The organism is Isoptericola sp. NPDC019571, from assembly GCF_044389385.1.
GTDB lineage: Bacteria > Actinomycetota > Actinomycetes > Actinomycetales > Cellulomonadaceae > Isoptericola > Isoptericola nanjingensis.
On record NZ_JBIRXZ010000001.1, the window covers coordinates 21,292 to 206,010 of the forward strand.

Consider the following 184,719-nt stretch of genomic DNA (forward strand, 5'->3'; position numbering starts at 1 on the left):
CGGTGACCTCGGTGACCTCGGTGACCTCGGTGACCTCGGTGACCTCGGTGACCTCGGTGACCTCGGTGACCTCGGTGACCTCGGTGACCTCGGTGACCTCGGTGAGGTGTCCGGGCTGGACGGCGCGGTGGACGAGCTGACCGCTGCGGTGGCCGACACCGCGGGCGCGGTCGACGGCGTGCTGGGCACGCAGTCGCTGCTGCGGTCCACGGTGGACGGTCTGCTCGGGCCGGACGGCGTGGTGGACGACGTCGTCGGCCCGGACGAGGCGCAGGACGGCGTCACGGACGGTCTCGTGGAGGCTGTGCTGGACGACGTCGACTCGACGCTCGTCTCGGTGACGGCCGGCGACCTGCCGGGCGTCGTCGACGAGGTCGCTGCCGAGGACGGCGTGCTCGACGACGTGCTGGAGGACGGCGGCGTCGACACGGCCGCGGACGACCTGGTCGATCAGGTCTCGGACCTGGCGGGCACGGTCGACGACACCGTCGGGACCGGGTCGCTGGTGCAGGATGTCGTGGACGGCATCGCCGGTGACGACGGCGTCCTGGACGACGTCGTCGGTGCCGACGAGCCCGAGGGCGGCGTCACGGACGAGGCCGTGGAGCACGCGCTCGACGACCTGGAGCAGATCGTCGGCGACGTCACCGAGGGTGACCTCGGCGCCGTGACCGACGACCTCACGGCCGACGACGGCCTGGTGGACGACGTGCTCGAGGACCAGGGCCTGGACCCTGTGCTCGGGGACGTCGTCGACTCGACCGGCACGGTGGACGACCTGCTGGGCACCGGCTCGGTGGTGCAGGACACGGCCGACGGGCTGCTCGGCGAGGACGGCGTGGTCGACGACGTCGTCGGCGCCGACGAGCCGCAGGACGGCGTCACGGACGGCCTCGTGGAGGCCGTGGTCGACGACGTCGACTCGACGCTCGACTCGGTGACGGCCGGCGACCTGCCGGGCGTCGTGGACGACCTCACCGCCGACGACGGCCTGGTCGACGACGTGCTGGAGGACCAGGGTCTCGACCCGGTGCTGAACGACGTCGTCGACTCGACCGGCGCGGTGGACGACCTGCTCGGCACGGGTGACCTGGTCGAGGACACCGTCGACGGGATCGCCGGCGAGGACGGCACCGTGGACGACATCATCGGCGCCGACGAGCCGCAGGACGGCGTGACCGACGAGCTCGTCGAGCACGTCGTCGAGGACCTCAACGACACGGCGAACGACCTGCTCGAGGGCGACCTCGGGGCCGTGACGGACGACGTCCTCGCCGAGGACGGCCTGGTCGACGACGTCCTGGAGGACGGCACGACCGCCACTGATCCTGGTGACGGCACGGATCCTGGTGACGGCACGGATCCTGGTGACGGCACGGATCCTGGTGACGGCACGGATCCTGGTGACGGCACGGATCCTGGTGACGGCACGGACCCCGGTGACGGTGACAACGGTGGCGGTGGCAGCACCGACAACCCCGGTGACGGCACCGGCGACGGCGCGACCGGCCCCGCGGGCGGTCCGGTGGCCGAGGCGCCCGGCTCGGACGGTTCGGGACAGCTGAGCGGTACCGGGTCCGACGGCGCCACGGCGGCGTCCGGCGCTGCCGGTGCCGACGGGACCGACGCGATGCAGACCCTGCCGACGACGGGTGGGGACCTGCGGCTGCTGGGGCTGTCCCTGCTGCTGATGCTGACGGGCGGCGTGCTGCTGCTGCGTCGTCGGAGGGAGGCGCTCGCGGTCGCGACCCGCTGACCCCACCGGAGCCGGTACCGGCTCCGGACGGGGCGGCGCTGTCACGGGGGATCACTGGGGAGTGTCCCGTGGCAGCTCCGCCCCGGCTGGGGTCGGCGTGGGCGCAGCACGGCGCAGGGGGCCGGGCCGCGCCCACGACACCACCGGCACCACGGGGTGCGCGTGGCGGCCCCGGGCGGACGATCACCGGACCCTCGACGGAGGTGCCCGGGAGACCCGCCCGGGGCTGCCCGTGGACACGCCTACCCTGGGACACCGTGCCCCGACTGATCGCCGACCTCACGCCGCTGCGCGTCTCCCCGGCGTTCCGTCGCCTGTGGTGGGGCCTCGGCGTCTCCAACATCGGCACGCAGATCACCGTGGTCGCGGTGGGCCTGCAGGTGTACGCCCTGACCGGGTCCACGCTCGCGGTGGGCACGCTGGGCATCGCGGCGCTGGTGCCGCTGGTCGCGCTCGGCCTGTACGGCGGGGCGCTGGTGGACCACTACGACCGGCGCCGCGTCTCGCTGCTCGCGTCGTCGGTGCTCTGGCTCGTGACGGCGGCGATCGCGGCGCAGGCCTGGCTCGACGTCGGCTCGGTGAACCTGCTGTACGGGCTGGTGGCGCTGCAGTCGGCGGCGTTCGCGATCAACAACCCGGCGCGCACGTCGATCGTGCCGCGCCTGCTGGAGCCGCAGCTCATGCCGGCGGCCCTCGCCCTGCAGACGCTGGCGTTCAACGTGGCGCTCACGTGCGGCCCGCTCGTGGGCGCGCTCCTCGTGGCCCGGCTCGGGTACGCCTGGGCGTACACCCTCGACGCGCTGCTGTTCACGGCGGCGCTGTGGGCGGTGTGGCGGCTGCCCGCCGTCCCGCCCGAGCAGCCGCTGGACGACGGCGCGGACGCTGACGCGACGGGCGCCGCGCCCGCCCGGCGGCGCGTCGTCGGGCTGAGCTCCGTGCTCGACGGGCTGCGTTACATCGCGACGCGGCCGAACGTGCGCACGACGTTCGTCGTCGACCTGGCCGCGATGGTGCTCGCCTTCCCGCGCGTGCTGTGGCCCGCGGCGGGCGCCCTCTACCTGGGCGGCGGGGAGACGACGACGGGCGTGCTCGCCGCCGGGTTCGCCGTCGGCGGCATTCTCGCGAGCGTGTTCTCCGGCGCCCTCGTCCGCGTGCGGTGGCAGGGCCGGATCATCGTGTGGGCGATCACGGCGTGGGGGCTGAGCGTCACCGCCTTCGGCGCGGTGCTGGTCGCCGTCGGGCCGGGCGCGCCGGACGGCGTGCTGTGGGGCGCCGTGGTGCTCGCGGGCGTGGCGCTGCTGCTCGCGGGCGGTTCCGACGCGATCTCGTCCGTGTTCCGCCAGTCGATCCTGCAGACCGCGACGCCGGACCACATGCGCGGCCGCCTGCAGGGCGTGTTCATCGTGGTGGTCGCGGGCGGGCCGCGGCTCGGGGAGATGGTGCTCGGCTCCGAGGCCACGTGGTTCGGCGAGGGGTGGGCGGCCGTCGTCGGCGGGCTCGCGTGCGTCGCCGTGCTGTGGCTGGTCGTGCGGCTGCAGCCCCGGTTCTGGCGCTACGACGCGCGCCACCCGGAGCCCTGACCCCGCGGTTCGACTAGCCGGCGACGGCGGCGTACGGGCGCCGACGTCTCATCCCGGGCAGCGCGGCGAGCGCCAGCAGGGCGCACGCCCAGCCGCCCGACATCGTGACGAGGAACCCGGCGTGCGAGTCCGCGGCGTCCACGGCCACACCGGCCAGCCACGAGCCGATCGAGACGCCCACGCCCAGCGACGTGCCCACCCAGGTGAGGCCCTCGGTGAGCTGGTGCGGTACGACGAGCGCCTGCACCAGGGCGTTGCCGTTGATGAGCGTGGGCGCGATGGCGAAGCCGGCCACGAACATGACCACGCCCAGGACCACGAGGTTCTGGACGAAGAAGAACAGCGAGACGCCGACGGCGATCCCGCAGGCGGTGACCGTGAAGCGGACCGAGAGCGGGGACACCCAGTGCCGGGCCCCGTACGCCAGACCCGAGACCATCGAGCCCAGCGCGAAGCAGGCGAGCACCAGCCCGGCGAGGCCCTTGACCCCCTGCTCCTCCGCGAACGCCACGGTGGCGACGTCGCTCGACCCGAACATGACACCCATGCCGACGAAGACGACGGCGAGCACCGGCATCCCGGGCATGCGGATCGCGGAGCGGCGCTCCAGCCGGACGGCGTCGGGGTGCGCCACCGTGCCGACGCGCTCGCCGTCCGCGGGCACGGCGGCGCCGCGAGCGGGTGGTTCCGTGCGTCGCTGCGTGAGGAACCAGGCGGCGCCCGCACCGCCCACGACGGCCGCCACCAGCAGGCCGCCCGACGGGATCACCGTCGTCGCGAGCGTCGTGGCCAGCACCGGGCCCACGATGAACACCAGCTCGTCGAGGGCCGACTCCAGGGAGTAGGCGGTGTGCACGCGCTGCGCCTCGGGCAGCACGTGGGACCAGCGGGCCCGGGCGAGCGACCCGTACGAGCCCTGGCTCGCGCCGCCGACCGCGGCGCACACCCACAGCACCCACTCCGGGGCGCCCAGGGTCGCGGCCGCCACCAGCCCCAGCAGCCCCACCGTCGTCGCGACCAGCATCGGGGTCATCACGCGGGCCTGACCCGATCGGTCCACGCGGCGGGCGATCTGCGGCGCGACCAGCGCCTGCGCCACCACCAGCACCGCCGACACCCGGCCCGCCATCGCGTACGAGCCGTACAGGGCCTGGACCATGAGCACCGTGCCGATGCCGACCATCGACATCGGCAGCCGGGCGATCACGCCCGCGGCGGAGAACGGCAGGGCTCCCGGCACGCGGAGGACGTCGAGGTACGGGTTGCGCTTCCGGGCGGCCGACGCCGTGTCGGGGCCCTCGGGGACGGGCACGGTCACTGCCGGATTCTCCCACCCCGGCCACGGGGCGGCAGCGCCACCGCGCGCGCCCGCCGCACGACGCCTACCGTGACGACCCATGACCGCCAGGGGCCGCGTGCGCGCGGCGCAGCTCGTCCCGCGTGCGCTCTGGGCACTCGGCGGCGTCGCGGTGCTCGCCCTCGGGTCGGCCGTGCTGCTGTCCGCGCACGTCGGCGTCGACCCGTTCACGGCGGCGAACATCGGGGTCAGCGGGCACCTCGGCATGGGGCTCGGGGCGTACCAGCTCGCCGTGAACGTCGTCCTGCTCGTGCCCGTCGTGGTGTGGGCGCGCCGCTACGTCGGCCTGGGCACGGTCATCAACATGGTGATGACGGGGTTCTTCGTGCAGTGGTTCGGTGCGCTGCTGGACCCCCTGGTGCCCGACCCGCCCGGCCACCTGCTCCAGGCCGTGCTCTTCGGGGTGGGGATCGTGCTGTTCACGGCGGGCGCGTCGGCCTACATGACCGCGGGGATCGGGACGGCGCCGTACGACGCGATCGCGCCGATCGTCGTCGACCGCACCGGGTGGCGCTACCGGGCGGTCCGGGTGGTGCAGGACCTGGCGTTCGTGGGGCTGGCGGTCGTGTTCGGCGGCCCCGTGGGGGTGGGAACGGTCATGACGGCGTTCTTCGCAGGGCCGCTCATCGACTTCTTCACCGTGCGGGTCAACACGCCGCTGCTGCACCGCCTGCTGCCCCGCGACGAGAAGCCGGCCCGCCAGGCACCGTGAGGTCCGTCTCGCCCCGGCACGGGAGGCGACAGACGCCGGGGTCAGCGGCCAGGATGGGGGCCATGAACGCCACTCCCACCCCCGTGACGGTCGTCGACGACCGCGATCACCAGGTCTTCCTCGCCCGGCTCGACGACGGTCGCCGCGCCGGCGGCGCGTACTACGAGCGGAAGGACGACGGGGGGGCGGCGGTGGTCGTCTTCACGCACACGGAGGTGGACCCCGCCTTCGAGGGGCAGGGGATCGGGTCCCAGCTCGCCGCCGGCGCGCTCGACCAGGTGCGCGCCGCCGGGGAGAAGATCGTGCCGCTGTGCCCGTTCGTCAAGGCGTACGTGCAGCGGCACCCCGAGTACGCCGACCTGCTCGCCCACCCCGCCCGGTGAGGGCGGCGACCACCACCCGGCGCGTCGGCATCGCGGCGCTGGGTGCCTCCGTCGCGCTGCTCCTCGGGGCGTGCGCCGGAGGCCTCGATCCCGCGGCGTCCGGGATCGGCGGCGCGGACGTGGATCCGCCGGCGGCGACGGTGGCGCCCGCGCCGGACGTGCCTGGGGAGTCCGCGCCGGGGGAGTCCGCGCCCGCGGCGTCCGGCACGGCGCTCGCGGCGCTCTCGGGCCTGCCGGTGAAGGGCCGCGCGCCCCAGACGGGGTACTCCCGCGACCAGTTCGGGCCGGCGTGGGCCGACATCGACCACAACGGCTGCGACACGCGCAACGACGTCCTCGCGCGCGACCTGACGCGCACCGTCACGGACCCGGGCACGCACGACTGCATCGTGCTGAGCGGCGTGCTCGCCGACCCGTACACGGGCACGCGGATCGACTTCCTGCGCGGGCAGGCGACGTCCACCGCGGTGCAGATCGACCACGTGGTCGCGCTGTCCGACGCGTGGCAGAAGGGGGCCCAGCAGCTCGACGGCGTCGCGCGCCGGCAGCTCGCCAACGATCCGCTCAACCTGCTCGCCGTCGACGGGCCGACCAACTCGGGCAAGGGCGACGGCGACGCCGCGACCTGGCTGCCGCCGTCCAAGGCGTTCCGCTGCCAGTACGTGGCGCGGCAGGTCGCGGTGAAGCAGGCGTACGCCCTCTGGGTCACGCAGGCCGAGCACGACGCCATCGCGGGCATCCTGGCCCGGTGCCCCGACGAGCCGCTGCCCGCCGGCGGGCCCGCGCCCGACGTCGCGCCGGTCGACGATCAGGGGGACGATCCGGCGGACGACGACGCCGGCGCCGAGCCGCAGGAGCCGTTCGCGAACTGCGACGCGGCGCGGGCGGCCGGGGCGGCGCCGGTCCACCGCGGGGACCCCGGCTACTCCTCCCGGCTGGACGGCGACAACGACGGGACCGCCTGCGAGTAGCGCCACGACGTCGGGCGGGGCGTCGGGCGGGGCGTCACGCGGGCAGCGCGGCGCCCTGCGCGGCCTGGATCTCCAGCTCGACCTTGAGGGTGGTGCCGACGATGGCGACGCCGGCGGCGGCGACCTCGTTGTACCGGATGGCGAAGGCGTCGCGGCGCAGCTCGGTGGTGGCGCGGAACGCGGCGCGCACCACCCCCTGCGCGTCGGCGCCGGTGCCCAGGTAGGTCAGGTCGAGGTCGACGGGGTGCGCCAGCCCGTGCAGGGTGAGGTCGCCGTGCACGGTCCAGCGGCCGTCGGCGACCGGGGTCATCCCCGTGGAGCGGTACGTGATGTGCTCGTACCGCTCCACGTCGAGGAAGTCCGGGGAGCGCAGGTGGCCGTCCCGGTAGGCGTTGCCGGTGTCGATGGACGCCGCCGCGATCACCGCGGCCACGCCGGACCGGGAGACGTCGCCGGGCGCGACGTCGATCCGGCCGGCGAGCTCGGTGAACCGGCCCCGCACGCTGGAGATGCCCAGGTGCTGGGCCACCGCCGTCACCGACGAGTGCGCCGGGTCGATCGTCCACGGCCCCGGCGGCGGCAGCTCCGTGCCACCCTGCCGGGCCAGCGTCACCGTGCCGAGGGCGGCGCGGCCCGCCGCGGTGACGATCGCCGACGTCGCGGCGGGCGCGTAGCCCACCGCGGTGACGATGGCGACGTACCCGCCCGGGGCGAGCGCGGCCTCGTCGCGCACCGCACCGTCGTCGTCCGCGGCCACCCGCAGCACCTGCGCGCCGCCGGCGTCCGTCAGGGTGACGACGGCGTGCGGCACCGCCCACCCGTCGCGCGTCCGCACGCTCGCGGTCAGCATCCCGCTCACCTCCGCGCTCACTCGGCCGGGTGGGCGAGGACGATGTCGTGACCGTCGACGCCCGCGCCGGCGAGGCTCAGCGCCGTCGCGGCCGGCGGGTAGCCCGTCGCGATCACGGTGTACTCGCCACCGTCCAGGTCGGTGAACGCGTAGGCGCCGTCCGGGCCGGTCGTGGCCGTGCCCGCGACGTTGCCGGCCGCGTCGACGAGCGTCACGCGGGCGTCCGCGAGCGGGCCGTGCGGGGCGCGCACGACGCCGGTCACCCGGGCGCCCGCGGCGAGCTCGACCTCGACGCGCGTGACGCCGGCGCCGCCCACGTCGACGGGCAGCGCCCGCGGCCGGAACCCGGCGGCGTTGACCGCCACGGTGACCGGTCCGGGCACGAGCTCCTCGAGCGCGAACGTGCCGTCCTCCGCCGTGCCGGTGCTCGCCTGCAGGTCGCCGCGCACGTCCGTGACCAGCACCATCGCGCCCGCGACGGGCTGCAGGTCAGGGCCCCGGACGACGCCGCGCAGGCCGCTGGTGCCGCTGAGCAGCACGTCGTGGGCCAGCGGCGTCGCGCCGACGACGATCGTCGAGGCCTGCGGCTGGAACCCGTCGGCCGAGGCGATGAGCACGTACGTGCCGGCACCCGGCGCGTCGACCGCGTAGGCGCCGTCGGAGCGTGCGATCGCGAGGCCGAGCTGGCGCCCGCCGAGCGAGATGAGCGTGATCGCCGCCTGCGGCAGCGGGGCGCCCTCGGCGCCGCGGACCAGGCCGTGCACGGTGACACCGCCCGTCCCGCCGTCGCCGACGGGCGGGCCGCCCGCGGCCGGGACGGCACGCCGGGCCGTCGGCTCGGCGCCGACCGCGACGAGCTCCGGTGCGTAGGCCTCGGTGTCCTCGACGGCCTCCGTGGCCGCGGAGTCGGCCTCCTCGGCGGCGGACTGGTCCATCGCGCCCTTGGTCTGCAGCGGGACCTCCTTGATGAAGACCACGAGCAGGAAGGCGACGAGAGCGGCGCACGCGCCGATGAGGAAGACGTCGGCGATGCCGTGCCCGTACGCGCTCTCGAGGACTCCGCGCAGGGGCTCGGGCACCTGGTCCATGTCGGGGATCTCGCCCGAGCCGCCGGTCGCGCCCTGCGCGAGCTCGGCGCCCTTCGGGCCCAGGTTCCGCAGGCCGTCCGCGACGTAGTCGGGGATCCGGTGCGCCAGGACGGCGCCGAGCGCGGAGACGCCGATCGCGCCGCCGAGCGAGCGGAAGAACGTCACCAGGGAGCTGGCGGAGCCCAGGTCGGCGGGGGCCACCTGGTTCTGGGTGCAGAGCACGAGGTTCTGCATCATCATGCCGACGCCGACGCCCATCACGGCCATGAAGACGGCGACGTGCCAGTACTCGGTGTCGTACCGGATGGTGCCCAGCAGCCCGAGCCCGGCGGTGAGCAGCAGGGCGCCGGAGACCAGCCAGCCCTTCCAGCGACCGGTCCTGGTGATGATGAGGCCGGAGAGGGTCGACGAGACAAACAGGCCGCCGATCATCGGGATCGTCATGACGCCGGCCATCGTCGGCGACTTGTCGCGCGCCAGCTGGAAGTACTGGCTGAAGAAGATGGTCCCGGCGAACATCGCCACGCCCACGAAGAGCGATGCCACCGAGGACAGGGCCACCGTGCGGTTGCGGAACAGCCGCATGGGGATGATCGGCTGGGAGACCTTCGACTCGACCAGCACGAACAGCAGGACGAGGACGAGCGCGCCGCCCGTCATCGCGTAGGTCTGCCACGAGTTCCAGTCGTACTTGTCGCCCGCGAACGTGACCCACAGGAGCAGCAGGCAGACGGCGGCGGTGGAGAGGAACGCGCCGCCCCAGTCGATCTTCACGTTGTCGCGCTTCACGACGGGCAGGTGCAGCGTCTTCTGCAGCACGATCAGGGCGACGAGCGCGAACGGCACGCCCACGTAGAAGCACCAGCGCCAGCCGAGCCAGTCGGTGTCGGTGATGACGCCGCCCAGGAGCGGGCCGCCGACGGTGGCGACGGCGAACGTGGCGCCGAGGTAGCCGGAGTACCGGCCCCGCTCGCGCGGCGCGATCATCGTGGCCATGACGATCTGCGCCAGGGCCGACAGGCCGCCGGTGCCGATGCCCTGGAACACCCGGCAGACGATCAGCCACTCCGCGGACTGGGCGAGCCCCGCCGCCGCCGAGGCGAGCACGAAGATCACCAGCGCGACCTGCACCAGCACCTTCTTGCTGAACAGGTCGGCGAGCTTGCCCCACAGCGGGGTGGTGGCGGTCATCGACAGCAGCGAGGCCGTGACGACCCAGGTGTAGGCCGACTGGCCGCCGCCGAGTTCGGCGATGACCTCCGGCAGGGCGTTCGAGACGATCGTGGAGGACAGGATCGCGACGAACATGCCCAGCATGAGGCCCGACAGGGCCTCCAGGATCTGGCGGTGGGTCATCGAGACCCCGGCCTGGTGGTCGGTGCGCCCGCGCTTGGCGTGCGCGGGCGCCGCCGCTGTGGTCGATGCCATGAAGGTCCTTCCGAGGTGCTGCGGGGGGAGGTGCTGCGTGTGTGAGGGCGTCAGGCCCGGGCGGGGACGGCGGCGCGGGCCGACGTCGGGCACTCGGCGAAGCTGCCGTGCAGCCGGGCCATGAGCTCCGTCAGGCGGTCGATCTCGGCGTCGTCCCAGTCGCCCATCCGCTCGGCGAGCAGACCGGCGGTGGTCGCGGAGATCTGCTCGAGCTTGCGCTGCCCCTCCGAGGTCAGGCTGAGGATCCACGACCGTCGGTCGTCCGGGTCGGGCGTGCGCTCGACCCACCCCTGCTCGACGGCGTGGGACGCGTGCCGGCTGGTGACGGACGGGTCCAGCCACAGCAGGTCGGCCAGGCGGCTCAGCCGCATCGGCCCCTGTCGCCGCAGGGTCGACATGACGGCCGTCGGCCCGACGGCGCAGTCGTGCGGCAGGTTGCGCACGATGGTGCGCTTGACGACGCCGACAGCGCGCAGCTGGCGCTGGAGCTCTTCGTACCGCGCGTGCTCAGGCATGCTCGCCCACTCCCATGTTGGTTGCGGGGAGCAAACATAAAAAGGTTGCCTGCTGAAATCAAATGGATGTCAGGGAGTGGTCGTGCGGCGCCGCGCCTCGCGCGCCATCGTCGCCATCGCGCGGACCCCGTACCGGAGGTGCACCCGCTGGGGGCGGCCGCCGCGCGTCAGGGCGTCGGTGCCCCCGTCGCAGTAGACGACCTGGCCGGTCGTGAAGCGGTTCTCCCGCGAGACCAGGAACGCGAGCAGGTCGGCCACCGGGGCGACGGGTCCCGGCGCGCCGAGGGGTTGGGGGAGCGCCGTCTCCAGGAGGACCCGGTCGCGCTCCCAGGTGCGGGTCACGACGTCCGTGGCGACGATCCCCGGGGCCACGGCGTTGAGCACGATGCCGTCGCGGGTCCACTCCGGCGACACGGCGGTCGCCCGTGTCCACAGGTTGAGGGCCGCCTTGCTGGACCGGTAGAGCTGGCTCCCGCGACCGGTGCGGGTCAGCCGGCGCGCGACGGCGAGCGCGCGTCGCTCGTCGCCGCTGCGACAGGCGCGGACGAGCGCCCCGCTGCCGCGGTTCAGCGTCGACGACGACGAGACGACGACGGCGGCCGGGGCGTCCGAGGCCGCCAGGCAGTCGCGCAGGCCCTCCAGCACGCCGGTGGCGCCGAAGTAGTTCAGCGCCACCGTCTCGGGCCGGGGCGCGCCGGCGCCCGCCGCCGCGACGACGCCGTCGACCCGCCCGCCGCCGAGGGACCGCACCCGCTCGACCAGGTCCGCCCGGCCCTCGGTGGTCGTGAGGTCGGCGCGCACGTCCACGCCGTCCGCCAGCCCGCAGGTGATCACCCGCCCGCGCGCGGCGAGCAGGTCGGCGACCGCCCGGCCCAGGCCGGAGTCCGCGCCGGTGACGACGTACGTGCGCGGGTGCGGCACGGCGGTCGTCAGGCGTCGCCGAGCGCGCCGTCGACGAGCTCCTTGGCGGCGGCCTGCACCTCGGCGAGGTGGTCGGCCGACACGAACGACTCGGCGTAGATCTTGTACACGTCCTCCGTGCCCGACGGGCGGGCCGCGAACCACGCGTCCTCGGTGGTCACCTTGAGGCCGCCGATCTTCGCGCCGTTCCCCGGCGCCTCGGTGAGCGTCGCGGTGATGTCCTGCCCGGCGAGCGTCGTGGAGGCGACCTCGTCGGGGGACAGGGCGGCCAGGCGCGACTTCTGCGCGCGCGTGGCCGGCGCGTCCACGCGGGCGTACCAGGACTCGCCGTAGCGGTCGACGAGGTCGGCGTGGTGCTCCGACGGCGTGCGACCCGTCGTCGCGATGATCTCGGAGGCGAGCAGCGCGAGCAGCAGGCCGTCCTTGTCGGTGGACCAGACGCGGCCGTCGCGGCGCAGGAACGACGCTCCCGCCGACTCCTCGCCCCCGAACCCGACCTCGCCGTTCAGCAGGCCCGGTACGAACCACTTGAAGCCCACGGGCACCTCGACCAGCTGCCGGCCCAGGCCCGCCACGACGCGGTCGATCAGCGCCGACGACACGAGCGTCTTGCCGACCGCCGTGCCCTCCGGCCAGCCGGGACGCGCCCCGCCGTACAGGTACCCGATCGCGACGGCCAGGTAGTGGTTGGGGTTCATCAGCCCGGCGTCGGGGGTCACGATGCCGTGCCGGTCGGAGTCCGCGTCGTTGCCGGTCGCGACGTCGTACGGCGCGTCGCCGGCCATCTTCTCCACGAGCGACGCCATCGCGTACGGGGAGCTGCAGTCCATGCGGATCTTGCCGTCCCAGTCGAGCGTCATGAACGACCAGCGCGGGTCCACCTGCGGGTTCACCACGGTGAGGTCGAGGTCGTACCGCTCGCCGATCGCACCCCAGTACTCGACCGACGCGCCGCCCAGCGGGTCCGCGCCGATGCGCACGCCGGCCGTGCGGATCGCGTCGAGGTCGACGACGTTCGGTAGGTCGTCCACGTACGTGGTGAGGAAGTCGTGCTTGTGGGTGGTGTCGGCCCCGAGCGCGTCCTCGAGCGCGACCCGGCGCACGGACGCGAGCCCGCCGGTGCGGAGTATCTCGTTCGCGCGGTCCGCGATCCAACCCGTCGCCTCCGACCCGGCGGGGCCGCCGTGCGGCGGGTTGTACTTGAAACCGCCGTCGCGCGGCGGGTTGTGCGACGGCGTGACGACGATGCCGTCCGCGAGGCCCGGCCCCTGCGTGCGCACGCCGTCGCCCGTCGTCGCGCCGTTGTGGATGAGGATCGACTGCGACACGGCGGGCGTCGGCGTGAACGAGTCGCGGGCGTCGACCATCACCGTGACGCCCGCCGCGGCCAGCACCTCCAGCGCCGTCTGCCACGCCGGCAGGGACAGGGCGTGCGTGTCCCGGCCGATGAACAGCGGGCCGTCCGTGCCCTGCGACGCCCGGTACTCGACGATCGCCTGCGTGATCGCCGCGATGTGCGCCTCGTTGAACGCGGTGTCCAGGCTGGAGCCGCGGTGCCCGGACGTGCCGAACACCACCTGCTGCGCCGGGTCCGCGACGTCCGGCGCGAGGTCGTAGTACGCCCCCACCACCTGGTCGACGTCGATGAGGTCGATGTCCTGGGCCGGCTTCCCCGCGCGCTCGTGCATGGGGTCGATCTTGCCAGTCGTCGCCGCCGGGTGTCAGGGCTGTCCCGCCGCCGTCAGCCTCGGAAGTCCGCCTTGCGCACCAGCCCGTGCACGCCGACCGTGCGGTCGACGACCTGCGAGACGGCGAAGTCGGCCGCCGCGGACAGGTACGCGTACGCGATCGCGCGGTCCAGGCCCTGGTCGTGCTCGAGGAAGTCGAGGGCGTTGACGACGGCGCGCCGCATCGCGACGTCGAGGTCGGAGCCGTTGCCGCCCACCGCGCCGTCCGGGTCGGACAGGCCGATGGGGATCCAGGCGTCGGCGGTCTCGGCGAACGGGTACGAGTACGCGACGGAGGGCGCGTCGCCCGAGCCCGGCTTGCACACGGTGAGGCGGAACGTGCCCCGCAGCGAGCCCTCCATCGCGGTGAGCGCCACCTCGCCGTCGCCCATCGCCATGTGCGGGTCGCCGACGTAGAACAGGGCGCCCGGCGCGCGCACCGGGAGGTAGAACGTGGAGCCCGCGCCCAGCCGGCTGATGTCGATGTTGCCGCCGCCCAGCGTGGGCGGGATCGAGTTCGCCTCGGGGGCGGTGAGCCCCGTGTTCTCCGAGAACGCGACGCCCATCGTGCCGAAGAAGTACCGCAGCGGGAACGACACGCGCGAGCGTCCCTCGCCGATGACCGCCTTGCCGCCCCGGATCTGCGCGAGCACCGACACGTTGCCGTACTCGGTGGGGACGCCGGTGGCGCGGCCGTCCGTCGCGACCGGCGGCATGACCTCGTCGAGCGTGATGCCGGCGGGTGCGCCCGAGGAGGTGAGGGCCAACGCGCCCTTGCCGTGCCGGGACGAGATGACGCCGTACGGCACGCGCGGCACGACGTCGAGCGTCTCGATCTTCAGCACGTCGCCGGGCGCGGCGCCCTCGACGTGCACGGGGCCGGTGATGACGTGCGGTCCGTCGGTGTCGAAGTTCCGCGGGGTGCGGTCGTAGCCCCCGGCGATGGCGACGGCGTCGTCCAGCACCTCGCGGCGTCGGACGCCGCGCTCGCCGAACCACGCGACGGGGTCGCGGCCCTGGTCCTCGAGGATGCCCTCGTGCGACACCGAGTCGATGGTGATCGTGCGGCCCGACCGGACCCGCGTGACGGCGGTCGCGTGCACGGAGGGCACGTAGCCCCACAGGACGTCGTCGACGTCGGAGCGCAGGTAGTGCTCCCCGCGGATGCGGCCCTGGCCCGGCTGCAGGATGCCGCCGAAGCTGCCCGCGCCGCCCCGGCCCGCGGCGGTGGTGCCGCCCGAGGTGGCCGCGGCGGGGACCGCCGCGCCGACCGTCAGCGCGGCCCCGGCGCCCACGCCGGCCGCGGCCTGCAGGAACCGTCGGCGCCCGAGGCCGGCGGTGAGGGTCTCGGCAGCGTCTCGTCCGTCGTGCATGGTGCTCCTCCTGAGGTCGGCTGGGCCCGACGGTAGGGAGCCCGCATGACGCCCGTGTTCGGGACGGGTGTCCGCCGGGTAACGGGCGGGCCTCGTTCGCTGGGAGTTCGCCGTGCCCCGTCTGACGTTCGGCTGCCCGGCGTCTCGACGTCACCGGACGGTTGCCTCGGCCGCCTACCGTCGTCGCCATCGGCATGCCGGAGCGCCCTGACGAGGGCGTGTACTCGATCCGCTCTCTCACGACCCCGGAGGAAGTACATGAACCCCCGCAGCATCCGCCAGGCCTGTGCCGCGGCCGGCGCCGCCTCGCTCGTCGGGCTGGTCCTCGTGGCGCCCGGCGCCGCGGCCGCGCCGTCGCCCGACCCGGCCGAGGTGAAGGCGGCCGCGGCCGCCCAGCGCGCCCAGGTCGGCCTGTACACCGGTCACGTCGAGGTCGTCCGCGGCGACGCCGCCGACCCCGAGGTGCTCACCGGCACCGTGTTCCACGACAAGGACGAGGACTCCACCCAGGACAAGGGCGAGAAGGGCGTCGCCGGCGTCCAGGTGTCCAACGGGCGCGACGTCGTCACGACCGACGGCCAGGGGCGCTACCGCCTCCCGGCCTTCGACGACATGACCGTCTTCGTCACCCAGCCCGCGGGCTACCAGGTGCCGGTGGACGAGAACGCCATCGCCCAGTTCAGCTACAACCACCTGCCCGAGGGGTCGCCCGACCTGAGGTACGGCGGCCTCGAGCCCACCGGGCCGCTGCCGAAGGCCGTCAACTTCCCCCTCGGGAAGTCGAAGGCGACCGGCAGGGCGAAGCAGAGCTGCCCGATCGCGGCCGACAGCCAGACGTACGACCTCACCCAGGTCGGCTACGCGCGCGACGGCGCCGTCGCGGACCTCATGGCCCGCGACGACTACGCGAGCTGCGGCGTCCTGCTGCTCGGCGACAACGTGGGCGACGACCTGAGCCTGTACCCCGAGCTCAAGGACATCTACGCCGCCGCGAACGGCCCGGTCCGCATGGCGCCCGGCAACCACGACATGGACTACGACGCCGCCGACGACTCCCGGGCCCTGGACACGTTCCGCCAGGAGGTCGGCCCCGGCTACTTCTCCTACGACGTCGGGCAGGCGCACGTCGTCGTCCTCGACAGCATCGTCTACAAGGGCGCCAAGCCGGACGGCAAGAACGGCGGCTACTGGGAGCAGATCGACGACCAGCAGCTCGCCTGGCTCGAGGCGGACCTCGCCGAGGTGCCGAAGAACAAGCTCGTCGTGGTTGCGACGCACGCACCGATCGTCGACCACCGCCAGGTGATCGTGGACAACGCACCGGAGCTGTACGACGTGCTGCGCGGGCGCAACGCGGTGACCGTCGGCGGGCACACGCACATGCTGGAGAACCTGCTGCCGGGCGACACGCGCGCCGAGTGGCGGGCGGGAGGCGTCGAGGAGCTCGAGCACACCCAGCTCGTGGCCGGCGCCGTCTCGGGCGACTGGTACTCCGGCGGCCTCGACGAGCAGGGCCTGCCCTACGCGTACATGGCCGACGGCGCCCGGCCGGGCGTCCTCACCCTGGACCTCGACGGCAACGCGTTCGCCGAGCGGTACACGATCCGCGGGGAGCAGGACGACCTCCAGCTCGCCCTCGGCGTGAACACGCCGCACTGGCGCGACTGGGCCGGCGAGGCGCTCGCGTGGCGCGACGGCGGCAAGGAGGGCGACGCGCCCGCGCTCGGCGACGAGCGGCTGGTGAGCGCCGACGACCTCGCGGGCGACAGCTGGCTCACCGCCAACTTCTACGCCGGCTCGTCGGCCGCGAGCGTCGAGGTGTCGATCGACGGCGGTGCCGCGGTCGAGGCCGAGCACACCCAGCCGATGACGGGCGAGTCGCTGCGCACCGGCTGGGAGTACTCCGACCCGACGGCGGCCACGCGCAACCTGCTCACCAGCGGGAACGCGACGCGGTCGAACGCGCACCTGTGGCGGCTGCCCCTCCCCGAGGACCTGGGGGCGGGCACGCACGCCGCGACGGTGACGGCCGTCGACAACCACGGCCGGGAGTTCACCGACACCCTGCGGTTCACGGTGGCCGACGACCGGCCCGCCGCGACCGCGACGGTGCTGCGCGGCGACGTGCCGAGCGACGACGCGCCGGTGCAGCCGGCACCGCAGGGCCCCGCCGACCCGGCGGAGCTCACCGCTCGGTGACCGGTACCGCACGCTGACGGGCGTCGCCCCCCGACCCGCTCAGTCGAAGTAGGTCGGCACGTCCAGCGGGCCGCCGTGCGCGACGAACTCGTCGTGCACGGCGGTCCGCAGGGCGTCGTCCGTGAGGTACTCCAGGGCGGTGAGGGCCAGCCCGACGGCGCCGTCGACGGCGGCCGGGACGGCCGCCGCGCCGCCGGCGGCGTCGGCGAACTCGGCGGTGTGCAGGGCCACGTCGGGCGCCGACACCTGGATCAGCGGGTGCATGCCGGGCACGCGGAACGACACGTTGCCGAAGTCGGTGGACGCAGCGAGCGTCTCGGACACGACGCCGGGCGGCAGAGGGTCGCGCCCGCGCCGCCGCTGCGCCGCCACCCAGCGCTCGGTCAGCGCCGCGTTGGTGCGCACGGGCAGGCTCGGCAGGGCGCCGTCGTCCCACACGATCTCGACCTCGGTGCCGGTCATGAGCGCCGCGCCGCGGGCGACGTCGTCGAGCCGCGCCGACAGGTCGCGCAGGGTGTCCGGGTACTTCGACCGGGCGTAGAGCCGCATCACCGCGCGCTCGGTGATGATGCTGGGCCGGGTGCCGCCCTCGACGACGGTCGCGTGCACGCGGTCCACCGGTGGCAGCTGCTGCCGCAGCAGCCCGATGCCCTGGTAGGCGAGGTTCGCGGCGTCGAGCGCGTTGCGCCCCATGAACGGCTGGGCCGACGCGTGCGCCGGCCTGCCCGTGAACGTCCAGGTGAGCAGCCGCCGCCCCAGCCACACCTGCTCGGCGACGTCCTGCCCGTACGGGTGCACCATGATCGCCGCGTCCACGACGTCGAACGCCCCCGCACGGGCCAGCACCTCCTTGCCGGAGCTCCCCTCCTCGGCGGGGGTGCCGAGCAGGACGACGCGACCCGCGGGCGCGCCCGCCGAGGCCAGGACTCCGCGCAGCGCGAGGAACGCGCCCACCCCGGCGGCGGCGATGACGTTGTGCCCGCAGGCGTGCCCGATGACGGGCAGCGCGTCGTACTCCGCGCAGATCGCGATCGTCGGGCCGTCGCCGGCCCCCGCGAGCTCCGCGCGGAACGCCGTCGGGACGCCGTGCGCGCCGAGCTCGGCGTCGATCCCGTGCCGGGCCAGCACCTCGACCAGCAGGGCGGCGCTGCGGTGCTCCTCCCAGGCCGGCTCCGGGTCGGCGTGCAGGCGTTCGACGACCTCCCGCAGGTCGGGCTCCAGGGCCTCGGCCGCGCGCTCGACGGCGTCCGCGACGGCGGCGGGCAGCAGCGAGGGGGCGACGTCGGCCGGCGGGGCCGACCGCCGGCGCTCCTCGCTCTCGTGGAACAGGTGGTCGAGGTAGGCGGTGCTCGGGCGGGCGGGCTGCGTGGCGTTCGCGTCGGGCACGGTCATGTCAGGCATCGTAGGGAAACCGGCGCTGTGCCCGGGAGGAATCGCGCGAATCTCACGATGCGGACGAATCCGCCGATCTCTCGCCATGGGTGACCGGGGCCACTACGTTCGGGCGGACACGCCCGCGGCGGCGGGCCGACCCGGGGAGACCGCGTGACCAGCACCCTCGACACCCGATCCCGCACCGACCGGTTCCTGGCCGTGGTGGAACGGATCGGCAACAAGCTGCCCGAGCCGTTCACGCTGTTCCTCATCCTGTTCGGCGTCATCGCGCTGGCCTCCACGGGCATGGCGCTCGCGGGCGTCACCGTGCAGATGCCCGGCAGCGACGAGGTGGTCGAGGTCAAGGGCCTGTTCACCGCCGAGGGGATGACCTGGCTCACCGAGAACCTCGGGGAGAACTTCCTGGGCTTCCCGCCGCTGGTCACGGTGCTGCCGATCCTCATGGCGGTCGGCGTGGCGGAGAAGTCGGGCCTGCTCGGCGCCGCCGTGCGGTACGCGTTCGGCTCCGCGCCGCGGTGGGCGCTCGCGTACGCCGTCGGGTTCGTCGGCGTGATGGGCAGCATCATGTCCGACACCGCGTTCATCATCATCCCGCCGCTGGCGGCGATGGTGTTCCGCGCGGCCGGGCGGCACCCGGTCGCGGGCCTGCTCGGCGGGTTCGCCGCGGCCGGCGCGGGGTACTCCACGAACATCCTCGTCACCAGCCTCGACGCGCTCTTCGCGGGCATCACCAGCTCGGTCGCGCAGATCCTGCCGGACCCGGGCTCGCCCGTGAACCCGCTGTCGAACTGGTTCTTCAACGCCGTCTCGTCGATCGCGCTCGCCCTGCTCGCGGGCTTCCTCATCGACAGGGTGCTCGAGCCGCGGATCCGCCGCCAGCGCGTGCCGGTGGAGCAGGTGGCGGAGGACGGCGAGGACCCGCTCGCCTCGGCCTCCGCGGCCACGACGACGGACGAGCGCCGCGGGCTGCGGAACGCTCTGCTGGTGGCGCTCGGCGTCGCGGCGGTCATGGCGGCCGCGGTGCTCGTGCCCGCCTCGCCGTGGCGCAACGAGGACGGCGCGTTCCTGCCCGAGTCGCCGCTGCTCAGCTCGATCGTGTTCATCGTCTTCACGATGTTCCTGGTGCCGGCGATCGTCTACGGGCGCGCGGTCGGCACGGTCCGGCGCATCGAGGACGTGCCGATCATGTTCGGCCAGGCGCTGAAGGACATGATCGGGTTCGTCGTGCTGGCATTCGTGCTCGGCCAGTTCATCGCGCTGTTCAACTGGTCCGGCGTCGGGCAGTGGATCGCGGTGTCCGGGGCGTCGGCGCTCGAGTCGATCGGGCTCACCGGCTACGGCGCGATCCTCGGCTTCCTCGTCGTCGCGTCGCTGCTCAACCTGTTCATCATCTCGGGCTCGGCGCTGTGGACGCTCATGGCCGCCGTCTTCGTGCCGATGTTCGCCCTCATCGGGTACGAGCCCGCGTTCGTGCAGGCGGCGTTCCGCGTGGGCGACTCGGCGACGCAGATCATCACGCCGCTCAACCCGTACATGATCGTGCTGCTCGCCTACCTGCGGCGGTGGGAGCCGAGCGCCGGCCTCGGCACCGTGATGGCGCGGCTGCTGCCGTTCACGGTCTGCTTCTGGCTGGTGTGGGCCGCCATCCTCACGGTGTTCTTCGTCCTCGACCTGCCCGTGGGCCCGGGCAACGGGATCTTCCTCTCCTCCGCAGGCTGAGCCTGTCGAGACCCTTCGGCCGGGTCTCGACAGGCTCGACGGTCGTGGGGAGCGCTCAGCCGGCGGTGCGGCTCCGGCTCGGGGCGGACTCGTTCCACAGCCGGTCGAGGGCGGTGACGGCGTACGTGTACCGCTCGCCGCCCACGGCCGTCGCGTCCGTGAAGGACTGCAGCACGTGCCCGTCCGAGCGGACCGTGCCGAGCAGCTGCGTGGCGTCCTCGACGTCCACGGGGACGCGGTCCCCGGCGGCCCGGTAGACGGCGAACGACGTCGCGCGCCGCCGGTGCGGCGCCGCGTCCACCCAGCGCAGCCGGACGCCGTCGCGCTCGCGGCGCGCGTGCGTGAGCGTCGGCCGCTCGACGGCGGTGCCGGGCAGGTGCGGCATCGTCGGGACGAGCGCGGGGTGGCTGTAGTGGTCCGCGAAGACCCGCGACATGGAGCCCTGCGGGTCCTGCGGCACGTGCACGGCCGAGAAGTACACGTTGCCGTGCACGGGCGTGCCCTGCTCCGTGACCTCCGCGCAGAACGTGAGGTGGTTGCTGAGCTCCGCCGGGTCGGTGAACACGCCCGACGTCACCTTGTACAGCGCCTCGCCGATGTACAGGTGGGTGCCCGACGTCGCCGCGACGTCGGCCCACCACGGCACGAGCTTGGCGTAGTCCGCGACGGCGAGCCCGAACTGCCAGTAGATCTGCGGGTTGATGTAGTCGAGCCAGCCCTCGAGGACCCACTTGCGGGTGTCGGCGAACTGCAGGTCGTAGCTCTGCGAGCCGCCGGTCTCCGAGCCGCGCGGGTCGGTCGACGCGTTGCGCCAGATGCCGAACGGGCTGATGCCGAACTTGACCCAGGGCTTGAGCTCCTTGATGCGCTCCGAGATGGTCCGGACGAACTCGTCGACGTTGTGCCGCCGCCAGTCCTCGATCGTCGCGAAGCCGCCGCCGTGCTCGGCGTACGTGGCGGCGTCGGGCAGGGTCTGGCCCGCCACGGGGTACGGGTAGAAGTAGTCGTCGAAGTGCACGCCGTCGACGTCGTAGTGCTCGACGCTGTGCAGGATCGCGGCGTAGATGTGCTCGCGCGCCTCCGGCAGGCCCGGGTCGAAGTAGAGCTTGCCGCCGTACGGCCACACCCAGTCGGGGTGCTGCCGGGCCGGGTGCTCGGGCACCAGCTTCGTGGGGTCCGTCTGCATCGACACGCGGTACGGGTTGTACCAGGTGTGCAGCTCGAGGTTGCGGGCGTGCGTCTCCGCCACGACGAACGCGAGCGGGTCGAACCCGGGGTCGCCGCCCTGGGTGCCCGTGAGGTACTGCGACCAGGGCTCGTACGGGCTGGGCCAGAACGCGTCCGCCGTCGGCCGGACCTGCACGAAGACGGCGTTGAGGTGCATGCCGACGGCGACGTCGAGCCAGTGGAGGTACTCGGCCTTCAGCTCGTCCGTGCTCAGGCCGGTGCGCGACGGCCAGTCGATGTTGACGACCGACGAGATCCACATCGCGCGCAGCTCGCGCTTGCGTGCGGTGGTCCCGGCGGCGGCCTTCGGGGTGGCCTCCGAAGCTCTGGCGGGCGTCATCGAGCCGACGGTCACGGACAGCGCCGAGCCCGCCACCCCCGCCGTCGCGAGGGAGAGGAAGCCGCGCCGGTCGAGGGCGCGCTCGCTCGCGCCGTGGTCGGCTCGGCCGGTCGGATCGGGGTGCGTCATTGCAGACCTCCGGTGGTCAGGCGGGGGGTAAGGGAGTTTCACGCTCACGGGTACCTGTGAAGACGAGTGTCGCGGATGCGGTACCGCGCGCGCCACCCCCGCGCCTGTGCTTACCGTGCGTTCGGGCAACGACGCCCCGGACCTTCTGACGCGGAGAGGGCACCACCATGCGCACCGTGCGACGCATCATCACGACCGGAGTCACCCTGGGGATCGCCACGGCGGTGGCCTTCACGAGCGGGGTCGCGGGGGCGGGGGCCGCGGCGGCCGCCGTCCGGCCGCTCCCCGACAAGAGCTACGGGCTCTCCTCCTACTACGGGCCGAGGTGCATGCCCATCAGGGGAGCGTCCACCTCCCACCTCGGCCAGGACATGAGCGCGAAGAAGGGCACCCCGATCAAGTCCGTCGCCCCCGGTACCGTCGTCAAGGCCGGGTCGGCGCCCGGCTTCGGCCAGGTCGTGGTGGTGCGCTCCAACGCCGACGGCGGCAAGGTCTTCGCCGTCTACGGCCACGTCGTCGACGGCGACAAGTACGTGAAGGCCGGCAAGTACGTGAAGCGCGGCCAGCGCATCGCCGACGTCGGCAGCTCCGGCACGTCCACCGCGCCGCACCTGCACCTGGAGATCTGGAAGCGCGAGTACAAGGGCTCCGGCAGCACCACCGACCCGCTGCCGTGGATGAAGAACCACGGGGCGTCGCTCACCGCCGGCGCGGCGTGGGCGTACAAGCGGGTCGTGCCGAAGTCCTGCAACTACTACACGACCACCAAGGTCAACCTGCGCTCCGGCCCGGGCACCGGCTACCGCGTGCTCAAGACCGTCAAGGTCAACCGCTGGCTCACCGCCAAGCCCGGCGCCGGCTCGGGCGTGTGGCGCAAGGTGAGCTACGGCGGCACCACCGGCTGGATGCACGCGAACTACGTCTCCCCGGGGCTCACCTCGCTGGGGACGCGGTACGTGAAGGTCGACGGCCTGCGGCTGCGCTCGGGCCCAGGCACCGGCTACAAGGCCATCGACACGCTCAACAAGGGCAAGGCCGTCAAGAAGATCTGGGACTCCTCCGGCGGGTGGGTCAAGGTGTTCGTCAACGGCCACCAGGGCTACGTCGCGTCGAAGTACGTCGGGTCGACGAAGCCCTGAGCGCCGGGCGTCAGACGGCGTGCCGGTCCGTGGCGTTGAGCCGCGCGACCGTCGCGTCGTAAGCGCCCGACGTCTCGGCGAAGCGGAGGAACTTCACGCCCTCGACGAGGATCTCGTGGGCGTCGGGACGGGCCGCGAGGAGGTCGACCACCTCGTCGGCGAACGCGTCCAGCGGCATGGCGACCGGGTTGTCCTCCTGCCCCGGCATGAGGGCCGTGCGGACCGCGGGCGGCACGATCTCGATCACCTGCACGCCCGCCGGCTCGAGCTGCAGCCGGATGCCCTCGCTCAGCCGGTGGACCGCGGCCTTGGTCGCGTTGTACGTGGGCGTCACGGCGAGCGGCACGTGCGCCAGCCCCGAGGAGACCGTGACGAACGCGGCGCCCGAGCCCGCCGCGGCGCGGGCACGCAGGTGCGGCAGGAACGCGGCGGCCAGGCGGATCGGGCCGAGCAGGTTGGTGGTCACCGTGCGCTCGGCGGTGGCGAGGAAGTCGGACGAGGTCCAGTCCTCGGGCTGCATGATGCCCGCCATGGCGACGACGGCGTCCAGGCCGGGGTGGCGCTCCAGCACCACGTCGCGGGCCGCCTCGATGCTCGCGGCGTCGGCGGTGTCGACGCGGACGGCGTCGATCCCGGGGTGGGCGGCGACGATCTCGTCGAGCAGGGCGGTGCGGCGGCCGCCCACGATCACGGTGCTGCCGCGGGCCCGGAGCCGGAGGGCGAGCGCGAGGCCGATGCCGCTGGTCGCGCCGGGGACGAAGACGGTGCTGCGGGTGAGGTCCATGCCCCTCACCCTGCGCGGCCCGGCGCGCGGGCGGGAGAGGAGCGGTCGTCGGGGGACCGACGATCCCTGGCTGCGGCCTGGCCCGACCGGCGGCGGCGGCGGACGATGGGCGCATGGAGCGTGCCGCCGACCGTCGAGAGCTGGCCGAGTTCCTGCGCCGTCGCCGGGAGGCGGTGCAGCCCGCCGACGTCGGCCTGCCCACGGGCGCCCGACGTCGCACCGCGGGGCTGCGGCGGGAGGAGGTCGCGGCGCTCGCCGCCATGTCGGCCGACTACTACACGCGGCTGGAGCAGCAGCGCGGCCCGCAGCCCAGCGAGCAGATGCTCGCGTCGCTGGCGCGGGCGCTCCGGCTCACGGACGACGAGCGCGACTACCTGTTCCGCGTGGCCGGTCGGGGGGCGCCGGACCGGGTGACGATGTCGTCCCACGTGTCGCCCGCGCTGCTGCGCGTGCTCGACCGCCTGTCCGACACGCCCGCCCTCGTGCTGTCCGCGCTCGGCGAGACGCTCGTGGCCAACGATCTCGCCGTCGCGCTGCTGGGCGACCGGTCGGCGCTGACGGGGTGGGCGCGCAGCGACGTCTACCGCTGGTTCACCGACCCGTCCGAGCGGCTGCTGTACCCCGAGGACGACCGCGACCGGCAGGGGCGCTCGCTCGTGTCCACGCTGCGTGTGGCCCACGGGATGCTCGGCCCGCGCTCGCGCGCGGGCGAGCTGGTGCGTGAGCTGCGGGAGCGCAGCCCCGAGTTCGCCGAGCTGTGGGACCGGCACGAGGTGCACCAGCGGTTCGCCGACCACAAGACGCTCGTGCACCCGCAGGTCGGGCCGATCGAGCTGGACTGCCAGGTGCTGTTCACTGAGGACCAGACCCAGGCGCTGCTGGTGCTCACCGCGCCGCCGCGCTCCGAGGCGGAGGAGAAGCTCGCCCTGCTCGCCGTCCTGGGCCAGCAGGCCATGGCGCGCTGACCCCGGCGCACCGGGGTCAGGCGAGGTAGTCCTCGACCAGCCGGGCGGCGATGCCGGTGTACGACGCGGGCGTGAGGTCCGCGAGGCGCGCGGCGACGTCGTCGGGCAGGCCGAGGCCGGCGACGAACTCGCGCATCCGGGCGGCGTCGACGCGCTGCCCGCGCGTGAGCTCCTTGAGCCGCTCGTACGGGTTCTCCATGCCCTCGACGCCGGCGACGGACGCGGCGCGCATCGCAGACTGGACGGGCTCGCCGAGCACCTCCCAGTTGTGGTCGAGGTCGTCGGCCATGAGCGCGGCGTTGACGTTGAGCGCCTTGAGGCCGCGGCGGACGTTGTCGATCGCGAGCAGCGAGTGGCCGAACGCCGGGCCGATGTTGCGCTGCGTGGTGGAGTCGGTGAGGTCGCGCTGCAGGCGGGACGTCACGAGCGTGGCCGACAGGGTGTCGAGCAGCGAGCACGAGATCTCGAGGTTCGCCTCGGCGTTCTCGAACCGGATCGGGTTGACCTTGTGCGGCATGGTCGACGAGCCGGTGGCCCCCGCGACGGGGATCTGCGTGAAGAAGCCCAGCGAGATGTACGTCCACACGTCGGTCGCGAGGTTGTGGAGGATGCGGTTGAAGCGGGCGACGTCGGCGTAGACCTCGGCCTGCCAGTCGTGCGACTCGATCTGCGTGGTCAGCGGGTTCCAGACCAGGCCCAGGTGCTCGACGAACGCCTCCGACACGGCCGGCCAGTCGGCGCCCGGGACGGCGACGACGTGCGCGCCGTAGGTGCCGGTGGCCCCGTTGAGCTTGCCCAGGTACTCGGCGCCCTCGACCCGGCGCAGCTGACGGCGCAGGCGGTGCGCGAGGACGGCGAGCTCCTTGCCCATCGTCGTCGGCGTGGCCGGCTGACCGTGCGTGCGGCTGAGCATCGGGACCTCGGCGTGCTCGCGCGCCATCTCGGCGAGCTGGTCGGTCAGCGCGGTCGCGGCGGGCAGCCACACCTCGCGCACGCCGCCCTGCACCATGAGCGCGTACGACAGGTTGTTGATGTCCTCGGACGTGCACGCGAAGTGCACCAGCTCGCTCGCGGCGGGGAGGCCGGTCTCGCCGAGGACCTCGGGCGCGGCGGCGATGCGGCGCTTGATGAAGTACTCGACGGCCTTGACGTCGTGCACCGTCTCGCGCTCGATGGCGGCGAGCTCGGCGATCTCGTCCGCGCCGAACGTGGCGGGGATCCGGCGCAGGTAGGCGATCTCGGCGTCGGTCAGCGTGGGGGCGCCGGGGACGACGGCGCCGGGGGTCGCCGTCGTGCCGTTGCACAGCGTGACCAGCCACTCGACCTCGACGTGGATGCGCGCCCGGTTCAGCGCGGCCTCGCTGAGGTGGTCCACCAGCGGCGCGACGGCGCCGCGGTAGCGGCCGTCGAGCGGCCCCAGCGCGATCGGCGGGGTGACGTCCGCGAGAGTGACGCGGGTCGGGACGGCTGTGGACTCTGTCGGCGAGGTCTGCGGCGCGGGGGAGGTCACGGCCCACATTCTCCCACGGACCCAGACGGACGTGGTGAGCGCGATCTCGGGGACAGGCCGACCGCGAACTGTCCCCGAGATCGCGCTCACCACGATCGCCGGCGCCCGGTTCAGCCGAGGAGCGGGTAGCTCCCGCGGACCGTGCCTCGCGGGTCGCGGGCCCGCTTGAGGTCGCGCAGCCGGGCGAGGGCGGCGTCGTCGTACGCGGCCGCGGCGCTCTCGCCCGGGGCGAGGAACGTGGCGGGCTTGCGCAGCGTGGCGACCCTCGCGAGCTCGGCCGGCAGCGCCTCGAGGCGGTGGCCGACGGCGGCCGCGAGGCTCGGCTCGAACGCCAGACCGAACGCGTACAGCAGGTAGGGCTCGTCGATCGCGCCCAGCGCGCCCGCGCCGTCGCCCGGCGCGGCCAGGGCGCCGCCCAGGTGCCGCAGCTGGAGCACGAGCAGCGGCGCGACCGAGGTCGTGAACAGGCGCTCCACCGCCTCGTCGTCGATCCCCTGCAGCAGCTCGGCGCGGCCCTTCCCCGCGGAGGGGTCGGTCGGGTCGGCGGTGATGTCGCCGACGTCGACCGGCGCGACCGGGCCGATCGCCGCGTCGACGCCCTGCCCGAGGACGTCGGGGACGGCGGCGAACGGGGCGAGCAGCGTCCGGGCCTCGGCCGCGTCGCCCAGGTACGCGGCGTGCACGACGACGACGGCCGGGGCGCCGGGCGCCTCCACCCGCGACAGCCAGACGCTGAGCTCGGCCGGGGCCGTGGCGGTGACCTCGCGGAAGGCACCGAGGACCTCGGCGGCGCGCGCGGCCGGCCAGGCGACCTTGCCGCCCGCGAACGCGGGCAGCTCGACCAGGTCGATCTCCATCGCCGTCACGACGGCCAGGTCGCCGCCCCCGCCGCGCAGCCCCCAGAACAGCTCGGGGTCGGAGGCGGCGGTGACGGTGACCTTCTCGCCCGCGGGGGACACGACGTCGAACGACCGCACGTGGTCGGCCGCCAGGCCGTGGGCGCGGCTGAACCACCCCAGCCCGCCGCCGAGGGTGTAGCCGACGGCGCCGACGCCAGGGGCGCTGCCGAGCAGGGTCGTGAGGCCGTGCGGGGCCGCGGCGGACTGCACGGCTCCCCACGACGCCCCGGCGCCGACCCGGGCGGTGCGGCGCACCGGGTCCACCTCGACGGCGTCGAGCGCGCGGGTGCGCAGGAGGACGGTGCCCACCACGTCGCCCGACGCGCCGTGGCCCGTCGACTGGGCCGCGACCGTCAGCCCGGCGTCGCGCGCGTGCCGCACCGTGGCGGCGACGTCGTCGGCGTCAGCGGCCTCGACGACGGCCGCGACGGGCTGCCGGACGGCGAGGTTCCAGGGGGTCGCGGCGGCGTCGAACGCGTCGTCGCCGGGCAGGAGCACCCGCCCGCGCAGGTCGCGGGCGAGGGCCGGGGAGAAGGTGTCGGTCGAGGTCAGGGAGGTCATGCGGGCTCCTGGTCGAAGGGCCGGTGTCGCACCCTCGTGGTTCGGTGTCACCGGCAGCGTGCGCTGTCACCTCTCTGACACGGCCCGACGAAGGAGTGTGACCGGTGAGCACGGATCAGTTCGCGGCGGGCCGGCTCACGGCGGACCAGTTCGAGGCGTTCCGGCCGCACCTGCGTGCGGTCGCGTACCGGGTGCTGGGGTCGACGGCGGACGCGGAGGACGCCGTGCAGGACGCGTGGGTGCGCGCGCACGCCGCCGGCGCCGCAGGGGTGGAGAACCTCGGGGGCTGGCTCACGACGATCGTCGGACGGGTGGCGCTCAACCTGCTGCGCTCGCGCGGGACGCGCCGGGAGACGGCGTGGGACGGGCACCTGCCGGACCTGCTCGTGGCGCCGGCCGACGGGCCGGCCGACCCCGAGCGGCGGGCGGTCGAGCAGGACGACCTCGGCTCCGCGCTGATGGTCGTGCTGGACACCCTGGCTCCCGCCGAGCGCGTCGCGTTCGTGCTGCACGACCAGTTCGCGGTCCCCTTCGAGGAGATCGCGCCGCTCGTCGACCGGTCGCTCCCCGCCACGCGTCAGCTCGCCAGCCGCGCGCGCCGCAAGGTGCGCGACGCCATGCCCGTGCAGGACGACGTCGCGCGGCGTCGGGAGGTCGTCGCCGCCTACCTCTCCGCGTCGCAGGCGGGGGACTTCGACGGCCTCGTGGCGCTGCTCGACCCGGAGGTCGTGGTGCGCCTCGACTACGGGCCGGGGGAGCTGTCCCGCGTGCTGCGGGGCGCGCAGGCCGTCGCGGAGCAGGCGCGCCTGCACTTCGGCACGGCGCGCTTCTCGCGGCTCGCGCTCGTGGCCGGCTCGCCCGGCCTGGTCACCGTCCTCGAGGACGGGACGGTCTACTCGCTGCTCGCGTTCACGGTGCGGGACGGCCGGGTGGCCGGCATCGACATCCTGTCGGACGCCGCCCGGCTCGCGGGGGTGCCGGAGGCATAGCGGACGTCGGTCTCGGACGTCGGTATCCGACGTCGGCTTCGGACGCGGGGACGGCGCGGCGCGGTGGGGAGCCTGTCCCCAGGGCGGCGCCGTCCACAGGCCGAAGTCGCGCCCGGAGTCACGGTCGGGGCGCGGCCTAGCGTCGCGGGCATGACCTCACCGGCCCCACCCTTCTCGTCCCCGGCACCCGACCCGAGCGCCGCCCGTGCCGCCGTCCTCGTGGCGCGCCACGACGTCCTCGACGCCACTGCGGGCGCACGGCGCAGCCTGGCGGTGGCCTGGCAGTCGACGGCGGCCGACCGGTTCCGCGACGACGTCGGCGCCCTGCTCGCCGACCTCGACGCCGATCTGCGGCTCCTCGAGGGGGCGGCCGAGGTGCTGGCCCGGTGACGCGCGGGCTGCCGCCCGACGAGACCCTGGACGTCGTGGGCGGCCGGGCCCTCGCCCAGGTCGACGCCGAGGCAGTGCAGGGCGCGGCGGTGCTGCTCGACGGCGTGGCGGAGGGCCTGCGGCGGGCGTCCCACCGGTCGTTCGGCGCCGCAGGGACCCTGCGGGGTGCGGCGTGGGCCCCCGACCCGTGGCCGCGACCGGCCGTGCCGCTGCCCGGCGCCGCGGGGGACGACGCCGCGGCTGCCGCGTCCCGGGAGGCGGCTGCGGCTCGGCTGGACGAGGTGAGCGCCCGGCTGCGCGCCCGGGCCTCGACGGCGGAGGGCTGCTCGCGCCGGCTGCGGCTCGCGGCCGGCCTGTACCGGGAGGCGGAGAGCGTGGTGCAGCGCGTCGCCGACGGGGCCGTGACCCTGCTGGCGGGCGCGGCGGGAGCCTGGCTCGGGCTGGCGGCGACGCCGGTGCTGACCGTCACGTCCGTGGCGGACGGGCTGCGCGGTGTCCGGGCCCGCGGCGCCTCACCCGGCTCTGGCCCACCCGGCTCTGGACCGACCGGCGCGACCGTGGCGCCGCCGACTGCGTCCTCCCCGCCCGATCCGCCGACAGCGCCGGTGACGACGGGCCCAGACGGGAGGCTGGCGAGCGTGTGGCGGGTCGTCGCGCCGTTCTCCGACGAGGCGGTCGGGGGTTTCGCGGCGGGGTTCAGCGCCACCCGGCCGTTGACCTGGCAGGACCTGCGGCGCGGGATCGAGGAGGGCCCGGCGACCGCGCTGGACCCCGTCACGCGCGGCGCGGGCTCGCTGTCCGACGTCGTGGCCGCGCTGCTGCCCGACGCGGTGCCCCAGGTGGTGGCCCTGTCCGACGCGGACCTCGCCGGCCAACGGCCCGGGTGGGCGGACCGGCCGGCGGGCTCCGTCGCGGAGACGCTCGCGCGCACCGCGGACCTCTACCCCCAGGGCAGCGGAGTCGTCGACCGGCCCGCGGCCGGTGTGCCCGCCGGGACGCTCGCGGTGGAGGAGGTCGTGCACGGCGACGGCACGACGTCGTGGACCGTGCTGATCCCCGGGACCCAGGAGCTCCTGTCGTCCTCGAACCCGTTCGACGCCGCGACCGACCTCGGCCTCATGGCGCACGAGGCGGCGGACGTGTCCGTGGCCGTGGAGCAGGCCCTCGACGCGGCGGGCGCGTCCCCGGACGAGCCCGTGGTGCTCGTGGGCCACAGCCTCGGCGGGATCGCTGCGGCGGCGCTCGCGGCGTCGTCGGCGTTCCGCGCGAACCACCCCGTCGGCGGCGTGGTGACCGCGGGGGCGCCGACCGCGTCGTTCGCCCTCCCCGCGGGGGTGCCCGTGCTGCACGTGGAGAACGAGGAGAGCCTGGTCGAGAACGTGGACGGCAGGTCCCGCGAGGAGGGGCCGGCCACGGCGGACCGCGTCACGGTGGGGCGCCGGCTGCTGGACTCGACGGACCCGGCCGACGTCGCCGCTGCCGGGAGCATCTCGCTCGCCCATGCGATGCCCACGCACCTGCGCACGCTGGCGGCGGCGCGGCGGTCCGGGAACGTGCAGGTGGCGGGGGTGACGGCGCGGCTGGAGCGGCTGCTCGACGGCACCCGGGCGCGCACCCGGTTCTTCGCGGCGCGCCGGGTGGACCCGGCGCCGCCCCTGGTCATGGCGCCCGGGACGACGGCGCCCCCGCCGGGGAACCCGACGGGGGCGATGCTGCACTGAGCGTGTCGTGCGGCGGAGGCCGGTGCGTCAGCCCTTCTTCGGCGCGAACGCGCCGATGATCGCCTGCAGCACGGCGAGGATGAGGGCGATCCAGACGAACCACCAGAAGCCGCCACTGACGTCGACGCCCCAGTCCCCGAACCACCCCTGGTCGGTGATCCAGGTCGTGAGCCACAGCACACCGGCGTTGATGACCAGGTAGAAGAGGCCCAGCGTGAGGATGAGCAGCGGGATCGAGATGATGCTGACGATCGGCTTCACGAAGCTGCTGATGATGGTGAACACCAACGCGACACCGAGCACCGCCAGGATGTACTCGAGCACGTTGTCGCCGTCGTACGGGGGCAGGATCTCGAGGTTGGTGAAGATCAGGTCGCTCAGCCACAGCGCCACGGCCGTGACGAGGGTGCGGACGATGAAGTTCATGCGGCCATCGTGGCACGTCATGAGTGCGCGGGGCAGGCGCGACGCTCGATGCCGCGGGGCTCGGCGACCGGATCCCGGTGGCCGGATCCCGGCGACCGGCCCGCGCGCGTAGGCTCGCCGGGTGAGCGAGCCGTCCGTCCTCGTCCTGCACGACAACCCCGACTGGCTGCCGCCGTTCGAGCGGGCATTCGACCGCGCCGGCGTGCCCCTGGAACCGGTGCACCTGGGCGACGTCGCCCTGGACCTCGCCGCGCCGCCGCCCCTGGCCGTGCACTGGTCGCGGCTCAGCGCGTCCGCGCACACGCGCGGCGTCCCGCACGCACCGGAGGCCGCGCAGGCGGTGCTGTCCCGGGCCGAGGCGGCGGGCCGCCGGGTCGTCAACGGCACGCGCGCCGCGGCGCTCGAGGTGAGCAAGGTGCGGCAGTACGCCCTGCTGCGCGCCGCCGGGCTCGACGTGCCGCGCACGACCGCCGTCACGGACCGCGCGGCGCTGCGGGCGGCGGCCGCACGGTTCGGCGCCCCGTTCATCACCAAGCACAACCGCGGTGGCAAGGGGCTGGGGGTGCAGCGGTTCGACGACGTCGAGACGTTCGCCGCCGCCCTGGACGCGGGCCTGCTCGACGAGCCCGTCGACGGCGTGTGGCTGCTGCAGGAGCTGCTCGTCGCGCCCGAGCCGTTCGTGACCCGTGCGGAGTTCGTCGGCGGCCGGTTCCACTACGCGGTCCGCGTGGACACGTCCACCGGGTTCGAGCTGTGCCCGGCCGAGGCGTGCGCGCTGCCGGGGGCCGACGGCGTCGCCCCGCCGCCGCTGTTCGCCCTGCGGCCCGAGGTCACGGCCGAGCACCCGGTCGTCGTGCGGCTCGAGCGGCTGCTCGCCGAGCAGGGGATCGAGATCGCCGGGGTCGAGTTCTTCGAGACGGTCGACGGCCGCACCGTGCCGTACGACATCAACACGAACACCAACTACAGCCCGGACGTCGAGGAGTCCGTCGAGGTACCCGCCGCCGCCGCGATCGCCCGGTTCTTCGCCGGCCTGGTGCGGGAGCTCGCCGGGGGAGTGCCCGCCTCCGCGAGGTAGTACCCACCGTGCCGAGGTAGTACGAGCCCTCGCGAGGTAGTACGGACCGAGCCGAGGTAGTACGAGCCCTCGCGAGCTGGTACTGCCTCGCGGAGGGAGGGACGACCTCGCCCACCACCGCGCGGGTGGCATCCTTGATCGCTGTGACCACCCCCGCTGACTCGCCGGCCGTCCAGAACTCTGCCGTCCCCCTGCGCGCCGCCGTCGCCGCGCTGCCCGCGTACGTGCCGGGCGCGCGGCCCGTCGAGGGCGCGAAGCTGTGGAAGCTGTCGTCGAACGAGAACCCGTACCCGCCGCTGCCGTCCGTCCTCGAGGCCATCACGCGTGCGGCGGAGGAGACCAACCGCTACCCCGACATGTACGCGACGGAGCTCGTCGAGGCGCTCGCGGCGCACGTGGGCGTCCCGGCCGAGCAGGTCGTGGTGGGCAACGGCTCGGTGGCCGTGCTCGGGCACGTGCTGCAGGCCGTCGTCGAGCACGGCGACGAGGTCGTGTTCCCGTGGCGGTCGTTCGAGGCCTACCCGATCGTGGTCGCCGTCGCGGGCGGCGTCGCCGTCACGGTGCCGGTCGCCGCGGACGGCCGGCTCGACCTGTCCGCCATGGCCGCCGCCGTCACGCCCCGCACGCGCGTCGTCATGGTCTGCACGCCCAACAACCCCACCGGCCCCGTGGTGCACGCGGACGAGCTGGAGGAGTTCCTCGCCGCGGTTCCGCGCGACGTGCTGGTGATCGTCGACGAGGCGTACCTCGAGTTCGTGCGCGACCCGCAGGCGCCCGAGGGCGTCGATCTGCTGCGCCGGCACCCCCACGTCGTCCTGCTGCGCACGCTGTCGAAGGCGTACGGGCTGGCGGGCCTGCGCGTCGGGTACGCCGTCGCCGAGCCGCGCCTCGCCGCCGGCATCCGCGCGGTGTCGACGCCGTTCGGCGTGAACCACATCGCCCAGCGCGCGGCGCTGGCCTCGCTCGAGCCGGTCGCGCAGGACGAGCTGCGCCAGCGGGTCGACGCGCTGGTCGCCGAGCGCGATCGCGTCGTCGCCGCCCTGCGCGAGCAGGGCTGGAACCTGCCGGAGACGCACGCCAACTTCGTGTGGTTCCCCCTCGGCGAGGAGACCGTGGCGCGCGCCGCCGAGGCGACCGCCGCCGGCGTCCTCGTGCGCCCCTTCGCCGGCGACGGCCTGCGCGTCAGCATCGGCGAGGTCGAGGCGAACGACGCCTTCCTCGCCGTCGCCGCCACCTGGCGCCCCTGACCCTGCCCCGCCACCCGGGTGGGTGGCGGGGCAGGGTCAGGTCAGCGGGGGAGGTTCCGCAGGTTGGAGCGCGCCATGGACATGACCTCGCCCATGCCGCCGCCGAAGATCTGCTTCGTCATCGCGGTGGCGAACCCGCGGATCTGCCCCGACGTGATGGACGGCGGGATGGACAGCGCGTTCGGGTCGGTGACGACCTCGATGAGCGCCGGGCCCTTGCGGTCCAGCCCGTCCCGGAGGGCGCGGCGCAGGTCCTTCGGCCGCTCGACCCGGACCGACGGGATGCCGACGGCGAGGCCGATGTTCCGGTAGTCCACGGGCGGGGAGTCGGTGCCGTACGACGGCAGCCCCTCGACGAGCATCTCCAGCTTCACCATGCCGAGCGTCGCGTTGTTGAAGACGACGACCTTCACCGGCAGGTCGTAGGTGCGCACGGTGATGAGCTCGCCCAGCAGCATGGACAGGCCGCCGTCGCCGGCGAGCGCCACGACCTGCCGCCCGGGCTCCGCGAACGCGGCGCCGATGGCGTGCGGCAGGGCGTTCGCCATCGACCCGTGGATGAACGACCCGATGACGCGCCGCTTCCCGTTGGGCGTGAGGTAGCGGGCCGCCCACACGTTGTTCATGCCGGTGTCGACGGTGAACACGGCGTCGTCGGCCGCCGTCTCGTCGAGCTGCACGGCCGCGTACTCGGGGTGGATGGGCGTGTGCTTCTCCACGTTGCGGGTGTACGCACCCACGACCTTGGTCATGAGCCCGGCGTGCTTGTCGACCATCGTGCGCAGGAACTTGCGGTCCTTCTTGCGCTTGACCAGCGGGTTGAGCAGCTTCAGGGTCTCGCCGACGTCGCCGTGCACCGGCAGGTCGAGGCGGGTGCGGCGGCCCAGGTGGGAGGCGTCGACGTCGATCTGCGCGGTGCGGACGTCGGCGGGCAGGAACGAGTCGTACGGGAAGTCGGTGCCGACCATCACCAGCAGGTCCGCCGAGTGCATCGCCTCGTGGCAGGAGCCGTAGCCGAGCAGGCCGGACATGCCGACGTCGTGGGGGTTCTCGTACTGGATGATCTCCTTGCCGCGCAGCGAGTGCCCGACCGGCGCGGCGGCCAGGTCGGCGAGCTCGAGGACGACGTCGCGGGCGTCGCGCGCGCCGGCGCCGACGAACAGCGTGACCTTCTTGGCCTGGTTGATCGCGTCGGCGAGGGCCTCGACGTCGGCGGTGTTCGGCACGACGCGCGCCGGGCAGGCGCCGGGCACGAGGATCGGGGCGTCGTCGTCGGGCACGCGCTCGTCGGCGACGTCGCCCGGCAGGGTCAGCACCGCGACGCCCGGCGCGGCGAGCGCGTGCTGGATGGCCGACCGCGTGACGCGCGGCAGCTGGGCCGGGGACGAGATCAGCTCCGAGAACACGGACGCCTCGTTGAAGATGCGGTCCGGGTGGGTCTCCTGGAAGAACTGCGTGCCGATCTGCGCGCTGGGGATGTGCGACGCGATGGCGAGCACCGGCAGCCTGGAGCGGTTCGCGTCGTAGAGGCCGTTGATGAGGTGCAGGTTGCCCGGCCCGCACGACCCGGCGCAGACGGCGAGCTCGCCGGTCACCTCGGCGTCGGCGGCGGCCGCGAACGCCGCCGCCTCCTCGTGACGCACGTGCACCCAGTCGATGCCGTCGGTGCGGCGGACGGCATCGACGACGGGGTTCAGGGAGTCCCCGACGATCCCGTAGATGCGCTTCACGCCGGCGGCGACGAGCTGGTCGACGAGGTGTTCGGCGACGGTGCGGGCCATGACGAGACCTCCTGGTGACGGCGGCTGGTCCGTCTCGATCCTGCCTCCGGTGCCGTGTTTCCGCAGGACGTCGGGACGTGAGGTGGCGCACCCGCACGCTTTCCCCGACAGGGTTGACCTCAACCATGGTTCAGGTCACACCATCGAGGGATGACGACGACGAGCTCACCTCCGGCCCCGCCCGCCGCGACCCCGCGGGCCGTCCCGCGCCACGTCCGCGACCTGGTTGCCCGGGTCACGGGCGACGAGAAGCACGACCCGAGCGCGCACTCGACCCTCGACGTCGTGTGGACGCTGTACGACCAGGTGCTCCGCGTCGACGCGGCCCGCCCGGACGCCCCCGACCGCGACCGGTTCCTGCTCTCCAAGGGCCACGGCCCGGCCTCGACGTACGCCGTGCTGGCGGCGAAGGGCTTCTTCCCGGCGTCGTGGCTGGACGACGTCGGGTCGTTCGACTCGCCGCTGGGCCACCACCCCGACCGCACGCTGGTGCCGGGCATCGAGATCGGCAGCGGCTCGCTCGGGCACGGGCTGCCGCTCGCCGTCGGCCTCGCGCTCGGGCTGCGCGGCCGGTCGACCGCGCGCGTCGTCGTCCTCGTGGGCGACGCCGAGCTCGACGAGGGCAGCAACGCGGAGGCGATCCAGGTCGCCGGCCGGTACGGGCTCGGCAACCTCACCTGCGTCGTCGTCGACAACCACAGCGACAGCCTGGGCTGGCCCGGCGGCATCGCGCCCCGGTTCTCCCTCGAGGGCTGGACGGCCGCCGAGGTGCGCACCCACGACCAGCCCCGCCTGACCGCCGCGCTGCGGCACACCGAGCCCGACCGGCCCACGGTCGTGGTCGTCGACACCACCGGGAAGGACGCCGCATGACCACCCTCGCCCCTGCCCCGCAGGCGCTCGACCTGCGCACCCGCTTCTACGCCGAGCTCGACCCGCTGCTCGACGCGCACCCGGACGTCGACGTCGTCCTGGCCGTGATCGGCTCCGGCTACATGGGCCGCGCGATCGCGCGCCACCCCGGCCGCGTCATCGACGTCGGCATCCGCGAGCAGGCGCTCATCGGCGTGGCAGGCGGCCTGGCCCTGGCCGGGCGACGGCCGATCGTGCACACGTTCGCGTCGTTCCTCGTGGAGCGGCCCTACGAGCAGGTGAAGCTCGACCTCGGGCACCAGGACGTCGGCGCCGTGCTGGTCAGCGCCGGCGCCTCGTACGACGTGTCGGCCGGCGGCCGCACGCACCAGTCGCCCGCGGACGTCGCGCTGATCTCCGCGCTGCCGGGCTGGACGGTGCACGTGCCCGGCCACGCCGACGAGGTCGCCGAGCTGCTGCACCGCGAGGCCGCCGGCACGGGCCGCACGTACATCCGGCTCTCCGCGCAGCGGAACGCCCGGCCGGGGCCGGTGGACGGGCGGCTGCACCTGGTGCGCGACGGCGGGGAGACGCCGCCGTCGTCCGGCTCGGCGCCGCTGGTCGTCGCCGTCGGCCCGATGCTCGACACCGTGCTGGACGCCGTCGCCGACCTGCCCGTCCGTGTCGCGTGGACGGCCACGCCGCACCCGCTCGACGCCGACGGGCTCCGCGTGCTGGCCGGCCCGGCGCCGGTGCTCGCCGTCGTGGAGCCGTACCTGGAGGGCACGAGCGCCGCCGCCGTCGCGGCGGCGCTGGTCGACCGGCCCAGCCGTATGCTGCACGTCGGCGTGCCCGGCGAGTCGGAGCTGCGCAGGTACGGGACGCCGCGCGAGCACGCCGCCGCGCACGGCCTCGACGCGGCGGGTGTCCGACGGCGGGTGGCGGCGTTCCTCGTCTGACCGTCGGTCCGGGTGCCTACGCTGACGGGATGAGCAGCGACGTGAGGAACATCCGGACCGCCCTCGAGAGCATCCCCGAGCCGTGGCAGCCGCACCTGCTGGCGAGCGTCAACGACTACGCGGTGAAGGTGGTCAAGCTCGACGGGGAGTTCGTCTGGCACACGCACGACGACACCGACGAGCTGTTCCTCGTGCTCAGCGGGCAGCTCACGATCCAGCTCCGGGACCGTGACGTCGTCCTCGGGCCGCAGGACGTGTTCGTCGTGCCGCGCGGCGTCGAGCACTGCCCCCGGGCGGACGGCGAGGTGCACGCGCTGCTCGTCGAACCGACCGCCACGGTCAACACGGGGGACGCCGGCGGCGAGCGGACCGCGCCGCTGCGCGAGCTGGGCTGAGCTCCGTGTCCTCGTCTGCTCGCGCCGCGAGCGCGGCCTACGCGGCCCGGGCGCAGGAGTACACGGACCTGTTCGGCTCGATGGACGCGGTGCACGACGACGACCGGGCGCTCGTCGAGCGGTGGGCCGCCGGGCTGACCGGGCGCGTCGTCGACGCCGGGTGCGGGCCGGGGCACTGGACGGACTTCCTCGCCCGTCGCGGCCTGGACGCGGAGGGCGTCGACCTCGCGGAGCCGTTCCTCGAGCGTGCCCGGGCCGAGTACCCCGCCGTGCCGTTCCGCCGCGCCTCGCTCGCCGACCTCGGCGTGCCGGACGGCAGCCTCGGCGGCGTGCTGGCCTGGTACTCGCTCATCCACAGCCCGCCCGAGGCTGTGGACGGCACGGGGGTCGACGCCGTGCTGGCCGAGCTCGCCCGCGCCGTCGCGCCGGGCGGCGGGCTGCTCCTCGGGTTCTGCCGCGGCCCGCGCGTCGAGCCGTTCGACCACGCCGTGACGACCGCCTGGTTCTGGCCCGTCGACGAGCTGGCGGCACGGGTCGAGCGGGCGGGGTTCGACGTCGTGGAGACCGCCGAGCGCACGGACCCCGGCGTCCGCCCGCACGGCGCGATCAGCGCGCGGCGTCGGGCGGCGGGTCCAGCGTGACGGTGCCGCCCGCGAGCGGGTCGTCGGGCAGCGGCTCCACCAGTGTGGCGACCGGCCCCGCGGCGCCGCCGTACTCCACGGGCGGGCGGATCCGGCCGAGGTAGAGGTCCTGCACCTCGTCGATGCCCTGCGCCGGCGGGCGCAGCGCCTCGCGCAGGCTGCGCGACCGCACCACCCGTACGACCAGCGCGACGACCACCGCGCCCCAGAAGGCCCATGCCGGCACCGATGCCCACGGGCTTCCCGTCACCTGGAGCACGAGGCACAGGCCCAGCAGCACGATGGCCCCCAGCAGCAGCGCGAGCCAGCCTCGACGAGTCATCGGCGTCTCCTTCGACGTCCCGACCCTACCGACGGTTCACCGGCGGAGCAGGCTCTGGGCGTACTGATCGAGGACGGTCAGGACGCTCGGGTGCTCCCACACGCGGTTGCGGCGCAGCCCGGTCCGCTCGACCAGGACGCCGGCGTCGGCGAGCTGGGCGAGAGCGTTCTGCGCGGTCTGTCCCTTCATGCCCAGGTGGTCGGAGAGGAAGCGAGCGTTCACGACGGGGTGGGACACCAGATGCGGCACCACCCGCCATGCCACGGCCTGTCGCCGGAGCCCACGGAGGTGTTCGCGGGCGACGTCGACCTGCGCGGCGAGGTCGTCGACGAGCCGGGAGCCCGACGAGGCCGCGAAGCGGGCGGCGTCGGCGAAGCGCTCCACGATCGGTCGTGCGTCACCGTCGCGGTAGGCGGTCAGCGCCGCGAAGTACTGCTCGGTCTGCGTGAGCAGCCCCGCGGACACCGGTGCGGTCGTCGCGGTCAGGATCCCTTTCGCCCGCAGGACGGAATGCACCATGGCGCGGCCCGTGCGCCCGCTGCCGTCGACGAACGGGTGGACGGTCTCGAAGTGTGCGTGCGCCACGGCCGCCTGGAACAGGACGGGCAGGTCGTCGCGACGGAGGAAGGCGACCAGGTCCTCCATCGCGTCTGGGACGAGCGGCGCCTGGGGTGCGACGTGCGAAGCGCCCCGAGGACTGATCGCGCTGGTCCCGATCCACACGAGCTGGTCGCGCCAGCGCCCCGCGTGGTCCTCCCAGCCGCGCTGTCCCGACAGGAGCGCACGGTCCATCTCCAGGATCGCGTCGGTGTCGAGTCGGTCCGCCAGCGCGAGTGCCGCCTCCATGGCGCGGACGTTCGCGACGACGGTACGGGCGTTCGCCGAGGTCGACTGCTCGATCTCGGCGAGGGCCAGCTGTCGGGGCCCGACGGTGAGGTCTTCGATCTGGGACGAGGAGCGGACTCCGTGCGCAGGAGGATCGAGCTCATCGGGCCGAGCGTCGGGCTCGTCGTCCCGAGGACCTTGGCCGCGTACTCGTCGAAGCGGCTGAGGGCAGCGGTGGCCTCCTCGACGTTCGCGGACAGGTCCGCGGGGACGCTCCATACCCAGCCGCCGATCGCCGGCGGGACGGTCGAACGGTAGGGCCCGGACGCTGCAGCGCGCGCGGACCGGCTCGTCATCCCGTCGGAGTCGGCAACCCAGTACTCGTCGACGTACCCGAAGGCGGGGACCTTGACCATGAGGGTCATCTTCATCAAGGTTTCGGCGAAACCTTGACTAAGGCGCCCTCGCTAGTCCAGGTTGCGCAGCGCCGTCGGGATCGGTGTGTCCCCGGCGGAGAAGCGGACGAAGCGGCCGACGGTCGCGGGCTCGCGCAGCGCCGCGGCCACGACCTGCGCGACGTCGGCGCGCGGCACGCTGGTGTCCGTCCCGGCGGGGACGGCGCCGGTCTCGGGCAGGACGGCGATGCGCCCGGTGGGCGGCTCGTCCGTCAGCGTGCCGGGGCCGAGGATCGTCCAGTCCAGGTCGGTGGTGCGCAGGTGGTCGTCGGCGGCGAGCTTCGCGTCCGCGTAGGCGAAGAAGCCCGCGCTCTCGGGAACGCCGTGCTCGGGCGTCGAGCCCACCCACGACACCATGACGTACCGGCGCGCCCCGGCGCTCGCCGCGGCGTCCATGGAGCGGATCGCGGCGTCACGGTCGACGGCGTACGTGCGCTCCGGGTCGCCGCCGCCGGCCCCGGCGGACCAGACGACGGCGTCCGCGCCGGCCAGCGCGGCGGCGATCTCCTCGGTGCTCGCGTGCTCGACGTCCAGCAGCGCGGGCTCCGCACCGAGGTCGGCCACGCGGTCCACCTGCTCGGGCTTGCGCACCACCCCGACGACGTCGACCACCGGCCCCGTGCCGCCGTCGGCGAGCAGCGGGATGAGCTGGCGCGCGACCTTGCCGAGCGCGCCGACGACGACGACCTTCATGACGACCTCCGAGCGGGGCGAGGAACCGGACTCCCACCGTAAGCATCAGCGGGCGGGCCGCCACCGTGGGCCGGGCGCACCCGCGGTCAGCGGGCTCGCGCGACCCGGGCGGCCAACGCGGCGAAGACGAGCGCGAGCACGGCCTGCACGCCGACGGCCACGACGAACCCGCGCGGCAGGCCGGGGGCCGCGGAATCCCCGGCGCGCGCTGCGACGGCCTGGAACAGCCCGCCGAGCACCGCGACGCCGAGGCCGAGGCCGAGCTGCTGCAGCGTGGTGAACAGCCCGCCGGCGACGCCGGCCGCCCAGGTGGGCGTGCGCGACAGGACGGTGCGCAGCACCGGCCCGTACATGAGCGCCTGCGCGGCGCCGAGGGCCATGAGCAGCGGCTGCAGGGCCGCCGTCGTCCCGCCGTGCTCGCTGCCGACGACGAGGGCGAGCCCGCCCAGCACGGCGGCCTGCGCGACGGCGGACCCGGTCATCGTCCATCGCCCGGTGCGGCGCTCGATCGCGGGTGTGGCAAGGGCCGTCGCGACGAACGCGCCGCCGAAGCCGAGGAGCAGCACGACCGTGCCCCAGGCGTCGGCGCCCAACGCGCCCTGCGCGAGCGCCGAGAACTCGTACAGGAACGCCCCGTAGCCGGTGAAGAACAGCAGCGTCATGATCAGCCCGTCGCGCACGACACGGGTGCGCAGCACGCTGGGCGGCACGATCGGCAGCTCGCCGCGCCGCTCGGCCGCGCGCTGTGAGCGGGCGAACAGCGTGAGGACGACGCCCGAAGCGGCGAGCATCCCGAGCAGCGCGGGCGGCCAGCCGGCGGACGCGCCGAGCGTCAGCGGCACCACGAGCAGCAGCAGGCCGGCGGCCAGCAGGGCGGCGCCGCGCAGGTCGAGCGCGAGCGGCGCCGTCGAGCGTGACTCCGGGACGGTGCGCAGCGCGAGCAGGGCGGCCACGGCGATCGCGCCGGTGGCGGACTGCACGGCCCGCCAGCCCACGTGGTCGCCCGCGACGCCGGCCACCGCGCCCGCGAGCACCTGCCCGGCGATCGTCGCGACGCCGCTGACGGCGGTGAACAGGGTGACCCCGAGGGCCCGCAGGCGGTCGGGGGCGGTGGCCTGGATCGTGGACAGCACCTGCGGGGTGAACAGCCCCGCGGCGACGCCGAGCCCCGCGCGCAGCGCCACGAGCACGGGCAGGGTCGGGGCGGACGCCGCCAGGACGGACAGCGCGGCGAACGCCGCGAGGCCTGCGGCGAGCAGCCGACGTCGTCCGAAGCGGTCGCCGAGCCGCCCGGCCACGACGAGCGTCGCGGCGAACGTCGTCGTGTACGCGGACAGGACGAGCTGGCCGCCCGACACCGCGACGCCGAGGTCGGCCGTGATCGCCGGCGCGAGCAGGTTGACCGAGCCGAACGTCATGTTGACGGGCAGGTACGCGACGAGCAGGACGGCGAGCCCGAGGCCGGTGAGCGCCCGGTGCGACAGCGAAGCGGCGGGCGCCGTCGCGGCAGGCGCGGCCGCTCGGCCGGCGGGCGGGGTGGTGGTCGTGGTCATGACGACGACGGTGCGCCCGCGTCCATCCTGGTACCAGGAGCCTGTCGATCGTGGTACCACCACCACCTGGTTGCGCGCCCGGGCGAGGGTGACACTGGGGCGATGACGTCGACGACCCCCGACCGTGCCGCCCTCGGCGCCTTCTTGCGCGAGCGCCGCGGGCGCGTGACGCCCGGTGACGTCGGGCTGCCCGTCGGCGGGCGGCGACGCACGCCCGGCCTGCGCCGCGAGGAGGTGGCGCAGCTCGCCGGGGTGGGGGTCACCTGGTACACGTGGCTGGAGCAGGGGCGGGCGAGGAACGTCTCGGACCAGGTGCTCGACGCCGTCGCCCGGGTGCTGCGGCTCGACGCCGCCGAGCGCCGCCACCTCATGGTGCTCGCGGGCCGCGAGACCGCCGTCGCGCCCGGACCGCCGCCAGGTGTGCGGCCGGAGCAGCTCGCCGTGCTGGCCGGGCTGCTCCCGTACCCGGCGGCGGTGCAGACCGACGCCTACGACCTGCTCGCGGCCAACCGGGCGTACCGGTACCTGTTCGACGACCTCGACGCCCGCCCACCCGAGGACCGCAACTGCGCCTGGCTGATGTTCACCGAGCCGCGCTGGCGCGGGGCGCTCGGCGACGCCGAGGACGTCGTCCTGCACAACATCGCCGCTCGTCTGCGGGCCCGGGAGCCGGAGCACCGCGACGACCCCCGCTGGTCCGCGCTGCTGGCGCGGCTGCGGGCGTCGTCGGCGGACTTCGTGCGGCACTGGGAGTCGTACGACGTCGCCGGGGACGGCACCCAGCTGCGGCACTACCGCTCGGCCCGCGCGGGTCGCCTCGACGTGCACTTCCAGAGCCTGTGGCTGGACCGGGCCCGTGGCGACCGGATCATCGTCATGACGCCGGCCGACGACGCGACGGCGCAGCGGCTGGAGCGGCTGGACGCGCTGGTGGGGGCGGCGCCCGCCGTGACGTCGCGGGACGACGGGGCCGCCGGTCGCGGATTGGCCGTGTCGGTCACCGGCCCCGCAGGGGGATGATGGTCCCCGTGCGCACCATCCGACAGAGCCGCAAGCTCCGCGGCGTCCGCTACGACGTCCGCGGTCCCATCCTCGTCGAGGCCCAGCGCCTCGAGGCCGAGGGCCACCGCATCCTCAAGCTGAACATCGGCAACACGGCGCCGTTCGGCTTCGAGGCACCGGCCGCCATCCAGGCCGACGTCGTGCACCACCTGCCGGAGGCGCAGGGGTACAGCGACTCGCGCGGCATCTACGAGGCGCGCACCGCGGTGGCGCAGTACTACCAGTCGCGCGGGCTGCGCGACACGAGCGTGGACGACGTGTTCATCGGCAACGGTGTCTCGGAGCTCATCTCGATGGTGCTGCAGGCGTTCGTCGACGAGGGGAACGAGATCCTCGTCCCCGCGCCGGACTACCCGCTGTGGACGGGTGCCGTCACGCTGTGCGGGGGCACCGCCGTGCACTACCGGTGCGACGAGGAGAACGGCTGGATGCCGGACCTCGAGGACCTCGAGTCGAAGATCACCGAGAACACGCACGCCATGGTGATCATCAACCCGAACAACCCCACCGGCGCCGTGTACAGCAAGGAGATGGTGGAGGCGATGGTCGACATCGCCCGCCGCCACGACCTGGTCGTCCTCACCGACGAGATCTACGAGAAGATCCTGTTCGACGGCGCCACGCACCACCACGCCGCGGCCGCCGCGGGCGACGACGTGCTGTGCCTGACGTTCAGCGGACTGTCCAAGGCGTACCGCGTGTGCGGCTACCGGGCCGGGTGGGTCATGGTGTCGGGCCCGAAGGAGAACGCCACCGAGTTCCTCGAGGGCCTCACCCTGCTGGCGAACATGCGCATGTGCGCCAACGTGCCCGCGCAGCACGCCATCCAGACCGCCCTGGGCGGGTACCAGTCGATCGACGAGCTGATCGTGCCCGGCGGCCGGTTCTACGACCAGGCGATGCTGGCCGACAAGCTGCTCAACGAGATCCCCGGCGTCACCTCCGTGCGGCCGAAGGGCGCGCTGTACTGCTTCCCGCGCCTCGACCCGGAGATGTACCCGATCGAGGACGACGAGGCGTTCGTCATCGACCTGCTGCGGGCCAAGAAGATCCTCGTCACGCACGGCACGGGCTTCAACTGGTTCGAGCCCGACCACTTCCGCCTGGTGACGCTGCCCGACGAGGAGGTCCTCACCGAGGCCATCGGCCGCATCGGGGAGTTCCTGGCCACGCGCCGGCGGTAGCCCACCCCACCCGTTCTGCAACTAGTGGTTGCACATCCCTCGCCCGTGGGCTAGCGTGATGTGCAACCACTAGTTGCAGGAGGGGTCATGGGTTCGACGAGCGAGCTGGGAAGCATCGAGCGGGAGATCTACGTCGAGGCGGCGCCGGAGGTCGTCTTCGAGGTGGTGAGCAGCCCGGAGCACGTCCGGCAGTGGTGGCCCGACGACGCGGACTTCGACCCGGAGCCCGGCGCGGCGGGGTCGATCACGTTCGGCGAGGGCCCGGACCGGACGGTCGAGTCGTTCACGGTGGTCGAGTCGCTGCCGCCGCGGACGTTCTCGTTCCGCTGGACGCACCCGGCCCGGCAGGAGGCGACGGCGGGCAACTCGCTGCTCGTCACCTTCGAGCTCGTGCCGTCCGGCGACGGGACGCTGCTGCGCATGACCGAGACCGGCTTCCGTGAGCAGGGCTGGGAGGTCGCGGTCCTCGAGCAGCGCTACCGCGAGCACGTCGACGGCTGGGCCTACTACCTGCCGCGGCTGGTGGCCTACGCGGGGTCGCTGGAGGTCCGGCCATGACCGGGACGTCGTCGTCCGTGGACGACGGGCTCTGGTCCGCGATCGGCGACCCCACGCGACGCCGCATCCTCGACCTGCTGCTGGCCGACGGCGGCGGCACCGCGTCGTCGCTGAGCCGGCAGCTGCCGGTCACCCGGCAGGCCGTGGCCAAGCACCTCGACGTGCTCGACCGCGCCGGCCTCGTCCGGTCGACGACGGCGGGACGGGAGAAGCGGTGCGAGGTCGACGCCGCCCAGCTCGAGCGTGCCGCCGACCAGCTGGCCGCCGTCGGCCGCACCTGGGACCGGCGCCTGCAGCGCATCAAGGCGATCGCCGAGGCGATCGAGACCACGAGAAGGAGCTGATCACGATGGTGGACATCCTGCACAGGATCGCGACGACGACCGCGACGCCCCAGGCGATGTACGACGCCCTGACGACCGTGGACGGCCTCGCCGGCTGGTGGACCCAGGAGACGACGGGCGACGCCGGACTCGGCGGGAAGGTCGAGTTCCGTTTCCCCGAGGGCGGCTTCGTGATGGAGGTCGAGGAGCTGCGGCCGAGCGAGCGCGTCGTGTGGCGCGTCGTCGACGGCCCCGAGGAGTGGGTCGGCACGACCGTCGAGTGGGACCTGCGTCAGGACGGCGACTGGACCGTCCTGCTGTTCGCGCACCGCGGCTGGCGCGAGCCCGTGGAGTTCATGCACCACTGCAGCACCAAGTGGGCCACGTTCCTGCAGAGCCTCAAGGCCCTCGTCGAGGGCGCCGACGCCGCGCCGTCGCCCCGGGACGTGAAGATCGACAACTGGAACTGACGACGCTGCCCTACCTCGCCGTGAGTGCGACGGCGTGCGCGACGTGCTCGCGCGTGGCCGCGAACGCCGCCGCCATCTCCCGCGCCTGGCCGGGGTACTCCGCGTGCCCGGCGGAGTGCACCGCCAGCTCCAGCTCGGCCCCGGTGCCGGCGCGCTCGGCGGCGCGGACGCCGGAGGCGACGCCGAACTGGCCGGGCGGCGGCACGTGCGCGTCCCAGAGGGCGCACTCGACGCGGGTGGGCACCCGCAGGTACGTCGCCGCCACGGACGCGTCGGTGAGGGCGAGGACGGCGCGGGCCTCGGGGTGCGCGGCCACGTACGCGCGCTGCGCCTCGCCGCTGCCGGTGCACGGCACGGCGAGGCGCTCGTCGTACTGGCCGAAGCTCGGCACCTCCAGCGTGGCGCCCACGAACCGGTCGTCCCACGGCACGGCCAGCGCGCCCACCCCGCCGCCGAAGCTCGTGCCCACGTAGTACAGGGGCAGGTCGGCGGGCACGCCCGCGACCCCGGCGAGCACCTCCCGCAGCGCCGTGGCCGCGTGCCACAGGTCGACGGCGCAGCGCCCCAGCACGTACGTCTCCACGTCCTCGATGCCGGCGAGCACGTGCGCGGTGCTCACGTCCGGGGCGCCCACCCCGGCGTTGAGCGCGCCCAGGCCGCGCGCCACGGGGAAGATCACCGCCGCGTCGCGAGGCACCCGCTCGAACGACGGCGCCTCGCGGCCTCCGTACCCGTGCCCGTGCACGATGCCGACCCGGACGGGCGCGTCCACGGGCAGCGCCAGCCAGGCGCGCAGGCGCAGGCCACCGTCGGCGGTGAACGTCACGACCGACACCTCGTGGGCGCCCTGCCGGCCCACGGGCTCCGCCACGACGTCGGCCTGCACGTCGCGCGCGGCGTCGTGCCACGACCGCCACAGGTCGGCGAAACCGTCCGGCTCGGCGGCGGGCGGCACGGCCAGCAGGCCGTCGCGGTCGTAGCCGTACGTGCCGTCGATCGGGCTGTCGGGGAACCAGGCGTCGAAGGGGGCGGGCAGGGTCACGGGATCTCCAGGCTCTCGAGGTCCGGGCCGACCCGCGGCAGCCTGCGTGACAGACTGTGCCGCGGGTCGAAAGGGGAGCGGGTGCTCGTCGCAGAACGCAGGTCGCGGATCGTGGCCGAGGTGCGCCGCCGGGGCGCCGCGAGCGTCACCGAGCTGGCGCAGGAGCTGGGAGTCAGCGCGATGACGGTGCGCCGGGACATCGAGGCGCTCGCGGACGCGGGCGAGCTCGACCGGGTGCGCGGCGGCGCGACGACGCGCGGGGACGCCGGCGCGGTGCAGGAGCACGGGTTCGCGTCGCGGGTGCAGCAGCAGGTCGGGGCCAAGCGGGCCATCGCCCGCCGCGCCGCGCAGCTCGTGGAGCCCGGCATGGCCGTGGGGCTCTCGGGCGGCACGACGGCGTGGGTGCTCGCCCAGGAGCTGCGCGCCGTCCCCGACCTCACGGTGGTGACGAACTCGCTGCCGGTGGCGGAGGTGTTCCGCCGCCCCGACCGCGCCGACGAGCCGTACACGCAGTCCGTGGTGCTCACCGGCGGGGTCCGCACGCCGTCCGACGCGCTCGTGGGCCCGGTGGCGGTGCGCTCGCTGGAGCACCTGCACCTCGACGTCGCGTTCCTCGGCGTGCACGGCGTGGACCTGCACGCGGGCCTCACGACGCCCAACCTCCTCGAGGCGGAGACCGACCGCGCGCTGCTGGCCGCCGGCCAGGACGCCGTCGTGCTGGCCGACCACACCAAGTGGGGCGTCGTCGGGCTGACCACGATCGTCGACCTGCACGAGGTGGAGCACCTGGTCACGGACGACGGCTTGGACGACGACGCGCGCGAGCTGCTCGAGGCGCACGTCGGCGAGCTCTGGGTGGTGCCGGTCGACTGACCGCGCGGTCGCGGCGCCACCCGTCAGCGGGCGGTGCTCGCGCGCGGCACGACGCGCGCGTCCACGACCACGTGCTGCACCGGCAGGTTGCCGCCCGGCGGGGTGGCGATCTGCCGCTCCAGCTCGCTCAGCGCGCGCTCGACGAGGGCCTCCTTGTCCGGGGAGACCGACGTGAGCGACGGCGTCGTGAACTGCGCGCCCCGCACGTCGTCGATCCCCACGACCGCGACGTCCTGGGGGACGCGCCGCCCTGCCTCGTGCAGGGCGGGCAGCGCCCCGAACGCGACGGAGTCGTTGGAGCAGACGATGCCGTCGAGCTCGACGCCGCGGGCCAGCAGGTCGCGGACGGCGCGCCGCCCCTCGGCGGGTGTGAACGACTCGACCTGGGCCACCAGGTCGGGGTCGTCCGCGATGCCGAGCGCGGCCACGGCCTCGCGATAGCCGGCGTACCGGCGGTCGGCGGCGTCCGAGGGGCGCGCGTCCCGCGGCCCGACGAACGCGACCCGTCGGCACCCGACGGACGCCAGGTGCGCGGTGGCCGCGTACGACGCGGCCCGGTTGTCGATCGTCACGTGCGTGAACGGGCTGACGAGGATGTGCTCGCCGAGCAGCACCAGCGGCCCGGGGGAGGTGCGCCGCGTCAGGTCGGCCACGGACAGCGCGCGCGGGATGTGGATGAGGCCGTCGGTCGGGGGCAGCCCGATGCCGTTGGCGACGTCCACCTCGCGCTCGTGGTCGCCCGCGGTCTGCTGGATGAGGATCGACAGCCCGCGCTCGTCGGCGCGCCGCACCAGCAGCGCCGTGAGCTCGGCGAAGTACGGCTCCTCGAGGTCCGGCACGGCGAGCGCCACGATGCCGGTGCGCTCCTTCCTGTGCACGGCGGTCAGCGTAGCCCGGTCCGCCGTCCGGGACACCGTCGCGATCCCGCGCGCGGCGCGGGTGAGTCCTGCGTGCGGCACGCTCACTCCTGCACGCGCAGCGCGACCACGCGGGCCTGCGCCGAGCCGTTCGTGGCGCCGACGACGAGGCGCGCGGCAGCCAGGGGGCCGAGGTCGGCGGGCAGCGGGTGCGTGCGCAGGCGCCACCGGTTGTCGGTCTCGTCGGCGACGGTCACCCAGGCGTCGCCGGACTCGGGGGCGCCGGCCGGCAGCACCTCGACGCGGTAGTCCTTGACCAGGGTCGGCATGATCTCGTCGGGCGTGCGGTGGTGGTGCAGCGTGTTGAGCTCGACGTCGAGGTCGTCGTCGAAGACCAGGCGCACCTCGCGCCCGGTGACGGGCTCGTCCCAGTCGAGGCGCAGCCACTCGTCGCGGCCGGCGACCATCGGCGACGACGCCCACAGGTGCGGGCCGCCGTGGTTGCGGTGGTAGCCGCCCGTCGCGCGCTCGGGGGCCAGCGCTCGGGTGTCCGGGCCGGCGCGGAACACGACGGACCGCCCGCGCAGCGGCTTGGTGGGCCACTGCACCAGCAGCTCCTCCGAGCTGATCTGCACGTTCTGGTCGTCGTTGTCGACGCGGTGCACCAGCGTGAGGACGCCCGCCGGCAGCGGGGAGGTGAGGCGGACGGCCACGTCGGGGTTGGCGCGCAGCACGACGACGGCGTTCTGCGGGATGTCGGGGGCGAACGGCACGTGCGCGGTGACCCAGCGCTCGTCGCCGGCGGGCACGACGACGTCGGTCTTGGTCTCCAGGTGCGCGGGCACCACGTTCTGCGGCTTGCCGGTGGAGAACACCTCGACCGACAGGGTGGTGTCGCGGCGGGCGGAGACGAGCAGCTCGACCGTCTCGAGCCGCGGGTCCACGGGCAGCACGATGCCGAGGTCGACGTCGAGGTCGTAGACGTCGAAGCCGTCGGGACCGATGTCGCCCGGATCGAGGTCGGCCGGCTCCGCGACGGGCGCGGCGATCCGTGTCGTCGTGCTGGACGCGGTGACGCGGGCGCGGCGCGCGACGTCGTGCGGGTCGGCGTTCGCGATGCCGACGGCGGGCGCGTCCCAGCGCAGCAGCGTCTGGCGCAGCTCGTCGAGGTGGTCGGTGTAGATGCCGCGCGGGGTGGTGCCGTGCTCCACGCACAGCGCGGCCGCGGTGCCCGCGGCCTGGCCCATCGCGCCGCACGTCGCCATGACGCGCGCGGCACCGAACGCGATGTGCGTGGCCGAGACGTCGCGACCGGCGAACAGCATGTTCTCCACGTTCACCGAGTACAGCGAGCGGTAGGGGATCTCGAAGACGCCGTCGGAGAAGCGCTGCAGCGCGCCCGCGCCCTCCGCGTACATGCCCTGGGCCGGGTGGAGGTCGATGGACCAGCCGCCGAACGCGACGCCGTCGTCGAACACCGTCTGGTCGACGACGTCGCCCTGGTGCAGCGTGTAGTCGCCGATCAGGCGACGGTACTCGCGCTTGCCGGGCACGTTGCCGATCCACTCGAGCGTGAGGTTGTCGGCGTCGAACTTCCCGGAGTTCTTGATGTAGTCCCAGATGCCGAGGATGACGCCGCGCAGCTCGTCGCGGATGCGCTCGTTGTCGTCGACGATGTCGAGCTCGCCGCCCCACTCGATCCACCAGTAGTGCGCGCCCGAGTCGCCGCTGCGGATGACGCGGTTCATCGGGATCGGCGTGGTGGTGATGTCGATCGCGGTCTCCGGCGCGACGTACTTCACCGGGTGCCCGAGGTCCTTGGTGTAGAAGAGCAGCGTGGAGCCGAGGAACTCGCGCACCGGCTCCGGCGGCGCCCACTCCTCCCCGAACTCGGTCTGCGACTCCTTGCCGAGCCGGTAGCGCGCGCCGGCCAGGTGGCCGACCAGTCCGTCGCCCGTGCAGTCGAGGAACACCGGCGCGACGAACGTCGTGAGGATCTCCGAGCCCATCGTCCAGCCGGTGACGGACTCGATGCGGCGCGCGTCGTCGGGGCCGGTCGCGACGACCTCGCGCACGTCCGTGTTGAGGAACAGCCGGATGTTCTTCTCGCGGCGGACGGTGTCCAGCACGACGTCGTCCCAGTAGACCGGGTTGCCCTCGGGGTTGCGGTACTGGTTCTCCACGTACATCTCGCCGACGATCCCGGTCTCCCGGGCCCAGCGCTGGTTGCCGTGCGCGGTGGCGCCGCACACCCACACCCGCACCTCGGAGGAGGAGTTGCCGCCCAGCACGGGCCGGTTGTTCACCAGCACCACCTGGCGGCCCAGCCGCGCGGCGGCGACCGCCGCGCTGACGCCGGCGAGCCCTCCTCCGACGACGACGACGTCCGCCTCGACGGTCTGCGTGCGCATGATCTCTCAGTCCTCGATCCGGTGGTTGTGCTGGTCGAACGTGGTGGTTCTCGTGGTGCGGGCGGGTGTGCGGCGCCGGTCGCGGGCGTCAGCCGGCGGCCAGCACCTCGACCTCGTAGACGCGCGCGACGTCGGTCGCCGAGCTCGACGGGTCGGTGATCAGCAGGCGGACCTGGTCCGCCTGGGTGGTGGGCACGGGCAGGGTGACCGTGCCCGAGGTGTTGTTCGTGACCTGGCCGGCCGGCACCCAGCCGTCGGCGGTGTGCAGCTCGACCGCGAACGAGCGCAGGACGTCGGCCGTGCCGGTCGCCTTGCTGTAGCCGCTGCGGACGCGGACGGTGTCCACCGCCTGCGGGGTGCCCCAGTCGGCCGTGAGGACCGGCCGGGCGTCGTCGGCCGCGGAGATCCAGCGGCTCGCGTCGACGCACGACCCGTCGACCGCCAGCTCCCCGCCGGTGTCGGCGCGCAGCGTGGACGACACCGTGACGTCCGCGCCGCGGGCGACGTTCACGTCGGTGCTCTCGCCCCGGAGACCGGCCACCAGCTCGGCGGCCGTCGAGCCCTCGGGCGTGCCGCCCGTGCGGGGCACCGTCGCGTGGAAGAGCTGGCCGGCGCTCGGCACCGTCACGTACAGCTGGTCCGTCCCGCTGCCCGTGGTCACGGCGCTGAGCCGCTGGGCGCCGGTGCGTGCCTCGCCGACGGTGCTGAAGCGCCAGGTGTCCTCGCCGCGCACCTGGTCGGCGCGGACGACCGCGCTCTGCTGGCCCGTGACGCACGAGGTGGTCTCCACCACCGCGTACACGCGCGTGGTCGGGCCGGCCGACGTCGTCTCGATGGCCGCGGAGGTCTCCACGCCCGGGCCGAGGCCGCCGAGGTCCAGCACGGTCTCGCGCTGCCAGGCGGCGCCGTCCCACCGCGCGAACCGGACGTCGTAGCCGTCGAACGCGGTGACGCCCTCGGTCCGGAACCGGTAGGCGATCCCGTCGAGCGTGTCGCCGTGCACGGACAGCTTCGCCGTCTGCAGGGCGGGCCAGTACGAGCCGATGTCCTCGCCGTCGACGTACGGCTGGTACACGACCGCGCCCGGGGTGGTGGGCGTGACCGGCGTCTCCAGGGCGTTCCCGGCGACGTCGCGGAACGACCCGTCCGCCGGGTCGTACACGGCGTACGAGCCGAGGTGCCGCGACGGGTCGGCAGGCCACGGGCCCCACTCCCACAGCACGTGCACGCGTCCGTCCGTGCCCACCTCGAGGTCGTCCGGGTAGAACGAGTGGCCCTTCGCGTCCGCGACGACGGCGACCCGCGACCACGTGCCGGCGCCCGTGTCGAAGCGGTACAGGTTGCCCGTGCGGGCCTGGCGCTCGTCCGCGCCGGCGCGGGCCATGACGTACACGTCGCCGTCGGCGCCGCGGGCGGTCACCGGGTAGGTGACGGCCAGGTCCTGGTCGGGCATCTCGCCCGACACGTCCACGAGGCTGGTGACGTCGCCGGGCGTCGTCGTGCGGAAGTAGTTCCACTGCTCGTGGTGCATCGAGACGAAGGCGTGCACGTTCCCGTCGCCGTCCACGACGATCGACGGCTGGTTGTGGCCGTTGTCGTCGACGAACGTCGCGCACTCCCCGTCGGTCGCCCGCAGGCAGCCGTCCGTCCAGGCGCCGTCGGCGCCGCGCGCGGCCACGTGGACCTGGTGCGTCGCGGCCGTGGGCCCCGGCGCGTTGTACGCGACGTAGGTGGTGCCGTCGACGACGTCGATCGGCTTCCACCAGCCCGCCTGGTTGGACGAGTCGACGGTGAACGGCAGCTCCTCGACCTGCGGGGCGTGCTTCGCGTGCGCCGCAGGGGCCGAGGCCGTCGCGGGTAGGGCGGCGGCCCCGACCGCCGCGGCCGCCGCGAGGGCGGCCGCGGCGCCGGTCAGGGCGGTGCGCAGCGTCGGGGTGGGGCGTCGTCGCATGGTTCCTCCTCGAACCGTGGTCAGGACTCCGGGGGTGGGCACGGTCGGGTCAGCCGACCAGCTTCTGCGCGGCCTCGCCGGCCTTCTGCATGGCCGCCTTGGCGTCCGTCTTGCCGACCAGCACGGCCTGCACCTGCTCGGCGACGACCGTCTCGATCTGCGAGTACGCGGTGAACTTCCAGAACGGGTTGCTCGTCGACGTGGCGGTGATGCGGTCGTTGAACAGGGAACCGAACGTGTCGGCGGCGACGACGTCGGACTGCTGGGCCTCGGTCGTCACCGGCGGCAGGCCGCGCACCTCGTAGTCGGCCAGCACGGTGTCGAGGTCCGACGTCGCGAACTGGGCGAAGTCGGCGGCGGTCTCGGCGCCCTCGCCGTCGACGACGGCGATCGCGCCGCCCCAGACCAGCGCGCGCGGGGTCTCGCCGTCCTTGAGCACGGGGCGCGAGAGCGGCACGAGCTTGCTGCCGAGGTCCTTGTCGGGCGACTCCTCCTGCACGGCGTTGCGGCCCACGGGGGCGTCGTCGTAGATCGCCGCGCGGCCCTGCGCGAACAGGGAGCGGGCGTCGAAGCGGTCGACGTCGGCGGCGATGAGCTTCTGGTCGTACAGCGACTTGTACCAGGTCACGGCCTCGACGGACGCGTCGTCGCCGATGGTGACGGTGTCGCCGTCGACCAGCGGGCTGCCGAACGTCTCCATCCAGATGAGGATGTCCTTGAGCTGCGCGGCCTTGGTGGACGCGGCGTAGGGGATGAGCCCGCCGCCGAGGCCCTTGAGGTCCTTGAGCGCCTTCTCGAACGCGTCGACCGTCGTCGGGAACGCGTCGGGGTCGATGTCCGCCTTCTGCAGGATCTCGGAGTTCGCGACGAGCCCGATCGCGCCGATGGTCCACGGCAGGCCGTACTGCACGCCGTCGAACTGGGCGGCCGCCAGCGCCGCGTCGGTGTACCCGCGCCCCTCGGTCAGCGCCGACAGGTCCTGCAGCTTGCCCATCGCGGCGAGGGAGCCGAGCCACGCGACGTCCACGTGCGCCGCGCCGGTGAACTGGCCGCCCTTCACCTGCAGCGTGAGCTGGTTGATGTACTCGTTGTAGGGGAACGAGACGTCGTCCACCGTGACGCCGGCCTGGTCCTGGTAGGCCTTGACGATCGCCTCGAGGGCCGGGGCCGCGGCCTCCTCGGTGAACGACCACGACGAGAACGCGAAGTCCGTCTTCGTGCCGCCTGCCGCGGCGGCCGAGGCGGCGGCGCCCGTGGACGACGGCGCGGACGGCGCGCAGGCGGCGAGGGCGGCGGTGCCGGCGCCGATGCCGAGCAGCTGGAGCACGCGACGTCGCGACAGGGCGCTCTGGGGAAGGGTGAGAGACATGGGGATCCTCCGCATCGAGGGTCGTTCGGGGTGGGGAAGGGGTGGTGACGGGGGCGTCGCGGGCTCGGTCAGCCCTTGACGGCGCCGGCGGTGAGGCCGCCGACCAGGTACTTCTGCAGCGCGATGAAGGCGATCGCGACCGGGAGCGAGACGACGAGCGACGCCGCCATGAGCTCCGGCCACGCCGTCGAGGCCTCGCCGATGAACGTGTTGACCAGGCCGGGCGGCAGGGTCTGCTTCTCCGGTCCGGCGAGCGTGAGCGCGAAGACGAAGTCGTTCCAGCCGCGGACGAAGGCGAACAGCCCCGCGGCGATGAGGCCCGGCGCCGCCAGCGGCAGCACGATCGAGTGGATGATCCGCAGGCGGGACGCGCCGTCGACCCGCGCCGCCTCGATCAGCTCGTCCGGGATGGTGTCGAAGAAGCCCTTGAGCATCCACACGCACAGCGGCAGCGTGAACGTGGTGAAGCTCAGCACCAGCGCGGTGTAGGTGTTGAGCAGCCCGTACGCGCTGAACACGCTGTACAGCGTCACCAGAAGCAGGGCCTGCGGGAACATCTGTGACGCCAGCACCAGGTACATCAGCGAGCGGCGGCCGCGGTAGCGGAACTTGGAGAACGAGTACCCCATGTACGCCGAGACCAGCACCGACAGCACCGCGGTGATCACCGAGACGATGACGCTGTTGCGCAGGTATCCGAACAGCTGGTCGTTCGAGGCGAGCGCGGCGAACGCGTCCAGCGTGGGCGCCGACGGGAAGAACTTCGGCGGGTAGCTGAACACCTGGTCGCGCGGCGTGAGGGACGTGGCGAGCAGCCAGTACACCGGCAGCAGGCCGAAGCCGCCGCACACGACCACCGTGGCCCAGGCGGCGAACCGGACGCCGGGGCGCTCGGAGCGCAGGGCGCCGCGGCGGAGGCGCTGGGGCGGCCGGGGCGCGTCGTCGGCCGGGGACGACGCCGAGGGCGGGGTGGGCGCGGCGGGGAGCTGCGTCGTCGCGCTCATCGCTCCTCTCCCTTCTCCGAGAAGCGGACGTACACGACGACGAGCGCCATGAGCAGCACCATCCACAGCAGGCCGAGCGCGCCGGCCTTGCCGAGGTCGTAGCCCTGGAAGGCCGTCTCGTACACGGCGGTGGCGAACGTCTGGGTGGCGCCTGCGGGGCCGCCGCCGGTGAGGACGTAGATGATGTCGAAGTGCTGGAAGTTCCAGATGAACTCCAGCAGCAGCACCAGGCCCACGATGCCCTTGAGGTGGGGCAGCGTGATGGCGAAGAAGCGGCGGACCGTGCCCGCGCCGTCCATCTCGGCCGCCTCGTGCAGCTCGATCGGCACGGTCTGCAGGCCGGCCAGGAGCATGACCATCATCCAGGGGAACGACTGCCACGTCTTCGCCAGGATCACGGCGCCCATCGCGGTGCCCGGCTGCGCGAGCCAGGCCTGCGGGTCGTCGACGAGGCCGAGACCCTGGAGCAGTGCGTTCATCACGCCGTAGTTGGCGTTGAAGATCCACATCCACAGGAACGACACGACGACGCCGGGCACGAGCCAGGGGATGAGCATGAGGCCGCGAAGCACCTTGGCGCCGCGGATCCTCGTGTTCAGCGCCAGCGCGAGGGCGAAGCCGATCACGAACGGCAGGATCGTGGTGCCGAGCGTGAAGACGAGCGTCTGGCGCAGCAGGCGCAGGAAGTCGCCCTGCAGCACGTCCACGATGTTCTGCAGCCCGACGAACGTGCGTCCGGGCAGCACGAGGCTCTGCTCGAAGAACGCCGTGACCAGTGCCGCGACGAGCGGGTAGAGCACGACGCCGGCGAGCAGCGCGACGCCCGGCAGGAGCAGCAGGACGGCGAACTGTCCGTCGCTGAGCCGGCGTGGTGCCGTATGTGACTTTCTGTGTTCAAGAGTGTGAGTTTGTGAACTCGTCATGTCCACGTCCCTGTGGGTCAACCTCGGCAACGAGGGTGATGAGCTGGTGTCCGCGACACACTCTGGCCGATCTTGGCCGATCTGGTCAAACCCCTGCGGTCTCGGTGCGGTAACAACTTGTCGCGCCAGGAACATTTTCAAACACAACGTCACACGACAGTGAACATGCAAGAGGCCGCCGGGCCGACCTTCGTCGGACCCGCGGCCCCCGGGCGGGCGGATGCGGCCGTCAGGCGGTGAAGGGCAGCTGCTCGGGGCGCATCTCGTGCCGCAGTGGCTCGCCGACGACCCACCGTTCGACCTCGTCGGCGGCGGCGTGGCCCAGCCGCGCCTCCTCGGTGCCCAGCGACCCCGCGACGTGCGGCGTGAGGAAGACGTTGCCCAGGCCGAGCAGCGGGTGTCCCGCCGGCAGGGGCTCGGGGTCGGTGACGTCGAGCACGGCGAACAGGTCCTCGCGGTCGGCCAGCAGGCGCGCGAGCGCGTCGTGGTCCACCAGCCCGCCGCGCGCGGTGTTGATCAGCGTGGCCGACGGCGCGAGCAGGCCGAGCTCGGCGGCGCCGAGCATGCCGCGCGTGCCGTCGGTGAGCGGCGCGTGCACCGACACGACGTCGCTCGCGGCGAGCAGCTCGGGCAGGCCGACGAGCTCGACGCCCGCCCGGCGCGCGTCGTCGGTGTCGTAGTACGGGTCGTGCACCAGCACACGCACGTCCAGCGGGCGCAGGGCCTCGGCGGTGAGGCGCGCGATGAGCCCGAAACCGACCAGCCCGACCACGGCGCCGTCGAGGCCGCGGATGCCGTCGCGCCCCGGCATCGCGCGCTCCCGCGCGGCCGCCAGGCCCAGCCGCAGCGCGTTCTTCACGGCCAGGTGCACCATCGACACGGTGAAGTCCGCGACGGCGCGCGCGTTGGCGTGCGCCGCCGACGTGACGCGCACCCCGCGCGCCCACACCTCGGGGGTCACCAGGCCCCGCACCGAGCCGGCCGCGTGCGCCACGAGCTCCAGGCGCGGCAGGCGGTCGAGCGTCGCGGCGTCCAGCACCGGGGCGCCCCAGCCGGTGACGAGCACGCGCGCCGACGCGAGCGCCTCGTCGTCGGCGGCGCGGAGGTCGACGATCGGGCCGTGGGCGGCGAGCCGGTCGCGCACGGCGGCGGGCAGGACGGAGCCCGCCCACTCCTCGCCGACGGCGGTGAGGATCGTCGTGGGCGGGGCGGCAGGCGGCGTCGGCATGGTCTGACCTTAGCGGGGGAGTGCGGTCAGTCGACGGCCTCCACCCGCAGCACGAGCGACGTCTCGGGCGCCGACTCCGGCGTCTGGAGCCCGGCGACGGCGAGCGCACGGCCGGTCAGGACGGTGCCCTCCGGGCGCCTGAGCCACGGCGGGACCGACCAGCCGTCGTAGGCCTCGCCGCTCAGCGGCAGCGGGGTGACGCGGTAGCGGCGCGCGGGGTCCAGGCCGCGCAGGGTCAGGCGGCCGGGCGGCGCGGTGGCGGGTCGGGTCAGGGTCGCGACCTGGAACAGGGCGCGGGAGCGGTCGGTCGCGACGACGCCCCACACCTGCCGGCCGTCGTCCGCGGGGAGGTCCTGGCGCACCAGCGTGCCCGTGTGCAGCAGGCCGCGCTCCGCCTTGTACAGCTCGATCCAGCCGGCCAGGTGGGCGAGCTGCTCGGGCGTCGAGCGGGTGAGGTCCCACTCGATGCCGAAGTGGCCGAACAGGGCGGTCGCCGCGCGGAAGGCGAGGGAGTGCGCGCGGCGGGTCTGGTGGCTGACGTCCGCCGCGACGTGCGCGCCCAGGTACTCCAGCGGCAGCAGCTGCGCCGTCCACGGCTGCATCTGCTGGCGCTCCAGGGGGTCGGTCACGTCGGACACCCAGACGCGCTGGGTGTGCTCGGTGACGCCGAGGTCCACCCGGCCGCCGCCCGACGAGCACGACTCGATCTCCAGGCCCGGGTGCCGCCGCCGCAGCTCGGCCATGAGCGCGTAGGCGGCGAGCGTCTGGGCGTGCACGCCTGGCCGGAGCCCGGGTCGACGAGGTCGCGGTTGTGGTCCCACTTCACGTAGTCCACGCCGTGGGCGCCGATGATCGCGCTCATCCGCTCCAGCACGAAGGCGGCGGCGTCGGGGTTCGACAGGTCGAGCACGTGCTGGTGCCGCGACGGCACCGGCACCCGGCCGCCGGCGGTCAGCACCCAGTCGGGGTGGGCGCGCGCCAGGTCGGAGTCGAGGTTGACCATCTCGGGCTCGAACCACAGCCCGAACTGCATGCCGAGACCGTGCACGTGGTCCGCGATCGGGTCCAGGCCGTCGGGCCACACCTCCTCGTCGACGTACCAGTCGCCCAGGCCGCGGGTGTCGTCCCGGCGGCCGCGGAACCAGCCGTCGTCGAGCACGTACCGCTCGACGCCCAGCTCCGCCGCGGCGTCGGCCAGCGCGGTGAGCCTCGCGAGGTCGTGGTCGAAGTAGACCGCCTCCCACACGTTGAGGGTCACCGGGCGCGGGCTGCGCGGGTGCGCCGTGCGGCGGCGGAGCATCCGGTGCAGGCGCGCGGCCTGCGCGTCGAGGCCGTGGCCGTGCACGCCGTAGATCCACGGCGTCTCGTACTCCTCGCCCGCGCCGAGGGTCACCTCGCCGGCGAGCAGCAGCTCGCTGCCGCCCAGCACCTGGTCGCCCGTGGGCAGCCGCTCCGCCCAGTGCCGGTGGTTGCCCGACCAGCCCACGTGCAGGCCCCACACCTCTCCGTGGCCGAAGCCGAAGCCCGGGACGCCCGCGGTCAGCACGGTGGCGGCGTCGAAGCCCGTGCGGCCGCGGCGGCCCTCGCGCAGGTGCGTCCCCACCGTGAGGTCGTGCCGCTGCGGCACCCGCTCCTTGCCCCACCGGCCCGTGAGGTCGAGGACCTCCCGCGCCCGAGGCGGCACGGGCAGGACGACGGCGAGCTCGTGCAGCCGGTACAGGCGGCCGTCGTTGCGGAGGGCGGCTCGCGTCCGCAGCACGCCGTCGACGGTGAGCTCGACGTCGAGGACGAGCGTGAGCTCCACGACCGGGTCAGTCGCCTCGACGCGCAGCGCCCCGGCGCCGCCCTCGGTGAGGCCGGCGGCCAGGGTGCCGCCGCACAGCGTCGCCACGGTGGTCGTGAAGCGCGGCGACCAGGCGCCGCCGTCGCGCTCGCCCACGATGCCCGGGCGCCCGAGCCAGCCCGTGCGCGGCTCCGGCACGAGCGCGAGCCGGGTCGGCTCGTCGGGGCCGCTGCTCACGAGCGGGGCGGCCGCGGCCTCGACGACGGCGGCCGCATCGTCGGCGGTCAGCGGGCCGAGGTCGTCGCCCCAGTGCACGACGGCGGGCAGCTCGCCGCCGCGGGCGTCGACCAGCACACTGACGCCGTCCGCGCGCAGATGGACGAGGGTGTCGACGGCGGAGCCGTGGGCGGCGGTGTCGGCGGCGTCCGCGCGGCCGGTGGTGGCAGTCACGCCCTGAGCCTGCCATCCGCCGGCCACGAGATCGGTCATCCGGCACACGATCGGTCATCCATCGGACCGATCCCGTCGCGGATGACCGATCTCAGGCGGCCGGGCGGCGGCTCGTGCTCGTCAGCCCTCGGGGACGGTCGCGACGGCCTCGACCTCGACGAGCGCGCCGGGGCGGGCTGGCGCGACGGCGAGGACGGTGACGGCGGTGCGCGCGCGCCAGACGCGTCCGGAGGCGGCGTAGGCCTCGTTCGGGTCGACGGCGGGGTCGAGGTAGATCGTCAGCTTCGCGACGTGCTCCACGTCGGTGCCGGCCTCGGTCAGCACCGCGATCACGTTGCGCAGGGCAGCCTCGGTCTGCGGTCCCAGGCCGCCCTCGACGAGGGCGCCGTCGGGGCCGGTGCCGTTCTGCCCGCCCACGTAGAGCGTGCGGCCGGCGGGCAGGATCATCCCCCACGCGAACGCGGGGTTCTGGTGCAGCGAAGGCGGGTTGACCGGCGTCGGCGTCGACTGCGCGTTCATGGGCGGGTCCCTTCGTCGAGATGTGTCCTGAGCATCGCGCGCACCACCGACACGGCTCCGGTTGCGGTGCCGCCCAGCGGCGGAAGACTCCCCGCCATGGAGAACGTGGACTACGACCAGCTCGCCGACGACTACGGATGGTTGTTCGGCACGGCCGCGATCATCGTCTACCTGGCGGTGGCCGTCATCTTCCTGATCGCGTACATCCGGATCATCCAGAAGGCCGGCTACTCGGGCTGGTGGGTCCTGGTCGGGATCGTGCCGATCCTCAACGTGGTGATGTTCCTCGTGTTCGCCTTCTCGCGGTGGCCGGTGCTGCGCGAGCGGGACGCGCTGCGGGCGGGGCAGGGGTACCCGCGCTGACCTGCGCGGGCGCGGTCGACCGCCCGGCACGCTTGGAGGAATCCTCCAAAACGACCGGGGGGACATTGGCACCGCCGTCGGGGGGTCTGCCCCCTGGACGGCAACCTACGCTGGCGTAGGCTACGAAGGCGTAGGTTCCGGTGGCGCCGATCGGTGCGCCGGGACCTCCTCCGTGCCGGAGCAGCCCAGCCCCCGTTCAGGGGCCGTCAGCGAAGGAGACCGCGTGCCGCAGCACACCACCGGCGAGCCCGACAAGATGCCTGTCGACGTGCCCGCCGACGTCGCGCCTGCTGACGTCGACCCCCTGGTCCAGCTCGTCTCGCCCACCGGCGAGCGTGTCGTCGAACCCGACAACGCGACCTACCGCTCGCGTGTCGACCACCTCACCTCCGAGGACCTGCGCGCCCTGTACCGCGACATGGTGCTGACGCGACGGTTCGACGACGAGGCCACGGCCCTGCAGCGGCAGGGCGAGCTCGCGCTGTACGCGCAGGGCCGTGGCCAGGAGGCCGCCCAGGTCGGGTCGGCGTACGCCCTGTCGCCGCAGGACTACGTGTTCCCCTCCTACCGCGAGCACGGCGTGCTCCAGGCGCGCGGCGTCGACCCGGTCGACCGCCTCCGCCTGTACCGCGGCGAGGACCACGGCGGCTGGGACCCGAACGAGCACAACGTGCACCTGTACACGCTCGTCATCGGCTCCCACGTGCTGCACGCGACCGGTTACGCGATGGGCGTGCAGCGCGACGGCGCGGTCGGCACCGGCGACGCGGCGCGCGACGCCGCCGTCGTCACGTACTTCGGCGACGGCGCCACGAGCCAGGGCGACGTCAGCGAGGCGCTCGTCTTCGCGGCCGTGAACAACGCGCCCGTCGTGTTCTTCCTGCAGAACAACCAGTGGGCCATCTCGGAGCCGACGTCGCGCCAGTCGCGCGCCCCGCTCTACCAGCGCGGCGAGGGGTTCGGCATCCCCAGCGTGCGGGTGGACGGCAACGACGTCCTCGCCTGCTACGCCGTGACCGCGGAGGCGCTGGAGCGCGCCCGCTCCGGCGGCGGCCCCACCTTCGTCGAGGCGTACACGTACCGCATGGGCGCCCACACCACCTCCGACGACCCGAGCCGATACCGGGCCCGCGCCGAGGAGGACCACTGGGCCCGCCGCGACCCGATCGACCGCCTCGCCGCGCTCCTGCGCGCCGAGGGTGCATGGGACGACGGCTGGGCGGCCGGCATCGAGCGCGAGGCCGACGCCCTCGGTGAGCGGCTGCGCACCGAGGTGCGAGAGCTGGGCGCCCCGCCCGCGACGGCGATGTTCGAGCACGTGTACGCCACCGAGCACGCGCAGGTGCAGGCCGAGCGGGCGTGGTTCGAGCAGTACGAGAACGAGACGAACGAGACGACGGGGGCGGCCCGATGACCTCAGCAACCCCGCAGACCCTGACGTTCGCCCGGGCGATCACCGAGGGACTCCGCTCGGCGCTCGAGTCGGACGGCAAGGTGCTCGTCATGGGCGAGGACGTCGGCCGCAACGGCGGCGTCTTCCGTGTCACCGACGGGCTGCAGAAGGACTTCGGCGAGGACCGCGTGGTCGACACCCCGCTCGCGGAGTCCGGCATCGTCGGCACCGCGATCGGCATGGCGCTGCGCGGCTACCGGCCGGTGTGCGAGATCCAGTTCGACGGCTTCGTGTTCCCGGCCTACGACCAGATCACGACGCAGCTCGCGAAGATGCACTACCGCTCGCGCGGCCGCCTGCAGGTGCCCGTCGTCATCCGCATCCCCTACGGCGGCGGCATCGGCGCGGTGGAGCACCACTCGGAGAGCCCGGAGGCGCTGTTCGCGCACACGCCGGGCCTGCGCGTCGTCTCGCCGTCCACCCCGCAGGACGCGTACGACATGATCCGCGCCGCCGTGGCGTCGCCGGACCCGGTGCTGTTCTTCGAGCCGAAGGGCCGCTACTGGTCCAAGGGCGAGGTCACGACCAGCCCCTACCCGACGGTGGCCGCCGCCGGCGGCGCCGACGTGCTCAACCGGGCGCGCGTCGCCCGCCAGGGCACCGACGTCACACTCGTCGCCTACGGGCCGACGGTCGCGACGGCGCTCAAGGCGGCCGACACGCTGGCCGCCGAGGGCACCAGCGCCGAGGTGGTCGACCTGCGCGCCATCTCGCCGCTCGACGTGACCGCCGTCGCGGAGTCGGTGAAGCGGACCGGGCGCTGCGTCGTCGTGCACGAGGCGCCGACGTTCCTCGGCTCCGGCGCCGAGGTCGCGGCCCGCGTCAGCGAGGAGTGCTTCTACTCCCTCGAGGCCCCCGTCCTGCGGGTGGGCGGCTTCCACGCGCCGTACCCCGTCGCGAAGCTGGAGCACGAGTACCTGCCGAGCGTCGACCGCGTCGTGGACGCCGTCGACCGCGTGCTGGCCCACTGAGAGCGGACCTGAGGAGAACGATGACGACCCAGCGCTTCCCGCTGCCGGACGTGGGCGAGGGCCTCACCGAGGCCGAGATCGTCGAGTGGAAGGTCGCCGTCGGCGACACCGTCGCCGTCAACCAGGTGTTCGTGGAGATCGAGAGCGCCAAGTCGCTCGTCGAGCTGCCGTCGCCGTGGGCGGGCACCGTCACGGCGCTGCTCGCCGAGGAGGGCACGACCGTCGACGTCGGCACGGCGATCATCGAGATCACCACCGACGCCCCCGCCGGAGCGCCGTCGGGCGGGTCGTCGGACGCGCCTGCCGCGGCCGCCGAGGAGACGTCGGGCGAGGGCTCGGGCTCCGTGCTGGTCGGGTACGGCACCGGCGACGGCGCGGGCGGTGGCCGACGACGGCGGCGCGCTGCCGCCCCGGCCGCCGAGGTCGAGGCGAAGCGCCCGACGTCGATGTCCGGGACGTCGACCTCGGGCGCTCCCCTCGACGTCGACGCACCGGCCCCCGCCCCGGCCGCCCCAGCGATCGAGAAGCCGATGGCGAGCGTGCCGGCGGCGCCCGGCGCGCAGAGCACCCGCGTGCTCGCCAAGCCGCCGGTGCGCAAGCTGGCGAAGGACCTCGGCGTCGACCTCGCGTCGGTGCACCCCACGGGACCGGGCGGGATCGTCACGCGGGAGGACGTCGTCGCGCACCACGAGGGTGCCGCCCCGAAGTCCCTCGCCACCTACCCCGACGACGACAGGCCGTGGCTCGCCTCCGGCACGGTCAGCCAGGACGGCCGCCAGACGCGCGTGCCGGTGAAGTCGGTGCGCAAGCGCACGGCCGAGGCGATGGTGGCCAGCGCGTTCACGGCGCCGCACGTCACGGTCTTCCAGACGATCGACGTCACGAAGACGATGAAGCTCGTCGCGCGCCTGAAGGAGGACCGCGACTTCGCGGACGTGCGCGTCACGCCGCTGCTCGTCGCCGCCAAGGCGATGCTGCTGGCGGTCAACCGGCACCCGCAGATCAACGCGAGCTGGGACGAGGGCGCGCAGGAGATCGTCTACAAGCACTACGTGAACCTGGGGATCGCGGCGGCGACGCCGCGCGGCCTCGTCGTGCCGAACATCAAGGACGCGCACACCCTCGACCTGCTCGGCCTGGCGAAGGCGATCGCGACCCTCACGTCCACCGCGCGCGCGGGCCGCACGCAGCCCGCGGACATGGCGGACGGCTCGATCACCATCACCAACGTCGGCATCTTCGGCACCGACACGGGCACGCCGATCCTCAACCCTGGTGAGGCGGGCATCCTCGCGTTCGGCGCCATCCGCAAGCAGCCGTGGGTGCACAAGGGCAAGATCAAGGCGCGGTGGGTCACGCAGCTCGCGCTGTCCGTCGACCACCGCCTGGTCGACGGCGAGCTCGCCGCCCGCTACCTGGCCGACGTCGCGAAGGTGCTGGAGGACCCGGCGCGGGGGCTCGTCTGGGGCTGAGCACCGCAAGGTAGTACGCAGAATGCCGAGGTAGTACGGGAATCCGCGAGGTAGTACTACCTCGCGGATTCCCGTACTACCTCGCGCTCAGAGCGGCATGCCGACGTACTGCGTCTCCTGGTACTCGGCGATGCCCTCGAACCCGCCCTCGCGGCCGGTGCCGGACTGCTTCATCCCGCCGAACGGCGCGGCCGCGTTGGAGATGACGCCGGCGTTGAGGCCCAGCAGCCCGAACTCGAGGCGCTCGGCGAACGCGAGCCCGCGGCGCACGTCGGACGTGAACACGTACGACGCCAGCCCGTACTCGGTGGAGTTCGCGAGCTCCGCGGCCTCGTCCTCGGTGCGGAACGTCGCGACCGGGGCCACGGGGCCGAAGATCTCCTCCGTCATGCAGCGGGCGTCGGCGGGGACGTCGCGCAGCAGGGTGGGCTGGAAGAAGTGGCCCGGCCCGTCGACGCGGGAGCCGCCGACGACGACCTGCGCGCCGCGCGCGACGGCGTCGTCCACGAGGGCCGCGACCGAGTCCACGGCCTTGGCCTCGACGAGCGGGCCCAGCGTGGTGCCGTCGTCCAGGCCGTTCCCGACGACGACGGCGCGGAAGCGGTCGGCGAGCCGGGAGACGAACTCGTCGGCGACGGACTCGTGCACGTAGAACCGGTTGGCGGCGGTGCAGGCCTCGCCGCCGTTGCGCAGCTTGGCGGCCATCGCGCCGTCGACGGCGGCGTCCAGGTCGGCGTCCTCGAAGACGACGAGCGGGGCGTTGCCGCCCAGCTCCATCGACGTCCGCAGCACGGTGCCGGCGGCGGCGCGCAGCAGGTTCTGACCGACCGGCGTGGAGCCGGTGAACGACACCTTGCGCAGCCGCGGGTCCGCCATCAGCGGCTCGCTGACCGACGACGCGGACGCCGACGGCACCACGTTGAGCACGCCGTCCGGCAGACCGGCCTCGACCATGAGCTGCGCGAACAGCAGCGACGTCAGCGGCGTCAGGCGGGCCGGCTTGAGCACCATGGTGCAGCCGGCGGCGACGGCGGGTGCCACCTTGCGGGTGGCCATCGCGAGCGGGAAGTTCCAGGGCGTGATGAGCAGGCACGGGCCCACGGGGCGGCGCTGCACCAGCATCCGCAGCGTGTTCTCCGGGGTGTGCGCGTACCGGCTGTCGTCGTGCGTGGCCTGCTCGGCGAACCAGCGCAGGAACTCGCCGCCGTACGTCACCTCGCCGCGCGCCTCCGCGAGCGGCTTGCCCATCTCGAGCGTCATGAGCAGCGCCAGGTCCTCGCGGCGCTCCTGCACGAGGGCGAACCCGCGCCGCAGGATCTCGGCCCGCACGCGGGCGGGGGTCGCGCCCCACGAGGCCTGCGCGCCCGCGGCGGCGTCCAGGGCGGCGCGGGCGTCGTCGCTCGTCGCGGACGCGACGTGCGTCAGCGTCTCGCCCGTGGCCGGGTTCTCGACGGCGAACGACCCGCCGTCGGACGCGTCGCGCCACGCCCCGCCGATCAGGAGGCCGGTCGGGGCCTCCACGCTGGTCGAGCCGGCCGGGATCGTCGTCATCGGGCTGGTCGTCGTCATCGGGTTCCACCGTCCTTGGTGTGCGCGGTCGTGGTGCGGGAGGCGACGCGCGCGGCGAGCTGCTCGGAGCCGCGCGCGATCAGGGTGACGTCGGCGCCGACGACGACGTAGGCCGCCCCGGCGTCGAGGTAGCGGTCGGCCATGGCCGGGTCGAAGGCGTTGACGCCGACGGGCGTGCCCGCCACGCGGCACGCGGCGATCGCGCGGAGCACGGCGTCCACGACCTCGGGGTGGTCCTGCTGCCCGAGGTGGCCGAGCGACGCGGCGAGGTCCGCGGGGCCGATCAGGACGGCGCCGACGCCGTCCGTGCCGGCGATGGCCGCGGCGTCGTCGATCGCGGCGCGGGTCTCGAGCTGGACGACGAGCGTGATGCCGTCGTCCGCCCCGCCGAGGTAGCCGGGCACGCGGGCCCACCGCGACGAGCGGGCGAGCGCGCTGCCGACACCGCGCACCCCGGCCGGCGGGTACCGGACGGCGCGCACCGCGGCCTCCGCCTCGGCGGCGGAGTCGACCATGGGCACCAGGACGTTCGTGGCGCCGAGGTCGAGCACCCGCTTGAGGCCCACCGGGTCGCCGGACGGCACGCGCACGAGCGTCGCGACCGGGTACGCGGCGGTGGCCTGGAGCTGCGCGAGCACGGTCGTGAGGTCGTTCGGCCCGTGCTCGCCGTCGACCAGCACGACGTCCAGCCCGCTGCCGGCGAGGAGCTCCGCCGCCACGGGGCTGCCCATCGACGACCAGGCACCGACGAGGGGACGCCCCTCGTCCCCGGCCTCGGCGAGCATCGCGGCGAGCGAGCGGTCGGTGGTCAGACGAAGCGGCATGTCACGGCCCCCAGGGTTCCGTAGTCGGCGTGCACGGTGTCGCCGGGGTGCACCCACGTGGGGCGGGTGAACGACCCGGCCAGGACGGTCTCGCCGGCGGCGAGCGAGTCGCCGTGCGCCGCCAGCTTGTTCGCGAGCCAGGCGACGCCGGCGGCCGGGTGCCCCAGCACGCCCGCGGCGACGCCCGTCTCCTCGATGGTCTCGTTGCGGTACAGCAGGGCGGACACCCAGCGCAGGTCGACGTCGTCGACCCGCACGGGCCGCCCGCCCACCACCATGGCACCCATCGCGGCGTTGTCGCTGATGGTGTCGACGATGGTCCGGCCCGGCATCTCGACGCGGGCGTCGAGGATCTCCAGCGCGGGCACGACGCGGTCGGTGGCGCGCAGCACGTCGGTCACGGTGATCCCGGGGCCCTCGAGCGGCGACGCGAGCACGAACGCGAGCTCCACCTCGACGCGCACGTTCGAGTACCGGGCGTGCTCCACGACGCTGCCGGACTCCAGCACCATGTCGTCGAAGATGACGCCGTAGTCCGGCTCGGTGATGCCGGTCGCGGCCTGCATGGCCTTCGACGTCAGGCCGATCTTGTGCCCGACGACGCGGCGGCCGCGCGCCTCGCCGCGCTCGCGCCAGGTGCGCTGCACGGCGTACGCGTCGGCCACCGTCATGCCCTCGTGCCGCGCGGTGAGCAGCGGCACGGGGGTGCGGGTGCGGTCCGCCTCCGCGAGCTCGTCGGCGACGGCGACGACGGCGTCGTCGTCGAGGGTGCGCTCGCCGTCGCCCCCCGTCACAGCCCCCGTCACAGCGTGGCCCCCAGCTTGAAACCCTGCTCCGTGTCCCCCTTGCGGGTGTAGGAGAACCCGTCGGCGCCGACGGTCACCTCCATCTCGGAGTCGTCGGTGCGCGCGACGACGGGCTGCGGGGTGCCGTCGAGGTCCAGCACGAGGGACGCCTCGGTGTACCAGCTCGGCACGACGGGGTTGCCCCACCAGTCGCGGCGCTGGTTGTCGTGCACGTCCCACGTGACGACCGGGTTGTCCGGGTCGCCGGTGTAGTAGTCCTGCGTGTAGATCTCGACGCGGTGCCCGTCGGGGTCGCGCAGGTACAGGTAGAAGGCGTTCGAGACGCCGTGCCGGCCCGGGCCGCGCTCGATGGCGTCGGAGCGGCGCAGCGCCCCGAGCTTGTCGCAGATGGCGAGGATGTTGTGCTTCTCGTGCGTCGCGAACGCCACGTGGTGCATGCGCGGGCCGTCGCCGCCGGTCATGGCGGTGTCGTGCACGGTCGGCTTGCGGCGCATCCACGCGGCGTAGACGGTGCCCTCGTCGTCCTGGATGTCCTCGGTGACGCGGAAGCCCAGGTCCTGCATGAACTTCACGGCCCGCGGCACGTCCGGGGTCACCTGGTTGAAGTGGTCCAGACGCACGAGCTCGCCGGGGGTGTGCAGGTCGTAGCGCCACGACAGCCGCTCGACGTGCTCGGTCTGGAAGAAGAACTCGTACGGGAAGCCGAGCGGGTCGAGGACGCGCACCGACTCCCCGATGCCCTTCGTGAAGCCGCCCGGCTCGCGGCGCACCTCGCAGCCGAGCTCGGCGTAGAAGGCGACGGCCTTGTCGAGGTCCTCCGGCGTGCGCACGCGGTAGGAGAACGCGGCGACGGCGGCGACCTCGCCCTGGCGCAGCACCAGGTTGTGGTGGATGAACTCCTCGGTGGAGCGCAGGTAGATGCTCTGCTCGTCCTCCTCCGTGACGTACAGGCCCAGCACGTCGACGTAGAACTCGCGCGACGCGGCGAGGTCGGTGACGACGAGCTCCATGTACGCGCAGCGCAGGATGTCGGGCGCGGGGCTCGCCGGCGTCGGGGTCGGGTTGTCGCAGGTGATCGGCGCCTCCTGGCTCACGTAGAAGCCCGAGGAGGTGAGGGTGCGGTCGTTCAGGTGCGTCATGGCAGCGTCCTTGCTGGTCTCTCGCTGGTCGTCTCGGGCGGTCAGTGCTTGCCGAAGGTCGGGTTGTGGACCTTGCCGAGCGTGATGTGCACGGCCTGCTGGTCGGTGTAGAAGTCGATGGAGCGGTAGCCGCCCTCGTGGCCCAGGCCGGACGCCTTGACGCCGCCGAACGGGGTGCGCAGGTCGCGCACGTTGTTCGAGTTCAGCCAGACCATCCCGGCCTCGACGGCCTGGGAGAAGTTGTGGGCCCGCTTGAGGTCGTCGGTCCAGACGTAGGCGGCCAGGCCGTACTTCGTGTCGTTGGCCAGCTCGAGCGCCTCGGCGTCCGTGTCGAACGGCGTGATGGCGACGACCGGGCCGAAGATCTCCTCCTGGAAGATCCGGGCGTCGGGCTTCACGTCCGCGAAGACCGTGGGGGCCACGAAGTTGCCCGTCTCGAAGCCGTCTGGGCGGCCGCCGCCCGCGACGAGCCGGCCCTCGGTCTTGCCGAGCTCGACGTAGCTCATGACCTTGTCGAAGTGCTCCGGGTGCACGAGGGCGCCCACCTCGGTGTCCTTCTCGTGCGGGTACCCGACGCGCACGCGCTTCGCCTGGGCGGCGTACCGCTCGACGAACTCGTCGTAGACGGCGCGCTCCACGAGGATGCGCGAGCCGGCCGTGCAGCGCTCGCCGTTGAGGGAGAAGACGCCGAAGATCGTCGCGTCGATCGCAGCGTCGAGGTCGGCGTCGGCGAAGACGACGGCGGGGGACTTGCCGCCGAGCTCCATCGACAGGCCCTTGAGGTACGGGGCGGCGTTGCCGAAGATCAGCCGGCCCGTGCTGCTCTCGCCGGTGAAGGAGATGAGCGGCACGTCGGGGTGCTTGACCAGCGCGTCGCCGGCCTCCTCGCCCAGGCCGTTGACCAGGTTGAACACGCCCTGGGGCAGCCCGGCCTCCTCGAAGATCCCCGCCCACAGGGACGCCGACAGCGGCGTGAACTCCGCGGGCTTCAGCACCACGGTGTTGCCGGTGGCGAGCGCGGGCGCGAGCTTCCACGACTCGAGCATGAACGGCGTGTTCCACGGCGTGATGAGCCCGGCGACGCCGATCGGCTTGCGGTTGACGTAGTTGATCTGGCGGCCGGGCACCTTGTAGGTGTCGTCGGCCTGCGCCACGATCAGGTCCGCGAAGAAGCGGAAGTTCTCGGCGGCCCGTCGTGCCTGTCCGAGCGCCTGCGTGATCGGCAGGCCGGAGTCGAAGGACTCCAGCTCGGCGAGGCGGGCGTCGCGCGACTCCACGAGGTCGGCGATCCGGTGCAGCACCCGCGAGCGCTCCCGGGGGAGCATCTTCGGCCACGGGCCCTCGGTGAACGCGCGTCGGGCGGCGACGACGGCGGCGTCGACGTCGGCCTTCTTGCCCGCGGCGGCCTGGAGGTACGTCTCGTTCGAGACCGGGTCCAGGACGTCGAACGTGGCGCCGTCGAGGGAGTCGACGAAGCGGCCGTCGATGTAGTGCCGGATCGCGGTGGGCAGGTCTGCGGGACGGTGCGTCTGCTGCGTGGTCTGCTCGGTCATCACTTCTCCGAAGGGTCGTGCCGGTGGGACGCCTGGCGGGCGAGCACGGCGTCGAGGGTGTTGGTGCGGTGGTGGCGGGCGGCGAGCTCGACGTCGAGCGCGGTCGTGCGGCCCTCGCGGAGCCCGCCGATCAGGTCGAGGATCCCGTCGTGCTCGGCGACCGACTCGCGCGCGCGGCCGGGCACGAACGAGAACGACGAGTCGCGCAGCACGGTCATGCGCCGCCAGCCTCGGTGCACGAGGTCGAGGACGTGCGGGTTGGGGCAGGGCTCGAACAGCACCGCGTGGAACTCGAGGTTGAGCTCGGTGAACCGGTGCGGGTCGAAGTCGGCGAGGCAGCGGCGCATCCGCTCGTTGACCGCGCGCGCGGCGTCGAGCTGCGCGGCGGACAGGTGCGGCGCGGACAGCGCGGTGGCGAAGCCCTCGACCAGCGCGAGCGTCTCCATCGTGTGCTGGTACTCGGTCTCCTGGAGGAGGGCGACCTGCGCGCCGACGTTGCGCTCGAACGTCACCAGGCCCTCCGCCTCGAGGCGGCGGATCGCCTCGCGCACCGGGACGACGGACATGTCGAGCTCGCCCGCGAGCTGCGCCAGCACCAGCCGGTAGCCGGGCACGAAGCGCCCGTCCTCGATCCGCTCGCGCAGGTAGGCGTACGCCCGCTGGGACTTGCTCACGGAGACCGTGGCCGGGGTGCTCATCCGGCACCCCCGGCCGTCTCGCGCTCGTAGCGGGCGCGCCACTCGGCGTTCATCGGGAACAGCCCGTCGACGGGCGCGCCGGCGGCGACCTGCTGTGCGACCCAGGCGTCGGCGGCCTCCTGGGCCTCGGCCTCGGCGAGCACCTCCTCGACGAGTGCCGGCGGGATGACGAGGACGCCGTCGCCGTCGCCCACGACGACGTCGCCCGGCTGCACCGCGGCGCCGCCGCACGCGATGGTCACGTCGGTCTCCCACGGCACGTGCCTGCGGCCGAGGACGGACGGGTGCGGGCCCTGGGAGAAGACGGGGATGCCGATCTCGGCCACGGCGTCGGCGTCGCGCACGCCGCCGTCGGTGACGATCGCGGCCGCACCGCGGACGTGGGCTCGCAGCGCGAGCACGTCGCCCACGGTGCCGGTGCCGCGCTCGCCGCGGGCCTCGACGACGATGACCTCGCCGGGCTCGACGGCGTCGAACGCGTGCTTCTGGGCGTTGAAGCCGCCGCCGTGGGAGGCGAACAGGTCGGGGCGGAACGGGATCAGCCGCAGCGTGCGGGCCGTGCCGACGAACCGGTCGCCGGGGTGGTTGCCGAAGACGCCCTCGACGAAGACGTCGGTGTAGCCGCGCTTGCGCAGCGCCGCCGACAGGGTGGCCACGGCGACGCCGGCGAACCGCTCGCGCATCGCGTCCGTGAGCGTGAAGGCCGGCTCGGGCGCGGGGGCCGGCGTGCCCCAGGCTTCGGCCCGCTGCGTGTCGTCCACCGCCGGCTTCGACCCGAAGTCGCCGAACGTGCGCGTGCCGGCGGTGACCGTCGTGACGAGGCGGCCGCTGGTCGGGGCGCCGGGCGCCTCCGGGGCGTCCACCTCGACCTCGACGACCTGCCCCGGCCCGACGACCGACGACCCCGCCGGCGTGCCGGTGAGGATCACGTCGCCGGGCTCCAGGGTGAGGTGCTGGGACAGGTCCGCGACGAGGCGGCCGAGGTCGAACAGCAGCGTGCCGGTGGAGTCGTCCTGGACGAGCTCGCCATCCACCCAGGTGCGCACGCGCAGGCCTGCGGGGTCGACGTCGGACGCGGGGATCCAGCGAGGGCCGAGCGGCGTGTAGCCGTCGCCGCCCTTGTTGCGCAGGTTGGAGCCCTTGTCGGCGGCGCGCAGGTCGTAGAGGCCGAAGTCGTTGGCCGCGGTGACGGCGTCGACGTGGGACCAGCCGTCGGCGGGGGAGACCCAGCGCGCGGCGGTGCCGATGCGGATCGCGACCTCGCCCTCGAAGGCGAGGAGCTCCGTGCCGAGCGGCCGTTCGATCGTGTCCCCCGTCGCGGCGAGCGACGAGCCGGGCTTGAGGAAGTAGGACGGCTGGCTCGGCGTCCGGCCCCGCTGCGCTGCGCGGGACGGGTAGTTCAGGTGGACGGCGATGATCTTGCCGGGTCTGGGCTGGTCGTCGGTGACCACGGGCACCCCACTGTCGGTCGAGGCTGTCATGTCGTATCTCGGATGATATACGATCTCGCGAACTGCACCACCCCCGCGGACTGACAGAGAGGTCTTCCGGACATGACCACCGGCACCGCAGCCGTCCCCAGCGACACCGCACGTCGCGAGCTCCGACGCGTCGCCTTCGCGACCGTCATCGGCACCACCATCGAGTGGTACGACTTCTTCCTCTACGCCAGCGCCGCCGGCCTCGTGTTCGGCACGCTGTTCTTCGAGCCCGCCGGTCCCGGCGCGGCCACCCTGCTGTCGTTCGCGACCGTGGGGATCAGCTTCCTGTTCCGACCCCTCGGCGCGTTCCTCGCGGGCCACTTCGGCGACAAGATCGGTCGCAAGGCGATGCTCGTCGTCACGCTCATGCTCATGGGCGGCGCGACGACGCTCATCGGCGTCCTGCCCACGTACGAGTCCATCGGCATCGCGGCGCCCGCGATGCTCGTGCTCCTGCGCATCGTGCAGGGGCTGTCGACCGGCGGCGAGTGGGGCGGCGCGGTCCTCATGGCCGTCGAGCACGCCCCCGACGGCCGGCGGGGCCGCATGGGCGCGTTCCCGCAGATCGGCGTCCCCATCGGCCTGCTGCTGGCCTCCGGCATGCTCGCCCTCATGACCGGCGTGATCTCCCCGGGGGACGCGTTCGTCGAGTGGGGCTGGCGCATCCCGTTCCTGCTGAGCGTGGTGCTCATCGTCGTCGGGATCGTCGTGCGGCGGTCCGTCGAGGAGAGCCCCGTCTTCCTCGAGATCGCCGAGAAGAAGGCCGCCGCCAAGACGCCGATCCTCACCCTGTTCCGCAAGCACTGGCTGCTCGTGCTGCTCGCCGCGCTGACGTTCGCCGGCAACAACGCCGCCGGCTACATGACCACCGGCGGCTACCTGCAGAACTACGCGACGACGCCGCTCACCGAGGGCGGCCTGGTCGGCATGGACCGCACGCCGGTGCTCCTCGCCGTCGCGGGCGCGTCCGTCGTGTGGCTCGCGTGCACCTTCGCCGCCGGCGCGGTCTCCGACCGGATCGGGCGCCGGAACACGTACATCATCGGCTGGCTGGCGTTCCTCGCCACCGTGTTCCTGCTGTTCCCGCTGGTCGACACCGGCAACCCCTGGCTGCTGTTCCTCGGTGTGTCGCTGTTCGCCGTCGGCAACGGGTTCACCTACGGCCAGCAGGCCGCATACTTCGCGGAGCTCTTCCCCGCGTCGATCCGCTACTCCGGCGTGTCCATCACGTACGCGATCGGCGCCATCCTGGGCGGCGCCTTCGCGCCCACCATCGCGGCCTGGCTCGTGCAGACGACGGGCACCGCGACGTCCGTCGCCTTCTACGTCGCCGGCGTCATGGTGGTGGCGTTCGCCGCCACGCTGCTGCTGCGCGACCGCACCGGCATCCCCCTCGGCCCGGAGCACGAGGACGAGCAGGCCGCCAGCCCGGTCTACGGAATCTCGAGGGCCTGACGCCGGCGCCGCCGGACCGGCCCGGTCACCGCAGGTTCTTGCGCACGCTCAGGTACTTGCTCTCGGTGGCCGGGCCCCACGTCCCGGTCGCGGACACGGACAGCACCCGCTGCAGCGCGGCGACGGCCTTGTCGTGCGCGGCACGGGACTTCGGGCCCCACTTGCCGTCTGCGGTGACACCCACGGCGCGCTGCGCCGTCTTCACGCCGTAGGGGAACTTCGTGCCGTGCATGCGGGAGGCGGCGCGGATCGCCTGCAGGCGCTGGTCGGTGTTCGCGCCCCACAGGTTGTCGCGCTGGGCCAGGGGGAAGTGGGCCACCTCCTGCAGCCGCTGCGTGGTGCGCGAGCCGGCCGGCGCGAGCACGGTGCCGCGGCCGTAGTTCGACGTCGTGCCGACGTCGACGTGCACGTGGTTGCGGTGGCTGGCGGCCGACCCGACCGTCCCGTCCCGCGCGTAGATCACGCCCAGGCCCATCGAGTCCGCCACCTTGATCGCGGTCCGCGCCCGGGAGCGCTCCGAGGAGGGCGCTCCGGCGGGGCCGTAGTTGAGGTCCGCCGCCAGGCCGTCGTAGTGCCAGGAGCTCTTCGAGTGCGCCCCGCGCGTCACGCCGCCGTACAACGGGTGCTCGGAGACCCGGAACCCGTAGGCCCGTGCCCAGCTCAGGTAGTGCCGGAGCGTCGTGGACGAGCTCTTCTGGCGGCCGATGCCCAGGGCCAGCGGTCCCTCGACGGGCCGTGCGGCCGCTTCCGAGCGCTCGGGCGCCTGCGGAGCGGCGACCACGGGCGCCGCGCCGACCGGGGCGAGCAGGACGGCGCAGACTCCGGCGGCCGCGAGGATCCGGCGGGGCCGGGCGGGGACGGGGGGACGAGCACTCATGGACACCTCGCTCCTCGGTGGGACGGCGGGCTCCGCGGTGCATGGTCGCCCTGAGCCACCATGCATGGCCGGCGTCGGTTCTGCCAGGCGACGGTGTCCGGCCCTCAGCCGCCGAGGGCCTCCCGCACGGCGCTCGCCGACGCGGTGAGGCGCGCGGCGATCTGCTCGTGGTCGATCGGGCTGGCGACGTGCACCACCGCGACGGCCGCCGGCCCGCGCCCGCGCAGCGCGAGCGGCACCGCGACCGACTCGAGGCTGGGGATGACCTCGTCGTGGCTGGTGGCGAAGCCGCGCTCCGCGGCCTGGGCGACGGTGGCGATCAGCCCCTCGGGCGCGTCCGCCGGCCACTGCGCACGGGGGAGCAGCGTGAGGATCGCCTTGCCGGGCGCGCCGACCGTGACCGGGTGCCGGGTGCCGGGCCGCTGCGCCACGGGCGCGACGGCGTGCCGCGGCTCGACGCTGACGAGGGTCACGCACTCGTCGTGGTCGAGGACGGCGAGGAAGCAGGTCATCCCCAGCTCGTTCGCGACGGCGGTGAGCTCGGGGAGCGCCTCGGCCTGCAGGTCGTGGGCCACGCCCGCGGCGAGCGCCGCCATGCGGGCGCCGAGCGCGACGCCGCCGTTCGCGTCGCGCACCACGAGCCCGTGGTGCTCCAGCGTGCGCAGCAGCCGGTAGGCGATGGAGCGGTGCACCCCGAGCAGCCCGGCGACGTCGTCGATGGTCAGGGGCGCGCGGGCGTCGGCGAGGACCTCCAGGATGCGGATGCCGCGGCTGAGGGTCTGCGACGGGGGTGGGCCGGCGTCGGGCATCGTCGTCCTTCCGGTGGGTTACGCTGGATTCAATAGTAGAACGTCGTGTTCGAATATAGAACGCGATCGCAGCGAACGCCACGCTCGACACGGAGGTCGGGTCGCGCATCGACGACGATGAGGAGAGCTCGTGCAGTTCCACCACCACGGTTACGTCTCCGGCGACCCGCGGGTGCTGCCGCCCGCAGGCACCGGCGTGGACCGGCCCGACGAGCTGCCCGACGAGGTCGACGTGCTCGTCGTCGGCTCGGGCCCGGCGGGCATGCTGCTCGCCGCGCAGATGTCGCGGTACCCCGGCGTCACGACCCGCCTCATCGAGAGGCGCGAGGGCCGGCTGGTGCTCGGCCAGGCCGACGGCATCCAGCCGCGCAGCGTCGAGACCTTCGATGCCTTCGGCTTCGCGGAGCGGATCATCGCCGAGGCCTACAACATCGGCTGGATGAACTTCTGGGGCCCCGACCCCGAGAACCCGAAGCACATCGTGCGCACCTCGCGCACCGAGGACTACGGCCTCAAGATCAGCGAGTACCCGCACCTCATCGTCAACCAGGCCCGCGTGCTCGACTACTTCGCCGAGGCCGCCGCGCTGGGCCCCGCCCGCATCGTGCCCGACTACGGCGTGGAGTTCGTCGGCCTCACCGTGCACGAGGGGGACGAGCGCCCCGTCGAGGTGCGCGTCCGGTACGTGGGCGGCGTTCGCGCGGGGGAGGAGCGGACCGTCCGGGCCAGGTACGTCGCCGGGTGCGACGGCGCCCGCAGCGCGGTGCGCGAGGCGATCGGGCGCAAGCACGTCGGCGAGCTCGCGGCGCACGCCTGGGGCGTGATGGACGTGCTCGTCAACACCGACTTCCCCGACTGGCGCACCAAGTGCGCGATCAACTCCGAGGCCGGGAACATCCTGCTCATCCCCCGCGAGGGCGGGTATCTCTGCCGTGTCTACGTGGACCTCGGCGAGGTCGCCGCGGACGACCACCACCGGGTGCGCAGCACGCCGATCGAGGAGATCGTGGGGCGGGCCAACGAGATCCTCACGCCCTACGCCCTCGACGTGAAGGAGGTGGCCTGGCACAGCGTGTACGAGGTCGGCCACCGCGTGACCGACAAGTTCGACGACGTGCCCGACGGCGAGGAGCACCGCACCCCGCGCGTCTTCCTCACCGGCGACGCCTGCCACACGCACAGCGCCAAGGCCGGGCAGGGGATGAACGTGTCCATGCAGGACGGGTTCAACCTGGGCTGGAAGCTCGGGTCCGTGCTCACGGGCCTCAGCCCCGAGTCGCTCCTGGCCACGTACTCCGCCGAGCGGCAGCCCGTGGCGCAGCAGCTCATCGACTTCGACCGCGAGTGGTCCAGCCTCATGGCCCGCAAGCCCGAGGAGATCTCCGACCCGCAGGAGCTGGCCCACTACTACCTCGCGACGTCCGAGTTCCCGTCCGGGTTCATGACGCGGTACGAGCCGTCGGCGATCGTGGGAGGCTCCGCCCGGCAGGAGCTGGCCGCGGGGTTCCCGCTCGGCAAGCGATTCAAGTCCGCCGAGGTGACGCGCGTCTGCGACGGCAACGCCGTGCACCTGGGGCACCATGCCAAGGCCGACGGCCGGTGGCGGGTCTACGCGTTCGCCGACGCCGCCGCGCCGAGCGAGGGCTCCGCCCTGGACGCCTGGGCGGCCTGGCTCGCCTCGCCCGGGTCGCCCCTGGCCCGGTTCACCCCCGAGGGGTCCGACGTCGACGCCGTCCTCGACGTGAAGGTCGTCTACCAGCAGGCCTTCCAGGACGTCGACCTCGCGGCCGTGCCCGACGTGTTCCGCCCCCGGACCGGCCCGCTGGGGCTCGCCGACTGGGAGAAGGTGTACGCCGCCGGGCCCACCGTGTGGACCTCGGGCGACATCTTCGCGGAGCGCGAGCTGTCCCGCGACGGCGTGGTCGTCGTCGTGCGCCCCGACCAGTACGTGGCGCACGTGCTGCCGCTCGACGCCACCGACGAGCTCGCCGAGTTCTTCGCCGGGGTGTTCGTCGGCCGCTGAGCTATCGTCCCCAGGACGCTGACCGCGATCGAGGGGAGCAGGCCGTGCTCGTCCGCCACCGGGGGGTCGCCCCGTCCGTCCACCCGACCGCGTGGGTCGCCCCGACCGCCGTGCTCGTCGGGGACGTGACCGTCGCGGCCGGGGCCCGCGTGCTGCACGGCGCCGTCCTGAGCGCCGAGGACGGCGCCGTCGTCGTGGGCGAGGACAGCGTGGTCATGGAGCACGCTCTCGTCCGCGGGCGGGCCGGCCACGACGCGCGGATCGGTGCCGCCGTCCTGGTGGGCCCGCACGCCCACGTCAACGGCAGCGCGGTCGAGGACGAGGTGTTCGTCGCGACCGGGGCCGCGCTGTTCCCCGGCAGCCGGATCGGCACCGGGGCCGAGGTGCGCATCCACGGGGTGGTGCAGGTCAACACCGTGCTCCCGCCCGGGGCGCTCGTCCCGATCGGCTGGGTCGCGGTGGGCGACCCCGCGCAGATCCTGCCGCCCGACCGGCACGACGACATCTGGGCCGTGCAGCGCGAGCTCGACTTCCCCGGCACGGTCTACGGCGTGGGGCGCGACGTGCCGATGCGCGAGCTGATGCGCCGCCAGTCGGAGCTCTATGGTGCGCACCGCGACGACGAGGTGCTGCCGGGGTGACGCGTGGGCGATCATCGTCCGCATGACGCTGACGCTCCGCCCTCCACGGCTCGACGACGAGGCCGCGCTGCGGCGCATGCACGACCAGCTCGCGCCGGACGGGTTCACGTTCCTCCAGCACGGCGGGACGTGGGAGCAGGTGATCGCGGCCGTGCGTCGCGAGTCGCTCGGGGAGGACCTCGCCCCGGGGCGGGTGCGGTGCGACTTCCTCGTCGCCGAGGTCGACGGCGTCCCCGTGGGCCGGGTGTCCGTGCGGCACGAGCTCACCGACTACCTGCGCGCGATCGGCAGGCACGTCGGGTACGCGGTCGCGCCGGAGCACCGCCGCCGGGGGTACGCGACGGCGATGCTGCGGCAGTCCGTCGAGCTCCTCGCCGAGGGCGGCGTCGAGCGGGTGCTCGTCACCTGCGACGTCGACAACGTCGGCTCCGCCGCCGTCATCGAGGCGTGCGGCGGCGTGCTGGAGGACGTGCGCACGCGCGGCGACCAGACGAAGCGGCGCTACTGGATCGCCGCGGCCGGATGACCGACCTCCTGCGCGTGCGTGAGTGGGGCGAGGGGGACCGCACCGCGGTGCTGCTGCACGGCTTCATGGGGTCCGCGGACTCCTGGTGGCGGGTCGGACCTGCGCTCGCGGAGGCCGGCTGGCGGGTCCTCGCGCCCGACCTGCCCGGGCACGGCCGGTCCCCGCGCGACCCGCGGCTCACCGTGCCGCGGGCGGCGCGTGCCGTCGTCGCGACGCTCCGCGCGAGGACCGTCGTCGCCCCCGGGCTCGCCGTCGGCCACTCCTTCGGCGGGGTGGTGCTGGCCGCCGCGCGCGAGGAGCTGCGGCCCGCGCGGACCGTGCTGGTGGACGCCGTGCCCCGGTTCCACGGTGGTGGTGCCCGGGCGGCGCTGCTCGCCGGCTACGCCCGCGACCGGCGCGCCCGCACCGCGGACGAGCTGCGTCGCACCCGGCCGCACTACGGCGACGAGGACGTGCGCGTCGAGGCCGCGGCGGCGGACGCGTTCGACCCGGAGACCGGGGCGGCCGTCGCCTCCTCCGCCGACGGTGCGTGGCCGCTCCCGGACGGTGCCGTCGTGATCCGGGCGTCGCCGAGCGCGTTCGTCACCGACGAGGACGCGGCGGCGCTGGCGCGGGACGGGGTCGTGGTGCGCGACGTGCCGGGGGCGGCGCACTCCGTCTGGTACAGCCACTACGACGCGTTCATGGCGGCGCTCCGCGCGTCGTTGCCGGGCTGACCGGTCAGGCGGCGCGCGACGACCAGCCGCCGCGCCGATACTGGGGGCGACCAGGAGTGCCCAGCGGCCGAGGAGGGCCCGACGATGGCCGACCTGATGATCGACTACATCACCTCGCTCGACGGGTTCGGATCCGCCGACGGGTGGCCCGGCCTGTGGGGGATGGGCGGGCCGGACTACTTCGCGTTCCTCGAGGAGGACGGGCGGCAGGAGTTCACGACCCTGCTGGGCGCCACGACCTACCGGATGTTCGCCGAGTTCGCGGAGACCGGCGAGGAGGAGATGGCCGAGGTCACCGCCCGTCCCAAGATCGTGTTCTCCCGTACGCTCACCGAGCCGCTGGGTTGGGCGAACACCACCCTCGTCGCGGGTGACGCCGTCGAGGGCGTGCGTGCGATGAAGCAGGACGACGTCCCGCTCCGGACCATCGGCAGCCCCAGCCTGTGCCGTTCCCTGCTGCGGGCGGGACTCGTCGACCGCGTGCGGGTCGTCGTCTTCCCCGTCGTCAACGGTGCGACCGGCCACGACCGGCTCTACGACGGCTGGCCGGACGTCCGCCTCGAGCTCCTCGACAGCCGGACCCTCGACGGCCGCCTCACGCTGCTCGAGTACGCCCCGACCGTGCTGGACGGGCCGCCCGGCGCGGACTGAGCCGACCGTCAGAAGGGTGGCAGCCCAGGTTCGGGTGCCAGTGGTGCTGAGGGAGGGAAGTACCCCGCCCCGTCGGACACCGGCGCCTCGGTCGCGGACTCGCGTGCGAGATGCTCGGCTGCGGTGGCCCACTCGTCCAGGTGGTCGAGGGTGTGGTCGGCGGTGCCGGGGCTGATGAGGTAGGTGCGGCCGCGGGGTGAGGTCCAGGCCAGGACGCCGTGGTCGAGCTGTTCGACCTGCCAGCGCGACTCGTGCTTGAGCGTGTGGTGCTTGCGGCACAGCGAGGCGAGGTTGCCCGCGTCGGTGGCGCCGCCGTCGGCCCAGGCGGTGGTGTGGTCGACGTCGCAGCGGCGTGCGGGCACGCGGCAGCCGGGGAACCGGCACGTCAGGTCGCGCTGGGTGAGGAAGGCGCGCAGGTCGGTGGGCACGACGTAGCTGCGCCGGTCCACGGTGAGCATGGCGCCCATGACGGGGTCGGTCAGTACGCGCCGGAGCGTGGGGGCGCGCGCGACCAGGTGTCGGGCGGTCTCCGCGTCGATCGGTGTCGTGCCGTCCAGCAACCCGGATCCCTCGCCGGTGCCGGCCAGCGTGGTGACCGGCACCGTCACGTGCACCACGGGACGGATCGCGCGCGCCAGCGTGGCCAACGGGTCCGGCGGCAGGTCCGGTGGAGGGCCGGGTGGGGGTGGTTCGGGTGGGAGCAGGTCTGGAGGGAGCCGATCGGGCGCCCGGCCTGCGGGGCCGCGCCCCTCGTCGCCGAGCAGGAGGGCGGTCAGCGTGGCGGCGCGCAGCTGCCCCACCCCGCGTGGATCCCCGGCGTCCTTGGCGCGCGCGGCGGTGCGGGTCAACCGGTCGTGGATCGCGTGGGCGACCGGGGTGGGCAGGTGCGCGGTCAGCCAGGACATCCCGTCCTTGCCATCGTCGACCCACGCGTCCGCGCGCAGGGCCGCGGCCTCGTAGCGGACCTCCGCGGGCACCGGCTGCAGCCGGTCCCGGGCCGCGCGGGCCAGTGCCCCGAACCGCGCCGCCGTCAGGGCGGGAGCCCGATCCAGGACCGCCCGCTCGACCTGCGCGGCCACCGCGGCAGGCAGGTCGGCGACGGCGTCCGCAAGCTTCGACGCGTGCTGATAGGAGATGGCCCCCGCGCACAGCGCGTCCAGCGTCGCGGTCGCCTTCGAGGTCAGGACGTCCGCGTCCGCGAGCCACCCCTGCGCGACATGCTCGCTCACCCCGAGCGCGCACGCCACCTCCGCCACCAGCGCGCGGTGCGCGACCGAACCGCGGCGCTCCGCCGTCGCCGACCCGACGCGCTCCACGGTGACGTCGAGCATCGCCTCCGGGACCGCCGTCGCCGCCGCGACGACCTCGGCCAGCGCGACCGTGCGCCGACCCGCCGCCGCGTTGACCGCGGCCTGTGCGTCCGCGGCCGCGTCCAGGGCACCGTCCAGCCGCGAGGCGGCGATGCCCTGGCCTGTCGTCATGGAGCAAGTCAACCAGCCTCCACCGACACTTGATCGAACAGGCGTTCGATCTGTGGGAAATTCTGTGGAGGACGGCTGGCATGCCGGCGGTCAGGTCTCGGGATACACCTCGACGTCGAACTTGAGGAGGACGGGCCGTCCGTTCGTCATCCCCGCGCACTCGGGCCCGCCCGACGCCGTCCTGCCGCGCCGCTCGACCTCGGCCAGCACGGCGTCGTCGCTCGGCCGATGCCAGCCGCCCCGGAGGCGTGGACGATCCGCTGCGCCTCGGCGCGGTCGGCGACCTCCAGCTCGATCCGCATCGTCGGCATGGGGCCGGGCTAGATGCCGGCGAGTGGGTCAGCGGGTCCGGTTCACGCGCAGGATCTCCTCCTGGTACGGGGCGACGACGGTGGGGGACACGCGGCAGTCGAGCATGAGGAAGCGGCGCCGGTCGACGGGCTCGCGCGCCCAGGTGCCGAGGCGGTCGAGGTCGGCGAGGCTGCGCACGACGACGCCCTCCGCGCCGACGGCGGCGGCGAGCGCGGCGAAGTCGGTCTCGGGGATACGCATGGGCTCCTCGGCGAGGCCCTGGCGCCCGTAGACGTGCACCTCGGCGCCGTAGACGGCGTCGTTCCACACGACGGCGACGCCGCGGCCGCCCGCGGTGCGCACGGCGGTCTCGAGGTCGGCCAGGGCCATGAGCCCGCCGCCGTCACCGGTGGTGAGCACGACGGTGGCGTCCGGCCGGGCCGCGGCCGCGCCGGCGACGCTGGGGAAGCCCAGCCCGATGGACTGGAAGGCGGTGCCGACCATCATCATCCGGTCGGGCGACGCCACGGGCCAGTACATGTTGGCCCAGCCGATGAAGTGGCCGCCGTCGGACACGACCACCCGGTCGGCGGGGAGCAGCGCGCCGATGCGGCTCGCGACGCCGCGCGGGTCGAGGCGCCCGTCGGCGGCGAGGCCGTCGGCGGGCCCCGTGTCGTAGGTGCGGGCGGCGGCGACGTCCACGGAGTCGCGCCAGCCCGACGGCGCGGCGCCGAGGGCGCGCAGCTCGTCGAGCAGGGCGCCGGTGACGAGCGCGGCGTCGCCGCGGACGAACGAGCCCACGTGGCGGTGCGTCGCGGCCTGCGCGACGTCCACCTGGACCACGCGGGTGCCGGGGGAGAAGAGCTCGCCGAACCGCATCGTGAACTGGTTGAGCGACGCGCCCACGACGACGGCGACGTCCGCCTCGCGCACCAGCGCCATCGCGCCGTCGGCGCCGAACCCGCCGGCGACGCCGAGGTCGTACCGGCCGTCGGGGAAGACGCCGCGGCCCAGCGCCGTCGTCGTCGTGAGCGCGCCGGTGGCGTCCGCGAGCTCGCCCAGCGCCGTGCTCGCGCCGGCCAGCCAGGCGCCGCGGCCCGCGAGGAGCAGGGGGCGCTCGGCCCCGGCGAGGGCGTGCGCGAGCTCGGTGATCGCGGCGGCGTCGAACGGGCCGGCGGGCGCGAGCGGCCCGGGGAGGGCGGGCTCGGGCGCCTCGGGCACCGGGCCGGCCTCGAGCGCGGCGACGTCGTAGGGGATGGCCAGCACGACGGGCACGCGGTAGGTGAGCGAGTGCTCGACGGCGATCACGGTGGTCGCCGCGGCGTCCGCGCGGCCGACGGTATAGGTGCGCGCGCCGACGGCGGCGGCCAGCGCGATCTGGTCCACGTCCCACGGGCGGGGGCCCGACGTCGGCTCGTCGCCCGCGAGGAGCACGAGCGGCACGCGGGCCTGCGCGGCCTCGGCGAGCGCCGTCAACGTGTTGGTGAAGCCGGCGCCGTAGGTGACGGTCGCGGCGGCGATGCGGCCGGAGGCGCGGAAGTAGGCGTCGGCGGCGACGACGCCGCCGGCCTCGTGCCGGACGGCGGTGAACCGGGCGGCCGCGGTGCGCTCGACGTCGTCGAGGAACCAGGCGTTGCCGTTGCCCATGACGCCGAAGACGTGGTCGACGTGCTGGGCGAGGGTGCGGGCGACATGCGCGGACACGGTGGGCACGGGGCCTCCAGGGGAACAGTGACGGATGAGTGGTGCGGTCCGTATGTGTCCCGTGCGGTCCCGACGCCGGGTCCGACGTGCTGGCTGTGCAGCGTGACTGCCGGTGACCGGGCTGCCGTGCGCCCCTTTTTCGAGCGCAAGGCGGCGCGGGTCCGCCTCGACGCCGCGAGTATATCCACCGGTCGGGCGCGATCTTCGACGGGGTCTTGTGGGGGCGTACCGTCAGGCGTAACTTACCGTAAGTGGCTACTGACATATCGGGATTCGCCGCCCTGGCGGACCCCACACGGCGCGAGATCTACGAGCGCGTCGCGGCCCGGCCGTCGTCGGTCGGGGAGCTCGCCGCCGGGCTGCCCGTGAGCCGCCCGGCCGTCTCGCAGCACCTGCGCGTGCTCAAGGACGCCCGGCTGGTCGCCGACGAGGCCGTCGGCACCCGCCGCGTCTACCGCGCCGACCCCGAGGGGCTCGCGATGCTCCGCGAGTACCTGGACCTGTTCTGGCGCCGTTCGCTCGACAGCTTCGCCTCCGTCGCAGAGGAGACCTTCCATGACCACCCCGACCCGACCTGAGACGGACGCCGGCCCCCACGCCGTGTCCGTGGCGGTGGACGTCGCCGCCCCGCGCGCGCACGTCTTCGACGTGTTCACGCGGCAGACGTCGACCTGGTGGGACCCGGACCACCACCTCCTCGACGACACCGTCGACATGGAGGTCGACCTCCGGGCCGGCGGCTCGATCACCGAGGTCGACGCCGCGGGGAACCGCTGCACGATCGGCCGCGTGCTCGTCGTCGAGCGCCCCGCGCGGTTCGCCTTCACCTGGGACGTGTCACCGCGCTGGGAGGTCGAGACCGACCCCGCGCGCTGCAGCGAGGTGCACGTCTCGTTCGTCGCGGTCGACGAACGCCGCACCCGCGTCGTCCTCGAGCACCGCCACCTCGGACGGCACGGGGACGGCTGGAAGGGGATGCGGGACGCCGTCGGCGGCGCCGACGGCTGGGCCGTCGACGTGCGACGCCTGGCGGAGGTCGCGGGCGCCTGACGGCTACCGGTCGAGGAACAGCTCGATCACCGGCACGGCGACGTCGGGCCGTGCCGTGGGCAGGTGCAGCGTGAGCGTGCCGGGCGGCTGCCCGCCCGGGTTGGTGTTCCATGCCTTCTGGTCCGGGTCGGACACCGACGTGCGCAGCTCGGAGCCGTCGTGCAGCAGCTGGGCGTAGCGCACCCGGTCGGCGAGCCCGCGCAGGTGGACGTGCCCGAAGGGCCACGCGAACAGGTGGACGTAGAGGCGGTCGTCGCGCTGCGTGAGCACGGCGCCGGGCGGCAGGCCGGGGGCGACGGCGGCAGCCAGGTCGGGGTCGGCCGGGCCGGCGCCCCGGATCGAGCGCCCGTGCAGGCGGGTCCACGCCCCGAGCGCGGCGAGCGTGGCGGCGTCGCGGGCAGGCACCGCGCCCCGGCCGTCGGGACCGACGTTCAGGAGCAGGTTGCCGCCCTTGGACACGGTGTCGACGAGCATGCGCACCAGGAGGTCCGGGTCCTTGAACCTCGTGTTGTCGCGGTCGTACCCCCAGCTGCCGTTGAGGGTCTGGCAGGCCTCCCAGACGACGAGCTCGCCCGCGGCGTCGCGCATCGGGGCGTCCGGCTGGTACTGCTCGGGGGTGACGAGGTCGCCGGGGATGCCGAGGCGGTCGTTGACCACGGCCTGGGGCTGCAGCTCGCGGACCATGGCGAGCAGGCCCTCGGCGTCCCAGTCCTCGGGGCGCTTGCCGGGCCAGCCGCGCCGGTCGCGGGTGTCGGTGAAGTCGAAGAAGACGTAGTCGACCGGCCCGTACCCGGTGAGCAGCTCGCGCACCTGGGCGTGCAGGTACTCGCGGTAGCGGGCCATGTCGCGGCCGTCGTTGAGGGCGTGGGCGTCGGGGTCGTCCCGGCGGGGGTGGTCGGCGTCGACCGTGTAGTCGGGGTGGTGCCAGTCGAGGAGCGAGTGGTAGAGCCCCAGCCGCAGGCCCTCGGCACGGACGGCCTCGGCCAGCTCCGCCACGAGGTCGCGCCCGCGGGTGCGGGCGATGCTGTAGTCGCTGACGGCGGAGTCCCACAGGGCGAAGCCGTCGTGGTGCTTGGTGGTCAGCACGACGTACCTCATCCCGGCGTCCTTGGCGGCGCGCACGAGGGCCCGCGCGTCGAACAGGTCCGGGTCGAACACCTCGGCGTAGCGTGCGTACTGCTCGACGGTCTGCTTCTCGAAGCTCATCACCCACTCGTGCCGGGCGGCCGCGGAGTAGAGGCCGAAGTGCACGAAGAGGCCGAAGCGGGCCTCGGTGAACCACGCCTGCTCGGGGCGCAGGGGCGGGGCGGCCGTGGTCATGCGGATCACTCCTCGTCGAGCGGCGGGGCCGGCTCGGGAGCCGGTCGAGTCGTGCACACAGAGATATGACGTCTTCGTGTGCGATCTGAGGATACTCGGGGCCGACGGGGCTGGCGCAAGCGGATGGAGCGCCTATACATTGGATGAATCAGTCCGCAGGCCGAGGGAGTCCGGATGTCCGACGTCGTCGTCGACGCGCACCACCACCTGTGGGTCCGCGCGCGGCACCCGCAGGACTGGATCGACCCCACGACGATGGCGGCGATCGACGCCGACTTCACCGCCGCCGACCTGCCCGCCGCGGCGCACGACGTCGACGCGACCGTCGTCGTGCAGAGCGTGAGCACCTGGGCAGAGACCGACGACCTGCTCGACGTCGCCGCCTCGCCCGAGGGGCGCGCGGCGCGCATCGCCGGCGTCGTGGGCTGGGCAGACCTCTTCGATCCTGCGCTCGAGGACCGCCTCGCCGCGCTGCGCGAGGGCCCGGTCGGTGACCGCCTCGTCGGGATCCGCACGATGGTGCAGGCCGAGCCCGACCCGGGCTACCTCGACCGCCCCGACGTGCACGCCGGCATCGCGGCCGTCGGCGCGGCAGGCCTGCCGTTCGACCTCGTGGTCCGCGCCGACCAGCTCGCGTCGTGCGGCCGACTCGCCGCCGCCCTGCCCGACACCCGGTTCGTGCTCGACCACCTCGCCAAGCCGCCGCTCGCGGCGCTGCCCGACGTTCCGGCCGCCCTGGACGCCTGGCGCGCCGACCTGGCGGCGCTCGCGGCCCGCCCGAACGTCGTCGCGAAGCTGTCCGGGCTGGTCACGGAGGCGCGCTGGGACTCCTGGACCACGGCGGACCTGCGCCCCGCCGCCGACCACGCGCTCGAGGTCTTCGGTCCCGACCGCCTCCTGCTCGGCAGCGACTGGCCCGTCTGCCTCCTCGCCTCCGGCTACGGGCGCTGGTGGGCCGCCGCCGATGAGCTGCTGGAGTCCCTGTCCGACGACGAGCGCGCCGCCGTGCGAGGCGGCACCGCCGTCGCCACCTACGGCCTCGCGGTCGACCACCTCACCACCCGCACGAAGGAGCACCCGTGAGCACCGCCCCCCTCGAGAACCCGCCGGAGTTCGCCGGCATCCGCGCGATCGTGACCGGGGGCGCGTCCGGCATCGGCGCGTCCGTCGTGCGCGCCCTGCTCGCCCGCGGCGCCCAGGTGGTCGCGATCGACCGCACGCGGGACGGCGTGCCCGACGGCGCCGGCGCCCAGGTCGCCGACGTCACCGACGACGCCGCGGTGCGCGCCGCCGTCGAGGGCGCGGCCGCCGAGATGGGCGGCATCGACGTCGTCGTGAACAACGCCGGGATCGGCGCGCAGGGCACGGTCGCGGACAACGACGACGCCGAGTGGCTGCGGGTGCTCGACGTCAACGTGCTCGGCATCGTCCGCGTGACGCGGGCGGCGCTGCCGCACCTGCGCGCGTCGGAGCACGCCGCCGTCGTGAACACCGCCTCGATCGCGTCGTGGTCCGGGCTGCCGCAGCGCGCCCTGTACTCCGCGAGCAAGGGTGCCGTGCAGGCGCTCACCCTCGCGATGGCGGCCGACCACGTGCGCGAGGGCGTCCGCGTGACCTGCGTGAACCCCGGCACCGTGGACACGCCGTGGGTGGGGCGGCTGCTCGATGCCGCCCCCGACCCGGCCGCCGAGCGCGCCGCGCTCGCGGCCCGCCAGCCCACCGGGAGGCTGGTGAGCCCGGAGGCCGTCGCGCACGCGGTCTGCTACCTCGCGAGCCCGCTCGCGACCGCCACCACCGGCACCGCGCTCGCCGTCGACGGCGGCATGCACGAGCTGCGCGTGCGCCCGCCGGAGCAGGCGTGAGCGCGCTGCCCTCCCGGGAGGTCCGGGCGACCGGGGTCCGGCTGACCGGCCTCGGCTACGGGGCGGCGCAGGCCGGCAACCTCTACCGGGCGACGACGGACGCGGAGACCCAGAAGGCGGTCGACGCCGCGTGGGACGCGGGCGTCCGCTACTTCGACACGGCGCCGCACTACGGGCTGGGTCTGTCGGAGCGGCGGCTCGGCGCGAGCCTGGCCGGCCGCCCGCGGGACGAGTACGTCGTGTCGACGAAGGTGGGGCGCCTGCTGGTGCCCTCCCCGGAGACGGCGCACGCGAAGGACCCGGACATGTTCGACGTGCCCGCCGCGACGCGGCGGGTGTGGGACTTCTCCCGCGACGGCGTGCTGCGGTCGCTGGAGGCGAGCCTGGAGCGCACCGGCCTGGACCGGGTCGACGTCGTGTACCTGCACGACCCGGACGACCACGAGGAGCAGGCGTTCACCGAGGCCGTCCCGGCGCTGGTGGAGCTTCGCGACCAGGGCGTCGTCGGCGCGATCGGCGCCGGGATGAACCAGTCCGCGATGCTCGCGCGGCTCGTCACCGAGGCGGACGTGGACGTGGTGATGTGCGCGGGCCGGTTCACGCTGCTGGAGCAGCCCGCGCTGGCCGACCTGCTGCCGGCGGCCGCCGCGCGCGGCGCCTCCGTCGTCGTGGCCGGCGTGTACAACTCCGGGCTGCTGGCCCGCGACGTCGTGCCCGACGACGCGACCTACGACTACGCCCCGGCGCCCGCGGCCCTGCTCGACCGCACGCGCCGCATCGCCGCCGCGTGCGCCGAGCACGGCGTCACGCTGCCGCAGGCCGCGCTCGCCTACGTCCGCACCCACCCCGCGGTGACGAGCACCGTGGTCGGGCTGCGCACCGCCGACCAGGTGCGGCAGGCCGTGGACCGGCACGCCGCCGTCGTCCCCGCCGACCTGTGGGCCCACCTGGTGGGCCGGGGGCTCCTCGCCCCCGAGGCCCACCCCGACGCCTTCGCGTGACGTCCCGTCCGTCCCGCCGCCCGCATGGCGGGACGGATGTGACCGGGACGCGACCCGGGCGCATGATCGAGGCGCCCCCCAGAGAGAACAGAGGACATCGATGCAGCTGCTCCGCCTGGGCCCGGTGGGCCAGGAGATCCCCGCCGTCACCACCGACGGCGCCACCTACGACCTGCGACCGCTGACCGGCGACGTCGACGGCGGCTTCCTCGCCGCCGACGGCATCGCGCGTACGCGCGCCGCCCTCGCCGCCGGCGAGCTGCCCGTGCTCGACGGCGCGGACGGCCTGCGCCGCGGTGCCCCGATCGCGCGGCCCACCGCCGTCGTGTGCGTGGGCCAGAACTACGCCGCGCACGCGCGGGAGTCGGGCGCGGAGTCGCCGCGCCTGCCGATCATCTTCTTCAAGCACCCGAACACGGTGGTCGGCCCCGACGACGCCGTGCCGATCCCGCCCGGCTCGGAGAAGGTCGACTGGGAGGTCGAGCTCGCGATCGTCGTCGGGAAGCAGGCGAGCTACCTGCCGTCGCCCGAGGCCGCGCTGGCGCACGTCGCCGGGTACACCGTGGTGGACGACGTGAGCGAGCGGGCCTGGCAGCTCGACGACTCCCTCGGCCAGTGGTCGAAGGGCAAGTGCGGCCCGGCGTTCCTGCCGACGGGCCCCGCGCTGGTGCCCGCCGACGAGGTGGACACGAGCGACCTGCGCCTGCGCTCGTCCGTCAACGGCGAGCCTCGCCAGGACTCGTCGACGACGGACATGATCTTCGGCGTCGCCGAGATCGTGCACCACCTGTCGCAGTACATGACGCTCGAGCCGGGCGACCTGATCTGCACCGGCACCCCCGAGGGTGTCGCGCTGTCCGGCCGGTTCCCGTACCTGGCCGACGGCGACGTCGTCGAGGTCGAGATCGACGGCCTCGGCCGCCAGCGGCACGCGTTCGCCGACGCGCGCGTCCCGGCCGCGGCCACGCGGGGCTGACGTGCTCCGCTACGAGCTGTTGCACCCGGGCCTCGTCGCGGCGCTCGCCGCGGCGGGGCACGGGTCGCGGGTGCTGCTCGCCGACGCGAACTACCCGCACTCCACGGGCGCCCGGCCGGGCGCCGCGCGCGTGCACCTCAACCTGCGGCCCGGCCTGCTGACCGTGGACCAGGTGCTCGAGGTGCTGCTCGACGCCGTGCCCGTCGAGTCCGCCGCCGTCATGGTGCCCGGCGGTGTGGCGGGCGACGTCGTCGCCGCGGGGGAGGAGATCCCCGCGCACACCGGCTACCGGGCGATGCTCGGGGCCGACGTCGGCTGGGACGAGCTGGACCGCTTCGCGTTCTACGACGCCGCCCGGTCCGACGACGTCGCCCTGCTGGTCGCCACGGGCGACCAGCGCGTCTACGCCAACCTGCTGCTCACGATCGGGGTCCGGACCCCGTCCGCGTAGCGTCGTCGAGGGGCTCCGCCGGGTCGGCGTCCACGAAGTCGACCAGCATGTCGAAGCTCATCATCTCGAAGATGTCGCGGACCAGCTGCGGAGCGCCGACCACCCGCGGGTGCGGGCCGTTCTCGCACGCGAGGACCACGAGGCGCACGCCGGAGGAGTCGATGAACGTGACCCTGCGCATGTCGAGGGTCTTGCGGCCCTCGCCCGCTGCCTCCAGCGTGGCGTAGACCTCGTGGGCGACGGCGACGTCGATCTCGCCCCACATCTCCCACCGGAGTCCGTCGTCGCTCAGGTTGATACCACCGTGGGTGGCCATGATCCGTTCCTCTCGCGCGCGTCTCCTGCTGGTGACCGGTGGCTTGATCGCAGGCGAGGCCCAGTCTAGGTGCGGCCACCGGAGGCTGACCCGCGGGGTCAGTCCTCGGTGGCCTCCGGGCCGGGGAGGGTCTCCTCGACGTCGAGGAGGTGCGCGGCCATGCGCACGCGCGCGGCCTCGGCGTCGCCGGCGGCCAGGGCGCGCCAGACGGCCTCGTGGTCGCGCTGGGTGCGGGCCTCGGCACCCTCCTCGTGCAGCCCCCGCCAGAGCCGCTCCCGGGCGGTGCGGCCGGCGATGGCCTCGACGAGGGCGGTGACCACGGGGTTGCCGCCCTGGTCGGCGACGATCCGGTGGAACGCGGTGTCGGCCTCGATGAAGGCGGCGTGGTCGATCTCGTCCTGCGCGAGGGTGCTCGCCGCTTGCTCGAGCACGACGCGGGCCTCCTCCAGCGCCGCCGGGGTGATGCGGTGGGCGGCCAGGCCGGCGGCCTCGGTCTCGAGCACCCGCCGGACGGCGTGGAAAGGGCGCGCGCTGGTGTCGCCGTGCAGGTCCACGACGAACTGCAGCGAGGACATGAGCCGTGCGGGGTCGAGGCTGGTGACGTACGTGCCGTCGCCCTGGCGGGTGTCGAGGACGCCGAGCACGGTGAGGGCGCGCACCCCCTCACGCAGGGAGCCGCGGGAGACGCCGAGCCGGTCGGCGAGATCCTTCTCCACGGGGAGCCGGTCGCCGGGGCCGAGCTCGCCGCCGGTGATCATGCGGCGGACGCCGTCGACGACCTCATCGGTGCGGGACATGCCCTGGATTATGGCCCAGTTCCCGCACGGGTGCACCGATTCCTCCGATGAATCCGGGGCCGTCCGTGCGTGGGCCCGCCGCGGTCCGTAGCCTGGCGCGATGGCAGACCTCACGCTCGACCGGCTGCTGGACCTGGAGCGCCAGGGGTGGGACGCGCTGTGCCGGAGCACCGGGGGCGCGTTCTACGGCGACCTCATGACGCCCGCCGCGCTCATGGTGCTCGTCGACGGCTCGGTGCTCGACCGCGACGCCGCCGTCGCCTCGCTGGACGGTGCGCCGCCGTGGGACTCCTACGACCTGCGCGACGCGCGCCGCGTCGGTCTCCTGGACGGCGCCGCCGCGCTCGTCTACCGCGCGCGGGCTCTGCGCGGCGACGACCCGCCGTTCGTCGCGCTCATGGCGAGCACCTACGTCGTCGTCGACGGCGAGCCCCGGCTCGTGCTGTACCAGCAGACAGCGCTGTGAGCGGGCGTCTGGCCCTGTCTCCCGACGGAGACGGGGCCAGACGCCCGCTCACAGCGCGGGGGTCGTCAGGCGGGGACGATGAGCCCGGCGGTCTGGGTGCGGGCGCGCTGGAGGCGGGCGGCGACGTCCTGCCAGTTCGCGATGTTCCAGACGGCCTTGACGTAGTCGGCCTTGACGTTGAGGTAGTCGAGGTAGAAGGCGTGCTCCCACATGTCCAGCATGAACAGCGGGGTGATGCCGACGGGGACGTTGGCCTGCTGGTCGAAGAGCTGGAAGATGGCGAGGCGCTGGCTGATGGAGTCCCAGCCGAGCACGGCCCAGCCGGAGCCCTGGATGCCGGTGGCGACGGCGGCGAACTGGGCCTGGAACTTGTCGAAGGAGCCGAAGGCGTCCTTGACGGCCTCGGCGAGCTCGCCCTCGGGCTGGCCGCCGCCCTCGGGGGAGAGGTTGTTCCAGAAGACGGTGTGGTTGGTGTGGCCGCCGAGGTTGAACGCGAGGTTCTTCTCGTGCAGGTTCACCGCGGCGTTGTCGCCGGACTCGCGGGCCTCGGCGAGCTTCTCCAGGGCGGTGTTGGCGCCGGTGACGTAGGCCGCGTGGTGCTTGTCGTGGTGCAGCTCCATGATCTTGCCGCTGATGTGCGGCTCGAGGGCGCTGTAGTCGTACGGCAGGTCGGGCAGGGTGTAGACGGGCATCTCGTCCCCTTCGTCGTCGCGGATCTCGTTGCTGGTCACGCTACGACCTGAACCCTTGTTGAGGTCAACGTGTTCCGGGCAACGTGTCCCAGGTCACCACGGTCACGACGTCCACGCAGCGCCGCCGGGGAAGCGGAACTCCGCCACGGACTCCGGGCGCATCTGGGTGGAGTAGCCGGGCGCGGTCGGCACGACGTACGACACGCCCTCGCCGAGGTCCTCCACCAGGCACGGGTCGGTGAAGTGCTCGTGCAGGTGGTCGACGAACTCGGTGATGCGCCCGTCCAGCGACCCCGACACGGCGACGTAGTCGAGCACGGACACGTGCTGCACCATCTCGCACAGGCCGACGCCGCCGGCGTGCGGGCAGACGGGCACGCCGAACTTCGCGGCGAGCAGCAGCACCGCGACGATCTCGTTGATGCTGGCGAGGCGGCCCGTGTCGAGCTGGCAGTAGTCGGTGGCCCGCGCCTGGAAGAGCTGCTTGAACATCACGCGGTTGTGGCAGTGCTCGCCCGTCGCGACGCGCACCGGGGCGACGCCCTCGCGCACGGCGGCGTGGCCGAGGACGTCGTCGGGCGACGTGGGCTCCTCGATCCACAGCGGGTCGAACCGCTGCAGGGCGCGGACCCACTCGATGGCCTCGGGCACGTCCCACACCTGGTTGGCGTCGATCATCAGCGTGAGGTCCGGGCCGAGCTCCTCGCGCGCGATGCCGAGGCGGCGGACGTCGTCCTCGAGCCGCGCCCCGACCTTGAGCTTCACGTGCCGGTAGCCGGCGTCCACGGCCTCCCGGGTGAGGCGGCGCAGCTTGGCGTCGTCGTACCCGAGCCAGCCGGCCGACGTCGTGTACGCGGGGTAGCCGCGGCGCTCCAGGTGCGCGATGCGCTCGGCCTTGCCGGGCTCGGCGGCGCGCAGGATCTCCAGCGCCTCGTCGCGGGTGAGGGCGTCCGAGAGGTAGCGCAGGTCCGCGACGTCGACGAGCTGCTCGGGCGTCATGTCCGCGAGCAGCCGCCACACCGGCTTGCCGGCGCGGCGCCCGGCCAGGTCCCACGCCGCGTTGAGGACGGCGGCCAGCGACAGGTGCACGACGCCCTTCTCCGGCCCGAGCCAGCGCAGCTGGCTGTCGGCGGTGAGGTCGCGGTACGTGCCGCCCAGGTCGCCGACGACGTCGTCGACGTCCCGCCCCACCAGCCGCTCGGCCTGGTGCCGGGCCGCCAGGGCGACGACGTCCGTGCCGCGCCCGATGGTGAACGTCAGGCCGTGGCCGGCCAGCGGCTCGCCCGCGGGGTCGGTGCCGTCGGTGCGCAGGACGACGTAGACGGCCGAGTAGTCGGCGTCGGCGTTCATGGCGTCCGACCCGTCGGCCGTGCGGGAGGTGGGGAAGCGGACGTCGGTGATCTCGACGTCGGTGATGGTGGGCATGCGCACCTCTTCGTGGCGACGGACAGAAAGATCGGATGACTGAGAGTCAACCTAGCGGTAACACGGGGGCACGGCAACGAGCACGCGGTACCTCACGGGGCAAGAGATCCGAGGATTGAGGGCGTCAGGCGCGGGTCGAGCCGCGCTCGACCAGGTGGACGGGGACGGTCACGTGCTCGTGCGGACCGTCCCCGCCGGCCATCCGCTGCTCGAGGAGCCGCACGGCCGTGGCCGCCACGACGTCGTAGCCGGGGTCGACCGACGTGATCCCCGGCGGGACGAAGCGCGAGACCCCGAGGTTGTCGAAGCCCACCAGCTGGACGTCGTGGGGGACCCGCACGCCTCGCTCGGCGAGCGCGGCCACCGCCCCGAACGCCACGGTGTCGTTGACGGCGAAGAGGCCGTCGAACGGCATGCCGTCGTCGAGCAGCCGGGTGACGGCGTCGTACGCGGCCTCGGACGTGAAGTCCGGCACCGGCGTGACCAGGCGCTCGTCCGCGACGAGCCCGGCCGCGCGGTGCGCCTCGGCCCATCCCGCGTGCCGGTCCGACTCCATGCCGACCGACGCCTCGGCCGAGGCGCCGAGGGCGAGCACCCGCCGCGCCCCGCGTTCGAGCAGGTGCGCCGTCGCCAGGCGGGCGCCCTCGACGTTGGCGAGGCGGACGTGGTCGAACTGCGGGGGCACCTCCCGCTCGCCCAGGAGGACGATCGGGGTGGACGTCGGGACCCGGTCGAGCTCGTCGCTGTGCAGGCCGGCCACCGAGAGGAGGACGCCGTCGTACATCCGCAGCCGCGGCATGCTCAGCGACTCCATCTCGCTGCGCGCGTCCGCGCTGGTGCGCTCGACCACGAGGTGGCGGCCGCCGGCCTCGACCAGGGGGGCGATCCGGTCCGCGACCTCGCCGAAGTAGTCGTGGAAGCTGGGCACGATGAGGGCCACCGTGTCCGTGCGGCCGGCGCGCAGGTGCCGGGCGGTGAGGTTCACCTCGTACCCCAGCGACTCGACCGCCGCAAGCACCCGGTCGCGGGTGGGCTCGCCCACGCGCTTGTTGCCCGTGAGCACGTTCGAGACGGTCATCATCGACACGCCCGCCTCCCGCGCGACGTCGCTCATCGTGACCATGCGCCACCTCCCGGGGTGATCCTGCCAGGCCGTGCGCGGCGGCGTCGTGCCGGCCTTGACGACGCGATTCCGCCATGTCAGGGTCGGTCCGGATTAACGATAAACCGGGAAGGGCTCGACGATGCGCTCCGACGATCCGTACGGCTATCTCCTCGTGCACTTCGTGGAGGACCCGGCGGGCCACGGGGAGCGCGTCCACTTCAGCCTCAGCGAGGGTGACGACCCGCTGCGATGGCGTCCGCTCCACGGCGGCGCGCCGGTCCTCGAGACCACCGCCGGCACCACCGGCGTCCGCGACCCGCACGTCGCGCGCCGGCCCGACGGCAAGGGCTTCCACCTCGTCGCCACCGACCTGCGGGTGTGGCGTCCCGCCGGTCCGGACTGGCACGAGTACGCCCGCCGCGGCAGCCGGGACGTCGTCGTCTGGGACTCGCCGGACCTCCTGACGTGGTCGGAGCCGCGCCACGTGACCGTCGCGCCGCCGCACGCGGGCATGGCCTGGGCGCCGGAGGTGTTCCACGACGCGGACACCGGCGTCCTCGTGCTGCACTTCGCGGCGGCCCTCTACGCCCCCGACGACCCGCGGCACGAGGGGCCCTGCGTACCGCGGATCATGACCGCCACCACCCGCGACCTCCGCACGTTCGCCCCCGCCGAGACGTACCTCGAGCTGCCCGGAGGGGTGATCGACATGACGGCGGTGGCCGTCGGCGACGAGGTGCACCGGTTCGCGAAGCAGGACGACGGCGCGCCGGGGTCGTGGCAGGTCTTCCACCAGGTGGGGTCGTCGTTCTTCGACCCCGCCTTCCGGACGCTCGCGACCGGGCTGGGCCAGGGGTTCGGCCCCGCGGTCGAGGGTCCGCTCGTCTTCCCGACGCACGACGGGAGCCGGTGGTACCTGTGGGTGGACCAGTACGGCCGCCCGCCGCAGGGGTACAGGGCGCTGACCACCACCGACATCTCGTCCGGACGGTGGGATCCCGTGCCGGAGGACGAGCTGCACCTGCCCCCGCACACCAAGCACGGCGCCGTGCTCCCGCTCCGGCGCGGCGAATGGAATGGCCTTGCCCGGCTCTGACCAGGACGACGCACGACGAAGGAGACACATGAGAAGAACGCTCGTGCCGTTCACGCCGGAGGCTGCGGCGTGACCGGCCTCGACCACCGCCGCACCCGGAGCGTCGTCACGCTCACGGACGAGGAGGGCCGCCCCCTCGCGCACGAGGACGTCACGGTGCGCCAGGTGCGCCACGCGTTCGAGTTCGGCTGTGCGGCCTTCGAGGTGGCGGGCGCGGACGCCGGCTACCAGGACCTCTGGCTGGGGCTGTTCGACACGGCGACCCTGCCCGTGTACTGGGGGCGCTACGAGCCGCGGCGCGGGGAGACGGCCCTCGCCGACCTCACCGAGGTGGCGCGCTGGTTCGCCGACCGGGAGGTGCGCCTCAAGGGGCACCCGCTGGTGTGGCACACGGTCAAGGCCCCGTGGGTCGACCGCCTGCCGCTGGACGACGCGGAGCGGCTGCTGCGCGAGCGCGTGCGCCGGGAGGTGCGCGACCTCGCCGGTCTGATCGACACGTGGGACGCCATCAACGAGGTGGTGATCATGCCCCGGTTCACGAACGAGCCCGACGGCGTCCCCAACGCGATCAGTCGTCTGTGCGCACGACTCGGCCGGGTCGAGATGGTGCGGCTGGCGGTCGACGAGGCGCGCGGCCCGGGCACGTCGCCGCGTCTGCTGATCAACGACTTCGACCTGGGGCCCGAGTACGAGCGGCTGATCGAGGAGCTGCTCGAGGCGGGCGTGCGGGTCGACGCGATCGGGCTGCAGTCGCACATGCACCAGGGCTTCCGCGGCGCCGACCGGCTGCTCGAGGTCTGCGACCGGTTCGCCCGCTTCGGGCTGCCGCTCCACTGGACCGAGACGACGCTCGTCTCGGGCGACCTCATGCCGGCCGACGTCGAGGACCTCAACGACCACCAGGTCGCCCGGTGGCCGTCCACGCCCGAGGGCGAGGCTCGCCAGGCGGCCGATGTGGTGGCGCACTACTCGGCGCTCGTCTCCCACCCGGCCGTCGAGTCCATCACGTACTGGGGTCTCGGCGACGCCGGGGCGTGGCTCGGTGCCCCGGCGGGGCTCGTGCGGGCGGACGGCACGCCCAAGCCGTCCTACGACGCCCTGCGGTCCCTGGTCCGCGACGTGTGGTGGACAGGCCCGACGCCGGGCCGCACGGACGCGGCAGGGCGGATCGAGGTGGAGGGCTTCGCCGGCAGGTACGAGGCGCGCTGCGGCGCGTCGTCGGCGACGGTCGACCTGGCGGCGGGAGAGTGCGCCGTCGAGCTGCGCCTCGCACCCTGATCCACCGGAGGGACGGGGGTTGACGGGCCCGGAGGCGGGCTCTAGTTTAACGCTAAAATCGCAGACGGACCGGGCAGTCGGACGGTCGGTCGGCTCGGGCGACGTGGCCCGGGGTTCTCGAAGGGGAGACACATGATGGGTGATCTGACACCGCGGGCGCGCCGCCCGTGGCGGGCCGTCCCGGCAGCCGTCGCGGCGTCGTCGCTGCTGCTCCTCGCCGCGTGCAGCGGCGAGTCGGAGGAGGGCGGCGCGGGCCTGGACAACACCGAGGCGTCGATGACCGACTTCGCCGCCGACCAGCAGTTCAAGGCGACCGAGCCCGTCGACTTCTCGATCCTGTGGACCGACTGGCCGGAGCTGCCGATCAAGGACTCGTGGCAGCTCTTCGACGAGATCGAGAAGCGGACCAACGTCACGCTCCAGCCGACCAACATCCCGTTCAGCGACGCCACGGAGAAGCGCAGCCTGCTCATCAGTGCCGGCGACGCCCCCCAGATCATCCCGCTCGTCTACACGGGCGAGGACGCGCCCTTCGTCTCGTCGGGCGCGGTGCTCCCGATGAGCGACTACGTCGACCTCATGCCGAACTTCCAGAAGTACGTCGAGGAGTGGGACCTCGGCGACATGATCGACAACCTCCGCCAGGACGACGGGAAGTACTACATGGTTCCCGGGCTGCAGGAGGTGTCCGTCCCGGTGTTCTCGATGATCATCCGCAAGGACGTCTTCGACGAGGTCGGCGCCGAAGTGCCGGAGACCTGGGACGAGCTGCGCGTCGCCCTCGAGAAGATCAAGGCGAAGCACCCCGACTCCAAGCCGCTCGCCGACGGGTTCGAGGGGCAGTCGATGCTCAACTACGCGGCGCACGCCTACGGCACGGTCGCCGGGTGGGGCTTCGGCAACGGCACGTTCTGGGACGAGGGGGCCGGCGAGTTCACCTACGCGGCGACGTCCGACGGGTACAAGGAGATGGTCGAGTACTTCCACGGGCTCGTCGAGGACGGGCTGCTCGACCCGGAGACCCTGACCACGACCAGCGACGGCAGCGTGAACGAGCTCTCCGAGAAGGTGGCGAACAGCGCGGTGTACGCGGCCTCCGGCGCCTCCGGCACCGTGGCGGAGTTCCAGCTCGCCCTCCAGGAGGCCGATCCGGACGCCGAGTTCGAGCTCGTGCAGATCGCCCCGCCCGGCGGCCCCGCGGGCCAGGTCGTGGAGCCCCGCAACTTCTGGCACGGGTTCATGCTCAGCGCCGAGGCCAAGGACGACCCGCACTTCGTCGCCCTGGTCCAGTTCCTCGACTGGCTGTACTACAGCCCCGACGCGCGCGAGATGCTGCGCTGGGGCGTCGAGGGCGAGACGTACACGAAGGACGCCGACGGCACGATCACCATCGACCCGGACTACTCGCTCGACGCGTACAACATCAACCCCGACGCGAAGACCGACCTCGCGAAGGACCTCGGCTTCTCCACCTTCCTCGCGGAGTCCACCGAGTCGCGCGCCCTGAAGGAGTCCTACAACTCCGACCAGTTCGTCGAGTACATGGACCGCGTCCTGGAGAGCAGGACCCCGCGCGACCCGTTCCCGGCGGCGCCGCTGGACGACGCCGAGCTGGAGCAGGCGTCCCTGCTCGCCACCCCGCTCAAGGACACGGTGGACACGAACACGCTGAAGTTCATCCTCGGCGACCGTCCGCTGGCGGAGTGGGACGACTACGTCACCGAGCTCGAGGGGCAGAACCTGCAGGGCTACCTCGACCTGATCAACGGCGCGCAGCAGCGCTTCGCCGAGAAGAACTGATCCATGAGCACGACCTCGGACCGGCAGCTGTCGGCCCCGGCGCCGGTTCTCGACGGGCCCACGCCCCGCCCCCCGCGGGCGGACGTGGGCCGGTCGAGGCCGGCCCGCCGATCGTGGCGGCTGAGCCTGCGCCGCGACTGGCAGCTGTACGCCCTCGCCGTCCTGCCCGTGGCGTTCCTGCTGGTCTTCCGCTACGTGCCGATGCTGGGGAACGTCATCGCGTTCCGGCAGTTCCGCCCCGGCGGCAGCATCTTCGGCGAGCGGTGGGTGGGCCTGCGGTACGTGGAGATGTTCATCCACGACCCGACGTTCTGGAAGGTCTTCAGCAACACGGTGATCCTCGGCGGGCTCACGCTCCTCGTCTGCTTCCCGCTGCCGATCGTGCTGGCGCTCCTGCTCAACGAGGTGCGCAAGAAGGCCTTCAAGCGCACCATCCAGTCGATCTCCTACCTGCCGCACTTCCTGTCGCTGGTGATCGTGGCGGGCATGGTCATGCAGCTGCTGTCGCTGCAGGGCACCGTCAACCAGATCATCGAGGGACTCGGCGGCGAGGCCGTCCCGTTCCTGCAGCGGGCGGAGTGGTTCCGCACGATCTACGTGGGGTCGGAGGTCTGGCAGACCGTCGGCTGGGGCACGATCCTCTATCTCGCCGCCCTCACCACCGTGGACGCGTCGCTGTACGAGGCGGCGCGCATCGACGGCGCGAACCGGTGGCAGCAGACGTGGCACGTGACGATCCCCGGGATCCGGCCCACGATGATCACGCTGCTGATCCTCAACATCGGCACGTTCCTCAACGTGGGGTTCGAGAAGGTCCTGCTGCTCTACAACCCGCTCACGTACTCCACGGCGGACGTCATCTCGACGTACCTCTACCGGGTCGGCCTGGTGTCCAACAACCTCAGCTACGCGGCCGCCATCGGGCTCTTCCAGGCGTGCATCGGGCTGGTCATGGTGCTGAGCGCCAACTTCATCTCGCGACGAGTGGTGGGAGCAAGCCTGTGGTGATGCAGCGCGCGACGTCGTCCCCGAGCGTGCGGTCCGCCGGCACGCCCGTCGGGGCGCGGGACACCCGGGGGTACCGGGCGTTCACGGTGTTCAACACGGTGGCGCTGGTGGTGGTGTCCCTGTTCATGCTCTACCCGTTCGTCACCGTGTTCGCGCAGTCGTTCAGCAGCCCCGGCGCGATCAAGGCCGGGATGGTGAGCTTCTGGCCGGTCGGGTTCAACCTGGACACCTACCGCGCCATGGCGCAGGACGGGCTGTTCTGGAGCAGCTACCGCAACACCCTCGTCTACACGCTCGTCGGCACCACCATCGCGATGGTCCTGACCACGACGTTCGCGTTCGTCATCTCCAAGCGGCACCTGCGCGGTCGCGGGGTCCTCATCGGCGTCGCCGTGTTCACGATGTTCTTCAACGGCGGGCTGGTTCCCAACTACGTGCTGATCTCGTCGCTCGGGCTGAAGAACACGATGTGGGCGGTGGTGCTCCCTGGCGCCGTCTCCGTCTTCAACCTGCTGGTCATGAAGTCGTTCTTCGAGAACCTCCCGCAGGAGCTGGAGGAGGCGGCGCAGATCGACGGGCTGGGGTGGTTCGGGATCTTCGGCCGCATCGTGCTGCCGCTGTCGAAGGCCGTGCTCGCCACGATGGTGCTGTTCTACTCGGTCGCGTACTGGAACGACTGGTTCTCGGCCTTCCTGTACCTCGACAAGAACGAGCTCTTCCCCGTCACGCTGTTCATGCGGAACCTCATCGCGGGGGCGTCGTCGTCGGCGTCCGAGGGCGCCGCCGCCGTCGGCGCGACCACCCAGGCCGTCTCGGCCAACATCCAGGCGGTCACGATGATCCTCACGATCATCCCCATCGTGTGCGTCTACCCGTTCGTGCAGCGGTTCTTCGTGTCCGGCGTCATGCTCGGCTCGGTCAAGGGCTGAGGGCGGCGGGCGCGTGCGCGGCTGATCGCGTGGACGACGACGAGGTTCTGCACCAGCAGCGAGAGCCCCAGCGCCAGCAGGATGCTCCCCTCCGTGACGGCCGGGGACGCGCCGGCCCCCGCGCCCGCGTCGGCGAGCTCGAAGCGCAGCGCCACGGACACCGCCCAGAGCGCGACGGTCACCCCGGTGTAGCGGAACCGGACCGACCCGGTCGGGCCTGTGGTGACCTCGACGGTGGCCCCGCGGGCCACGCCGAGGCCCACCGTGAGGACGACGTCGACGGCCAGGACCGCGATCGTGGCGATCGCGCCCCCGGGCGACGGCAGCGCGAGCCACGGCACCAGCAGGAACGCGCCGACGAGCATGACGGCGACCGGGACGATCAACAGGCGCCCGGTCCGCACGGGTCGGGGGCGCAGGCGGAGGAGGACGATCGCCGTCAGGGTCACCAGGCCGACGAGGACCTGGGGCGGCACCGTGTCCAGCACGGAGCCCAGCGTGCTGTCCATCAGGCGGCCTCCTCGCCGACGAGGTACGCCGCCACCGCGGCCGAGAGCGCGGTCCGGAACGCGGTGGCGTGCTCGGGGTCGCCCGGGTCGTGACCGAGCGCCGACTGCCAGGACCGCCCGCCCAGCGCGTAGCCGTACGCGCCGGACATCCCGAGGAGCAGCACCGCCTCGATCCGGTCGCGCGACGGGACCCGGTCCGCGGGCAGCGCCGCGCGCAGGCCCGCCTCCATCACGTCCGCGATGCCGGCGAGCCCGTCGGTCGCGAGCGCGCCGTGCTCGGGGTGCAGGGCCGACCATGCCCACAGCCGCAGGTACCGCTCGTCGTCGAGCGTCGCGAACACGACGTCGAGCATCCGGGTGGCGTACGGGACGCCGGCGTCGTCCGCGACCCGGGCGCGGACGCGCTCGCGGTGGCGTGCGTCCTCTGCGCGCAGCACCTCGCGGACCAGGCCGCGGTGGGTGCCGAAGTAGTGGCTGACCAGGCCTCGGGTCACGCCGACCGCGGCGGCGACCTGGGCGATGGTGACGGCGTCGGGACCGTGCTCGGCCACCAGCGCGGTCGCGGCGTCGAGGATCTCCTGGCGGGAGCGCTCTGGGCTGAGCCGGCGGCGTCTGCCGCGGTGGCCTGCGACGACGTTATTGGCGGTCATGCCAATAATCTAGCGCAGAGGACGTCGCGAGGGGAGAGCGGGCTCGCGGGCGTCAGACCCGGGGGAGGGCCGCGAGGCGGCTGGCGATCCGGTCGCGGTCGCGGACCTCGGCGTCCAGGACGTCGTCGGGCGCGCTCTCGGCGAGCATGACCAGCCGCACGTCGCGGTCCCACGCCACGTCCACGAGGTTCGCGAACCGCTGCGCCCCGTCCGGCGTCGTCGCCGAGAGCCGGGGCACCCGCCACACGACGAGGGTGCCGAACCGGTCCACGAGGTCGAGGACGTCGCCGACGGACGTGGGCGCCTCGCACAGCTCGCCGAAGTCCAGGTGCACCACGCCCTCGGGGGTGCCGGGGCCGGCCGCGGCGAGGGCGCGCAGCGTCGTCGCGGGGAGCCGCACCAGGAAGCGGTCGCCCGGGTCCGGGGTGGCCAGGCCGAGGGAGGCGACCTGCGCGGCGCTGCCCGGCACGGCCCACGCCCCGGCGCGCCAGCCCGAGCGGTCGACGAGGTCGCTGCGGCGGCGGTAGTCCTCGCCGTGCGCCACCTCGACCACGTCGCAGCACTCGACGATCGACCGCACCAGCGGGAGCACCAGGTGGTGGTGGTGCGGGCTGGGCAGCAGTCCGTCCGGCGGGTAGTTCGACGTGGCGAGCAGCGGGATGCCGCGCCCGACGGCCTCGCGGACCAGCCGCGCCAGGATCATCGCGTCGCCGGGGTCATGGGCGTGCAGCTCGTCGAGGAACAGCACCCGCGTGCCGTCGAGCAGGCTCGCGAGCGCGCGCGGCAGGGCACCGGGGCTCCCCGACTCGCGGGCGACGGCTGCGTGCAGCCGGCGGGCGGCCTCGAAGGCGTGCACCCGCAGGACGCCGTCGTCCGGCAGGGCGGCCAGGAGGGCGTCGACGAGGAAGGTCTTCCCGCGGCCCACCGGTCCGTACAGGTAGACGCCCCGGCCCCGGCGGCGGGCCGAGACGCGGGCCCCGGCGGCGGCGAGTGCGTCCGCGGCGGCGCGCTGGCCGTCGTCGAGCGTCGAGCCGAGCGCGTGCGTGGCGTCGTCGAGCGCCGCCCGCACGCGCCGCGTCTCCCGGGACGTCGCTCTCGACCGCACGGTCAGGACCCTAGGGGACGGGAGGAGGAGTTCCCTTCGAGCACGGGATCCGTATCGCCAACCGGGCGAATGGCGACACGGATCCCGTGCTCGAAGGCGACTCGGTCAGCTCGCGGGCGCGATGCTCATCTCTCCCGCGGGGCCCTGGCGGTAGGCCGTGAAGTACCCGTCCGTGGCGAGCGGGTTGTCGGCCGCGTCGTCCAGGTAGCTCCAGACCGGCTCGCCGTCCACGCGCAGCACGACGCGGGTGCCGCCCTCGACGTCGACGGCGCCGAACGTGACCTCGTGGGTCGAGTTCGGCTCGATCACCGTGTTGGGGAACGTGTCGACCATGAAGACGGCGGGGCTCCACTTCTGCATCTCGATGACGTCCTCCTTGATCACCACGAGGTAGCCCGAGCTGCTGTTGGTCCACACCGGGTCGCCGGCGGTCTTCGACCGGACGGAGAACCCGAACCAGCCGCCGTTGAAGGCACCGACCGAGGTGTCGAACCGGAGCAGCTCGTCGCCGAACTGCCGGGGCTTGAAGCTCCACGCGCCGCGCGGGGCCAGGTGGGCCGCGCCGTCGGCCACCGTGATCCCCTCGCCCGGCGTCCAGGCCGCGGGGTCGAGGATCTCGGCGCCGAGCGACGACACGGGGTGGTCGGCCGCCTGCACCGTCACGGTGGACGACGCCGCGAGGCCGGCCACCACGGTCGACGTCGCCGTGATCGTGGCCGTGCCGGCGGCGACGCCGCGGACGACGCCCTTCGCGTCCACGGTCGCGACGGACTCGTCGCTCGAGGTCCACCCGAGCCCGGTGCGCGTGGCGTCCGCGGGGGTGAACGACGGCGCGAGCGGGTGCGTCTCGCCCGGCTCGATCGTCGCCTCGGACGGCGCCAGGGTGAGCCCGTCGGGGTCGACGCCCACGAGCGAGAACCGCACGTCGTCGAAGTCCAGCGACGCGAAGCCCTGCACGTAGAAGCCGACCTTGCCGGCCCCGTCGGGCGCCGGGTTGGCGCCCGCCACGACCTCCTCGCCGTCGAGCAGCACGCGCACGCCGCCGGCCGTCACCACGACGCGGACGTCGTACTGGGTGGAGGGCTCGAGCCCCTCGCCCGCGGGCAGCGTCACCTCCTTCACCGTGCCCCACGCGGAGTCGAAGATCGTCCACGTCGAGCCGGCCGCCGCGTGGCGGTAGCGGACGTACCCGCCCGGCGTGCTGCCGGTGCGGTCGTAGACGAGCATCTGCCCGCCCTCGGGCACCTCTGCCGGCGTCGTCACCGTGAAGTCGAGCGCGTACTCCGTGAAGGAGCGGTCGAGCTGGGAGTTGGCGCCGTTCTTGATCCGGTAGACGTGGTCGCCCGTGCCGTCGTCGACGATCGCGCGGTTCGGGTCGGTGGCCCAGCCGTTGCCGCCCGTCTCGAAGTCCGTGGAGTGCAGCACGCCGTCGCCGGCCGCCACGGTCACGGTCATCTCGTCACGGATGCTCGCGTCGGCCTTCGCCTCCGCGGTCACCGTCACCTCGCCGGGCGCGACGGCGGTGAGGATCCCCGCGGCGCTGACGGTCGCGACCTCCGGGTCGCTCGAGGTGTAGGTGACGGCCTGCTGGGTGGCGTTCCACGGCACCGCCTGCGCGGCCACCGACACCTCGTCGCCGAGCGTCACCGCCAGCTGGTCCGCGGGCAGCTGGAGCGACTCCAGGGCCACGGTGTCCGGCGTCTGCGACTGGCCGACGTGCCCGTCCGTGCCGATCTCGTCGAACGGGATCGCCTCGAAGCCGGGGATCTGGTCGAAGACGGCGGCGTCGTCGCGCAGCGTGTAGTCGCCGTTCGCCGCGTCGACGAAGCCCGGGTCGGCGTCCGCCACCCAGTTGGCGTCGTCGCCGGTCCCGTAGTCGAGGAGGTCCTTCGTGTCGAGCGCGCCCTCGGCGTTGACGTCGGGGTTGCGCGTGCGGTCGGGGTTCCACACGACGTTCCTCGCGAACGTGGAGTTGTTCGGGAAGTAGTGGTTGTCCTCGAAGAAGTGGCCCAGCTCGGGGTACTTCTCCAGGTACGGCGTGCCGACGAAGTCCTTGTTGTCGGCGAACACCTTCTTCCACTTCGGCATGTACACGCGGTCGACGGTGTTGCCCTCCCCGTCGCCCATCCACTGCGTGTAGTTGTCGTAGGGCACGGTCGTGTCGACGAACACGTTGTTCGTGGCGTCGATGTAGTCGGCCGAGCCGGACTTGATCGCGTCGTTGCCCATGTCCACGAAGACGTTCTGGCTGATCTCCAGGTCCCACGTGAAGTTGTCGGCATAGATGCCCTCGACGCCGTGCTTGGTGAGGCCGACGTCGTGGAAGTAGTTCTGCCGGAACACGTGCCCGCGCTGCTGCGGCGTCTCGCCGGAGTTCATGTAGATCGCGCCGAGGTCCTGGAACGTCTTGCAGACGTCGTAGACCTCGTTCTGCTCGAACAGGTGATCGTTGCCGTGCACGATGACGCCCGGGTGCGGCGCGTCGTTGATCTCGTTGCCGCGCGCGACGTTCCCGACGCCGTCGAACATCACGCCCGGGTTGTACGCCTTGTGGTAGTACGCGAAGTCATGGATGTGCGAGTCCTCGACGCGGTTGCGGCCGGGCTCCAGGGTCGTCTTGTCCCCGCCCTGCAGCACGACGCCGACGCCGCCGACGTGCCGGATGTCGCTGGAGACGACGGCGTGGTCGCGCCCGCCCCGGTTCACCGGGATGCCGTCGTAGGTGTACCGGCCCGGTGAGTTGATGGACACGCCGCCGTCGGAGAAGTTCTGCACGTCGCTGTGCGAGATCGTCACGTGGCTGCCGCCGAGGATGACGGCGCCCAGGGCCCGTCCGTACTCGAGGACCAGGTCGTCGAACGTCACGTACGACGCGCCGTCCGTGCGGATCATCGGCTCGTCCAGCGTCGTGACGACGGGCGCCCCGCGCTCGGCCAGGAACGACGCGTTCGGCACCAGGTAGAGCATCCCGGTGTCGCGGTCGATGTAGTACTCGCCCGGCGCGTCGAGCTCTTCGAGCAGGTTCTGCGCGAAGTGGAAGTCGGGGTACCAGGTCTTCATCAGCCCCGACATCTCGCCGTAGCGCAGCGTGATGGTGCGCGCGTCGGTGTCGATCGTCTCGATCTTGTTGTACGACCACTCCCAGCTCTGGCCGAAGATGCCGTCCATCCAGACGTCCTTCGCCTCGCCCCAGTACTGCGGGCGGTCGTAGGAGTAGCTGAACGTGCCGCCGCGCTCCTGCAGGTCGGCGTCGTCCTTGGTGGGGCCGGGGTCGACGATCTTGTTCATCTGGACGGTGTCCTTCGCGGCGCCGGCGTTGGGCCAGCGCGCGAGGGTCATGTCCTCGCCGTCCACGTACAGCTCCATCGGCGGCGTCGTGCTGACGTCGTTGGCCTTCCAGTAGCCGTGCCGGCTGAGCTGGCCGTAGTCGTCGATGCCGAGCTCGCGCAGGTCGATCTGGAGGACGTCGTCGCGCGCGGACGTCTCGATGATCCGGTCGAGCACGGCCTGGTCGGTGACGGGGGAGAAGCCGTCGTAGGGCAGCTCCTTGCCGCCCGAGATCGTCGCGGTCTCACCCGGGTAGGAGGCGTAGGTGATGGGGGCGTCCGCGGTGCCGGAGTCCTCCGGTCCGAGGAGGAACGACTCCGAGCGCTCGTACGTGCCCTCGCGGAGGTACACGGTGACGCCCTTCTTGCGCTGTCCCTTCGACAGCTCGCGGATCGCGTCGCGCGCGCCCTCGAGGCTCGCCAGGGGACGCTTCTGGGATCCCTTCGCGCCGTCGTTCCCGTCGGGGGAGACGTAGAGGACGACGCCGGCCTTGTGGGCGCCGGCGGGCGGGGGTGGTGCGGCGTGGGCCGCCGTCTGCGTCCCTGCGAGGAGCAGGGACGTCAGCAGCAGTGCTGACAGTGGTCGCTTCATTGCGAGTGCTCCGACCTCTCGTGTGGTCACGGGGTTCTCGGGGCGACGCGGGTGCGGCGCGCCCGGATCGTCAAGCACCCGCAGGTTACATTAATCGATAATCGCTGACAATGCGGCGACGGGCGCCCCGACCCGCTACGGTCGGACCCGTCCGCCACTCGAAGGAGAGCTCATGACCAGCAGTGCAGCCCCCGATCGACTCGTGTTCGTCGGGGACTCCATCACCGACGCGGGCCGCGACCGCGCGGACGAGGCGTCGCTCGGCGACGGCTACGTCTCGCTCGTCGCGGCGGACCTGCCCGACGCCGTCGTGCTCAACCTCGGCATCGGCGGCAACCGCGCCGTCGACCTCGAGGAGCGGTGGGAGCGCGACGTCGCGGCGACCGCGCCCGACGTCCTCACGGTGTACGTGGGCGTCAACGACACGTGGCGCCGCTTCGACTCCGACGACGCGACGAGCGCCGAGGCGTTCGAGGCCACCTACCGGCGCCTGCTGGCGCGCGTGCCGGGCAGCCCGCGGCTCGTGCTCGTCGAGCCGTTCCTGCTGCCCGTGCGCGACGAGCAGCACGGCTGGCTCGAGGACCTCGACGGCAAGCGGGACGTCGTCGCGCGGCTGGCCGCCGAGACCGGGGCCGCGCTGGTGCCGCTGCACGCCCTGCTGACCCGCGCCGCCCAGGACGCCGGCGCCGCGGCGCTCGCCCCCGACGGCGTGCACCCGACGCCGCCGGCGTCCCGGATGATCGCGGACGCCTGGCTGGCGGCGTACGCTGACGACCAACAAACGATTGTCGATAACGACCCGAGGAACGACGTGAGGCTGCACGGATGACGGACGCGCTCAGCTCGATCAGCGGCCTGGAGCGGGGGCTCCTGTCGGACCAGATCTACGACCTCGTGAAGTCGATGATCAAGACGTCGCAGCTCGCCCCGGGGGAGCAGCTCGTCGAGTCGCAGCTCGCCCGCCGCCTCCAGGTCAGCCAGGCGCCCGTGCGCGACGCGCTCAAGCGCCTCGCCCACGAGGGCCTGGTGACGCACGTGCGCCACCAGGGCAACTTCGTGGCGCAGTACTCCGACGAGGAGGCGCAGCAGGCCAAGCAGGCGCGCGTCGCCGTCGAGGCCCTGGCCGGCCGGCTCGCGTGCGGGCAGCTCGCGCCCGAGACGCGCTCCAGCCTCGAGAAGGTCATCGACGAGATGCACGGCGCCGTCGACGCGGCCGACCTGCCCGCCTTCCGCGAGCTCGACTTCGGCTTCCACCGCGCCGTCATCGAGGCCAGCGGCAACACCTACCTGCCGCGCATGTGGGACATCATCGAGCCCAGCCTCCGGTCCATGCACCTGCTCGGCGACCCCGAGTTCACGGGCGACTGGCACCAGGTCGCGGACTGGCACCGCAGCCTGCTCGACGTGCTCGACGACGGAGACGCCGACGCCGCGTCCGCGCTCTTCGAGGCGCACGCCGCCGGCACGCTGCTGGACGGTGTCGCCGACGAGGAGGCCGCCGCCGAGGACGGCGCGCGCTGACGCTCGGGTCGTCCCCGTAGCGCGACGGGAGCGCGCTACGGGTGCGTGGCTTCGTGGGCGAGGATCGCGGTCTGGGTGCGGTTGGTGGTCCCGAGCTTGCCCATCGCGCTCGCGAGGTAGGCCTTGACCGTCGACTCGGCGAGGTAGAGCCGCGCGGCGATCCCGGCGTTCGACAGGCCGTCGGCGAGCGCCGCCACCACCTCGCGCTCCTGGGGAGCCAGCGCGGCGAGGCGGCGGCGGGCGTCGGCGTGGCGGCCCTCGGCGTCGTCTCCCGCGGCGGTCAGCAGGTGGCGCGCCACGCGCGGCGAGAGGATGGCGTCGCCCGCCACTGCGGCCCGGATACCCTGGTGCAGCTCCTCAGGGGTCGAGTCCTTGAGCAGGTACCCGGACGCCCCGGCGCGCAGGGCGGGCAGCACGTAGTCGTCGGTCAGGTGGCTCGTGAGCACCACCACCGCCGTCTCCGGGTGCTCGCGGTGGACGGCGATCGTGGCGTCCAGGCCGTCCATCACCGGCATCTGCATGTCGAGGAGCAGTGCGTCCGGGCCATGCTCCCGCACGAGCCGGACCGCCTCCGTGCCGTCCCCCGCCTGGCCGACCACCTCGAGGTCGGGCGCCGTTTCCACGAGCCGGACGATCCCGGCGCGCAGCAGCGCCTCGTCGTCAGCGACCACCACCCGGATCATGCGGACTCCCTCGGTAGGACGGCACGGAGCCGGAAACCCCCGTCGGCTGTCGGCCCGGCGTCCAGCGTGCCGCCCAGCAGCTCCACGCGCTCGCGCAGGCCCGTGAGGCCGAAGCCGCCGGTGGTCAGCCCGGTCGGCGGGCGCGACGGCGCCTCGTTCCGCACGGAGACCCGCAGCTCGCGGTCCCCGTCGTCGAGCGCGACCACCGTGGCGGCCCCGGGCGCGTGCCGCACCGCGTTGGTCAGGCCCTCGCCGACAACCCGCAGCACCGTGCGGTCGACGACGTCGGGCGGCGCATGCGCGGCGACCGCGCCGACGACCCGCACCGGCTGGCCGGCCCTCCGCGCCTCGGCGACCCGCGCCACCAGCTCGGCCGCGCCGTCGGGCCCCATGCCCGGGGCGGCGGGCCCGCCCTCCTGTGCGGTGAGGGCGCGCAGCACCGTGCGCATCTCGGCTAGGGCGTCGCGGCAGCTCGTGCCGATCTCCTGCGCCGCGCTGCGGACCCCGTCGTCCGCGCTGGTGGTCCGGAGCACCTCCGCCTCGACGACGGCGTAGCTCATCCGGTGGGACACGACGTCGTGCAGGTCCCTCGCGAGCGCGGCGCGCTCCGCCGCCCGCGCCTCGGCCTCCCCACGGGCCGCCCGGGCGGCGTCGGCGTCCTGCTGCACGCGTTGGAGGCTGCCCGCGGCGTACGCGAAGAGAAGGATGACGATCCCTCCCCACAGTGCGCTCGGCCCCGTGGTCTCCGAGGTGAGCAGCCAGGTGGGCCAGGTGACGGTGACCGCGGCGAGCATCGCGCCCACGCTGACGCGGGGGGACGCGACGTACAGCCCGGTGGCGTGGGCGGCGGCCAGCGTGGCGATCACGGGGGAGACGACGCTGGCCGCGACACAGCCGACGAGGACGAGGAGGGGGTGGCGCGACCGCGCCAGGAGCAGGGCCGCCGCGCCGACCTGGGTGGCCACCTCGGCCGCCGGGGGCGCCCAGCCGACGCCGGAACGGCTGCGCAGCAGCACCAGGAGCACGCCGCCCGCGGCGCAGACGGAGGCGACGAGCACGTCGATCCGCGTCGGGGTCGGGCCCACCACCTCAGCGTAGCCATCGGGCCCGCGACGGCGACCGGACCGGCGGCCGCGCGGGGCGCCCGGGCGTACCCGCAGATACCGACGTTCGGCGGTACCGGAAGCCATCGTTCGGGCGTGCCTGGGGCCCCCTCCCCGGCGGGACGGTAGAGGCATCAGGAAGCCCGACGACATCGAGGAACGATCATGAAGGTCCGCCGCACCGCCACCGTCTCCGCCGTCTCCGCCGCCCTCGCGCTGGGCGCGCCGCTCGCTGCCTTCGCCGGGGAGGGGGACGCCGCGTCCGGCGGCCAGCCCGAGCCCGCGGCTCCCACGGCGTCGTCGGAGGCCGCCGGGGACACCGACGACACCGAGAAGCCGGACGCCGCCGAGGCGCCCGCCGCGACCACCGAGCCCGGGAGTGAGATGGCTCCCGCCGAGGCCCCCGCGGAGCCGGTGGACCCCGTGGTGGCCCCGGCCCCCGCCGAGGACACCGAGGCCCCGGCCCCCGCCGAGGACACCGAGGACGCGGCCCCCGCCGAGGACACCGAGGACGCGACCCCTCCCGAGGACCCCACCCCCGCAGATGACCCCGCTCCGGCGGACGACGCGGCCCCCGTCGATGACCCCGCTCCGGCGGACGACGCGGCCCCCGTCGAGGATGCTCCCGCCGAGGCGGAGCCCACCGGCACCGCGGACGCGGGCCAGGGGGCCGCCACGGCCTCCCGCGTGGCCGCCCCGGCCCCGTCGGCGCCGCTGCTCGGCGCCACGTCCGCCGCCTACCCGGACCCCGCCTACCAGCCGCACTGGCACGACGGCGGCCAGGACGGCTTCAGCTGCGACTACTGGTACTTCCTGGACCCCGCCGAGGGCGGCTCCGGCAAGGACTGGAGCGGCTGGAACGGCCAGCCGCAGCTGCACATCCTCCACCACACCCTGGTGGACGACGACGGCACGGTCCACATGGTCTACGACCGCGACATCGCCGGCTCCTGGTACCACGCGTGGTCGGGCGACGAGAGCGTGACACCCGACGCCGACGGCATCCACTGGGAGAACACGTCCGCGCAGCAGACCGTGCTGGTCAACGGGTACAAGGGCGGCAACGACATGGCCACCCGCGTGGCCGACGCCGAGCGCCTGTTCGAGCGGGCCGGGGTTACGGTGACGCCCGGCACGCCGTGGGAGACGTTCCGCAGCTGGTACTCGGCGTGGATCGACGACGGCACCTACACCGAGGCCCAGGTGCGCGAGTGGTGGCAGCAGCAGTCGGACGCCGAGCGCGACCGGGTCATGGACTACACCGCCTACGAGGCCACCCAGTTCGCCGTCTGGTACTTCAGCACGGGTCACGACGTCATGGGCCTGCTGTTCGACGTCGACGCGGATCACCACGTCACGGTGTCGGAGAAGGCGCTGGCGCAGTTCGAGGCCTCGGACGAGGACTGGACACGCAACTGGGAGGACGCCCACAACAGCGACCGCAGGGCGACGCTGCAGACCGCGGCCTGGCTCATCGAGAAGGGGCTGACGAGCAACGCCGTCATGCCGCAGCCGGGTTTCACGAGCAACGGCTACGTGCACAACGCCGACGGGACGACGGACTACGGGTTCACCGCCTCGCTGGTCGGGGGGAGCGGCGACGTCCACGTCGAGCTCCGCACGGCGGACGGAGCGCCCGTGCCCGAGGGCGTCGTGCTGGTGGACGCGGGCGGCCGCGTGATCGACACGGTGAAGCCGGGGCAGAGGGTGTTCGTGCGCGTGCCCGCCGGGACGAAGGTGGCCGACCTGCCCTCGTTCCAGCTCTGGGGCTCGGCCGAGGGCACCGAGCAGGGCAGCCCGCACTTCTACACCGGGTGGGACCACAACAACCACGGCGAGGGGACGATCGACCCCGAGACGGGTCAGTGGTCGCCGGCGCAGTTCCAGCACTGGTTCATCGGCCTGGGCGAGCTCGACCGCCCGTCGACGGCTTGGGACTGGATCGGCGTGACGCTGGCGGACGAGCCGGAGGACCCGACGGACCCCACGGACCCGACGGACCCCACGGACCCGACGGACCCGACGGACCCGACGGACCCCACGGACCCCACGGACCCCACGGACCCCACGGACCCCACGGACCCCACGGACCCCACGGACCCCACGGACCCCACGGACCCCACGGACCCGACGGACCCCACGGACCCCACGGACCCCACGGACCCGACCGGGCCGACCGGGCCGACCGACCCGGTGGATGACGGCGGCACCTCGGATCGGACGTCCGCGCCGACCGCGCCGGTGTACGTCTCCCACGAGGGCACGATCGTCGCCGCGGCGGACGCCGCGGACCCGGCCAACCTCGGTGGCGCGGACTCGCGGCATGCCGCGCAGGCCGCCGTCGCGGCGCCCGGGCGGCTGGCCCAGACGGGCAGCGACCCGGCCCTGCTCGCCGCGAGCGCGCTCATCGTGCTCACGGGCACCGGGCTGGTGCTGGCCGGCCGCCGCCGGCACGGGGGCGCGCAGGACGCGCCCGCCGAGTGAGCTGTCGCGCCGTCCGAGCGTCGAGGGACAGGACGTCCGCGGGCCCCGCACCGATGGTGCGGGGCCCGCGGACGTCGGGTCAGGGACGGGTGCCGGGGTCGGCGTCGGCGACCCGCCAGCCGGAGTGCGCGGCCCACGCCTCCGCCCGGGCGGTGATCTCGGCGATCAGTCCGCCCTTGGCGTCGGCGTAGTGGTTCATGCTCGGCCAGTCGCGGGAGGCGAGCTCGCGCTTGAGCGCGGCGTAGGCGGCGCGGTCGTCGGCGTCGTGCCGGAGCCGGTCGCGGAACAGCAGGTGGCTCCGCTCCCAGGCACTGCCCGCCGCGCAGACGTGGACGTGCACGTCGCGCTCCGGCGTGCGGACCAGGCGGTGGCCGGGCTCCCGCACGCGCAGCTCGTACCCCGCGGCGAGCAGCGCGGGCAGGTACGCGTCCTCGTCCTCGACGTCGGGCACGCTGACGTCGATGTCCACGATCGGCTTGGCCGCGAGGCCCGGCACCGACGTCGACCCCACGTGGTCCACCCGCACCGCTGTCGGGCCCAGGGCGGCGACGATGCGCTCGCGCTCCCGCGCGAACCGCGCCGGCCACGCCGGGTCCGGCTCGACGAGGACGATCTCGCGCTTCTCGATCCCACCCACCAGCTCGACGCCGTCGTCGGTCATGCTTCGGCCCCCCACTCCGGCGCGAGCACCGACCAGACCTCGATGTCCTGCCGCACGCCGCGGTGCTCGTGGTGCTCGCGCAGCACGCCGTCGCGCCGCATCCCCAGCCGGCGGGCGACCGCGATGCTCGCCGCGTTGCCCGACGCCGCCCACCACTCGACGCGGTGGATGCCGCGCTCCCGGATCGCCCAGTCGATGATGACGCGCGCCGCGCGGGTCACCAGGCCGCGCCCCGCGGCCGCCGGCTCCAGCCAGCAGCCCGCCTCGGCCGTGCCCTGCGCGACGTCCATCGTGCGGAACAGGACGCCGCCCACCAGCGTGCCGTCCAGCCAGATGCCGTAGAGACGCCCGGTGTCGGTCGCGGCCTTCTGCGCGTACGACTCGAGGAACGACCGGCTCGACGCGAGGTCCGTGATCCGGTCCGCGAGGCCGATGAACCGCCCGACGAACTCCCGGCCGCGGTCGATCGTCGCCAGCAGCTCCTCTGCGTGCCACGGCTCCAGCGCCCGCAGCTCCGCGCCGTCGTCGCCCAGCGACCTCGCGAACATCAGTTCCTCCCTCGTCGCGCCGACACGTCGGGATCCTCGCACGACCTCGTCGAAGGTGACGTAGCGAATTCTCGCCGTCCTGCCGGCGCACGGGGAGAGATCGCTACGTCGACCGACGTCGATGTCCCCGAACGCCGTAGAGCCGGGTCGCCGTGCCGGACCAGACGGCCGTCGCCGCGGCGTCGTCGAGCGGGGGCAGCGCCGCGGCCGTGCGCTCGACGATCTGCGCGTACGGGGCGACGCGTGCGGACATCGGCCAGTCGCTCCCGAACAGCAGCCGCCCCGGGCCGAGCAGGTCGACGGCGGCACGGGCGGCGGCGGCGGTGCGCCCGGCGTCGTCGGGAGCCGTGGTGTGGAGGCCCGACAGCTTGGCGTGCGCCCGGGGGCGGGCGGCGACGGCGGCGAGGGCGTCGCACCATGCCGCGTCGGGGTCGCCCGTGCCGAGGCCGAGGTGGCAGACGACCAGGTCGAGGACCGGGTGCCGCCCGGCGAGGGCGGCGACGGCGGGGAGCTGGTCGGGGCGCACGAGCGTCTCGAGCACGCGGCCCGACGCCGCGAGGCCCTCGCAGAGCGCGTCGAGGCCCGCGACGTCGGACAGGTCCGCGGCGCCGCCCGGGACGGCGAGCCGCAGGCCCGCGACGGGGACGCCGTCGTCGATCAGCGCCTGCGCCATCCCGGCCCAGGCGTGCGGGTCGTCGGGGCGGGCGTCGTACTGCAGCACGACCGGTCCGGGCAGCGGGGCGTGCGACGCGGCCTGCCGTGCGAGCCAGCGCGCCTCGCCCTCCGTGTCCGCGGCCTGCACGGCCACCGCGGCGCGGACGGGCACCGGCGACGTCGCGACGGCGCGGGCCAGGTCGTCGGGCCCGACCCGCGCGGGCAGGCCCAGGCCGTCCCGGAACCACGAGACCCGCACGGCCGCCGTGTCCCACAGGTGCACGTGCGCGTCCACGACCCCGTCAGCCCTCTCGCCGAGCAGGCGCTTGACGCCGTCATGCGGTGCCATGCGACCCGATCACGGTGTCGACCGCCTGCTCGGCCGCGTTCGCGATCGCGTCGAGCTCCGTCCACAGGCGGTCGGGGACGACGGCGTCGGCGGCGTCGGCGAACACGTCCACCTCGGCGGGGGTGCGCGCCCCCACGACGACGGCCTCCACGCCCGGCACGCGCAGCGGCCAGCGGACGGCGGCGGTGGGCAGGTCGACCCCCTCGCGGTGGCACGCGGCCGCCATCCGCAGGGCACGGTCGACCTGGTCCGGCGACGCGGGGTGGTAGTCGAAGAACGGCGCCGCGACCGGGTCGGCGAGCACGCCGGAGTTGTAGACCCCCGCCGCGACGACGCCGACGCCGCGCTCGCGGGCGGCGGGCAGCAGGTCGTCCAGGGCGGTGCGGTCGATCAGCGTCACCCGCCCGGCGGGCATGACGACGTCCAGCGCGCCGGCGGCCTCGCGGACCAGGCGCGCCACGGGGGCGTTGCGCCCCATCCCGACGCCCACGGCCCGCACCACGCCCTGGTCCCGCAGCTCCAGCATCGCGGGCAGGGCGCCCCGCAGCGCCTCGTCCACGTCCCCCGGGTCGTGCAGGTACAGCAGGTCGACGCGGTCGGTGCCGAGCCGCGCGAGGCTGCCCTCCAGCGATCGCAGCACGCCGTCGCGGCTGAGGTCGCCGACCGTGGTCCCCCCGGGGCCGCCGGTGCCGCCCGAGGGCACTGGCGCGCCGGCGGCGTCGACGATCACGCGGCCCACCTTGGTGGCGATGACGACGGCGTCCCGGTCGACGTCGGCCAGGGCGTGCCCGAGCCGCAGCTCGCTGACACCCTCGCCGTAGTGCGGCGCCGTGTCGAAGAAGCGGATCCCGCGCTCGAGCGCACGGCCGACCGTCGCCTCGGCGTCCGCCTCCGCCACGGGGGTGAAGAGGTTGCCGATCGGCGCGCAGCCGAGGCCGAACGACGACGCGGCGATGCTGCCCGGGACGGGCGCGCCGTCGTCGCCCGGGGTCAGCGGGCGGAGCCCTGCGCGGAACGCCATGCCTCGAACTCCCCTCGGGTGTCGGGGGTCAGCGGGTAGTAGTCGCTGAGGCGGGCGCCCTCGTCGAGCCGGCGGCGGCTGAAGACCTCCCACTCCTCGTGGTCCTGCGCGGACGCCACCACCTGGTCGGCCATCGCGCGCGGCACGATGACGGGGCCGTCGTCGTCCGCCACGACGAGGTCGCCCGGCATGCACAGCACGCCGCCGACGGCGACGGGCACGTCGTAGGCCCAGGGGAACAGCTCGGACTGCGAGGCGTAGTGCGGGGTGACGCCGGTGGACCACACGGGCAGGCCGAGGTCGGCGATCTTGCCCGAGTCGCGGATGCGGCCGTCGACGACCATGCCCGCGCCGCCCTTGCGCTGGAAGTAGCGCGCGAGGATGTCGCCCACGCAGCCGGAGAACCGGCTCCCGTACGCCTGGACGACGAGCACGTCGCCGGGCTGCACCGCCTCGAGCACGTGCCACAGGGCCGTGTGCCGCTCCACGTACTCCTGCTCGTCACCGGCGGCGAGGTCCTCGCGCTGCGGCATGAACTGCAGGGTGAGCGCGGAGCCCACGACGCGGTACCCGGACCTGAGCGGCCGCGGGCCCTCGACGAACGAGTGCCGGATGCCGAGGCCGTGCAGCTTGGCGCAGGCCGTCGCCGCCGACACCTGGCCGAGCCGCTCGAGGGCCTCCGCGTCCGCCCGCTCGTACGCTCCTCCGCGCACGGGCAGGGAGATCTCGGGCCGCACGAGGCCGTCGCCGGGGCCGGTGGTCAGGGTGTCGACGGGCAAGGTGTCGACGGGCGACCCGTCGGTGAGAGCGTCGGTCATGGTCGGGCTCCTTCGTGGTGCTGGTGGTGACGTGGCGCGCTGCCGGCGGGTGCGGTGAGCAGCACGACGTCGGCGCGGTGGTTCGGCGGCAGCTCGACGAGCAGGTCGGGGGCGTCGAGCGGGACGGTCGCGGCGGTCCGCGTGCCGGCACGGCCGGCCGACGCCGTGGACCGACCGGGCCAGACGCCGCTGTCCTCGCCGTGCACGACGACGCCGGTCAGGCGCTCCTCGCCGAACCGCGAGGGCCGCACGCGCACGCGCCGGGCGCGGGTGGGGGAGAGGTTGACGAGGCTGAGCTCGACGCGGCCGTTGCCGTCGGCGTCGCGGTCGAGGCCGGAGACCAGGGCGGCGACGTCGGGCGGCAGGCCGGGGCGCTGCCGGTCGGCGTCGGTGTACGCGACGGCGGCGAACGGCAGCCCGCCGTTGTACAGGGTCTGCGGCGTGCCGGTGACCAGCTGCCCCAGCACCTCCGTGACGACCGGGTTGGCGCGCTGCCAGAAGTGGAGGTGCACGGTCTCGGGGTCCACGGGCTCGGCGTCCATCACCGCCACGCGGCGGGCGAGCTGGCCGAGCGCCATCGACAGCGCGCGCTCCGGGTAGTCCGGCAGCGAGCCGTCGAGGAACGCGAGCCACGGGCCCTCGTGCCCGGCCTCCACCTTGTCGCGGAACGGCCGCACCTCGTCCGAGCCCGGGATGCCGTCGAGCACCTGGTCCAGCCGCTTGCGGTCGGCGTCGTCGCGCGTCCACCACCACAGCCAGGTGGGCAGGTCGAGCTGGAGCGGGCCGTAGTCGAACCAGCCGTCCGCGCCGAACCGGTACGGCACGAGCGTCGTGGGCTCGGCGGCGTGCGGCCCGAGCCGCTCGATCCAGCTGCCGCGCAGGCTGAACGGCGTCTCGGTGACGGGCGCCGTGATCGCGTGCTCCAGCGCCGTGTCGAGCATGGTGCGCACCAGGTCGAGCGCCCCGTCGTCGCGCGGCCCGGAGGCCCCGGAGACGAACGACGCGTTGAGCGCGCCGATCAGCGTGCTCATGCCCACCGAGTGCAGGCCGTGCGGCCACGTCCAGCCGTAGTGGCCGCCGTACCAGGCGCCGTCGTGCAGGCCGCCGACGACGCCGTCGGGCGCCACGTTGTCGGGCATGAGGCCGCCCGCCGCGGCGGCGCGCTCGCGCCAGCCGTCGACGTACCGCGCCACCCACGCGGCGGACGCGGCGTCGCCGTCGTACAGCCACCGGTTGGTGACCAGGGACGTCGCGGCGAGGTTGACGGCCGTGTCACCCGCCGCCCGGCGCTGGAGCTCGTCGCCCATGAGCCGGGCGTGGGCCGGGTCCTCCAGGTCGGACCACCGCGTGATGCCGGGCAGCCCGTGCAGCGGCAGGCCGTACGCCTCCATGTAGTCCAGGGACGCCGGGTAGGTGAGCCACTCGGTGCCCAGGCCTTCCAGAGGTCCCTGCGCGCCGTTGTGCGGCGCCGTGATCAGGTTCCGCCGAGGGTCGTAGTTGCCGTGCGCCGGGTCCGTGTACAGGGCGGCGAACCGGCGGGCGCGCTCGGCGAACCGCTCGTCGCCCGGGTCCGCCGCGCACAGGCCGTAGAAGAACAGCAGCGACTCGCCCTGGTGGAACCAGTCGTACCCGTTCTCGTACTCGCCCGTGAGCATGCCGCCCTCGGTGAGCTGCGCCGTCACGCCCTCGAAGTGGCGCTTCGCCGCGGCGAGGATCTCGTCGCTGCCGCCCAGGGCGTAGAACGCGGGCCAGTTGAAGAACGGCTCGTACAGGTCGTCCACGCCGTCGCGGTGCTCGAAGCCGCCCGCGTGCAGGATGCGGCCGTCGGGCCCGGTGTAGCGGTTGGAGAACAGCCGCCAGGCCTCCTCCGTCGCGTCGAACAGGCGGCGCTCCAGCACGGCCCAGGCCGGGACCTCGTGCAGGGGGGTGGTGGGGATGCGGGGATCGGTTGTCTCGCTCATGGTCGGCGTGCTCAGCCCTTCGTGGCGCCGGCGACGAGGCCGCCGATGATGTGCCGCTGCATGAGCACGAAGAACAGGATCGCCGGGCTCACCGCGAGCAGGAGGGTCGGGAAGACGGTCGTGTAGTCGGTGGAGAACTCGCCCACCGCCGCGTACACGCCGGTCGTCACGGTGTAGATGCCGGAGCTCGGGCCCAGGATGATCTGCGGGCTCACGAAGTCGTTCCAGACGCTGATCGAGTTCAGCACGACGATCGTCGCGACCACCGGCTTCATGATCGGGAAGATGCACGACCAGAAGGCCCGGATCTTGCCCGCGCCGTCCAGCGCGGCCGCCTCGTCGATGTCGCGCGGCACGGTGCGCAGGTAGGCGGCGAACAGGAAGATCGTCACCGGCAGCGTCGCCGCCGTCTCGAACAGGATGAAGCCCGGGATCGTGTTGATGAGCCCCAGCACCCGCAGCACGAAGACGACGGGGATCAGCGTCACCTGGCCCGGGATGAACAGGCCGGACACGAAGAGCAGCAGCAGACCCAGGTGCCACTTCGACCGGCCGCGCGCGATGACGTACGCGACCGGCGCGGCGAGCGCGATGCCGCACACGTTGACCAGCGCGACGAACAGCAGCGTGACGCCGTACGCGCGCACCACGTTGAACTTCTCGCTGGTGAGCGCCGCCTGCAGGTACTCCAGGCTGAACGTGTCCGGGCCGATCACCAGCGGCGAGGAGATGATCGCGTCCTGCGGCTTGAAGGCGTTGATCACCATGATGTACAGCGGCACCACCATGACCAGCGCCGCCAGGCCCAGCACCACCCACTTGAGGACGGTGCCCACGCCCGGCACGCGGCGGCGCCGGGCGCGCGACGTCGGTCCCGCCGCGGGCGCCGGGGGAGCGGCCGGCGGGGTCACGGGGGTCGTCGGGTGCGTCGTCGTCGCCATCAGTCGGCCACCTTCTTCTCCGCGCCGCGTCGCGCGAACGTCACCGCGAGGCCGAGCACGGCCGTGACGATCAGCAGGATCACGGACTGCGCCGCGCCGAACCCGAGCTCGGACTGGCCGAACGAGTCCCGCAGGATCTGGTACACGATCGTCTGGGTCGAGCCGGCGGGGCCGCCGTCGGTCAGGGCCAGCACGACGTCGTAGACCTTGAGCAGGCCCACCAGCGTGAGCACGAGGTTCACCGTGAACACCGGGGCGATGAGGGGCAGCGTCACGTTGCGGAACTGCTGCCACTTCGAGGCCCCGTCGACGGTGGCGGCCTCGTAGAACTCGGTGGGCACCGACTTGATGCCCGCGAGGAACAGGATCATGTTGAAGCCGAAGTGCGCCCACACGATCGTGAGGATCACGCTGGCCTTGGCGAACGTCACCTCGGTGAGGAAGGGCAGCGGTGCGACGCCGAGATGACCCAGCAGGCCGTTGACCGCGCCCTCGGGGGACAGCATCGCGGACCAGAGGAACCCGATGATCAGCGAGCTGATGATGTACGGGTAGAAGAAGATCGTGCGGAGCAGGGTGTTCGCGCGGCTGTTGCCGGCGATGAGCGCGGCGATGAACAGCCCGACCGCGTTGCACAGCACCGTGCCGCAGAAGGCGACGGCGGCGGTGAAGATCGCCGCGTCCACGGTGCGCGGGTTGCGGAACGCCTCCGTGTAGTTGTCGAAGCCGATGAACGTGAAGTTCAGGCTGTAGCCGTTCCAGTCGGTCAGGCTCAGCACGAACGCCAGGAACATCGGCACGATGAACATCGCCAGGAAGACCAGGACGGCGGGGCCGCCCATGACGATGCCGGGCAGGCGGTCGCGCCACACGCGCGCCGCCGGGCGGCGACGCGCGCGGGCGAGGGGGACGGTGGTCGCCATCGTCAGCCGATCGTGGCGGCGAACCAGTCGTCCATCGCGGAGTCGACCTTGTCGGCCGAGGTGCCGCCGATGAGCGCCTGCGTCTGCGCGTTGATCTCGTCCGAGTAGCCGGTGGGCAGCGTGCGCTCGCCGTAGCCCTGGCCGGTCGGCGTGTACGACTCGGCGGGGGTGTCCGCGACGATCTGCAGCAGCTCCTTGCCCAGGTCGTCCATCTCGTACTCGTAGCCGTCGCGGAAGTTGCCGTCGACCTCGAGCTGGCTGGCCACCGCGTCCTGGTCCGTCACGAGGAACTCGACGAGCTTGGCGGCCGCGTCCTGGTCCTCGCTGGTCTTGAGGATCGAGTACGGGCTGGCGATGTTCGCGCCCATGGCGGGGCTGGCCACGCCGTCGACGGCGGGGGCGCGGAAGACGCCGATCTCGGCCTTCTCCTCCGCCTTCGCCTCGGTGCCGGCGAACCAGCTGCCCATCGGGTAGATCGCGCTCTTGCCGGAGAGGAACGCCTGCTCGGCGTCCGGGTACTTGATGCCCAGCGCGTCCTTGGGGACGTAGCCCTTCGCGACCCAGTCGGCGTAGGTGGCGACCGAGTCGCCGTACGTGTCGGAGAAGGTGGCCTCGCCCGAGCTCATGTGGGCGTACCACTCCGGGTCCTGGCCGACGATCGACGGGAGGCCGAGGGCCTGGAGCGAGTGGCTGGTCATCCAGTCGCCGCCGGTCTGCAGCGGCGTCCAGCCCGCGTCCTTGAGCTTGCCGAGGGCCGTGGTGAGCTCCTCGACCGTGGTCGGGGTCTCCGTGATCCCGGCCTCCTCGAACGCCGTCTTGTTGTAGAAGAAGAGGCTCTGCAGCTGGAACCCGATGCCGGCCATGTAGTACTTGCCGTCGATCGAGTACTGGTCGGCGAGCGGGCCGGACGTCGCCCAGTCGTACTGGGACAGGTCGACGAGCTCGGGGGCGAGGTCCGTGGTCGGCGGCAGCGACTGGACGACGTCGGGCGCGTCGCCCGCGGTGAGCAGGCGGGGGAGGGCGGCGGCCACGCCCTCGGCACCCGGGTTCTGGACGACGACGTCGATGCCGGGGTTCGCGTCCTCGAACGGCTTGACCAGCTCGTTCCAGTACTCCTCGGTGAGGTTCGGCGTGACGTTGACGAGCATGCTCACCTCGGTGGTGCCGCCGGAGCCGCCGTCGTCGTCGGAGCCGGCGCAGCCGGTGAGCGCGAGGGCGGCGACCGTGAGCGTGCCCACGCTCGCCAGGGTGCGGTGCTTGATCATCGTTGATCCTCTCGGGTTGCCGCCCCGCCGGGACGCTGCTTCGCGTGCCCGGAGTTCGGCCTTGCGGCTGTGGATGACGTCCGGTGTGGAGGGACGACTGGGACACTAATCGATAATCGTTGGATTGGGAAGAAGGTGCCCCACGGCAGGTGATCTCACACCCGGGTCGTCCCGGGGCGCCGCCCACCGCCCATAGGCTGGACGGGTGACCTCCGCAGCCCCCGCCGTGCAGCGGCCGGGCGGTACCCCGAGCGTGCCGCCGCGCCCCTGGTGGCTCGTCGCCGCCGGGCCCGCAGCCGTCCTCGTCGCCGTCCTCGCCGTGCTGTGCGGCGGAGCCTACTCGGGGGCGTTCCAGGCCCTCAGCGGCTTCACCGACCCGGGCGCGATCGTGCGCTACGGCCTGCCCGTCACGACCGTGCTCACCGAGCTCAGCGTCTCGGTGACGGTCGGCGCGCTGCTCGTCGCGGCCTGCCTGGTGCCGCCGGGCCGCACCCAGGCGCGGGTGCTCACGACGGCCGGCGCCGCCAGCGCCGTGTGGGCGGTGGCCGCCGTCCTCCAGCTCGTGCTGCGGTACGCGAACATCTCCGGGACCTCGCCGGCCTCGCCCGCGTTCGGGCAGGGCCTCGCGCAGTTCGTCACCGACCTCGACCTCGGCCGGCTCTACCTCGCGATCATCGTCGTCGCCGCGCTCACGTCCGCGCTCGCGATGGCGGTGCGCGGACCTGTCGGCGCCCTGTGGACGACGCTGCTGCCGCTCGCCGCCCTCGCCATGCAGTCGACCACCGGCCACGCGTCGGGCGCCGCGAACCACGAGCTCGCCGTCGGAGCGATGCTGCTGCACCTCGTCGGCGCCGCCGTGTGGGTGGGCGGCCTGGGCGCGCTGCTCGTCGCCGTGCTCACGCGGGACGAGGCACGCGACGACGGGCGCACCGCGGCGGCCGCCGTCGCGCGCTTCTCCCCGGTCGCCGGGTGGTGCTTCGCCGCGGTCGGCGTCTCCGGCATCCTCAACGCGTGGCTCCGCATGGAGTCCTGGGGCGACCTGCTCACCCCGTACGGCGTGCTCCTGCTCGTCAAGGCGCTGCTCATGGTGGCGCTCGGCGGGTTCGGGTTCGCGCACCGGATGTGGGTCGTGGACCGGCTCGGCCGCGCCGGCTCCGCGGGCGCCGTCCGACGCCTGTTCTGGCGGCTGCTCGCCGTCGAGCTGCTCGTGATCGGCGCCGTCTCCGGCGTCGCCGTGGCGCTCGGCTCCACCGCCCCGCCCGTCCCGGACGAGGTGCCGGTCGACGTCACGCCCGCCTTCCAGCTCACCGGCCAGGCGCTGCCGCCCGAGCCGACCATGGCCCGCTGGTTCACCGAGTGGAGCCTCGACCCGCTGCTCGCGTTCGCGTGCGTGGCCGGGCTCGTGGTCTACCTGCGCTGGGTGCGGCGGCTCGCGCGGCGCGGCGACGCGTGGCCCGTGGGGCGCACGGTGTCGTGGTGCCTGGGCATGGTCGTGATGTTCTGGGTGACCAGCGGCGGCCCGGCCGTGTACGGGCACGTGATCTTCAGCGGCCACATGGTGCAGCACATGATCCTGGCGATGCTGGTGCCGCTGTTCCTCGTGCTGGCCGCCCCCGTCACGCTGCTGCTGCGCGCCATCCCGGCCCGCAAGGACGGCAGCCGCGGGCCGCGCGAGTGGGTGCTCGGCCTGGTGCACTCCCGGTTCGGCCAGTTCATCGCCCGCCCCGTGGTGGCCGCGGTGCTCTTCGCCGGCGGCATGATCGCGTTCTACTACACGCCCGCGTTCGAGTTCGCGCTGCGCAACCACGCCGGGCACGTGTGGATGATCGTGCACTTCACGCTCGTGGGGTACCTGTTCGCCAACGCGCTCGTGGGCATCGACCCGGGCCCCAGGCGCCCCCCGTACCCGCAGCGCCTGCTGCTGCTCTTCGCGACGATGGCGTTCCACGCGTTCTTCGGCGTCGTGCTCACGTCGGGCACCTCGCTGCTCGTCGCCGACTGGTTCGGCAACATGGGCCGGCCCTGGGGCCTGCCCGCCATCGAGGACCAGCAGCGCGGCGGCGGAGTCGCGTGGGGGATCGGCGAGCTGCCGACGCTCGCGCTCGCCATCGCCGTCGCGATCCAGTGGACGACGTCCGACGAGCGCGAGGCGCGCCGCCGCGACCGCAAGGCCGACCGCGACGGCGACGCCGAGCTCGAGGAGTACAACGCCATGCTCGCCAAGATGGCCGAGCGCGACGACGAGACCCCGCCGAGGTAGAACGAGACCCCGCGAGGTAGTACGGATCCCGCCGAGGTAGTGCGGGTAGCGCGCCAGGTCAGGCGGGCTGCGGCACCGGGAGCCGGGACGGGCCCGCCAGCGCGGCGACGTGCGCCGGGACCGGCTCGCGCGTGTCGGCGTCGGGGACCGCGGCGCCCACGACGCGACGCACCGGGACGTGCCCGCCCCAGCCGCCCGCGGCGACGTCGGCCGGGTCGTCGACGGGCGCGCCGGCGCGGGCCTTCATCGACGCCTCGCGCAGCGGCACGGCCAGCACCGCCGTCGCGGCGAGCTCCTTGCGGGTGGCGGGGCGCAGGGTCGCGGACCGGCCGGGCGCCATGTGGTCGACGACGGCGTCCAGCGCGCGGACGCGCTCGGCGTCGTCCGTGACGAGGCGGGCCGTGCCGATCACGACCGCCGACCGGTAGTTCATCGAGTGGTGGAAGCCGGACCGCGCCAGCACCAGGCCGTCGAGCTCGGTGACCGTGACGCAGACGGTCGCGTCCGTGGCCCCGACCAGCCAGCGCGCCGCCACCGAGCCGTGCACGTACAGCGTGCCGCCGTCGTCGGGACCGTCGAGGTCGACGGCGTAGGCACAGGGCAGCACGACCGGGTGCCGGTCCGCGCCCTCGCCGACGTCGACGCCGAGGTGGGCGACGAGCCCGTCGGCGAGCAGGGCGTGCAGCGCGTCCCGGTCGGCGACGGCGCGGTTCCGGCCGCGCCGCACGGTGGACCGAGGTGTGGGGGAGAGGGCGTCGTCCATGGCACTACCGTGGACCTCGGGTGGCCTGTCGTCACGAGCCATTTCCTGACGGGATCGGCAGGCCACTTCACCCGCCGGTCCGGTAGGCCGCCTCGGTCGTGCCGCCCGGTCCCGTCATCCAGGAGTCCCGATGCCCGCGCTCCCCGTCCGCCTCGACCGCGGCGCCCGCGACCCGCTCGGCGCGCAGCTGTCCGGCCAGGTCCGCGACCTGGTGTCCCGCGGCACGCTGCGCCGCGGCGACCGGCTCCCCAGCACGCGTGCGCTCGCCGCGGACCTCGGCGTCGCGCGCTCCGTGGCCGAGCAGGCGTACGACCAGCTGATGGCCGAGGGATGGCTGACCGCGCGCCGCGGGGCGGGCACGTACGTCGCGGCCGACGCCGTACCCCGTCCCGCGCCCGGGCCGCGCCGGGCCGCGGGCCCGGGCAGCGACCTCGTACGGCTGAGCGCCGGCGAGCCGTGGATCGATCCGCGCCACCGCGCGGGGTGGCGGCGGGCGTGGCGGGAGGTGTCGGCGACGACGCCTCCGCGGGGCTACGACGACCCGTGCGGCCTGCCCGCGCTGCGGGCGGCGCTCGCGGAGCGGCTCGCTCGCACCCGTGGCCTCGTCGTCGACGCCGACGAGGTGGTGGTCACCGCCGGGACGACGGCCGGGTTCCGCGACCTGCTCGGCGTGCTGCCCACGGGGCCCGTGGGCATTGAGGACCCGGGCTACCGCGCCGCCGTCGCGACCGCGCACGCCACGGGCCGCGCCGTCGTCGACCTGGCGGCGGAGGCCCGCCACGACGAGGTCGCCCTGCGCGGGCTGGCCGCCGCGTACGTGACGCCCGCGCACCAGCACCCGCTCGGGCGGGTGATGCCGGCCGACGACCGGCGCGCGCTGCTCGCCGCGTCGCGCGCCACGGGAGCCGTCGTCGCCGAGGACGACTACGACTCCGAGCTGCGCTACGACGTGGCCCCCGTGCCGGCCCTGGCGGCGCTCGGCCGGGACCGGGTGGCCTACCTCGGCTCGGCGTCGAAGTCCGCGCCGCCCGGGCTGCGGGTCGGGTGGCTGGTGCCGCCCCCGGCGCTGCTCGACGACGTGGTCCGGCAGCGCGCCGTCGTGCACGACGTCGCGGCGTGGCCCACGCAGCGGGCCCTGCTGACCCTGCTGCGGGACGGCTGGCTCGACGCCGTCCTGCGCACGGCGCGGCGCGTGTACGCCGAGCGGGCGGCCCGCGTCGCCGCGGTCCTGGAGCCGCACGCGGAGCCGGCCGCGACGTCCGCCGGCATGTACTCGACCTGGCTGCTGCCGCAGGAGGCCGCGCTGTCCGCGCGCGACGCTGCGCGGCGGGCGGGCTTCGACCTGCCGCTGCTGTCCGACGTCTGCCGCACCTCCCCGCTCACCGGTGTCGTCGTCGGGTTCGGCGGCGTGGACGACGCCGAGCTCGACCGCGCGCTCGCCGCGATCCGGGGCGGGCTGGGCGGGTGACGGAGCGATCGGTCGCCGTCGGGCGCGCGGACGACGACCGATCGCTCCGTCACCAAGGGCTACAGCAGGCCGTCGACGACCTTCGCCGCGAGGCCGAACGCCGTCGTCGTGCCCAGCCCGTCCGCGATGGTCACGGTGGTGACGCCGGGCGCCGGGTCAGCGACGACGAACGGCGTACCGGCGAACGGACCGCGGCGCGGGCGCGGCACCGCGAGATCGGGCACCGACCAGCGCCGCCGCACCTCGACCGGCCGGCCGAGCAGGGCCTCGGCCTCGCGCAGCAGCAGGGTGTCGGCGGCCTCGGAGCGCTCGGGGTCCCGGTCGAGGCCCCCGTCGTCGCGCCGGTCGGCGTCCGTGCGGCGGGCCTCGCCGAGGAGCAGCGTGTCGCCGTGCGGGGTGAATGCGAGATGGACGCCCGCGTCGAGCAGCTCGGGGGCGTGCGTGCGCAGCCGCTCGCGCACGTCCGCGAGTGCGGGGGAGTGCGCCGTGGCGGCGTCGCGCAGCAGGCTCGTGCCGCCCAGCACGGCCGGGCCGGCGGCGTCGTGCCGGCGGCCCGGTGTCGCGACCCGCAGCACCTGCCGCACGTCGGGGCGCAGCCCGGCGGGCGCCGCCTCGTCGGGGAAGAACCGGTCCAGGTCGGGCCCGACGGCGAGCAGCACGCGGCGTGCCACGACCTCGCCGCGCGACGTGCGCACCAGCGTGCGGCCCGTGCCGGCCTCGAAGGTGAGCGCCGTCGTCGACCAGGCGACGTCGGCCCGTGGCCGGGAGTCGAGCGCGGCGGCGAGCGTCCGGAGGGCGTCGCGCGGCTCGACGCGCAGGTCGAGCGGGAGGAACGCGCCGCCGACGACGTCACCCGCGCTCGTCAGCCCGGCGCGCTCGGCGGCCTGCGCGGCGTCGAGGAGCAGCGCGTCGCCGTCACGGGCGGCCACGAGGTCGTCCAGCACGGCGAGCTCGTCGGCGGAGCGCGCGACGACGACGGCGCCCGTGTCCTTGACCCAGAAGCCCGCCTCCCGGCCGAGCTTCAGCCAGCGCTCGCGCGACGCCAGCGCGCAGGACAGGGTCGCGGCGTCCTGCGTGGTGACGGCGACGTGCCCGCTGCGCCGGGCGGACGCGCCGTCGGGCCGAGGGTCGCGTTCCACCACCAGCACCGAGTGCCCGCGGGCGTGCGCCTCCAGGGCGTGCGCGAGCCCGACGATGCCCGCCCCGACCACGACCAGGTCGGCGGTGGAGGGCAGCGGCGGCAGGTGGGCGGCGCGGGGCGACGGCGGTCTCACGACCAGACCGTGCCCGATCGCGCGACGCCCGCTCAACCGCAGGGGACGCCGTCGCGAACAAGTTCAGCGAACGTTCATCCCGCGTTCCCCGTGCGCCCGTCTGCGCACGGGCTGTGGTAGACCGGGCGCGTGAGCAGCGACGCCCCCACGCCCTTCGACGACCTCGACCGCTACCTGGAGCTCCCGCGCGTCGGCGGGCTCGCGCTGAGCCCGGACGGCACGCGCCTCGTCACCACCGTCCAGACGCTCGACGCGAAGCGCACCGGCTGGACGACCGCCGTCTGGGAGGTGGACCCCGCCGGCGTCGCCCCGGCGCGGCGGCTGACGCGCAGCCGCAAGGGCGAGTCGTCGGCGGTGTTCGCGGCGTCGGGCGACGTGCTGTTCACGTCGGCCCGCCCGGACCCGGACGCGGACCGGGACGACGAGGAGCCGAAGGCGGCGCTGTGGCTGCTGCCCGCGGGCGGCGGGGAGGCGCGCGTCGTCGCGACGGCGCCCGGCGGGGTCGGCGGGGTGCTCGCGGCCCGGGACGCCGACGTGGTGTCCGTCTCCGCGCCGGTGCTGCCGGGCGCGGCGGGGCTCGCCGAGGACGAGGCGCTGCGCAAGGAGCGCACCGACCGCAAGCTCTCGGCGATCCTGCACACCGGCTATCCGGTGCGGTACTGGGACCACGACCTGGGTCCCGACCAGGAGCGCCGGTTCGTCGGCTCCCTCGGCACGACCGACCCGGACGCGCGGCTCGCGCTGCGCCAGCTGACGGGGCCGGGGCGCCAGCTCGACGAGCACGAGGCGGGCCTGGCTCCTGACGGCGCCACGCTCGTCACCACCTGGGCGGTGCCCGACCCGGGCGCGGCACGCCGGGTCGTGCTGGTGGCGGTGGACACCGCGACCGGGGAGCGCCGCACGCTGGTCGACGACCCGGACGCGGACGTCTTCGCCCCGGCGGTGTCGCCGGACGGGCGGTGGGTCGCGTTCGGCTCCGAGACGATCACGACGCCGGAGCAGGCGCCGGTCGTGCGGCTGGGACTGGTCCCGCTCGGCGTGGACGACGCCGAACCGGAGATCCTCGCGGACGACTGGGACCGCTGGCCGTCGTCGGTCGCGTGGCTGCCCGACGGCTCGGGGCTGGTCGTCACGGCCGACGAGGACGGCCGCGGCCCGGTGTTCCTGCTGACGTTCGGCACCGGCGGACCGGGTGCGGGCGAGCCGGTCACGGTGGAGCGCGTGACGAGCGACGACGCGACGTTCAGCGACGTCCGCGTCGCGCCCGACGGGTCCGCGCTGTACGCCCTGCGCAGCAGCTACGCCGCGCCGGCCGAGCCGGTGCGGATCGACCTCGCCGCCTTCGCCGCGACGGGCGCGGCGGGCGAGCGCGCGCCCGTCGCCGCGGACGCGCTCCGCGGGCCCGTGCCCGCCCCGGCGCTGCCCGGCACGCTCACCGAGGTCGAGACGACGGCGGCGGACGGCGCGCGCGTGCGCGCCTGGCTCGCGCTGCCCGAGGGGGCGTCGTCGGGCGGCCCGGCGCCGCTGCTGCTGTGGATCCACGGCGGCCCGCTGAGCACCTGGAGCGCGTGGAGCTGGCGCTGGAACCCGTGGCTGATGGTGGCGCGCGGCTACGCCGTCCTGCTGCCCGACCCGGCGCTGTCCACCGGGTACGGACAGGACTTCGTGCAGCGCGGCTGGGGCGCGTGGGGCGGAGCGCCGTTCACCGACCTCTTGGCGATCACCGACGCCGTCGAGGCCCTGCCGGAGATCGACGCGACCCGCACCGCCGCGATGGGCGGGTCGTTCGGCGGGTACATGGCGAACTGGGTGGCCGGGCACACGGACCGGTTCCGAGCGATCGTCACGCACGCCAGCCTGTGGGCGCTCGACCAGTTCGGCCCCACCACCGACGCGGCCTACTACTGGCTGCGCGAGATGACGCCGGAGATGGCGGAGGCGAACAGCCCGCACCGCGCCGTCGCCGACATCCGCACCCCGATGCTCGTCGTGCACGGTGACAAGGACTACCGCGTGCCCGTCGGGGAGGGCCTGCGGCTGTGGCGCGACCTGCTCACGGAGTCCGGCCTGCCCGCGGACGACGACGGCAGCACCGTGCACCGCTTCCTGTACTTCCCCGACGAGAACCACTGGGTGCTCGCGCCCCAGCATGCGAAGGTCTGGTACCAGACGGTGCTGGCGTTCCTCGGCGAGCACGTGCGGGGCGACGAGCCGGAGCTGCCCGCGTACCTCTGAGCGTCGAGCGCCTGTGCGGCAGGGGCGGAGGTCAGGCGGGCGTGACGATGAGGTCCACGAGGATCTCGAGCATGGCGCTGGCGTCCTTGCGGGCGGTCTCGGCGGGGAGCATCGCCGCGCGCTGACCGGCCTCGTGCGCGCCCAGCAGCAGGTCGATGGCGACGTGCTCGTCGACGGCGAAGCGGAGGCCGAGGGCGGACATGACGCGGTTCAGCGCGGCGATCATCTCCCCGCGGAGCACCTGCTGCTGGTCCACGTAGCGCTGGGCGATCTGCGGGTCGCGCAGCGCGAGCAGCTCGAACTCGAGCTCCATGACGCACCAGGAGGCCTTCGCGGCCTGGTCGGGCAGCACCGACGCGATGACCTCGCGCACCGTGGCGCGGAACCCCTCCGGCGTCTGCAGGGCGGCGGGGTCGACCGTGGTGACCGCCTGCTCGAGGGCGCCGAGGTGGCCGCGCGCCTCGCGCTCCGTGAGGGCCAGGAACAGCTCCTCCTTGCTCGCGAAGTTCGAGTAGAACGCGCCCCGGGTGAAACCGGCGGCCTCGCACACGGCCTCGATCGACGCGGCCTGGACGCCCACCTGCGCGAACACCTCGAAGGCGGCGTCGAGCAGACGCTCGCGGGTGCGCTCGCGCCGGGGCGAGCGCTCGGGGGCGACCGTAGCCTCGTCGGGGGTCGCGCTCTCGGTGGTCAGGGGGTCCTCCTCGGGATGCTGCCGGTACCGGCCCGGTGCGGGCGCCGCGCCCGGCCGGGCCCACTCTAGCCAATACAGCGGCGTATCGGATACGTTCGTGCATCGGATACAGTGCCGTATCGAACCCCTGCTCCGTCGTCCTGGGAGAGCCTGTGTCCTCCGTCCTGTACTCCCTCGGCCGTTGGGCCGCCCGGGCCCGGCGGCTCGTCGTCATCGGCTGGGTGCTGGTGCTCGCCGTCGTCGGCGGCGCGGCCGGCCTGCTCTACCAGGGCTTCGACAACTCCGTGACCATCCCGGGCACCGAGTCGCAGGACGCGCTCGACAGCCTGTCCGCCACGTTCCCGCAGGTCAGCGGGTCGTCCGCGCAGATCATCGTCGTCGCGCCCGACGGCTCCACGATCGACGACGACGCGATGCGCGGGCCCATCGAGGACACGGTCGACGACCTCGGCGAGCTCGACCAGGTGGCCGCCGTCACCTCCCCGTACGACGACCAGATGGCAGCGTCGGTCAACGACGACGACACGGCCACGTTGCTGACGATCCAGCTCGACGGCGACCAGTCCGTCATCACCGAGGACACCAAGGACGCGCTGCGCACCGCGAGCGACGACCTCGCCGCCGCACTCCCGGCCGGGTCCCAGGCCAGCCTGGGCGGCGAGCTGTTCAGCGTCGAGTTCCCGGCCCTGAGCATCATCGAGGCGATCGGCGTCGTCGTCGCGCTCGTGGTCCTCATCATCACGCTCGGCTCGTTCGTCGCGGCGGGCCTGCCGCTGGTCAACGCGCTCATGGGCGTGGGCGTGTCGATGCTCCTGCTCCTCACGGCCACCGTGTTCGGGCCGATCAACTCCACGACGCCGATGCTGGGCCTCATGCTCGGCCTCGCGGTCGGCATCGACTACGCGCTGTTCATCGTGTCCCGGCACCGCGAGCAGCTCGCGGCCGGGCTCGAGGTGGACGAGTCGATCGCGCGCGCCACCGCGACGGCGGGCTCGGCCGTGATCTTCGCGGGCCTCACGGTGATGATCGCCCTCGTGGGCCTCGGGGTCGCGGGCATCCCGTTCCTCACCGTGATGGGCATCGCCGCCGCCGTGGCGGTCGGCATCGCCGTCCTCGTCTCGCTCACGCTGCTGCCCGCGCTGCTGTCGTTCTCGGGGGAGCGGCTGCGGCCGCGCGCCCCGCGCGCCGCCCGCAAGGCGAAGGGGAGGGCCAAGCGGGCCGCCGCGCCGGCCGACGGCGTCCACCGCAACCGGTTCTTCGACGGCTGGGTGCGGGGCGCCACCCGCTTCCCGGTCCTCACGATCGTGCTCGTCGTGGGTGCCATCGCCGCCCTCGCCTGGCCGGCCACGAACCTCCGCCTCGCGCTGCCGGACGCCGGCACCCTGCCGGAGGACAACAGCGCCCGCGTCACCTACGACCTGGTGGGTGAGGAGTTCGGCGAGGGCTTCAACGGCCCGCTGATCGTCACGGGCTCGATCGTCACCAGCAACGACCCCGTGACCCTCATGGACGACCTCGGCGACGAGATCGCCGACCTGCCCGGCGTCGCCGACGTCCCGCTGTCCACGCCGAACCCGTCCGCCGACACCGGCATCATCCAGGTGATCCCCGAGGGGGGCCCGACGTCGCAGGAGACCAAGGACCTCGTCAACGAGATCCGCGACCAGCACGACCACTACCTGGAGAAGTACGGCGTCGACCTGTCCGTCACCGGCTTCGCCGCGGTCGGCATCGACGTCTCCGACAAGCTCGGTGCCGCGCTGCTGCCGTTCGGCCTCGTCGTCGTGGGCCTGTCGCTCGTGCTGCTGACGATGGTGTTCCGCTCAATCTGGGTGCCGATCAAGGCCTCGCTCGGCTACCTGCTGTCCGTCGGCGCGGCCTTCGGCGTGGTGACCCTCGTGTTCGAGAACGGCGTCCTGGCGGACGCCCTCAACGTCACCAAGCTGGGCCCCGTCATCAGCTTCATGCCGATCATCCTCATGGGCGTGCTGTTCGGCCTGGCGATGGACTACGAGGTCTTCCTCGTGTCCCGCATCCGGGAGGACTACGTGCACGGCGGCGACGCCCGCCACGCGGTGCGCTCGGGCTTCCTCGGCTCGGCCAAGGTGGTCACGGCCGCGGCGGTCATCATGTTCGCCGTCTTCGTCGCGTTCGTGCCCGAGGGCGACATGACCCTCAAACCCATCGCTCTCGGCCTCGCCGTCGGTGTGCTCGTGGACGCGTTCGTCGTGCGCATGACTCTCGTGCCCGCCGTGCTCCATCTCCTGGGCGACCGGGCCTGGCACATGCCGCGCTGGCTCGACCGCATCCTGCCCACGTTCGACGTCGAGGGCGAGGGCCTCACGAAGGAGCTGCGGCTCGCGTCGTGGCCCGAGCCGGACGCGACGGACGCCGTCGCCGCGCGCGACCTCGAGGTCGCGGGGCCCGACGGCTCGCCGGCCCCGGTGGTCGGCCCTGTCAGCGTGCGCGTCCCCGAGGGCGGCGCCCTGTGCGTGCACGGCGACGCGGCGGCCCCCGTGTCCGCGCTGCTGCTCGCCCTCGCCGGGCGGATGGCGCCCGACGCGGGCGCCGTGAAGGTCACCGGCCTGGTGCTGCCCGAGCGCGCGATGACGGTGCGCGGCCGCGTCGCCGTCGTCGACGCCCTCGCGGAGCACGGCCGCCCCGCCGCGACGGTCGACGCCGCGGTGCGCGACGGCGCCCGGGTCGTGGTCGTGGACCGCACCGACGCCGTCGCCGACCGCTCGGCCCGCGAGGCGCTCGCCGCCGCGCTCGCCCGGGCGCAGCGCGGCGGGACGGCGGTGCTGCTGGGTGCCAGCGGCGTCGCCGCGACCGACCTGCTCGACGACGGCACCGGCCGCGAGGTCGCCGTGCTCGACGTCGGCGCCGGCTGGGGCGCGCCGAGCGCGCTCACCGGGGCGGACGTGCCGCCTCCCGCGCCCGACGACGAGCACACCCCCGTGCCCGCGGGACCCCACCCCGCGGCCACCGACGAGATCGACGAGGACACCCACGTGCAGGAGGTGCGGGCATGACCGCCCCGACCATCGCCACCCGGGCGCGCCGCGACCCCTGGCGGATCGCCGCCGTCGCGCTGCTGCCGATCATGGTGCTCGGGCTGCTGCTCGCCGCGCTGTGGAACCCGCAGGACCGGCTCGACCAGGTGCCGGCCGCCATCGTCAACCTCGACGAGCCGGTCGAGGTCCAGGGGCAGACCGTGCCGCTGGGCCGCCAGCTCGCGTCTGGCCTGGTCAGCGGCGGCGAGACCGCCGAGGGCGCGAAGGCCGCGCAGCCTGCCGAGGACGCGACGAACTTCGACTGGACGATCACCGACGAGGAGTCGGCGGCCGACGGCCTCGCGAACGGCACCTTTGCCGCCGTCGTGACCATCCCGGAGGACTTCTCCGCGGCCGCCACGTCGTACGGCAACGACGACCCGTCCGAGGCGCGCCAGGCCACCATCGACGTCAGCACCCCGCCCGGCGGCCGCGTGGCCGACGACGCGCTCGCCCGCGTGGTCGCCGCCACCGCGACGTCCGTCATGTCGAGCACGCTCACCGAGACGTACGTCGACAACGTGCTCGTCGGCTTCAACGACCTCTCCGACGGCATCGGCCAGGCGCAGGACGGCGCCGTGCAGCTCGCCGACGGCGCGGGCCAGACGCAGGACGGCGCCGACCAGCTGGCGGACGGCGCGGGCCAGCTCGCCGACGGCGCGGACGAGGCCGCCGACGGCGCGGGCCAGCTCGCCGACGGCGCGGGCCAGCTCGCTGACGGCGCGTCCAGCGCGGCCTCCGGGGCGTCAGACCTTGCCGGCGGTGCAGGACAGGTCGCCGAGGGCGCCCGAGGCATCGCCCGGGGAATCGGTGAGAGCGCGGGCGGCGCCGACGACCTTGCGAAGGGCGGCGACGACCTCGCGGCCGGAGCGACCCAGGTCGCGGAGGGGAACCGCCAGCTCGCCGACGGCGTCGCCGAGATCAACGAGGACGTGCCCGACGTGGCCGCGATCAAGAAGTCGCTGGCCGACGCCCAGGCTCGTTCGGAGGAGTTCGCCGCGGCCGCGGGCGCCGCTCTCGGCTGCGACGTCAATCCGTCCTCGGAGGCCTGCAAGGCGCTGAACGACGTGCTGACCGAGCTGCAGACGAACTCGTCGGCGGTGCAGGACACGGTCGACGGCGTCGTCTCCGCGCGCGAGCAGCTCGACGCGCTCGCGACCCAGACCGACAAGCTCGCCACCGGCGCGGAGGGTGTCGCCACCGGCGTGGCGGGCATCGCGGACGGCAACCGTGATCTCGCCGAGGGTCTGCGCCAGCTCCAGGGCGGGGCGTCGCAGGTCGCGGATGGCGCGGACGGTGTGGCGTCCGGAGCCGGTGAGCTCTCCTCGGGTGTGGGCCAGCTCGCGACCGGAGCGTCCGGCGTGGCGTCGGGGGCGTCGGACCTGTCCTCGGGGGTGGGCCGGCTCGCGACCGGCACCGAGGGCATCGCCTCCGGCGCCGGCGACCTGGCGGGCGGCGTGGGCCAGCTCGCGTCGGGCGCGGACGACCTGGCCTCCGGCCTCGACGACGCGAAGAACCAGATCCCGACGTACACGGACGACGAGCGCAAGACGCTCTCGTCGGTGGTCGCGGAGCCGGTGGCGGCGCCGTCGGCGTCGGGCATCAGCACCGGGGCGTCGGGCCCGCTGTTCGCTGTCGTGGCGCTGTGGCTGGGTGCGCTCGCCCTCATGACGGTGTTCCCGCCGGTCATGGCGCGGGCCCTGGGCTCCACGCGCGACTCGGTGCGGCTGGCCCTCTCCGCGTTCTGGCTGCCGGCCGCGGTCGGCGCCGGGACGGGCGCGCTGATCGGCGTGATCCTCGCGGCGGTCGAGAAGCTCGACGCCGGGGGCTGGGTCGGGTCGATCCTCGTGGGCGTCGTCGCGTCGGTGGCGTTCGTCGCCGTGCACCAGGGCTTCCTCGGCTGGCTCGGCAACCTGGGGCGCGGCATCAGCCTGCTGATCGCCGTCCTGCTCATCGCGACGGGCATCGTCGCGACCGTGCCTGCCGCGCTGCAGGGACTCGTCGACGCGCTGCCGATCGGGGCCGCGCGCGACGCCCTGACGGCGGTGGTGGTGCCCGCGGCCGGCGGCCTCGGGATGAGCGTGACCCTGCTGGTGCTGTGGGGGCTGGGCGGTCTGGCGCTGGCGGCGCTCGTCACCGCCCGGGGTCGACGGCTCGGCGTCGGGCGCCTGCTGCGCGCCTGACCGGCCGCGCAGGACCGCCCGGCGGCGTCAGCCCGGCAGCCCCGGGCAGCGGGCTGCGGCGCGCTGCCAGCGCAGCACGAGGAGGGCGTCGGCGCGCCGCCGGGCGGCCTTGCCGAGGTGGGCGACCTGGCGGTGCTCGAGGAGCGCGTGGAGGTCGTGGTCCAGCGCCCAGGCGAGGGCGCGTCGGACGTCGTCGAAGTCGGGCGCGAGCAGGGTTGGTGCGGGTCTCACGTCGGGGAGAGATGTCCGACTCGCCGGTTTGTGACATCGAGGTGTGTCACAGGTCTGCACCAGACTCGCCGCATGGACCTCACCCAGGCGCGCGAGACCAAGGCACAGCTCAGCGACTTCGCCCGTGACCTGGCCGAACGGCACGGCGTGCCCGCCAGCCCGTACGCGGTCGGCGACGACGCGACCCCCGCGGACGTGGTGCGCGCGCCCACCCTGTCGCTGGGCCTCGCGCCCCACGGCGACGCGGGCTTCGGCATCGCGGTGCGCTACCGGCTCGGGGTCCCGACGGCACGGTCGTTCGTGCGCAGGCTGGCCGCCGAGGCGGGCGACGCCGTCGACGTCCGGCGTACCGGACGCATCCGGACGCTCGCCGCGCAGGTCCGCCCGCCCGTCGCCACGGCGCGCGCCCTCGGGGAGACGGACAGGGTGCGGCCCCTGCGGCCCGGGGTCTCGATCGCGCACGTGGACGTCACCGCGGGCACGCTCGGCGCGTTCGTGGTCAAGGCCGGCGAGGAGGGCGCGCGCTACGTGCTGTCCAACTTCCACGTGCTCGCGGGGTCGCCGTCCGCGCAGGTCGGCGACGTGGTCGTGCAGCCGGGCCCGGCCGACGGCGGTCGCGCGCCCGGGGACCGGGTCGGCACCCTCGCGCAGGTGGTGCCGCTGACGCCCGGCGAGCCGGCCACGGTGGACGCGGCCCTCGCCCTCCTGGACGAGGGGATCGAGATCGACCCGACCTACCCGGTGGGCGCGGTGACCACCACGGCCGTGGCGGCGGGCGGCGAGGTGGTCGCGAAGATCGGGCGCACCACGGCGCACACGCAGGGCCGGGTCACGGCCATCGAGATGGACGACGTCGTCGTCGGGTACGGGGACGAGCTCGGTGCGCTCTCCTTCGACAACCAGATCGAGGTGGAGGGCACCGGCGGCGCGTTCTCGCGCGGCGGCGACTCCGGGTCGCTGGTCTACCGCGAGGACGGCGTCGCGCTCGGCCTGCTGTTCGCCGGCTCCGAGACGGGCGGCGCCGACGGCACGGGGCTGACGTACTGCAACCCCGTCGACGCCGTCCTCGAGGCCCTGGGCGTCACCCTCTCGCCGAGATAGAGAAGGCTGTTTCGCGAGATAGAGAGGCTCGGACGAGGCCGCAACCCGTTGCGGCCTCGTCCGAGCCTCTCTATCTCGCGAAACAGCCTTCTCTATCTCGGCAGTTCTCAGCCCCAGGTGAGCAGGTCCTCGCCGTGCTCGACCATCGTGCCGACCTGCGCGAGGCGGTCGACGGCGTCGGGCGTGGCCTCGAGCGCGACGACGGGGCAGACGGCGGACCTACCGCCCGCGCGCACCGCCGCCGGGTCCCAGGTGACCAGCACGGTGCCGCGCTGCACGACGTCGCCCTCGGAGGCGTGGGTGGTGAAGCCCTCGCCGCCGAGCTTGACGGTGTCGATGCCGAGGTGCACCAGCACGGCACGGCCGTCGTCGTGCTGGACGACGAACGCGTGCGGGTGCAGCTTGACGATCGTCCCGGCGATGGGCGCGACCGCCTCGCCCCCGCGGACGCCGTCGGGCTCGATCGCGAGGCCGGGGCCGACGAGGCCGGCGGCGAACACCGGGTCGTCCACCTCGGACACGTCGACGACCGTGCCGGTGACGGGCGCGAGAACGGTCAGCGCCGTCATCAGCGGAGGTCCTCGATGTCGGAGGCGAGGGTGTCGGCCTCGGGGCCGACGATGACCTGGATGGCGACGCCGGAGCGCACGACCGCGATGGCGCCCGCCTTCGTGAGGTCGGCGTCGATCACCTTGGCGGGGTCCTCGACCTCGACGCGGAGCCGGGTGATGCACGGCTCGAGGTCGATGATGTTGTCGTCGCCGCCGAGCGCGTCGAGGATCTGCTGTGCCTTGCTCATGATGCTCCTTGGTGGGTCCGGGTGGAGATTCCGGGGGTCGGTGGGTGCGGGGCCTGGCTCACATGAGCTCGGCGAGGTCGGACGCGATCGTGTCGACGCGGGGGCCGACGACGACCTGCACGACCCGCCCGTTGATCATCACGCCGAAGGCGCCGGCGCGCTTGAGCAGCGCGGCGTCGACGAGCGCCGGGTCCTTGACGAGGGACCGCAGCCGGGTGGTGCACGGGTCGATCTCCTCGATGTTCTCCACCCCGCCGAGTCCGGCGAGGATCGAGGCGGCGAGCTGCGCGTCGGGGTCGGGCGTGCTCATCGGGGGCTCCCTTCGGGGATGCGTCCGGGGGGTGCGGAAGGCTGGACGGGGCGGCCGGCGTCGCCGTCGGAGGGCCGGGCGCGGGGGACGAGCGTGGGCCGTGCCTCGCGCAGCGGCACGAAGACGCTGTACCGGTCGCCGCGGTAGCAGGCGCGGGAGTACATCACGGCGGCGTCGCCGCCGAAGGTGCGTCGGGCGGTGCGCATGACGGCGCGGGAGCCCTGCATCTGCAGGGCCTCCAGCTCCTCGGGGGTGGCGTCGGCGGCGGTGATGACCTCCTCGCCCCACGTGGGGTCGAGGTCGCGCTCGCGCAGCGCGGCGTAGAGGCTGTCGGGGACGCCGTCGTCGAGCAGGTCGGGGGCGAGGTCGACCGGGATCCAGGACTCCTCGACGCTCATCGGGTTGCCGTCGGCGGTGCGCAGCCGCACCACGTGGTGCACCGGGGTGCCGGTCTCGCGGTCCAGCGCCTCGGCGACGACGGCGGGCGCGGGCAGCTGCTCGCACCGCAGCACCGTGGCGCCGGGCGTGAGGCCGCGGCGCCGGGCCTCCTCGCCGAACGTGGTCAGGCGCATCTCGAAGTCGGCGCGGGGCGGCGCGACGAACGTGCCGCGGCCCTGCGCGCGCTCCAGCACGCCCTCCGTGACGAGCGCGTCGATGGCCTGGCGCACCGTCATCCGCGAGACGCCGAACTTCTCGGTGAGGCTGCGCTCGGACGGGATCGCGTCGCCGACGGCGAGCTCGGTCGTGACCAGGTCGGCGAGGTACGCGCGCACCGCGACGTACTTGTGCTCGCCGGGGCGAGCGCCGTCCCTGACCATCCTCGTGTCCTGTCCTGCCCTGTGATCGGCATCGATCTGCGTGCTGTGCGACATCGGGACCAGTATCGGGGTTCGGCCGTCACCGGTGCGCTGTCTCCCCGGCGGGAGCGCGGGGTTGACACATCATGAGGTCTAGACCACTCTTCCTGCAAGTGGTCCAGACAACCTGCCGGTGGCAGCGTGTGGATCACCGGCAATGACGCCCCGACGTCGCGACACTGCCGCCGGACGATGCAGGCACGGCCTGCAGGACACGCCCGCCCCCGGGCCATCCATCGGAGGAGAACCATGACCACGGTCGCAGAGACCAAGCAGAAGCGGGGATTCCCCGGCCTGGCGCAGCTGCAGCGCGTCGGCCGTTCGCTGATGCTGCCCATCGCCTCGCTGCCCGCCGCCGCGCTGCTGCTGCGCCTCGGCCAGCCCGACATGCTGGGCGCAGACGGCGTGGCCGGCACGCTCCCGTGGATGCAGCCCGTCGCCGACGTCCTCGGGGCCGCCGGCAACGCGCTCTTCAGCAACCTGGCGATGATCTTCGCCCTCGGCGTCGCCATCGGCTACGCCCGCAAGGCGGACGGCTCGACCGGCCTCGCCGCGCTCATCGGCTACCTGGTCTTCAAGGGCGTCACCGACGCCCTGTCGCCCACGGTCCTGGGCCTGCCCGCCGAGGGGGAGGAGCAGGAGCTCATCAACTACGGCGTCCTCGGCGGCATCGTCATCGGTCTCACCGCCGCGCTGCTGTACCAGAAGTACTACCGGATCAAGCTGCCGGCGTACCTGGCATTCTTCGGCGGTCGGCGGTTCGTGCCGATCGTCACGGCCGGAGCCGCAGTCATCATCGGCGTGGTCTTCTCGCTCATCTACCCGGCCTTCGACTGGCTGTTCAACGACCAGATCGGCGGCTTCGTCACCGGCTCCACCGTGATCGGCGCGTTCGTGTACGGCACGCTCAACCGTCTGCTCGTGCCGATCGGCCTGCACCACCTGCTCAACTCGCTGCCGTGGTACCAGTTCGGCTCGTACACCGACAGCGCCGGCAACGTCGCGCACGGCGACATCTTCCGCTTCCTCGCCGGCGACCCCACGGCCGGCACGTTCATGACCGGCTTCTTCCCGATCATGATGTTCGCCCTGCCCGCCGCGGCCCTCGCCATCGTGCACACCGCGAAGCCGAAGAACCGCAAGGTCATCGCGGGCGTCATGGGCTCCGCGGCGCTGGTCGCGTTCGTCACCGGTGTGACCGAGCCGCTCGAGTTCGCGTTCGTCTATGTCGCCTACCCGCTGTACGCGATCCACGCCGTGCTCACCGGCACCTCGATGGCGCTGGTCAACGCGATCGGCATCCGCGACGGGTTCGGCTTCTCCGCGGGCGTGATCGACTACCTGCTCAACTTCCGCATCGCCGAGATGCCGCTGCTGCTCATCCCGATCGGGCTCGGCTACGCGGTCATCTACTACTTCCTGTTCCGGTTCGTCATCACGAGGTGGAACCTCAAGACCCCGGGCCGCGAGGACGACCCCGAGGCGGCTGCGGCCGTCGTCGGCGACCAGGCCGTGAGCGACCAGAAGGAGGCCGTCGCGATCGGCGCCGACGCTTCTCCGGCCGGCGGCGACGGTCCCGCGAAGGGCAAGGACGCGGTCTGATGAGCACCACCCTCACCGGTGCCCCGGTGAGCCCCGGGCGGGCGGCCGGCGTCGTCGTGACGATGCCGGCCCCCGTCCCGGAGCCCTCGGAGGCGACCCTCGACACGTCCGACGCTGCCGGTGCCGACGACGCGGTGTCCCGACTGGGCGCCGCGACGTCGGCCGTCCGGGACCGCCTCGCCGCCCAGGCGGCGCAGGCCACGGGGACCGCGGCGGACGTGCTCGCCGTGACGGCCGCGATGGCGGCCGACCCCACGCTCGCGTCCGACGCCGAACGGCGCGTGCGCGAGTCCGCCGCGACCCCCGAGCGGGCCGTGTGGGACGCCGCGAACGCCCTCGCCGCCCAGCTCGAGCCGCTCGGCCCGCCGCTGAGCGAGCGGGCCCGCGACGTGCGCGACGTGCGCGACCGCATCGTCGCCGAGCTCACCGGGGTGCGGCCTCCGGGCGTCCCCTTGCCGGGGCACCCGTTCGTGCTGGTCGCCGAGGACCTGGCCCCCGCCGACACGGCGACGCTCGACCCGGAGGCGGTCGTCGCCATCGTCACCAGCGGCGGCGGTCCCACCTCGCACACGGCGATCCTGGCGCGCGCGCTCGGCATCCCCGCCGTCGTGGCCGCCCGCGGGGCCGACGCCCTCGCCGACGGCGAGACCGTCGTCGTCGACGGCGGCGCCGGCACCGTGCTGCGGGACCCGTCGGACGCCGAGGTCGAGGCCGCGCGGGACGCCGTGCGCGTCGAGCGGGAGTTCGACGGCCACGGCCGCACGGCCGACGGGCACCGGGTGGAGCTGCTCGCCAACGTGGCCGACCCGCAGGCGGCGCAGGCCGCCGTCGCCGCGCACGCCGAGGGCGTGGGGCTGTTCCGCACCGAGTTCTGCTTCCTGGGGCGCGACGTCGAGCCGACGGTCGAGGAGCAGGTCGCCGCCTACCGCGGCGTGCTGTCCGCGTTCGCCGGCCGCAAGGTCGTGGTGCGCACCCTCGACGCGGGGGCGGACAAGCCGCTGCCCTTCGTCACCGCCGACGACGAGCCCAACCCGGCGCTCGGCGTCCGCGGCCTGCGCACCGCCGTCGCGCACCCGGAGGTGCTGGACCGGCAGCTGCAGGCGATCGCCGCCGCCGCGGAGGCGGAGTCCGCCGACGTGTGGGTCATGGCGCCGATGGTCGCCACCACCGACGAGGCGCGGTCGTTCGTCGCCGCCTGCGAGCAGCACGGGCTGCGGCGGGCCGGCGCGATGATCGAGGTCCCCGCCGCCGCGCTGCGGTCGCGGTGGGTCTTCGAGCACGCCACCTTCGGCAGCATCGGCACCAACGACCTCACGCAGTACGCGATGGCCGCCGACCGGATGCTCGGCGACCTCGCCGCGCTGTCCACGTCGTGGCAGCCCGCGGTGCTCGAGCTGGTGCGCGCCACCTGCGAGGGCGCGCACGCGCACGGCCGGCCGGTCGGCGTGTGCGGGGAGGCGGCGGCCGACGCCGTCCTGGCCCCCGTGCTCGTGGGCCTCGGCGTGACGTCGCTCTCCATGACGCCGCGGGCGCTCGCGGACGTCGCCGCCGTGCTGGCCGAGGTCACGTTCGCGCGGTGCCGCGACCTCGCGCGCGTCGCGCTGGAGCAGCCCGACGCCGACGCCGCGCGCGCCGCCGTCCGGCGCGAGCTGGCCGACGTCCTGGAGGCCCTGGGTCTCTGAGCGCCGAGACAGAGAGGGCCTGACCTCTCTGTCTCGGCGTCAGGCGAAGAGCGCTGTGCCGTACTTGAGCAGCACGGCGGCGGCGAGCAGCAGGAACCAGGCGGCGGTGAGGATGCCGAACGCACCGGACCGCACCAGCGACATCGCCCACGATTGCAGCCGGGCGGGCCAGAAGAGGTTGTCCTCGAGGATGTTCCAGTGCAGCATCGACGCGAACACGAGCGTCGTGGAGACGGTGATCGTCAGGCACCACGGGCACAGCGCGCCGATGACGAACATCGACTGCCAGAGCAGCCAGTACGCGAAGAGGAAGCCGAGCAGGTAGACGGTCTGGGCGGCCGTCATGAACCAGCGCGGGAACCGCACCCCGGCCAGGCCGGCCACGGCCACGGTGATGACCACGGACTCGGCGACGAGCCCGAGGAACGCGTTGGGGAAGCCGAACAGGCTGGCCTGCCACGACGTGCCGACCGTGCCGCACGAGATGACCGCGTTGATGTCGCACGCCAGCGCGGCGTCAGGGTTCGCCGCCAGCTCGACGGCGTCGACCGACAGCACGAAGGCCGCGACCAGCCCGACGAGCGCCCCGACGAGCATCTCGCCGAACAGCCAGCCGGCCGAGTGGAAGAACCCGCTCGGCCGGGCGGGCCGGTCCGTCAGGCCACCGCTTCCTGCGACAGGAACTCGACGAGCGCGTCGAGCGCGGTGGTGGCCTCGTCGCCGTCGGTCTCGGTGCGCAGCACCACCTCGTCGCCCACCGAGGCGCCGAGGGTCATGATCCCGAGGATGCTCGCGGCGTCCACGGCGTCGCCGCCGGCGGTCTTGGCGATCTTCACCGGCACGGGCTGCTGGCCGGCCTTCTGCGCGAAGAGCGCGGCCGGGCGGGCGTGCAGGCCCTCGGTGATGGCGACGACGACGGTGCGTTCCACGGTGTCCTCCGAACGAGAGGTGGTCTGGACCAGTTCATCGTAGGGACGAGTCGCCGGGTTGGGAAGTCGCGCGGGCCCGGTCGATCGCCATGCCCACGGAGTCCAGCAGCCGCTCCAGCGACGCCTCGAACGGCGTGGCCTCGGCGTCGAAGCCGCCCGCGTCCCAGATCCGCAGCATGGTGGGGTAGCGCTGCGGGTCGAAGTGGTCCACCCAGAAGCTGCTCATCGACGTCCAGTACTCGTCGTTGCTCTGGCCGGAGGCGTCCTTCTCCGCGGACTCCGCGACGGTGGAGCGCGCCAGCCCGCGCACGAACGCGTCGAGGAGCCCGACGATCTCCACCACCTGGCGCTCCGCCAGCCCGGTGTCCACGAGGGTGCGCAGCCCGCACTCCTGCGCGTCGAGGACGGACGGGGTGAGCGGCAGGCGCCACATGTTGGTCTGCAGGATCCACGGGTGGCGCTGGAACAGCTCCCAGTGCGCGCGGGCGTACGCCGCCAGGCCGTCGCGCCACGTCGCCGCGGCGGGCGGCAGCGCGAGCTCGGCGAACGCGCGGTCGATCATGAGGTCCAGCAGCTCCGTGCGCCCCGGCACGTACGTGTAGAGCGACATCGCGCCGACGCCGAGCCGCCCCGCGACCTTCCGCATCGACAGCCCCTCGAGCCCCTCGGCGTCGGCGATCGCGGTGCCCGCGCCGATCACGTCGTCGAGGGTCAGCCGGGCCCGGCGGCCGCGGCCCGACGGCTGCGGCGGGTCCCACAGGAGGGCCAGCCGCCGCACGACCTCGGGCGGGCGGGGGACGCCGTCGTCCGGCGGCTGCGGCGAGGTGCTCGACGGCGAAGTGCTCGACATGGCTCGTCATCCTCCCATCCCTGTCGTGCGGTCCGCCCACGGGTCTTGTCGGACCCCCGGGCTAGCGTCCAGACTAGTTCCAGTACAGCGTACGAGAGAGGGAATCGCCATGATCCGAGCACGAGGGCTGACCAAGACGTTCAGCCGTCGCAAAGAGAGCGTCGAGGCGGTCAAGGGGATCGACGTCGACGTCGCGGAGGGCGAGCTCGTCGCCTTCCTCGGGCCCAACGGGGCCGGCAAGTCCACGACGTTGCGGATGCTGACGTCGCTGCTGGAGCCGACGGCGGGGGAGGCGACCGTCGCCGGCTACGACGTCGTCAAGAGCCCGGCGCAGGTCCGCGCCCGGCTGGGGTTCATCGGGCAGGGCAACGGTGGCGGCTTCAGCTACAAGGTCGTCGACGAGCTCCACAACCAGGGCCGCTTCTACGGGCTGCCGCCCGAGGTCTACCAGGAGCGGGCCGCCGACCTCATGGCGGCGCTCGAGCTGGGCGGCCTCGAGAAGCGTTCCGTGCAGTCGCTGTCGGGCGGCCAGCGCCGCCGGCTCGACGTCGCGCTCGGGCTGATGAACCACCCGCCGCTGCTGTTCCTCGACGAGCCCACCACCGGTCTCGACCCGCACTCGCGGGCCAACCTCTGGGGGCACATCACGGCGATGCGCGAGCGGTACGGGATGACGGTCGTGCTCACCACGCACTACCTCGACGAGGCCGACAGCATGGCCGAGCGCGTCGTCGTCATCGACCACGGCGAGATCATCGCGGACGCCGCGCCCGACGCCCTCAAGCGCCGGTACGCCGACGACACCCTCAGCGTCGTCGTCGCGACCGACGACGGCGCGGCGGTCCGGTCCGCGCTGCCCGACGGCCTGGGCGACGTCGAGCTCACGGCGCACGACGCCGGGCTGCAGGTGCGGGTCGGCACGGCGCAGGGGGCCGAGACGCTGCCCGTCGTCATCGAGGCGCTGCGGGTGGCCGGCATCGCCACGACGTCGGCGAGCGCCCGCCAGGCGAGCCTCGACGACGTGTTCCTCAACCTCACCGGCCGGAGCCTGCGCGAGGAGGCAGCAGCATGACCGAGCAGACCACCACCACGACGACGGCGCAGCACGAGGCGCCGCGGATCGTCACGCGCACCGGGCCGGGCAAGTTCGTCACGGACACCGGGGCGGTGTTCACCCGCGAGATCCTGCTGGTGCTGCGCGACCCGTTCACGCTGATCTTCTCGCTGCTGCAGCCGCTGATCTTCCTGGGCCTCTTCGGGCCGCTGCTCACCGGCACGTTCGGCGGCGGCTTCGGGGGCGGGGGAGCGAGCACCGCGGACACCCTGCAGTGGTTCGTACCCGGCGTGATCGTCATGATCTCGCTGTTCGGCACCTCGATGACCGGCTCGAACCTGCTGTACGAGATCATGACCGGCTCCTACGAGCGGGTGCTCGCGACGCCGCTGGACCGCTCGGCGATCCTCGTGGGCCGCGCGCTCAAGGAGTTCGCGCCGCTGCTGGTGCAGGGGCTCATCATCGCCGCGGTCTGCATCCCGTTCGGGTTCACGTTCCACGTGCTGCCCGCGCTCGCAGGCCTGGTGCTGCTCGGCGTCTTCGGCGTCGGGATCGGGGCGCTGTCGCACGCCCTGGCCCTCGCGTCGAAGAACCGCGAGTGGCTGTTCTGGGGCGTGCAGCAGTCGCTGCTGTTCCCGCTGCTCATCCTGTCCGGGATGATGCTGCCGCTCGAGGCGGGCCCGTCGTGGATGCAGACGGCGGCGAAGTTCAACCCGCTCACCTACATGGTCGACGCCGAGCGCGCGCTGTTCGGCGGCACGTTCGCCGACCCCGCCGTCCTGTGGGGCGCGGTCGCCGCGGCCGCCACGTGCGCCGTCGGCCTCGTCGTCGGCATCCGGGCGACACGCAAGGCCGTCTGAGCGCGTCACGGTGGTCGAGCCTGTCGAGACCCGGGTCTCGACAGGCTCGGCCACCGATCGGGTCAGCGGCCGGTGTTGTTCATCTCGTCCGGGTGCGAGCCGATGCGCTCGCCGCGGTCGAGGCCGGTGATGGCGGCCATGTCGTCGCCGGAGAGCTCGAAGTCGAAGATCTCCAGGTTCTCGCGGATGCGCGACGGCGTCGCGGACTTGGGGAAGACGACGTCGCCGCGCTGCACGTGCCACCGCAGCACCACCTGGGCGGGTGTGCGCCCGTGCTCGGCGGCGATGCGGGCGAGCGTCGGGTCCTCCAGCACGCGGCCGCGGCCGAGCGGGGACCAGGCCTCGGTGACGATGCCGTGCTCCGCGTCGAACGCGCGGACCTCCTCGTTGCCGAACCACGGGTGGATCTCCACCTGGTTGACGGCGGGCACCACGGTGCCCTCGGCCAGCACGCGGCGCAGGTGGTGCGGCTGGAAGTTCGACGTGCCGATCGCGCGGGCCCGGCCGGAGCGGTACAGCTCCTCCAGGGCGCCCCACGCCTCGACGAACCGGCCGACCGCGGGCAGCGGCCAGTGGATGAGGAACAGGTCGACGTGGTCGAGGCCGAGCTCCTCGAGGGAGCGGTCGAAGGCCTCCAGGGCGGCGTCGTGCTCGTGGAACGCGTTGTTCAGCTTGGTGGTGACGAAGAGCTCGTCGCGAGGCAGCCCGGCCGCGGCGATGGCCTCGCCGACCCCGCGTTCGTTGCGGTACATCTGCGCGGTGTCGATGTGCCGGTAGCCCGCCTCGAGGGCGGTCAGCACCAGCTCGCGCGTCTCCTCCGGCGGGACCTTGAAGACGCCGTAGCCGAGCTGCGGGATCGACGTGCCGTTGTTCAGGGACAGGGACGGGATCTCGGTGCTCATGTCACCCATCTTGTCCCGGACGGCGTAGCGTCGCGCGGCCGTCCCGTCCGCCAGCGTTGTCCCACCGCGCCGAGGTAGTACGGGTCGCGCCGAGGTAGTACGGGTCGCGCCGAGGTAGTACGACATCCCGCGAGGTAGTACCGCGGCGACTACCTCGCGGTGCCCCGTACTACCTCGCGGTTCCTCGTACTACCTCGCGGTGCCCCGAACTACCTCGCGGGTGCTGACGGCGCTGCGTGATCGATCCCATGGCGCCCGGGGTCGCCGTCGGCGCGGTTCCGGGAGCAGGCTGGAGGCGTCGTCGCGGCGCTGCGCGACCCGGCGGGGTGGCCGGCGGCGACGGCGCCGCCGCGTGGTCAGCGCGGACCGGCCGCCCCGCCGTCGTCCGGTGCGCAGCAGCCGTCGTCGCACCCGTCCCCGCAGGAGTCGCACCCGTCGTCGTCCGACGCGAGGAGCGCGCCGACAGGGGTGCAGCAGGCGTCGCCGCGCCAGGCCTCGACGCCCTCGCGCACCGCGAACCCGGCGATGACGAGCGCCGCGAGCGGGTCGGCCCACGACCAACCGAGCGTCGCGTTGAGGACGAGCCCGACCAGCAGCACCGCCGACAGGTAGGTGCAGATCAGCGTCTGCTTCGAGTCGGCGACGGCGGACGCCGAGCCGAGCTCGCGGCCCGTGCGCCGCTCGGCCCACGACAGGAACGGCATGATCGCGAGGCTGACCGCGGCGAGCACGATGCCGACCGGGGAGTGGTCCGGCTCGGCCGCGCCGAGCAGCGTGCGGGCGGCGTCGACGGTGACGAACACCGCCAGCCCGAAGAACGACACCGCGATGAGTCGCAGCGCGACGCGCTCGCGGCGGTGCGGGTCCGGCGCGGCGAACTGCCACGCGACCGCGGCCGCGGACAGCACCTCGACCACGGAGTCCAGGCCGAAGCCGACCAGAGCCGCCGACGACGCCGCACGCCCCGCCGCGATGGCCACGACCGCCTCGACGACGTTGTACGCGATCGTCGCGGCGACGATCCAGCGCACCCGGCGCTCGAGCAGCGCGCGCCGGGCGGGCGGGACGGGGCGGAGCGGGAGGGTGGTCACGGACCCGACCGTACACGGATGCCTGTACCGTCGGCCAGGGGCCAGGGGCCAGGGGCCAGGGGCCAGGGGCCAGGGGCGTCCCGGCGCCGCGCGGCAGGCATGCTGTACCCATGTCGAAGAGCCTTCCGCTGCCCCCCACGGTGATCGACGACGACCGCGAGGTGCGGTTCGTCGCGGGGACGAACCAGTTCGCGATGCGCCTCAAGGACGGTCACCTGCACGTGCGCGCGATCGCCGACGGCGAGGACGAGGCGCAGATCTCGGTCGCCCCGACGTCGAGGAGCACCCTCGACCTGCGCATCCAGCGCCGGTCGGCCCAGGGTCCCGTGGCGGTCGAGGGGCCGACCGTGCGGTAGGAGCCCCGCCGGGGCGCAGGTCACGACGCCCGGGCTGTGGTCCTGTCGGCGGGTGGCGCACAATGGAGGGGTCGGAGGTGTTCCATGGTCACGATCGACGAGGCGCGCGCCGCCAAGCCCGCCCTGCGTGAGGCGCTCGAGAGCGTCGAGGGGGTGCGCGGCGTCGGGCTCGCCCAGCGCGGCGACGAGACGGACTGGGTGCTGCAGGTGAACGTCGTCTCCCTCAGCGCGCGCAAGGACGTGCCGCCCCAGGTGGACGGCGTCCCCGTGCAGGTGACGGTGGTCGGCGCGGTCACCGCGTTCTGACGCTCAGGCGGCCAGCGCCGCCAGCGCGGCCACCTGCTCCAGCAGCTCGTCCGCCCCGACGGTGTCGTCGGGGTCGAGGAGCACCCGCGACACCGCCCCCAGCAGCAGCATCTGCACGAGCGCGCCCTGCGCGTCGGGGACGCCGAAGAGCTCGGCCAGCGCGGTGCGGGCGTGTGCGTTGTCGGCGGAGACGGCGGCGGCCCGCTCCGGGTCGCGCGCGGCGGCCGCGACGAGCTCGAGCTGCACCGCCCACAGCGCCCGGTCGTCGGCGACCGACGTCATGACGCGCTCCCACACCGCGCGGAACCGCTCGCCCGGGGCTGCCCCGAGGTCCTCGGCGCCGATGGACTCCAGCACGTCGCCCCAGTCGCGCAGCGCGTCGACGAGGGCCGCGTCGAGCAGCGCCTCCTTGCTCCCGAAGTGGTACCCGATCGCCGCGAGGCTCACGCCTGCCGTGGTGGCGACGTCGCGTGCCGACGTGCGGGCGTACCCCTTGTCGCGGAGGCAGGTCCGGGCGGCGGCGAGGAGCGCGGCCCTGTTGTCGGTGGTGCGCATGGGCCCATGCTAGCTCGAACGTCTGAAACGAACGTCTTGCACGACCGTCTCAGTCGGGTCTAGCGTGGTGCGCGCCACCTTCCTCCCGGTCAGGAGAGCTCCCATGAACCGCTCCGTCCTCGTCTCCGGCGGCGGCGTCGCCGGCCTCGCCCTCGCGCACCGGCTCGCCGCCCGCGGCGACGTCGTGACCGTCGTCGAGCAGGCGTCCCTGCCCCGCGCCGGCGGCTACAAGGTCGACGTGCGGGGCGCTGCGCTCCAGGTGCTGGACCGCATGGGCCTGCTCGAGGAGGCGCGGGGGCTGCGCACGGAGGTCCGTGCGGGCACGGTCGTCGACGCCCGCGGGCGCCGAGCCGCCAGCATGGACGGCGACACCTTCGGCGGGCGCGTGCACGACGACGTCGAGCTGCTGCGCGGTGACCTCCACCGCCTCCTGCGGGAGGGCGCCGCCGACGCCGAGCACGTCTACGACGACTCGATCCGGTCCCTGGTGGACACCGGCGAGGGCGTGGAGGTCGAGCTCGCCTCGGGTCGCACGGGGCGCTACGACGTCGTCGTCGGGGCCGACGGGCTCCGCTCCCGGACGCGGAACCTGGTGCTCGGGCCGGACGAGCGGCACGTCGTCGACCTCGGGTACTACGTGGCCGTGGCGACCGTCCCCAACCGGCTGGGCCTCGACCGCGAGGAGGTCACGTACGTGGGGCCCGGCCGCACCGCGCTGGTCTATGCCACGGCGCGGGAGGAGGGCGCGCGGGCGATGTTCCTGTGGTCGTCGGCGCCGCTCGGCCACCGCGACCTCGGGCGCGAGGGGCGCGAGCGGCTGCTCGCCGACGCGTACGCCGGCGAGGGGTGGGAGGTGCCCGGCCTGCTGGCCGACGTGCCCGCCTCGCCCGACCTGCTGTTCGACTCCCTCAGCCAGGTGCGCGCCGAGCGGTGGTCGACCGGTCGCACGGTGCTGCTCGGCGACGCCGCGTACTGCGCGTCGGCGGCGTCCGGCCAGGGCACGAGCCTGGCGCTCGTCGGCGCGTACGTGCTGGCCGCCGCCCTCGACGTGCACGACGACCCGGCGGCGGCGTTCGCCGATTACGAGCGCCGGATGCACCCGTTCGTGGCGGCGAACCAGGCGCTCGGCCCCGCGAACATCAAGCGGATGGTGGTGGGCACCCGCGGGCAGGTGCGCGCCTCGCTCGCGATGCTGCGGGTCATGGACAGGCTGCCCGGCAAGGACCGGATGATGGCCGCGATGACGGCGCCCATCCGCAGGGCGGCGAACGCCGTCGAGCTGCCCGACGCCGCCTGAGCGCGACGCCGGGCACGGTGGACCCGACGATCCCGCAGAATGGATCGGTGAGCTCCCCCCGACTGCCCCGCGTCCGTGCCTCCGAGCTGGTCGGCCGCGGCTGGCTCAACACCGGCGGCCGCGACGTCGCCCTCTCTGACCTGCGCGGCAAGGTCGTGGTCCTGGACTTCTGGACCTTCTGCTGCATCAACTGCCTGCACGTGCTGGACGAGCTGCGCGAGCTAGAGGAGCGGCACCGCGACGAGCTGGTGATCGTGGGCGTGCACTCGCCCAAGTTCGCGCACGAGGCCGACCCGGACGCGCTGGCCGCCGCCGTCGAGCGGTACGAGGTGCACCACCCGGTGCTCGACGACCCGGAGCTGGTGACCTGGGGCGCGTACACCGCCCGCGCCTGGCCGACGCTCGTCGTCGTCGACCCGGAGGGGTACGTCGTGGCGCAGATGGCGGGGGAGGGGCACGCGTCGGCGATCGAGGCGATCGTCGACGAGCTGGTCGCCGAGCACGACGCGAAGGGCACCCTGCACCGCGGCGACGGGCCGTACGTGCCGCCCGAGCCGACGTCGGGCACGCTGCGCTTCCCGGCGAAGGCGGTCGCGCTGCCGGGCGGGAACCTGCTCGTGGCCGACGCCGGGCACCACTCGCTGGCCGAGCTCGGGCCCGACGGCGAGACCCTCGTGCGGCGCATCGGCTCCGGCGAGCGCGGGCTCGCCGACTCCCGCGGCGACGCGGCCCCGGACGAGGCTCGGTTCAGCGAGCCGAACGGCCTGTGCCGGGTGCCGGACGAGCTGCGCCCCGCGCTCGGCTACGACGTGCTCGTCGCGGACACGGTGAACCACGCCCTCCGCGGCGTCGACCTCGCCACCGGGCGGGTGCGGACGGTGGCGGGCACGGGCGAGCAGTTCATGGTGGGCGGGCAGGAGAACGTCGTCGGGTCGACCGACGCGTTCGACCCGGCCACGGCCTACCCCGCCGCCTCCGTGCGCCTCAGCTCGCCGTGGGACGTCGCGTGGTCGCCGCGGCTGGGCGCGTTCGTCGTCGCGATGGCCGGGAACCACACGCTGTGGGCGTTCGAGCCGCTGGCGGGGACGGTCGCGCTGCTCGCCGGCACGATGAACGAGGGCCTGGAGGACGGCCCCGGCGCCGACGCCTGGTTCGCGCAGCCCTCCGGGCTGGCGCCGGCGACCGGTCCCGGCGCCGCCGACGCGATCTGGCTGGCGGACGCCGAGACGTCGGCCCTGCGCCGGGTGACGCCGGCCGACGACGGGTCGGTCGCCGTGACGACCGCCCTCGGGCAGGGGCTGTTCGACTTCGGCCACCGCGACGGCGTTGCGGGCGAGGCGCTGCTGCAGCACCCGCTGGGCGTGGCGACGCTGCCCGACGGGAGCGTCGTCGTCGCCGACACGTACAACGGCGCGCTGCGGCGGTACGACCCGGCGGCGGACGTCGTGACGACGCTCGCCACCGGCCTCGCGGAGCCGAGCGACGTGCTGGTCGAGACGTCCGACGACGGCGTCCGCCTGCTCGTCGTGGAGTCCGCCGCGCACCGGCTGACGCGGGTCGCGCTGCCGGCGGACGTCGCGGGCGAGGTGCTCGACGCCGGCGCGCACCGCGTGGCGCGCCCGGCGACGGAGGTCGCGCCCGGCGAGCTGCGCCTCGACGTGCCGTTCGTGCCCGCCCCGGGCCAGAAGCTCGACGACCGCTGGGGCCCGTCCACCGAGCTGCGGGTGAGCGCCACCCCGCCGGAGCTGCTGCTCGACGGCGCGGGCGACGGCGTCGACCTGGATCGCGTGCTGGTGCTCAACCCGGACGTCGCCGACGGCGTGCTGCACGTGACGGCCAAGGCCGCGTCGTGCGACGTCGTCCCCCTCGGCCCGGACGGCGAGCCCGACCCCGACGTCTTCCCCGCCTGCCACCTGGCGCAGCAGGACTGGGGCGTGCCGGTGCGCGTCACGCCCGACGGCGACGCCTCGCTGAGCCTGCCGCTGCGCGGCTGACCGGCGCGCCGTTCTCCGGCCGGTACGCCGGTCGCTAGCGACCCCGACGGAGATTCCGCGAGAGCACCTCGAGCGCCTGCGAGACCTCAGGCAGTCGGTGGGTGTCGTCGGGTCCGAGCGCGGCGACGAGTGCCTCGTCGATCCCGGCGGCGCGGACCTGGGCCACCCGTTCGGACGCCTGGGCGGCTTGGCGCACCAGGGCCCGTCGTCGGTCGCCCGGGTCGGTGACGGTCTCGATCGAGCCTGCCTCCCTGAGGCGGGCGACGGCCGAGGACACCTGGCTCTGCGGCAGTGCGGTGCGGGCAACGATCTCGCTGACGGTGGTGTCGGGGTGGTCGGCGATGTCGCTGGCCACGACGAGCACCGTGCGGTCGCTGCCCCCGCGGGCCGCGGTCCCGGCAGGGGGCGGTGGCAGGGCTTCTTCGCCGATCTTCATGAGGGTGCGTCCCAGCAGGAACAGCTCGACTCCGTTCACGAGAGGGACCCTACATCGAGGTTGATATATCTCTATTGATCCATCTATTTAGATGGACTATGGTGACGGAGGACGCGGCGCGAGGTCGCGACCAGAGGGAGCCACCCATGTCCGTCACCACCGGCACGCTCGACGTCCCCGGCGCAGCCCTGCACTACCAGGTCTGCGGCACGGGGCCGATGCTGCTGATCTCCCAGAGCGGCGAGGGCGACGCCGACCGCAGCCACGACCTCGTCGCCCGACTCGCCGACTCCTACGCCGTGGTCACCTACGACCGTCGCGGGCTGTCTCGCAGCCGTCTGGTCGACCCCACCCGGGGCGTGACCATGGACGAGCACGCCGACGACGTCCATCGCCTGCTGGCGGCCCTCACCGACGAACCCGCGCTCATGCTCGGCTGCAGCCTCGGCGCCGTCATCGGCCTGCATGCCGCACTCGCGCACCCCGAACAGCTCCGGACGCTGGTGGCGCACGAACCCGTCGCCCCGGGTCTGCTGCCCGACGAGCTGCGCGCACGTCATGAGCTCGAGCTCGCCGAGCTCCAGGACCTGTACGCCCGGGCGGGCCTCGGCGCGACGCTGCCCGCGATCGCGAGGACCCTGGGCATCGACCCGACAGGAGCGGACCGCGAAGACGACCTGACGCCTCAGCCGATGACCGCGCAGCGCGTGACCAACTTCGACCACTTCATCCGCCACGACTTCAGCGCGATCGTCCACGACACGTTGGACACCGCGGCACTGAGGGACGTCAGCACGCGCATCGTGCCGGCCACCGGGCGCACCACGCCACGGACCGTCTTCGACCATCTCGCCGCCGCAGCACTGGCCACGCTGCTCGACCTCAGGTTGCAGGAGGCCCCCGGTGGTCACAACGGCAACACCACCCACCCGCGCGCCTACGCACGATGGCTCCGGGAGACGCTCGATCCCCTCGACCGACCGGTGGGCACCCGTCGGGAACCTGACGGGAGCGTCGGCCCTGACCCGGAACGAGTGTGCGTGGTGTCCTAGTGTTCCGGGCGTGACCGCACCGAGCTCCGCTGACGTCCTCGTCGCCGGCCCCGCGTCCTGGAACCGCATCGTGCACCTGGACGCGCTGCCCGATCCGACGCCCCACACCGTGTTCGCGCGCGGCGCGTACGACACGGTCGGCGGTACGTCCGCCGGCAAGGCGCTCAATCTCGCGAGCCTGGGCCGCGGCGTCGTGCTGCGCACCGTGCTCGGGGACGACGACGAGGGCGCGCGCGTGCGCGGCGTGCTCGTCGACGCGGGCGTGCGGGTCCTCGCCGAGCCGTCCCCGGACGGCCGCACGGAGAGCCACCTCAACCTCATGGACGCCGGCGGCGGTCGGCTGTCGGTCTACCTGCGTGCGCCCGGCGAGGTCCCCGCCGCGGGGCGCGGCTGGGACGCGACGCTCGCCGCCGTGGACGCCGCCGCGGCCGTCGTCGTCGACCTCGCCGCGCACTCCGTCCCCGTCCTGGTCGCGGCCGCCGAGCGGGGCCGCGACGTGTGGGTGGACCTGCACGACTACGACGGCACCACGGAGTTCCACCGCCCGTGGGCCGACGCGGGCACGCACGTGTTCCTCAGCTCCGACCGCCTGCCCGACCACCGGTCGTTCATGGCCGAGCGGCTCGACGCCGGGGCCCGGCTTGTGGTCTGCACCCACGGCGCGCGGGGCGCCACGGCCCTCACCGCGGACGGTTTCGTGGACGTCCCCGCCGAGCCGGTGGACGACGTCCTGGACACCAACGGCGCGGGCGACGGGTTCTTCGCCGGCTTCCTCGACGCCCACCTGCGCGGCGCGGACCTCGCCGAGGCGCTCGCGGCGGCCGCGGCCCACGCCGCGCGCGTGGTCCGCAGCCCGGGCCTGGCGCCCGCCGGCTGACCGGACGGCCGGGTCAGGCCAGGCCAGTGTCCCGCGCGACGATCGCCGCCTGCATCCGGGAGACCACGCCCAGCTTGGCCAGCACCCGGGAGACGTGGGTCTTCGCGGTGGCCTCGGTGATGACCAGCTCGGCCGCGATCCCCTGGTTGGACAGGCCGCGCCCCAACGCGCCGAGCACGTCGACCTCGCGCGGGGTGAGGTCGGCGAGGCGGGCGTCGGCGAGGTCCGGCGCCGCGCCGGGCGCGGGGTCGGCGGCGACGGTGGGCGTCGAGGTTCCCGCAAGCTGGGCGAGGACGCGCCGGGTCACCTCGGGCGCGAGGACGCCGTCCCCCGCCGCGACGCGGCGCACGGCGTCGAGCAGCGCGGCGGGCTCCGCCGTCTTGAGCAGGAACCCGGCGGCGCCTGCGCGCAGCGCGCCGTCCACGTACTCGTCCAGGTCGAACGTGGTGAGCACCAGGACGTCCGCCAGGCCCTGGGCGGCGATGGCGCGGGTGGCGGCGATACCGTCCGTGCCCGGCATGCGCAGGTCCATGAGCACGACGTCGGGCCGCAGCGCGCGGGCGTTGGTCACCGCCGCGTCCCCGTCGGCCGCCTCGCCCACCACCTCGACGTCGTCCGCCGCGTCCAGGAGCATCCGCAGGCCGGCGCGGATCGCGGCGTGGTCGTCGGCGATCAGCACGCGGACGACGGCGCCCGCCGCGCCGCCCCGGGTCGCTGGCGTCGTCATCCTCGGGTCCCCCTGTTCTCCCGACCGGCCTCCGCGCCGGCCGGCACCCGGGCGCGCACGGCCCAGCCGCCGTCGTCCGTCGCGGCGGCCTCGAAGGTGCCGCCCAGCGCCTCCGCGCGCTCGCGCATGGTGAGCATCCCGGTCCCGGCGCTGAGCGGCAGCCCGGCGGCGTCGACGAGTTTCCCCCGGCCCGCCGGAGGTGCGGCGTTCCGCACCCCCAGCACCACCGCGCCGCCGCGCGGTCGCGGCTCGCGGGCCAGCCGCACGGTCACCGCCGCCCCGGGCGCGTGCTTGCGCGCGTTGGTCAGGGCCTCCTGCGCGATGCGGTACAGGGCGTGCCCGACGGCGGCGGGCAGGTCGGCGCGGGCGATGCCGTCCGGGTCCTCGAACGTCACGACCGTGCCGTCCGCGCGGGCCGCGGCGAGCAGGTCGTCGAGGCGGTCGAGCCGCCCGGGCGCCGCGAGCGGGTCGCGCGGCGCGTCGGCGCGCAGCAGCTCGATCATGGACCGCATCTCCGTGAGGGACTCGACCGCGCTGGTGCGGACCTGCTCCAGCGCGCCGCGGTCGCGCGCGGCGTCCGGCGGGGTGCTGAGCGCCGCACCGGAGTGGATCGCGATGGTGGACAGGTGCGAGGCGATGACGTCGTGCAGGTCGCGCGCCATCGCCGCCCGCTCCGCGCGCACGGCCTCGTGCCGGTCGAGCTCGGCGATCCGTTCGAGGTCGGTGGCGCGCCTGCGCTCCAGCTCCGCGGTCCGCCGGGCCTCGTCCGCGCGGGACCGTTCCACGGCAGCCAGCTCGGACTTCTGCCGCACGTTGTCCGCCCACCACATCGGGACCAGCAGGATCGCGCTCAGGTTCAGGCCCGTCGTGACGAAGGCGCGCGCGTCGCGGGTCGCCTCGCCGGCGGCGACCGCCCCCGCGACGGTCAGCGCGACGGCCGTGCCCCACAGCCACCGGCGCGCCGTCGGGCCGGACCACATCGCTGCCGCGAACAGCAGGTCCCACAGCACGAGCAGGATCGCGAGGCTGCCGCCCCACGCCAGGTCCACCAGGGTGACGGCGACACCGCCGGCGAGCGCCAGCATCGGGCGAGAACGCTTGACGAGCGTGAGGGCGCACCCGACGGCGAGGAGCGCGACCCGCCACCACGGCTCCGGCACCACCGCGCCGAGAGGGCCGCCACGGAAGAGGTCGACGAGCCCGACCTCCAGCAGGAGCCAGCCCAGCGCGAACAGGGTCAGCGCAGTGGCGACGTCGCCGCGCCGGTCGTCGCCGCCCCACACCCGCACGAGCCTCCCGAGGAGGGTGGGGGCGGGGCGGTCGGTCGTCACCGCACCATCCCAGCACAGGGAGCCCGACGGGGGATCGGTCGAAGGGTGTACCCCCGGTCGGCCGTGCAGGATCAGTCGTTCGGGCGACGACGGCCGCCGGGCCGGCCGCGAGGATCGTCGGCATGGACCTCATCGACCTCGGCGGGCTGGAAGGCGCGGGCCTCGGCGTGCTCGCGGGAGCGCTGGTCGTGCTGGCGCTGATCGACTCGACCAGCTTCGGCACCCTGCTCATCCCCGTGTGGCTGCTCATGGCGCCCGGCCGGCCCCGACCGGCGCGGCTGCTCGCGTACCTCGGAACGGTCGCGGGCTTCTACCTCGCGGTGGGGATCGCGGTGATGCTCGGGGCGGGTGCCCTGCTGGACCGGTACGGCGACGTGCTGGACTCGCGGCCGGTGATGCTGCTGCAGCTCGCCCTCGGCGTCTTCCTGTTCGCGATCAGCTGGCGTTTCGACGGCAAGAAGGCCGAGGCGCGGGCCGCGCGCCAGGGCGCGAAGCCCGGGCGGCTGGTGCGCTGGCGGGCACGGGCCATGGGGATCGAGTCGGCCGCGGGCGCCGAGAGCACCGCGAGCACCGCGAGCACCGCGGGCACGACGACGCCGGACGGCGCCGTGGCGGGCCTGCTGCCCGGGACCGTCCCGACGTCGACGGTCGCGGCACCGAACGCGTCGCTGTTGCCGCTGCTGGGGCTGGCGCTCGGCGCGGTGGCGCTCGAGGTGGGGACGATGCTGCCGTACCTGGCGGCGATCGGCCTCATCACGACGTCGGACCTCGGCGCGGGCACGAGCGTCGGCGTCCTCGCCGCGTACTGCGTGGTCATGGTGCTGCCGGCGCTGCTCCTGCTGGGCGGGCGGCTCGCCGCAGCCCGGTTCGTCGAGCCGCTGCTGGCCCGGCTGGAGAGGTGGCTGTCCAGGAACGCCGCCGACCTCACGGGCTGGGCGCTCGGCATCCTCGGTGTGCTGCTGACGCTCAATGCCCTCGGCCGGCTCGGCTGGACGGGCTGATCAGGCCTCCAGCTCGTCCAGCACCCGCTGCAGGTTGGCGCGCGCAGTGCGCTGGTACCCGGCCACCCAGTCGCCGGAGTACCCGCGGGGCACGATCTCCACGACCAGGAGGCAGGCGAAGTACGCCCGGTAGAGGCGCAGGCGCTGCCAGGCGTCCGGGTCGCCCGAACCCGGCGTGCCGTCGCCGACGCCGAGGTCCCCGCCGGCGTCCCGGTAGCCGGCCAGCAGCTCCGCGTCCACGGCGCCGGCGCCGAGCTGGTCCGCGCCGACGAGCTCGAACACCGGGTCGCCCCACAGCGCCCGCTCGGCGTCGAACGCCCCGACCACCGTGCGGTCGGCGGGGTCGAGCAGCAGGTTGCCGGGCCACAGGTCGGCGTGCACGAGCCGCGGCGTCGTGACGGCGGCGAGCAGTTCGTGGTGCCGCTCGACGGCGGCCAGGAGCCGGCCGGCGGGCAGCTCGACGTCCCAGCGTGCGGCGTCGTCGAGGGCGGCGCGCACCATGCGCGCGAACGCCTCCGGCCAGGTGGCGGCGGCGAGGCCGGCCTCGGGCGCCGGGTAGCCGAACGGGTCGGGGGCGTCGTCGTCGCGGTCGAGGCGGTGCAGGCGGGCCATCAGGCCGCCCAGCGAGCGGCGGGCCCGGGCGGCGGTCGCCTCGTCCAGCTCGAGGGTGCTCCACAGGTCGCCGTCGAGGAAGGTCGTGACGAGCGCGTCGCCGTCCACGTGGGCGCGCGTCGTGTCGTGGTGCAGCACCCGTGGCAGGGGCAGGCCGGCGGCGTGGGCGACCCGGTCGACCGCCGCCTCCGTGCCGAGCACGCCGTGCTCGTAGCGCAGCAGGCGGGAGGTGTCCGCGCCGGTCACCTTCACGACCACCGTCCGCCCGTCGGCGAGGTCGGCGCGCACCACGCTCGCGAACAGGCCGCCGCTCAGCGGAGCCACGCGGCGCACGTCGCCGAGCGGCGCGAGCAGCGCGAGGACCTGCTCGTCGGTGACCGCCGCCTTGGTGAGCACGCGCGTGAGCGTAGCGGCCGGTCAGCCCGCGAGGAGCGCGGGCAGCTCGAGCAGCGAGTCGACGACGGTGGTGCGCGCCGCCTCGGGCCGCTCGGCGTGCAGGTACCCCCACGGGCCGCGGCGGACGAGGATCGGCATCATGCCGGCGTCGGCGGCAGGCAGGACGTCGTTGTCGAGGCGGTCACCGACGTACGCGATCTCGGCGGCGGGCACGCCGGAGAGCTCGGCGACCTTCGCGAAGAACCCCGGGTCGGGCTTCTGCACGCCCCACTCGTCAGAGGTGCGGATGGCGTCGACGGGCAGGTCCATCGCCTCGAGCGCGGCGCGCGCCTGCGGCGGCTGGTTCCCCGCGACGACGACGGCGAGCCCCGCGGCGCGCAGCGCGGCCAGCGCCTCGCGCACGTCGGGGTAGAGGTCGTCGGCGTCGAAGTTCTCCCGCAGGCCGGCCGGGTCGTCCGCCGCCCACCGCTCGATCTCCGCGGGGACGTCGAGGTCCGGGCGGACCATCTCGAACGCGTGCCGGTGCGACAGGTCGAGGGCCGCGCACCCGCCGAGGACGCCCAGGAACGTCAGGGCCGGCACGCCCAGGCGGTCGGCCCAGCGGGTCCAGATCCGGGTCTCGTCGATGAGGGTCTCGCCGACGTCGAACACCACCGCACGCACCATGCCCGTGACCCTATCGGGCACGCGCCCTGGCATCCTCCGCGCTGCCGGAGGACAGCCTGTTGTCAGCGTCCGTTCAGATCCTGCGGCTATCGTGCGGAGCATGGCTGAACCGCGCGAAGCCCAGGCAGTCCCCGTGACGCTGTCGACCGCCTCGGTGTATCCGCGCCGCGCGGCGTTCGCGTTCGAGGTGGCGGCCGAGCTGGGGTACGACGGCGTCGAGGTCATGGTGTGGTCCGACCCGGCCACGCAGGACCCGGCCCAGCTGCAGCGGCTGTCCGACGAGCACGGGGTGCCGATCCGGTCCGTGCACGCCCCGACGCTGCTGGTCAGCCAGCGGGTGTGGGGCCGGTCGCCGGCCGACAAGCTGCGCCGGGCCGTCGACATGGCGGGTGAGCTCGGCGCCCCGACCGTCGTGGTGCACCCGCCGTTCCGCTGGCAGTACAAGTACGCCCGGCAGTTCCAGGACCTCGTGCACGAGCTCAACGAGGCCAGCCTCCACCAGGACGGCGGCGTCACCGTCGCGGTGGAGAACATGTACCCCTGGAAGCCGCGCTCCCGCGGCGACCGCGAGCTGAAGGCCTACCTGCCCGGCTGGGACCCGGCCGAACACGACTACGACGCCGTGACCCTCGACCTCTCCCACGCGGCGATCGCCCGTCAGGACGGGCTCGCGCTGGTGCACGGCTTCGGCGACAAGCTGCGGCACGTGCACCTCGCCGACGGGACGGCGTCCGGCCGCGACGAGCACATGGTGCCCGGCCGCGGCGACATGGCGTGCGACAAGGTGCTCGAGGAGCTGGCGCGGCGCGACTACGCGGGCGACGTCGTCGTCGAGATCTCCACGCGCAAGGCGCGCACCGCGAGCGAGCGGCACGCCGACCTGCAGGCCGCGCTCAAGTTCGCGCGGGCGCATCTCGCCCCGGTTCCGGAGCCGTACCAGCCGCCCCCGCCGGAGCACCACCACCTGCCTGCCGACGCCTGGTAGGCGCCGCCGGTCGTGGCGTCGCGGTGTCGTGGCGGCGCGGTCAGGCCACGGCGACGCGGGCGCCGACGGCGCGCAGCACGAACGCCTCGGTGGCGCGGATCGCGCGCTCCCGTGCGGCGGGGTCGTCCGGGATGAGCCTGCCCGACAGGCACGCGTTGACGAGCTGCACGGTCGGCTCGATGTCCTGCTCGGGGAACTCGCCCTCCGCGATCCCCGCGCGCAGGATGCGCTTGAGGATCGACTCGACGATCTCGGCGTGCTCGCGCAGCCGCGCCTGCGTGGTGCGCGAGAGCACGGTGCGCAGGTCCGGGCCGGGCGCGAGGTGGAAGACGCGGGTGAGCTGGGCCTGCTGACGGATGTACGTCCGGAGCTGTTCGACGGGGTCGGCCACCTCGGCGAGGGCCCGCTCCAGGGTCTGCGCGTACTGCTCGGTCTCGTGGGTGATGAACCCGAGCAGCAGGGCTTCCTTGTCGGGGAAGTGGTTGTAGACCGCGGTGCGACCGACGCCGGCCGCCGTCGCGATGTCGGCCAGCGTCACGGAGTCGAACCCTCGCTCGGACATCAGCGTCGAGAGGGCGGTGAACAGCTTGTGCCGGGTCATCTGGCGGTGCTCGTGCAGGCTCTTCCCGATGATCTTGGGCATGCTGACATCATAGGCATCCGTTGTCAGCACCTCTGGACGCTAGGGTTCGGTTGTGACCGACCCCACCGCTCAGCCAGACGGCATCGTCCCCGACACCAAGGACTGGACCTGGGTGCTGGAGCGCCCCTGTCCGGACTGCGGCTTCGCGGCCTCCGAGATCGCGCCGTCCGACGTCGGGCCGGCCGTCCGCGAGACGTTGCCGCGCTGGCGCGTGGCCCTCGCCCGCCCCGACGTCGCCGCGCGGCCCCGCCCCGAGGTCTGGTCGACGCTCGAGTACGCCGCCCACGTGCGCGACGTCTTCCGCATCTTCGACGAGCGCCTCGCGCTGATGCTCGCCGAGGACGACCCGGCGTTCGCGAACTGGGACCAGGACGTCGCCGCCCTCGAGGGCGACTACGCCCACCAGGACGTCGCGACCCTGGTCGCCGAGCTCGACGCCGACGGTGCCGCCGTCGCCGCGGCGTTCGACGCCGTCGCGCCGGGCGAGGAGGAGCGCACCGGGCGCCGGTCCAACGGCTCGGTCTTCACCGTCCGCACGCTGGGGCAGTACTTCCTGCACGACGTCGTGCACCACCTGCACGACGTGCGCGCCTGACGGACCTCGTCTCGCGTCTGCGCAGGTCACACGTTCGCAACACGGTCGTGACACGCAGGTGACGGCGGGGCCGGTACGGTCCGCGCCATGGCCAGGGTCCCGGCGCTCGTCCCCGCGGAGCACACCTCCGACCACGTGCTCGTCGTGCCACGTCCGGCCGGCGACGGCGGCGGCCCGGGCCACGACCTGCCCGAGCTGGCTGCGGCCTGGTTCGACGACGTCGGCTGGCTGACCCCGCCGTCCGCCGCCGGACCGTCCCGGACCGGCGGCGGGGCGCGGTTCCACGGGGTGCGGGCCGCGGCCCGGCCGTCCGCGGGGGTGCTGCGGCTCGGCGAGGAGCACCGGGCCACGGGGCCCTTCCCTCTCGACGCCGACGCGGCCGCGGCGCTGGGGTGCGCGCACCCGGCCGAGGCCTGGGCGCTGGGCCGCGCGGACGGCGCGCTCGACGTCCGGGGCGGTCGGCCCGGCGTGCACGACGACCGCGACGGGATCGCGCGGGCGTTCGCCGCGGCGCTGCCCGTGGGGGAGGAGCTGCGCGTCGTCGGCTGGGCGGTCGCGGTCGCCCGACGCGCGTCGGGGCTGCTGCTCGCCGACGGCCGGCAGGTGCTGCACCCCGACCCCGGCGCCGCCGTCGACCTGGCGGTCTGGCCGGCCCGCCCGGTGCCCGCCGGGGAGCTGCTCGAGGTGGTGCGGGCCGTGGTCGCCACCTCGACCCTCGAGGCGGTGCCGGGCGGCCCCGGCCACCGGGTGCTCGCCCGCACGCCGTACGACGGCGACCTCGTGGTCACCCAGGAGGCGGCGGGCCGGCTGCCGCGCGCGCTCGCGGACCGGTCGTGGCCCGACGAGGTTCCCGCGACGGTCGTCCGCCTGGCATGGCGGCCGCAGGACCCGTACGAGCTGGGGGTCTCCGACCCGTCGGGGCTGCACGTGATCGCCCGGGACCGTGCGCGTGCCCTGCTGGCGCGGGCCGCGACGCTGCTGCACGGCCGGGCGGGCGGCGCCGTCGTCGACGACGCGGGCTTCGAGGTCACGGCGCCCGAGCTGGAGCTGCGGCGAGCGGCCCCGACGCCGGGCGCGCGCGCCTGGGTGTGAGGCGGGGTCGTCCACAGCCCCTGTCCACAGCCCCTGTCCACAGGGCGGGGTGGACGGGGGTGCGCTCTCCCGTGGCGCTTCACCTGCGACGTTCCACGGTGGAACGGTGTGAGGGCGCTCGCCGGGGGCCGTGCGGAGGTGCGGGGCCGGCGGGACCCGATGCCCGCGGAAACCGCGAGATCCTGCGGATCGCGCGACGGTCCGGGCGGTGTGGGCCAGGCCGGTTTGGGGCGGTCCGTGGTCCCGGCGGGCGGGCGGGGGCGTGTCGCGCCCGGCGCGTCGTCCACAAATTTCTTCCACAGGCCTGTGGGTGACGTGGGGATTCCGCGGGTCACCCTGTGGACGAGCCTGTGGCCGGAGGATCCACCCGGAAAACCTGCTCCACACCCCTTGCACCGCATCCGTAGCAGGTCTAGAAACGTGCGTACCGGTCTTGCGGAGATCGGGTCGGAGATCACCTGAGAAGGTGGTCGCCCGCCCGCTCCACGGGACACGGTCGACCGGAGAACGACGGGCCGTCCCGTACCGCGGTGCGGGTTGTGGGTGACGACACAGGTGTCTGTACGGGGCCGGAAGACCACCCGCGTCCGGCTGTTCGTGGAGAACGGGTTCTGCAGAGGCGACGACGCACCAGGCCTCGACGGGACACGGCGAGCGGTCGGGGTCGTGACGTCGCCACGGCACCCCTGGTCCCCGGGACCGTCGACCAGGGGTACGCGGTTCTCTCCGAGGCCCCCCGGCCGCCCCGGGGGGCCTCGGCACGTCCGGACCGCGTGCTCTCGCCGTCGCGCCGCGCGGCCTACGCTCGGGCCATGAGCAACCTCGAGACCCGCCCGGCCGAGCGCACCTGCACCGCCGGCGACCGCCCGGCCGGCGTCGAGCTGCTGACCGCCCGCGACGTCCCGCTCGGCGGCCCCCGCGCGATGACCGTGCGGCGCACCATCCCGCAGCGGCAGCGCTCGCTGGTCGGCGCCTGGTGCTTCTGCGACCACTACGGGCCGGACGACGTGTCGGCGTCCGCGGGCATGCAGGTGCCGCCGCACCCGCACATCGGGCTGCAGACCGTCTCGTGGCTGTTCGCGGGCGAGATCCTGCACCGCGACTCGGTGGGCTCCCTGCAGACGGTGCGGCCCGGGGAGCTCAACCTCATGACCGCGGGCGTCGGCATCTCCCACTCGGAGGAGTCGCCCGCCGAGGGCCGCCCGCCCCAGCTGCACGGCGTCCAGCTGTGGACCGTGCTGCCCGAGGCCGACCGGACCTCCGCGCCGCACTTCGAGCACCACGGCGACCTCCCGGTCGCGACGCCGGGCGGCGCACGCGTGCAGGTGTTCATGGGCGGGCTCGAGGTCGCGGGGGAGCGGCTGGTGTCCCCGGCCCGCACGTACACGCCGATCGTCGGCGCCCAGCTGGACCTGCCCGCGGGCGGGAGCGTCACGCTGGGGACGGACCCGGGCTTCGAGCACGCCCTGCTCGTCGACGCCGGAGACGTCACGCTCGAGGGCGAGACCGTGCCGCCCGCCGCGCTCGGCTACGTGGCCCCCGGCCGCGAGAGGCTGGTCGTGACGGCGGGCGCCACGCCCGTGCGCGCCGTCCTCATCGGCGGCGAGCCGTTCACCGAGGACGTCGTCATGTGGTGGAACTTCGTGGGCCGCACGCACGACGACGTGGCGCGGGCCCGCGCGGACTGGATGGCGCAGGTCGCGGACTCCGGCGAGGGCACCCCGACCCGGTACGCCGACGGCGCCGCGGGCCGCCGGTTCGGCGAGGTGCACGGGTACGCGAGCGGCCCGCTGCGCGCGCCGGTGCTGCCCGACGTGCGGTTGCGGCCGCGCACCCGTCGCTGACGCGCCGACGGGCGTCGGGTCAGGTCCGGGGGAACGTCACGCGCACCTTCGCGACACCGTCGGACGTGGAGCGCACGGTGAGGCGCATCGCGCCGGAGCGGGTGGTGAACGACGAGCCCTCGCGCAGGTTCGAGCGCCGGGCGGACTCCTTGCCCATCGGCACGATCAGGTGCTCGCCGGGATAGGCCCAGGTCGATCCCCGCCACCCGAGACGGCTCACGGTGACGCCGTACGAGACCGTGTAGTCGCTCGCCACCCGCCACGGCATGCCGCCGAGGTACCGGTACGTGGCCCCCGACGGGCGGCGGAGCTCCACGTAGTAGTACTGCCCGGTCTTCGGGTCGACGGCGCGCAGCAGCGTGGGCCGGCTGGTGCTGCGGTGCCGGGCGTCGAGCGTGACGGTGCGGGCGCCGCCCTTCCTCGTGACGGTCACGACGTCGGACGACGGGAGCACGCCCAGGCGCTTCTTCTGGGCGCCCGACAGCGGGGCGGTGCCGACGGCGGCGAAGTCGGCACCCATGAGGTCCATCGGGTCGAGCCCCTCGACCGCACCGCAGCGGGAGGACGTGAAGGTGCGGTCCGGGACGTCCCCCGTGCACCAGCCGACGCCCGAGTGCTCCAGGCCCATGTTGTGGCCGAGCTCGTGCGCCAGCGTGGACACCGCCGTCGCGTACTGCGGGTGCGTGAATCGGGAGCTGCGGGCCGCACCGCCCGGGCCGCCGAACAGGGAGAACGACCAGCCGCCCGGGTTGTCCCGGCTCGCCTTGCTCGGCAGCGAGCCGAGCCCGAGCGTGCCGCCGCAGGTCTCCGACTCGCGCGAGCCGCCGGGGTAGTCGCCCCGGAGGTACGGAAAGAGCACCACGAGGTGCTCGCGCGTGCCCGGGCCGCGGGTCGTGGAGTCCCACCACCCGGCGCCGTAGTGCGCGCGCCCGCCGCGCTTCACCTGCGTGAGGATGCGGCCGGTCGTGGTGCACCGGCCGTCGCCCGTGTCGACGCGCTCGACCGTCGAGGAGCGCACGAACCTGACCCGGCCGCCCGACTGCTCCGACCAGTACGCCGACACCTTCGCGAGCAGGGCGTCCACGTCGGCGTCCCGCACCAGCCGCGCCGCCCGGGTCTTCGACATCCAGCGCGGCGTCGCGACCGCGACGTCCACCCGGTGCACCGTGCGGTCCGTCCGGGCGCGGAGGGCGGTGCCTGCGAGGTCCGGCCGGGTGACGGCCGACTGCCAGCGCACCGTGTCGTCGACGACGGCGCCCGGCGGGGCGTCGTCGATGCCGGGGGTGTTCGCCGCGGCGCTCGGGACCGCGGCGCTCGGGACGGCGGCTGCCGTCGCCGGGGCGCCGACGGCCGCGAGCGGCTCCGCCAGCAGCGCGGCGGTGACGAGGGCGACGACGGTGATCGCGCGTGCCTGCATGGTTCCCCCCCGGGCTCCGGATGCGCGCCGGGCGGGCGCGATCGGCACGAGCAGCGTAGGCACCGGTCCTGTCGTGCCGCCCGTGGGACCGGGGGTGAGGTGCGTCGGTCAACGGGTGAAATCGTCGCCCAGGGCGCTCACCCGAGGCGCAGCTCGACCACCGGCACGACCTGCAGCCAGTCCGCCTCGCCCCGCTCGCGGGCAAGGGGCTCGGCCCACTCGGCGAGGACCGGGCCGAGCTGCGCCCACGGCCCGGGGTGCGCGTCGGTGTACGCGCGCAGGACGGCGGCGCCGTCGTCCGGGTCCAGCACGACGGCGCGGGACCGGACGTCGCGCCGCGTCCCGATCGACACGAGCACGCGCGGGTCGGCCTGCACGTTGCGGAACCACTGCGACCGCGGCCCGAGCCCGGCGACGACGACGGCGCGGTCCGGCGCCGGCCGCGCGACCACCTCGAGCACGACGTACCGCCGCTCCCCGCTGCTGCGCCCGCGGTGCTGCATCATCAGCAGCCGTCCGCCGGCGAGGAAGCCCAGTCCCGCCCGGAACAGGCCGATCGGAGCGCGCACGAACCAGCGGGTGTGCAGCATGCGGGACGCGAGACTCATGCCCGCGAACGTATCGTCGCCGTCCGTCGTCGTCCCGTCGGCGCGGCAGTTCGGGCTCACGGCGGCAGCTCGAACTGCCGTCGTGAGCACAGAGTGCCGCGCCGAGCATCCGGTCGGGGAACGACGAAGGCCCGGACCGAACGGTCCGGGCCTCGCGGTGGAGCGGGTGACGGGAATCGAACCCGCGCTGTCAGCTTGGGAAGCTGAAGTTCTACCATTGAACTACACCCGCGCAGCAGCACCCTGACGGTGTGCGCGCCCCGATCATACCCAACCGGGGGTGATGCTCCGAACCGGTGGCCGGCACGCCGCGGACGGCGTGCCGGCGGCGGTGTCAGAGCGGGCGGATGTTCGACGCCTGCATGCCCTTGGGGCCCTGCGTGACGTCGAACTCGACCTGCTGGCCCTCGTTGAGGGAGCGGAAGCCGTCCGCGACGATGGCGCTGTAGTGCGCGAACACGTCGGCGGTGCCGTCGGAGGGGGCGATGAAGCCGAAGCCCTTCTCCTCGTTGAACCACTTCACAGTTCCGGTGGTCATGGTGTCTTCTCTCGTTGATGCGACGGACCCGCGAACCGGGGTCCGGTCGTCGCACCCGGGCGGGTGCGGACGGTGTGGGCGCGGGCTCGGCGAGCACGCGGGACGCCGTGGCGGGACGGGGCGCGCAGCCCCGTCGCCTCGGCGAGGGTGGGGACGACGGCGACGGGCCGCGAGAAGCGGTCGTGCACGTGATAGCCGTCCGGGAGTCGGGTGATCATGCCCCCGTACTCGCCGTCGACCGTCGCGACCCACAGGTCGTCGTCGGCCCGGCGCCACACGGGGGTAGGTCGGGTGCTGCCCTCCGCCGCGGATGCGGACGTGGGCCTTGCGATGGTGGAAGAAGTGATGCTCTCTGCTCTGCTCTCGTTCCGCGCGACCCGGTGTTCGTCGGGCGGAGATCGTCGTGGACGGCGGTTCGCCGTCGGCGCGCGGACCTGGCTTCGATGCGAGGTACCGAAGAGTGCCGGGGTCGGATCCCGCGGCGTGCGCGGCCTCCATGGTACACGAGGCGCGGCCGGGCTCCGGCGCCGGACGACGGGGCACCCGCCCGCCGACGCGACTACCGTGTCCCCGTGCTGCTCTCCGACCGCGACATCCGGGCCGAGCTCGACGCCGGGCGGGTCGTCCTCGACCCCTACGACCCGACGATGCTCCAGCCCTCCAGCATCGACGTCCGCCTCGACCGGTACTTCCGGCTGTTCGACAACCACAAGTACCCGTTCATCGACCCGTCGCAGGAGCAGCCCGAGCTCACGCGCCTCGTCGAGGTGTCGCCGGACGAGCCGTTCGTGCTGCACCCCGGCGAGTTCGTGCTGGGGTCCACGTTCGAGTCGGTGACGCTGCCGGACGACGTCGCGGCGCGGCTCGAGGGCAAGTCGTCGCTCGGCCGGCTTGGACTGCTCACGCACAGCACGGCCGGGTTCATCGACCCCGGCTTCTCGGGGCACGTCACGCTCGAGCTGAGCAACGTCGCGACGCTGCCGATCACGCTGTGGCCGGGCATGAAGATCGGCCAGATGTGCTTCTTCCGCCTGTCGTCGCCGGCGGAGCACCCGTACGGCTCGGACGCGTACGGCTCGCGGTACCAGGGGCAGCGCGGTCCGACGGCGAGCCGGTCGTGGCAGTCGTTCCACCGGAGCGAGGTCTGAGCGCCGCGCGCGGACGCGGCACCGGGGCGCCTGACAGGCCGTTCCGCGACGGGGCGGGACGTCGCTACGCTCGGTCCCGCCGCGCCGGCACCGGCGCGCCCCGGTCCCGGAAGGAGATCCGCCAAGTGGCCCAGAACCAGCCCGCACTGCCGCCGCTGCCCCAGGTGGCGGCGCAGGGTCATCAGGCGCGTCACCTGCTGGGGGTGCCGTCGGACGTCGTCGTCGACGAGATCGAGGTCCTCGCGATGTCGCGGTTCGTCGGCACACGCTGGGACGTGGTCCCGGCGGACCTGCCCGGCGCGGACGTCCCCGTGGGCCGCATGGCGAACCCGGGGGAGCCCGGGGTGCTGCGGCTGTCGCGGCACAGCGTCGTCTCCGGCCCGTACGCGCCGTCGGGCAAGGGTGTGGACGCGGGCCTGCCGGGCGGGACCGCGTTGGTGTTCGACGTCGTGTGCCCGCGCGAGCGCTGGGACGACGCGGCCCGCTTCGGCGGCGACCGCGACGGCCTCGGGCGGGCGTTCCCCGCGGCGCTGCCGAACCGCGAGGAGGAGCGGGTCGTCTCCTGGCTGCTCCAGGCGGCGCGCCGGCTGGGCGGCTCGGTGCGGCTCGACGTCGCGGGCGCGTGGGACGACGCGGACGGCGGCCGGCGCGCGGCCGGCCCGGGCGTCGTGCTGACCCCCGACCCCGACCGGGCGGTGGACCTCACGGTGTACTCCGACATCTGGCTGGACCCGCAGGCCGCGCACCGCGTGCTGCAGGCCACGCACCCGCGGGTGCGGCTCGCGACGGAGGGCCGGCCGTACCAGGGCCCGCCCGCGGGGATCGCGGACCGGCCCCTGTACCCGGGCGAGCCGCTCGACCCCGAGGTGCGCAAGGCGATCCACGAGCGCGCCGACGACGTCGACATCGAGGCCCTGCAGGCGCCGATGGTGCTCGACGCGTACGGCCTGACGACCGACCTCGGCCTCGACGGCTCCGTCACCGTCGAGGTGATCGGCGACGAGACGCTGCCCCTGCTGGTGCGCGAGCTGCCGTGGGCCGCCGCGGGCGCCGTCTGCTACCACGTGCGCTGGGACCCGCCGGACCTGTACGAGGCGAACCAGGAGTTCCCGCAGGCGGCGCACGTCGTCGCCCGCCGGCGTGCCGCCGACCTCGTCGGGAAGATGGCGGTGGCGATCCACGCCGCCGTGGGCGGCGAGATCGCGGACGAGGCCGATTTCCTGCTGGCCCCCGAGGACCTGTAGGGCCGGCGTCGAGCGCGACCCAGGTCACACCGGCGTGTCATCTCGTCAGCGTCGGACCATCGCTCGATGCCGGTAAAGTAAAGCCGACGCCCCGCCCCTCGACCGGACGGAGTGCTGTGCTCTCAGTGCTGCTCTTCACCTTCCTGCTGGCCCTCGCGGCGCCGGCTCTGGTGGCGTGGGTGGGCAGAAGAGCCTTCTGGGTGCTGGCCCTCGGGCCTGCGTCGGCCGCCGCGTACGCGCTGGCGATGACCCCCCGGGTGACGGCGGGAGACTTCCCGACCACCGAGGTGCCCTGGGTGCCCGGCCTGCACCTGTCGATCACGCTGCAGCTCGACACGCTCGCGTGGTTCATGCTGCTCGTGGTGGGCGGCGTGGGTGCCCTGGTGCTGCTCTACTGCTCCGCCTACTTCGCCCGCGACGCCCTCGGCCTCGGCCGGTTCGCCGCCGTGCTCACGGCCTTCGCCGCCGCCATGGTCGGCCTCGTCGTCGCCGACGACCTGCTGCTCCTGTTCGTGTTCTGGGAGCTCACCACCGTCTTCTCCTACCTGCTGATCGGCCACTACGCCGACCGCAAGGCGTCCCGCCGCGCGGCCATGCAGGCGATCGTGGTGACGACGGCGGGCGGCCTGGCCATGCTGGTGGGGCTCATCATCCTCGGCGTCGTGGGCGACACCTGGCGCGTCTCGGAGCTGGTCGCGGACCCGCCGTCGGGCACCGCGGTCACGTGGGCGGCGGTCTGCCTGCTCGCGGGCGCCGCGACGAAGTCCGCCCTCATCCCGTTCCACTTCTGGCTCCCCGCGGCGATGGCAGCCCCGACGCCGGTGTCCGCGTACCTGCACGCGGCGGCCATGGTCAAGGCGGGTGTCTACCTCGTGGCGCGCTTCGCCCCGGCGTTCGCCGACCTGCCCGTCTGGCGCTGGCTGGTGCTGGTCCTGGGCGGCGGCACCCTGCTGCTGGGCGGCTACCAGGCGCTGCGGCAGCACGACCTCAAGCTCGTGCTCGCGTTCGGCACGGTCTCCCAGCTCGGCCTGATCGTGCTGCTCCTGGGGCTCGGGAGCAAGGCGCTGGCGCTCGCCGGCCTCGCGATGCTCGGGGCGCACGCCATGTTCAAGGCGGCGTTGTTCCTCGTCGTCGGCGCGGTCGACGTCGCCACCGGCACCCGCGACCTGCGCAAGCTGTCCGGGCTGTGGCGCACGATGCCGTTCACCACCGTCGCGGGCGTGCTCGCGACCGCCTCCATGATCGGCTTCCCGCCGTTCGCCGGGTACGTCGCCAAGGAGGCCGCGCTCGAGGGGCTCTGGCACGACGTCACCCACGGCGCCGGGGCGGTCGAGTGGATCGCGCTCCTCGCGGTGGCCGTCGGCTCGGCGCTGACCGTGGCGTACGGCCTGCGGTTCGCGTGGGGCGCGTTCGGGACCAAGCGGCGCCCGGGCGCCGCCGCGGCCGCCGCCGTGGGCGACACCCCGACGACGCGCGACGCCGCGGCGGAGCCCGCGCCCGCGACGCCGGTGCGCCGCCAGCCGTGGCTGCTCGTCACGCCGCCGCTCGTGCTCGCGGTCCTCGGCCTGGCGGTCGCGCTCGCCCCCGCGACGGGGGAGCGGCTGCTGGCCCCGTACGCGGACCGCTACCCGGGCGGCGAGCCGGGCCACCTCGTGCTGTGGGGCGGCTTCACCCCGGTCCTCGCCATCACCGTGCTGGTGCTGCTCGCCGGCTTCGTCCTCTTCTGGCAGCGCGCCCGCGTGGAGAAGGCCCAGGACTTCCTGTGGTCCCCGCGCTCCGCCGAGGTCACCTACCGGCGCACGATGCGCCGCCTGGACGACCTGGCGGCCGACGTCACCGCCGCCACCCAGCGCGGTTCGCTGCCCGTCTACCTCGGCGTGATCCTCGTGGTCCTCGCCGTCGCGCCCGGCATGGTCCTCGCGTCGGGGATGGTCGGCGGCCACCCGCAGGTGGAGCTCGTGCTGTGGGACCGCCCCGCCGACGCCGCGGTCGTCGCCGTCGTCGTCGTCTCCTGCGTGCTCGCCGCCCGCGCCCGCCGACGTCTCAAGGCCGTCCTCCTGGTGGGCGTCGCCGGGTACGCCAACGCGACCCTGTTCATGCTGCACGGCGCCCCCGACCTCGCCCTCACCCAGGTGCTGTGCGAGACGATCACGCTGGTCGTCATGGTGCTGGTGCTGCGCCGCATGCCCCCGTACTTCACCGACCGGCCGCTCGCCGCCAGCCGCTGGCTGCGGCTCGCGCTGGCCGTCGTGACCGGCGCCGTCATGATGGCGTTCACCGTCGCCGCGCCGCTGGTGCGCGTCGCCGAGCCGATCAGCACGCACTTCCCCGACGAGGCCTACACGTGGGGCGGCGGCAAGAACATCGTCAACGTGACCCTGGTCGACATCCGCGCCTGGGACACCGTCGGCGAGATCTCCGTGCTGCTCGTCGCGGCGACCGGAGTCGCGTCGCTCATCTTCCTGCGGCAGCGCAGCGGCGAGGTGCTGCGGCTGTCCCGCGTGGACGAGGTCAGCCGGTCCGACCCGCACACGCGCCGCGTGTGGCTCGCCGCGGGCAGCACGCTGGAGCCCGAGCGCCGGTCCGTGCTGTTCGAGGTCGTCACCCGCGTGATCTTCCACGCCATGATCGTCTTCGCGCTGTTCCTGCTGTTCAGCGGGCACAACGCGCCCGGCGGCGGCTTCGCGGCGGGGCTCGTGGTGGGCATCGCGTTCGCCGTGCGGTACCTCGCGGGCGGGCGGTACGAGCTGGGCGAGGCCGCGCCGGTCAACCCCGGCGTGCTGCTCGGCACCGGCCTGTTCCTCTCCGCCGGCGTGGGCCTCGCGACGCTCGTCGCCGGGCAGGAGGTGCTGCAGAGCACGATCGTCGACCTGCACTTCCCGGTGCTCGGCGAGGTGCACCTCGTGACCTCGCTGTTCTTCGACATCGGCGTGATGCTCGTCGTCGTCGGCCTGGTGCTCGACCTGCTGCGCACGCTCGGCGCCGAGATCGACCGCCAGGATCCGCGGCCCGCCCGCGAGGAGGTGTCCGCGTGATCGTCCTCGAGAACACGCCGCCGGCGATCCTCGTGCTGGCCATCGGCGTCCTGTTCGCCACCGGCGTCTACCTGCTGCTGGAGCGCCCGCTCACCCGGGTGCTGCTCGGCTTCGTCCTCATCGGCAACGGCGTCAACCTCATGCTGCTGGTCATGGGCGGGCGCTCCGGCGCGTCGCCGATCATCGGCAACGCGCCGGACGGCGTGCGCATGAGCGACCCGCTCGCGCAGGCGATGGTGCTCACCTCGATCGTCATCACGCTCGCGCTCACCGCGTTCGTGCTGGCCATGGCCTACCGGTCGTGGCAGCTGCACGGCCACGACGAGGTCGCGGACGACGTCGAGGACCGGCGCGTCGCCCGGCACGCGGCGCTCAACGCCCCCGCGTTCGAGGACGCGGACGACACCGAGCCGGACCGGACGCTCGACGAGGAGGCCGCCGACGTGTACGACGACGTCGACGACAGCGACGACGGGCCCGCCGACGGTCACGCCGACCGTCACGCCGACCGTCACAAGGAGCGCCCGTGATGCCCTGGGACTCCGCCACGCTGGTGCCGCTGCCCGTCATGGTGCCGCTCTTCGCGGCCGGACTGACGCTCGCCCTGCACCGGTACGCCCGCGTGCAGCGCATCATCAGCGTCACCGCGCTCGCCGCCGCCCTTGCGGCGTCCGTCGGCCTGCTGGTCGCCGCGGACGGCGGGCCGATCGTCGTCGAGGTCGGCAGCTGGGCCGTCCCCGTCGGCATCGACCTCGTGGCCGACCGCATCTCCGCGGTGATGCTCACCGTCTCGTTCGTGATGCTGCTCTGCGTGCTCCTGTACTCCCTGGGCCAGGGCGTGCCCGAGGGGGAGGACGACCCGGGCACGACGCGCGGCGACATGATCCCCGTCGCGATCTTCCACCCGACGTTCCTCATCCTGGCCGCCGGCGTCGCGAACGCGTTCCTCACCGGCGACCTGTTCAACCTCTACGTCGGGTTCGAGATCCTGCTCGCGTCGTCCGCGGTGCTGCTCACCCTGGGTGGCACGGCCGAGCGCATCCGCGCCGGATCGGTGTACATCATCGTCACGCTGGTCTCGTCGACGCTGTTCCTCAGCGCCATCGCGCTCATCTACGGCGCCACGGGCACCGTGAACATGGCGCAGCTCGCGGAGCGGCTGCCGGAGATCGACCCGACCGTGCGCACGGCGCTGCAGCTCCTGCTGCTGCTCGCGTTCGGCATCAAGGCCGCCATCTTCCCGCTGTCCGCCTGGCTGCCGGACTCGTACCCGACGGCGCCCGCGCCGGTCACCGCCGTGTTCGCGGGCCTGCTCACCAAGGTGGGCGTGTACTCCATCCTGCGCACGCAGACGCTGCTGTTCCCGGACAACCCCACCGTGGACCAGGTGCTCATGGTCCTGGCGCTGCTCACCATGGTCATCGGGATCCTGGGTGCCGTGGCGCAGAACGACGTGAAACGTCTGCTGTCGTTCACGCTGGTCAGCCACATCGGCTACATGATCTTCGGCATCGCGCTCGCCACCGAGGCGGGCACGGCCGCGGCCATCTACTACGTGGTGCACCACATCTCCGTCCAGACGGCCCTGTTCCTCGTGGTGGGCCTCGTGGAGTGGCGGGGCGGGTCGACGTCGCTCGACCGGCTCGGCGGCCTCGCCAAGCTCGCCCCGGGGCTCGCGGTGCTGTTCTTCGTGCCCGCGCTCAACCTGGCGGGCATCCCGCCGCTGTCCGGGTTCCTCGGCAAGGTCGGGCTGCTCACGGAGGGCGCGACCGTGGGGACCGGGCTGGCGTGGGTGCTCGTCGTCGGGTCGGTCGTGACGTCGCTGCTCACCCTCTACGCGGTGGTCAAGGCGTGGAACAAGGCGTTCTGGCAGGCGCCGTCGGAGGAGATCGAGTCCGACGTCCCGCTGCCGCGCGGCATGGTGCTGCCCACCGGCGCGCTCGTCGCGTTCGGCCTGCTGCTCACGGTCGCCGCCGGCCCGCTCTACGGGTACGCCGAGCGCGCCGCCACCGCGTCGATGGACGGCCACACCTACGTGGACGCCGTCTTCCCCGACGGGGCGGACCGCGGCCGGGGCGAGTCCGTCGTCGTGGGCGACGACGGCGACGAGGCGCAGGGATCGGCACAGGGGGGTGGGCACGGATGAGCCCGCAGTCGCGCCGACCCGCCTATCTGCTGCGGCGGCTGGGCTCGCAGTGGCACGCGCTCCTGCTGCTCACCGTCGTGTGGGTGCTGCTGTGGGGCGACCTGTCGTGGGCCAACGTCATCGCCGGCGCCGTCATCGCCGGAGCGGTGGTCACGATGTTCCCGCTGCCGGCCATCGACATGCGCGGCACGGTGCGGCCGTGGCGGACCGTGGTCCTCGCGGCGAGGTTCGTCTCCGACCTGTTCGTCGCGTCGTTCGAGGTGGCGTGGAAGGCGGTCCGGCCGGGCCCGACGCCGCACGGCGCCATCGTCGCCGTCCGCCTGCGCAACCCCGAGGACGCGTACCTCACCATCACGGCCGTGATGTCGTCGCTGGTGCCGGGGTCGCTGGTCGTCGAGGCGCGCCGCAGCACCGGCGTCGTCTACCTGCACGTGCTCGACATCGACGCGTCCGGCGGCGCGGAGGCCGTGCGCCGCGACACGCTGGCGCTCGAGGAGCGGGTGCTGCGGGCCTTCGCCAGCGACGCCGTGCTGTCCCGGTGCGGCCTGGCGCCCGGGCGAGGGGAGGACGCATGATGCTCGCCGCCGTGATCGCGGCCGCCGTGCTCGTGGCCGTCGCCGCGCTGCTCGCGCTCGTGCGTGTGGAGCGAGGCCCGTCGATGCTCGACCGGGCGGTCGCGCTGGACACGCTCACCGTCACCCTGGTGTGCGCCATCGCGATCGAGGCCATCTGGTCGCGGCGCACGGAGACCATCCCGATCCTCGTCGCGCTGTCGATGGTGGGCTTCGTGGGCTCGGTGACGATGGCCCGGTTCGCCGCGAAGGAGCCGGAGGGCGAGGGCCGCGTGCGCACGCGTGAGGAGGTCGCCGCCCAGGCGCGCGCCGCCGACGTGCCGCGCGGGGAACAACGGCACGAGCAGCGCGACGGGGCGCGCGTCGATGCCGAGGACGACGCCGAGAGCGCGGAGGGTGGCCAGCGATGACCCACGTCGACCCGGGGGTGTGGACGACGGTCGCCGACACCGTCGCCGCGGTCTGCCTGCTCGCCGGCGCGTTCCTGACGCTCGGCGCCGGGCTGGGCCTCGTGCGCTTCCCGTCCCTGCTGGCCCGCATGCACACCGTCACGAAGCCGCAGGTGCTGGGCCTCATCCTCCTGCTCACGGCGCTCGCGCTCCGGGTGCGCAGCTGGTCGGCCGTCGCGATGCTCGTGCTGGTCGTCGCGTTCCAGCTCGTCACGTCGCCCGTCGCCGCGCACATGGTGGGCCGCGCGGGGTTCCGCACGGGCAAGGTCGACCCCGACGACCTGCGCCCCAACGAGTTCGGCGAGCCCGACTGACCCGCGGCTGATAGACCGGGCGCATGGCACCAGCCGAGCCCGACCCCGCCGCCGCGCCCGACCCGTTCGCCGCTCTCGCGCACCCCGCGGAGACCGATCCCGCCGCCGCGCCGCCGGAGCCCCTCGCCAGCCCGCGCGTCGTGCAGGACGCGCACTCCGGCGGCGAGAGCACCCTCACGGTCGTCGTGGCGTTCGCCGCGAACGCGTTCGTGGCCGTCGCGAAGTCGGTGGCGGCGGTCGTCACCGGGTCGGCGTCGATGCTGGCGGAGGCCGTGCACTCCTGGGCGGACACCGGGAACGAGGTGTTCCTCTTCGTCGCCGACCGCCGCTCGCGCCGCCCCGCCGACCGCGAGCACCCGCTCGGCTTCGGCCGCGAGGCCTACGTGTGGTCGATGTTCGCCGCCATCGGGCTGTTCGCCGTCGGCGCCGGCGTGTCCATCACGCACGGCATCCAGGAGCTGGTGCACCCCGAGCCCGCGAGCGACTTCGGCGTCGCGTACGCCGTGCTCGGCATCGCGTTCGTGCTCGAGGGGATCTCGTTCCTGCAGGCCAGCCGGCAGGCGCGGGCCGAGGCGAAGAAGGCCGAGCACGACGTCCTGCACCACGTGCTCGTCACCTCCGACCCCACGCTGCGCGCCGTCTATGCGGAGGACGCCGCCGCGCTCGTCGGCCTCGTCGTCGCGTTCGGGGGCGTGCTCGCGCACCAGCTCACCGGGTCGCCCGTGCCCGACGCCGTCGGCTCGATCGTCGTCGGCGTCGTGCTGGCCGTCGTCTCCCTGGTGCTCGTGGACCGCAACCGCCGCTTCCTCGTCGGCGAGGCGGCCCGGCCCGAGACCCGGTCCGCAGTGCTCGCGCACCTCGTCACGATGCCGCAGGTGGAGCGGGTCACCTACCTGCGGCTCGAGTACGTGGGGCCGCGGTCGCTGTACCTGGTGGCGAGCGTCGACCTCAGCGGCAACGAGCCGGAGGAGACCGTCGCGCGGCGCCTGGACGACCTCGAGCGGGCGGCGACGCGGGTGCCGGTCATCGCCGGCGCGGTGTTCACCGTGTCCACGCCGGAGGAGCCGTCGCTCTGACGTCGTCGCGGGTCGCGGGCTCAGCCGGCGTGGCGGGCCTCGTGGGCGAGCAGGCTGCGCTTGACGTCGAGGCCGTAGCGGAAGCCGCCGAGGCTGCCGTCGGTCCGCAGCACCCGGTGGCACGGGACGAACAGGGCGGCGGCGTTCATCGCGCACGCGCCGGCCGCCGCGCGGACGGCCGCAGGGCGGCCGGACAGCTCCGCGTAGCGGGTGTACGTCACGGGGTCCCCGGCGTCGACGGTGCGCAGCACGTCCCACGCGTGTGCGCGGTACGGGCCGGAGACCTGGCGGACGGGGACGGCGTCGATCGCGCGCACGTCCCCCGCGTAGTAGGCGCGGACCGCGGCGACGGCAGAGGCGACCGCGGGGTCGTCGTCGGGCACGGGCGTCGTGGCCGTGGGCCGGACGTCGGGGTGGACGAGACCGACGAGGGCGTCGGCGTCCGTCGTCCAGCCGGACGCGAGGACCGTGCCGTCCGGGTCGACGACGACGGTGAACGGACCGTCGGGGGTGCTGAGGGTGGTGGTGCGGGCGGACATGGTTCCTCCGGGAGGTCGGGTGCCGAGCCTGCGCTCGAGCTCGGGGTGCGGGCTGAGAACGTGCGTCACTGCCTGGTCGGCGGGAGGGCGGCGCGCCACAGGTGCAGGGCGGCGTACGAGCGCCACGGCGCCCAACGCCCGGCGCGGGCGGCGAGCGCGCGCGACCGGGCCGCGCGCGGGGCGTCGTCGAGCAGGCCCAGGTCGACGCCGGCCGCGGCCGCGCCCGCAAGGAGCGCGACGTCGCCGTCGAGCCAGGAGTCCGGGTCGCGCAGCACGCGCATCGCCACGTAGGCGGCCGTCCACGGTCCGATCCCGCGGCGCGCGACGAGCGCGGTGCGCAGCGCGTCGCCGTCGTCGCCCACCCCGACGGCGAGGGTGCCGTCGTCGAGGGCGCCGGCGGTGTCGACGACCGTCGCGACGGACCGCGCGGGCAGGCGCAGGTGCTCCGCCGCCGCGGTCGCGACCTGGGCCGCCGTCGGGAACAGGCGCGTGAGCCCGGGGACCGCGGAGGCGTACGGGGTGCCCGCGCCGGCGGCGAGCCGGCCGAGGTGCGTCCGCGCGGCGGCCACGCTGATCTGCTGCCCGACGATGGCGCGCACCACGATCTCGTGCGGGTCCACCGTGCCGGGCAGGCGCAGGCCGGGCCTGCGGGCGACGAGCGGCGCCAGGGCCGGGTCGTCGGCGAGGGCCGTGTCGACGGCAGCCGGGTCGGCGTCCAGGTCGAGCAGCCGGCGCAGGCGGGCCACCGCCACCGAGACGTCGGCGGCTGACGCGAGCTCCAGGCGCACGGCGACCCGGCCGGGCCCCACGCCCGGCCCGGCCAGGACCTCCGCCGCGCCGGGTCCGTGGGGGAGCAGCAGCGTACGGGCGTAGCGCACGTCGTCGCCGTCGAGGTCCGCGACCTCCACGCCGTCGACGGCGCGCGCCGCGAGGAACGCGACGACGCCGCGGGCGTCGAACGGCTCGCGCACCGGCAGCTCCAGGTCGAGGCGGACGCGCGCGACGTCGCCCCGATCCGCCGCGGGACCGGGTCCCCCGGCGAGGGAGATCCCGTGCCGGAAGGCCGGGGGGCGGCGGCGCGCGCGGGCGCGCAGCTCACTCGGCGCGACGGCGAAGACCTCGGTCATCGTGTCGTTGAACTGCCGGATGGAGCCGAACCCGGCCGCGAAGGCGACGTCCGCGAGCGGCAGGTCGGTGCCGACGACGAGACTCCTCGCGGTCTGGGCCCGCTGCGCGCGGGCCAGGGCGAGCGGGCCGGCGCCGAGCTCGGCGGTGAGCAGGCGGTGCACGTGCCGGGCGCTGTACCCGAGGTGGGCCGCGAGCCCGTCCGTGCCCTCGCGGTCCACGACGCCGTCGGCGATGAGGCGCATCGCCCGTCCGGCGAGGTCGCGCCGCAGGTCCCAGGCCGGGGTGCCGGGCGCGGCCTCGGGCAGGCACCGCTTGCAGGCGCGGTAGCCGGCCTCGTGCGCAGCCGCCGAGGTGAGGTAGAAGGTGACGTTCTCCGGCTTCGGCGTGCGCGCCGGGCAGGACGGGCGGCAGTAGATGCCCGTGGAGCTGACCGCCGTGAAGAACTGCCCGTCGAACCGGGTGTCCCGCGCGGCGATGGCGCGGTACCGCTCCTCGAACTCCCGCGCGTCGGGGTGGGCCGTCGTCGTCATGCCCCCATCCTCACGCGGTCCACCGACGGTGGGCTAGCGGGAATCGGACACGACCGTGGGCGCTAGGGGAGCGCCTCGATCCAGTCCAGCACGGTGGTGAGGTACGTGTCGCGGGCCGGCTGCGGCGAGAGGGCGAGGTCGTGCGCGCCGCCGGCGACCGTCCGCACGGTGACGTCGCTGCCCAGGCGGGGCGCCCGGTCGCGGATGTGCGCGACGTCCAGCACGGAGTCCGTGGTGACCAGCTCGTCGTGCCACGACCGGGCCGGGCCGGACCGGTCGGACGCGAGCACGAGGACCGGGATCGTGAGGTCCAGCCCGCGGGCCACCCGGTGCTGCGCGCGGCGCACGGAGCGCAGCCACCCGGCGCGGGCGGGGAAGCCGGCGTGCGGCTTCCAGGCCAGGTCGTAGTCCCACTCCCCGCCGGTCTCGTGGTGCAGCGCGGCGCCGTAGTGCTCGCCGACGGAGCCGACGGCCAGCCGTGGCGCGACGCGCCCGACGACGTCGATCGCCCAGGTCGCCGGGCCGCGCATCAGCCAGCTCTCGTTGAGCTCCAGCCACGGGCTGTTGAGCACGAGCGCGTCCGCGCGGCAGGGGCGGGCGTTCGCCCACAGGGGCGCGACCAGGCCGCCCGTGGAGTGCCCGAGCACCACCAGCCGCTCGTGTCCCGCAGCGCGCACGACGGCGGCCGCGGCGTCGAGGTCCTGGGCGTACAGCGCCAGGTCGTCCACGAGGTTGGGGTCGCGCCCGGCGGCGACGTGCGCGGCCAGCGCCCGCCCGTGGCCGCGCAGGTCGACGGCGTAGAACGCGTGCCCGCGGGCGGCGACAGCGCGCGCGACGTGCGGGTGGAAGAAGTAGTCGACGAACCCGTGCACGGACAGCACCGCCGTGCGCGCGACGCCCTGAGGGCCCGGCGCGCCGTCGTCGTCCGGCGTGGACGGCACGTGCCGCACCAGCACGGCCTCCGCGCCGCCGGGCAGCGGCAGCGTGCGCGCCCGGAACTCCGGGCCGAGGACGTCCTCGCGCCACGCCCCGGGCTCGGGGCGTGGCGCGGTCGGCGCGTCAGGCACCCTGCGCGGGACCGGACGGGCGGTCCTCGTCGCCGGGGCGGTCGCCGGTCGTGCCCGTGACGTCGGGCTCGACGTCGGGCTCGGGCGCGGTGGCGTCGCCGACGGGCTCCTGCCGGACGGTGTCCTCCTCGCCCGGGCGGCCGGGCTCCAGCGGCTCCGCGACGGGTCCGGTCGTGGGGCCGGCGGGCGTGGCGGCCTCGGGCGCGGCCTCCGGCTCGAGCGGTTCGGCGACCGGGCCGGTGCCCGGTGCGGCGGCCGGAGCCGCGGGCGCGCCGAAGACCTGCTCCTCCGGCGTCGGACCGGCGGCGGGGACGGCCCCGGGGGCGGCCTGCGCGGCGAGGGCGGTGTCGCCCGCCGCGGTGCCCGTGACCGGGGCGGGGCGGCGGTTGTTCCGCACGACGAACCACACGACGAGGCCGATGACGACCAGCCCGACGACGAGCCCGACGATCCACCACGGGAAGCTGCTGCCCGCGGTGGCTGCGCCGACGGCGTGGATCTCGGCGTTCTCGCCGACCTTCGGCGTCCAGGTGACGGTGTTGCCGTCGATGGCGCCGGTGGCGTCGCTGACCGGGCCGGGGAAGGTGATGGCGAGGCTGACGTCGAAGGCGTCCTGGACGTTCTGCGGCAGAGACTTCAGCTGGTCGGCACCCTCGGAGAGGTTCATGGTGCCGTCGACGACGTAGTTGTCGCCGTCGCGGGTGATGGTGAGGTCCTCGCCGCCCTCGCCCGAGATCTGGCTGATCGGGGCGTCGGTGAAGGTGTACCGGGTGCCGGTGTACTCGTCGTCGGAGTACGGCTCCTGGGACGTGCCCTCGGGCAGGTTCTGGGACAGCTCCCCGCCCGCCTGCTTCCACAGCTCGCCCGGCTCCATCCCCATGGTCTCGGCGAGGCTGTTGGAGACGGCCATGACGATCGAGCCGGAGACGGTGTCGTCCTCGGACAGCGTCATGTCCATGTCGACCTTCATGCACCCGGCGAGGGCGAGGAGGCCGACGGCGGCCAGGACCGCCGCGATCGCGGTGCGGAGGCGGCGCACGGGGCCGCGGGCTGGAGTGGTCACCGGCCCAGCATCCCGCAGCGGCGGTCCACGAGCCACCCGGCGCCCCGGGCGGCTTGCGATCAAACTTGAGCGGAATAGACTCAACTTTGGCGGCGTTCCCCTGACAGACGTTTCTCCCGTGTCATCGCACGTCATCCCGGAGGTCCCATGGACATCAAGCTCACGACCATGTCGCAGCAGGCGCTCGGCGACGCCGTCCAGTCGGCGTCGGCCGCGGGCAACCCCCAGCTCGAGCCCGTGCACCTGCTGCAGGCGCTGCTCCAGCAGTCGGGCGGCGTCGCCGTCGGCCTACTCGACGCCGTCGGCGCGAACACCCAGCAGATCGGCCAGCGCGCCCGTGCGGCCCTCGTCGCCCTGCCGCAGGCGAGCGGGTCCGCCGTCGCGCAGCCCGCGCCGTCGCGCGCGACGAGCGCCGTGCTGGAGAACGCGGCCAAGGAGGCCGAGGCGCTCGGCGACGAGTATGTCTCGACGGAGCACCTGCTCGTCGCGCTCGCCGCCGGGCAGTCCGCCGCCGCCCAGGCGCTGACCGAGGCGGGCGCGACCGCCGACGCCCTGCGCGCCGCGCTGCCCGCCGTCCGCGGCTCGTCCCGCGTCACCAGCCCCAACCCCGAGGGCACGTACAAGGCGCTGGAGCAGTACGGCAGCGACCTCACGCAGCGCGCCCGCGACGGCCAGCTCGACCCGGTCATCGGCCGCGACTCCGAGATCCGCCGCGTCGTGCAGGTGCTCAGCCGCCGTACCAAGAACAACCCCGTGCTCATCGGCGAGCCCGGCGTCGGCAAGACCGCCGTCGTCGAGGGCCTGGCCCAGCGCATCGTCGCGGGCGACGTCCCGACGTCCCTGCAGGGCAAGCGCCTCGTCGCGCTCGACCTGGCGGGCATGGTCGCGGGCGCCAAGTACCGCGGCGAGTTCGAGGAGCGGCTCAAGGCCGTGCTCGAGGAGATCACCGCGTCCGACGGCGAGGTCGTCACCTTCATCGACGAGCTGCACACCGTCGTCGGCGCGGGCGCCGGCGGCGAGGGCGCCATGGACGCGGGCAACATGCTCAAGCCGATGCTCGCCCGCGGCGAGCTGCGCCTGGTCGGCGCCACGACCCTCGACGAGTACCGCGAGCACATCGAGAAGGACCCGGCCCTCGAGCGCCGGTTCCAGCAGGTGTTCGTCGGCGAGCCGTCCGTGGAGGACACGGTCGCGATCCTGCGCGGGCTCAAGGAGCGGTACGAGGCGCACCACAAGGTGACGATCGCCGACTCCGCGCTCGTGGCCGCCGCCGCGCTGTCCGACCGGTACATCACCGGCCGCCAGCTGCCCGACAAGGCGATCGACCTCGTCGACGAGGCGGCGTCGCGCCTGCGCATGGAGATGGACTCCTCGCCGGTCGAGATCGACGAGCTGCAGCGCGTCGTCACGCGCCTCGAGATGGAGGAGGTCGTGCTCAAGGAGTCCGACGACGCCGCCTCCACCGAGCGCCTCGAGCGGCTGCGGGCCGACCTTGCCGACACGCGCGAGAGGCTGGCCGCGCTCACCGCGCGGTGGGAGTCGGAGAAGGCCGGCCACAACCGCGTCGGCGACCTGCGCGCCCGCATCGACGAGCTGCGCACCGAGTCCGACCGGCTGCAGCGCGAGGGCGACCTCGAGTCCGCCGCGCGCCTGCTGTACGGGGAGATCCCGCAGGTCGAGCGCGAGCTCGCCGACGCCGAGCAGGCCGAGGCGTCGCAGGGGGCCGACGAGGCAGCCGCGCACGAGGCGCCGATGATCGCCGACAAGGTGGGCTCCGACGAGATCGCCGAGGTGGTCTCCGCCTGGACCGGCATCCCCGCCGGGCGCCTGCTGCAGGGCGAGTCGGAGAAGCTCCTGCACATGGAGGACGTCATCGGCGAGCGGCTCATCGGCCAGACGGCCGCGGTGCGCGCGGTGTCCGACGCCGTGCGGCGCTCGCGGGCCGGCGTGGCCGACCCCGACCGGCCGACCGGGTCGTTCCTGTTCCTCGGCCCGACCGGCGTGGGCAAGACCGAGCTCGCCAAGTCGCTGGCGGACTTCCTGTTCGACGACGAGCGCGCCATGGTGCGCATCGACATGTCCGAGTACTCGGAGAAGCACTCCGTGTCGCGGCTGGTCGGCGCGCCCCCCGGGTACGTCGGCTACGAGGAGGGCGGGCAGCTCACCGAGGCCGTGCGGCGGCGCCCGTACTCCGTCGTCCTGCTGGACGAGGTGGAGAAGGCGCACCCCGAGGTCTTCGACATCCTGCTTCAGGTGCTCGACGACGGCCGACTCACCGACGGCCAGGGCCGCACGGTCGACTTCCGCAACGTCATCCTCGTGCTGACGTCGAACCTGGGCTCGCAGTTCCTCGTGGACCCGGCGCTCGACGACGCAGCCCGTCGCGAGGCGGTCATGGCGGCCGTGCGTGCGGCGTTCAAGCCGGAGTTCCTCAACCGGCTCGACGACGTGGTGATCTTCGACGCGCTCAACGTCGAGGAGCTGGGGGAGATCGTCGACCTCCAGGTCGCGGCGTTCGCGAAGCGGCTGGCCGACCGGCGCATCACGGTGGACGTCACGCCCGCCGCGCGCGAGTGGCTGGCGCTGGAGGGCTTCGACCCCGCGTACGGCGCCCGCCCGCTGCGTCGCCTGGTGCAGCGCGAGATCGGCGACCGGCTGGCCAAGGAGCTGCTGTCCGGCGCCGTGTCCGACGGCGGTACCGTCGTCGTCGACCGGGCCCCCGACTCTGCGGGGCTCGTCGTCACGCCGAGATAGAGAGGCGACCCGCCGAGATAGAGAGGGCACGGACCGTAGCCGGCTACGGTCCGTGCCCTCTCTATCTCGGCGGGTCG

At 74.1% G+C, this 184,719-nt stretch carries 167 protein-coding genes, 1 tRNA gene and 2 pseudogenes; 81 read left to right on the forward strand and 89 right to left on the reverse strand.

The window, feature by feature from the left end:
• Together ACH443_RS00100 and ACH443_RS00105 are read left to right on the forward strand one after the other, a co-directional pair.
• Positions 1 to 1,756 (forward strand): annotated as a pseudogene (locus tag ACH443_RS00100) (hypothetical protein); the annotation flags it as partial.
• A 257-nt stretch (positions 1,757 to 2,013) separates the two neighbouring features.
• Complete coding sequence (locus ACH443_RS00105; RefSeq protein WP_430589130.1) at positions 2,014 to 3,336, forward strand: MFS transporter; 1,323 nt, start codon at positions 2,014 to 2,016, stop codon at positions 3,334 to 3,336.
• Positions 3,337 to 3,349: 13 nt separating this feature from the next.
• On the opposite strand, the gene ACH443_RS00110 is transcribed toward ACH443_RS00105, so the two are convergent.
• Complete coding sequence (locus ACH443_RS00110; RefSeq protein ID WP_430589131.1) at positions 3,350 to 4,654, reverse strand: MFS transporter; 1,305 nt, start codon at positions 4,652 to 4,654, stop codon at positions 3,350 to 3,352.
• 79 nt (positions 4,655 to 4,733) lie between these two features.
• On the opposite strand from ACH443_RS00110, the gene ACH443_RS00115 reads away from it, so the two are divergent.
• The 3 genes from ACH443_RS00115 to ACH443_RS00125 all read left to right on the forward strand — a co-directional run bounded on the left by ACH443_RS00115 (position 4,734) and on the right by ACH443_RS00125 (position 6,759).
• A complete protein-coding gene (locus ACH443_RS00115) occupies positions 4,734 to 5,405 on the forward strand; it encodes a YczE/YyaS/YitT family protein (RefSeq protein WP_429765510.1) in 672 nt (223 codons plus the stop codon).
• A gap of 62 nt (positions 5,406 to 5,467) precedes the next feature.
• Positions 5,468 to 5,788, forward strand: coding sequence for a GNAT family N-acetyltransferase (locus ACH443_RS00120; protein WP_430556360.1), 321 nt, complete (start codon positions 5,468 to 5,470; stop codon positions 5,786 to 5,788).
• Positions 5,785 to 6,759 carry a DUF1524 domain-containing protein gene (locus tag ACH443_RS00125; protein ID WP_430556359.1) on the forward strand — a complete coding sequence of 325 codons (975 nt, stop codon included), beginning with the start codon at positions 5,785 to 5,787 and terminating at the stop codon, positions 6,757 to 6,759. Before ACH443_RS00120 ends, ACH443_RS00125 begins: the two co-directional genes overlap by 4 nt.
• A 34-nt stretch (positions 6,760 to 6,793) precedes the next feature.
• Here ACH443_RS00125 and ACH443_RS00130 read toward each other — a convergent pair whose 3' ends face one another.
• The 6 genes from ACH443_RS00130 to ACH443_RS00155 form a co-directional block, all read right to left on the reverse strand.
• The gene (locus ACH443_RS00130; protein WP_430589132.1) at positions 6,794 to 7,609 is read right to left on the reverse strand and encodes a YceI family protein; all 816 of its coding nucleotides are present in this window, start codon (positions 7,607 to 7,609) and stop codon (positions 6,794 to 6,796) included.
• A gap of 17 nt (positions 7,610 to 7,626) precedes the next feature.
• Entirely contained in the window at positions 7,627 to 10,125 is a 2,499-nt protein-coding gene (locus tag ACH443_RS00135; protein WP_430589133.1) for an MFS transporter, read from the reverse strand.
• A 50-nt stretch (positions 10,126 to 10,175) separates the two neighbouring features.
• Complete coding sequence (locus ACH443_RS00140) at positions 10,176 to 10,640, reverse strand: MarR family winged helix-turn-helix transcriptional regulator (RefSeq protein WP_430556356.1); 465 nt, start codon at positions 10,638 to 10,640, stop codon at positions 10,176 to 10,178.
• A gap of 69 nt (positions 10,641 to 10,709) precedes the next feature.
• On the reverse strand, positions 10,710 to 11,561 hold the full coding sequence (locus tag ACH443_RS00145) for an SDR family oxidoreductase (RefSeq protein ID WP_430589134.1): 852 nt from the start codon (positions 11,559 to 11,561) through the stop codon (positions 10,710 to 10,712).
• Positions 11,562 to 11,569: 8 nt separating this feature from the next.
• Positions 11,570 to 13,249 carry a phosphoglucomutase (alpha-D-glucose-1,6-bisphosphate-dependent) gene (gene pgm / locus ACH443_RS00150; RefSeq protein ID WP_430589135.1) on the reverse strand — a complete coding sequence of 560 codons (1,680 nt, stop codon included), beginning with the start codon at positions 13,247 to 13,249 and terminating at the stop codon, positions 11,570 to 11,572.
• Positions 13,250 to 13,302: 53 nt separating this feature from the next.
• Positions 13,303 to 14,661, reverse strand: a complete 1,359-nt coding sequence (locus ACH443_RS00155) for an acetamidase/formamidase family protein (protein WP_430589136.1) — start codon at positions 14,659 to 14,661, stop codon at positions 13,303 to 13,305.
• 258 nt (positions 14,662 to 14,919) lie between these two features.
• Here ACH443_RS00155 and ACH443_RS00160 point away from each other — a divergent pair, with 258 nt between their 5' ends.
• On the forward strand, positions 14,920 to 16,860 hold the full coding sequence (locus tag ACH443_RS00160) for a calcineurin-like phosphoesterase C-terminal domain-containing protein (protein ID WP_430589137.1): 1,941 nt from the start codon (positions 14,920 to 14,922) through the stop codon (positions 16,858 to 16,860).
• Positions 16,861 to 16,899: 39 nt separating this feature from the next.
• Here the strand turns inward: ACH443_RS00160 and ACH443_RS00165 are convergent, their stop codons facing one another.
• Positions 16,900 to 18,252 (reverse strand): M20 family metallopeptidase, encoded by a 1,353-nt coding sequence (locus ACH443_RS00165; RefSeq protein ID WP_430589138.1) that lies wholly within the window; start codon positions 18,250 to 18,252, stop codon positions 16,900 to 16,902.
• Positions 18,253 to 18,405: 153 nt separating this feature from the next.
• On the opposite strand from ACH443_RS00165, the gene ACH443_RS00170 reads away from it, so the two are divergent.
• Positions 18,406 to 19,974 (forward strand): AbgT family transporter, encoded by a 1,569-nt coding sequence (locus ACH443_RS00170; RefSeq protein WP_430556350.1) that lies wholly within the window; start codon positions 18,406 to 18,408, stop codon positions 19,972 to 19,974.
• 55 nt (positions 19,975 to 20,029) lie between these two features.
• On the opposite strand, the gene ACH443_RS00175 is transcribed toward ACH443_RS00170, so the two are convergent.
• A complete protein-coding gene (locus tag ACH443_RS00175) occupies positions 20,030 to 21,670 on the reverse strand; it encodes a family 10 glycosylhydrolase (RefSeq protein ID WP_430589139.1) in 1,641 nt (546 codons plus the stop codon).
• Between the two features lie 176 nt (positions 21,671 to 21,846).
• Here ACH443_RS00175 and ACH443_RS00180 point away from each other — a divergent pair, with 176 nt between their 5' ends.
• Positions 21,847 to 22,809, forward strand: a complete 963-nt coding sequence (locus ACH443_RS00180; RefSeq protein WP_429765532.1) for a peptidoglycan DD-metalloendopeptidase family protein — start codon at positions 21,847 to 21,849, stop codon at positions 22,807 to 22,809.
• A gap of 10 nt (positions 22,810 to 22,819) precedes the next feature.
• On the opposite strand, the gene ACH443_RS00185 is transcribed toward ACH443_RS00180, so the two are convergent.
• Positions 22,820 to 23,593 (reverse strand): SDR family oxidoreductase, encoded by a 774-nt coding sequence (locus ACH443_RS00185; RefSeq protein ID WP_430589140.1) that lies wholly within the window; start codon positions 23,591 to 23,593, stop codon positions 22,820 to 22,822.
• Positions 23,594 to 23,706: 113 nt separating this feature from the next.
• Between ACH443_RS00185 and ACH443_RS00190 the strand changes: the two genes are divergently transcribed.
• On the forward strand, positions 23,707 to 24,558 hold the full coding sequence (locus tag ACH443_RS00190) for a helix-turn-helix transcriptional regulator (protein ID WP_429765536.1): 852 nt from the start codon (positions 23,707 to 23,709) through the stop codon (positions 24,556 to 24,558).
• A 16-nt stretch (positions 24,559 to 24,574) separates the two neighbouring features.
• On the opposite strand, the gene purB is transcribed toward ACH443_RS00190, so the two are convergent.
• Entirely contained in the window at positions 24,575 to 26,077 is a 1,503-nt protein-coding gene (gene purB / locus ACH443_RS00195) for an adenylosuccinate lyase (RefSeq protein WP_430589141.1), read from the reverse strand.
• Positions 26,078 to 26,178: 101 nt separating this feature from the next.
• On the reverse strand, positions 26,179 to 27,528 hold the full coding sequence (locus tag ACH443_RS00200) for an FAD-binding oxidoreductase (protein ID WP_430589142.1): 1,350 nt from the start codon (positions 27,526 to 27,528) through the stop codon (positions 26,179 to 26,181).
• 104 nt (positions 27,529 to 27,632) lie between these two features.
• Here ACH443_RS00200 and ACH443_RS00205 point away from each other — a divergent pair, with 104 nt between their 5' ends.
• The 3 genes from ACH443_RS00205 to ACH443_RS00215 all read left to right on the forward strand — a co-directional run bounded on the left by ACH443_RS00205 (position 27,633) and on the right by ACH443_RS00215 (position 30,628).
• The gene (locus ACH443_RS00205; protein WP_430589143.1) at positions 27,633 to 28,517 is read left to right on the forward strand and encodes a sigma-70 family RNA polymerase sigma factor; all 885 of its coding nucleotides are present in this window, start codon (positions 27,633 to 27,635) and stop codon (positions 28,515 to 28,517) included.
• A 150-nt stretch (positions 28,518 to 28,667) separates the two neighbouring features.
• The gene (locus ACH443_RS00210) at positions 28,668 to 28,907 is read left to right on the forward strand and encodes a hypothetical protein (RefSeq protein WP_430556344.1); all 240 of its coding nucleotides are present in this window, start codon (positions 28,668 to 28,670) and stop codon (positions 28,905 to 28,907) included.
• Entirely contained in the window at positions 28,904 to 30,628 is a 1,725-nt protein-coding gene (locus ACH443_RS00215) for a hypothetical protein (protein ID WP_430589144.1), read from the forward strand. Before ACH443_RS00210 ends, ACH443_RS00215 begins: the two co-directional genes overlap by 4 nt.
• Before the next feature lie 27 nt (positions 30,629 to 30,655).
• Here ACH443_RS00215 and ACH443_RS00220 read toward each other — a convergent pair whose 3' ends face one another.
• Positions 30,656 to 31,054 (reverse strand): phage holin family protein, encoded by a 399-nt coding sequence (locus ACH443_RS00220; protein WP_429765549.1) that lies wholly within the window; start codon positions 31,052 to 31,054, stop codon positions 30,656 to 30,658.
• A gap of 121 nt (positions 31,055 to 31,175) precedes the next feature.
• Here ACH443_RS00220 and ACH443_RS00225 point away from each other — a divergent pair, with 121 nt between their 5' ends.
• Both ACH443_RS00225 and hisC read left to right on the forward strand, forming a co-directional pair.
• Complete coding sequence (locus ACH443_RS00225; RefSeq protein ID WP_430589145.1) at positions 31,176 to 32,132, forward strand: RimK family alpha-L-glutamate ligase; 957 nt, start codon at positions 31,176 to 31,178, stop codon at positions 32,130 to 32,132.
• 143 nt (positions 32,133 to 32,275) lie between these two features.
• Positions 32,276 to 33,379, forward strand: coding sequence for a histidinol-phosphate transaminase (hisC, locus tag ACH443_RS00230; protein ID WP_430589146.1), 1,104 nt, complete (start codon positions 32,276 to 32,278; stop codon positions 33,377 to 33,379).
• A 41-nt stretch (positions 33,380 to 33,420) separates the two neighbouring features.
• Here the strand turns inward: hisC and ACH443_RS00235 are convergent, their stop codons facing one another.
• On the reverse strand, positions 33,421 to 35,160 hold the full coding sequence (locus ACH443_RS00235) for a pyruvate dehydrogenase (protein WP_430589147.1): 1,740 nt from the start codon (positions 35,158 to 35,160) through the stop codon (positions 33,421 to 33,423).
• Between the two features lie 150 nt (positions 35,161 to 35,310).
• Here ACH443_RS00235 and ACH443_RS00240 point away from each other — a divergent pair, with 150 nt between their 5' ends.
• The 4 genes from ACH443_RS00240 to ACH443_RS00255 are packed head-to-tail and all read left to right on the forward strand — an operon-like array spanning position 35,311 to position 38,007.
• Entirely contained in the window at positions 35,311 to 36,033 is a 723-nt protein-coding gene (locus ACH443_RS00240) for a thiamine pyrophosphate-dependent enzyme (RefSeq protein ID WP_430589148.1), read from the forward strand.
• Positions 36,030 to 36,971, forward strand: a complete 942-nt coding sequence (locus tag ACH443_RS00245; protein WP_430589149.1) for a transketolase family protein — start codon at positions 36,030 to 36,032, stop codon at positions 36,969 to 36,971. The genes ACH443_RS00240 and ACH443_RS00245 overlap by 4 nt, the downstream gene beginning before the upstream one ends.
• A 29-nt stretch (positions 36,972 to 37,000) precedes the next feature.
• Positions 37,001 to 37,366 (forward strand): cupin domain-containing protein, encoded by a 366-nt coding sequence (locus ACH443_RS00250; protein WP_429765559.1) that lies wholly within the window; start codon positions 37,001 to 37,003, stop codon positions 37,364 to 37,366.
• A gap of 5 nt (positions 37,367 to 37,371) precedes the next feature.
• Positions 37,372 to 38,007 carry a class I SAM-dependent methyltransferase gene (locus tag ACH443_RS00255; protein WP_430589150.1) on the forward strand — a complete coding sequence of 212 codons (636 nt, stop codon included), beginning with the start codon at positions 37,372 to 37,374 and terminating at the stop codon, positions 38,005 to 38,007.
• On the opposite strand, the gene ACH443_RS00260 is transcribed toward ACH443_RS00255, so the two are convergent.
• The 4 genes from ACH443_RS00260 to ACH443_RS00275 form a co-directional block, all read right to left on the reverse strand.
• Complete coding sequence (locus tag ACH443_RS00260) at positions 37,973 to 38,329, reverse strand: hypothetical protein (protein WP_430589151.1); 357 nt, start codon at positions 38,327 to 38,329, stop codon at positions 37,973 to 37,975. The two genes, ACH443_RS00255 and ACH443_RS00260, sit on opposite strands and share 35 nt — an antisense overlap.
• Positions 38,330 to 38,365: 36 nt before the next feature.
• The gene (locus ACH443_RS00265; RefSeq protein ID WP_430589152.1) at positions 38,366 to 39,175 is read right to left on the reverse strand and encodes a Fic family protein; all 810 of its coding nucleotides are present in this window, start codon (positions 39,173 to 39,175) and stop codon (positions 38,366 to 38,368) included.
• Positions 39,176 to 39,621: 446 nt separating this feature from the next.
• Complete coding sequence (locus ACH443_RS00270) at positions 39,622 to 40,302, reverse strand: NAD(P)H-binding protein (RefSeq protein WP_430556335.1); 681 nt, start codon at positions 40,300 to 40,302, stop codon at positions 39,622 to 39,624.
• Between the two features lie 86 nt (positions 40,303 to 40,388).
• Complete coding sequence (locus tag ACH443_RS00275) at positions 40,389 to 41,855, reverse strand: MFS transporter (RefSeq protein ID WP_430589153.1); 1,467 nt, start codon at positions 41,853 to 41,855, stop codon at positions 40,389 to 40,391.
• Positions 41,856 to 41,957: 102 nt separating this feature from the next.
• Between ACH443_RS00275 and ACH443_RS00280 the strand changes: the two genes are divergently transcribed.
• The 5 genes from ACH443_RS00280 to ACH443_RS00300 all read left to right on the forward strand — a co-directional run bounded on the left by ACH443_RS00280 (position 41,958) and on the right by ACH443_RS00300 (position 45,452).
• Positions 41,958 to 42,875, forward strand: a complete 918-nt coding sequence (locus tag ACH443_RS00280; RefSeq protein WP_430556333.1) for a helix-turn-helix transcriptional regulator — start codon at positions 41,958 to 41,960, stop codon at positions 42,873 to 42,875.
• A gap of 8 nt (positions 42,876 to 42,883) precedes the next feature.
• Complete coding sequence (locus ACH443_RS00285) at positions 42,884 to 44,101, forward strand: pyridoxal phosphate-dependent aminotransferase (protein WP_429734439.1); 1,218 nt, start codon at positions 42,884 to 42,886, stop codon at positions 44,099 to 44,101.
• Positions 44,102 to 44,188: 87 nt separating this feature from the next.
• Positions 44,189 to 44,659, forward strand: coding sequence for an SRPBCC family protein (locus ACH443_RS00290; RefSeq protein WP_430589154.1), 471 nt, complete (start codon positions 44,189 to 44,191; stop codon positions 44,657 to 44,659).
• Positions 44,656 to 45,003, forward strand: a complete 348-nt coding sequence (locus tag ACH443_RS00295) for an ArsR/SmtB family transcription factor (RefSeq protein WP_429765573.1) — start codon at positions 44,656 to 44,658, stop codon at positions 45,001 to 45,003. Before ACH443_RS00290 ends, ACH443_RS00295 begins: the two co-directional genes overlap by 4 nt.
• A 5-nt stretch (positions 45,004 to 45,008) precedes the next feature.
• On the forward strand, positions 45,009 to 45,452 hold the full coding sequence (locus ACH443_RS00300) for an SRPBCC family protein (protein ID WP_429765574.1): 444 nt from the start codon (positions 45,009 to 45,011) through the stop codon (positions 45,450 to 45,452).
• Positions 45,453 to 45,462: 10 nt separating this feature from the next.
• Here ACH443_RS00300 and ACH443_RS00305 read toward each other — a convergent pair whose 3' ends face one another.
• Positions 45,463 to 46,494 (reverse strand): acetylxylan esterase, encoded by a 1,032-nt coding sequence (locus ACH443_RS00305; protein ID WP_430589155.1) that lies wholly within the window; start codon positions 46,492 to 46,494, stop codon positions 45,463 to 45,465.
• 81 nt (positions 46,495 to 46,575) lie between these two features.
• On the opposite strand from ACH443_RS00305, the gene ACH443_RS00310 reads away from it, so the two are divergent.
• Positions 46,576 to 47,367, forward strand: coding sequence for a DeoR/GlpR family DNA-binding transcription regulator (locus ACH443_RS00310; RefSeq protein WP_429765578.1), 792 nt, complete (start codon positions 46,576 to 46,578; stop codon positions 47,365 to 47,367).
• A gap of 23 nt (positions 47,368 to 47,390) precedes the next feature.
• Here ACH443_RS00310 and ACH443_RS00315 read toward each other — a convergent pair whose 3' ends face one another.
• The 10 genes and pseudogenes from ACH443_RS00315 to ACH443_RS00360 all read right to left on the reverse strand — a co-directional run bounded on the left by ACH443_RS00315 (position 47,391) and on the right by ACH443_RS00360 (position 59,862).
• The gene (locus tag ACH443_RS00315; RefSeq protein ID WP_430556330.1) at positions 47,391 to 48,326 is read right to left on the reverse strand and encodes a LacI family DNA-binding transcriptional regulator; all 936 of its coding nucleotides are present in this window, start codon (positions 48,324 to 48,326) and stop codon (positions 47,391 to 47,393) included.
• A 2-nt stretch (positions 48,327 to 48,328) separates the two neighbouring features.
• Positions 48,329 to 50,635, reverse strand: coding sequence for an FAD-dependent oxidoreductase (locus ACH443_RS00320; protein WP_430589156.1), 2,307 nt, complete (start codon positions 50,633 to 50,635; stop codon positions 48,329 to 48,331).
• Positions 50,636 to 50,723: 88 nt separating this feature from the next.
• Positions 50,724 to 52,586, reverse strand: coding sequence for a BNR-4 repeat-containing protein (locus ACH443_RS00325; protein WP_430556328.1), 1,863 nt, complete (start codon positions 52,584 to 52,586; stop codon positions 50,724 to 50,726).
• 49 nt (positions 52,587 to 52,635) lie between these two features.
• On the reverse strand, positions 52,636 to 53,955 hold the full coding sequence (locus ACH443_RS00330; protein WP_430589157.1) for an extracellular solute-binding protein: 1,320 nt from the start codon (positions 53,953 to 53,955) through the stop codon (positions 52,636 to 52,638).
• Between the two features lie 68 nt (positions 53,956 to 54,023).
• Entirely contained in the window at positions 54,024 to 54,959 is a 936-nt protein-coding gene (locus ACH443_RS00335) for a carbohydrate ABC transporter permease (protein WP_429765587.1), read from the reverse strand.
• Positions 54,956 to 55,903: a carbohydrate ABC transporter permease gene (locus tag ACH443_RS00340; protein ID WP_430589158.1), complete on the reverse strand. Its 948-nt coding sequence runs from the start codon at positions 55,901 to 55,903 to the stop codon at positions 54,956 to 54,958. The genes ACH443_RS00335 and ACH443_RS00340 overlap by 4 nt, the downstream gene beginning before the upstream one ends.
• A gap of 208 nt (positions 55,904 to 56,111) precedes the next feature.
• Complete coding sequence (locus ACH443_RS00345; protein WP_430589159.1) at positions 56,112 to 57,110, reverse strand: hydroxyacid dehydrogenase; 999 nt, start codon at positions 57,108 to 57,110, stop codon at positions 56,112 to 56,114.
• 26 nt (positions 57,111 to 57,136) lie between these two features.
• Entirely contained in the window at positions 57,137 to 57,472 is a 336-nt protein-coding gene (locus tag ACH443_RS00350) for a GH36 C-terminal domain-containing protein (protein WP_430589446.1), read from the reverse strand.
• 66 nt (positions 57,473 to 57,538) lie between these two features.
• A pseudogene (locus ACH443_RS00355) lies at positions 57,539 to 59,382 on the reverse strand (alpha-galactosidase); the annotation flags it as partial.
• Between the two features lie 81 nt (positions 59,383 to 59,463).
• Positions 59,464 to 59,862 (reverse strand): RidA family protein, encoded by a 399-nt coding sequence (locus ACH443_RS00360; protein ID WP_430589160.1) that lies wholly within the window; start codon positions 59,860 to 59,862, stop codon positions 59,464 to 59,466.
• Between the two features lie 96 nt (positions 59,863 to 59,958).
• Between ACH443_RS00360 and ACH443_RS00365 the strand changes: the two genes are divergently transcribed.
• The 4 genes from ACH443_RS00365 to ACH443_RS00380 all read left to right on the forward strand — a co-directional run bounded on the left by ACH443_RS00365 (position 59,959) and on the right by ACH443_RS00380 (position 64,121).
• Positions 59,959 to 60,225, forward strand: coding sequence for a DUF805 domain-containing protein (locus tag ACH443_RS00365; protein WP_429765594.1), 267 nt, complete (start codon positions 59,959 to 59,961; stop codon positions 60,223 to 60,225).
• Between the two features lie 256 nt (positions 60,226 to 60,481).
• The gene (gene pdhA / locus ACH443_RS00370) at positions 60,482 to 61,639 is read left to right on the forward strand and encodes a pyruvate dehydrogenase (acetyl-transferring) E1 component subunit alpha (protein WP_429765785.1); all 1,158 of its coding nucleotides are present in this window, start codon (positions 60,482 to 60,484) and stop codon (positions 61,637 to 61,639) included.
• Positions 61,636 to 62,649, forward strand: coding sequence for an alpha-ketoacid dehydrogenase subunit beta (locus ACH443_RS00375; RefSeq protein WP_429765596.1), 1,014 nt, complete (start codon positions 61,636 to 61,638; stop codon positions 62,647 to 62,649). The genes pdhA and ACH443_RS00375 overlap by 4 nt, the downstream gene beginning before the upstream one ends.
• Before the next feature lie 20 nt (positions 62,650 to 62,669).
• Positions 62,670 to 64,121 carry a dihydrolipoamide acetyltransferase family protein gene (locus tag ACH443_RS00380; protein ID WP_430589161.1) on the forward strand — a complete coding sequence of 484 codons (1,452 nt, stop codon included), beginning with the start codon at positions 62,670 to 62,672 and terminating at the stop codon, positions 64,119 to 64,121.
• 87 nt (positions 64,122 to 64,208) lie between these two features.
• On the opposite strand, the gene ACH443_RS00385 is transcribed toward ACH443_RS00380, so the two are convergent.
• Genes ACH443_RS00385 through ACH443_RS00415 form a run of 7 tightly spaced genes read right to left on the reverse strand, consistent with a single transcriptional unit; the run spans position 64,209 to position 72,191 of the window.
• Entirely contained in the window at positions 64,209 to 65,690 is a 1,482-nt protein-coding gene (locus ACH443_RS00385) for an NAD-dependent succinate-semialdehyde dehydrogenase (RefSeq protein ID WP_430589162.1), read from the reverse strand.
• The gene (locus ACH443_RS00390) at positions 65,687 to 66,514 is read right to left on the reverse strand and encodes an aldolase/citrate lyase family protein (protein WP_430589163.1); all 828 of its coding nucleotides are present in this window, start codon (positions 66,512 to 66,514) and stop codon (positions 65,687 to 65,689) included. Before ACH443_RS00390 ends, ACH443_RS00385 begins: the two co-directional genes overlap by 4 nt.
• Positions 66,499 to 67,308, reverse strand: coding sequence for a 2-oxo-hept-4-ene-1,7-dioate hydratase (hpaH, locus tag ACH443_RS00395; RefSeq protein WP_430556318.1), 810 nt, complete (start codon positions 67,306 to 67,308; stop codon positions 66,499 to 66,501). Before hpaH ends, ACH443_RS00390 begins: the two co-directional genes overlap by 16 nt.
• An 8-nt stretch (positions 67,309 to 67,316) precedes the next feature.
• Positions 67,317 to 68,459 (reverse strand): 3,4-dihydroxyphenylacetate 2,3-dioxygenase, encoded by a 1,143-nt coding sequence (hpaD, locus tag ACH443_RS00400; protein WP_430589164.1) that lies wholly within the window; start codon positions 68,457 to 68,459, stop codon positions 67,317 to 67,319.
• A gap of 41 nt (positions 68,460 to 68,500) precedes the next feature.
• Positions 68,501 to 70,012: a 5-carboxymethyl-2-hydroxymuconate semialdehyde dehydrogenase gene (gene hpaE, locus ACH443_RS00405; protein ID WP_430589165.1), complete on the reverse strand. Its 1,512-nt coding sequence runs from the start codon at positions 70,010 to 70,012 to the stop codon at positions 68,501 to 68,503.
• Complete coding sequence (locus tag ACH443_RS00410) at positions 70,012 to 70,710, reverse strand: GntR family transcriptional regulator (RefSeq protein WP_429765607.1); 699 nt, start codon at positions 70,708 to 70,710, stop codon at positions 70,012 to 70,014. The genes hpaE and ACH443_RS00410 overlap by 1 nt, the downstream gene beginning before the upstream one ends.
• Complete coding sequence (locus ACH443_RS00415) at positions 70,707 to 72,191, reverse strand: fumarylacetoacetate hydrolase family protein (RefSeq protein WP_430589166.1); 1,485 nt, start codon at positions 72,189 to 72,191, stop codon at positions 70,707 to 70,709. The genes ACH443_RS00410 and ACH443_RS00415 overlap by 4 nt, the downstream gene beginning before the upstream one ends.
• A gap of 72 nt (positions 72,192 to 72,263) precedes the next feature.
• Between ACH443_RS00415 and ACH443_RS00420 the strand changes: the two genes are divergently transcribed.
• Positions 72,264 to 73,646, forward strand: coding sequence for an MFS transporter (locus ACH443_RS00420; protein WP_430589167.1), 1,383 nt, complete (start codon positions 72,264 to 72,266; stop codon positions 73,644 to 73,646).
• A 25-nt stretch (positions 73,647 to 73,671) separates the two neighbouring features.
• Here ACH443_RS00420 and ACH443_RS00425 read toward each other — a convergent pair whose 3' ends face one another.
• Together ACH443_RS00425 and ACH443_RS00430 are read right to left on the reverse strand one after the other, a co-directional pair.
• Positions 73,672 to 74,523: a hypothetical protein gene (locus ACH443_RS00425; protein WP_429765611.1), complete on the reverse strand. Its 852-nt coding sequence runs from the start codon at positions 74,521 to 74,523 to the stop codon at positions 73,672 to 73,674.
• 104 nt (positions 74,524 to 74,627) lie between these two features.
• The gene (locus ACH443_RS00430) at positions 74,628 to 75,332 is read right to left on the reverse strand and encodes an IclR family transcriptional regulator (RefSeq protein WP_429765612.1); all 705 of its coding nucleotides are present in this window, start codon (positions 75,330 to 75,332) and stop codon (positions 74,628 to 74,630) included.
• Positions 75,333 to 75,462: 130 nt separating this feature from the next.
• On the opposite strand from ACH443_RS00430, the gene ACH443_RS00435 reads away from it, so the two are divergent.
• The 5 genes from ACH443_RS00435 (at position 75,463) to ACH443_RS00455 (ending at position 79,889) form a co-directional block, all read left to right on the forward strand.
• Positions 75,463 to 77,355 (forward strand): FAD-dependent monooxygenase, encoded by a 1,893-nt coding sequence (locus tag ACH443_RS00435; protein WP_430589168.1) that lies wholly within the window; start codon positions 75,463 to 75,465, stop codon positions 77,353 to 77,355.
• A gap of 44 nt (positions 77,356 to 77,399) precedes the next feature.
• Entirely contained in the window at positions 77,400 to 77,996 is a 597-nt protein-coding gene (locus ACH443_RS00440; protein WP_429765615.1) for a gamma carbonic anhydrase family protein, read from the forward strand.
• Between the two features lie 22 nt (positions 77,997 to 78,018).
• On the forward strand, positions 78,019 to 78,522 hold the full coding sequence (locus ACH443_RS00445) for a GNAT family N-acetyltransferase (protein WP_430589169.1): 504 nt from the start codon (positions 78,019 to 78,021) through the stop codon (positions 78,520 to 78,522).
• Positions 78,519 to 79,238 (forward strand): alpha/beta fold hydrolase, encoded by a 720-nt coding sequence (locus ACH443_RS00450; RefSeq protein WP_429765619.1) that lies wholly within the window; start codon positions 78,519 to 78,521, stop codon positions 79,236 to 79,238. Before ACH443_RS00445 ends, ACH443_RS00450 begins: the two co-directional genes overlap by 4 nt.
• 84 nt (positions 79,239 to 79,322) lie before the next feature.
• Complete coding sequence (locus tag ACH443_RS00455) at positions 79,323 to 79,889, forward strand: dihydrofolate reductase family protein (protein ID WP_430589170.1); 567 nt, start codon at positions 79,323 to 79,325, stop codon at positions 79,887 to 79,889.
• Positions 79,890 to 79,897: 8 nt separating this feature from the next.
• Here the strand turns inward: ACH443_RS00455 and ACH443_RS00460 are convergent, their stop codons facing one another.
• Positions 79,898 to 81,370, reverse strand: coding sequence for a DUF222 domain-containing protein (locus tag ACH443_RS00460; protein WP_430589171.1), 1,473 nt, complete (start codon positions 81,368 to 81,370; stop codon positions 79,898 to 79,900).
• A gap of 339 nt (positions 81,371 to 81,709) precedes the next feature.
• Positions 81,710 to 83,374, reverse strand: coding sequence for a thiamine pyrophosphate-binding protein (locus tag ACH443_RS00465; protein ID WP_430556308.1), 1,665 nt, complete (start codon positions 83,372 to 83,374; stop codon positions 81,710 to 81,712).
• A 242-nt stretch (positions 83,375 to 83,616) separates the two neighbouring features.
• On the opposite strand from ACH443_RS00465, the gene ACH443_RS00470 reads away from it, so the two are divergent.
• Together ACH443_RS00470 and ACH443_RS00475 are read left to right on the forward strand one after the other, a co-directional pair.
• Entirely contained in the window at positions 83,617 to 83,943 is a 327-nt protein-coding gene (locus ACH443_RS00470) for an ArsR/SmtB family transcription factor (RefSeq protein WP_429765628.1), read from the forward strand.
• Positions 83,921 to 84,415, forward strand: a complete 495-nt coding sequence (locus ACH443_RS00475) for an SRPBCC domain-containing protein (RefSeq protein ID WP_430589172.1) — start codon at positions 83,921 to 83,923, stop codon at positions 84,413 to 84,415. Before ACH443_RS00470 ends, ACH443_RS00475 begins: the two co-directional genes overlap by 23 nt.
• A gap of 3 nt (positions 84,416 to 84,418) precedes the next feature.
• Here the strand turns inward: ACH443_RS00475 and ACH443_RS00480 are convergent, their stop codons facing one another.
• Positions 84,419 to 85,735 (reverse strand): alpha-L-fucosidase, encoded by a 1,317-nt coding sequence (locus ACH443_RS00480; protein WP_430556306.1) that lies wholly within the window; start codon positions 85,733 to 85,735, stop codon positions 84,419 to 84,421.
• Between the two features lie 174 nt (positions 85,736 to 85,909).
• Here ACH443_RS00480 and ACH443_RS00485 point away from each other — a divergent pair, with 174 nt between their 5' ends.
• The 5 genes from ACH443_RS00485 (at position 85,910) to ACH443_RS00505 (ending at position 90,025) form a co-directional block, all read left to right on the forward strand.
• On the forward strand, positions 85,910 to 86,818 hold the full coding sequence (locus ACH443_RS00485) for an amidohydrolase family protein (RefSeq protein ID WP_430589173.1): 909 nt from the start codon (positions 85,910 to 85,912) through the stop codon (positions 86,816 to 86,818).
• Positions 86,815 to 87,597 (forward strand): SDR family NAD(P)-dependent oxidoreductase, encoded by a 783-nt coding sequence (locus tag ACH443_RS00490; RefSeq protein ID WP_429765636.1) that lies wholly within the window; start codon positions 86,815 to 86,817, stop codon positions 87,595 to 87,597. The genes ACH443_RS00485 and ACH443_RS00490 overlap by 4 nt, the downstream gene beginning before the upstream one ends.
• Before the next feature lie 5 nt (positions 87,598 to 87,602).
• Positions 87,603 to 88,598, forward strand: coding sequence for an aldo/keto reductase (locus tag ACH443_RS00495; RefSeq protein ID WP_430589447.1), 996 nt, complete (start codon positions 87,603 to 87,605; stop codon positions 88,596 to 88,598).
• Positions 88,599 to 88,698: 100 nt separating this feature from the next.
• Complete coding sequence (locus tag ACH443_RS00500; RefSeq protein ID WP_430589174.1) at positions 88,699 to 89,574, forward strand: fumarylacetoacetate hydrolase family protein; 876 nt, start codon at positions 88,699 to 88,701, stop codon at positions 89,572 to 89,574.
• Position 89,575: 1 nt separating this feature from the next.
• A complete protein-coding gene (locus ACH443_RS00505) occupies positions 89,576 to 90,025 on the forward strand; it encodes an RbsD/FucU domain-containing protein (RefSeq protein ID WP_430589175.1) in 450 nt (149 codons plus the stop codon).
• Here ACH443_RS00505 and ACH443_RS00510 read toward each other — a convergent pair.
• Together ACH443_RS00510 and ACH443_RS00515 are read right to left on the reverse strand one after the other, a co-directional pair.
• Positions 89,994 to 90,341, reverse strand: a complete 348-nt coding sequence (locus tag ACH443_RS00510) for an STAS domain-containing protein (protein WP_429765643.1) — start codon at positions 90,339 to 90,341, stop codon at positions 89,994 to 89,996. The genes ACH443_RS00505 and ACH443_RS00510 overlap by 32 nt on opposite strands.
• Before the next feature lie 98 nt (positions 90,342 to 90,439).
• Positions 90,440 to 91,138 (reverse strand): FadR/GntR family transcriptional regulator, encoded by a 699-nt coding sequence (locus ACH443_RS00515; RefSeq protein ID WP_430589176.1) that lies wholly within the window; start codon positions 91,136 to 91,138, stop codon positions 90,440 to 90,442.
• A gap of 100 nt (positions 91,139 to 91,238) precedes the next feature.
• Here ACH443_RS00515 and ACH443_RS00520 point away from each other — a divergent pair, with 100 nt between their 5' ends.
• A complete protein-coding gene (locus ACH443_RS00520) occupies positions 91,239 to 91,604 on the forward strand; it encodes a nuclear transport factor 2 family protein (RefSeq protein ID WP_430589177.1) in 366 nt (121 codons plus the stop codon).
• A 65-nt stretch (positions 91,605 to 91,669) separates the two neighbouring features.
• On the opposite strand, the gene ACH443_RS00525 is transcribed toward ACH443_RS00520, so the two are convergent.
• The 3 genes from ACH443_RS00525 to ACH443_RS00535 form a co-directional block, all read right to left on the reverse strand.
• Positions 91,670 to 92,296, reverse strand: coding sequence for a superoxide dismutase (locus ACH443_RS00525; RefSeq protein ID WP_430589448.1), 627 nt, complete (start codon positions 92,294 to 92,296; stop codon positions 91,670 to 91,672).
• A gap of 102 nt (positions 92,297 to 92,398) precedes the next feature.
• Complete coding sequence (locus ACH443_RS00530) at positions 92,399 to 93,721, reverse strand: enolase C-terminal domain-like protein (RefSeq protein WP_430557804.1); 1,323 nt, start codon at positions 93,719 to 93,721, stop codon at positions 92,399 to 92,401.
• A 124-nt stretch (positions 93,722 to 93,845) separates the two neighbouring features.
• Positions 93,846 to 94,844, reverse strand: coding sequence for a LacI family DNA-binding transcriptional regulator (locus tag ACH443_RS00535; RefSeq protein WP_429765649.1), 999 nt, complete (start codon positions 94,842 to 94,844; stop codon positions 93,846 to 93,848).
• Positions 94,845 to 94,965: 121 nt separating this feature from the next.
• Here ACH443_RS00535 and ACH443_RS00540 point away from each other — a divergent pair, with 121 nt between their 5' ends.
• The 5 genes from ACH443_RS00540 to ACH443_RS00560 all read left to right on the forward strand — a co-directional run bounded on the left by ACH443_RS00540 (position 94,966) and on the right by ACH443_RS00560 (position 100,937).
• Positions 94,966 to 95,922, forward strand: a complete 957-nt coding sequence (locus ACH443_RS00540; protein ID WP_430589178.1) for a glycoside hydrolase family 43 protein — start codon at positions 94,966 to 94,968, stop codon at positions 95,920 to 95,922.
• Between the two features lie 69 nt (positions 95,923 to 95,991).
• The gene (locus ACH443_RS00545) at positions 95,992 to 97,200 is read left to right on the forward strand and encodes an endo-1,4-beta-xylanase (RefSeq protein ID WP_430589179.1); all 1,209 of its coding nucleotides are present in this window, start codon (positions 95,992 to 95,994) and stop codon (positions 97,198 to 97,200) included.
• 132 nt (positions 97,201 to 97,332) lie between these two features.
• Entirely contained in the window at positions 97,333 to 99,000 is a 1,668-nt protein-coding gene (locus ACH443_RS00550; protein ID WP_430589180.1) for an extracellular solute-binding protein, read from the forward strand.
• 3 nt (positions 99,001 to 99,003) lie between these two features.
• Positions 99,004 to 100,008 carry an ABC transporter permease gene (locus ACH443_RS00555; RefSeq protein WP_429765656.1) on the forward strand — a complete coding sequence of 335 codons (1,005 nt, stop codon included), beginning with the start codon at positions 99,004 to 99,006 and terminating at the stop codon, positions 100,006 to 100,008.
• Positions 100,008 to 100,937: a carbohydrate ABC transporter permease gene (locus tag ACH443_RS00560; RefSeq protein ID WP_430589181.1), complete on the forward strand. Its 930-nt coding sequence runs from the start codon at positions 100,008 to 100,010 to the stop codon at positions 100,935 to 100,937. Before ACH443_RS00555 ends, ACH443_RS00560 begins: the two co-directional genes overlap by 1 nt.
• Here the strand turns inward: ACH443_RS00560 and ACH443_RS00565 are convergent.
• The 4 genes from ACH443_RS00565 to ACH443_RS00580 form a co-directional block, all read right to left on the reverse strand.
• A complete protein-coding gene (locus ACH443_RS00565; protein WP_430589182.1) occupies positions 100,877 to 101,446 on the reverse strand; it encodes a hypothetical protein in 570 nt (189 codons plus the stop codon). The genes ACH443_RS00560 and ACH443_RS00565 overlap by 61 nt on opposite strands.
• Complete coding sequence (locus tag ACH443_RS00570; RefSeq protein ID WP_430557810.1) at positions 101,446 to 102,096, reverse strand: TetR/AcrR family transcriptional regulator; 651 nt, start codon at positions 102,094 to 102,096, stop codon at positions 101,446 to 101,448. The genes ACH443_RS00565 and ACH443_RS00570 overlap by 1 nt, the downstream gene beginning before the upstream one ends.
• 52 nt (positions 102,097 to 102,148) lie before the next feature.
• Positions 102,149 to 103,201 carry a cell division protein ZapE gene (gene zapE / locus ACH443_RS00575; RefSeq protein WP_430589183.1) on the reverse strand — a complete coding sequence of 351 codons (1,053 nt, stop codon included), beginning with the start codon at positions 103,199 to 103,201 and terminating at the stop codon, positions 102,149 to 102,151.
• A gap of 105 nt (positions 103,202 to 103,306) precedes the next feature.
• Complete coding sequence (locus tag ACH443_RS00580) at positions 103,307 to 107,119, reverse strand: Ig-like domain-containing protein (RefSeq protein ID WP_429765665.1); 3,813 nt, start codon at positions 107,117 to 107,119, stop codon at positions 103,307 to 103,309.
• 172 nt (positions 107,120 to 107,291) lie between these two features.
• Here ACH443_RS00580 and ACH443_RS00585 point away from each other — a divergent pair, with 172 nt between their 5' ends.
• Entirely contained in the window at positions 107,292 to 107,948 is a 657-nt protein-coding gene (locus tag ACH443_RS00585; RefSeq protein WP_429765666.1) for an SGNH/GDSL hydrolase family protein, read from the forward strand.
• Positions 107,945 to 108,640, forward strand: a complete 696-nt coding sequence (locus ACH443_RS00590) for a GntR family transcriptional regulator (RefSeq protein WP_430589184.1) — start codon at positions 107,945 to 107,947, stop codon at positions 108,638 to 108,640. The genes ACH443_RS00585 and ACH443_RS00590 overlap by 4 nt, the downstream gene beginning before the upstream one ends.
• Positions 108,641 to 108,675: 35 nt before the next feature.
• Here ACH443_RS00590 and ACH443_RS00595 read toward each other — a convergent pair whose 3' ends face one another.
• Both ACH443_RS00595 and ACH443_RS00600 read right to left on the reverse strand, forming a co-directional pair.
• Positions 108,676 to 109,323, reverse strand: a complete 648-nt coding sequence (locus tag ACH443_RS00595; protein WP_430589185.1) for a response regulator — start codon at positions 109,321 to 109,323, stop codon at positions 108,676 to 108,678.
• Complete coding sequence (locus ACH443_RS00600; protein WP_430589186.1) at positions 109,320 to 110,408, reverse strand: sensor histidine kinase; 1,089 nt, start codon at positions 110,406 to 110,408, stop codon at positions 109,320 to 109,322. The genes ACH443_RS00595 and ACH443_RS00600 overlap by 4 nt, the downstream gene beginning before the upstream one ends.
• Before the next feature lie 183 nt (positions 110,409 to 110,591).
• Here ACH443_RS00600 and ACH443_RS00605 point away from each other — a divergent pair, with 183 nt between their 5' ends.
• Positions 110,592 to 112,910, forward strand: a complete 2,319-nt coding sequence (locus ACH443_RS00605; protein ID WP_430589187.1) for a hypothetical protein — start codon at positions 110,592 to 110,594, stop codon at positions 112,908 to 112,910.
• Between the two features lie 79 nt (positions 112,911 to 112,989).
• Here the strand turns inward: ACH443_RS00605 and ACH443_RS00610 are convergent, their stop codons facing one another.
• From ACH443_RS00610 to ACH443_RS00650, 9 genes are all read right to left on the reverse strand, one after another.
• Positions 112,990 to 113,571 (reverse strand): GrpB family protein, encoded by a 582-nt coding sequence (locus ACH443_RS00610; protein WP_430589188.1) that lies wholly within the window; start codon positions 113,569 to 113,571, stop codon positions 112,990 to 112,992.
• Positions 113,568 to 114,119, reverse strand: coding sequence for a GNAT family N-acetyltransferase (locus ACH443_RS00615; RefSeq protein ID WP_430589189.1), 552 nt, complete (start codon positions 114,117 to 114,119; stop codon positions 113,568 to 113,570). The genes ACH443_RS00610 and ACH443_RS00615 overlap by 4 nt, the downstream gene beginning before the upstream one ends.
• 103 nt (positions 114,120 to 114,222) lie before the next feature.
• The gene (locus tag ACH443_RS00620; protein ID WP_430589190.1) at positions 114,223 to 115,122 is read right to left on the reverse strand and encodes an amidohydrolase family protein; all 900 of its coding nucleotides are present in this window, start codon (positions 115,120 to 115,122) and stop codon (positions 114,223 to 114,225) included.
• A complete protein-coding gene (locus ACH443_RS00625) occupies positions 115,109 to 116,143 on the reverse strand; it encodes an aldo/keto reductase (protein ID WP_430589191.1) in 1,035 nt (344 codons plus the stop codon). The genes ACH443_RS00620 and ACH443_RS00625 overlap by 14 nt, the downstream gene beginning before the upstream one ends.
• On the reverse strand, positions 116,113 to 116,961 hold the full coding sequence (locus ACH443_RS00630) for a ribonuclease activity regulator RraA (protein ID WP_430589192.1): 849 nt from the start codon (positions 116,959 to 116,961) through the stop codon (positions 116,113 to 116,115). Before ACH443_RS00630 ends, ACH443_RS00625 begins: the two co-directional genes overlap by 31 nt.
• Entirely contained in the window at positions 116,958 to 118,922 is a 1,965-nt protein-coding gene (locus ACH443_RS00635) for a hypothetical protein (RefSeq protein WP_430589193.1), read from the reverse strand. Before ACH443_RS00635 ends, ACH443_RS00630 begins: the two co-directional genes overlap by 4 nt.
• 11 nt (positions 118,923 to 118,933) lie before the next feature.
• Positions 118,934 to 119,863, reverse strand: a complete 930-nt coding sequence (locus ACH443_RS00640; RefSeq protein ID WP_430589194.1) for a carbohydrate ABC transporter permease — start codon at positions 119,861 to 119,863, stop codon at positions 118,934 to 118,936.
• Entirely contained in the window at positions 119,863 to 120,786 is a 924-nt protein-coding gene (locus ACH443_RS00645; protein ID WP_430589195.1) for a carbohydrate ABC transporter permease, read from the reverse strand. Before ACH443_RS00645 ends, ACH443_RS00640 begins: the two co-directional genes overlap by 1 nt.
• 2 nt (positions 120,787 to 120,788) lie before the next feature.
• Complete coding sequence (locus ACH443_RS00650) at positions 120,789 to 122,051, reverse strand: ABC transporter substrate-binding protein (protein WP_429765682.1); 1,263 nt, start codon at positions 122,049 to 122,051, stop codon at positions 120,789 to 120,791.
• A gap of 205 nt (positions 122,052 to 122,256) precedes the next feature.
• Between ACH443_RS00650 and ACH443_RS00655 the strand changes: the two genes are divergently transcribed.
• Positions 122,257 to 124,311: a cytochrome c oxidase assembly protein gene (locus tag ACH443_RS00655; RefSeq protein ID WP_430589196.1), complete on the forward strand. Its 2,055-nt coding sequence runs from the start codon at positions 122,257 to 122,259 to the stop codon at positions 124,309 to 124,311.
• A gap of 58 nt (positions 124,312 to 124,369) precedes the next feature.
• Here ACH443_RS00655 and ACH443_RS00660 read toward each other — a convergent pair whose 3' ends face one another.
• Complete coding sequence (locus tag ACH443_RS00660; protein ID WP_430557819.1) at positions 124,370 to 125,074, reverse strand: pyridoxamine 5'-phosphate oxidase family protein; 705 nt, start codon at positions 125,072 to 125,074, stop codon at positions 124,370 to 124,372.
• A 130-nt stretch (positions 125,075 to 125,204) separates the two neighbouring features.
• Here ACH443_RS00660 and ACH443_RS00665 point away from each other — a divergent pair, with 130 nt between their 5' ends.
• Positions 125,205 to 126,542, forward strand: coding sequence for a PLP-dependent aminotransferase family protein (locus ACH443_RS00665; RefSeq protein ID WP_430589197.1), 1,338 nt, complete (start codon positions 125,205 to 125,207; stop codon positions 126,540 to 126,542).
• Positions 126,543 to 126,601: 59 nt separating this feature from the next.
• On the opposite strand, the gene ACH443_RS00670 is transcribed toward ACH443_RS00665, so the two are convergent.
• The gene (locus ACH443_RS00670) at positions 126,602 to 127,816 is read right to left on the reverse strand and encodes an FAD-dependent oxidoreductase (RefSeq protein WP_430589198.1); all 1,215 of its coding nucleotides are present in this window, start codon (positions 127,814 to 127,816) and stop codon (positions 126,602 to 126,604) included.
• Positions 127,817 to 127,945: 129 nt separating this feature from the next.
• Here ACH443_RS00670 and ACH443_RS00675 point away from each other — a divergent pair, with 129 nt between their 5' ends.
• Positions 127,946 to 130,051 (forward strand): prolyl oligopeptidase family serine peptidase, encoded by a 2,106-nt coding sequence (locus tag ACH443_RS00675; RefSeq protein ID WP_430589199.1) that lies wholly within the window; start codon positions 127,946 to 127,948, stop codon positions 130,049 to 130,051.
• A gap of 31 nt (positions 130,052 to 130,082) precedes the next feature.
• Here ACH443_RS00675 and ACH443_RS00680 read toward each other — a convergent pair whose 3' ends face one another.
• The gene (locus ACH443_RS00680; RefSeq protein WP_429765693.1) at positions 130,083 to 130,631 is read right to left on the reverse strand and encodes a TetR/AcrR family transcriptional regulator; all 549 of its coding nucleotides are present in this window, start codon (positions 130,629 to 130,631) and stop codon (positions 130,083 to 130,085) included.
• A gap of 266 nt (positions 130,632 to 130,897) precedes the next feature.
• On the opposite strand from ACH443_RS00680, the gene ACH443_RS00685 reads away from it, so the two are divergent.
• Together ACH443_RS00685 and ACH443_RS00690 are read left to right on the forward strand one after the other, a co-directional pair.
• Positions 130,898 to 133,777 (forward strand): MMPL family transporter, encoded by a 2,880-nt coding sequence (locus tag ACH443_RS00685; RefSeq protein ID WP_430589200.1) that lies wholly within the window; start codon positions 130,898 to 130,900, stop codon positions 133,775 to 133,777.
• Positions 133,774 to 135,981, forward strand: coding sequence for a YhgE/Pip family protein (locus ACH443_RS00690; RefSeq protein ID WP_430589201.1), 2,208 nt, complete (start codon positions 133,774 to 133,776; stop codon positions 135,979 to 135,981). Before ACH443_RS00685 ends, ACH443_RS00690 begins: the two co-directional genes overlap by 4 nt.
• Before the next feature lie 27 nt (positions 135,982 to 136,008).
• On the opposite strand, the gene ACH443_RS00695 is transcribed toward ACH443_RS00690, so the two are convergent.
• Entirely contained in the window at positions 136,009 to 136,212 is a 204-nt protein-coding gene (locus ACH443_RS00695) for a hypothetical protein (protein ID WP_430557825.1), read from the reverse strand.
• Positions 136,213 to 136,284: 72 nt separating this feature from the next.
• On the opposite strand from ACH443_RS00695, the gene ACH443_RS00700 reads away from it, so the two are divergent.
• Entirely contained in the window at positions 136,285 to 137,313 is a 1,029-nt protein-coding gene (locus tag ACH443_RS00700) for a hypothetical protein (protein ID WP_430589202.1), read from the forward strand.
• A gap of 107 nt (positions 137,314 to 137,420) precedes the next feature.
• Here ACH443_RS00700 and ACH443_RS00705 read toward each other — a convergent pair whose 3' ends face one another.
• Genes ACH443_RS00705 through ACH443_RS00720 form a run of 4 tightly spaced genes read right to left on the reverse strand, consistent with a single transcriptional unit; the run spans position 137,421 to position 139,240 of the window.
• Positions 137,421 to 137,882 (reverse strand): PTS sugar transporter subunit IIA, encoded by a 462-nt coding sequence (locus ACH443_RS00705; protein ID WP_429765702.1) that lies wholly within the window; start codon positions 137,880 to 137,882, stop codon positions 137,421 to 137,423.
• Positions 137,882 to 138,112, reverse strand: a complete 231-nt coding sequence (locus ACH443_RS00710) for a PTS transporter subunit EIIB (protein ID WP_429735428.1) — start codon at positions 138,110 to 138,112, stop codon at positions 137,882 to 137,884. The genes ACH443_RS00705 and ACH443_RS00710 overlap by 1 nt, the downstream gene beginning before the upstream one ends.
• A gap of 58 nt (positions 138,113 to 138,170) precedes the next feature.
• A complete protein-coding gene (locus ACH443_RS00715; protein WP_429765703.1) occupies positions 138,171 to 138,422 on the reverse strand; it encodes a PTS transporter subunit EIIB in 252 nt (83 codons plus the stop codon).
• Entirely contained in the window at positions 138,419 to 139,240 is an 822-nt protein-coding gene (locus tag ACH443_RS00720; RefSeq protein ID WP_429765705.1) for a GntR family transcriptional regulator, read from the reverse strand. The genes ACH443_RS00715 and ACH443_RS00720 overlap by 4 nt, the downstream gene beginning before the upstream one ends.
• A 288-nt stretch (positions 139,241 to 139,528) precedes the next feature.
• Here ACH443_RS00720 and ACH443_RS00725 point away from each other — a divergent pair, with 288 nt between their 5' ends.
• Positions 139,529 to 140,881 (forward strand): PTS transporter subunit EIIC, encoded by a 1,353-nt coding sequence (locus ACH443_RS00725; RefSeq protein ID WP_430589203.1) that lies wholly within the window; start codon positions 139,529 to 139,531, stop codon positions 140,879 to 140,881.
• The gene (gene ptsP / locus ACH443_RS00730) at positions 140,881 to 142,563 is read left to right on the forward strand and encodes a phosphoenolpyruvate--protein phosphotransferase (RefSeq protein ID WP_430589204.1); all 1,683 of its coding nucleotides are present in this window, start codon (positions 140,881 to 140,883) and stop codon (positions 142,561 to 142,563) included. The genes ACH443_RS00725 and ptsP overlap by 1 nt, the downstream gene beginning before the upstream one ends.
• Before the next feature lie 39 nt (positions 142,564 to 142,602).
• Here the strand turns inward: ptsP and ACH443_RS00735 are convergent, their stop codons facing one another.
• The 3 genes from ACH443_RS00735 to ACH443_RS00745 are packed head-to-tail and all read right to left on the reverse strand — an operon-like array spanning position 142,603 to position 144,342.
• On the reverse strand, positions 142,603 to 143,160 hold the full coding sequence (locus ACH443_RS00735) for a vitamin K epoxide reductase family protein (protein WP_429765708.1): 558 nt from the start codon (positions 143,158 to 143,160) through the stop codon (positions 142,603 to 142,605).
• 59 nt (positions 143,161 to 143,219) lie between these two features.
• Positions 143,220 to 143,492 carry an HPr family phosphocarrier protein gene (locus ACH443_RS00740; RefSeq protein ID WP_429765710.1) on the reverse strand — a complete coding sequence of 91 codons (273 nt, stop codon included), beginning with the start codon at positions 143,490 to 143,492 and terminating at the stop codon, positions 143,220 to 143,222.
• 34 nt (positions 143,493 to 143,526) lie between these two features.
• Positions 143,527 to 144,342: a TetR/AcrR family transcriptional regulator gene (locus ACH443_RS00745; RefSeq protein ID WP_430589205.1), complete on the reverse strand. Its 816-nt coding sequence runs from the start codon at positions 144,340 to 144,342 to the stop codon at positions 143,527 to 143,529.
• Between the two features lie 109 nt (positions 144,343 to 144,451).
• On the opposite strand from ACH443_RS00745, the gene ACH443_RS00750 reads away from it, so the two are divergent.
• Both ACH443_RS00750 and ACH443_RS00755 read left to right on the forward strand, forming a co-directional pair.
• Entirely contained in the window at positions 144,452 to 145,414 is a 963-nt protein-coding gene (locus ACH443_RS00750) for an ATP-binding cassette domain-containing protein (protein WP_429765713.1), read from the forward strand.
• Positions 145,411 to 146,256: an ABC transporter permease gene (locus ACH443_RS00755; RefSeq protein WP_429765714.1), complete on the forward strand. Its 846-nt coding sequence runs from the start codon at positions 145,411 to 145,413 to the stop codon at positions 146,254 to 146,256. The genes ACH443_RS00750 and ACH443_RS00755 overlap by 4 nt, the downstream gene beginning before the upstream one ends.
• 62 nt (positions 146,257 to 146,318) lie before the next feature.
• Here the strand turns inward: ACH443_RS00755 and ACH443_RS00760 are convergent, their stop codons facing one another.
• Both ACH443_RS00760 and ACH443_RS00765 read right to left on the reverse strand, forming a co-directional pair.
• The gene (locus ACH443_RS00760; RefSeq protein WP_429765716.1) at positions 146,319 to 147,158 is read right to left on the reverse strand and encodes an aldo/keto reductase; all 840 of its coding nucleotides are present in this window, start codon (positions 147,156 to 147,158) and stop codon (positions 146,319 to 146,321) included.
• Between the two features lie 356 nt (positions 147,159 to 147,514).
• Entirely contained in the window at positions 147,515 to 148,249 is a 735-nt protein-coding gene (locus tag ACH443_RS00765; RefSeq protein ID WP_430589206.1) for a cation transporter, read from the reverse strand.
• A gap of 110 nt (positions 148,250 to 148,359) precedes the next feature.
• Between ACH443_RS00765 and ACH443_RS00770 the strand changes: the two genes are divergently transcribed.
• A complete protein-coding gene (locus ACH443_RS00770) occupies positions 148,360 to 148,605 on the forward strand; it encodes a hypothetical protein (RefSeq protein ID WP_430557725.1) in 246 nt (81 codons plus the stop codon).
• An 84-nt stretch (positions 148,606 to 148,689) separates the two neighbouring features.
• Complete coding sequence (locus ACH443_RS00775; RefSeq protein ID WP_429765722.1) at positions 148,690 to 148,911, forward strand: hypothetical protein; 222 nt, start codon at positions 148,690 to 148,692, stop codon at positions 148,909 to 148,911.
• 3 nt (positions 148,912 to 148,914) lie between these two features.
• On the opposite strand, the gene ACH443_RS00780 is transcribed toward ACH443_RS00775, so the two are convergent.
• Complete coding sequence (locus tag ACH443_RS00780) at positions 148,915 to 149,466, reverse strand: TetR/AcrR family transcriptional regulator (RefSeq protein ID WP_430589207.1); 552 nt, start codon at positions 149,464 to 149,466, stop codon at positions 148,915 to 148,917.
• Between the two features lie 103 nt (positions 149,467 to 149,569).
• Between ACH443_RS00780 and ACH443_RS00785 the strand changes: the two genes are divergently transcribed.
• Positions 149,570 to 150,763 (forward strand): FAD-dependent monooxygenase, encoded by a 1,194-nt coding sequence (locus tag ACH443_RS00785; RefSeq protein ID WP_430557723.1) that lies wholly within the window; start codon positions 149,570 to 149,572, stop codon positions 150,761 to 150,763.
• Positions 150,764 to 150,810: 47 nt separating this feature from the next.
• On the forward strand, positions 150,811 to 152,757 hold the full coding sequence (locus ACH443_RS00790) for an NHL domain-containing thioredoxin family protein (protein ID WP_430589208.1): 1,947 nt from the start codon (positions 150,811 to 150,813) through the stop codon (positions 152,755 to 152,757).
• A gap of 34 nt (positions 152,758 to 152,791) precedes the next feature.
• On the opposite strand, the gene ACH443_RS00795 is transcribed toward ACH443_RS00790, so the two are convergent.
• Positions 152,792 to 153,232: a MarR family transcriptional regulator gene (locus tag ACH443_RS00795; RefSeq protein WP_430589209.1), complete on the reverse strand. Its 441-nt coding sequence runs from the start codon at positions 153,230 to 153,232 to the stop codon at positions 152,792 to 152,794.
• Between the two features lie 107 nt (positions 153,233 to 153,339).
• Between ACH443_RS00795 and ACH443_RS00800 the strand changes: the two genes are divergently transcribed.
• Both ACH443_RS00800 and ACH443_RS00805 read left to right on the forward strand, forming a co-directional pair.
• Positions 153,340 to 154,245 carry an alpha/beta fold hydrolase gene (locus tag ACH443_RS00800; protein ID WP_430589210.1) on the forward strand — a complete coding sequence of 302 codons (906 nt, stop codon included), beginning with the start codon at positions 153,340 to 153,342 and terminating at the stop codon, positions 154,243 to 154,245.
• 10 nt (positions 154,246 to 154,255) lie between these two features.
• Positions 154,256 to 155,122 (forward strand): carbohydrate kinase family protein, encoded by an 867-nt coding sequence (locus tag ACH443_RS00805; protein ID WP_430589211.1) that lies wholly within the window; start codon positions 154,256 to 154,258, stop codon positions 155,120 to 155,122.
• A gap of 13 nt (positions 155,123 to 155,135) precedes the next feature.
• On the opposite strand, the gene ACH443_RS00810 is transcribed toward ACH443_RS00805, so the two are convergent.
• Complete coding sequence (locus ACH443_RS00810; protein WP_430589212.1) at positions 155,136 to 155,849, reverse strand: response regulator; 714 nt, start codon at positions 155,847 to 155,849, stop codon at positions 155,136 to 155,138.
• Positions 155,846 to 157,180: a sensor histidine kinase gene (locus ACH443_RS00815; protein ID WP_430589213.1), complete on the reverse strand. Its 1,335-nt coding sequence runs from the start codon at positions 157,178 to 157,180 to the stop codon at positions 155,846 to 155,848. Before ACH443_RS00815 ends, ACH443_RS00810 begins: the two co-directional genes overlap by 4 nt.
• 122 nt (positions 157,181 to 157,302) lie before the next feature.
• Here ACH443_RS00815 and ACH443_RS00820 point away from each other — a divergent pair, with 122 nt between their 5' ends.
• Positions 157,303 to 158,181 (forward strand): GAP family protein, encoded by an 879-nt coding sequence (locus ACH443_RS00820; RefSeq protein ID WP_430589214.1) that lies wholly within the window; start codon positions 157,303 to 157,305, stop codon positions 158,179 to 158,181.
• On the opposite strand, the gene ACH443_RS00825 is transcribed toward ACH443_RS00820, so the two are convergent.
• Positions 158,182 to 159,189: a phosphotransferase family protein gene (locus ACH443_RS00825; RefSeq protein WP_430589215.1), complete on the reverse strand. Its 1,008-nt coding sequence runs from the start codon at positions 159,187 to 159,189 to the stop codon at positions 158,182 to 158,184.
• Positions 159,190 to 159,210: 21 nt separating this feature from the next.
• A complete protein-coding gene (locus tag ACH443_RS00830) occupies positions 159,211 to 159,855 on the reverse strand; it encodes an HAD family hydrolase (protein WP_429765739.1) in 645 nt (214 codons plus the stop codon).
• Between the two features lie 100 nt (positions 159,856 to 159,955).
• On the opposite strand from ACH443_RS00830, the gene ACH443_RS00835 reads away from it, so the two are divergent.
• The gene (locus ACH443_RS00835; protein WP_430557717.1) at positions 159,956 to 160,840 is read left to right on the forward strand and encodes a sugar phosphate isomerase/epimerase family protein; all 885 of its coding nucleotides are present in this window, start codon (positions 159,956 to 159,958) and stop codon (positions 160,838 to 160,840) included.
• Between the two features lie 40 nt (positions 160,841 to 160,880).
• On the opposite strand, the gene ACH443_RS00840 is transcribed toward ACH443_RS00835, so the two are convergent.
• Positions 160,881 to 161,483 (reverse strand): TetR/AcrR family transcriptional regulator, encoded by a 603-nt coding sequence (locus ACH443_RS00840; RefSeq protein ID WP_429765743.1) that lies wholly within the window; start codon positions 161,481 to 161,483, stop codon positions 160,881 to 160,883.
• Between the two features lie 52 nt (positions 161,484 to 161,535).
• On the opposite strand from ACH443_RS00840, the gene ACH443_RS00845 reads away from it, so the two are divergent.
• The 3 genes from ACH443_RS00845 to ACH443_RS00855 all read left to right on the forward strand — a co-directional run bounded on the left by ACH443_RS00845 (position 161,536) and on the right by ACH443_RS00855 (position 165,014).
• On the forward strand, positions 161,536 to 162,078 hold the full coding sequence (locus tag ACH443_RS00845) for a DinB family protein (RefSeq protein ID WP_430557716.1): 543 nt from the start codon (positions 161,536 to 161,538) through the stop codon (positions 162,076 to 162,078).
• Between the two features lie 87 nt (positions 162,079 to 162,165).
• The gene (locus ACH443_RS00850; RefSeq protein ID WP_429765746.1) at positions 162,166 to 163,170 is read left to right on the forward strand and encodes a hypothetical protein; all 1,005 of its coding nucleotides are present in this window, start codon (positions 162,166 to 162,168) and stop codon (positions 163,168 to 163,170) included.
• An 812-nt stretch (positions 163,171 to 163,982) separates the two neighbouring features.
• Positions 163,983 to 165,014: a pirin family protein gene (locus ACH443_RS00855; RefSeq protein ID WP_430557714.1), complete on the forward strand. Its 1,032-nt coding sequence runs from the start codon at positions 163,983 to 163,985 to the stop codon at positions 165,012 to 165,014.
• A gap of 19 nt (positions 165,015 to 165,033) precedes the next feature.
• Here the strand turns inward: ACH443_RS00855 and ACH443_RS00860 are convergent, their stop codons facing one another.
• The 4 genes from ACH443_RS00860 to ACH443_RS00875 all read right to left on the reverse strand — a co-directional run bounded on the left by ACH443_RS00860 (position 165,034) and on the right by ACH443_RS00875 (position 167,577).
• Positions 165,034 to 166,431 (reverse strand): hypothetical protein, encoded by a 1,398-nt coding sequence (locus tag ACH443_RS00860; RefSeq protein ID WP_430589216.1) that lies wholly within the window; start codon positions 166,429 to 166,431, stop codon positions 165,034 to 165,036.
• A gap of 137 nt (positions 166,432 to 166,568) precedes the next feature.
• The gene (locus ACH443_RS00865) at positions 166,569 to 167,039 is read right to left on the reverse strand and encodes a nitroreductase family deazaflavin-dependent oxidoreductase (protein WP_430589217.1); all 471 of its coding nucleotides are present in this window, start codon (positions 167,037 to 167,039) and stop codon (positions 166,569 to 166,571) included.
• A gap of 158 nt (positions 167,040 to 167,197) precedes the next feature.
• Positions 167,198 to 167,271 (reverse strand) — tRNA-Gly (locus tag ACH443_RS00870).
• 102 nt (positions 167,272 to 167,373) lie between these two features.
• On the reverse strand, positions 167,374 to 167,577 hold the full coding sequence (locus tag ACH443_RS00875) for a cold-shock protein (RefSeq protein ID WP_429765752.1): 204 nt from the start codon (positions 167,575 to 167,577) through the stop codon (positions 167,374 to 167,376).
• A gap of 572 nt (positions 167,578 to 168,149) precedes the next feature.
• Here ACH443_RS00875 and dcd point away from each other — a divergent pair.
• The 9 genes from dcd (at position 168,150) to ACH443_RS00920 (ending at position 177,561) form a co-directional block, all read left to right on the forward strand.
• Positions 168,150 to 168,725, forward strand: a complete 576-nt coding sequence (gene dcd, locus ACH443_RS00880; RefSeq protein ID WP_429765754.1) for a dCTP deaminase — start codon at positions 168,150 to 168,152, stop codon at positions 168,723 to 168,725.
• A 125-nt stretch (positions 168,726 to 168,850) separates the two neighbouring features.
• Entirely contained in the window at positions 168,851 to 169,969 is a 1,119-nt protein-coding gene (locus tag ACH443_RS00885) for a hypothetical protein (RefSeq protein WP_429765756.1), read from the forward strand.
• Positions 169,970 to 170,085: 116 nt separating this feature from the next.
• Positions 170,086 to 173,004 carry a Na+/H+ antiporter subunit A gene (locus ACH443_RS00890; RefSeq protein ID WP_429765758.1) on the forward strand — a complete coding sequence of 973 codons (2,919 nt, stop codon included), beginning with the start codon at positions 170,086 to 170,088 and terminating at the stop codon, positions 173,002 to 173,004.
• The gene (locus ACH443_RS00895; RefSeq protein WP_430557701.1) at positions 173,001 to 173,534 is read left to right on the forward strand and encodes a Na(+)/H(+) antiporter subunit C; all 534 of its coding nucleotides are present in this window, start codon (positions 173,001 to 173,003) and stop codon (positions 173,532 to 173,534) included. The genes ACH443_RS00890 and ACH443_RS00895 overlap by 4 nt, the downstream gene beginning before the upstream one ends.
• The gene (locus ACH443_RS00900) at positions 173,534 to 175,150 is read left to right on the forward strand and encodes a Na+/H+ antiporter subunit D (protein ID WP_430557700.1); all 1,617 of its coding nucleotides are present in this window, start codon (positions 173,534 to 173,536) and stop codon (positions 175,148 to 175,150) included. Before ACH443_RS00895 ends, ACH443_RS00900 begins: the two co-directional genes overlap by 1 nt.
• On the forward strand, positions 175,147 to 175,725 hold the full coding sequence (locus ACH443_RS00905) for a Na+/H+ antiporter subunit E (protein WP_429765762.1): 579 nt from the start codon (positions 175,147 to 175,149) through the stop codon (positions 175,723 to 175,725). The genes ACH443_RS00900 and ACH443_RS00905 overlap by 4 nt, the downstream gene beginning before the upstream one ends.
• The gene (locus ACH443_RS00910) at positions 175,722 to 176,132 is read left to right on the forward strand and encodes a monovalent cation/H+ antiporter complex subunit F (RefSeq protein ID WP_429765765.1); all 411 of its coding nucleotides are present in this window, start codon (positions 175,722 to 175,724) and stop codon (positions 176,130 to 176,132) included. Before ACH443_RS00905 ends, ACH443_RS00910 begins: the two co-directional genes overlap by 4 nt.
• Entirely contained in the window at positions 176,129 to 176,485 is a 357-nt protein-coding gene (gene mnhG, locus ACH443_RS00915) for a monovalent cation/H(+) antiporter subunit G (protein ID WP_429765766.1), read from the forward strand. Before ACH443_RS00910 ends, mnhG begins: the two co-directional genes overlap by 4 nt.
• Before the next feature lie 23 nt (positions 176,486 to 176,508).
• Complete coding sequence (locus tag ACH443_RS00920) at positions 176,509 to 177,561, forward strand: cation diffusion facilitator family transporter (RefSeq protein ID WP_429765767.1); 1,053 nt, start codon at positions 176,509 to 176,511, stop codon at positions 177,559 to 177,561.
• A 20-nt stretch (positions 177,562 to 177,581) separates the two neighbouring features.
• Here ACH443_RS00920 and ACH443_RS00925 read toward each other — a convergent pair whose 3' ends face one another.
• From ACH443_RS00925 to ACH443_RS00940, 4 genes are all read right to left on the reverse strand, one after another.
• Entirely contained in the window at positions 177,582 to 178,100 is a 519-nt protein-coding gene (locus tag ACH443_RS00925; RefSeq protein ID WP_429765768.1) for a methylated-DNA--[protein]-cysteine S-methyltransferase, read from the reverse strand.
• Between the two features lie 65 nt (positions 178,101 to 178,165).
• Entirely contained in the window at positions 178,166 to 179,758 is a 1,593-nt protein-coding gene (locus tag ACH443_RS00930; protein WP_430589218.1) for an AlkA N-terminal domain-containing protein, read from the reverse strand.
• A gap of 62 nt (positions 179,759 to 179,820) precedes the next feature.
• Complete coding sequence (locus tag ACH443_RS00935) at positions 179,821 to 180,825, reverse strand: alpha/beta hydrolase (protein ID WP_430557697.1); 1,005 nt, start codon at positions 180,823 to 180,825, stop codon at positions 179,821 to 179,823.
• Positions 180,818 to 181,888 carry an LppM family (lipo)protein gene (locus tag ACH443_RS00940; RefSeq protein WP_430557696.1) on the reverse strand — a complete coding sequence of 357 codons (1,071 nt, stop codon included), beginning with the start codon at positions 181,886 to 181,888 and terminating at the stop codon, positions 180,818 to 180,820. Before ACH443_RS00940 ends, ACH443_RS00935 begins: the two co-directional genes overlap by 8 nt.
• A 147-nt stretch (positions 181,889 to 182,035) precedes the next feature.
• Between ACH443_RS00940 and clpB the strand changes: the two genes are divergently transcribed.
• Positions 182,036 to 184,642: an ATP-dependent chaperone ClpB gene (gene clpB, locus ACH443_RS00945; protein ID WP_430589219.1), complete on the forward strand. Its 2,607-nt coding sequence runs from the start codon at positions 182,036 to 182,038 to the stop codon at positions 184,640 to 184,642.
• The last annotated feature ends 77 nt before the right edge of the window (positions 184,643 to 184,719 follow it).

What these genes read in the sequence shown, in the direction of transcription:
- ACH443_RS00760 (WP_429765716.1), bottom strand. Translation starts at nt 147,158, where the DNA reads ATGAGCACCGAGATCCCGTCCCTGTCCCTGAACAACGGCACGTCGATC.
- ACH443_RS00715 (WP_429765703.1), bottom strand. Translation starts at nt 138,422, where the DNA reads ATGAGCACGCCCGACCCCGACGCGCAGCTCGCCGCCTCGATCCTCGCC.
- ACH443_RS00830 (WP_429765739.1), bottom strand. Translation starts at nt 159,855, where the DNA reads ATGGTGCGTGCGGTGGTGTTCGACGTCGGCGAGACCCTCATCGACGAG.
- ACH443_RS00460 (WP_430589171.1), bottom strand. Translation starts at nt 81,370, where the DNA reads ATGACGACAGGCCAGGGCATCGCCGCCTCGCGGCTGGACGGTGCCCTG.
- ACH443_RS00420 (WP_430589167.1), top strand. Translation starts at nt 72,264, where the DNA reads ATGACCACCGGCACCGCAGCCGTCCCCAGCGACACCGCACGTCGCGAG.
- ACH443_RS00770 (WP_430557725.1), top strand. Translation starts at nt 148,360, where the DNA reads ATGTCGAAGAGCCTTCCGCTGCCCCCCACGGTGATCGACGACGACCGC.
- ACH443_RS00630 (WP_430589192.1), bottom strand. Translation starts at nt 116,961, where the DNA reads ATGACCGACGCTCTCACCGACGGGTCGCCCGTCGACACCTTGCCCGTC.
- ACH443_RS00430 (WP_429765612.1), bottom strand. Translation starts at nt 75,332, where the DNA reads ATGCCCGACGCCGGCCCACCCCCGTCGCAGACCCTCAGCCGCGGCATC.
- ACH443_RS00475 (WP_430589172.1), top strand. Translation starts at nt 83,921, where the DNA reads ATGACCACCCCGACCCGACCTGAGACGGACGCCGGCCCCCACGCCGTG.
- ACH443_RS00640 (WP_430589194.1), bottom strand. Translation starts at nt 119,863, where the DNA reads ATGGCGACGACGACGCACCCGACGACCCCCGTGACCCCGCCGGCCGCT.
- ACH443_RS00635 (WP_430589193.1), bottom strand. Translation starts at nt 118,922, where the DNA reads ATGAGCGAGACAACCGATCCCCGCATCCCCACCACCCCCCTGCACGAG.
- purB (WP_430589141.1), bottom strand. Translation starts at nt 26,077, where the DNA reads ATGTGGGCCGTGACCTCCCCCGCGCCGCAGACCTCGCCGACAGAGTCC.
- ACH443_RS00720 (WP_429765705.1), bottom strand. Translation starts at nt 139,240, where the DNA reads ATGGTCAGGGACGGCGCTCGCCCCGGCGAGCACAAGTACGTCGCGGTG.
- ACH443_RS00390 (WP_430589163.1), bottom strand. Translation starts at nt 66,514, where the DNA reads ATGCCGCTTCGTCTGACCACCGACCGCTCGCTCGCCGCGATGCTCGCC.
- ACH443_RS00525 (WP_430589448.1), bottom strand. Translation starts at nt 92,296, where the DNA reads ATGCCCGTCTACACCCTGCCCGACCTGCCGTACGACTACAGCGCCCTC.
- ACH443_RS00155 (WP_430589136.1), bottom strand. Translation starts at nt 14,661, where the DNA reads ATGCACGACGGACGAGACGCTGCCGAGACCCTCACCGCCGGCCTCGGG.
- ACH443_RS00555 (WP_429765656.1), top strand. Translation starts at nt 99,004, where the DNA reads ATGAGCACGACCTCGGACCGGCAGCTGTCGGCCCCGGCGCCGGTTCTC.
- ACH443_RS00210 (WP_430556344.1), top strand. Translation starts at nt 28,668, where the DNA reads ATGACCTCACCGGCCCCACCCTTCTCGTCCCCGGCACCCGACCCGAGC.
- ACH443_RS00850 (WP_429765746.1), top strand. Translation starts at nt 162,166, where the DNA reads ATGGCCAGGGTCCCGGCGCTCGTCCCCGCGGAGCACACCTCCGACCAC.
- ACH443_RS00325 (WP_430556328.1), bottom strand. Translation starts at nt 52,586, where the DNA reads ATGCGACGACGCCCCACCCCGACGCTGCGCACCGCCCTGACCGGCGCC.
- ACH443_RS00610 (WP_430589188.1), bottom strand. Translation starts at nt 113,571, where the DNA reads ATGACCGACGACGGCGTCGAGCTGGTGGGTGGGATCGAGAAGCGCGAG.
- ACH443_RS00570 (WP_430557810.1), bottom strand. Translation starts at nt 102,096, where the DNA reads ATGACCGCCAATAACGTCGTCGCAGGCCACCGCGGCAGACGCCGCCGG.
- ACH443_RS00605 (WP_430589187.1), top strand. Translation starts at nt 110,592, where the DNA reads ATGAAGGTCCGCCGCACCGCCACCGTCTCCGCCGTCTCCGCCGCCCTC.
- ACH443_RS00220 (WP_429765549.1), bottom strand. Translation starts at nt 31,054, where the DNA reads ATGAACTTCATCGTCCGCACCCTCGTCACGGCCGTGGCGCTGTGGCTG.
- ACH443_RS00775 (WP_429765722.1), top strand. Translation starts at nt 148,690, where the DNA reads ATGGTCACGATCGACGAGGCGCGCGCCGCCAAGCCCGCCCTGCGTGAG.
- ACH443_RS00160 (WP_430589137.1), top strand. Translation starts at nt 14,920, where the DNA reads ATGAACCCCCGCAGCATCCGCCAGGCCTGTGCCGCGGCCGGCGCCGCC.
- ACH443_RS00755 (WP_429765714.1), top strand. Translation starts at nt 145,411, where the DNA reads ATGACCGAGCAGACCACCACCACGACGACGGCGCAGCACGAGGCGCCG.
- ACH443_RS00650 (WP_429765682.1), bottom strand. Translation starts at nt 122,051, where the DNA reads ATGATCAAGCACCGCACCCTGGCGAGCGTGGGCACGCTCACGGTCGCC.
- ACH443_RS00485 (WP_430589173.1), top strand. Translation starts at nt 85,910, where the DNA reads ATGTCCGACGTCGTCGTCGACGCGCACCACCACCTGTGGGTCCGCGCG.
- ACH443_RS00280 (WP_430556333.1), top strand. Translation starts at nt 41,958, where the DNA reads ATGACGTCGACGACCCCCGACCGTGCCGCCCTCGGCGCCTTCTTGCGC.
- ACH443_RS00270 (WP_430556335.1), bottom strand. Translation starts at nt 40,302, where the DNA reads ATGAAGGTCGTCGTCGTCGGCGCGCTCGGCAAGGTCGCGCGCCAGCTC.
- ACH443_RS00290 (WP_430589154.1), top strand. Translation starts at nt 44,189, where the DNA reads ATGGGTTCGACGAGCGAGCTGGGAAGCATCGAGCGGGAGATCTACGTC.
- ACH443_RS00275 (WP_430589153.1), bottom strand. Translation starts at nt 41,855, where the DNA reads ATGACCACGACCACCACCCCGCCCGCCGGCCGAGCGGCCGCGCCTGCC.
- ACH443_RS00260 (WP_430589151.1), bottom strand. Translation starts at nt 38,329, where the DNA reads ATGACTCGTCGAGGCTGGCTCGCGCTGCTGCTGGGGGCCATCGTGCTG.
- ACH443_RS00835 (WP_430557717.1), top strand. Translation starts at nt 159,956, where the DNA reads ATGGCTGAACCGCGCGAAGCCCAGGCAGTCCCCGTGACGCTGTCGACC.
- ACH443_RS00700 (WP_430589202.1), top strand. Translation starts at nt 136,285, where the DNA reads ATGGACCTCACCCAGGCGCGCGAGACCAAGGCACAGCTCAGCGACTTC.
- ACH443_RS00375 (WP_429765596.1), top strand. Translation starts at nt 61,636, where the DNA reads ATGACCTCAGCAACCCCGCAGACCCTGACGTTCGCCCGGGCGATCACC.
- ACH443_RS00800 (WP_430589210.1), top strand. Translation starts at nt 153,340, where the DNA reads ATGTCCGTCACCACCGGCACGCTCGACGTCCCCGGCGCAGCCCTGCAC.
- ACH443_RS00820 (WP_430589214.1), top strand. Translation starts at nt 157,303, where the DNA reads ATGGACCTCATCGACCTCGGCGGGCTGGAAGGCGCGGGCCTCGGCGTG.
- ACH443_RS00240 (WP_430589148.1), top strand. Translation starts at nt 35,311, where the DNA reads ATGACGACGACGAGCTCACCTCCGGCCCCGCCCGCCGCGACCCCGCGG.
- ACH443_RS00855 (WP_430557714.1), top strand. Translation starts at nt 163,983, where the DNA reads ATGAGCAACCTCGAGACCCGCCCGGCCGAGCGCACCTGCACCGCCGGC.
- hpaD (WP_430589164.1), bottom strand. Translation starts at nt 68,459, where the DNA reads ATGACGCACCTGAACGACCGCACCCTCACCTCCTCGGGCTTCTACGTG.
- ACH443_RS00200 (WP_430589142.1), bottom strand. Translation starts at nt 27,528, where the DNA reads ATGACCTCCCTGACCTCGACCGACACCTTCTCCCCGGCCCTCGCCCGC.
- ACH443_RS00480 (WP_430556306.1), bottom strand. Translation starts at nt 85,735, where the DNA reads ATGACCACGGCCGCCCCGCCCCTGCGCCCCGAGCAGGCGTGGTTCACC.
- ACH443_RS00380 (WP_430589161.1), top strand. Translation starts at nt 62,670, where the DNA reads ATGACGACCCAGCGCTTCCCGCTGCCGGACGTGGGCGAGGGCCTCACC.
- pdhA (WP_429765785.1), top strand. Translation starts at nt 60,482, where the DNA reads ATGCCTGTCGACGTGCCCGCCGACGTCGCGCCTGCTGACGTCGACCCC.
- ACH443_RS00865 (WP_430589217.1), bottom strand. Translation starts at nt 167,039, where the DNA reads ATGAGTCTCGCGTCCCGCATGCTGCACACCCGCTGGTTCGTGCGCGCT.
- ACH443_RS00450 (WP_429765619.1), top strand. Translation starts at nt 78,519, where the DNA reads ATGACCGACCTCCTGCGCGTGCGTGAGTGGGGCGAGGGGGACCGCACC.
- ACH443_RS00665 (WP_430589197.1), top strand. Translation starts at nt 125,205, where the DNA reads ATGCCCGCGCTCCCCGTCCGCCTCGACCGCGGCGCCCGCGACCCGCTC.
- ACH443_RS00510 (WP_429765643.1), bottom strand. Translation starts at nt 90,341, where the DNA reads ATGGCCACCCACGGTGGTATCAACCTGAGCGACGACGGACTCCGGTGG.
- ACH443_RS00360 (WP_430589160.1), bottom strand. Translation starts at nt 59,862, where the DNA reads ATGAACGCGCAGTCGACGCCGACGCCGGTCAACCCGCCTTCGCTGCAC.
- ACH443_RS00925 (WP_429765768.1), bottom strand. Translation starts at nt 178,100, where the DNA reads ATGTCCGCCCGCACCACCACCCTCAGCACCCCCGACGGTCCGTTCACC.
- ACH443_RS00920 (WP_429765767.1), top strand. Translation starts at nt 176,509, where the DNA reads ATGGCACCAGCCGAGCCCGACCCCGCCGCCGCGCCCGACCCGTTCGCC.
- ACH443_RS00500 (WP_430589174.1), top strand. Translation starts at nt 88,699, where the DNA reads ATGCAGCTGCTCCGCCTGGGCCCGGTGGGCCAGGAGATCCCCGCCGTC.
- ACH443_RS00250 (WP_429765559.1), top strand. Translation starts at nt 37,001, where the DNA reads ATGAGCAGCGACGTGAGGAACATCCGGACCGCCCTCGAGAGCATCCCC.
- ACH443_RS00135 (WP_430589133.1), bottom strand. Translation starts at nt 10,125, where the DNA reads ATGGCATCGACCACAGCGGCGGCGCCCGCGCACGCCAAGCGCGGGCGC.
- ACH443_RS00190 (WP_429765536.1), top strand. Translation starts at nt 23,707, where the DNA reads ATGGAGCGTGCCGCCGACCGTCGAGAGCTGGCCGAGTTCCTGCGCCGT.
- ACH443_RS00875 (WP_429765752.1), bottom strand. Translation starts at nt 167,577, where the DNA reads ATGACCACCGGAACTGTGAAGTGGTTCAACGAGGAGAAGGGCTTCGGC.
- ptsP (WP_430589204.1), top strand. Translation starts at nt 140,881, where the DNA reads ATGAGCACCACCCTCACCGGTGCCCCGGTGAGCCCCGGGCGGGCGGCC.
- ACH443_RS00530 (WP_430557804.1), bottom strand. Translation starts at nt 93,721, where the DNA reads ATGCCCACCATCACCGACGTCGAGATCACCGACGTCCGCTTCCCCACC.
- ACH443_RS00585 (WP_429765666.1), top strand. Translation starts at nt 107,292, where the DNA reads ATGACCAGCAGTGCAGCCCCCGATCGACTCGTGTTCGTCGGGGACTCC.
- mnhG (WP_429765766.1), top strand. Translation starts at nt 176,129, where the DNA reads ATGACCCACGTCGACCCGGGGGTGTGGACGACGGTCGCCGACACCGTC.
- ACH443_RS00905 (WP_429765762.1), top strand. Translation starts at nt 175,147, where the DNA reads ATGAGCCCGCAGTCGCGCCGACCCGCCTATCTGCTGCGGCGGCTGGGC.
- ACH443_RS00330 (WP_430589157.1), bottom strand. Translation starts at nt 53,955, where the DNA reads ATGTCTCTCACCCTTCCCCAGAGCGCCCTGTCGCGACGTCGCGTGCTC.
- ACH443_RS00365 (WP_429765594.1), top strand. Translation starts at nt 59,959, where the DNA reads ATGGAGAACGTGGACTACGACCAGCTCGCCGACGACTACGGATGGTTG.
- ACH443_RS00645 (WP_430589195.1), bottom strand. Translation starts at nt 120,786, where the DNA reads ATGGCGACCACCGTCCCCCTCGCCCGCGCGCGTCGCCGCCCGGCGGCG.
- ACH443_RS00625 (WP_430589191.1), bottom strand. Translation starts at nt 116,143, where the DNA reads ATGGCGTTCCGCGCAGGGCTCCGCCCGCTGACCCCGGGCGACGACGGC.
- ACH443_RS00175 (WP_430589139.1), bottom strand. Translation starts at nt 21,670, where the DNA reads ATGACGCACCCCGATCCGACCGGCCGAGCCGACCACGGCGCGAGCGAG.
- ACH443_RS00515 (WP_430589176.1), bottom strand. Translation starts at nt 91,138, where the DNA reads ATGTCCCGCACCGATGAGGTCGTCGACGGCGTCCGCCGCATGATCACC.
- ACH443_RS00705 (WP_429765702.1), bottom strand. Translation starts at nt 137,882, where the DNA reads ATGACGGCGCTGACCGTTCTCGCGCCCGTCACCGGCACGGTCGTCGAC.
- ACH443_RS00550 (WP_430589180.1), top strand. Translation starts at nt 97,333, where the DNA reads ATGATGGGTGATCTGACACCGCGGGCGCGCCGCCCGTGGCGGGCCGTC.
- ACH443_RS00620 (WP_430589190.1), bottom strand. Translation starts at nt 115,122, where the DNA reads ATGGCACCGCATGACGGCGTCAAGCGCCTGCTCGGCGAGAGGGCTGAC.
- ACH443_RS00565 (WP_430589182.1), bottom strand. Translation starts at nt 101,446, where the DNA reads ATGGACAGCACGCTGGGCTCCGTGCTGGACACGGTGCCGCCCCAGGTC.
- ACH443_RS00455 (WP_430589170.1), top strand. Translation starts at nt 79,323, where the DNA reads ATGGCCGACCTGATGATCGACTACATCACCTCGCTCGACGGGTTCGGA.
- ACH443_RS00445 (WP_430589169.1), top strand. Translation starts at nt 78,019, where the DNA reads ATGACGCTGACGCTCCGCCCTCCACGGCTCGACGACGAGGCCGCGCTG.
- ACH443_RS00120 (WP_430556360.1), top strand. Translation starts at nt 5,468, where the DNA reads ATGAACGCCACTCCCACCCCCGTGACGGTCGTCGACGACCGCGATCAC.
- ACH443_RS00560 (WP_430589181.1), top strand. Translation starts at nt 100,008, where the DNA reads ATGCAGCGCGCGACGTCGTCCCCGAGCGTGCGGTCCGCCGGCACGCCC.
- ACH443_RS00735 (WP_429765708.1), bottom strand. Translation starts at nt 143,160, where the DNA reads ATGCTCGTCGGGGCGCTCGTCGGGCTGGTCGCGGCCTTCGTGCTGTCG.
- ACH443_RS00840 (WP_429765743.1), bottom strand. Translation starts at nt 161,483, where the DNA reads ATGCCCAAGATCATCGGGAAGAGCCTGCACGAGCACCGCCAGATGACC.
- clpB (WP_430589219.1), top strand. Translation starts at nt 182,036, where the DNA reads ATGGACATCAAGCTCACGACCATGTCGCAGCAGGCGCTCGGCGACGCC.
- ACH443_RS00410 (WP_429765607.1), bottom strand. Translation starts at nt 70,710, where the DNA reads ATGAGCACCCCGGCCACGGTCTCCGTGAGCAAGTCCCAGCGGGCGTAC.
- ACH443_RS00690 (WP_430589201.1), top strand. Translation starts at nt 133,774, where the DNA reads ATGACCGCCCCGACCATCGCCACCCGGGCGCGCCGCGACCCCTGGCGG.
- ACH443_RS00910 (WP_429765765.1), top strand. Translation starts at nt 175,722, where the DNA reads ATGATGCTCGCCGCCGTGATCGCGGCCGCCGTGCTCGTGGCCGTCGCC.
- ACH443_RS00130 (WP_430589132.1), bottom strand. Translation starts at nt 7,609, where the DNA reads ATGCTGACCGCGAGCGTGCGGACGCGCGACGGGTGGGCGGTGCCGCAC.
- ACH443_RS00300 (WP_429765574.1), top strand. Translation starts at nt 45,009, where the DNA reads ATGGTGGACATCCTGCACAGGATCGCGACGACGACCGCGACGCCCCAG.
- ACH443_RS00615 (WP_430589189.1), bottom strand. Translation starts at nt 114,119, where the DNA reads ATGTTCGCGAGGTCGCTGGGCGACGACGGCGCGGAGCTGCGGGCGCTG.
- ACH443_RS00930 (WP_430589218.1), bottom strand. Translation starts at nt 179,758, where the DNA reads ATGACGACGACGGCCCACCCCGACGCGCGGGAGTTCGAGGAGCGGTAC.
- ACH443_RS00660 (WP_430557819.1), bottom strand. Translation starts at nt 125,074, where the DNA reads ATGGACGACGCCCTCTCCCCCACACCTCGGTCCACCGTGCGGCGCGGC.
- ACH443_RS00385 (WP_430589162.1), bottom strand. Translation starts at nt 65,690, where the DNA reads ATGACGACGACCAGCCCGATGACGACGATCCCGGCCGGCTCGACCAGC.
- ACH443_RS00185 (WP_430589140.1), bottom strand. Translation starts at nt 23,593, where the DNA reads ATGGACCTCACCCGCAGCACCGTCTTCGTCCCCGGCGCGACCAGCGGC.
- pgm (WP_430589135.1), bottom strand. Translation starts at nt 13,249, where the DNA reads ATGCACGAGCGCGCGGGGAAGCCGGCCCAGGACATCGACCTCATCGAC.
- ACH443_RS00115 (WP_429765510.1), top strand. Translation starts at nt 4,734, where the DNA reads ATGACCGCCAGGGGCCGCGTGCGCGCGGCGCAGCTCGTCCCGCGTGCG.
- ACH443_RS00810 (WP_430589212.1), bottom strand. Translation starts at nt 155,849, where the DNA reads ATGACGACGCCAGCGACCCGGGGCGGCGCGGCGGGCGCCGTCGTCCGC.
- ACH443_RS00725 (WP_430589203.1), top strand. Translation starts at nt 139,529, where the DNA reads ATGACCACGGTCGCAGAGACCAAGCAGAAGCGGGGATTCCCCGGCCTG.
- ACH443_RS00750 (WP_429765713.1), top strand. Translation starts at nt 144,452, where the DNA reads ATGATCCGAGCACGAGGGCTGACCAAGACGTTCAGCCGTCGCAAAGAG.
- ACH443_RS00335 (WP_429765587.1), bottom strand. Translation starts at nt 54,959, where the DNA reads ATGAGCGCGACGACGCAGCTCCCCGCCGCGCCCACCCCGCCCTCGGCG.
- ACH443_RS00580 (WP_429765665.1), bottom strand. Translation starts at nt 107,119, where the DNA reads ATGAAGCGACCACTGTCAGCACTGCTGCTGACGTCCCTGCTCCTCGCA.
- ACH443_RS00425 (WP_429765611.1), bottom strand. Translation starts at nt 74,523, where the DNA reads ATGAGTGCTCGTCCCCCCGTCCCCGCCCGGCCCCGCCGGATCCTCGCG.
- ACH443_RS00245 (WP_430589149.1), top strand. Translation starts at nt 36,030, where the DNA reads ATGACCACCCTCGCCCCTGCCCCGCAGGCGCTCGACCTGCGCACCCGC.
- ACH443_RS00320 (WP_430589156.1), bottom strand. Translation starts at nt 50,635, where the DNA reads ATGCGCACGCAGACCGTCGAGGCGGACGTCGTCGTCGTCGGAGGAGGG.
- ACH443_RS00540 (WP_430589178.1), top strand. Translation starts at nt 94,966, where the DNA reads ATGCGCTCCGACGATCCGTACGGCTATCTCCTCGTGCACTTCGTGGAG.
- ACH443_RS00295 (WP_429765573.1), top strand. Translation starts at nt 44,656, where the DNA reads ATGACCGGGACGTCGTCGTCCGTGGACGACGGGCTCTGGTCCGCGATC.
- ACH443_RS00165 (WP_430589138.1), bottom strand. Translation starts at nt 18,252, where the DNA reads ATGACCGTGCCCGACGCGAACGCCACGCAGCCCGCCCGCCCGAGCACC.
- ACH443_RS00595 (WP_430589185.1), bottom strand. Translation starts at nt 109,323, where the DNA reads ATGATCCGGGTGGTGGTCGCTGACGACGAGGCGCTGCTGCGCGCCGGG.
- ACH443_RS00345 (WP_430589159.1), bottom strand. Translation starts at nt 57,110, where the DNA reads ATGCCGACGCCGCCTGCCGCCCCGCCCACGACGATCCTCACCGCCGTC.
- ACH443_RS00140 (WP_430556356.1), bottom strand. Translation starts at nt 10,640, where the DNA reads ATGCCTGAGCACGCGCGGTACGAAGAGCTCCAGCGCCAGCTGCGCGCT.
- ACH443_RS00520 (WP_430589177.1), top strand. Translation starts at nt 91,239, where the DNA reads ATGGCAGACCTCACGCTCGACCGGCTGCTGGACCTGGAGCGCCAGGGG.
- ACH443_RS00535 (WP_429765649.1), bottom strand. Translation starts at nt 94,844, where the DNA reads ATGGTCACGATGAGCGACGTCGCGCGGGAGGCGGGCGTGTCGATGATG.
- ACH443_RS00745 (WP_430589205.1), bottom strand. Translation starts at nt 144,342, where the DNA reads ATGTCGAGCACTTCGCCGTCGAGCACCTCGCCGCAGCCGCCGGACGAC.
- hpaE (WP_430589165.1), bottom strand. Translation starts at nt 70,012, where the DNA reads ATGACCGAGCAGACCACGCAGCAGACGCACCGTCCCGCAGACCTGCCC.
- ACH443_RS00265 (WP_430589152.1), bottom strand. Translation starts at nt 39,175, where the DNA reads ATGGAGGCGGCACTCGCGCTGGCGGACCGACTCGACACCGACGCGATC.
- ACH443_RS00780 (WP_430589207.1), bottom strand. Translation starts at nt 149,466, where the DNA reads ATGCGCACCACCGACAACAGGGCCGCGCTCCTCGCCGCCGCCCGGACC.
- ACH443_RS00235 (WP_430589147.1), bottom strand. Translation starts at nt 35,160, where the DNA reads ATGGCCCGCACCGTCGCCGAACACCTCGTCGACCAGCTCGTCGCCGCC.
- ACH443_RS00900 (WP_430557700.1), top strand. Translation starts at nt 173,534, where the DNA reads ATGCCCTGGGACTCCGCCACGCTGGTGCCGCTGCCCGTCATGGTGCCG.
- ACH443_RS00785 (WP_430557723.1), top strand. Translation starts at nt 149,570, where the DNA reads ATGAACCGCTCCGTCCTCGTCTCCGGCGGCGGCGTCGCCGGCCTCGCC.
- ACH443_RS00710 (WP_429735428.1), bottom strand. Translation starts at nt 138,112, where the DNA reads ATGAGCAAGGCACAGCAGATCCTCGACGCGCTCGGCGGCGACGACAAC.
- ACH443_RS00415 (WP_430589166.1), bottom strand. Translation starts at nt 72,191, where the DNA reads ATGACAGCCTCGACCGACAGTGGGGTGCCCGTGGTCACCGACGACCAG.
- ACH443_RS00590 (WP_430589184.1), top strand. Translation starts at nt 107,945, where the DNA reads ATGACGGACGCGCTCAGCTCGATCAGCGGCCTGGAGCGGGGGCTCCTG.
- ACH443_RS00860 (WP_430589216.1), bottom strand. Translation starts at nt 166,431, where the DNA reads ATGCAGGCACGCGCGATCACCGTCGTCGCCCTCGTCACCGCCGCGCTG.